Here is a 214,690-nt window from a genome sequence, read left to right on the forward strand (position 1 = left end):
CAAGACGGACGTCAGCTTCATGGCCTGGATCTTCCTGCGCGCGGCACACCTTCGGCTCAAATGAATGTCAACGCGCCTTAATCCGGTGCGCGCTCACTGTCTGCGCCAGCCGCCGCCGGCAGCCCGTCCGTTTCGTCGGCCGCGCCGAGCCGCCGGGCGCGGCTCTGCTGTTTGCGGCGAAGCAGGTTCTCGCGCAGCGTCTGTGCCTGTCGCTCACGCCGCGCCGCCGCCTGACGATCGGCCTCGCTGATGCGCGCAGCGGTCTGCGGCCTGTCCTTATCTGTCGCGTCCTTGTCCGTCGTCATCGTCCATCATTCCTTGCCGCCACCGCGCATGGTCGCCGCGCTTGCTCTATCCACATGTCGGCGCCGGTTTGGGGGAAAGCGTCGGCCCGATGAAGATTTCTTCGCCGGCATGCTTGCACTCCGCAAACAGCTGTGGCAATAGGCCCTCGCTCGCACGACGAAGCGCCCAACACCGCTTCCACCGTCGCACAGGCTGCTATAGCTCAGGGGTAGAGCACTCCCTTGGTAAGGGAGAGGCCGAGAGTTCAAATCTCTCTAGCAGCACCATTCAATCTCCTGATATCAAATAGAGATCGCGCCAGTTCGAATTGCGTGGCGCATGATTTCAATCTGTGTCGCGGCTTTGCCGGCCGCAAGGGCCGGTGCCGTGGCATGCGATGTCCGCATTGGCGAATCACGCTGCCCCGATCTTCTGTCACAGGCTTGCGGTCCGATGTCCTTCAGGCCACGACCTTGTCGCGGCCCCGGCTCTTTGCGAGATAGAGATTCTTGTCGGCGGTGATCAGGCTGGCGCCGGGATTGAAACCGGGCGGGCAATGGACTGCGCCGAGGCTTGCGGACATTCTCAACAGCGCCCCTGATGGCGCGCGGATCTCCAGTGCCGAGAGGGAGAGGCGCAAGTCCTCGCACCAGTCGAACACGGCATCCTCGTTCAGTCCCATCTTGAACAGAGCGAACTCCTCGCCGCCCACGCGCCCGGCTAGGTCCTCCGGGCCGCATTGCGCTCTCAGCATCCTGCCGACGCGTTCCAGAACCAGATCGCCTGCGGCATGGCCGTGGGTGTCGTTGACCGACTTGAAATGATCGAGGTCGAGCTGGAGCAGGCCGCCCGTGCGGCCGGATCGGCTGTAGACGGCCAGCTCCTCGTGAAAGGTGCGGCGGTTGAGCAGGCCCGTCAGCCCGTCGGTGCGCGCCAGGATGCGCAGGGTCGCATTGGCCGCGGCCAGTTCCTCAAGCGCCCTGGCGGTGGCGGCCTGGGCGGCGCGCAGTTTCTCCAGATGATGATAATGCACGGCCGAGGCCGGGATCGAGATCACCAGCGGACAGAGGATCGTCATGATCAGACCCGCGCCTTCGACCCTGCCGCCGAGCATCGGCACCAGGGTAAAGGAAATCGCCAGCGACGCCGCCAGCGACAGGAGTCCGGTCACGAGCGCCTTGCGGATTATGGTTCCCATGGGCAGCACCTCATGAAACGTCTCCGCCCCCGGAAGAAGACCGTGGGCATCCGTTCATCCATCGCAAACGCCGAAAGTGCAAGGGCCGCCAAAGCTGCGAACTATAAACTTGAAAATCAAACTCAACAAAATTATAGCGGCTTGACCCTGCATCGGCAGGACGAAGACCCCTGACGGAGAATCTCCATGAAAGCGTCCTTGAACCCCTTCACGCTCGCCGCAACGCTCAGCGCGCTTCTGGGCGCCTCGGCCCTTGCCCTGCAGGCCCATGCTGAGGACAAAACCATCGTCGTCTACAATGCCCAGCATGAGAGCCTGGGCAAGGAGTGGATCGAGGCCTTCACCAAGGAAACCGGCATCAAGGTGACGATGCGTCAGGGCAGCGACATGCAGCTCGCCAACCAGCTGATCCAGGAAGGCGAGGCCTCTCCGGCCGATGTGTTCCTGACCGAGAATTCGCCCGCCATGACGCTGGTGGATGGCGTCGGCCTGTTCGCGCCGGTGGAGAAGGACACGCTTGCCCAGGTGCCGCAGGCCTATCAGCCTTCCGATGGCCATTGGGTTGGCATTGCCGCGCGCTCCACGGTCTTTGCCTATAACAAGACCAAGCTTTCGGAAGACAAGCTGCCGAAGTCCCTGCTCGATCTGGCCGATCCGGCCTGGAAGGGGCGCTGGGGCGCGGCACCGGCCGGCGCCGATTTCCAGGCGATCGTCAGCGCGCTTCTGGAGCTGAAGGGCGAGACCGAGACCGCCAAATGGCTGAAGGGCCTGAAGGAAAATGCGACCCCCTACAAGGGCAACAGCGTGGCCATGAAGGCCGTCAATGCCGGCGAGATCGAAGGGGCGGTGATCTATCATTATTACTGGTTCGGCGATCAGGCCAAGACCGGCGGCGAGAACAGCAAGAATGTCGGCCTGCACTATTTCAAGCACAAGGATCCGGGCGCCTTCGTCAGCCTCTCGGGCGGCGGCGTCATCAAGTCGACCCAGCATATGAAGGAAGCCCAGCAGTTCCTGAAGTTCGTCACCGGCAAGGCTGGCCAGGACATCCTCAAGAACGGCACTTCCTATGAATATGCCGTTGGCAAGGATGCTGCGTCCAACGACAAGCTGGTGCCGCTCGCCGATCTCCAGGCGCCCGAGATCGACCCGGCCAAGCTCAACAGCAAGAAGGTCACCGAACTGATGACGGCCGCCGGCCTCATCTGATTGGCCGCTCCTTGCGCATGCCGGACTGCGATGCGTCCGGCATGCGGCAGGCTGGATGATGGCCGTCCGGCTACGCCCCGAGGGCCATTGCGCCTCCCTGAAAGCAGCCATGTTAAAACCATTGCTGAAAGCTCAAGAAAACATTAGAGCAACGGGCGCCGCCTGCCGGCCCTGTCGGGCGCCGGCCCGTCAAGGCTTTGGCCCTGGAGATCTTAGGGAAGGCGGCTATCGGCAATGGCTGCCAGGGATGACAGGCCTTGCCTGCCCATCAACCGCGCGCCATCAGCTGCGCCCCCGTGAACCGCGCCTCTCTTGAACCGCGCAAGGACCAGGTCTGCCGTCTTGTCCCACGAACCCGGATCGATCGCATCTCCCGGTCTCCTGCCGGACCAGGCCGGAGCGCCCGCCCGGCGAGGCTGGGTGCTGCCGCATCCCTCCGTGCATGCGCTGGCCGGCCTCGTGGCGCTCCTCAGCCTGCTGCCGCTCGGTTTCGTCGCCTGGGTCACTTATGATGTCGGCTGGGAGACTGTGCGCGCGCTCGTGTTCCGTGATCGTGTCGGCGGGCTTCTGGTCAATACAGCGCTGCTGGAAGCCACCAGCATTCCCGCTTGCATCCTGCTGGCCGTCTCGCTTGCCTGGCTGACGGAGCGCACGGACCTGCCCTTCGCCCGCCTCTGGTCGCTGCTTTCGGTGGCGCCGCTGGCCGTTCCCGCCTTCGTTCACAGCTATGCCTGGATCAGCCTGGTTCCGGGCATGCGCGGGCTGTGGAGCGCCACCTTCGTTTCGACGCTCGCCTATTTCCCCTTTCTCTATCTCCCCGTGGCGGCCACGCTGCGCCGCCTCGATCCGGCAATCGAGGATGCCGCCGCCTCGCTGGGGCTCGATCCCTGGCGGGTGTTCTTCCGCGCGGTGCTGCCGCAGCTCAAGCTCGCCATCGCCGGCGGCGCGCTGCTGATCGCGCTGCATCTCCTGTCGGAATACGGTCTCTTCGTGATGATCCGCTTCGACACCTTCGCCACGGCCATCGTCGACCAGTTCCAGTCGGCCTATAACAGCCCGGCGGCCAATATGCTGGGCGGCGTGCTGATCCTGTGCTGCCTGCTGCTGATGGGCATCGAAGGCCTGTGGCGCGGCAGCGAGCGCTATGCGCGCGTGGGCGCCGGCGCCGCGCGGCCTGCCCAGCGCCGCCGTCTCAGGGGCTGGACCCTGCCGGCGCTCCTGCTCGTCGCCGGCACGGCGGCGCTCTCGCTCGGCGTGCCCTTCTATACGCTGGGACGCTGGCTCTGGCTCGGGGGCCTGTCGATCTGGCAGGCCGGGCCGCTCGGCAATGCCTTTGTCCAGACCATCCTCCTGTCGCTTGGCGGCGGCATTCTCGCCACGCTCGCCGCCGCGCCCATGGCCTGGCTCTCCGTTCGCGCGCCCGGGCGGCTGCAGCGGATATTGGAGGCCTGCCATTATTATGTCGGCTCGCTGCCGGGCGTGGTCGTGGCGCTGGCGCTCGTCAGCATCACCGTGCGGCTGATCCTGCCGCTCTACCAGACTTTCGCCACGCTGCTCGTCGCCTATGTGCTCCTGTTCCTGCCGCGCGCCATGGTGGGCCTGCGCGCAAGCCTGGCCCAGGCGCCGGTGGAGCTGGAGCGCGCCGCCATGGCGCTGGGCCGCACGCCGGGCCAGGCCGTGCGCCAAGTCACCTTCCGCCTGGCCGCGCCGGGGGCGGCGGCCAGTGTCGCGCTGGTCGCGCTCGGCATCACCAACGAGCTGACCGCCACCCTGATGCTCGCCCCCAACGGCGTCGAAACGCTTGCCACGCGCTTCTGGTCGCTGACCAGCGAGATCGACTATCTCGGCGCCGCGCCCTATGCAGTCATGATGGTGGTGCTCTCCCTGCCGCTGACCCTCGCGCTCCATGCCCAGTCGAAACGGACGGCCGGCCAATGACCTTGCTTACCCTCGACAATCTCAGCAAGCGCTACGGCTCCGCCGTCGCGCTGTCGGACGTCTCGCTTTCGATCGCGCCCGGCAGCCGCACGGCGGTTGTCGGCCCTTCCGGCTCCGGCAAGACAACGCTTCTGCGGCTGATCGCCGGCTTCGAGACGCCCGATGCCGGGCGCATCGTGCTGAAGGGCGAGGTGCTGGCCCAAGGCGGCATGGCCGTGCCCGCGCACAAGCGCGGCATCGGCATCGTCGCCCAGGACGGCGCGCTGTTCCCGCATCTGAGCATTGCCGATAACATCGCCTTCGGCTTCGAGCGCGGCACGCCCGAGCGCGAGGCCCGCATTCTGGAGCTGATCGACATGGTCGAGCTCGACCGCGGCATGCTGACGCGACGGCCGCATCAGCTCTCCGGCGGCCAGCAGCAGCGCGTGGCGCTGGCGCGCGCGCTTGGCCGGCGTCCGCGGCTGATGCTCCTCGACGAGCCCTTTTCCGCGCTCGACACCGGCCTGCGAGAGAATATGCGCAAGGCTGTCAGCCGGGTGCTGGAGGCAGCGGGCATCGCCACCATCCTCGTCACCCATGATCAGGCGGAGGCCTTGTCCTTCGCCGATCAGGTGGCCGTGCTGCGCGCGGGAAAACTGGTGCAGGCCGGCACGCCGCGCCAGCTCTATCTGCATCCGCGCGACCGCGAAGCCGCGCTGTTTCTCGGCGATGCCGTGCTTCTGCCAGCGATCGCCAGGGGAAACGTCGCCGATTGCGCGCTTGGCCGGGTGGCGATCGCCGCGCCGGCACGCCAGGGCAAGGTCGAGATCATGATCCGGCCGGAGCAGATCCGCGTGGTGCGCGACGATGCCGCGCCATCGCCCGCCGGCCGGGTGGTGGAGGTAGAATTCAGCGGCGCGACCTCCACGCTCGCCGTCGCGCTCGACGGGGTGGCCCTGCCGCCGATCGTGATCAAGACCTCCAGTGTCGCCCTGCCTTCGGCCGGCGACCGCGTAAGGCTGGATATTGCCGGTGAGGTGCATATTTTCGGCGAGGGCTGACAGTCTGTCCAACAATCGCCGTTGGCCGCCAGCAAATGGCAATTTCTGCGCTTCCGGTGCTCACGGACCTTAAGGACGCGGCGCTCCGGTTCTCGAAATCACCCCTTTTCGTCAGACCAACAGCAATTCTTGAACAGACTGTGAGGCGGGAAACCGCCGCGTGCGGCGAAAAATTTCAATCGGCGCCCTGGCTGCCTTCAAAAAGCTTCTCATTTGACCAAGCCTTGCGTAGACAGGCGTTTTCCAACGCGCCTTACACTTCAATGACGAGGCGCTCTTGCGCGCGGGCCTGCAAGATGGCCCGCCCGGCGCCGCAGCCAGTCCGGGGGACTTATGGACCGTATCAGAATCAGGGGTGGCAACGAGCTTCACGGCACGATCCCGATCTCGGGCGCGAAGAATGCGGCGCTGCCGCTGATGATCGCCTCGCTCCTGACCGACGACACGCTGACGCTGGAAAACGTGCCGCATCTGGCCGACGTCGAGCAGCTGATCCGCATTCTCGGCAATCATGGCGCCGACATCTCGGTCAATGGCCGGCGCGAGCGCCAGCAGGGTGACAGCTATGCCCGCACCATCCACTTCACCTCGCGCAACATCGTCGACACCACCGCGCCCTATGAGCTTGTCTCGAAGATGCGGGCGAGCTTCTGGGTGCTGGGTCCGCTGCTGGCGCGCGAAGGCAAGGCACGCGTGTCGCTGCCCGGCGGCTGCGCCATCGGCACGCGGCCGGTCGATCTGTTCATCGAGGGGCTGTCGGCGCTCGGCGCTGAGATCGAGATCGATGGCGGCTATATCAACGCCACCGCGCCAGCCGGCGGCCTCGTCGGCGCGCGCTATGTCTTCCCCAAGGTTTCCGTCGGCGCCACCCATGTGCTGATGATGGCCGCCACTCTCGCCAAGGGCACGACCGTGATCGGCAATGCCGCGCGCGAGCCCGAAGTGGTCGACCTCGCCAATTGTCTCAACGCCATGGGCGCGAAGATCACCGGCGCCGGCAGTTCCACCATCACCATCGAAGGCGTCACCTCGCTGTCAGGCGCGCGCCACCGCGTTCTGCCCGACCGAATCGAGACCGGCACCTATGCCATGGCCGTGGCCATGGCGGGCGGCGATGTCGTGCTGGAAAACACCGATGTGGCCCTGCTCGACACCGCGCTGGAGGCCATTCGACGCGCCGGCGCCGAGATCACGCCGACCAATAACGGCCTCAGGGTCTACAGGAATGGCGGCGGCATCAAGCCGGTCGATGTGGTGACCGACCCTTATCCGGGCTTCCCGACCGACCTGCAGGCGCAGTTCATGGGCCTGATGACGCGCTCCAGCGGAGTCTCGCACATCACCGAGACGATCTTCGAGAACCGCTTTATGCATGTTCAGGAGTTGGCTCGGCTCGGCGCCAAGATCTCGCTGTCGGGCCAGACAGCCAAGATCGAGGGCGTGCCGAGGCTGAAGGGCGCGCCCGTGATGGCGACCGACCTGCGCGCCTCCGTCTCGCTTGTCATCGCCGGCCTGGTGGCGGAAGGCGACACCATGGTCTCGCGCGTCTATCACCTCGATCGCGGTTTCGAGCGGCTGGAAGAAAAGCTGACGCGCTGCGGCGCGGAGGTCGAACGCGTTTCGGAATAGGCGTCTGCCGTCTTTTAGACCTTTGTGAAGGCCGGCGGGCTCCCCGCCGGCCTTTTCGCGTTCTGGATTTTCGCGTTCCGGACCGGGACGCCGGACGCATTGGAATGACGGCCCAGGTTGCGCCGGCCCGGGTCTCACCCTATCTCCCTGCCAGAAGCCGCGCGCCGCAAGGATCGCGGGCTGGCAAAGGATCGCGGCCAAGCAAAAGCTCGCGGGCAGGCAAGGGACGGTGGGTGAGACATGGATGCATTGAAGCTGATGGCTCTGGACGATGAGGATCTTTCGGTCGTCTCGGCGCATGTGCAGGACGCCGTCTTCAAGCTTGAGGGCATCGCCTACCGCCCGGCGCAAGGCTTGTTCACGCTGGTGGTCAACCGCTTCGTCTGGGAGAAGGCGCTGCGCAGCGCCAAGACCTTCGAGCGCCGCCGCGCCGCCATCGGCTTCAAGCGGGTGCGCGCCGTGCGCTCGATCCATCTCGACCGCGCGGACAAGGAGGCTGTGCACGTGCTGCTCGCCATCCGTTTCGAGAAGGCGGGGGAGGGGCCTGACGGCACGATCGAGCTGCTGCTCGCTGGCGGCGCGACCATTGCGCTCGATGTCGAATGCATCGAAGCGCAGCTCGCCGAAACCGGCGGCGTCTGGGAGACGGCCTCCCGGCCGCGCCATCTGCTGGAAGGCCATCCCGAACAGGCCTGATGCAGGGCGGCACGGCCAGGCGCTGATTTTTCCGTCGTAAGGCACTGCGTGAAATCACCATCGACTTCAGGGGCGTGCAGGCTGTAAAGCTCATATAAGGCAGGCGGTCGCGCGCATCAGCATGGCCGCCTCTTCCTGCCCGACAGACGCTTTCGCATGACATGAAGGACCGATTCCCTTGGCCACCCGTTTCGATAGCCGCGCCCCCGATTTCGACGCCCGCTTTTCCGCCTTCCTGACCACGAAGCGCGAGGTTTCCGAGGATGTCGACCAGACCGTGCGCGCCATCATCGACGATGTTCGCCGGCGCGGCGATGCGGCTTTGGCCGATTATACACGCCGCTTCGACCGGCTGGATTTTTCCAGCGTGCCGATGCTGGTCAGCGCCGAGGAGGTGGATGCGGCGATCGACAGCGTGGCGCCGGAGGTGCTCGGGGCGCTGAAGGTGGCGGCGGTGCGCATCGAATCGCATCACGCCCGGCAGCGACCCAAGGACGATATCTACGAGGACGCCATGCGCGTCGGCCTCGGCTCGCGCTGGACCGCGATCGAGGCCGTCGGCCTCTATGTTCCCGGCGGCACGGCAAGCTATCCGAGCTCGGTGCTGATGAACGCCATCCCCGCGCGCGTGGCCGGCGTCGAGCGTCTGGTCATGGTGGTTCCGGCCAGCGACGGCAAGCTGAACCCGGCCGTGCTCGCGGCCGCGCGCCTGGCAGGGGTCAGCGAGATCTACCGCATCGGCGGCGCCCAGGCCGTGGCCGCGCTCGCCTATGGCACCGAGACCATCGCCCCCGTGGCCAAGATCGTCGGCCCCGGCAATGCCTATGTCGCGGCGGCCAAGCGCCAGGTGTTCGGCACCGTCGGCATTGACATGATTGCCGGCCCCTCCGAGGTGCTCATCATTGCCGATGGCGAGAACGATCCCGACTGGCTGGCGGCGGACCTTCTGGCCCAGGCGGAGCACGACACCGGCGCGCAGTCGATCCTGATGACCGACGATGCCGCGCTCGCCGATGCCGTGGAACAGGCCGTGGCGCGCCAGCTCAAGACCCTGCCGCGCAGCGAGACGGCTTCGGCCAGCTGGCGCGATTTCGGCGCCATCATTCTTCTGGAAAGCCTCGCCGAGGCGCCGGCGCTTGCCAACCGCATCGCCGCCGAGCATCTGGAACTGGCGATCGCCGATCCCGATGCGATGGTGCCTGAGATCCGCAATGCCGGCGCCATCTTCCTCGGCCGCCACACGCCGGAGGTGATCGGCGATTATGTGGGCGGCTCCAACCACGTTCTGCCGACGGCGCGCTCTGCCCGCTTCTCCTCCGGTCTCGGCACGCTCGATTTCATGAAGCGCACATCGCTCCTGCGCCTGACGCCGGAAACGCTGCGCGATCTCGGCCCGGCGGCCATCGCGCTGGCGCGTGCCGAAGGGCTGGAGGCGCATGCCCGCTCCGTCGCCATCCGCCTCAACCTCGGAGATGCCGGATGACGGTTGCTGCCAGCCCCCATCGCCTGTGCGACGTGACGCTCGATGAGACGATCGGCCGTTCGACGCCCGATGTCGAGCACGAGCGCGCGGTGGCGATCTTCGATCTCCTGGAGGAAAACAGCTTCGCTCCGGCCGGCCATCCCGGCGGACCCTACCGGCTGAAGCTGTCCCTCGTCGAGGCGAAACTAATCTTCTCGATCACCACCGAAGACGGCGCAGAGGTGGCGACGCATATCCTCTCGCTCACGCCTTTCCGCCGCATCGTCAAGGACTATTTCCTGATCTGCGAGAGCTATTACCAGGCCATCCGCAGCGCCACGCCGAGCCAGATTGAGGCGATCGACATGGGCCGGCGCGGGATTCACAATGAAGGATCGCAGACGCTGATGGACCGTCTCCAGGGCAAGATCGCGGTGGATTTCGATACGGCGCGCCGGCTCTTCACGCTGGTCTGCGTGCTCTACTGGAAGGGCTAGCCGCCATGGACGGGTCCGGTTCCGCCTCGGCCGATGCCAAGGCGCCGGCGGCGGCGTCTGCCGCTGCCCTGCCGGAGGACGGCCGTCCCGCCGCGCGCGCAAACCCTGCCTCGGTCCTGTTCATGTGCGGGATGAACTCGATCCGCTCGCCCATGGCCGAGGCGCTGGCCCATACCATCCTGCCCGGCAGCGTCTATGTCGCCTCCGCCGGCGTTCGCAAGGGCGAGCGCGACCCCTTCGTCGATGTGGTCATGGAGGAAATGGGCCTGACGCTTGGCCGCCACCAGCCGCACACGCTCGACGATCTCGAGGATGACTATTTCGACCTGATCGTCACCCTGGCGCCCGAGGCCCACCATGCCGCGCTGGAGCTGACCCGCTCCATGTCGGTCGACGTGATCTACTGGCCGACACCGGATCCGACGGTGGCCACGGGCACGCGCGAGCAGATCCTGGACGCCTATCGTGCGGTGCGCGATCATCTGGCCCTCCTGATCCGCCAGCGCCTGGCCGGCGGACGCAAGCCGACGGGGAACTGAGGGGAGGCCGGGGGGGCGGCTGTTCAAAAGCCGCCGCCTGCCGCCAGCGCTTGATTACCGGCCGGCAAAGGAGCATATCAGTTCAAGATCCGGCGAGACCAACTCTTGTCCGCCTCTTCTGCGCATCCTTTCAGGCCCTGACGCCCGGCTTTGCACAAAAATGGCAAAACCGCCGTGTCGCTGTTCACAAATGGCCTGTGATTGTGTAGTTTCCGGCAAATTTTTGAGAGGGAGCCCGAAAGGCGCCCCGTTACCGATTGGAAAGATTACCCGTCAATGGCGAAAGAAGAAGTCCTCGAATTCCCCGGTGTCGTCACCGAACTCCTGCCGAACGCGACATTCCGGGTGAAGCTCGAGAACGAGCATGAGATCATCGCACACACGGCCGGCCGCATGCGCAAGAACCGCATCCGCGTTCTGGCCGGCGACAAGGTCCTGGTGGAAATGACCCCTTACGACCTGACCAAGGGCCGTATCACCTACCGCTTCAAGTAAGCGCCCCCTGCCTTAAAGCCCTGCCTGCGGCCCGGCCCTTAACGGCCCGGCCGCTGCGGCACGGCCCGCCGGGTCGCGTCCGGCGATGACCTCCTCCAGCCTGCCGAGCGATGACATGGCCCCTGCGCCATGAGCTTAGAGCATGTCGCGACCTTTAAGGTTCGCGATCACGCTTCAACTATCTGATCTTTAATATTTTTTACAATCCGCTGCGCGCTTTCGTGCGGCATGCTTTCGCGCGTGCTTGCGAAAACGCGTCTGGTAAGCTGCGGGTTCTCTTTTCTTTCGCAAAATGCGATGCAAAATCAAGATGATAGATCATGGAACTGCGCACGATTCACAGGATACGATGCAATGATCTGTGACCTTGGCTGGCCCCCTCATCCGACCCTTCGGGCCACCTTCTCCCCGCGGGGGAGAAGAGACGTGCGGCGCCGCCTCGCCCTGCCTCCACCCACCATAGAATGCGGTTAGGTGTTCTTTTTCAGGATGTTGGATGGACGCGACGTGCTATCGCCCGGATTTCTTCTCCCCAGCGGGGAGAAGGTGGCCCGAAGGGTCGGATGAGGGGGTGCCACAGCGCGCAAACGTGTGTTGTGCACTTGCGCATGATTTTCAGCCCGGTGCTCTAACTGCCTTCCGTGCTCCGCAACGCCATCATCGATGTCCGACGCCGTCCGAGAGCACCGAGATCGGATAGATGGCGGAGAAGCGGCCCTGGTCGACGTCGACGCTGCGGCATTCCACCCGGTAGAGATCGGCGATCTGCGCTGCGGAGAGGATCTCCTTGGTCACCCCGGTGGCGACCTGCCGGCCCCTGGCCAGCAGCAGACAGGCATCCGCATAACGGGTCGCGAGATTGAGGTCATGCAGCACGGCGATGGTGATGATCGCGTTTCGCCTCGTGTAGTCCTGGACCACTTCGAGCATGTGAAGCTGGTTGGCGAGGTCCAGCGCCGAGGTCGGCTCGTCGAGCAGCAAAAGCTTCGGCCGGCGCACCAGCGCCAGCGCGAGCGCGATCATCTGCCGCTCGCCGCCCGAGAGAACCGAGGGCATGGTGCCGGCGAAGCGCTCAAGGCCCAGCAGCGCGAGCATCTCTTCCGCGCGCCGCGTGCTTTCGGGTGCGGCCTTCCAGGCGCGGCGGTCGCCATTCTGCGCCAGCATCAACAGCTCGAAAACGGTGAGGCGCACGGAAAGATGGGTGGTGTCCTGCGCGACATAGCCGATGAGGCTGGCGCGCTCGGCAGCGGAGAGCGCCTGGAGATCGACATCGTCGAGACGGACAGTGCCACGCGCCCTGCGCAGCCCGCACAGGCCCTTCATGAAGGTGGACTTGCCGGCGCCGTTCGGGCCGAGGACGGCCATGATGCTGCCGCCCTTGAGATCGAACCCGATCGTGTCGACCACATGCCGGCGGCCGATCGAGACGTGGAAGTCGGAGAGCGACAGCCGGGTCACAGGCCTTCTCCCTTGATGTTTCGCAGGACGAGAATGATGAAGAAGGGCAGGCCCGTGAGCGAGGTGACCATGCCGAGCGGCAGCACTGCGCCTGGAACCACCACCTTGGTGGCGATCGAGGCGACCACGGCGAAGACGGCGCCCACGGCCGCCGTTGCCGCGATGCTGAAGCGATGATCCTCGCCGACCAAGAGGCGCGCCACATGCGGCGCGACCAGGCCGATGAATCCGATAATGCCGACGACCGCCGTTACCAGCCCCGCCAGCATCGCCGAGACGACCAGCATGACCATACGCAGCCGCTTGACGTTCACCCCCAGCACGGCCGCCTGCGCACCGAAGCTGCGCAGCGCCGTCAGCGACCAGGCGTTCAGCAAAACCAGCGGGATGAAGATCATACAGGCCGCGCCCGTGATCGACACCTTGAGCCAGGTCGCGCGCTGCAGCGAGCCCATCAGCCAGAAGACGATGCTTTCCAGCTGGTCGACGCTCGCCAGATACTGGATGAGCGACAGAAGCGAGCTGAAGACGAAGTGCAGCGCGATGCCGAGCAGGGTGATCGACTGCACGCTGGCGCCCCCGCGCGACAGCGCCAGCACGAGCAGCGCGGCAAACAGGGCGAAGGCAAAGGCATTGGTCGCCGTCGACAGCTCTGGTGGCAGGGCGGGAAACAGGCCGGTGAGCGAAAAGCCGAGGCCGAGGGACAGGGAGGCGCCGAAGCCCGCGGCCGAGGAGACGCCGAGCGTGAAGGGCTCGGCCAGGGGATTGTCGAGGATGGTCTGCATCAGCAGTCCGGCCAAAGCCAGGCTGATACCGGTGAGCATGGCCATCAGCGTCATGGGCATGCGCAATTCCCAGACGATGAAGCGCGCGCTCGGCTCGGCGCTGTCGGGCGAGATAAGCGCGTTGATCACGTCGGGCAGCGAGAGCGTGCCGGAACCGACGAGAATATCGATGACGAAGGCGACCACGGCCAGCAGCGCCAGCGCGAGAACGATCGCCACACGGGTGGCGATCGTCTCGACATATCGGGTCGTGGCCGAAGAACCGGCCAGCGGCGCGACGGTCTGGTGCATCAGTTCGAGGCCTCGGGTGCCTTCGCGCCGAAGACCACCGGGACGCCCTTGGGCAGGCCCGTGAACTCGGAGACGATCTTGTGCAGGTCGGCATCCGGATCCAGCGCCTTGAGATGGTCAGGATAGAAGGCCTTGGCCAGCAGCTCGACGGCATAGAGGTTCATCGCGCTGGCATAGAGCTGGTGATAGACGCCATAGACCTTGTGGTCGCGCACCGCCTTGATGAGATCGAAGCCCTTGCGGCGCTCCAGCGCGCCCAGCGCCGCCGAAACCTTCTGCTTGTCCGCGCCAAAGCCGAAGGGCGGCGAGACCGATCCATCGCTGGAAAAGGGCGAGCCGGTCATGACATAGACGTCGGGCGCGGCCGAGATCACGCTCTCGATCGTCACATCGCCCGTGCGGCCCTTGACCAGGGAACTGCCGAGATTGATGCCGCCGGCTTCCGAGATCAGCTTGCCCCAATAGACATCGCCATGGGTGAAGCAGCAGAAATCGGCGCCCTTCTGGCCGGCCTTTGCCTCCACGAAGACCTTGGGCTTCGGCGCGCCTTCGATCGCCTTTCGGATCTCCGCCAGGCGGGTGGCGTAGAAGTCGGTATATTCCCTGGCTTCCTTCTCGCGGTTCAGCACCTTGCCGAGCAGCGAAACGGTCTTGGGCGCGTTGACGGTCGGCTCCATCTCCGTGTCGATCATGATCACAGGCACGCCGAGGCTGTCGAAACGCTTGAGAAGATCGGCATCGTCGAGCGCCTTGCGCACCCGCACCTGATAGATGATCAGATCGGGCTTGGCCGCGACGGCCTGCTCGATGTTGATCTGGCCCTCATCACCGAACTTCATGTCGAGCGCCTTGGCAGCACTTTCGGGCCAGGTCGACTTGAAGAGATTCCAGGTCTGCGGATCGGAGCGGGAGACGATGTTGTTCCAGGCGACCACGCGCTTGAGCGGGTCTTCCCGGTCCAGAAGCGTCAGCGCGAAGAGATCGCGCCCATCCTGAACCACGATGCGCTGCGGCTCGGCCTTGATCTCCACCGAGCGGCCAGCGAGGTCCGTCACGGTGACGGGATAGTCGGTCGCGCCGGCCGTGGCGCCAAAGCCGGCAAAAAGGCCGGCGAAGGCCAGCAGACGCAATGAAAAACGAAGCACAGGTTATCCTTTCGCATAAAACAATCTCAGGACGTGCTCCTCCCGATCCGCTGCATCGCGCGTTGCAGCTTCACGCCGAAAATCTGGGTAATCAGAAAACATGAGTAAGTCAATCTACAATTAGGCGCGGCGCAACTGCCTTTTCCCTGGTCATATCGGCACCATGGGGCAGGCGCCGGGCGCGGGCTGTCGCCGAGGATGGGCTTGCGGCTGCGCGCCTATCAGGGCAAAAGACGCTGCCGGATCGCGTGGGCCCTGCCAGCGATCTTGCCCGCGCTGCCCGGCCCCTTGCCGTGATTGCTCTTCCTCCTGTCCTGCCCGAGGCCTTTTCCATGCCCAAATCCTCCGCCCTGCCGCAAAAGCTCATCCTGGCATCCGGCTCGCCCCGGCGGGTGGAGCTTCTGGCCCAGGTGGGGCTGACGCCGGCGCGGCTGATGCCGATGGATCTGGATGAAACACCCGGGCGTGCCGAGCATCCCCGCTCGCTGGCCTGGCGCCTGTCAGGGGAAAAGGCGCGGGCGGCGCTCAAGGTGCTCAAGGGCGATGCCGACTGCGCCGGCGCCTATGTGCTGGCCGCCGACACGGTGGTTGCCGTCGGCCGGCGCATCCTGCCCAAGCCCGAGCGAGTCTCCGACGCCTCCGACGCGCTGGCGCTGCTCTCAGGCCGCAGCCACCGCGTCTATACCGGCATCTGCCTTGCCACGCCGGATGGCAGCCTGCGCCAGAAGATCGTCGAGACCAAGCTGCGCTTCCGCCGGCTCTCGCCCCATGACATCGAAAGCTATCTCGCCTCCGGCGAATGGCGCGGCAAGGCCGGCGCCTATGCCATCCAGGGCATTGCCGGCAGCTTCGTCGTCAAGCTCTCCGGCTCCTACACCAATGTCGTCGGCTTGCCACTGACCGAAACCGTCAATCTCCTGGCCGGAGAGGGCTTCAACATTCACGATGCCTGGCTCGAGGGCTAAAACAGTTGCGCCACCCGGGGCCGGGTCGCCGTCCCCCACGAGCCGCCGCCTGATATCGGTTGCCGATCAAAGGCTTGGGTCTTCAAAGGCCAACCGACGTCCCGACGGTTCAAAATCGCTCGGTCACGTCCTATATCAGGCATGCCGCCTCATCCCGCGCGGCAGGGCATCGGACGGAACGCCGGACCCGGTTCCTGGCAACATCCGATACAGGAGACAAAAACCCGTTTTATCGGCCTGAGCCCGATTGTCAGCCCGATGCTCCACGCGCGCAGGGACGCGCACGCCATCCGGCGCTTTGCGCCCAAGAACTCCAACGGCTGCATGATCCGCAGGTTTGTAAGACCGAGACAACCATGCCGCCGACTTGCAAGGACGTTTCCGCATGTCTGACACCCCCCGATCCCCCGCTTCCGCCCTGCCATCCGCCAAGGTCGAGCCGCTGCGCAAGACCCGGCCATGCCCCGAATGCGGCCGCCCGTCCGAGCGCGGCCATTATCCCTTCTGTTCGGACCGCTGCCGCAACATCGACCTCAATCGCTGGCTCTCCGGCTCCTATGCCATTCCCGCCGCGGAAGAGCCCGACCCGGAAGACGGTAGCGGCGAAGGCTTTGATCCACAGCGATAAAACCCTTATGAAACATGTGCTTAGAAAAGGCCTTCATAAAAATGTCGCCGAAATCCATTTTTTCGGCGTCAGGTGCTTGTCACCGCGAAATGAGGTGTTATAACCCCGCTCGCTTCCGGGGCACACACCAAGGCCCCGCGGTTCGGACCACAGTCCAACCGGCCGAATTTCGGCAGATGCCCGGATAGCTCAGTTGGTAGAGCAGCGGATTGAAAATCCGCGTGTCGGTGGTTCAAATCCGCCTCCGGGCACCATTTACCTTTCAAATCAATCCTTTGCTTGTTAACGACTCTGCCTCACCAGCCGGAAGACGAGCATGCCCGTGAGCATCGCGCCGACGAACAGCGCGGCCTGCCAGCGTCCCGTGATCAGGACGGCAAAGGCCGGGCCGGGGCAGAGGCCGACAAGGCCCCAGCCGAGGCCGAACAGGACGGCGCCGCCGACAAGCCGGCCATCGATGGTGCGGCTGGTCGGAATGTGGAACTCCTTATCGAGCAGCGGGCGGGCCTGCCGCCGTTTGATCCAGTAAGCCAGAGACGACGGAACGAGGGCGCCAGCCATGACGAAGGCGAGCGAGGGGTCCCACGCGCCCGCAATGTCGAGAAAGGCGAGAACGCGCTGCGGATTGGCCATGTCGGAGATGACGAGGCCGGCGCCGAAGAGGAGGCCGCAGGCGAGCGCGGAGAGAAGGCGGGAGGGAGACATCGGGGCTTTCCGGTCAGACGAGCGCAAGGCCGTGGCGGGTGATCAGCACCGTTGCCATGGCGGTGCCCATGAAAATCAGCGTCGCAGCGATCGAGCGCGGCGATAGCCGCGCCAGGCCACAGACGCCATGGCCGCTGGTGCAGCCGGAGCCGAGCCGCGTGCCATAGCCAACCAGCAGGCCGGAGAGGATGAGGAGCGCCGGCGAGCCGGTCAGTACCATCTCGGCCGGGCGGATGAAGGCCTGGGCAAAGGCCGCGCCGCCGACGAGGCCCGCCAGGAAGGCGATGGCCGCCGTGCGCGGGCCACCGCCGCTCCAGCCGAAGGCCGAGGCGGCCAGGCCGGAAATGCCGGCGATCCGCCCGTTCAAGAGGAGGTAGAGCGCTGCCGAAAGGCCGATCAGAAGGCCGCCTGATAGCGGCCAGAGAGGAGACAGGGTGGACATGGCAACCTCTACAGGATGTTGAGCGGGATTTTGAGATACTGCACGCCGTCTGCCTTTGCCGGGGGCAGCCTGCCGCCGCGCATGTTCACCTGAACCGAGGGGAGAATCAGCCTGGGCATGGACAGAGTGGCGTCGCGCGCCTCGCGCATGGCGACGAAGTCCGACTCGCCGATGCCATCATGCACATGGATATTGCCGCTGCGCTGCGCGCCGACCGTCGTTTCCCATCGGTACACATCGCGGCCCGGCGCCTTGTAGTCATGGCACAGGAACATGCGCGCGGCATCGGGAAGCTGCATCAGGCGGCGGATCGAGCGATAGAGGCTGCGGGCGTCGCCGCCGGGAAAGTCGCAGCGCGCCGTGCCGTAGTCCGGCATGAACAGCGTGTCGCCGGGAAAGACGGCGTCGCCGACGATATAGGCAAGGCAGGCCGGCGTGTGGCCGGGCACCTGCAGGACCGTTGCTTCCAGCGTTCCGATCTTGAAACGGTCGCCATCCTGAAACAGCCGGTCGAACTGGCTGCCGTCGCGCTGAAATTCGGTGCCGGCATTGAAGATCTTGCCGAAGACCTCCTGGACGCGGGTGATATCGCGGCCGATCGCCAGCTTTCCGCCCAGTTCCGCCTGCAGCAGAGGGGCTGCCGAGAGATGATCGGCATGGGCATGGGTTTCCAGAAGCCAGTGCACATCGAGATCCTCGGCGCGGATATAGGCGATCAGCGCCTCGGCCGAGGTGCTCCGCGTGCGCCCGGAGGCGGGATCGTAATCCAGCACGCTGTCGATGATCGCGCAGGCCCGCGATGCCGGATCGCGAACGACATGGCTGACCGTGAAGGTGGCGGGATCGAAGAAGGAGCGGATCTGCGGCCGCCGCGGCGGCTGGGCCAGCGCGGCCTCAATCAGGCCGCCGGCCTCTGCGAGAGGCGGGTCGAGGGATAGGGTCGACATGCTGTCCTCCTTGACACGCGGCATCGATTACACAATTAATATAATAATGCAACTATTATCCCGCCACGGCCAGGATCTGCCTGGCGCGGTATAGGCGTCTGGCTGCGGGCGGTCTTTCGGGGCTGGGGCGCGGCGTAAAGGGGAGGGAAGCGGTGACCGCACCGGCAATGTCCATCGAAGCCATGCAAGCGAAGTCGGCGGAAGCGGCCGCGTTCATGCGCCTGTTCGGCACGCCGAGCCGGCTTTTGCTTCTCTGCTTCATTGCCGAGAAGGAACGCTCCGTCGGCGAGATGCAGGACGAACTGGGCTTTCGTCAGCCGGCGCTCTCGCAGCAGCTGGCGGAGCTGCGCCAGGCCGGCGTGGTGCAGACGCGCCGCGCGTCGCGCCAGATCTTCTATTCGATCGCCGATGCCAGGGTCGCCACCGTCATGGCCATGCTGATGCAGATGTTCTGCAGCCCCGATCAGGCAGAGGCGTCGAACGGCGCGGCGGCCGGCGGCGGCCGGGGCGCGTGAAAACAGGGCAACGGGCCGCCCATGCCTGGCCGTCCGATTTTCTCTGTGAGCTTACCAAGATGTAACGCAATGGACATGTTCCGGTAGGCTGGTGGGGCGTAGATTGGATCCTGTCATTCAGAGCGATGCGCGCTGCAAAGCTCAACCGACAGAAGGAACAGGACCATGTGGACCATTCGCAAGAACATCCTCACCACCGGTCTGGTCGCCTTGACAATTGCGGGCACCACAATTGCCACCGCCTCCCAGGCTGAAGCGCACAACAATTTCGGCCGCGGCCTTGCCGCGGGCATTGCCGGCACGCTGATCGGCGGTGCGCTGGTCGCCAGCGCCTCCCATCCGGCCTATGCGGCGCCCGTCTATACCACCCCGGTCTATGACGTTCCGGCCTATCCCCAGACCGTGGTCGTCGCCCAGCCGGCCTGCCGGGTCGTCTGGCGCCAGGATGGCTATGGCGACATGTACCGCACCCGCGTCTGCGTCTGAGTGCGGCGTGTTGAACCCAAGAGCGTGAACGCTTCACGCCAGCATGACCGGAGCCTGTCGGGCGCGCGCCTTGCCGCCAATGACGCTCCGGTTCCTCGGGACCACGGCCGTCTCACGTTCGAAAGGCGCCGTGCCGTGACGATGTGACATCCGCCTTGTTGCGAACGGGCAGAACCTCCAGCCTGCCTGTCTGAAGCGAGGTGTTCCAACCGCCCCCAAAGCCCGCCCGGCTCCCGCTCCGCGCTCTTCTCCCTCAGCGCGTGGACAGGGGCGGCGGCGGGGGCGGCGTCGTTGCGCCCGGTCCCAGCGAGCGCTGAACCATGACGCTGTCGGACCATCTGCCATGGCGAAAGGCCACGGCCGGCAGATGGCCGACGCGCACAAAGCCGAAGCTTTCATGCAGACCCAGCGAGGCCGTGTTGTCGGCATCGATATAGCCGATCATCTGGCGGAAGCCGGCGGCGGCACAGGCATCGATCAGCCCACGCATCAGGAGCCGGCCGATGCCCTGGCCCAGATGCTCGTGATGCACATAGATCGAATGCTTGACGGCGTAGCGATAGGCCGGCCGCTTGCGAAACAGCACGACATAGGCATAGCCCACCACCTCACCGTCGCGCGTGGCCACCAGATGGGGGAAACGGCGGTTCTTCAGGTTCTTGCGCCGGTCGCGCAGATCGTCCGGTTCCGGCGTATCGCCTTCGTCCACGCCGAATTCCACGCCATGGCGGATATGGCGGCGATAGATCGCCAGCATCGCGTCGACATCGCCGTCGCGCGACGGCCGGATCAGAACCTCGGTGTCTTTTTCCATCTGCACATCTTCGCGGTCTTCAGGCGGGAAAGCACCCGCCCTGAACGCTTCATCCTTTTGTTATTGTTCGATCGCTCCCGGCCGGAGCCTGTCCGCCTCATGGCAGCTAGAGCATCGGACTGAAAACAGTCCTCAGTGCGATGCTCTAGATTTTTGTTTTTGCATCGGATTTTTCCGAAAACCGGTTCCCACTTTTCGGTCCGATGCTCTAAGCGCGGCGGCGCCCCTGTCAGGCTGCCGCCGCGCCGCGCCGCTTTATTCGGCGGCGACGTAGGTGTAGAGCCGCACCCGCCCGCTGGCGTCCGTCTCGCGATAGACGCCCTGGATCTCCACGTCGAAGCCGGGGAAGGTGTTGAAGCAGGTCTCGAACATCTTGAGATAGTCGATCATCGGCTGAGCACGTTCGGTCAGCCGCTCGCCCGGGACGATGGTGGCAATGCCAGGCGGATAGACCACGAAGGGCGTGGTGGCGATACGGCCGGAGATCGCGTCGATCGGCAGATAGTCGACATCGTTGCGCACCAGGCAGCGCGCGGCGTCATGGGGCGACATCGCGATCTCGGGCAGATGCGCGGCCGAGAACTGCTTGGCCTGAAGGCCGCTGACATTGGCCTCGCGGAAGAAGCGATGCATCTCGCCACAGAGATCGCGCAGCCGCACGCCGGCATAGCGGCCCATGCGGCGGCGGGTGAATTCCGGGATCACCTCTTCCAGAAGCGCGTTCTCGTCATGCAGCCGCTTGAAGGCGACGAGGCCGGAAATCAGCGTGCCGGCCTTGGAGGCCTCCACGCCGGGCGTGAGCAGGAAGAGCAGCGCGTTCAGGTCGTTCTTCTCGGCGACAATCCGGTTCTCGCGCAGATATTGCGCGACGATCGGCGCGGGAATGCCATGCTCGGCATAGCCGCCGGCTGCCCCGTCGAAGCCCGGCGTCAGCAGCACCAGCTTGTTCGGGTCGGTCATGGCGAAGCCGGCTTCCATATCGGCAAAGCCGTGCCAGGCCGCGCCGGGCGTCAGCTGCCAGAAGGCCGGATTGCTGGCGAGCTGGTCGGTCGAGATGCTTTCCCAGGCGACATCATGGGTCGCGCCGGGGCGCGAGACATCGGGGATCTGCACCCGGTCGGGCACGAAGGGCTCGAAGAACCAGCGCCGTTCCGGCCGGCTTTCCTTCTCCTCGAATTCACGGCGCACGGCGCGCAGCTTCTTGCGCAGCTCGATGCCGAGCCGGATCGTATCGTCCCACAGCACTTCGCCGGAGCGACCCTTCATCATCTGCGCGCCGACATCGAGCGAGGCGAAGAGCGGATAGAAGGGCGAGGTCGAGGCATGCTGCATGAAGCTCTCGTTGAATCGGCGATGCTCCACGCGCCGCTTCTGGCCCTTGATGTGGCGATCCTTGATGTGGATCTGCGAGGCCTGGGAGAAGCTCGCGAGCTGCTTGTGCGTCGACTGGGTGGCGATGATGCCGGGGCTGTCGGGGCCGAGATCGGTGAGACCCATGGCGAAGCGGCCGGCATAGAGCGGATGGAACTTCATGAAGCCGGCCCAGGCCTCGTCGAACAGGATGTATTCGCACAGATGCCCGATCTTCTTCAGGATCATCTCGGCATTGTGGATCGTGCCGTCATAGGTGCACTGCTCGACCACGGCCACGCGGAAGGGCTTCGGCTTCTTCCAGGCTTCCGGGTCCTTGACCAGCGGATGGGTGCGGATGCGCTCGCGCAGCGCCTGCTCGTCGAAGGACGCCCAGTCCATTGGCCCGATCAGCCCGTAGGAATTGCGCGCCGTCGGCACATAGACGGGAATACCGCCGGAGATCAGCAGCGCGCCGTGATGGGCGGCCTTGTGGTTGTTGCGGTCGAAGAGGACGAGATCGCCATCGGTGACCAGCGCGGCCAGCGCCACCTTGTTGGAGGTGGAGGTGCCGTTCAGCACGAAATAGGTCTTCTCCGCCCCGAAGATCTTGGCCGCTTCCTTCTGCGCTGCCAGCGCCGGGCCCTCATGGGTAAGAAGGTCGCCGAGATCGAGCACGGAATTGTCGAGGTCGTCGCGAAACACCGCTTCGCCCAGATGCTCCATGAACACCCGGCCGATCGGCGAGCGGCTGTAGAACACGCCGCCATTGTGCCCCGGGCAGGTCCAGAGCTGGTTGCCCTCTTCCGCATAGTCCACCAGCGCGCCGAAGAACGGCGTCTTCAGCGTCTCGGCATATTGCTTGAGCCGGCTGATCAGGTTGCGGGCGATGAAGGTCGGGGTCTCCTCGGCGAGGAAGACATAGCCGTCGATGAAGTCGAGCACCTCGACCGGCACATCCTCCAGCCGCTTGCGGCGGATCAGCAGGATGATCGGAAAGTCGAGCCCGCGCCGGCGCATCAGGTTGATCAGCGCGGCGGTCTTGCCTTCAAGGCCCTTCTTGCCCCAGTCCACCATCATGCAGCCGATGGCCGCATCGGTCTGCACGGCGATCTCCGCGTCCTCGATCGAGCGGGCGCGCACGACCTCGAAGCCGGAGCGCTCGATTTCCTGCACGATCTGATGATAGCGCGCACCTTCCAGATCATCCGCGTCGAAGGCGGGCGTGGCGAAGAGGAAGTTGAAGCGTTTGAAATAATCCATTCCAGTTTCCCGCGGTTGAAGGACGAGAGGGCCGCGCGCGACATGGCGCGTGACGAGGGCGACGTCAAGAAGGCTGCGGACCCGTTGCCCGTCCGCTCCGGCACCTCGAGAAGACGGCTGGCGGGTCTCCACCCGATTCCGGTCTCGATGCCAGGGGCCGGGCGCGCGCTGCCTGTGCCATTGCGATTCTTCTTCTTCACCTTTCATGACAGGATGACGACAACAGCAGAAGCGTGCTTTTGCCACGGACGTCAGGAGCGAAGGATGAGGTGGCCGAAACAATGCGGCTCGTCTCAAATTGGTCAACAACAGGTGGAAGGAGGTGGGCGTCCGATACACCCTCCGGGATTGATCCTATGACGCCGCTTTCGCGCACTCTGAGCCCCGCTCTTCTCGCCTTTGGTCTCCTGTCGTCCGCCGCGCCCTCCCATGCCGCCGGGCTGGGACCAATCGGTGATTTCATGACCATGGATGTCTGCGTCGGGGCGGATGGCAAGCCGGTCCCCGGCATTCCCGGCGAGGGCGCCTGCAAGCGCCACCGTGACATCAAGCCCGGCGAGGCGCCGTCTTACACATTGCAGAACTTCGGCTCGCCGCGCAGCAAGTGCCCGACCGCGCCGATCGCCAAGATCAATGTTCCCGTGGTCAAGGATGGCAATACCCGCATCGTCAGCTCGACCATCCGCCAGCCTGCCTGCGGCAAGCCTGCGCCTGGCGGCGATGGCGAGGATGGCAGCCAGAACGGCGCCTCGATCCAGTGGCATGACCAGGGCTATGGCTTCATCATGGGCAGCTACAGCCCGGTGGCGCTCTCCACCTTCGAGAGCGACCGCTGCCTGACCGACAGCGCCTCGTCCGAGCGCTTCTTCCGCGGCTGGGTCATCGGCCCCGCCGAGGTGCCCGGCATCGGCACGACGGGCTATGGCGTCTTCCCGAGCAAGCTGAAGACCGGCAAAGCCGCGACCCTGATGGGTGGCTGCGCCGAGCGCTACAACAGAGCGCTGACCACATGGTCCGTCAATGAGATCACCTACAAGTCCGGCCGCAAGCTGGTCTCGATCGTCTCCGATCATTATGCCCAGGGCGCGCCGGATGGCCAGAGCCAGGGCAATGCCATGCAGGTGGAACAGACCTACTGGACGCGCGAATTCGGCCTGTCGCGCTGGGAGAAATGGGCGCGGGAGGACTGGGTGCATCCGCGCTCCAAAAAACCCGCGCCGGAACTCGCGCAGGCGCTTTATGCCGCCGGCCGCTGCAGCGCGCCGCTGTCGCAGCCTCTCGCCTTCGGCAAGAACATGCAGGTGATCCCGGCCGAAAACGCCGCCGGCGCCTATGCCAAGGTTATCCGCAATCCGGCAACCGGCGAGCAGCACACCTGGTACATGACGCTGTGCGAGGACTATACCAACGCCGCCGAGACGCCCGATGCCGGCCGCTATGTCGGCATGCTCTCGAACCTCGCCGACGACACCTACTGGCGCTAAAGCGCGGTATGAGAATGTGCGGCGCCCCCTTAAGGGCGCCGCCGAAACCACTCAGTCCGGCCCGACACCCATCACGCCGGCGCGCGGCAGCGCGCTCGGCTGGGCGCTGAGCACGGGGGCGAGATCGGCCGCCTGCCAGAGCGTGCGCGCCATGGTGCCACCGGCCTCGCGCAGGCCGGTGAGATCGGCGATCGCCTGCGACACCGGGAAGATGTCGGCACAGAAATTATTGTGGAATTCCAGAGGAAATTGCGGCGTGAACTTGTTGACCGGCTGCGGCAGGCGCGGTGAGGCGCGGCCATTGTTGTAAACCAGCGAGAAGATCAGCCGGTCGAGGCGCGCGGCATCGCCAATGTCGAAATGACGCAGCCGATAGGCATAGCGCAGCATCTGGCCATGCGCCCTGCCCAGCGTCTCCAGCGCGGAACTGTAGTGCAGCCCATAAATCTGTTCGGTGAAGGCGCCTGATGCCGCGCCATTGTGATGACCGGTGCGAACGCTGTCGTTCACGCTCAGCAGAAGGCCGCCATAATTGCGCCGCGCCGCCATCACCGAGCCGGCGATGATGTTTCCGGCATTGGAAACCTGATAGGAAGCGGCAATCGCCTGCAGCGTCGGCTTGACGCGATCGGGCCCAAGCGCCGTGAACAGCCGCTCCACCGGCTCTTCCACGAGATGGGCGGGATCGTTGAAGGCCCTGTCGAAGGCAAGAATCTCCGCCTTGGTCTCCGCCAGTTGGCACAGGGCCAAGACCTGCGGATGGTCGGCGAAGGCAGCCAGAGCGACATCGTCGCGTCCGACAGCCTCGGCATAGGCATCGACGCTCGCCAGATCCTTGGGGTGCAGCACTTCGGCATGGCTGCGCAGGACCCGGTTGACCCCATCGAACCGGGCCAGCCGCTCATGGCGCTGGCGCTCGGCCGCTTCAGCCTGCTGCCGGGCCAGATAATCCAGCCGCTTCGCATTGAGATCCGCCGCCGCCTTCCTGGAGAAACTCCAGGTTGCCGCAAGCGCGGAGGATGTGAATTTCGCCGCTCGCTCCGTCACCTGTTTCAAAGGAGCATCGCTGCCTGCGGCCACATGCGGAATGATGTCCGTGGCCGGCGTGCTGGTCCGCGTGCTGGCGGGATCAGCTGTTTGTTCTGTCTCGTCCACCGCAATCCTCGTTCGACTGTCTCCGATCCGCACTCGAAAGAGGAGGGGACAGCGGAGAAACCAATTCAAGTTTTTGATTCAAAGCCGATTTTCTCGATAAGCCTGCTACCTCCCGTCATGGGCAGCAAGGCCCGAACGGCGCCCTGCGGAAGTCAGGCTCCGGATCTCAAAACAATCATGGCGGGATCAATAAAATTTTTCGCCTAAAAAGTTTTGACGTAAAAAGTGTATCAAATAAAAATCTCACTTTTCAAGTGTGTCCTTTCTGGGGAATATGGCGGTGCAACACACGAATGTGAGACATGACGCCAGAACCCTCGACAGGCCAGGACGGGACGCAGACCTGCGGGAATTGCAATTCCCCGTTGGTGTCGGCTGTACCCTTTTGTCCGTTCTGCGGAGAGGTGCAGCCCAAGCCCGGCGCGCCCGCTTTTGCTGCTGCTTCCGCGAAGGAGCAGGCGCGCGCCACGGCCGAGACGTCGCCTGTGCGCGAAGAAATCATTGCGGTTCAAACGGCATCCGGCGCAGTGCGCGGCTCTGTGCCCGATCCGGTGATCGAGCGGCGCAGGCGTTTCGGCCGTCTTGCCGCATTTACGGCCCTTGCTCTGCTCCTCGTCGTCTTGGTCGGCTGGTCTCTGAGGCTGCGGTTCGATGGAGAGCGGATCTGGGGCAACGCAACAGGGGGCAATGTGGCCCGCACCGTGACACCTTCGTCTCCAGCTCCATCGTCCTTTGAACCATCGTCTCCGGCGCCGTCGCTGCCGCCCCCTGCTTCGGCTCCCGCCCCCTCGGCCCCTTTCAAGCCGGCCGCGCCGCGCGATGATGCCGGGACGGCGCCGCCCGACGCCGCGCCGACTTTCACGCCGCGCCCTGTCCCTTCTTTGCCCGTGCCGCCCGCCGTCGAAACGGCGATCGCTCCCGAGACGGTTCCCGCAGTGCGCCCGCCCGCGTCTCCAGAGCCTGTGTCTCCCCAGTTCGCGCCTTCCCAGCCGGTTTTCCGACAAACAGTGGCGGACACCGCCACCAGCCTGCGCGTCTATGACAGCTGGCAGCAGGTGGCGCTGGTGGAGGACAGGCTCCGGCCGCAGGTGTTGCTTGCCTCTTCCAGCGCCTTCCGCCTGCGGGTGAGAAACCAGCTCTATCTCGTCGCCCCGGGAGCGCCGCTGGCCGTCGATTTCGCAGGCGCCAGCCTTGTCGAGATCAAGGCCGTCAGCGGCCTGGCGGAGGTCTCCATCATCCGATCTGCAGGAGGTGCCCAACCATGACATCCATGGCCAAACACGACGACACGGCCGCGCCCGCACCGGATCTTCCCGTGCCGGAGGACCTTGGCGGGGATCAGGCTGCCGCGCTGCCGGTGCAGACCTTCACGCGCCCGGGCGTTTCCCTTCGCGCGCCGGCCGCAACTTCGCCCGGTCTAGCTTCTCTCGGCCTCGCTGCGCTCGGTTTGCCGGCGCCAGCTGTTCCTGCAGCCGGTCTGCCTCCGCTCGAACGGCCTGCGGCTGACCTCGCGGCCGCCGGGCACGATCCTGCCTCCGGGGCTGAGGAGGGCAGCGTGCCGCCGCCGGCACCCGAGACCGGTTACTGGTCGTTCCAGCTGGGCGAGGGCGACGAGGCCGCGCAGCTCGACTGGCGGCTCGATGCGGCCGGCATGGTGACGGGCCTGTTCTGGTGCGGCAAGCCGATGGAGCGCACGGACCCGCTCCTGCATCTGGCCGATCTGCCGCGCGACGCCCAGGGCCGCGCCTTTCCCGCGACCTTCCGCTTTGACCCCGCCACCGGCCAGAAACTGACGCACTGGCATGATGCGACCCCACTCGCGAGCTTCCCGCGCCTGGCGCCGGATGGCTTTCCCGTGCTGCCGCTTGCCGGCCAGCCGGTTCCGGCTGAAAAGAGCGAGGTTCATCTGCCGCAGGGCACGGTTGCAGTGTTTTCCGCTGGCACGCCGGTTCGCCTCTTCTGCCTGACGCGGCATGGCGAGCTGCATCTGCGCCAGCCCGATGGCGCCTGGACCTGGTGCGACAGCCTCGCCCAGCCGGGCGAGGTGGACCATGCTTTCGGCGTGCTCGGCTTTGCCACGGGCTTTGCCCTGGTTCTGGCAGGCCATGCGCTGGTCTGCCGGCTGAGACCCGGCATGCCGGGCCTGGTTCATCATCGGCTGAAGCCGGAGCCGGGCCGGCGTCTTTGCGGCGCGCCGGCGCTGATCGATCCCGACAGCATCGCCTTTCCCGTGCAGCGTGACGAGACGGTCGGGCTGATGACCTATGCCATCGAGGCGGGCGGCTGGGCCGAGGAGATGGAGGCCGGGCCGCTGCCGCTGGAGGCCGGCGAAATGCTGGCTCTGCCGGTGCAGACCGCCTCGCGCCAGCCGGAAACGGTGTGGGTCGGCAGTTCCGGCGCACTTGTCACCGGCTTCGATTTCCAGTCGAGGGTGACAGCAACGAGACCCTTCGGGCCGGACATCCGGGCCGTCGCGGGCGCTCTGCCGCTGCGCGAGGAAAGCGGCACGCTGCATGCGCTGGTCTCTACGCCGGATTGCTACGGCCTCATCAGCCTGACCGCCACGCCCCGGCTGACCGAACTGCACGGACTGCAGCTTTGCGCCGGACAGGCGCGCTATTCCGGCCGATCCTTTTATCCCTCGCTGTGGAGCGACTCGATCCTGGAGCTCGGCGTGGAGGCCGGAGCAGGCAGTGCTCTGTTGCCTCTTGCTTACCAGAAAGATGCGCGGGGTGCTGTCGATTCCGCGCTGGTCATTCTGATCCGCGGCTTGAGCGGCGTTGATCGGCTCTTTGCCCGGCAGGGGGATGCCTGGCTTGCCGGCGACCTGTACTGGCAATCCGGCTCCCGCCTGAAGCCGCTCGAGATCAGCCTGCGCCTGCGCGCGCGGTACGACATCATCGTCTTTTGCGAAGGCGATGCGCTCGTGGTCGGCAGCGCGCTCAATGGCCTGTTCCGCCGTCTCCCCTTCGAGGTGATTTCGTGATGTGCGCGCTTCTCCGCCTGTCGGCTCTCGCGGCCGTTCTGCTCTCGGTGCTTCCAGCCTTTGCCGCCGCGCCGGTGCGCCAGATCTATCTGATCCAGAACTCCGGCTGGATGGAGCCCTACTTCCTCGATCCCCAGTCGCAATTCCTGAGCCTGGCCGAACGCCTGATCGACACGACCCAGCTCGAAGGGATCGACATCACCGTCGCGAGCTTTAACCAGGAGGGCCAGCTGCCTGGCCATCATTCGCCCGAAGTGCTGCTGTCGGGCGCTTATGATCCGGCGGTGGTGCAGCGGGCGCTCGCCGGTCTCTCGGTGCCGCGCCGGCCGAACGGGCGCTATGCCGATGCCGATTTTCTCGGTGCGCTGCAGGTCACGCTCGGCGATCTCATGCAGGGCGGCGAAGGCATCATCTGGATGCTGAGCAACAACAAGAATTCCCCCAATAACGACCAGAACGTCGCCGACAACACCCGCGGTTTCTACGATCTCCTGCGCAATTCGCCCTTCATCACCCGCATCCTGGCCTATCCCCTGCCAATGCCGGTGACGGGGCCGAATTTCTCGGAAAAGGGCTTCATCGTCTATGGCATCGCCTATGGCGAGACAGCGGCCAGAGCGCTGGATGTGATCGCCGGCCCACATGCGCCCCTGCGCGGCGCCTTTGCCGATCCGCCCGTCTTCCTCAAGCCGATAGAGCCGCAGACGCTGGAGCTGGAACTGGCCGGCCGGCAGGTGGACGAGGGTGCCAGCGTCGCCATGGAAAACGGCGTCGTCGTGGTCGATGGGCTCGATGCCGAGGCGGGCTCCACGCTTGGTTTTTCAGGCCGGCTGCGCAATGTCGCCTACCCGAAGAAGATCGCCAGCGCACGGATCTCGGCCAACTGGAACACGGCGGCGGAGGGCGGCGGCGCGCTGGCCGTGACGCCTGAAAGCATCAGCCAGCTTGCCGCCGGCGCTGTCTCCGACCCGATCGACTTCACCCTGAGCGTTCCGGCGGCGGAGCGCCCGCCGGGCCTTGATGGTCTGTTTGCCACGCAGAAGACCGTCGATGGCGAAATGACCATCCTTCTCGGCGATCTTGCCTTCGATCTGGACGACGGCTTCGTCGAGAAGGCCGCAGCCGTCTTCGGCGGCGCGATGATGGGCGAGGGGCAGCGCAAGTTCGTCGAGCAGCAATTGCCCGCCATCTTCTTCGATTTCCGCAGCATCAGCACCAGCGTGACCACAGTGCCGATCCGCATGGTGTTCCACTTCTCCGCCTGGCCGCTCTACACAGCCGCAGCCAGCGGCGTCGTGCTTCTGGGCGGGCTGGCGGCGCTGGCCTTCCTGCTTCTGCGCGCGCGACCGCATCTCGTCGAGGTGGCCGGCCAGCGCCAGCGGCTGATGCTGAAGCCCGGCCAGACCCTGCAGGTCACCGGCGGCGACGGTCGGGCGCACAAGGTGCGCGGCCGTCTGTTCGGCCCGCCCTCCATCTCCGCAACATGATCGCCCATCCCCCTCTCCATCTCCGAGGAACGCGTCCCCTCATGACCACGTCCCCGCTCGATTTCCCCAAAGGCGTCCACCCGGACGCAGCGATTGCCGCCGGTCTTCCTTATCAAGGAGGCGCGACCCTCGGCAGCCCTGCGCCAGCGCGCATCGAGATTGCCCAGTCCGGCGAATTCAAGATCCCCGCGCCCAAGGGCAACCAGGCGCCGGCCGCCGCCCCTGCGCCGGCCACGGCTGGGCCGACGTCGCCGGCCGCTCCCGTGCAGGCAGCGGCCCAAGCCGTCCAGCCGCCGATCCGCTTCGACGCAATCTCCGCCCCGCCGATCAGCCCGGTGCAGATGGTTTCCGGCGGCGCGGCCTTCCTGCTCCTGGCCGTGCTCTTCCTCATGGTGAAGATTTCGATCACCCGCAGCCTGCAGTCGCGCATGGCCGCGCCCGGCCCGGCGTCAGAGGCCGGCTGGATGTTCTTCGTCTGGGCGACCTTCACCGCGCTGTGCCTGATCACGGCCTATATCGCCAATCTCTGGATGCGGCTGCCGGTCTCCATCCCCGCGGCGCTGCTCAGCCTGCTGCTCCTCGTGCTCTTCCTGCGCAAGCGCGCCGGCGCGCTTTCCACCCGCCGCTGATCCCCGAGGAGCTTGTCATGGCCGACCCCCATCGTTCCGACCCTGCCCAGCGCGCACCCGAAGAGCGTCTCGACGTCATGCCGACGGTGTTCGTCGCGCTTGGTGGCACGGGCAAGGAAATTCTGCTGCGCCTGCGCAGGCGCATCCTCCAGCACAACTGGTCGGGCAAGAGCCTGATGAGCCTGGACGAATTCCCGCCCGCGCGCTTCGTCTATTTCGACACGGACACGGCCGAGGCGCGCGAGAGCGACAAGGCGGCCGCCACCGATCTCCTGGCCGGCCGCGTCGCCTTCAACAAGGCTGAGACGATCCAGTCGAAAGTCGATACCCGTCATTACATGACCGAGGTCGAGGGCGGCGTCTATCCGCAGATCGCCGAATGGCTGCCGTCCGGGCCGCTGGACAAGATCCAGAGCGAGAAGGGGGCCGGGCAGGTGCGTTGCATCTCGCGCCTCCTGTTCTTCGACAAGTATCCGATCTTCATGAACCTGATGCGCACCATGGCCGAGCGCGTCACCCAGAACGTCACCAACGACCGGCTGCTGGAAAGCCTGGGTCTCAAGACCACGAAGAAGCTGCGCTTTGTCGTCGTCGGCTCCAGCGCCGGCGGCACCGGCTCGGGCTCCTTCATCGATGTCGGCTATGCGCTGAACTCGATGCGCTCGCCGCGTATCGACCAGCTCGACCTGTTCCTGATGATGCCCGGCGGCTATCGCGACGCCAACAAGGACCGGGTCTTCGCCAACACCTTCGCCGCGCTTTCGGAGCTGGAATATTGCATGCGTGGCAATGCCTCGCCGTCTTACGTCCAGCGCTGGACCAGCCAGGACAGGCCCGAGCCGGGGGTGAAGACCCCTTACTCGGATGTCTATATCTTCGACCGGCAGAACATTGCCGGCGAAAATACCGGGGTGAAGGAAGACCTGTTCGACATGGTCGCCGATATCCTGTTCGAGGATTTCGGCTCCAGCGAATTCGCCAGCCAGAAGCGCACCGTCTCCGTCAACCAGCAGCAGCTGAAGTCGACCAACTATTTCCCCGAGCTCGGCTGGGCGCAGAGCGGCCTGTTCTTTTCCAAGGGCTATTCTGCCGTGGGCCAGACCACGCTGCTCTCCACCACCAGCATCCAGGTGGAGGAGAATCTGGCGCGCAACAATGGGCAGATGGTGCGCGCCTTCTTCGGCATGGCGGCCGACGGCACGCCCCGGCTCGCCACCAGCGAGGAGCGCGACCAGTTCCTGCAGGAGCGGCTGCGGCTTCGGCCCAAGGCCTATGTCAGCGATTACGATGCCCGCGCCCGCTTCGAGCATCCGTCGATCACCGATTACGATCTGGCCGATGTGCTCTTGATGCGCGCCGACAAGAGCGCGCTCGACGTGACGCTCGCCTCCGAGATCGAGCAGGACATTGCCAGCCTCATGGCGCGGGTTCAGGATCATCGCGCCTGGGTGGACGAGCTGCGCCATGTCGTGGAGATGCGCCAGCGCGATGTCGACGGCCGCGTCGGCGAAGGTGCGACCTATGGACCGAAGGGCCTGGAGATCGCCCAGGCCCGCGACAGGCTGGAGGCGGTGCTGCTCAGCCGGGGGCTGGAGGAGGGCAGCCTGCGTGGCGAGCTGTACCGCATGCTCGACGACCAGGAGCGTGGCGGGCTGGAATATACGATCGATCTCGTGGCCAAGATCCAGGCGCGCATCGGCGAGTCCGGCACCGGCGTGCTGGCCCGGCTGCAGGAGGCGGAGGAAGCCTATGCCGCACGTGCCAACCGGCTGACGGCCGAGCAACTGCATGCCTCGATCGACCGCCTGCAGCAGGCCTCGCAAAGCAATTTTCTCTTCGGCGGCGGCGGGCGCAAGTCCTGCGAGAAATATCTGAGCCAGGCCCGCGACGACCTGATCGCGGCGCTGCAGGCCCGGCTGCACGCCATTGCCGTGCGCGAGGCGGCCGCATTGCTGCGCCGTACCGCCCTGTTCTTCGGCACGCCGCAGAACATCGACGATACGGGCGAGCCGCTCTGGAGCGGGCTGATCGGCGAGTTCCAGGCCGGCCGCCGCCGCGTCCGCCAGCTTCTCACCCTGATTGATGCCGACACCTCCCGGCTCAAGGACGCGCTGAAACGCGGCGATGGCGGCACCTTCTTCGTCATTGAGGATCGCGGTTTCGAGATCCGCCGCGAGACGGCCGAGACGCATCTGGCCTGGGCGCGCGAGGCCTTCGACGGCATTGGCGGCTCGCGCGAGATCTTCCTGAAGCTCGAAAGCGATGACGGGCGGCTGGAGATCCTCAACCTGCTGCGCGCCGTGTCCAACAAGCGGCTGGGCGACACGCGCCAGCGCATCCCCTCCGTCGTCGAGGCGATGCGTTCGCTGCCCGTGCAGAGGCAGCAACGGCTGATCGAGCTGCTCGTCAACCGCGCCGCTCCCTGGATCGCGGGCGATTTCGGCCGCGGCTTCCGTCCCGGCAACGAGAACTACAAGATGTTCATCGCCGTCGACGGCGCCAAGGCCTTCCGCGAGGAGTTCGATGAGATGGTGCGCGCCCGCTTACCATCCAACACCGGGCTAACCTCGGTTGCCTATTATGAGTCCGGCGTGCCCGGCCGCATCGTCTGCTATTGCGAGCTCTCAGGCATCCCTCTCGACCTGATCGGCCCGATCCGCTCGGAATGGCAAGCCTCCTACCGATCCGAGCAGCGCAAGCCGGATGGCTATCCGCTGCACAATCACTGGGACTATCTGCGCTTTCCCGATCCGATCGTTCCCAATCCGCGGGAGCTTGAGGAACTGGTCGATCGGCTGAAGTTCTTCCTCAGATCCGTGATGCTCGGAACCTTGCGCTTTCGCGCGGAAACGGCGGACCGCAGCAGGCCAGGCCAGACCCGCCAGCCCGGCTATTGGATGGAGGAAAAGCGCAACCAGTGGGATCTGGTCGGCAATGAGCGGCGCTTGCGCCGGCTCGGCTTCATGGACAATCATCGCGAGCTTCTGGAACAGCAGCTGCGCCGCATCGAAGGCGGCCTTGGCCGGCTGCAGTTCTTTGCGCTTGCGGCGCTCGCCCGCTGGTATGCCGACCGCGTCTATACGCCGCGCACCGAGGAGGTGAACGGCGCGCATCAGCGCCGGGGCGGCATCGGCCATCATGCTGCGCGCGAGCTGGAAAAGACCTTCCTGCAGCAGGGACGGGCGACGCTGGGGAGCCTGCCGGTGGGGCTGATCGAGGCGGAGGCACTCGACCGGCTCTGTGACCGCATCGAGGACTGGACGGCCTCCCTTCCCGGCACGGCCGAGGATGTCGACGACAGCGAGGTCGGACGCGGGCCGGATCTGCCGGCAGAACTGCGCGCGACCGACAAGCGTGGCGTCGTCTGGGAGGCGTTCACAGCCGAGGCGCTGGGGATGCTCCTCCAGCCGCAGGTCGCCCCCATGGCCATCCCCGAGCCGCAGCTGGCGCTGCCGGCGCCGGTGGCGGCCATTCCCGTCTTTGCCGTCGCGCCGGCCCCTCCGCCACCCCCGGCCGCCGCCCAGCGCTTCTGGCTGTTCAACCAGCAGGGGCAGGTGGCCGGCCCCTATGATGCCGCGGCCTTCCGTATGCTGGCCGATCTCGGGCAGCTGAAGGCGGAGATGAAGGTCTGCCCCGAGGGCGGACAGGCCTGGCAGGCCGTCGGCGAGATCCCGCTTCTGGCCGCGCTTCTGGTGGCGCCCGTGGCGGCAGCGCCGCCCCCGCCACCCCCATTTGCATGACCCCGCATTGCCGGAAGCATCGGACCGGTTTTCCGGCCTGATGCTCCTGCCCTGCATTCAAAGAGAGAGGGACTGTCCATGATGAGCAAGACCACCCGCGCGATCGCCGCTTTCGGCCTGATCGTCGCACTTTTGCCGGGCTGCCAGTCGGTCGGGCCGAACACGGCCGTGGGCGCGGGCCTGGGCGCCGCCCTTGGCGGCCTCGGCTGCGCCGCCGTCGGCGGGCGCGCCGGCGCCTGCCTGGCGATCGCCACCGCCGGCGCAATCATCGGCGGGGCGATCGGCGCCCAGATCGACGAGCGTGACCGGGCCGAGCGCGAGGCGGCGCTGCGGCGTGCCGCGCGCGAGAACCGCCGGGTGTCCTGGCGCGGCTCGAAGACCGGCAACCGCGGCACGATCACGCCCCTGCGCGCCGTGGTCCAGAACGGCCGAAACTGCCAGATGGTGCAGGAAACCTATTTCAAGGATGGGGAACCGGTGAGCGGCCAGACCACCGTCTGCTCGTGATGGCAGGGCACGGCTTGGCGCCGCCGGCCGCTAAAGGCGCGAATGGCCGCGTTCCCAGCACGAGGCATAAGCCCAAGACGCAGCCTTGCGCGATCGCGACGGCACGTGTCCTTACCTTTGTCGCCCTGCTCACGCCCTTGCAGGCCTGCTCCCAACCGGAGGGCGGCTTGCTCGAAAAGTCCTATCGGGAAGCGGCGCGCACGCCGCTTCCCGCGGGCGCGATCGCCGTCGGCACTGGCTTCTTCATCGCGCCCGATAAGGTGATGACCAGCGCCCATGTGATCGCCGGCTGTGACACGATCATCGTCGAAAACGGCCGGCTGGAGCCGGCGTCCGCCCGCGTAGCCGCGCAGGACCGGCGCCGCGATGCCGCCGTGCTCAAGGTGCAGGCGGTGGCGCCGTCCGTCCTGTCGCTCGGCGAGGATTCCGGGCGGGGAGCCTTGCGGATCCTGGGCTATGGTGTCGGCGAGACCGGCCGCATGCCGGCGGACATGCGCGAGGCCGCTCGGCTGAAGGGCTCGCCGCCGGGCGCGCTGGCAGTGTCGGCCCGGGTGTCGGCGGGCTTTTCCGGTGCGCCGATCCTGGAGGCAGGCGGCAGGGTGATCGGCATTCTGAGCGGCCGGCTGAACGAGGGGGAGGGCCGGGATCAGGCCGACATCATCGCCTCGCCGGTGGCCGGGCTGAGCGCCGCGCTCCGGGGCCATGCCGATGCGCGGGGACAGAAGCAGGGCGCCGCTGAAGGCGCTGTCGTCAAGGTCAGCTGCCAATGATCGCACGCGTCATCGCCGTTCTCCTCGCCTGCCTGGTTCTCGCGGTCCTGCCGCAGACGCTGCGCGCGCAGGAAGGGCTCACCCCCTCCGAGCGGGGGGAGATGGAGGCTGCCATCGACATGGCGATCAAGACGCAGCCCTCCGGCACGCCCGTGCGCAAGCCGCTCTCGGAGCGCACGGCCATGACCATCATTCCCGAAAAGGCCACCTCCGGCCGCAGCGGCGGCATCTGCAATAGCTGCACCGATCCCTGCCGGCAGTTCAGCCTGCAGATCGATACCGATGGCGGCGCCGTGATGTCGATCTATCAGGGTCGCAAATGCATGATCGCGCAGGCGCGCGATCCACATACCGCCCCCTGGGCCTATGCCGAGCCGCTGCGGCTGGTCGCCACCGAGCGCGCGATCGCACCCGCGCTGCTGGCCATGCTGCGCAGCGATCTTGTTGCGCTGCAATATCTGTCGCCCGGCGAAGACGCTCCGTCATCGCGCGTGATGGCGGCGCTCGATGCCTTTCGCGCCGATGCCTTCCTTTCCGGCCGCGTCGGCCAGGCGGTCGGCGATATCGATGTCGTTACCTTGAAGAACACGCTGGCGCGCTCGCGCATACCGGCCATGGACGGATGCGCACAGGCCGCCGCCGCCGCGCGGGCCTGCGGCGCTCTCGGCGGATAGGCCGCTGCCTGTCGCGCCTCCCTGCATGGTGCTGTATTCGCCGCACAGCCGCTTGCGCCGGCGCGTGAAATTCTTCATCAAAGGCGCGGTTTCCATCCGAGGACTGCGCCTTGATCGCCTGTTTCGACATTGGCGGCTCCGCCATCAAGGCGGCCTATGCCGCCGCGCCCGATCGACTGACCATCGGCGCGCGCGTGCCGACGCCGCTCGACAGTTTCGACGGCTTTGCCGATGCGATCGCCGGTCTCTGCCGGGCGCATCCGGGCGCGATCGCGGCCATCTCGATTTCGATTGCCGGCGTGGTGGATCCGCGCAACGGTCGGCTGACCTGCGCCAATATTCCCTGCATCAATGGCCGTACGATCGCGGCGGACCTCTCCGCCCGGCTCGGCCTGCCGGTGTTCATCGCCAATGATGCCGATTGCTTCGCGCTTGCCGAAGCGCTTCTCGGCGCCGGCGCGGGCCATGACAATGTCTTCGGCGTGATCCTGGGAACGGGCGTCGGCGGCGCACTCGTGATCGACGGGCGCATCGTCACCGGCGCCGGAGGGTTTGCCGGGGAGTGGGGCCATGGCCAGGCGCTCGCCACCGAGGTGGGCGAACCGCCGCGCCGCATCGGTCATTTCGCCTGCGGCTGCGGCCAGAAGGGCTGTGTCGATACGCTCGGCGGCGCGCGCGGGCTGGAGCGTCTGCATGGGGCGCTGGGCGGCGCGCCGGCGGACAGCCATGCGATCCTCGCCGCCTGGAGGGCGGGCGATGGCGAGGCCGCGCGCACAATCGACGCCTATCTGGAACTCGTCGCCCCGCCTCTGGCCCTGACACTCAACATCACCGGCGCGTCGATCGTGCCGGTCGGCGGTGGCCTCGCCAATGCCTGGGACCTGATGGAGGCGCTCGATGCCGCCGTGCGCGCCCGCGTGCTGCGCCAGGTGGACCACCCGCTTCTGGTGCGCGCGGCACTTTCGACCGAGCCGGGGCTGACGGGCGCAGCCCTTCTCGGCTTCCAGGAACTGGCAGCGCGCAGCTCGGCCGTGCCCGGCGCGCAGGCGTGACGCGACAGGGCCGCGCTGGTGGCGGAGGCAGCCTGTCCCCGGCGGATACGACCTCTTCGCGTCGGCAGGACAATGTCGGGATCGCGCCGGCAGTACCGGGCTGCGGTCGGCCACGAGAGCATCGGACCGAAAGACGAGACCCGGTTTTCAGAAAGCCCGATGAAAAAACAAAACAGACAGCGCATCGGACTGCGGATGATTTTCAATCCGATGCCCTAAACGAGGAAGGCATCCATGAACGAGATCCTGCTGGAGGTCTGTGTCGACAGCGCCGAGGGGCTGGAGGCCGCGATCGAAGGCGGCGCCGACCGGATCGAGCTGTGCGCCGCGCTGGAGTGCGGGGGGCTGACGCCTTCGCCGGGGCTGATGCGGCTGGCCGCCGAAGCGCCTGTTCCGATCTATGCGATGATCCGGCCGAGGCCTGGCGATTTCCTCTTCTCGCCGCAGGATGAGGCCGTGATGCGCGGCGATCTCGATGCGGCGGGCGCGGCCGGCCTTGCCGGCGTGGTTCTCGGCGCCAATCGGCCGGATGGCGCGCTCGATTCCGATCTTCTCGCGCGCCTGAGTGAAGCGGCCGGTCCGATGGGCCGCACGCTGCACCGGGCCTTCGACCTGACCGGCGCGGATTTCGCCGGCGCCATCGACACGGCCGTCGCGCTCGGTTTTGAGCGGATCCTCACCTCGGGCGGCGCACTGGCCGCGCCGCAGGCCATCGACACGCTGGAGCGGCTGTTTGCGCTGACCGATGGCCGGATCACCATCATGCCCGGCTCGGGTCTTTCGCCCGAAACGATCGCGCCCTTGATCCGCCGCCTGCCGCTGCGCGAGGTTCATGCCTCCTGCGGGCGCGCGCCCACCATCCGCGACGACGGCGCGAAGGCGCTTGGCTTCGTGCATTCTGGCACCAAGGTAACCGACCGCGCCACCGTGGCGGCACTCAAGGCGCTTTTGCGCGCTGCCTGACAGGCCCGCTTTCCCGCTTGTCCGCCTCGTCCATCATGCCGCCGGCTCAAGCTGTCCAATGCCTGTCCATCCTCTGACAGGCAGGTGGAGAAGCCATGGATTTGCCCTGATTTCCCACGACCTGCTGATGTAGACATGCCGGATGGGTGGCTGGGTCAGCGTGGCTCTCGACCATGGGCCGGTGCCGCCTGCACTGGCGCGTGATCTTTCTCTGGGAGGCATTCTTGATCGTATCCTCAGCGCTTCGCTGGAGCCTGCGCGGGCTTGGGGCCGTCGTTCTGGCCTATGGCGTCTATTGGGCCGTGCTGATGGCCGGCGGCAATTTCCACGCCGTGGTGCCCGGCCAGGTCTACCGCGCCGCCCAGCCGAGCGCCAAGGACATCGCTGCCTATCAGCAGAGCTATGGCATCCGCTCGATCATCAATCTGCGCGGCGCCTCCGCCGGCCGCGCCTGGTATGAAGACGAGGTTGCGGAAGCGGCCAAGCGCGGCATCGTCCATATCGATTTCCGCATGTCCTCCTCCAAGCTCCAGAGCCCGGAGCGGATGGAAAAGCTGATCGCGCTCCTGAAGGATGCGCCCAAGCCGCTGCTGATCCACTGCGCCTGGGGCGCCGACCGCACGGGGCTGGCCTCCGCGCTCTATCTCGCCGATGTCGGCAAGGCGCCGGAAGCGCAGGCGGAAGGGCAGCTCTCCATTGCCTTCGGCCATTTCGCCCTGCCTTTTCTCAGCCGAGCCTATCCGATGGATGAGAGCTTCGAGCAGATGGAAGACCGTTTCGGCTATCCGAAATCCGTCTGGGATCACATCACCAGCATCGGCACCACTGGAGAGGATGCGGCAGGCGTCGCGCCGCTGGCGGGATGAATGTCCGGAGGCGCGGCTATGTAGCTGCATTGGCGGCGCGTTAACGGTGCTCTGCATTTTGCCCGGCCGGCATCGGCATTATCGCCCAAGACGCGTGTCGTCGCCTTGTTTTCATCACAGGCTGCTCATATAGAGATCATTGGCGCATGCCGCCTCTCTCTGACTGCCCGATCTGTCTTCGCCTGCCCGATGCCCTTGTTCTCGAAGGCATCCCTCGTCCGCTCCGGACGGGCGATGCTGCACCCCGTCAAACCGCTGCCCCGTGCCGACATCGATCGCGATCCGACGGAGGCGGCGGGTGTTCCCCATCTGCTGTGCCGCTTGCCCAGGAGGTTTCAATGTTGTCCCGCTTCAAGCGTTCGCTGTGGCTGCTTCTGCCCGTCGGGCTGACCGTGCTGTGCATCAGCCTGTTCAATCTCGGCCGCCTGCTCGACAAGCATCATCCCGCCATCATGCATCAGCTGGGCTATGGCCTCGCTGCGATCATCCTGTGCGGCCTGTTCTCGCTGCTGATCCATCAGCTGCGGGACGAACCGGAAGATGACGATCGCCGCTGGTCGTGAGCTTGGCTCCGGCCACATCAGGCTGGACCTCCTCCGCGCGGCGATGCTCTCGCTTTTTCGTCCTGCGTCGAATCGTTCGCAAAAATTTGAGGATCCTTTGCCGGTCTGATGCATCCTCGGTGAGCAACGAAGCCGATCGATGAATGCACCATGTTCGGAACGGCGGAGAAGGACAGCTCCCTGTCCGCCGTTCCCGTGCCATTCCCCCGGGAGGAAAGGGGACGGCGCCTGGCCTTGCCGACGACCTCATGTCGCCGGCAAGACCTGGAAAGGGTCTGCGTCGGGAGGAGCCACAGGACCCTTTCGCCCGCCTCGGCAGCGGGCGGCTCACGGCATCATGCCGTCAGCCGTTTGCGATCTGGTCCAAACCACGCTCATCTGAACCGTTGATGTCCGAACAGGTCAGGGCTAGCCCCGCCGAACCGCAGGCAAAGCCCGGTCCGGCGGAAAAGCCCTTCGGCACGGCTCAGACCTCCATGTCGTCGCCGCCGCCGAAATCGCCCATGTCCTCCATCCTGGCATCCTGCAGGCCGGTTTCCTGCAGCGCATCGCCGGCTGCGGCCTCTGCGGCCTGCGCAGGGTCGGAGAACATCGAGGAGATGGCGCTGCCGAGCAGCATGCCGCCCGCCACGCCCATCGCCGTCTGGGCGGCACCGGCCATGAAGCCGCCGCCGGCGCGCTGGGCCGGCTGCGCCTGGCCCCAGGCGCCTTGCGGCTGGCCCTGCATGCCCTGGCCATAGCCCTGGGGCTGGCCATAGGCCGTCTGGCGGCCCGGCTGGTTGCTCCAGGGATTGGCGCCGCCCTGGGCCGGGCTGCGCGGCGGCGCGGTGCGGGCCGCGCTGGCGCCACCGAACAGGCTGGAGAAGAAGCCGCCGCCACCGGCCGGCGCCTGCTGCGCCTGGGATGCCTGATGCTCAAGCTCGGCGATCCGCTGCTCGGCCATGGCCAGCGCCTGTTCTTGCACCACGATGGTCTGCGCCATCAGATAGGGGGCGGCCGGCTGGCGGGCGATCTTGTCGTGGATGAAGCTGTCGGCCTCCTTGTCCATCGGCCCTGCCTGGCGTTCGGCCTCGGCGAGACGGTTGAACAGGCCATCGATCGTCTGGCGGTCGTTGTGATCCATGATGAAGGTCTCCTTGGCTGTGTATCCGGGGCCTCCCGCAGGAAGCGCCCGGGGGTTCGGGCTTCGCGCTCTCCCGGCCCATGAGGCGGGAGCCGGCGCTCGGTCGATAATGTCGCGCGCAGAGGCTCGGTCGTGGCCGCGCCAATGTGCGTGGAGCGGTCCCGAGGGTCAGGCGCGGGTTTTCAAGTTTCGTCTGGGGACGGTGATGGGATGCGGGCGCAGCTTTCAGAAGCTCTTGGACACCGCGCTCTGCGGCAAACCCGATGGTCCCCGGCGCCATGGCATCGCTGCGATGCCTGAAGGCTGCCTGTCGGGTTTCGCCGTCCTGCGCGCCGGGGCCGCGACCTTACGGGCCAGCCCCGGCGATGAGCGTTAGGCGAGGCTTAGCCTTCGCGTTCGCCGGTGAAGTTCAGGAGCAGCTGGAAGATGTTGACGAAGTTCAGGTAGAGCGACAGCGCGCCAAAGACGGCCAGCTTCTGCTGCGATTCCTGATCCATGTTCTCCGCAAACTGCTCCTTGATGTTCTGCGTGTCATAGGCGGTCAGGCCGACGAACACGACGATACCGATGACCGAGATTGCGAACTGCAGGGCGCTGGAACCCAGGAAGATGTTGACGATCGAGGCGATGACCACACCGATCAGACCCATCATCAGGAAGCCGCCCATATTGGTCAGGTCACGCTTGGTGACATAGCCATAGAGGCTGGTGGCGCCGAACATCGTGGCCGCGATGAAGAAGGTGCGCGCGATCGACACCCCGGTGAAGACCAGGAAGACCGAGGCGAGCGACAGGCCCATCACGGCGCAGAAGGCCCAGAACATGGCCTGCGCGGTCCCTGCCGACATCGTCTGGATGCGGAAGGAGAAGAACAGCACGAAGGCGAGCGGGGCCAGCATCACCACCCACTTCAAGGGGGTGTTGAAGATCGGCACGTAGAGCGCCGGCGTCGTGCCGACGATGAAGGCGACCAGACCGGTGAGCACCAGGCCGAGGCCCATATAGTTGTAGACGCGCAGCATGTGCTGGCGCAGCGATTCGTCCAGATACGCGGCCTGCTGGGCCGACGCGCCGAAGCGCTGATTGGGATTGCTGAAGCTCATGACATGGTTCTCCTTGAAAACGAGCAACTGCGGAAAAAGGGTTCGGTCTTGACGAGAGCATCGGACCGAAAAGTGGGAACCGGTTTTCGGAAAAATCCGATGCGAAAACAAAACTCTAGAGCATCACACTGCGTATGGTTTCCAGTCCGATGCTCTAGTAGAGCGTGGCCGAGAGACGTTCGGCCTCGCGCGTCAGCGTGTCGGTCGCCTGGTTGGCGACCAGCGCATAGGCGACTTCCCCGATCTGCCAGTCGGCGGCTTCCGCCCCGTCGATCCGGTAGAGATTGACGGGACGCACCGAGAAGGCGCCGGGCCGCACGGCGAAGAGCGAGCGCTGGGCGCCGTCCGCCGTGGCAATCGACACCTCCACGCTCGGTCCGAAGCGCGAGGGGAAGATCTGCACATCCACCACCTTCCAGCCGTCGGGCAGCGTCGGCATGACGATGGCGGTGGCCGCGCGAATGTCTTCGCGGTCATAGCCGCGGGTTTCCGGCTGCGAACGCATGTTCTCGCGCAGCAGGGCGGTCTGATGCGCGCGCACCGCTTCCTCGACATGGGCCGGCGGCGGCTCCGAGGCCACCACTTCCGTGGCGCGGAAGGGCCCGAGCCAGCTCGTCGCGGTCCAGGCAAAAGCGACGATGGCGGCGGCTGCCGCCATGCGCCGGCCGCGCTCCACATAGAGCGAGAACCGAAGGCTGCGTTCCAGCCGCCGCGCGGCTTCGCGGGTTTCCTGCCGTCCGGCCGGCTCTCCCTGGTGCAGGGCCATTTTCAGCCGGCCGCGCAGGGAAAGGTCGGCCATCACCTTGGCGGCGACATCGGGATGGGCGGCCAGATGGGCCTCCACCTGAATGCGCCGCTCGGGCGACAGCTGGCCATCGACATAGGCATCGAGGTCGCCCTGCAGGATCGGATCAGTCAGCATCATTGTCCTTACCTCCCACGATCTTCAGGGCCGGGGCCTTGCCCCCGACTGCAGGGCCTGCAAGGCCCGGGTTTGAACTTTCATCCTCCGCGTCCGGTGCCGGAACGCGGCCTTCGTCCAGCGCCCGCAGCCGGGCCCGGGCGCGGGCGATGCGCGACATCAGCGTGCCCACGGGAATGCCCAGCACCTTGGCCGCCTCGGCATAGGACAGCTCGTCCACCGCCACGAGATGCAGCGCGGCGCGCTGCTCCTCCGGCAGGCTGGCAAAGGCGTCCCGGATCTGGCCGAGGCGCACGGCCTCCTCCTGAACCGGTCCGCCGGTCTGCTCCGCCACCAGGGCGGCGCCTTCCGCGCGGCTGGCCTGCGAGCGCTTGCGTCGGATGCCATCGATATGGACATTGTGAAGGATCGCCCGAAGCCAGGTGCCCAGGTTCTCGCCCGTGCGGAAGGTCGGACGGCGTTCATAGGCGCGCACCAGCGCGTCATGCACCAGATCCTCCGCATCGTGCGGATCGCGCGTCAGCGCCCGGGCATAGCGGCGAAGCGCGCCCAGCTGGCCGATGACGTCGAAAGCGGTCTTTCCCTTGTCCATGTCCCGTATACGCATGCCGCCCTCCGCTTATTCCCGGGCCGCGCAAATTTTTTTGCCGACCGCCTAAAATTGAGGAGAGCGCCCTGCGCAGAGCTTAATCTTTGTGACGCTAAACTGGTCAACCGGACGGGCGCAGGGAATGTCATAAACCATTCCCGCCTCGCTCCGGGCGGAGATTGCGGCAGGTCTGAAGGGTTGGAGGCTCTTTCGGCGCAGGCGGCAGGCTCTGGCGATGCAATCCCTTGGGCGGTTGAGGAGCTGCCCGGTCGAGAGGAGACAATCATGGCCGACTATGCGATGCGCCTTCTGATCCCTGTCTTTGGCGTGCTCACCTGCGGCGCGCTGCTGATGCTGGCAACGGTCGCGACCTGAAGGACGCCGCCGTCATCTTGTCTCACAGTCTGTCCAAGAATCGCCGTTGGTCGCCGGCAAATGGCAATGTCCGTGCTTCCGCTGCTCACGGATCTTACGTACGCTGCGCTCCGGTTCTCGAAATCACCATTTTCGTCAGACCAACAGCACGTCTTGAACAGACTGTCAGGCCGAGCAGACGTCGATCCAGCTGGCGCCCGTCAGGGCCGCGAGGCGCTCCGGCGCGATGTGGACGGCGGCATGGATGGCGCCGGCGGCCGGGACGACCACGGCATGCTCCTTGAGCGAGAGATCGCAATAGACCGGCAGCGGTCGCGCCAGGCCGAAGGGGCAGACGCCACCGACCGGATGGCCGGTTTCCCGCTCCACCGCGTCGAGTTCCAGCATGCGCGGCTTGGCGGAAAACAAGGCTCGGAACTTCTTGTTGTCGAGCCGCATATGGCCCGAAGTGACGATCAGCACGATCTCTTCGCCCACCCGCACGGCGAGTGTCTTGGCGATCTGTGCCGGCTCCACGCCATGTCCGGCAGCGGCCTGCGCGACCGTGGCGGTGCTTTCCGCCAGTTCGATCACGGCGATATCGGGCGCGTGTTCGGCAAAGAAGGCTTGAACGGAAGAGAGGCTCATCAGGCGGGCTCGTTGGCAAGGGCGTGCAAGGCGCGTGACAGAGGCAACGGTGCTGCTGGCGCATGGCTTGTGTCACGGCGCGGCAAAAGCGGCGCCGCCGATCCATGCCATTGTCCGCAGGGGAATTCAACCGGCCGGATCCTTGCCCGGCCGGCGCGACGATGCGACGATGCGACGATGCAGGCCTCTGAGCCTACAATCAATCGTCGTTGGTCGCATCCAGCTCTTCCGGCCGCTTGCCTTCCTGATGGCTCGGCAGATAGCCATTGGCGGAGAAGTAACGCGTGAGGATCTCCGTCAGGGCGGCCTGGCGGTCGGTCAGCTGCGGATGATCGGCGCGAAAGGCATCGAGCGCCTTTTCGAGATCGGGGCTGAGGCTGTCTGTCATGGCTGGCGTCTCCTCAGGCGCGTTTGAGCACGCGGATCAGCGCCAGCAGGATCACCGCGCCCAGCGTGGCATGGACGATGGCCGCAAGCACGCCGCCACCGAGCCGGAAGCCGAGGCTCGGGAAGAGCAGGCCGGCGATGAAGGCGCCGATGATGCCGACGACGATATTGCCGAGCAGGCCAAAGCCGCCGCCGGCCACGATCAGGCCCGCGAGCCAGCCGGCCACCGCGCCGATCAGCAGAAAGATGAGAATGCTTTCGATACCCATGGATGGTCCCTTTCCATTTCGACTGGAGAGAGACATAGGGCAGGCACAGGCTTTGTTGAGAGGGATCGCCGTCTGGCAGGGCGGGTCTTGAGACCGCCGCCGCGTTCAACCCGCGCGGCGCAGGAAAAGAAAAGGCGGCTGGTGCAATCAAGCATCCAGCCGCCAGCAGTCCGGGTCAGAACACGCTGGTGGGCGTGTTGCGACGTGGCCTTTCCAGGTTGATCAGAAGAGACACGGCCGTAAGCGTCAAAGCCGCTGTGAAAAGCGCGCTGGCTGCCAGAACAATCATTGTTCCCCGTCCCCTCTTTGCAGCATCGTCATGATGCTGCCCACACTCGGCATGTTTTCGTTTGCCCCTGCCGAGGATTAACCGTTTTTTAACCATCTCTGTAGGAAAGAGCAATTGTAACTTCCTATCGATCAGAAATCGGGGTCTGCACCAATGTTGTGCGTCCCTGTCATCTTTACGGGCAAAACACCGCCGGAAGATAGAAAAACCAGGCAAAATCATTCTGATCGACTGTGCAGCCCGCCTGCACGGGACGTGATTTTGACGATGCCGCCGCGAGCGCGCCGCATCGGGGTCGATTTAGGCCCGGCTTATCCACAGGCTTCCTGAAGTGCGCCGCTCCGGCGTTAACGTTCGCGCAACACATTAACCATAAAGATGGGCGACGCGTCGAAATGGAAGTCGACTACGGCCTTCCAGGGGCATGAAGCCAAAGCCGACGCACCGGTAGCAACCCGGTATGACCAGCCGGAAAAGGTGGCGCCAAAGCGGCGAGGCCATTGCCTGTCCTCAGGAAGACAGTGCGTGAGCCCGTTTGCGCAAACGCATCTCACGGCCGGTCTTCCGACGGGCTCCTCTCCGGGTGCCCGTGCGTGAGGCGCCGACACCGATCCGGTTCCAACTCAAAGCAGTGCAGTGACTTGCCGGGCGCATCAGCGCGCCCTGGCCAATGTTTGGCGCGGACGGAAGTGACGGTGGGGCAGCAAATCTCGGCAGAACAGTCTCGAAGAGCGCAAGCGGGCAGCCTGCTTGAGCGCCTGAGATTCGCCGACCTCGACGAGGGCGCCGGCGATGCCGTGCGCGGACATCGTCAGGCGCTGCTTCCTTCGATCGAGATCGGCCTGCGCGACCTTTTCCAGCGGCTGCAGACCCATCCCGAAGCCGCCCGCCATTTTACGAGCGATCGCCAGCTCGACCGGCTCCACGATCTGTGCGCCGCCCATTGGAGTGTCCTGACCGACGCGCGCTTCGACAGCCTCTATGCCGAGCGGGTCAAGGTGCTTTCCGATGCCTGCGGCAAGATGGGGCTCGACCCCCGCTGGCTTCTGTCCGGCCACGGTATCGTTTTGGAACATATGGTCGGCGCCATCGTCGATGAAGCCTGGCCGCGTTCTCTGCTGTCAGGCGGCAAGTCGCGCCGGCAGGAGGTGCTCGATCTCCTGGGCGCGCTGATCCGTCTGGTCTTCGTCGATGCCGAGGTTGCCGTGTCCCTGCGGTTCAATGATCAGCGCCAGCAGCATCATCGCCAGCTCGCCGAGGCGCGCCGCGATGAGGAGGCGGCGGTCGAAGGGCTGTTCGCTCCCCTGGTCGAGGCCCTGCGCGCCGGCCAGCTCTCCGCCCGCCTGCCGGAGGAGGTGCCGGAAGCCTATCAGCCGATGGTGCGCGGCATGAACGAGGCACTCGCTGCCGCCGAAGCGGCCGTCGTCAGCGCCCGCGGCGAAATCGCCGTCATGGCTCCGGCGGCGCAGGCGGTGGAAACGCACAGCCATTCGCTTGCCGGCGCCGCCACGGCCCAGCGCGAGGCCGTCACCGCAGCGCTTGAGGGGCTGGGCGAGACGGGCGAGCGGCTGAAGCGCGTGGCCGACCAGACCCGCCTGGCCGAAAAGGATGCCGGCCTGACCCGCCAGGCGGTCGAGGATACAGGCACGGTCGTCAGCCAGGCGATTTCCGCCATGGCCGATATCGAGCGCTCCGCCGAGAAGATCGGGCAGATCATCGGCGTGATCGACGAGATCGCCTTCCAGACCAATCTTCTGGCGCTCAATGCCGGGATCGAGGCTGCACGGGCCGGCGACAGCGGCCGGGGCTTCGCCGTGGTGGCGCAGGAGGTGCGCGCGCTGGCGCAGCGCTCCGGCGATGCTGCGCGCGAGATCAAGCAGCTCGTGGGCGAAACCAAGGAACAGGTGGCGGCGGGCGTTGCGCGCGTCGCCCGCACGCAGGATGCGATCGGTCAGGTCGTCTCCCGCATCCATGGCATCAGCGATGCCGTGGCCGAGATCTCCGAGGGCACGGCTGGCCGCATGGAGGAACTTGGCGCTGTCAGGGCCAGCCTCGCCGATGCGGCCACCTGCGGTGCCGCCATGCAGCGGGACGGGCAGGAGGCGCAAGCCCAGGCCGCCCAGCTTGGCGAACGCCTTGGCGCGCTGACGGCCATTCTCGCCGGCCTGGAAACAGGAAAGCCTTCCGGCAAGCCCGCTGCGCAGGCCTCGCTTGCCGTCGCGCCCGGATGGCGGCCGCGCCCGGTGCCGCCGGCGGCCAACCGCCCGGCTGAGGACGGCGCGGATGATGACGACGATGTTCTGGCCGTGCCATCCCCGGCGCGGCGCGCGGGATGGGGACGCTGACACATGATGCGGCTCTCCTTCCACGATTTTCCCCTTTCCGCCCCTCGCGCTCCGGCCCGGCGCGCGTTTGTGATGAAGGACGTTTGATGCCCAAGACCAAAGCAACGACATTCCCTCTGGCGCCGGTTCTCGATCTCAATGCCGCGACCGAGCTGCATGAAAAGTTGATGGGGCTGCGTGGCAGCGACATCATCGTCGATGCCTCCAAGGTCGAGCGCGTCGGTGCGCTTTGCCTTCAGGTTCTGATGGCCGGTGCCAAGAGCTGGCAGGCCGACAATTTGTCCTTCGTCGTCTCCCAGGCGTCGGACGCATTTTCCAAAACCACACAGCTCATCGGGGTGAACATGGATCACCTGATGGCAAAGGAGAATTGAGATGAAGAAAAGGGTTCTGACGGTCGATGACTCGCGCACGATCCGAAACATGTTGCTCGTGACGCTCAACAATGCCGGTTTTGAAACCATTCAAGCGGAAGATGGCGTCGAGGGCCTCGAAGTTCTCGAAGACTGCAATCCCGATGTGATCGTCACCGACATCAACATGCCGCGTCTGGACGGCTTCGGCTTCATCGAAGGCGTTCGCCGCAACGACAAGTACCGTGCGATCCCGATCCTGGTTCTGACGACCGAAAGCGACGCGGAAAAGAAGAACCGCGCGCGTCAGGCCGGAGCCACCGGCTGGATCGTCAAGCCTTTCGACCCGACGAAGCTGATCGACGCCATCGAACGCGTCACCGCGTAACAGAGCCAGGACTCCAAGCCCATGGACATGAACGAAATCAAAGAGATTTTCTTCCAGGAATGCGAGGAGCAGCTTGCTGAACTGGAATCGGGTCTCCTACGCCTGAACGATGGCGATCGCGATCCCGAAACGGTCAATGCCGTCTTCCGCGCGGTCCACTCGATCAAGGGCGGCGCCGGCGCGTTCGGCCTCGATGATCTGGTTTCGTTCGCCCATGTGTTCGAGACCACGCTGGACTGTGTGCGCTCCGGCCGGCTGGAGCCGAGCCAGGAAGTGCTCAAGGTCATGCTCAAGTCGGCCGACGTCCTGGCCGACTTGACCAACTGCGCCCGCGACGGCGGCTCGGTCGACGAGGCGCGCAGCAAGCAGCTGATCCGGGAACTGGAAGCGCTGGCGCATGGCCAGGTTCTGGCGCCTGCCGAACCCGCGGCGCCCAAGGCTGCCGCGCCCAAGGCTGCTGCCGCGCCAAAGGCGGCCGCGGCCAAGCCGGCACCGGCGCCCGCGCCGGCTGCACCGGCCGCAGCCAATGATGAAGGCTTCGTCCCCGTCGCCTTCTCCTTCGACGATTTCGGCGACGAAATGCCGGTCAATGCCGTCCTTCCGGCCTATGAGGTGATCTTCAAGCCGAAGAACGACCTCTACCGCAAGGGCAACGAGGCCGCGCTTCTGCTGCGCGATCTCTCGCGCCTCGGCGAAATGAGCATCAACTGCAACATGGACGCCCTGCCGCTCCTGCAGGACATGCAGCCGGAAGATGCCTATTTCACCTGGAAGGTCGTCATCAAGACCGACAAGGGTGAGGATGCGGTGCGCTCCGTGTTCGAATTCGCCGAGTGGGATTGCGATCTGGAGATCACCCAGCTCGACGAGGGCAGCGAGCAGGAAGGCGGCGACGAGCTGCCGATGACGCCCGTGCCCTTCGATCTGTCGGTGCTCTATGACGAGCCCGAGCCGCCGGTCGGCCTGGTCGAGGAAGAGGAGCGGATCGCTGCCAGCGAACGCGAGGCCGCCGCAGCCGCCGCTTCCAATGTGGTCCAGCTGCCGGGCGCCAAGATGAACGACGCGAAGGCTGCGCCTCTGCCGGCCCCGGTCGCCGCCGCTGCGGCTGCCGCCGCCGCGCCGGCTGCGGCCGCCGGGCAGACGATCCGCGTCGATCTCGACCGCGTCGATCGCCTGATCAACCTGGTCGGCGAGCTCGTCATCAACCAGGCCATGCTCTCCCAGAGCGTGATCGAGAACGATACAAACGGCACCTCGTCGATCAATATGGGCCTCGAAGAGCTGCAGCAGCTCACCCGCGAGATCCAGGATTCGGTGATGGCCATCCGCGCCCAGCCGGTCAAGCCGGTGTTCCAGCGCATGGCCCGCACGGTGCGCGAAATCGCCGACATCACCGGCAAGTCGGTTCGACTTGTCACCGAAGGCGAGAACACCGAAGTCGACAAGACCGTCATCGACAAGCTGGCCGAGCCGCTCACCCACATGATCCGCAACGCGGTGGATCACGGCCTGGAAATGCCGGAAAAGCGCGTGGCGCTCGGCAAGAGCCCGGAAGGCACGGTTCGCCTGACGGCCAAGCATCGCTCCGGCCGCATCATCATCGAGCTGGCCGATGACGGCCAGGGCATCAACCGTGAGCGCGTGCGCCAGAAGGCGATCGACAACGACCTGATCGCCGCCGATGCCAACCTCTCGGACGAAGAGATCGACAACCTGATCTTCCACGCCGGCTTCTCCACCGCCGAAAAGGTCTCGGACCTGTCCGGCCGCGGCGTGGGCATGGACGTGGTCAAGCGCTCGATCCAGGCGCTGGGCGGTCGTATCTCCATCCAGTCCAAGCCGGGACAGGGCTCCGTCTTCACCCTCAGCCTGCCGCTGACGCTCGCCGTTCTCGACGGCATGGTGGTGACGGTGGCCAACCAGACGCTGGTGGTGCCGCTGACCGCCATCGTCGAGACGCTGCAGCCGGAAGCCAATTCGATCCACTCCTTCGGCGCCAATCAGCGGCTGATCTCGATCCGCAACTCCTTCTGCCCGCTGGTGGATGTCGGCCGGATCCTCAATTTCCGCTACCAGCAGGCAAATCCGGTAGAGGGTGTGGCGCTTCTGGTGGAATCGGAAGGCGGTGGCCAGAGGGCGCTGATGGTGGATGCCATCCAGGGCCAGCGGCAGGTGGTCATCAAGAGCCTCGAGGCCAACTACACCCATGTGCCCGGCATCGCCGCGGCAACCATCCTGGGAGACGGCCGCGTGGCGCTGATCCTGGACGTGGATGCCGTGGTGGCGGCCTCGCGCGGCCAGCCGCTGCGCCATGAAAACGCCCTGGCTGCTTTCGGGTAAGCACGGATGGCCTATCTCGCACAAAATCTGACGAAAGGCGGACGCGAGCTGATCGCATTCCGCATCGGCGATCAGGAATTCTGCGTGGATATCATGTCCGTCCGCGAGATCCGCGGATGGTCTCCCGCCACGCCGATGCCGCACAGCCCGTCCTACGTGCTGGGCGTCATCAACCTGCGTGGCGTCGTCCTGCCGATCATCGATCTCTCCGCGCGCCTGGGCATGGGCCTCACCAGCCCCAGCGTGCGGCATGTGATCATCGTTGCGCAGATGGGCCAAAAAATACTGGGACTTTTAGTAGAGGCCGTTTCCGATATTTTGACGGTTACGGAGGACAAGATACAGCCTACGCCGGAGGTCGCTTCGGAGTTTGAACGGTCTTTTGCACGCGGTATTCTGGCCATCGAGGGAAGAATGATCTGTTTGATCGAAATGGGTGCCATCTTCGGCGACCGTGAAAGCGAGGCGGCATGACACCGCCCGTCGCGATCGACCTGCGCCACGCTGCCGATGAATGTCTCGCCAATGGTGAGTTCCCGCTGACGCGGCGCGATCTCGCGGATATTTCCGCGATGATCTACGCCGATGCCGGCATCGCGCTCAACGAAAGCAAGGCTTCTCTTGTCTACTCGCGTCTTTCCAAGCATATCCGCAATCTCGGGCTGAAGAGCTTCCGCGATTACTGCGCGCTTGTCTCCTCTCCGGCGGGCGCCGCCGAGCGGCGGGACATGCTGTCCTACCTGACCACCAACTTCACCCGATTCTTTCGCGAGAACCACCATTTCGAGCATCTGCGCGACGAGGTGCTTCCCGGGCTGATCGCGCGGGCGAAATCGGGCGGCCGCGTGCGCATCTGGTCTGCGGCCTGCTCCGACGGCCAGGAACCCTATTCGATCGCGCTGACGCTTCTCTCCGTGATGCCCAACGCGGCCGACTACGATATCCGCATCCTGGCCACCGACATCGATCCGAAGATCCTGGCGATCGCCCGTGTCGGCGCCTATGACGCCAATGCGCTCGAAACCGTCCAGCCGGCCATGCGCAAGCAATGGTTTACCGAAACCAGCATCAACGGCCGCACGAAGTACCAGATCGACGATCGGGTCAAGCGGCTGATCACCTTCAACGAGCTGAACCTGATGTCGCAGTGGCCCTTCAAGGGCAAGTTCGACGTGATCTTCTGCCGCAACGTCGTCATCTATTTCGACGAACCGACGCAGATGCGCATCTGGTCCCGCTTTGCCGGAATGCTGCTTCCGAGCGGCTATCTCTATATCGGCCATTCCGAGCGCGTCTCCGGCGATGCCAAGGCAGTCTTCGACAATATCGGCGTGACCACCTACCGCTTCATCGGCGGCGGCAAGGGAGGGCATGCGTCGTGACCGCCCGCGTCCTCGTCGTCGATGATTCCGCCACGATGCGCAATCTGATCACCGCCGTGCTCAGCGCCGATCCCGGTGTGAGCGTCGTCGGCCAGGCCGCCGATGCCATGCAGGCGCGCGCGGCGATCAAACAGCTCGATCCCGATGTCGTCACGCTCGACATCGAGATGCCCAACATGAACGGGCTGGACTTCCTGGAAAAGATCATGCGGCTGCGGCCCATGCCGGTCATCATGGTCTCGACGCTGACCCATCGCGGCGCCGAGGCGTCGGTGGCCGCGCTGGAGATCGGCGCCTTCGATTGCGTCGGCAAGCCCTCGCCTGGCGATCCGCACCCCTTCGCCGACCTGGCCGAGAAGGTCAAGGCGGCGGCGCGCTCGCCGCGCAAGCAGATGATCAGCGCCAACCGGGCGGCCGTGCCAAGCCCGGCCAACGCCAATCATGCCGCAACCGACTACCGCAGCGGCCGTCGCATCATCGCCATCGGCTCGTCCACGGGCGGGGTCGAGGCGCTGATCGCGGTCCTGCAGAAATTCCCGGCCAATTGCCCGCCGACCGTCATCACCCAGCACATGCCGCACACCTTCACCAAGAGCTTCGCAGAGCGGCTGAACCGCCTCTGCGCGCCCACGGTGGAGGAGGCGACAGATGGAGCGCGGCTGGACGTTGGCCGGGTCTATCTCGCTCCTGGCGGCGAGCGTCATCTGACGATCGTCAATCCCTCGGCGCCCTGCTGTCGGCTGATCGACAAGGAGCCGGTGAACGGCCATCGCCCTTCGGTGGATGTGCTGTTCGATTCCGTCGCCGATCTCGCCGGTCGCAATGGCATCGGGATCATCCTGACCGGAATGGGGCGCGATGGAGCATCCGGTCTGCTCAAGATGCGGCGCGCAGGCGCGCGCACCTTCGGGCAGAACGAAAAAACTTGCGTGGTCTATGGAATGCCGCGTGTGGCCTATGAGCTGGGCGCTGTCGAATTTCAACTGCCTCTTAACGCAATTGGGGAAGAAGTTCTGAAGCGGGCCGCCGCTCGAAGAGAAGGAATGGAATAATGTCGATCGCCGAAAAAATCAAAGTTCTCATCGTTGACGACCAGGTCACAAGCCGCCTGCTTCTGGGTGATGCCCTCCAGCAGCTCGGCTTCAAGCAGATCACGGTCGCCGGCGATGGTGAGCAGGGCATGAAGATCATGGCCCAGCAACCGCACCACCTGGTCATCTCGGACTTCAACATGCCGAAGATGGACGGGCTGGAGCTGCTGCACGCCGTGCGCAACAACCCCGCAACCAAGAAGGCCGCTTTCATCATGCTTACGGCGCAGGGCGACCGGACGCTGGTGACCAAGGCCGCCGCGCTGGGCGCCAACAACGTGCTGGCCAAGCCCTTCACCATGGAAAAGATGAAAGCCGCCATCGAAGCGGTATTCGGAGCACTCAAATGATGCAGGACGCCGCGACCAAGCGCGTGCATGTCATTCAGGGCGAGTTCAAGGTCGTCACGGACCCCAACGTGGTGCTCTCGACGATCCTGGGTTCCTGTGTGGCCGCCTGCATGCGCGATCCGGTCGCGGGTGTGGGAGGCATGAACCACTTTCTGCTGCCCGGATCTGCCGAGGCGCTTGCCTCCGGGGGCGACGCCACGCGCTATGGCGTCCATCTGATGGAGCTCCTGATCAACGGGCTTCTCAAGAAGGGCGCCCGGCGTGACCGCTTGGAGGCCAAGATCTTCGGCGGCGCCAAGACGATCGCGCGCTTCTCCAATGTCGGCGAGCAGAATGCCCGCTTCGCCCGTCAGTTCCTGATGGACGAAGGCATCCGCATCGTCGGTGAGAGCACGGGCGGCGATCAGGGACGCAAGCTGGAATACTGGCCCCTGTCGGGCCGGGCCCGCCAGCACCAGTTGACCGGCGTCGAAGCCCAGCGCACGGTAGCCCTGGAACAGCGCCCGGCGCCCGCGCCGAAGCCTGTCGACAACAGCATCGAATTCTTCTGAGACCGTCGGCCTGCCCGAAGCGGCGGCCGCTGCGGGCGGCCATGCCCGCGAGACTGACGCCGAACCGCCAGCCGGTCTTGCGCGAAACATGGATGGAGCTGCAGCCAGCGGGACATGCTGCGACGCGCTCAGGGATGAAACCCCGTTTAGGACGGAGAGGGGAAGACGATGAGCATACAGGCAAGCAAGGCCTTCGAGGCCTGCGAAGATTCCCTGCCCGATGTCCTGATGCGCATCGTCAGCGAACTGCATGACGTGGCCTATCTGATCGAGCGGATCGAGCCCATGCTGGCGCATGCCCATGAAGAGGCGATCCTGGCGGCTGCCGACCGGATGAAGGTGCTGCAGGGCATCGATCTGGCGGTGCAAAAGACCCGCGGGATCGCGGAGTTCATCGATACGATGACCGCCGGCATCCCCAAGAGCCAGCTCGTGGACATCACCACCGCGCTGAACCTGATGACGCTGGCCGACATGAAGGCCGCGCTGAGCCGGGGACAGGTCCGCCATGGGCATTCCCAGCCACTGACGAACGCCGCCGGCGACATGGAATTCTTCTGATGGCCGCCTGAGCCTGCGCGCCCGCCATGCGGGCGCCTCCAGGCTCCGCCGATCGCGCCTGGCTGACAGAGCCGCGTCGACGAGACCCGCTGGCGCCTTGGGCATCGGCTTGCGCGCAGGCATCGCACGCCGATCGGCCGGCAACAGGAGCGCGCGGGGCCGGGACAGAGATCGGTCCTTTGTGCTCCCCTTAGCTTTTGCCGCTGAAGCCTGCGAAGAGCGCTCCCTTCCTTCCGATCAAACCTTCACGAACATCCCCCGCACGACACCTCTTTTGCCGGGGCGGATGCGCCCGCCCAGGGCGATCAGGCGGCCGTCGTGGAATTCTACCGGGCTCCGCTTGATCGCCCTTGACCCTGCCCGTGGCTAGGGATCTGGCCTGCACGCTCCCTGGCGCTGCCTGAAGGCTGAAGGGGGAGGGCGAGCCGCGCGGGCGAGCGCCGCGCCTGGCGATGCGGGCGGGGCAGAGGCGCACGCAGACCCCGAGGCTGCCCGCTTGGCGCCGGTCGCGGCCTGCCAAAAGACAAGTTCGCACAAGCTTCGCTTCCTAGTGTCCCCACAGGTCCGGTGGATTCCGACGCATGCCCGCTATGGCGGGTGATTCGGGGGGATGCGGATATCGGCCTGATGTTTGGACTGCGCAATGAGACTTGGCCCCGCGCGATGATGCGAGGGACGGGTCAGCGCTTTCAGGGTGCGGAAACAGAATGAATCTGTTGGAACAACTCTCTTCGGTCACGAAGACTCTCGCGAACCTAGGGCAAGGTAAGATCGTCGCGCTGATCTCCGCGGGCGTGATCGCTGTCGGATTGGTCCTTGCCGCCGGTCTTTACGTCAACAAGCCAGCCTATGAGACACTGTATGTCGGTCTCGAGACGGGCGACCTCAACCAGATCAGCGTTGCGCTGGCCGAGGCCAATATCGAATTCGAGGTTGGCACGGACGGAACGAGCCTCAAGGTTCCCGTCGGCATGGTCGGCAAGGCGCGCCTGTTCCTGGCCGAACGCGGCCTGCCGAACAGCAACAATGCCGGCTATGAGCTGTTCGACAAGGTCGGATCGCTTGGCCTGACCTCCTTCATGCAGGAGGTGACGCGGGTCCGGGCTCTGGAAGGTGAGATCGCCCGCACCATCCAGCAGATCGCCGGCGTCTCCGCAGCCCGCGTCCACATCGTCATGGCCGACCGCGGCTCCTTCCGCAAGGCGGAGCAGAAACCGACAGCCTCGGTGATGATCCGGGCCAGCGCCACGGTGGGCCGCAACGCCGCCGCCTCCATCCGACACCTGGTTTCCTCGTCCGTCCCCGGCCTGTCGGTGGACGACGTCACCATTCTGGACTCCGCCGGCCAGCTGCTCGCCTCCGGTGACGATCCGGGCAACAGCGCACTCAACCAGTCGCTCGGCATTGTCCAGAACGTGCAGAACGAGATCGAGCGCAATATCGAAAAGGCGCTGTCACCGCTGCTCGGCATGGAGAACTTCCGCGCCAGCGTCGCCGCCTCGCTCAACACCGACGCCCAGCAGATCCACGAGACGATGTTCGATCCGGAATCGCGCGTCGAGCGCTCTACCCGGATCACCAAGGAGCAGAGCAACTCCAAGCAGCAGCAGGCCGACAATGCCGCAACGGTCGAGCAGAACGTGCCGCAGGCTGCCCCCAAGGGCGGCGCCGGCGGCCAGTCAAGCGACCAGGCGGAGAAGAAGGAAGAGCAGACCAACTACGAAATCAATTCCAAGACCGTCGCCACCACCCGGGGCAGCTACCGCGTCGAAAAACTCTCCGTCGCGGTCGTCCTGAACAAGGCGCGCATCGCCAGCGTGCTCGGCGAAAATGCCGACCAGGCCAAGATCGACGCCTATACGACGGAAATGCAGAAGATCGTCGCGTCGGCCGCCGGTCTGGACACGGCCCGAGGCGATGTGATCACCATCACCGCCCTGGACTTCGTCGACAACCAGCTGCTGACCGATCCGGTCGCCGGCCCGACGATCATGGAAACGCTCACGCGCAACCTCGGTGGCATCATCAATGCCGGCTCCTTCATCCTGGTCGCTGTCCTGGTCATCTGGATGGGCCTGCGTCCTCTCGCCCGCTCCGTCAATGGCGGCGCAGCGCAGGGCGAGGCCGGCGAAGGCGAGGCCGCAGGGCTCGAACTGCCCGACTTCTCGCCCGCCGTGGGCGGCGCCCCTGCCGGCGGCGCCCTGATGGACGGCTTCGGCTCGGACTTCGGCTTCGACAGCACGGACGACCTCCTGAGCCTCGGCTCCAACAGCGAGGAAGACTTCAACCGCCGCGTCAAGGAAGGCCCCGAGCGGCGCCTGGCCCGGATGGTCGAAATCAGCGAGGAGCGCGCCGCCAAGATCCTGCGCAAATGGGTTACCGAAAAGGCCGCTTGACGCATCTCGACAAAGCCGGGAACCGGATCCAGGAAAATCCGGCCTCCGGGGAACAGGACCAAAAAATGCCAGAAGGCCGGATGCCCCCGCATTCGGCCTTTTTCGTTTGGATCTTCCTGGTTGCGCTCTGAAGGGCCAGGTGCGGCCAGCGCCTGCGAGATTGTTTCGCTAGCGCAACAGTTTTGCAGTGCGAGATTTTTCTTGAACGATTCCACCCGAAAGATTCGTTGGCCGGTCCTGCTCGGCCTGGGAGTCGCGCCGGAGTCAAAGCGTTAACAATTGGTAAAAATTCCGTTGTGGAGAAGCGTGATTGCTTCGATTCGGCCGCAATTCATGGGATGCCGCACGTTGGTTCCTTCGATGTTCCCCTCGTCGGCGAACGTATAAATAAGAATATATTGGCAGTTATTCGTAGGTCTATATTTGGATAGCCTTGTCAGCCTGGTCATTAGACATGATGCAATTTCGCCACATGGTGAAATTTAAGCTCAGATCGCGTCATGCGCTGCAGCTGACAGAATTACGAAAAGCGCCTGTTTTTTTAATTGTGGGAGCCAGCAAAACGCAGCCTGAGCGGGCAGGAGGCGTGCGCTTCCGGCGGTTCCAGAGAATTTATAAGGCAATAACAGCTGGTTAACGAGAGGATTGCAAGGCCGCTATAAACGCGCTATTTCGCCGGCCTCCTTGCAGACCGAATCGGACCATAGCGTTAAGGAAAAGTAAATCCCAATATCGAATCAGTAGTTTTTTCCGGCAGGTGCGATACCTTATCTAGTGTGATTCGCGAGAATGTTCGCAAAGCCGGGGATGGCGGAATGACCCCGGCGCGGGCCTTTTTAGGCCTGAAATGCGGACGGCTCGGGAATGTCTTCACGGGGACAAAGCGACATGACCATAACTGAGACTGAGATCGCGGCCAGGCCCTTGCCTGCCGTGCAGGGCCGATTCGTCGGTACTTCCAGCAGCAATGCCCGGCGGCAGATGGTCGCCCGGCTGATCGATCATGCCGAGCGCGGCCATCTGGCCAAGGCGCTTACCCTTCTCACCCAGCATGTCGGCGCAAGCCACTATCTGCTGGCGCGCTGCGACCGGGCCAAGAATGGCGGCGTGGATTTTGCCATCTGCTCGGACTGGCCCTTCGACCTGGTCCGGCGCATCGGCCGGGTGATGGCCGACAGCCACGCCAAGAGCAACGAGCTGGAAAAGTGCCTCACGGTGCTGCAGCCGGCCTTCATGATGCTGCCCGACGAGGCTGTTCTGCCGCGCGGTGTCAGCCGGCAATATTGCCAGATTGCCTTTGCTGTTGGACGGGTGCGGCTCTCCCTGCTGCTGTTGTTCCCGCAGGATGTCATCCTGTCGCGCGAAAGCCTGCGCGAGGTCGCGCTTCTCACAGGCTATTTCGCCTGTGCCGCGCCGGAAGCGCATGTCGAGCCCGACCGCGAATGCGATCTGACCGAGCGCGAACTGGAATGCGTCTTCTGGATTGCCGAAGGCAAGACCAGCGACGAGATCGCCGTGATCCTCGGGATCTCGCGCAATACCATCAACAATTACATCACGAGCGTGATGCGAAAGACCGCGACCAAGACGCGGTCCGAGGCCATCGCCTATTCCGTCCGAAACAATCTCGTCTAGGAGGACGGCATGGCTGGCAATCCGCCCGGCATGATGCCGGGCCCGGAGTGCGGTAAACGAACCGCGCGTATCTCCTCCCTCGTTGCACGTCTTCAACAGCTCCAGCGGGCGCTGGGCGGGCGCAATTTCGCCGTCCTGCGCCTCAGCGGGGCCAGCCTGCCGGGCGCGCGCAAGCTGACCTGCGTGCTCGACAATTGGGGCGTGCATTCCGAGGCCATGGCGCATAACCTCCTCAGCGCATATGGCGATGCGCTGGTGAACCACCTGGAAAGCTCCATCCTGCCGCTCGTCTGGAACGGCACTGCGCCGGACCAGATCGCCGATGTCAGCGGCTTCGAGGCTTTCACGCGGCGGCTGATCGCCGGCGCGCTGACCCAGGCCGGCGTTGCCTTTCCCGTGCGCCTGGGCGCGCAGGGCAATGGCTATGTCGCCGTGATCGGTGGCGAACTGGACCTGACGCCCGAGGCGATCATCGATCTGCATGGCCAGGCCTGCCAGATCCTGACGGACCTGCTGGCGGCGGACGAGCGACGCATGCTGCCGGCCGAAGCCTTGAGCGAGCGGGAGATCGACTGCCTGCAGATGGCTGGAAACGGCCATATCAGCGAAGATATCGCCGAGAAGATGGGCCTCTCCGTCCATACGGTGAATGCCTATCTCGGCGCGGCCACCACCAAGCTGGACTCGGTCAACCGCATCCAGGCGATCGCCAAGGCGATCCGGCTCGGCTACATCCGCTAGGGCATCGCACTGAAAACCATACGCAGTCTGATGCTCTAGCATTCTGTTTTTGCGTCAGATTTTTTCGAGAACCGGTTCCCGCTTTTCTGTCCGACGCTCTGTCACGCTGCCGTCATGCTCCCCGGTTTCATCCAGGCCACGGTCTCATCCAACGCTGCTGCACAGCCGGCCGCTGCCCTGGCGGCCGGGGCGGACCGGCGCGAGGGCGGACAAGTCGGGCCGCATCCGGCCACGGGGACGGCCGCCGGATGCATCAGGCGCAAGCAGGGGGATGTCCGAAGAGGTCTGGACGGGTGGCTGAGCGACACGGGATGTCAGCGTGACCCATGACCCGCGCAGGGTCTTTCTGATCGGCGTGACCGATCCTCTTCATCTGGACCGAATGGTGCTCTCATACCAGGTGTCGATGATAGGGACCTACAGGCTCCTATCATCGACACCTGGTATAGGGTTCAGCAGGCGATGGCGGTGGGAAGGCTGCGCGAAAACTTCGCCGCTTCAAGGCTTCTTGCCAGGAAGGCGGTGTTTTCGTTGGGATCTTCCGCGGGGCGGTTGAAGGCGATATGGCTGATTTCTAGGCCTGCCTTGTCCTTGCCGAGCTGGAGCTGGGCATAGACCGTGACGCCATCAGGCTTCAGCTCGAGATCGAGAACGATTTCGGGTGCCTGACCCCAGTCCAGGCGATAATTGCCGCCAATGCCGAAATTGACCGTGCCGGGAAGAAAATAAAGCTCCGCTGCCGAGGAAACGAGATCAGCGATGCTGGCATGCGATTCAAATCGCAGCAGCGCAATGAAGTCGGCGGCATCGATCAGTCTCAGTTCGGTTGCCACAGGGCGAATCGCATCTGCGACGATCTTCTCGCGTTCTTCGGAATAGGAGCATCTTTTCATCGGATATCAGCTGGTCCGTTTTTGTTTTGCTGCATAAACGCGGTGAATAAGCTCAGCGACAGCCTTGTAAAACACCGGTGGAATCACACTATCCACCGAGACTTGCGCAAACATTGAGCGCGCCAGGGGCGGATCCTCGAAGACGGGGATGCCTTTTTCCTCCGCGATCTCGCGAATCTTGAGCGCCACCAGGTCCTGCCCCTTGGCAATGACGACGGGCGCATCGCCTTCCTCGCGCACATAGCGCAGCGCGACGGCGAAATGAGTGGGGTTGGCGACCACAAGCGTGGCCCGCGGCACCGCGGTGATCATGCGCCGGCGGGCCCGGTCGCGGGCGATCGAGCGCAGGCGGGCCCGCACGATCGGGTCACCCTGCGATTGCTTGAACTCCTCCTTGACCTCTTCCTTCGTCATCCTGAGCTCGGAGAGCCAGTGATGCCGGGTCCAGAAGAAATCGGCGATCGCGATCACGCCGCTGCACAGCAGAACCACGACCATGATCTGGTTGAGGTCGTTGGAAATCCGGGTGAAGATCGTCACCGGATCCGAAAACATCGCATCCAGCGAACCGTAGAAATCATCGCGCAGGGTGAAGGCGATGATGGTCGAGATCACCGCGATCTTGACGAAGCCCTTGGCGAATTCCACCATTCCGGGCATGCCATAGATCCGCTTGAAGCCGGCGACCGGCGAGATGCGCTCGGCCTTGGGCGCGATCCGGTCCAGCACCAGCCGCGGCAGGTTCTGCAGGACGGACGAGGCCACGCCGAAGCTGACCAGCAGAAGGATGATCGGCACCACGAGCCCGGCGGAGCGATTGAACAGAAACAGGATCAGCGTGGTGACGTCGGTGGCGTTTTCCAGCCGCCAGGCTTCTGGCTGCTCGAAAATATCCTTGAGCGCCTCGGCGAAATCGGTGAATCCGCGCGGCAGGAAGAAGACCACGAAGACATAGGTGGCCGCGACCGAGGCGAACATGGTGATCTCGCGCGAGAAGGGGATGTTGCCCTTGTCGATGGCGTCGCTCACCCGTTTTTCCGACGGCGCCTCTGTTTTGCTTTCCTTGTCGCTATCCTCGGACATGCCGCCTCTCCGTGGTCATGCCGGCAGCCGGGGCCGTTTTTCTTGCCCTTGTCGTTCCCTGCCGCCACCTCGTCTCCCTTCTTGCGGCGGCCTGCGCGGTCATGCAAGGGCGTGTGCGCCGAAATGCGGGGAGAGGGCCGCTGATTTCGCCGCGCAAACGCCGATCGCCGCGCAAGGTTCCCTGCGCGGCGATCGGATATGACGGGGGATGGAAAACGGTCGCGCCGGTTCAGGCGGCCGTCTTTTCCTTCAGTTCGATCATGCCGGCCGCCGCCAGACGGATGGCTTCCTGGGTGATGGAGCGGCGGGCGATCGCGATGTCGCGCGGGTTGATGCCCTGTTCGCCGCTGCCGAGATCGGATTCGATCATGCGGCGCTGGCGTGCACCGAGCGCGGAGAGCACGCATTCGCGCAGATCGCCGGCCGCACCGCGCAGCGCCATGGTGATGATGTCGCCCGAGACGTCGTTGAAGAGCTGGACGCGGCTGCGCTGCGGCATGAGCATGATGTCGTCGAAGAGGAAGATCTTCGGACGGATCTTGCTCGCCGATTCCTGGCTGAGCGATTCGAGCGCGCCGAGCAGCGAGTCGACCTGGGTCTTTTCGAGCTGGTTGATGAGGTCGGCGGCCTTGACCGAGCCGGTGGAGTTGCGCTCCTCGTCGACGGCCTGGACCATTTCGATCACGCGCTGCTCGATGATCTGCGCCGCCTTGGGGCTGACGTTCTTCATCGTCACCGTGCGGTTCATGATGTCGGCGCGCTGGCTTTCGGGCAGCTCGAGCAGCACCTTGGCGCTGAAGCCCGAGGGCATCATCGACAGGACATAGGCAATGGTCTGCGGATGTTCCTTGGCGATGTAGCGCGAGACGAAGACCGGGTCGCTGTCCTGCAGGCGGTCCCAGATATTCTGTTCATAGGCCTGGAAGGCGGCACGGCGGCCGAGCAGACCATCGACCTCGTCGGGCGGCAGGCCTTCCTCGAGAATGGCCTCGATGGCCTTGGCGTTGTCCATCAGGCCGGCGCCCTCGGTAAAGAGGTCCTCGAACTCGCTGACGAGCTGGTCGAGTTCGTGTGGCGGGATGCTGCGCAGGGACTGTGCGGCGGCGATGATGCCCTGAAGTTCGCTCTGGGTGAAGAACTTCAAGAGCTTGCCGGCGACGCCCTTGCCCATGGCAAGCAGAACTGCGGCGGCCTTGTCCGTCTGGCTGAGGGGCCGCGTGGGTGCCGAAGACTCGAAATTGTCGAAATCCATCATGGATCCTTTCGTCTGCGCCCTGGCGCCGAACCGGCGGAGAAACCTGTCGAAGGTTCCCGCCTGCCGTTACACGTGTACAGTCTTGTCTTCGTCGTCGGCGAGGCGCGGATCATGCGCGCCCCGCTGGTGGACCGGCCGGCGGCTTAGCCGCGGCCGCTCCGGATTTCGATCAGACGCACGCCGAAGCGGGTGTCGTCCTCGTCCAGAACCGTGATCTCGCCACGGCCGATCACACGGCCATTGACGGTGACTTCGACGGGTTCGCCGATCTTGCGGTCGAGACCGATCGTGGCGCCTTCCGTCAGGCTCATCAGGCTCGACACCTGCATGCGGCTCGAACCGAGAACGATCTGGACGTCGATCGGGATGTCCATGATTAGTTCGAGATTGGCCGGGATCTCCGCACCGGCGCGCAAGGGACGCGACCGGCTGCTGCGGCCGGAACCGGCCAGGCTGTTGCTGCTCGTCGTATCGGCGGCAAAGTCCCCGCCAAAGCCGCCCAGCTCTTCCGAGGCGGAAAAGGACGACATTCCATCCATTCCCGACATCGAGCCGGCAAAGACATCGTCGCCCGCAATCGCGTTGTTTGCGTCGCTCTTCAGAACGCCGCGCAGATCGTCGATCGCCTGATCGAGTTCGGCGTCGCCTTCGGACAGGGACGGAAAGACGTCATCGGGTGCTTTTTTCGTAGCCATGTGCGCATTATTCCAATTGAAGCTTGCCCCAAGCCTGTTTCGTTGCTCAGCCCATCAAATGGTCGAGAATCTCTTTTTCGGAACCGTAGGTATCCATGATGCGGACGGTGTAGCGTTCGCCCGACCGGCCGAATTCACAGACATAGAGATCGCGGCCGTTGGCGTTGACATCCACGCGGACCTCCTTGGTGTCCATGAAGGCGATGACGTCGCCCGGCTGCAGCCGGCTGACATCGTTCAGCGTCAGATCCTCCAGGCGGATGCGGGCCTCGAGCTGCACCGCGGAGCGATGAACCTGATGTTCCAACTGATCACTCCAGCCGCTCTTGGATCTGCGCGCCTGGCCGATGCCCTTCGGGAAGACGATCTTGGTCTTCAACAGCGCCTGATGCGGAATGACGATGGTGAAAACGGCCTTGATCGGCCCCGCCGTCAGCGCGATCTTCACCGCCGCCGCATGGATTTCCGCCGCCTCTTCCGGCTGGGTGCGGTCGCCGGCATTGGTCGGGCGCTCCAGCGTCGGCTCGAAGCCGCCGGTGGCGCTGACCGCCGATTTCAGCACATGGCCGATCTTGTCGAACAGCATAGCGGCCACGTCGAGTTCGATGGCCGATAGCCTGCGCGGCTGAGGCGGCGCGATCGTTTCCGGTGCGGCGCCCAGCAGCATTTCCACCATGCCCATGACGATCGGGCTGTCGCAGGCGATGACGAAATCGCACCAGTTGCGCAGGGTTCCGTCGCAGAGCGCCACCTTGTCGCCGAGTGCGGCGACCAGCTCCTGCTTCAGCCCCGTGTCGAAGCCGGCAAAACCGATCTCGACCGGAAAGCCGGTCTCGGCCTGCAAGAGGTCCGGCAGGAACTCGCCGAAGACCTGGCCGAGCTCGGTGGCGAACTTTTCCACCGGCTCGCGGTCGGCCAGAAGGCCGGTCATGCGGGCCAGAAGGGTCTTGTCGAAGGGACGTGGCGCCGTGCGCGCCGTCATGGCGGTTTCGGTCATATCTTAAGCTGCCTTGCTTTCGCCGCCGCCACCCGGATTCATCATCTCCTGCTCGACCGCGTCGATCGAGGGGCGTTCATAGGCGGAAATGGTTTTGCGGCCATATTCGAGGGCCACCTGGGGGACGGAGCCGTTCATGTAGGCGATCAGCGTCTGCTTCACGATCACGTAAAGCCGGTTCTGCTTTTCGCGAACGGCCTTGATGTTGGCGATCATCGGCGAGACGATACAATAGGACAGGAAGATCCCGAGCATGGTGCCGACGAGTGCCGCGGCGATCTTGCCGCCGAGAACCTCGGGCGATTCGGTGATGGCGCCCATGGCCTTGATAACGCCGAGAACGGCCGCGACGATCCCGATCGCCGGAAAGGCGTCGCCCATCGTGGCCAGCGCGTTGTAGGACTTCATCTTGTCGTGGTTGATGGTCTCGATTTCCTCGTCCATCAGCGCTTCGATCTCATGGCTGCGGGCATTGCCGATGATGATCAGGCGGACATAGTCGCAGATGAAGGCGGTCAGCTCCTTGTTCTGCAGCACGGTCGGGGCCTGCTGGAAGATCGAGCTTTCTTCCGGATTGTCGATGTGGCTTTCGATTTCGTTGCGCGACTTGGTGCGCAGGTCGCGCATCAGCGAATAGAGCACGCCGAGCGTATCGAGATAGTTCCGCTCCTTCGGCACCTTGTGCTTGAAGGCCTCGCCGAGCGCCTTTCCGGCGTCTTTCACAGTCTTCATCGAATTTGCCATGATGAAGCCGCCAAGGCCGGCGCCGCCGATGATCACCAGCTCGAAGGGCTGGTTGAGAACGGTCAAGTGGCCACCCATGGCGATGAAGCCGCCGAGGATGCAGCCGAGCGTCATGACGAGCCCGATGATGATGTTCATGTCGATACCTGCCGCAGGATGGATTTCAGGAGTTGTGAATAGAGGTGCTTGCTTGCGTGAGGCTGGCCCGATCTGTGCCGCTGCAGCAACAGCTTCGCACAAGGGGAAAACACCAGTTTGGCCTCATGCCAGACGCATGGGACGAATTTGTTCCATTCTTGTTAGGATTTTCTTTCCGTGACGACGACATATACGAGCTACAAGCAGATTACCGGCGATATCACCTCCTCGCTGAAGCGCGTTTCGGAACAGCCTGACGTGGCGCGCGAGACGGCCTACTACCTTTCCAAGATCGGTTCGGTGAAATCCGTCGATGAATTCATGGCCGACAGCCGGCTCTACGACTACGCCCTGAAGGCGCATGGTCTGGAGGATATGGGCTATGCCAAGGCTTTCATCCGCAAGGTGTTGACCGAGGGCAACGAGTCCAAGGACGCCTTTGCCAACAAGCTGCAGGACAGCCGCTATTCCGACCTGGTGAACTCGCTGAATTTCGCTAAATACGGCACGGCCGCCACCAGCAAGGACGGCGCCACCACGGGCGTGACCGCCAAGTTCAACCGGCAGACGCTGGAAGAGAAGGTGGGCGAGGACGATTCCGGCGTGCGGCTTGCGCTGTATTTCGAGCGCATGGCCCCGTCGATCACCAGCCCCTTCGGCCTGCTCGCGGATGAAGCCCTGTCCCAGGTGACCCGCACGCTCTTGGACGTGCCGGACGAATTTGCCGCCTCCGACATTGATGCCCAGGCGGCGCACATCAAATCGAAGATCGACATCGCCTCCTTCAAGGATCCCCAGAAGCTGTCGAAGCTGATGGAGCGCTTCACCGCGATGTGGGAAGCCAGGAAGGCGCCGTCCGATACCGGCACGCTCAGCCTTTACGGCGCCAGCACAGGCATTTCGGCCGATCTTCTCCTCTCCATCAACAATCTCAAGCTTGGAGGCCGTTAAGCGATGCAGACCGGACTTTACGTCGCCGTCTCCTCCCAGATGGCTCTGGAAAAGCGCCTGGCGACGCTGGCGCACAATGTCGCCAACGCCAACACCGTCGGCTTCCGTGCCACGGAAATGAAGTTCAACAGCGTGCTCGGCGACACCAAGCCGACCAAGGTCGCCTATGTCAACGAGGGCCAGGAATTCCTCAAGACCACCAGCGGCGGCCTGACCTCGACCGGCAACGCACTCGACGTCGCCATGAAGGGCGATGGCTGGTTCTCGATCCAGACGCCGGGCGGCAATGCGCTGACCCGCGACGGTCGCTTCACGCTCACCGACACCGGGGATCTCGTTACGCTGCGCGGCTATCCGGTTCTCGATGCCGGCGGCGCGCCGATCCAGATCAACGCGGCTGCCGGCGACGTGGTGATCACGCCCGACGGCGCGATCCGCCAGAATGGCCAGCAGATGGCCGCGCTCGGCCTGTTCGAAGCCGATTTCTCCAAGGGCTTCAGCCGCTACGACAACAGCGCGGTCTTCCCGACCGGCGCCCAACCGCAGCCGGTGGTCGATCGGCTCGATGTCGGCGTCAAGCAGGGCTATGTCGAGGAATCTAACGTCGATCCGATCACGGAAATGACGCAGCTGATCACCGTGTCCCGCGCCTTCGAGAACATCACCGCGCTGATGCGTGATGGCGAGACGAGCCTGGGCGAGGCGATCAAGACGCTGGGCGGCGCCCGGACCTGATCCCTGACGCGGTGACAGGACGTGATGAAACCGGCCCGTCCCATGGCGGGCCGAAGGTGCGCCGGAATGATTTCCGGCCAGTCGGGATGATGAGATGAGCGCAGCACTGGACGAAACGGCCCCCTTCACCCTTGGCGCGACCCCGCTCGCCGCCCTGGGGACCCTGGCCATGCGCTATGGTCAAACGGAAAATGCGACAGCGGCCGGCGGCCATGTCCAGGCGATCGCCGCGGGCCATTACACCGTCGCCGGCCTGTCGCGGCAGGTACGGCTTGGCGATTTCGTCGCCCATAAAAGCGAGACCGGCATTCACCTGGGCGAGGTCGTGCGTGTCGAGCAGGAGCTGGTCTATGTCTGCCCAATCGAGCCGGGCGAGCCGATCGGCATCCACGATGTCGTGATTCGCAAAGGCGCCTTTCGCGTCGCGCCGGATGCCAGCTGGTGCGGCCGCGCCATCAATGCGCTGGGCGAGCCGATCGATGGCGGACTGCCGCTGAGCCATGGGCCGGTCGCCCGCTCGATTTCCAACACCGCTCCGCCCTCGATGACACGTCGCCGGGTGGAAGAGGGCTTTCGCACCGGCGTGCGCGCCATCGACCTGTTCTCTCCGCTTTGCCTTGGCCAGCGCCTCGGCATCTTCGCCGGCTCCGGTATCGGCAAGTCCACGCTTTTGTCCATGCTCGCCCGTGCCGAGGCCTTCGACCGCGTCGTCATCGCGCTGGTCGGCGAGCGCGGCCGCGAAGTGCGCGAATTCATCGAGGATACGCTCGGCGAGGATATGAAGAAGACGGTGGCCGTGGTTGCCACCAGCGACGAAAGCCCGATGCTGCGTAAGATGGCGCCGATGACGGCCGTGACCATTGCCGAACACTTCCGCGACCAGGGCGAGAACGTGCTTCTGATCGTCGACAGCGTTACCCGCTTCGCCCATGCCATCCGCGAGGTTGCCACCGCCTCCGGCGAGCCGCCGATCGCGCGCGGCTATCCGGCCTCCGTCTTCACCGAGCTGCCGCGGCTTCTGGAGCGCGCCGGCCCCGGCGTCGAAGGCAGCGGCACCATCACCGCCATCATCTCCATCCTCGTCGATGGCGACAACCACAATGACCCGATCGCCGACTCCACCCGCGGCATTCTCGACGGCCACATCGTCATGGAACGCAGCCTGGCGGAGGAGGGGCGCTATCCCCCTATCAATCCCCTGAGCTCCGTTTCGCGTCTGGCCCGCAAGGCCTGGACGCCCGATCAGGAAAAGTTGGTGGCGCGGTTGAAAGCCCTGATCCATCGCTATGAGGAAACCCGCGACCTCCGGCTGATCGGCGGCTATCGCCCCGGCAGCGATCCCGATCTCGACATGGCGATCAAGCAGGTGCCGGTCATTTATGAAACCTTGAAGCAGTCGCCCGGCGAGCGGCCTGCCTTCGATGCCTTCACCGATCTCGCCAATGCGCTGAAGGCGGCAGCCAATGGCGGCGCCGCCGCACGGGGACGCTGATGACCAGGATCAAGAGACCTTCCCAGATGCACGACACGGATGCCGACGAGGTCGTCGTCCAGCGCCGCAGCCGCCGCATGCCCGCCTCCGACATGGCGCTAGGCTCGCTCGGCATCGTCCTGGCCGGCCTCGCCTCCTATTTTCCCTGGTGGGCCTATCTCAACCAGGACCGCATCAGCATCCCCACGCTCTGGGAGGGTCGGCTGCAGGATCTGCCGACCAAGATCGGCAATGGCAGCCTGTCGCTGGCGCAGCAGCAGCGGCGCGAGGAAACCCAGGCCGCCGTCGACCAGTTGCTGACGGCATCCTTGCCGGATGTGGTGAAGAAGCCGAGCGGTCCGCCGGACCAGCCTTTCCCGCCCAATCCGAATTTCCGACTGCGCCACGTGGCCAATGGCCGTGCGCTGATCGAGGACGACAAGGGCGTCTATCTCGTGCGCATCGGCTCGCTCCTGCCCGACGACAGCCAGCTGGCGACGCTGGAGCAGCGCGACGGCCGCTGGGTGCTGGTCACCAGCCGCGGCGACGTGTTCCAGAGCCAGCAGTAAGACAATACTAACGCTTCGCCCGTCGTCACACGGGTGAGGGGCGCGTGCTCCGGTCTCTTCGGATATGCTCGATGCAAGGCGCGCGCCGCAGGCGGATGATCCCCGGATCTCCGCCTTTTTTCGTGGCGACGTCTTTTTGGTTACCGCCAGATCTCGCGAAAAAACAGAGGTTTGCCGAAGTAAAGGTGCTGATTGGCGCACCCTTATCCATCGCGATGGAGCCAGGGCGAAGGAACCGCGAAATTATCTGCGCCGGTTAAGGGATTGTTAAGACTTCCCGCGTAAGCTGGCGCGGCCACAGGAACAGTCTGACGCAAGTTTGCCTGGCTAGTGTCGAAAGCATCAAGCATGGAGTCGCATGATGCAACCGATACAGCTTTTCGATCTGGCCTCGCGACAGGCGCAATGGCTGGCTGTTCGCCAGAACGTCGTCGCAGGCAATATTGCGAACGCCAACACGCCCGGATACGCCGCCAAGGACGTCAAGCCCTTCGAGAGCGTTCTGCGCGAGACCCCTTTCCAGCTCGCAGCCACCAATCCCGCGCACTTCCTCGAAGGCAACCGCGCTGCCGAAGTCATCGAAACCAGCCGTATGGATGGCAACGAGGTCAAGCAGTCCGGCAACAGCGTCTCGATGGAAGAGGAGCTGATGAAGACCGGCGAGATCAAGCGTGATTTCGATCTCAGCGCCGGCCTGGTCAAGTCCTTTAACCGCATGATGCTGATGACGGTAAGGCGCTAATCCATGGATCCGCTGATTTCCGCTCTCAAGGTCTCCGCATCCGGTCTGGACGCGGAATCGACCCGGCTTCGCATCGTTTCCGAAAACATCGCCAATGCCCGCTCGACCGGCGACACGCCGGGCGCCGATCCCTATCGCCGCAAGACGATCAGTTTCCGCGCCGAAGTCGATCGCGTCACCGGCGCCGCCAAGGTCGGCGTCCAGCGCCTCGGCGTCGATGATTCCAATTTCATCGAGGAAAGCGATCCCGGCAATCCGGCGGCGGACGCGCGCGGCATCGTCAAGATGCCGAACGTCAACATCCTGGTTGAAATGGCCGACATGCGGGAAGCGAACCGCTCCTACGAGGCCAATCTCCAGACCACCCGCCAAGCCCGCGACCTGATCTCCTCCACGATCGACCTTCTGAAGAGCCAATGATGATCAACGCCCTGCACAGCATTTCTTCCGCCATTTCCGGCTCGAGCGGCGTCGATACGCTGGGCTCGACCAGCTCGGCTTCCGCGGCGGGGCTCGCCGGCGGCCTGATGGGCACCACGCCCGGCATGCCGGCGGCGCCCAGCTTCTCGGCCGTCATGGCCGACATGGCCACCGACACGATCTCGTCGCTGAAGAATGCCGAAAGCCTGTCGCTCGACGGTATTCGCGGCAAGGCCGATACGCGCCAGGTCGTCGATGCGGTCATGAGCGCCGACCAGACCCTGCAGACCGCGATCGCCATCCGCGACAAGGTCGTCACCGCCTATCTTGAAATTGCCCGTATGGCGATCTGAGGACACTGACACATGAAGGCTCTTTCGATCGCCGCCACCGGCATGAACGCCCAGCAGCTGAACCTGGAAGTCATCGCCAACAACATCGCCAACATCAACACCACGGGCTACAAGCGCGCCCGCGCCGAATTCTCGGACCTGCTCTACCAGGCCGAGCGCAGCCAGGGCGTGCCAAACCGCGCCGGCCAGGCGATCATTCCCGAGGGCGCCAATGTCGGCCTCGGCGTCCAGACCTCGGCGGTGCGCAACCTGCATCTCCAGGGCTCTATGGTGTCCACCGGCAATGATCTCGACGTGGCGCTGATCGGCAAGGGCTGGTTCCAGGTGCAGATGCCCGACGGCACCACCAACTATACCCGCGCCGGCGCGTTCAACACCAATGATACCGGCCAGCTCGTCACCATCGACGGTTACACGGTCGTGCCCGGCATCACGGTTCCGGCCAATACCAGCAAGGTCACGATCACGACCTCGGGCGAAGTGCTGGCCAATATCGGCAATGCCACCATCCCGACCAATATCGGTCAGCTGACGATCGCCAACTTCGTCAACGAGGCCGGTCTGGAACCGCAGGGCGACAACCTGTTCAAGCAGACGCCCGCCTCTGGCGCGCCGGTCGTCGGCGTTCCCGGCGATGCCGGCTTCGCCACGATCAAGCAGAAATATCTCGAAGCCTCCAACGTCGATCCGGTCAAGGAAATCACCGATCTCATCTCCGCCCAGCGCGCTTACGAGATGAATTCCAAGGTGATCCAGGCCGCCGACGAAATGGCCGGCACGGTGTCCAAGAACCTGCGGTAACGCGCTTCAAACGAAAGGCAAACATGATGTTTCGCCCGTTTTCCTCCCATCGTCATCGCCGCGGCGCCAAGGCGCTCGCGGCCGGGATCCTGCTTCTCCTGGCTGCGGCCGGGCAGGCGCCGGTCCATGCGGAGGGCATGACGGCCGTCATCCCCAAGGCGACGATCTATCCCGGCGCGACCATCGAGCCGGGCCAGCTGGAGGTGGTCGATGTCACCAATCCGAACCTGACGGGCGATTTCGCCCAGACGGCGGCAGAGGTGGTCGGCAAGGTCACGACACGCACCTTGCTGGCGGGCCGCGTCATTCTCATCTCCGGCCTGCGCGCCCCTTATGCCGTGGAACGCGGCAAGGCCGTCCGGCTGGTCTTCAACAACGGTCCGTTGACGATCACGGCCGGTGGGTCGCCGCTCGAGAGCGCGGCCATCGGCGATCTCATCCGGGTGCGCAACACCGATTCCGGCATCGTCGTGTCCGGAACGGTCATGGCGGACGGCACCGTCCAGGTGGTGGCAAAATGATCCAGAACGTCCTGCGTTGTCTCGTCGCGTTCGCTGCGATGCTCCTTCTTGCCGTCGAGCCGGCCTTTGCCATCTCGCGCATCAAGGACGTGGCATCGCTGCAGTCGGGCCGCGAGAACCAGCTGATCGGCTACGGGCTGGTCGTCGGCCTTCAGGGCACCGGCGACAGCCTGCGCTCCTCGCCTTTCACCGAGCAGTCGCTGCGCGCCATGCTGCAGAATCTCGGCATCTCCACCCAGGGCGGTGAGAGCCGCTCGAAGAACATCGCGGCCGTGCTCGTCACCGCCAACCTGCCGCCCTTCGCCAGCCCCGGCAGCCGCATCGACGTGACCGTCGGCTCGCTCGGCGACAGCACCTCGCTGCGCGGCGGCACGCTGGTCATGACCTCGCTGTCGGGCGCGGACGGGCAGATCTATGCCGTCGCGCAAGGCTCCGTGGTCGTCACGGGCTTTTCCGCGCAGGGGCAGGCCGCCAGCGTCCAGCAGGGTGTGACGACGGCCGGTCGCGTGCCGAACGGCGCCATCATCGAGCGCGAGCTGCCGGCCAAGTTCAAGGACGGTGTCAATCTGACGCTGCAGCTGCGCAACCCCGATTTTTCCACGGCTGTCGGCATGGCCGACACGATCAACCGCTATGCCAGCCATCGCTATGGCGGGCGCATCGCCGAGGCGCGCGACAGCCAGACCGTGGTGATCGACCGTCCGAAGATGGCGGACCTCGCCAAGCTGATGGCCGACATCGAAAATCTCGAGATCCAGACGGACACGCCGGCGCGCGTCGTCGTCAACGAGCGCACGGGCACCATCGTCATCGGGCAGGATGTGCGCATCGCGCCGGTGGCCGTGTCCTTCGGCACGCTGACGGTGCAGGTGACCGAAACGCCGACAGTGGTCCAGCCCGCGCCGTTCTCCCGCGGCGAGACGGCGGTCGAACCCAATACGAACATCCAGGCCCAGCAGACGGGCGGCACGGTCGCCATGCTCAACGGCTCCAATCTGCGCAGCCTCGTCTCCGGTCTCAACTCCATCGGCGTCAAGCCCGACGGGATCATCTCGATCCTGCAGGGCATCAAGACGGCCGGTGCCCTTCAGGCGGAGCTCGTGCTGCAATGATCCTGTCCTTTCCGTCCACGCTGAAGACTGCCCGCCCCCTGGCGCTTGCCGGCGTCATTCTCGGTCTCGGCCTGATGCCCGGCGCCTTCGCCCAGGAGGTCGGCGCGCCGGCCGCGGCCTCGGGGGAGGGTGGCGAGATCCAGCGCTTCTGCTCCAACATCGCCGACGGCGCGCGCGACCAGCGCTATGTGCTGCAGAAGAAGCAGCTCGAGGATCTGCAGACCGAGGTCAACACCCGCATTGCCGAGCTCGAAAAGCGCCGCAACGAGTATCAGGACTGGCTGAAGCGCCGGAACGACTTCCTGGACCAGGCCCAGAACGGGCTGGTCGGGATCTATAAGAGCATGAAGCCCGACGCCGCTGCGGCCAAGCTGCAGGAGATCAATCCCGAGATCGCCGCAGCCCTGATCATGAAGCTGCCGCCCGCCAAGTCGAGCCTGATCCTGACCGAGATGGCCAATGACAAGGCGGCCTTGATCACCGCGATCATTGCCAGCGCGCAGGATCCCAACACTTCGAAGGAACCCTCATGAGACACCGTATCACGGCGCTTCTCGCCGCCAGCCTCCTGACGGGTTGCCAGAGTGCGCTCAGCGATGTCGGCCGCGCCCCGGCCATGAGCCCGATCGGCACCGGCCTGCAATATTCGCAGACGCCGCAGCTGGCCATGTATCCCAAGCAGCCGATGCACACCAATAACGGCTTCTCGCTGTGGAACGACCAGCGATCGGCCCTGTTCAAGGACAGCCGCGCCATCAATGTCGGCGATATCCTGACCGTCGATATCCGCATCGACGACAAGGCCTCCTTCGACAACAAGACCAACCGAAAGCGCGAGAACGAGAGCGGCTTCAACATCGGCGCGCAATCCTCCGGCGCCGTCAGCGACGGCAAGTGGAAAGGCAATCTGGACTATGGTTCGGATACCTCGACCAAGGCGGACGGCACGACGGCGCGCTCGGAAAAGCTGGTCCTGCTCGTCGCGGCCGTGGTCACGGGCGTGCTCGAAAACGGCAACCTGCTGATCAGCGGCAGCCAGGAGGTGCGTGTGAACCAGGAAATGCGCATCCTCAACGTCGCCGGCATCGTCCGGCCGCAGGATGTCGATTCCAAGAACATGATCTCCTATGACAAGATCGCGGAAGCGCGCATCTCCTATGGCGGCCGTGGCCGTCTGACGGAAATCCAGCAGCCGCCGATCGGCCAGCAGGTGATGGACATCCTCTCGCCGATCTAAGTCTTCGAGACGCCGAAGGCGAACTGTGTTGCGCAGATCAGGAGATCCCATTCCCGCCGGGAATGCTCCGAGGGCGCGGGCGCTTGCCCGCGCAGCGATCCGATCTCAAGGGGCTTGAAGACCATGGAAGACGCCGAAGGCGCGGATGCGCCGAAAAAGAAGAACCCGCTGATCGCGACGATCATCGCTGCGGTGGTGGTGACGATCGTCGGCGGCGGCGGTGGCTGGTTCGTCGGCGGCCTTCTGGCGCCGGCGGCGCAGACCGCTCCGGCCGCCAAGCCGGCGCCGGCGCCGGCCCATGGCGCCGAAGCCAAGGACAGCGGCCATGGCGGCGGCAAGAAGGAGGAGGGGCTTCCCCATGCCTTCACCGAGGCCGGTGGCGTGCTGCAGCTCGACCCCATGACGGTCAACCTCGCCTATCCCACGGAGAACTGGATCCGCCTCGAACTGGCGCTCGTCTTCAAGGAACATCCCGACCTGGCGCTCGCCAAATCCATTCAGGACGACGTGACCGCCTATCTGCGCACGGTCTCGCTGCAGCAGATCCAGGGGCCGCGGGGCTTCCAATATCTGAAGGACGATATTCAGGAGCGGGTTGACCTGCGCTCGGAGGGACGCGTATCGGATGTGATCTTCAGAACATTTGTCGTTCAATGATTCGTCTGATCGTCTTCCTCGCCGCGCTGGCGGCCATGTCCGGAACAGCCCTTGCCCAGGGCTTCCCGTCGAACATCTTCAACACGCCGATCGATGGATCCGCGGCGTCATGGATCATCCGTACGTTCGGCCTGCTGACGGTGCTGTCGATCGCGCCGGGCATTCTGATCATGGTGACGAGCTTCCCGCGTTTCGTCATCGCCTTCGCCATCCTGCGCTCCGGCATGGGACTGGCGACCACGCCCTCCAACATGATCATGGTCAGCCTCGCCATGTTCATGACCTTCTATGTCATGGCCCCAACCTTCGACCGGGCCTGGCGGGAAGGCGTCGATCCGCTGATCCAGAACCAGATCACCGAAGCCGAGGCGCTGCCGCGCATCGCCGAGCCCTTCCGTGCCTTCATGCTGGCCAATACCCGCGACAAGGACCTGCAGCTCTTCGTCGACATGGCGCGCGAGAAGAATCTGACGCTGGAACAAAATGGCCAGGTCGATCTGCGCGCCGTCATCCCGGCCTTCATGATTTCCGAAATCCGGCGCGGTTTCGAGATCGGCTTCCTCATCATGCTGCCGTTCCTCGTCATCGACCTCATCGTCGCCACCATCACCATGGCCATGGGCATGATGATGCTGCCGCCTACCTCGATTTCCCTGCCGTTCAAGGTGCTGTTCTTCGTTCTGATCGACGGTTGGAACCTGCTCGTCGGCAGTCTTGTCCGATCTTTTAACTGATTTCCCGGTTATGGTTAATACTTAGGCAAAATTGATGGTTTATGAGTCCTTAACAAAGTCGCTAAAGTCTTTGTTTTGTTTATCATAATCTGGAGTTTTTTTGTGGAAGGGGCGCCGGAGGGCGCCTTTTCCTGTTTTAATTCTTCGGTAAGGTAAAGATGCGATCTTCTCCCTGCAAGACAAGATTGGTAGCGCCTCAAGTAGATAGGCCTTTCCGACTGGCATGACGCCGCCCCGTCTTCACCGGTTAAGTATTAAGTCCGGTATGTCCCCCAACCCTGTATTTCGTATCTGAGGGACACTGTTAACATGACCAGCATCGTCACCAACGCTTCTGCAATTGCCGCTCTTTCGACCCTGCGTTCGATCAGCTCGAACATGGAAACCACCCAGGCGCACATCTCCTCCGGTCTGAAGATCGGCGCCGCCAAGGACAACGCCGCTTACTGGTCCATCGCGACCACGATGAAGTCCGATGACCGTGCCCTCTCGGCTGTTCAGGATGCTCTGGGTCTCGCCGCTGCCAAGACCGATACGGCTTACAACGGTCTCGACACCACCATCGACATCATCTCCACGATCAAGGCCAAGCTGGTTGCCGCTCGCGAACCGGGCGCCGACAAGGACAAGATCAACAAGGAACTGACCGAACTCAAGAACCAGATCATCTCCACCGCGCAGTCCTCGGGCTTCTCGGGCGAGAACTGGCTGTTCAACGCATCCGGCGCCACCGCGACCACCAAGACCATGGTCGGCTCGTTCACCCGTTCGTCCACCGGCGTTTCGATCGGCACGATCACCTTCGATGCCACCAAGTCGATCATCGTCGACAAGAACAACGCAAACAATGGCGCCCTGACCAAGAACGTTCTTGGCTACAACTCCGCCGGCACCTCCGCCAACTTCTTCCTCGTCAACGCGAGCAGCGCCACCACTGCCAGCGGCAGCGAAGTCACGATCTCCTCGGGCACGGCGGACTCGTCGGTCGAGCAGATGGTCAGCGCCGTCGACACGATGCTGCAGAACCTGACGGACGTCGCTTCGCAGCTCGGTGCGATCAACTCGCGCATCGACACGCAGAACGGCTTCGTCAAGGATCTGCGCGACACGATCACCAAGGGTGTCGGTCGCCTCGTGGATGCCGACATGAACGAAGAGTCCACCAAGCTGAAGGCGCTGCAGACGCAGCAGCAGCTGGGCATTCAGGCGCTCTCGATCGCCAACTCCAGCGCCGACAGCGTTCTGTCGCTCTTCCGCTAAGCGCTCCGCGCGCTCAAAAGCAGAACACTTGGTCTATGCCGCGCTCCCGAAAGGGGGCGCGGTTTTTTCATGTCGTCGATTCGCCGCGTCGCGGCACCGCGAATTCGCCGCGTCGCAGCCCGCTCTCCGGGCTCCCGGCGGGGAAAACCAGAATAAGATGATGGAATGGTTAATAACGGTCTAATGTTAATCATGAATAATGTCTTGACGGTCTTTTCTATGTCTTTGTTCTAGTTGTGTATTTTTAATATTAGAGCGTTTTTCCGCCTGAAGGGCCGCTCTTTTTTTGTAAGAGTTTCGCCATTCTTCGCCGGTAATGTGGATTGTGCAGGACGGATTTGGCCTCGCTTCTCTTTTCGGAAGCAAGCGTCAACGGGCATGACGCCGCCCGTCTTCACCGGTTAAGTATCAAGTCCGGTATGTCCCCCAACCCTGTATTTCGTATCTGAGGGACACTGTTAACATGACCAGCATCGTCACCAACGCTTCTGCCATCTCGGCCCTGTCGACCCTGCGTTCGATCAGCTCGAACATGGAAACCACCCAGGCGCACATCTCCACCGGCCTCAAGGTCGGCGCCGCCAAGGACAACGCCGCCTACTGGTCCATCGCGACCACGATGAAGTCCGACGACCGCGCCCTGTCTTCCGTTCAGGATGCTCTGGGTCTGGCTGCCGCCAAGACCGACACCGCCTACAACGGTCTCGACACCACCATCGACATCGTTTCCACGATCAAGGCCAAGCTGACGGCAGCGCGCGAACCGGGCGCCGACAAGGACAAGATCAACAAGGAACTGACCGAACTCAAGAACCAGATCATCTCGACGGCTCAGTCCTCGTCCTTCTCGGGTGAAAACTGGCTGTACAACGCATCCGGCGCCACTGCGACCGCCAAGACCATGGTCGGCTCGTTTACCCGTTCGTCCACCGGCGTTTCGATCGGCACGATCACCTTCGACGCCACCAAGTCGGTCATCGTCGACAAGAACAACGCCGCCAACGGCGCCCTGACCAAGAACGTTGCCGGTAAGGACGGTTCCGGCGGCACGGGCACCTTCTTCCTCGTCAACGCCAGCAGCGCCACCTCTGCCAGCGGTAACGAAGTCACGATCTCGTCGGGCACCACCGATGCACAGGTCGAACAGATGGTCAGCGCCGTCGACACGATGCTGCAGGGCCTGACGGACGTTGCCTCGACGCTGGGTGCGGTCAACTCGCGCATCGACACGCAGAACGGCTTCGTCAAGGATCTGCGCGACACGATCACCAAGGGTGTCGGCCGCCTCGTGGATGCCGACATGAACGAAGAGTCCACCAAGCTGAAGGCGCTGCAGACGCAGCAGCAGCTGGGCATCCAGGCCCTGTCGATCGCCAACTCCAGCGCCGACAGCGTTCTCTCGCTCTTCCGCTAAGCGCTCCGCGCGTTCAGAAGCAGAACACATGGTCTATGCCGCGCTCCCGGAAGGGGGCGCGGTTTTTTTATGCCGTGTAGGAGCGGCAGGCAAAAGGGGAGGGCGCGGTTCGCTCAGCAGGCTTTTTGCGCCTTGCGAAAGCCCACCGTGCTCTGTCCGCTGCACGCCCGAGGTGGCACTTCCGCGTCGCCGAAGGCCGCTCAAGAGGGGCCTGCCTCCTGGCGCAAGCTGGCCAAAGCCGGTGGAAAAGCAGACTAAGATGATGAAATGGTTAAGGCCACTCTAAGGATCAAACTGAAGAGCGTGTTAATAAAAATTTTAAGCAATTGATTTCGCTGTAAATATTCCGATGGCATGGCGTTTGTGGCCCGCAGGGGCCGAATTGCGCAATAAGTATTTTTCCATGGTTCGCCGGTAGTGTGGATTGTGCAGGACGGATTTGACCTCGCTTCTCTTTTCGGAAGCAAGCGTCAATGGGCATGACGCCGCCCGTCTTCACCGGTTAAATATCAAGTCCGGTATGTCCCCCAACCCTGTATTTCGTATCTGAGGGACACTGTTAACATGACCAGCATCGTCACCAACGCTTCTGCCATTTCGGCCCTGTCGACCCTGCGTTCGATCAGCTCCAACATGGAAACCACCCAGGCGCACATCTCCTCCGGCCTGAAGGTCGGCGCCGCCAAGGACAACGCCGCCTACTGGTCCATCGCGACCACGATGAAGTCCGACGACCGCGCCCTGTCTTCCGTTCAGGACGCACTGGGTCTGGCCGCCGCCAAGACCGACACCGCCTATAACGGTCTCGACACCACCATCGATATCGTTTCCACGATCAAGGCCAAGCTGACGGCAGCGCGCGAACCGGGCGCCGACAAGGACAAGATCAACAAGGAACTGACCGAACTCAAGAACCAGATCGTTTCGACGGCGCAGTCCTCGTCCTTCTCCGGCGAAAACTGGCTGTACAACGCGACCGGTTCCACGGGCACCAAGACCATGGTTGGTTCGTTCACCCGCTCCACGACCGGCGTTTCGATCGGCACGATCAGCTTCGACGCCAGCAAGTCGGTCATCGTCGACAAGGTCGCTGCCAACAACGGCGCCCTGACCAAGGGTGTTGCTGGTTACAACGCTGCCGGCACCTCTGCGAACTTCTTCCTGATCAACGCCAGCAGCAGCACGGCTGCCACCACCGGCACGGAAGTCACGATCTCGTCGGGCACGTCGGACTCGTCGGTCGAGCAGATGGTCAGCGCCGTCGACACGATGCTGCAGGGCCTGACGGACGTCGCTTCGCAGCTCGGTGCGATCAACTCGCGCATCGACACGCAGAACGGCTTCGTCAAGGATCTGCGCGACACGATCACCAAGGGTGTCGGCCGCCTCGTGGATGCCGACATGAACGAAGAGTCCACCAAGCTGAAGGCGCTGCAGACGCAGCAGCAGCTGGGCATCCAGGCGCTCTCGATCGCCAACTCCAGCGCCGACAGCGTTCTGTCGCTCTTCCGCTAAAAATAGACGCGCAGCAGGCGCGTCAAACCGGTCAGGCGAAGGCCGCGTCCCCAATAAAGGGGCGCGGCCTTCGCTTTTTTTGCTTTTCCTTTTCCGCTTTAGCTTTCTTTAACCATGTTGGTGTTTTCTATGACCATCGAAACAGCGGGTTAACCAACAATCCGAAGACGTTAGCAGGCATGAAGCTGGCCGCTGTTTTCCCGGTACGGTCCGGAATGTCCCTTATCATTCTCTGTTCAAAAGGGGCAGTATTACTATGACGAGCATCATCACCAACACCGCAGCTCTTTCCGCTCTCGCAACGCTGCGCACCATCGCCGGCAACATGGAAAACGTACAGAGCAACGTTTCCTCCGGCCTGCGCGTTCAGACCGCTGCCGACAATGCGGCCTACTGGTCGATCGCCACGACGATGAAGTCGGACAACAAGGCGCTTTCGGCTGTGTCCGACGCGCTGGGCCTCGCCGCCGCCAAGACCGATACCGCCTACACCGGCCTCAGCACCGCGATCGACGTCGTCACCACGATCAAGGCCAAGCTGGTTGCCGCCCGCGAGCCGGGCGTGGACAAGGACAAGATCAACAAGGAAATCACCGAACTCAAGAACCAGCTGACCTCCACGGCCCTGTCTGCGTCCTTCTCCGGTGAAAACTGGCTCTACAACACCTCCTCGACTGCTGTCGGCACCAAGCAGATGGTCGGCTCCTTCACCCGCTCGGGCAACGGCGTTTCGATCAACACGATCAACTTCGACGCTTCGACCTCGGTTCTGATCGACACGAACAATGCGACCCGCGGTCAGCTGACCAACGGCATCGCCGGCAGGGACAGCTCCGGCGGCACCGGCACCTACTTCCTGATCAACGCCAACAGCACGACCACGGCCAGCGGCAGCGTCATCTCGATCACCTCCGGCACCACCGACGCCCAGGTCGAACAGATGCTGAGCTCGGTTGAAGGCATCCTCCAGAACCTGACCAACTCGGCCGCCACGCTCGGTGCCACCAAGAGCCGCGTCGATCTGCAGGACAACTTCACGTCGAACCTGATGGACACGATCTCCAAGGGCGTCGGCCGCCTGATCGATGCGGACATGAACGAGGAATCGACCCGCCTCAAGGCTCTGCAGACGCAGCAGCAGCTCGGCATCCAGGCCCTGTCGATCGCCAACTCCAGCTCCGACAGCATCCTGTCGCTGTTCCGCTCCTAAGCGCTGCAAATCCCCGGATCCTCCGGGGTCATCTCTCGACCAAGGCCGTTCTCCCCGGAAGGGGAGGGCGGCCTTCGTCGTTTCGCGCCTTGCGCATCGCAGGCGAAGCCTGAACGGGCTCGATGCTTCCCCATGTCGCCTACCGGCCTGTTTTCCGCAAGAGCAGGTCCCGCTCCTGCGTCCGAAACCCCGCTGTATCGCATCGCCGCATTCCTTCGCCGATGCGTGATGCCAGCCGCCTTTCCTCCTGCCGAGCGACCTCCCGGCCGGGTTCTCGCTGCTTGGTCGCAAGCCTCGCGCAGTCTCCTGTCTTTAGAACGTCCCTACCAAATCAGCAGGCGTAAGGCTGCACGCGCGGTCTTTTGCGCTTGCGAAAGACGCCGCCGATGTTTGCGTGCCGAGGCCATGCCTTTGGCCGGCGCATGGGTAGCGTATCTTCGCCGCCTGTGCGGCAGCACTCTTGCCGCCAGGCATGGGGGCGGAGGAATTAAGTGCCAATTGAGCGCGACGCTTCCGGGGTTCTTCAGCCTTGATCGTCTCGCGATCTCAAGAATTCAGTAAGAAAGGTTTCTTTCTTGTTCATCTTTCTTACCGCCGGCAGGAAGCCGTTAAGGGTTTTTTAACCAGGCGAAGCTTAAGATTTCCTTAAACACAAGAGGGCTGCCGCCACTGGCAAGCGCATGATGCTCCTCCCTCTTGTTCCCGGACGCGCATCCGGATGTTTCATCGGGCCAGCACGGCATGCCGTGCCGCCTGCACCATTCTCCCGCCAGCCGGACTGACCAAGACCGCGGCGGGTGTCTCTTAAAAACAGGGCAGGAACAATGACCAGCATCATCACCAATGGCGCCGCACTGGCTGCGCTGCAGACGCTGCGCGGCATCAACAGCAACATGGAGCAGGTGCAGAATCGCGTCTCCTCGGGCTATCGCGTTGAAACCGCGGCCGACAATGCGGCCTACTGGTCGATTGCCACGACGATGCGTTCCGACAACACCGCGCTCTCGACCGTTCAGGACGCGCTCGGACTTGGCGCGGCGAAGGTCGATACGTCCTATTCCGCGCTCAGCACGGTTATCGACATCATGTCGACGATCAAGTCCAAGCTTCTCGCCGCGCACGGGCTCGCCTCCGACAAGGACAAGATCAACAAGGAGGTGACGGAACTCAAGAAGCAGATCGAATCGGCTGCCCAGTCCGCTTCGTTCTCCGGTGAGAACTGGCTCTACAACAACACGGCCGGTGCGATCGGCACCAAATCGATCGTCGGCTCCTTCACCCGCTCGTCCTCGGGTTCGGTCTCGGTAACGACGCTGAATTTCGACACCAGCAATTCGGTGCTGATCGACACGGCCTCGGCATCGCGCGGCCTCTTGACCAAGGCCTATGCGGTCGATCAGACGTCGTCGGACGGTTCGGGCACGCCGAATGCGACCTATTATCTCATCCAGCCTGCGGGCGGCACGGTGCCGACTGGCGCGAATGCCATCTCGCTGACGGCCACGACGAGCGATACCGACCTTGACGGCATGATGCGCGCGGTCGAACAGATGATCGGAACGCTGACCAATTCCGCCTCCACGCTCGGCGCCATCACCAAGCGCATCGATCTGCAGGAAAGCTTCGTTGCCAACCTCAGATCTGTGATCGACAAGGGCGTCGGTCGTCTCGTCGATGCCGACATGAACGAGGAGTCGACGCGGTTGAAGGCCTTGCAGACCCAGCAGCAGCTCGGCATTCAGGCGCTCTCGATCGCCAACACCAATTCCGAAAACATCCTCAAGCTGTTCCAGTCCTGATCCGGCAGCCGCCCGATCGGGCAGGGCTGACGGACTGAACAGCCGCGACCAACGCGCCCCGACGACGATGATCCGGACCCGCCGGCGCCCCTGCCGGCGGCGGCCTGATCGCTTGTCCGTTGCAATCGCTTACAAGGCCCGTCGCCACCCTGCGCCCGCCGGGTGGCCGTCTTCTCCACCTGCTTTCGTGCGCCCGGCGCCGCGGCGCCCGCCCGGGCCTCTCACGCTGCGGTCAAGCGAACTGCGGGCAAAGGAAAAGGGCACGGGGGTTTCGGTCCCGAAAAGCAGGCTTCGTCTTACGGACAGATCCTATTCGGGCACAGGAAATGAACGCGGGGACCGGTTCCGGTCTCGGCCCACCGCGCGCAAGACCGGCCGCCCATGGCCGGCACGCCAGCCTTTGGCGACCAGCCCCATCCTCGCGCAAGTTTGACCTTCTACGACATTGTCTACAGTCATGTTGGACCGTCTCGGCCGAAAGACGCTTCGCGCTCGGTCAAGAGGGTCCGGCTGTCGGCTCGGCCTTGGCCGCGCTGCCGCTCGTGTTCGGCTGCCGATCGTCCTGTCCTGTTGCCTCCCGCTGTTGTCGGGAGGGCGGGCCGGCGATCGAGGCAGGCGATGCGGATCGAAGATGTCGGCCGAAGCGCGTCCTCAAGCGATGCTTTCGGTCAAAGGAGGCGTTGTCCCCGTGTCATCGCATGTCGCATATCCGCTCGTATCACCAAAGGGGGAAGCCCGCCGATGAGCGCTTCGTCTCTTTCGCGCTATTTGAAGGATTTCAGCGCGCCGGCCATCGACATCCAGGTGGGTGCGTCCTCGTCCTATTTTTCCGATCTCGACATGCCGGATGTCTCGCTTCTGCCGAGCCCGGCCCAGCCGAAGATCGACATCGATGCCGAGCGCCTGCAGGCGCGCCGCGACGGGCGTGCCGAGGCCGAAGAGGAGCTCAGCGAGCGCCACGCCGCAGAGATCGCCGCTCTGGAGGCCCGCCATCAGGAGGCGCTGGAGGCGCTGCGCGCCACGCTCGAAGCCGAGGCTGCCCAGCGCATCGCCGAGCGCTTTAAGGAAATGTCAGCCGCGATCGTCGAACATCTGGGCGGCGAGGCCGCGCGCGCGCTCGCTCCGGTGCTGCAGGATGCGCTGGCGCGCAAGGCCGTTGCCGATCTCGGCCGCGCGCTGCGCCGCAGCCTTGCGGAGGGCGAGGCCTGTCGCATCGTCGTGACGGGTCCGGCCAAGCTCTATGCCGCGCTGAAGGCCGAACTGGGCGACACGGCCGAGGCGAGCTTCCGCCATGTCGAGGCAGACGACATCGATCTTTCGGTGGATATGGGCGGCCCGATCCTGGTCACGCGCATGTCCGCCTTCGCCAAAGCCGTTGAAAAGGTCCTGGCATGAGCGACAACGAAAATCATCACGGCAAGCACGAGATCATCATCGTCAAGAAGCATGGCGGCGGTCATGATGGCGCCCATGGCGGCGCCTGGAAGATCGCCTATGCCGACTTCATGACCGCGATGATGGCCTTCTTCCTCGTCATGTGGCTGATCAACGCCTCCAACGAGAAGACGAAGAAGGCGATCGCCGCCTATTTCAACCCCGTGCAGCTGACCGAATCCAAGCCGGCCGAAAAGGGCATCAAGCAGCCCGCCAAGGATGCCAAGGGCGAGGAGACGATGAGCAAGTCCGAAGTCGAGGGAGAGATGCCCAAGACCGGCGGCACGGCGATGCAGGGCACCGACAAGTCGGCGACCTCGGGCGAGGAAACGCAATATTCCGACGCCGACTTCTTTGAAAACCCCTATGCCGTTCTCTCCGAGATTTCGCGCGAGTCCGGCAAGGAAGCCAATATCAGCCAGAAGGGCGATGGCGGCGCGCAGGCCGGGGGGCCGGCCACCGGCGCCAGCGGCGGCGAGGCCTATCGCGATCCTTTCGATCCGGATTTTTGGAGCAAGCAGGTGGCCGTGCAGAATGCCGGCAATGCCACCCAGGGCGCCGAGGTCACCAAGAACAACAAGCAGACCGCGCCCGGAACCGGGCCGGCCCAGGCCGCTGGCACGGTGCAGATGGCAGCCGCCAGCCCTGCGGATGGCAAGCCCAAGGTCGGCGACGGCGCCGCCGATGCCGCCAAGACGCCGGAGCAGAAGGCGGCCGAGGCGCTGAAGGGCGAGCTGCAGCAGGCGCTCTCGGGCGGTGCGGCCGGCAAGCTTGCCGAAGGCCTGATCGTCACTCCCACTGAAGGTGGTCTGCTGGTCTCGATCAGCGAGCAGAGCGACGTGCCGATGTTCACTCTGGGCTCGGCCGTGCCGGAAAAGGTGATGGTGGATGCCATGGCCCGGATCGGCAAGGTTCTGGCCGAGCGCAAGGGCGCCGTCGCCATTCGCGGCCATACGGATGCCCGTCCCTTCAAGAAAGGCTATGACAACTGGCGTCTGTCGTCCGACCGCGCCCAGGCCGCCTTCTACATGCTGGTGCGCGGCGGGCTCGACGAGAAGCGGATCACCCAGGTCAGCGGCTTTGCCGCCACGCGTCCCCAGGTGCCTGGTGACCCGATGGCGCCTGCCAACCGTCGCATCGAAATCCTCCTCCAGACCGATCAGGGCTGATCCGAGATGGCGCGCATGCTGAAATCCCTTCTCTGCACCGTCGCGATCGCACTGGCCACAGGCCCGGTGCGCGCGGCCGGGCCGGATGCGGCTCTGCCGCCCTATCAGATGCTGCGCTCTCTCCAATATATTCAGGATTCCGTCGTTCACGGCGATCATGCGGCCGGCGACATGCAGCGCTACATGCTCGCGGAAATCGACAAGCGGCTGCTCACGGCTTCGCCCGAGGTGTTCGACGATCCGCGCAATGTCGATGCGGCGCTGATCTATGCCATGAGCGGCGGCAATCCGCAGACGCTGAAGGTGCTCGCCGATCGCGATACGCGCGGGCGTTTCGACAACCGCATCGTCGATGCCCTGAGCCATTATCTCAATGGCAAGGGCGCGCTGATCGTCACGCTTCTGACCAAGACCATCGGCGAATACCACAATGCGGCGACCGAGCCCTATCTGGCGCTCGTCCTGGCCAATGCGCTGGCGGCGCAAAATGCCGACGAGGCCAACAAATATTACGACAAGGCGCGTCTCTATGCGCCGGGAACCAATATCGAGGAGGCGGCCCTGCGCCGCTCTCTGTTCCTGACCGTTCAGAAGAAGCAGAACGACCGGGCCTTCGTCTATGCCGTGCGCTATGCCCGGCGGTTCATGACCTCGCCTTATGCCGGCCAGTTCGCCGACAGTTTCGTCGATCTTGTCATGGCCACCTATACTGACGGGAAGAAGGATCAGGTCGAGGACGTGCTGGCCTTCATGGACCGGCCGCGTCGGCGCGAGGTCTATCTGCGCATTGCCCGGCGTGCCGCCATCGGCGGCATGACCGATCTGGCGCGGCTTGCAGCCGAGCAGGCCGAAGCCCTGGCCGATCCCGGCGACACCTCGCCCAAGGCGCTCGCCTCGCTCTATGCCGGTCTGGTGGACGTGCCGTCCAGCGGCGTCCTCGATGCGCTGAAAGCGCTGGAGGCGATCCCCGAAAATCATCTGACGGAGCGTGACCGGGCGCTGCGCGATGCCGCGCGCCATGTCGCCGAAGAGGTGCTCCGGTCCCCGCCCGAGCCGGACGAGGCGGCCGCGGCGTCGGAGCCTGGCCACGTCGCCCCATCGCTTTCGCATGATGTCGCAGCCGGCGAGACCGGCAGCGGCGCCAGCCCCTTCGCTCCGGCGCCCGGTGCGGCAGTCATGGCCGAAGCACCGGCCCCGGCGCCTGCAGGCAATGCCGCCGCAACACCCGAGCCGGGCCTCGATCCGGTCCTGACCTCTTTCGTCGAGGACGGGAAATCCAAGCTCAAGAGCATAGATGACCTCCTGAAGTCGGAAAAAAATCCATGACCGAAACCGCTCTTCCTCTCGCCGGCATGCCGGCCTTCGCCAACCGACCCGTGAAGGGAAACAAGGGCAAGGGCGAGGATGTGGCCGGCTTCGATTTCGCCAAGGCGGTGGCCGCGCTGTCGAACGTGGTGGACGAGCAGCCCGCGGAAGGCGAACCGGCGGCGAAGGGCAAGCTTGCGGGCAAGGCCACGGTCAGGGTGGCCGATCTGGCCAAGGGGTCCGACAGAGCGGGGCCGGCTGATGTTGCGTCCGCGGACACGCTGCTGCAGACGGCCGATAAAGCCGAGGCAGGCTCGGTGAAAGGCAAGGGCGCCCATCACGGCGCTAAGCCCTCCCGCCTGCAGGCGGCCCAGGAGGATTTGCCTCTGGCGGCCGAGGCGCGCGATCTTCCCGCCGTCATCTCGGACGACAAGGCGGTCGAGGAAAAAGCCGGGGCGGATGAGAAGACGGTTTCTCACGTCCAGCTCCTGCGCAAGGCGGCACGCGACAACGCGGCGAAAACACAGAACGACGGTTCCCAGGAAAATGTGTCCATGCAGGTGCTGCACGAGGCGCTGAGCAAGCTGAAGCAGACCGGTAAGTCCGCGAAAGAGGCCGCATCCGGTGATGAGGAGGCAGCCTCGGACGAGGGCGAAAGCACCACGGCGGCAGGCGTCTCTGGCCAGAACCAGGGGCAGCTGCACGGGACGGGTGCTGCGGCGCTGCTGACCATGCTGGCCTCTGCGCATGGCGGCGCCCATGCCGCCGTCGCTTCGGCAAAGGGAGCGCCCCTGCCGGACGAGGCGGGTCAGCCGTCGTCTCTCAAGCTTGAAGGCATGCCGATGCCGAGGCTCAAGGAAGCTGCGATCGAGGGCGACGGACCCGACATGCCCAAGGGCACGGCAGAGGCGGTGCCGGACACGCTGTTTCGCTTCTCGCGGGCCGATGGCAAGGGCCAGGCGGCAACGCTGAAGGTGACCGATGACGGCCTGAAGGCCCCATCCGCCGAAGCCAAGACGCCGGCCAAGCTGGAGCAGGTGACCGTGCTCGATTCCCGCCGGTTCCTGGGCGTCGCCATGACCACCGCCAATGCCCAGATCGTCACCGAAAGCGTGGCGAAGTCGGCGCGCGCCGGGGCCTCGACGCTCGAGGCCGTGGCCCTGCTTCAGGGCACGCAGCAGGCCAGCGCGGCCGGCAAGGTTCTGGACACGCTGAAGATCCAGCTGCATCCCAACGATATCGGCCCGGTGACCGCCACGCTCAAGCTCAAGGAAGACGAGCTGCAGGTGGAGCTGCGCGTACAGACCGGCGAAGCCTTCCGCCAGCTGCGCTCCGATCAGGACGCGATGGTGGAAGCGTTGAAGAGCCAGGGCTTCTCGGTCGATCAGATCAACATCGTCTTCACTCCCGCCAGCGACACCAGCCAGGGCGGCGCCGATGGCGGCGGCCAGGGCCAGCAGGGCGCCGGGCAGTTCGGCTCGGGCACACCGGGCCAGCAGGCGGGCGAGGGACGTGGACAGGCCGGCGCCGAGGAGCGCGGCGCACAAAGGCAAGCCTCGAGGAATTATGATGGCAAGATGGGCGCGACTGACGCATCTCTGCGGCCCGGCGATCCTGGCCAGTCTGGCGATATTTACCTCTGAGCTGATGGCGGCGACGCCGGCGGCGGCCAATGTCTGCGAGCAGGAGATTTCCGCCGCAGCAGCCCGTTACGGCATTCCCGAAGGCATTCTCTATTCCGTCGGCCTGACGGAGACCGGCCGCAAGGGGTCGCTCCAGCCCTATGCCATGAACATCGAGGGCAAGGCCGTCTTCGCCTCCTCGGCCGAGGAGGTTCTGCAGCTGTTTCGCAGCGCGAGGGCACAAGGAGCGCGCCTGATCGATCTCGGCTGCATGCAGATCAACTATCGCTTCCATGGCGAACAGTTCGCCTCCGTCGAGGCCATGCTGGATCCACGCCTCAATGTGGACTATGCGGCCCGCTTTCTGGCGACGCTCCATGCCCGCCACGAGACCTGGACCATGGCGGTGGCGCGCTACCATGCAGGGCCGAACAACAATCCCGCCCAGAAGCGCTATGTCTGCCGGGTGATCGCCAATCTCGTGGCCACCGGCTATGGCCAGTGGACGCCCAAGGCCTCCACCTTCTGCCAATAGCCCGCCGGCCGGAAAGCGCTTATCCGACGAGCACCCCCGCTTCCGCTTGCGCATCCGACCTTCCCGGCGCCGATCCGGCACGATGGCGTGGCTTTCCCAGCGCTCGAGCCTGCCCTTCGCCCAGCCCGCATCGCCGCGCGACGTCTCTGCCCGAGCTTTTCGGGCGAGCGATGGCGCGCCGGACACACGGCCTCGGCAGCCGGAGATAGCGCATCGATCCGAAGTCACGATCAAAAATTGCGGTTTTTCAGAGAGACGATGCCGCGAAAACGGGAACGAACGGGCCTGACGCCGCCCCGATCGAAGGGCCGGCAACGCGATGAGCAGGAAAAAAGCGTGCCCGTCAGCGCCTGCGTCGGCTCCGGGCAAGTTAGAAAACGAAAAAAGGACCGGCCCGCCAACAGCTGTTCGTCTTGCCGGCGGGCCCGTTTTTCCTCTCCCGAGGTGCGCGCATCGTCATATCCTGGGCCCGTGACAGGGGCCGGCCGCACCGTTTCCAGCCCTTTTGGACCGTTCCGTTCGCCCGGTTCCTCCGTTTCCGGAAATGCAACCTTTTGGAGAATAAGCTGTTGCGATGCCGCGTTTCGCAGATTTTTGGCTCAATTTGGGCAAACGGGCTCTGCAAGAGAAGCTTAAACAAATCGTTAACGTTTCCACAAAAAATTTAGTGGTTCATCGCCTGTCCACCCACTAAATCTAGATCAAATCGCGTCGGGGCCTGGAAGCTAGTACCAATTCCTCCCGATGAGTTTCTCTAGTTGTCGAAAAACCCCCCCGTTCGTACCTCTTATGCATCAAATGAATCCACTGATTCGGAGGCGGACGAATGATCGTAGTGGTTGATGAGCGCGAACTGGTGAAAGACGGCTACATGTCCCTGTTCGGACGTGAGGGCATTCCTTCCACGGGCTTCGATCCCAAGGAATTCGGCGACTGGGTGACCACGGCGGCCGACAGCGATATCGAGGCCGTCGAGGCCTTCCTGCTGGGCCAGGGCGAGCGCGCCATGAGCCTGCCGAGGGCGATCCGCGAGCGCACCATGGCGCCCGTGATCGCCATCAGCGACACGCCCTCGCTGGAAAACACCCTGGCCCTGTTCGACTGCGGTGTCGATGACGTGGTGCGCAAGCCCGTCCATCCGCGCGAGATCCTGGCCCGCGCCGGCGCCATCCGCCGCCGCCTGAAGGCACTGACCAATTACACCGACATCGGCCCGATTCGCATCTTTGCCGATGGCCGCGATCCCGAGATCAGCGGCGAAGTCTTCCCGCTGCCGCGGCGCGAACGTCGTATTCTGGAATACTTGGTCTCCAACCGCGGCCGCCGTGTCTCCAAGACCCAGATCTTCAATGCGATCTATGGTATCTTCGACGAAGACGTCGAAGAAAACGTCGTCGAAAGCCACATCTCCAAGCTGCGCAAGAAACTTCGCAAGAAGCTCGGTTTCGATCCGATCGATTCCAAGCGTTTCCTCGGCTATTGCATCGACTGGAGCTGACACATGCCCGGCCGGCTTCCGGCCGTTCCGTTCGGGAAGGTTTTTTAGCCTTCCGGTCCGGCCCGCAAGACAGGTTCACGCAAGGCATAGTTTCTAGTCTTGCGTTACCGAATTAAGCGAGGATCGGACATGAGTATTTACGGAATGATGCGCACCGGCGCTTCTGGCATGGATGCCCAGGTCAATCGCCTGAGCACCGTTGGCGAAAACATCGCCAATGCCAACACCACGGGCTACAAGAAGGCATCGACCGAGTTCTCCTCGCTGCTCCTGCCTTCCAACGGTTCCTACAATTCCGGCGCCGTCGAAACCAAGGTCCGCTACGGCATCAGCCAGCAGGGTCCGACCACCACCACCACCTCCGCGACGGACATGGCCATCAACGGCGGCGGCTTCTTCGTCGTCTCCGACGCGAACGGCGCCAACTACCTGACGCGCGCCGGCGCCTTCACCCAGAACAGCACGGGCGAACTGGTCAATACCGCCGGCTTCACGCTGATGGGCTACAAATATGTCGAGGGCCAGGATCCGGTCCAGACCGTCAACGGCTTCGGCGGCATGGTGCCGATCAACCTCGCATCAGAAGGTCTGAAGGCCAAAGGCTCGGCCACGGGCAGCATGGGCAGCAACCTGCCGTCGGGCGACGCCACGGGCGCGAAATACTCCACCTCGCTCAGCGTTTTCGACAGCCAGGGCAATGCGCGGCTGATGGACTTCAACTATGAGAAGACCGCAGATAACACCTGGCAGCTGAACGTCGTGGACCGCGCGTCGAGCACCGTTCTGGGCACCAACACCCTGACGTTCGACGCGAACGGCAAGCTCGTTTCGGGCGGCTCCGTCACGATGAACGGTTCCCTGCTCAACAACGCCTCCGGCTCGATCGGCGGCAGCGGCTCCGTCCTCGGCAACATCGCCATCGACCTGTCGCGCACCACCCAGCTCGGCTACAAGTTCTCGCCCGATGGCGGCACGATCGACGGCAATGCGCCGAGCAAGGTCAAGAGCGTCAGCATCGACAGGGACGGCGTCGTCTCGGTTCGCTACGAGAACGACAAGCTGGAGCCGCGCTTCCGTATCGGCATGGCCAATGTGCAGAGCCCCGACAATCTCGTTCCCCAGCCGGGCAACGTCTATTCGCAGGGCGTCGATTCGGGCGTGATCGTCACCGGCTTTGCCAATGTCGGCAATTTCGGTTCGATCTCTTCCGGCGCGCTCGAAGGCTCGAATGTCGACATGGCCAACGAGCTCACCGACATGATCGCCTCCCAGCGCAGCTACACCGCCAATTCCAAGGTCTTCCAGACGGGGTCGGATCTTCTCGACATCCTCGTCAACCTCAAGCGGTAAGCCTAGCTTTACTTTAAGAAACGGGTCAGCGTCATGTCATTGTCGTCCGCCATTTCCACGGCACAGCAGATCTTCAGCAATACCGCGCAGCAGACGTCGGTCTTGTCGAAGAACATCGCCAACGCCAACAATTCGGACTACGCCCGGCGCATGGCGACCCTTTCCACCTCGGCTCACGGGGCCGAGGTGGTGACCATCCAGCGCGCGCAGAATGATGCGCTGCTGAAGCAGAAGATCATCAGCAACGCCCAGTCGACCGGCCAGGACACGCTGATGACCGGCCTGGACGAGATCCGCATTGCGCTCGGCGGCAATGATTACACCAGCGCGCCGTCCTCCTATCTTTCCAAGTTCCGCGACAGCCTGCAGACGCTGGCCTCCACGCCGTCGAGCCGCACCACGGCCGCCAGCACCGTGGCCGCCGCAGGCGATCTGGCAAAGTCGCTCAACACGGCCGCCGACAAGCTGCAGGACATGCGCCGCGTGGCCGATGCCGATATCGCCGATTCGGTCGCCAAGCTGAATTCGCTGCTCAGCGATTTCGAGATCGCCAATCACAGCGTCCAGGGCGCGCTGTCGGCCGGCGCCGATGCCGGCGATGCGCTCGACCAGCGCGACAAGCTGCTGAGCCAGATGTCCGAGATCATCGGCATCTCCACGGTGACGCGCAAAGACAATGACATGGTGATCTACACCTCGGACGGCACGGTTCTGTTCGAGAACAAGCCCCGCCAGGTCACCTTCCAGCAGACCAACGGCTTCGATGCCGGCACCACGGGCGCGGCGATCTATGTCGACGGCATCGCGGTCAAGGGCGGACAGGGCGCCAACACCACGGCACAGGGCAAGCTGCCCGCGCTCCTGCAATTGCGCGATGATGTTCTCCCGACCTTCCAGACCCAGCTCGATGAGGTCGCGCGCGGCCTGGTAGAAGTTTTCAAGGAAGGCAGCGGGCAGGGCCTTTTCAAAGCCAATTCGGTCGTGTTCGGCAGCGTGTCCAACAGTTCAGTCGCCACGGCGATCAAGGGCTATGCCAACACCATCTCGGTCAACCCGGCCGCTGTCGCCAATCCGCTTCTCGTGCGCGACGGCGGGTTCAATGGCGTCGTGTCGAATACGACGGGTTCTTCGGGCTACACCACCCTCATCGACAGCTTCGTTACAGCCTTGGGCGCTAAGATGGCGTTCGATCCGGCGGCTGGGCTCACCGCGAACACATCTCTTCTGTCCTTTTCGACCGAATCGGTCGGCTGGTTGGAGCAGATGCGCTCGACGGCTTCCTCCGCCAACGACAACAAGAGCGCGCTGCTGACCCGGACCCAGGAGTCGCTGAGCAATCTGACGGGGGTGAACATGAACGAGGAACTCTCGCTCATGCTCGATCTGGAACAATCCTACAAGGCTTCGGCGAAGCTTCTGACCACGGTGGACGCGATGATGACGTCCCTTCTTGACGCAGTGAGGTAATCATGAAGACGACCTTCGTCTCGTCGCTGGCCATCCAGAACGCGATGCGGCTGACGATTCAGCAATCGCAGACGGACATCGTGGCCACTCAATATGAGATGACCAGCGGACAGCATTACGACCTGGGCGTCTCGCTCGGCGGGTCGACGGCGCGCAGCCTGGATCTCGACCGCGAGCTTGCCCGGATGGATTCGCTGAAGAGCACCAATTCCGTGGTGACGCTGCGCCTGTCGGCCTCGCAGACCGCGCTGTCCTCCATGGCGACCGCGGCGCAGACGGCGCGCAACGCGCTGACGGCGCTGTCGGGCAGCTCCGATGTGACGCTGATCGACAATGCCAGGCTCTCGGTGAAGAGCGCGCTGGCCAATTTCACCACGGCGGCGAACCAGACCAGCGCCGGCGAATTCATCTTCTCGGGCATCAACACCGATGCCAAGCCGATGATCGACTACACCACGTCGGAAGGTGCCGGCGCCAAGGCGGCCTATCAGAACGCGCTCAACGGCTTCATGGCATCGCAGACGCCGCCGCTGACCTCCCTGGCTGATTTCAGCGCCGCCCAGATGAACGACTTCATCAGCAACACGCTGGAGCCGATGTACCTCGGCAATGACTGGAAGGCTAACTGGTCGGATGCCTCCGACCAGAACATGACGAGCCGCATCTCTGCCAATGAGGTGGTCACCAGCTCGACCAACATCAATGCCGTCGGCGCGCGCAAATTCGCCCTTGCCAGCATCATCGGCATGGAAATGCTGAGCGCCGACATGAAATCGGAAGCCCGTAACGTCCTGTCGAGCAAGACGATTTCCTATTTCAGCGAGGCCGAGGCCGGCATCAATGCCCAGCGCAGCGAACTCGGCGTGTCCGAGCAGCGCGTCAAGGGCGCCAACACCGCCCTTGATGCCCAGGTCAAGCTGATGACCACCCACAAGAACGATCTGGACGGCGTCGACACCTATCAGGCCAGCCTGAAGATGACTTCGCTTAAGACCCAGCTCGAAACCGCACTGACCCTGACGGGGCGTCTGCAGCAGCTGAGCCTCGTCAACTACCTCTGATGCTAGAGGTCGCAGAGACAATCATGAAGGATGTCTGAATGTATCAGTTTTCCTACGCCGAGATCATGGAGGATGGCGTCGCCGATTCCAAGGATCGCGAACGGCAGGTGCTCGAGCGATCGATCGCCCTGCTGGAGGCCGCCAAGGAGCAGAAGGGATATTCCCGCGAAGCCATCGAGGCCGTCTACTTCACCCGGCGCGTCTGGATCCGGTTTATCGAAGATCTCAGCGCCCCGGACAACCAGCTTGACGACGAATTGAGGGCTAACCTCATCTCGATCGCCATCTGGATCCTTGGGGAAACTGAAAAGATTCGCAAACGCGAGTCCAACAACTTCCAGGGTATCATCGACATCACAACCATCATCAGGGATGGACTCAAATGAAAAGCACATTGCGTATCTCGCTGAAGTCCGGCGAGCGGATTTTCGTGAACGGCGCGGTCCTTCGCGTCGATCGCAAGGTGGCCGTCGAGTTCCTGAACGACGTGACCTTCCTCCTGGAAAATCACGTTCTGCAGCCTGAAGATGCCACGACGCCGCTGAAGCAGCTTTACTTCATCGCGCAGATGATCCTCATCAATCCGGAAGGGGCGGAGCAGTCCACCGCCATGTTCCGCAAGTCCGTGACCATGCTTCTGACCTGCTTCAAGAACGAAGAGGTTCTCAGCGAACTCAAGCGCGTGGATGCGCTGGTGGTTCAGGGCCGCGCCTTCGACGCGCTGAAGGCCATCCGCGGGCTCTATCCGATCGAGGATCGCATCCTCAACAACCACGAGATGGCACCGACGACCGTCGAGCAGATCCGCCGGGAGATCGCACCATGGCGGTAACCGGCGTCACCTCGGCGGCCAACACGCCCGCCAACACCACGACGACGACGGCGGCCTCCAGCAAGGATGCCGCTGCCGCCTCGCTGAACTATGACAGCTTCCTGAAGCTCCTCGTCACGCAGATGAAGAACCAGGACCCGACGCAGCCGATGGACTCGGCCCAGCAGATGGCGCAGCTGGCCACGTTCTCGCAGGTCGAGCAGACCATCAAGACCAACAAGAACCTGGAAACCCTGATCCAGGGCAATGCGCTGAGCCAGGCCGGCTCCGTCATTGGCCGCACGGTGACCAGCGCCGATGGCGCCACCTCTGGCGTCGTCAGCTCGGTTACGATAACATCGACCGGAATCTCGGCGATGCTGGCCTCCGGCCAGACGATCGACGTCACCGCCGGTGTGACGATCAAGTAGGCACAGGTGCGATGAACGAAGCGGATGCGCTCGATATGGTCCAGGCAGCGATCTGGACGGTGCTGGTGTCATCCGGACCGGCCGTTGCCGCCGCCATGGTGGTCGGCCTCGTCGTCGCCCTGGTTCAGGCCCTGACCCAGGTTCAGGAGGCCACGCTGACCTTCGCGCCGAAGATCGTCGCCGTGCTCGTCACGGTCGCGATCTCGGCGCCCTTCGTCGGCTCGCAGATCTCGATCTTCACCGACATGGTGTTTTCGCGCATCCAGACCGGTTTCTGACGGCGCACCCCGGCCCCTTGAACAGCCGGGTCGCAGGCGTTTCCGCAGCTTGGTTCTCGTCCCAGGCCGCGGGCTCAGGCGCTTTCTCGCCGAATCAGTCCGCGAGACAAGACAGTCCGCCGGCAGACAAAAAAGTCCGCGAGAGCGGCTGAACAGGCGATCACCCGGCCTTTCCGCCCGGCGCTTTGCCCCGCCCGTGATTGCCGCCGCATGCGGCCTCCGGCCCGTGAGGCCGACCCGTCCCCCATCCCGCCGCGACCCTCGCGCAAGCTTCGTTCTCTATTGCCTCTAGGGGAATGGGCGGCATGTTACGCCGCCTCCTTCTCATGAAGAGAACGGATGCTCCTCGATGGCACAACCGCCTGTCTCCCTGCCGATCCCTCAGATCGCGTCCCGCAGCCGCGAGATCGGATTCGCGCTCGGGATCGTGATGATCCTGTCGATCCTGTTTCTGCCGATCCCGCCCTTCCTGATCGACCTCGGACTGGCCTTTTCCATTGCCTTTTCGATCCTGATCCTGATGGTGGCGCTGTGGATCAAGCGGCCGCTGGAATTCTCCTCCTTCCCGGTCATCCTCCTGATCGCGACCATGACGCGTCTGGCGCTCAACATCGCCACGACCCGCGTCATCCTTTCGCACGGGCATGAGGGCCATGATGCCGCCGGCTCGGTCATTGCGGGCTTCGCCAGCCTGGTCATGTCCGGCGACTTCGTCATCGGTCTGATCGTCTTCCTCATCCTGATCACGGTCAACTTCATCGTCATCACCAAGGGTGCGACGCGTATCGCCGAAGTCGGTGCGCGCTTCACCCTGGACGCCATTCCCGGCAAGCAGATGTCGATCGACGCCGACCTTTCGGCCGGCATGATCGACGAGAACGAGGCGCGGCGGCGCCGGCGCGAGCTGGAGGAAGAAAGCTCCTTCTACGGCTCGATGGACGGTGCCTCGAAATTCGTGCGCGGCGATGCCGTCGCCGGCCTGCTGATCACCGCCATCAACGTCTTCGGCGGCATCGTCATCGGCTATTTCCGCCATGGGATGGACATCGGCCAGGCGGCCGACGTCTTCGTCAAGCTGTCGGTGGGCGATGGTCTGGTCTCGCAGATCCCCGCCCTGATCGTTTCGCTGGCGGCAGGCCTTCTGGTTTCGCGCGGCGGGACCGCCGGCTCGACCGACCAGGCAGTCGTCGGCCAGCTCTCCGGCTATCCGCGCGCGCTGATGGTCGCCGCCGGGCTGATGCTGCTCCTGGCCATCATGCCGGGCCTGCCCTTCCTGCCCTTCGCCGCTCTCGGCGGCGGCATGGGCTTTCTCGCCTACATCATCCCCCGCCAGCTGGCCGCGGCCGCCAAGCAGAAGCTGGAGGAGGAACAGGCCGTCGCCCAGCAGGTGCGCGAGACGGAAAAGGACTCGGTCAAGGCCGTCCTCAAGATGCCGGAAGTCGAGCTTCTGCTCGGCAAGCAGGTCTCCACCCGCCTGCTCGGCGCGCATCAGGAGCTGGCCTTCCGCGTCGGCAAGATGCGCCGCAAGTTCGCCACCCAGTACGGCCTGATCGTTCCCGAAATCAAGGTGACCGACGATATCGGCATTCCCGACAAGGCCTACCACATCCGCATCCACGGCACGACGATCGCCTCCAACACGGTGCGCGTCGGCGAAGTGATCGTGGTGACGGGCGGCGGACGCCGGCCGAGCGTGCCGGGCGACGAGATCCGCGAGCCCGCCTTCGGCATGCCCGCCGTCTCGATCCTCGAAACATTCACCGAGGAGCTGAAGCGCGAGGGCTTCCACCCGATCGACAACGTCTCGGTGGTGCTCACGCATCTCTCCGAAGTCATCCGCAACAACCTGCCGCAGCTGCTCTCCTACAAGGACGTGAAGATCCTGATCGAGCGGCTGGATCCGGAATACCGCAAGCTTGCCGACGAGATCTGCACCTCGCACATGTCCTATTCCGGGCTGCAGGCGGTCCTGAAGCTTCTGCTGGCCGAGCGCGTCTCGATCCGCAACCTCCACCTGATCCTCGAGGCCGTGGCCGAGCTCGCGCCGCATGTGCGCAAGACCGAGCAGATCGTCGAGCATGTGCGCGTGCGCATGTCGCAGCAGCTCTGCGGCGATCTCTCCGACAATGGCGTACTGCGCGTGCTGCGGCTGGGCAACAAGTGGGACATGGTGTTCCACCAGGCGCTCAAGCGCGATGCCAAGGGAGAAATTGTCGAATTCGATATCGATCCCCGGCATCTGGAGGAATTTTCGGAGCAGGCGACCCGCGTCATTCGCGAGCATCTGGACCGCGGCATGCCGTTCGTGCTGGTATCCTCGCCCGAATCCCGCTCTTATGTGCGCATGATCATCGAACGCCTCTTCGCCACCCTGCCGGTTCTCAGCCATGTCGAGCTGGCCAAGGGACTGGAAATCAAGATCATCGGGTCGATCTCGTGATCACCGATCCCGAAGGCACCGTGCTGGCGCTGTTTGCGGCCTTCTGCCGCATCGGCGCCTGCATCATGCTGATGCCGGGCTTTTCCAGCGCCCGTGTGGCGGCGCAGGTGCGGCTGTTCACCGCGATCGCCATTTCCATGGCGATCCTGCCGCTGATGTGGAACGACATCTATCCCCAGGTGACCGGCAAGGGGCATACCTATATCTACCTGATCGCCAGCGAGGCGGTGATCGGCGGCGTCATCGGCCTGGTGGCGCGCTATTACATTCTCGGCCTACAATTTGCCGGCAGCGTCATCACCATGCTGATCGGCTTCAACGCCCCGCCGGCGCAGGACGTGCTGGAAGATTCGGCGGAAAACCAGCTGACCAACCTGATCTCCTTCGGCGGCCTGATGGTCCTGTTCATGATGGACTTCCATCACGTGATCTTCGACGCGATCTTCGATTCCTATCAGGTCATGCCGATCGGCCGCGGCTTCGATCCGCAGGGCGTGCTGATCACGCTGACCAATTCGCTCGAGACCACCTTCATGATCATGATGCGGCTGGCGAGCCCCTTCCTGATCTATGGCCTGCTGTTCAACGTCGCGCTCGGCATGGTCAACAAGCTGGCGCCGCAGATCCCGCTCTATTTCATCTCCACCCCCTACATCATCATCGGGGGCATCTTCCTCTATTATCTCTCGGCGGCCGCGATGCTGAAGATCTTCGCCAACGGCTTCGCCCTCGTGATGCAGGCGGGATAGCCATGGCACCCTTGAACCGGTCGGAAAAGCTCCAGCGTCTGGTCGCCGTGCAGCGCCATCTCGAGCGCATGGCCGAATTCGACCTGGCCGAGACCGCGCGCCAGCGCCGGGAACTCGCCGAGACGATCGACCGCGTGGCCGATGCCATGGGCTCGGCCAAGCCGCTGCATGCGATGTTCTCGGGCCATTACGCCTCCCAGCTCGGGCGCCTGGCGCAGAAGGACAGCATGCTGCACGGGCTGCAACAGGTGCATGAAAGCCGCGTCATCAAGGAGCGCGCCAAGGGCGACCGCCTCGCCGAGCACGTCAAGGATGCGCGCGACCAGGAAGAGCGCGCCGCTGCCGACGAGGCCGTGTTCGACATTCTCGACCAGCGCCTGCTTCTGCCGCCCGACCCCTATTGAGCGGTCTGCGTCCCGGCCGGAAGGCCGCCGGCCGCGCGCCAGCTTCCGGTAAGGTTGGCCAAGCATAGTTTTCCTCATCGATCGGACGCCCTGCCTGCTTTGCCGCCGGCAGGCGCCGCGCCCCCGGCACCGCCGGCGCACCGAGCTCTCCAGCCGGGCACGCGCCGCCGTGCCGGCCTTCAAGCCTGCCGCTCCGGCAGGGCCTGCCCGGGTGATGAGCCCGGTCGCGCTGCCGGGCTCTCGACCATTTCAGCCGCATCTCGTGCGCATTCATGAGCGAATGCGCGGCGCAGGGTGCCTCAAGGGAAACCGCCATGGCCATCTCGCCCCCCAGCGATCTCGTTCTGGATGTCGTGCGTGCCGCCGACCCCACGCAAGTGCAGGAAGCACAGGCGAAGCTGCGCGCCAACCGCGCCGCCTTCCGCGCCACCAGCCTCGCGGAAGCGGGCCACGGCTTTTCCAGCACGCTGCATGCGAACAATCCGCATCAGGGCTCGACGGGGCTCGGCGACATCAACAACCGCGCCAAGGCGGAGAAGGTGCCGGCCCAGTACCGCAAGTTCGAAGGCATGGTGCTGCAGAAATTCGTGGCCGACATGCTGCCCAAGGACAACACCGAGGTTTTCGGCAAGGGCACGGCCGGCGATGTCTGGAAGGGCATGATGGCCGAGCAGATCGCCAATGTCATCGCCCAGGGCAACGGCATCGGCATCGCCCGCACGCTGATGGTCAACCGCATTCCCGTCACGGGCGAGAACGACCGTCAGGCCTCGGTCGATCCCAGCGACCAGACCCGAGCCAGCGGCATGGTGCAGCAGGTTCAGCGCCAGACGCTGGCCGAGCTTCTGGGCATGAAGGACGACGACATGGCAACGACGAAATCGGACGTCGCCGGCAAGAGCCAGGCGACCGCACGGACTTAAAATCCGGCACCGCCGGCTCGCTGCTTCCTAGAGGAGCCGATGCGGCGGGGCGGGGCAAGGTTATAAGGAGCGCACTGCCGCATTGCGGAACGGCGCGCCGACAGGAACAAGGAAGACGACCATGGAATTTGCCGCATCGAGCGACACGCGCATCCGCAACGTGCTTGGCCGCCTCGAAATGATCCTGGACAACGAGAACAGCCGCATCGGCGTGGACCCGAGTTTCGACCTGCGCGGCTCCAATGCCCGCAAGAGCCGCTGCCTGTACGAGCTGACCATGTTGCAGCGCGATGTGCTGCCGGTGCAGCAGAGCGATCTTTTCGTGTCGCAGACCAAGCATATCCGCGCCAAGCTGGAGCTCAATTCCAGCAAGGTCGGCGCGCATATGGAGGCCTGCCGCTCGGTGGTCGACCTGCTCAAGGCCGCGGCCCAGGAGGCCGAGGCTGACGGCATCTACTCCCAAGAGCAGTTCCGCTACGGCGAGGTGTGATGATCAAGCTTCTTCTGACCGGCATCTGGGCCTGCGTCGTCACGCTCGGCGCTGTCTATTTCTCTGTGCAGCACGCCTCCGCGCCCAAGGTTTCGGAAGAGGAAGCCACGCGCGCCGCCCTTCAGGAATATGTTCCCGGCGAGCTGATCACCGTTCCGGTGATCGCCAATGGCGGCGTCCAGGGCTATTTCCTGGCGAAGCTGTCCTATGCCGCCGACAAGACCAAGACCAAGACGCTGCAGATCCCCCTCAAGGAGGGAGCGACGAGCGCGCTTTACAACATTCTCGTCGGCAAGAAGCTGATCAACATCGCCGACACCTCGAATTTCGACCTGACGCACTTCAAGGACGTGCTGCGCGACGGCCTGAACGAAGTCTATGGCGACAAGCTGATCTTCGAGGTCTATGTCGAGCAGCTCGAATATCTCAACAAGGCCGATCTTGCCCGCCTGGCCCAGCCGCCGGATGAGGCGCACGAGCCCAAGCCCGTGCCCGTCGTCGACAAGAACGGCGCCACCGCCCATGAGGTGATGCCCGGCAAGGACGCGCCTTCGGGCCACTGAGCCGGCAAAGCCATAGGATTGCGAAAGCCCGCCTTGTGCGGGCTTTCTGCCGTTCAGGGCATCGGACCGAAAAGTGGGAACCGGTTTTCGGATCAACCCGATGCCGAAACACAGGAGAGAGCATCGGACCGAAAAGTGGGAACCTGTTTTCGGGTCGATCCGATGCCAAAACACAAGAGAGAACATCGGACCGAAAAGTGGGAACCTGTTTTCGGGCCAGTCCGGTGCCCTAATTCTTCTCGGGATGGCGATATTGCTCGCCGACGATGCCCGCCTCGGCCATCAGCCGTCCGAGCGCCACCTGCAGATGATAGGGCGCCGCCGCCGCAAGGCCGGTGCGTCGCCACAGCGCGATGCCGCGCCAGGGCGACGCGGCGAGCAGGGCTAGGCTCTTGGCGAGCGTCTTCAGCCGCCCCGCCGCCCCGGGAGCGGCGCGGTGTTCGAGCATGGCGGAAATCGCGCCGTTGCGCAGGCTGCGGGTGCGGATCCAGTCGGCCTGCATGCGCCGGGCCGGCACGGCTTCCACCACGGCCGCCTCGGCCGACCAGGCGAAGCGGAAGCCGCGCGCCTTGCAACGGCGGTAGAAATCGCTGTCGCCGCCGCCGATGAAATTGAACAGCGGATCGAGGAAGGGGCGGGGCATGGCGTCAAGCACGGCGCGCCGGATCAGCACATTGCCCGAGGAATAGAGGATCGGCACCGGGCCGGTGGTGGCATAGGCCGGCGAGAAGACCGGATGGCGCGCCAGATCCGGCCGTCGTCCGGCCTCGAAGCGCGGCTCCTGCGGCCCGCCGACGAGATCGGCGCCGGTCGCCGCCTGCGCGGCCAGCAGGCCCGCCAGCCAGCCCGGCGTCGCCAGCTCGTCGTCATCGATCACAGCCAGCGCCTCCAACCCGGGATAATGCGCGAGCGCCGCCGTCCAGCCGGCATTATAGGCATGGCAGTTGCCGCGCTGGTGCGCGATCACGACGAGGCCGTCGAGGCCGTGATGCTCCATGAAGTTCCGCGCCGCCGTGGCGCCCGCGCCGCCCTCCGCGTCGTTTTCCATCACGATCACGGCAAAGGGCAGGCCCGGCGCCTGGATCCGCAGGCTCTCCAGCGTCTCGACCAGCTGCTGTGGCCTGCGGAAGGTCGGCACGGTCACCACCAGCCGCACGGCGGCGGGCGGACCGTTTTCGCGCCGGAAAAACAAGCTGACATCGGAGGATGGCTCGAACATGCGGACAGGCCTGACGGGTGGGCGTTGGCGGAGCGTGCCGATCTGCGACACGCAGCCAGCAATCTGGGGCCACTTTAACAACAAACCCTGAATCCGCTTTCTTAACGAAAGGTAAAGCCCTATGTTTGCATTCGATCGAACCATTTAAACGGGCCTTGAGCCGGATGGGCTAGTCTCTCCGTCAATCGCTTCCTTAGGCTTGATGTGTGTCCATGCGTCTTGTGGTTGTCTCCTCGCTGGTTCCGGTGCGCAATCCCGCGACGGGATTCGACGTGGCAAACCGTGCGCTGGTGGATGGGCTGAAGGCGCTGGGACACGATGTCTGCGTCATCGGCTATCTCGAACCGGGGCAGGAGCCTGCGGACGGTTTCGATGTCGATCTTCTCGGCCATCTGCAGATCACCAATGCGCGCGTCTCGGCCGGCCAGCGCCTGCGCTGGCTGATGCGCGCACTGATGCGGCACACCACGGTGTCCTCCGCCAAGCTCCTGACCGTGACGCCGGAGCGCTTCGATGCCGCCCTGCGCAAGCTGATGCCCTTTGACGGGCTGATCCTCAATTCCGTGCAGCTCGCCGGCGCCTTCGAGCGCGTGGTGGCGGCCTATCCATCGATCTACGTCGCGCACAATGTTGAGGCGGCCTCCGCCCGGGAGAACGCCCAGCACGCCAAAGGGCTGGTCGAGCGGCTGCTGTTTGCGCGCGAGGCGCGTCACATTCATCGGCTGGAGCAGACGCTGGCGCGCCGCGCCGCCTATGTGCTTGCCTTCGTGCCGCAGGATCTGGAGGCCTTCGGCCCAGAGGTCGCCGCAAGAAGCGGCGTCATGCCGCTGGTGCGCCACTGGCAGCGCCCCGCGCCTGCGCGTGAGCCGGCGGCCTATGATCTCGGCCTGATCGGTAGCTGGGGCTGGCGGCCGAACCGCCTGGGGCTGGACTGGTTCGTGCGCTCCGTCGTGCCGCTCCTGCCACGGGAGATGGAGATCGCCATTGCCGGGGTGATCGACCATCCGCCCGAAAGCGACCATCCCGGCCTGCGCTTCCTCGGTCGCGTGCCGGATGCCACCGCCTTCGTGCGCCAGGCGCGCGTCGTTCCGCTGGTGGCGCGCGGCGGTACGGGCGTGCAGCTGAAGACGATCGAGACCTTTGAGCTGGGCATGCCCAGCGTGGCAACGCCGGCCTCGCTGCGCGGCATTGCCGCCGTACCGGAAAATTGCGTCACCGCGCAGACGCCGGAGGATTTCGCCCGGGCGCTTGTGGCCATGGTCGCCGCCGTTCGCGCGGGCAGGCAGGGGGTCGTGGCGGGAGGAGACTTCCACGACGCCCAGCGGGCGGCGCTCGTCGCCGCACTGGAACAGGGGCTTGCCGTTCTGGCAAAGGCGCCGGTCCCTGCCGGAGCGCCGCAGAGCAGGCTGCCGACACGTGAATCGCTGCCGCTGCCGGCGGCTGCGGGCAAGGGCGCGCTGGAGCCGCACATTTTGGGGAAGCAATAAGGGAGGATGGGCATCATGAAGCTGTTTCCGAAGACCTCGGTCTATCCGCCCCGCCGGGCGATCTTCAATCTTCCGATCTGCGATTTCGGCTGGAAGGAGGCGCTCGCCTTTGCAGACGAGGCCGCCTCGCGCCCGATCGGCCAGACGGTGATTTCCTTCGTCAATGCCAACAATGCCAACTTCCTGCAGAGCGACGCCGAATACCGCGCCATCCTGGCCCGGCATGTCATCCTGCCCGACGGGCACGGCATGGACATCGCCTCGCGCGCCTTTCACGGCACGGCCTTTCCCGCCAATCTGAACGGCACCGACTTCATTCCGGCGCTGTTCACCTACATGACCCGCCCCCGGCGCGTTGCCATGATCGGCGCCAATCCGGACGTGCTGAAGCGCGCGGCCGAGGCCTTCCATCGCCATGCGCCCTGGCACGAATTCATTCCCGTCGCAGATGGCTATATCGATCATGAGGGGTCGCTGCGGGCCATGGCGGAAATCAGCGCGCTCAGGCCGGACATTCTGATGGTGGCGATGGGAACGCCGCGCCAGGAAAAGTGGGTCGATCGCTATGTCGGCCCCGGCCATGCGCGGCTGGTGGTCAGCGTCGGCGCCCTGTTCGACTTCGTCGCGGGCGAGGTTCCGCGCGCGCCGCAGGTGGTGCGGCAGATGCGGCTGGAGTGGCTCTATCGACTGGTGCGCGAACCGCGCCGTCTGTGGAAGCGCTACATTCTCGGCATTCCGCTCTTCTTCCTCAACATTCTCAACGGCCTGTGGAAAGGCCCCAAGGCGGTGGAGGACGGGCGCGTCATCATCGACCGTCGCGGGCCGCGGCCGCAGGGCAGCCTGGACAAGTGATGAGCCCTTCCGAACCGATTGCCGGCGTGCCCGGCCGCACGGCCCTGATGACCGCCTCCTATGCGCCCGATTTCGAGCGCTGCGCCCTGTTGTGCGAAAGTCTCGACAGCCACATGAAGGGCGACTGGCACCATTATCTTCTGGTGGATACGCCCGATGTCGGCCGCTTCCGTACGCTGGAGGGCGCGCGCCGCAGCGTCATCGACCAGCGCGCGCTCCTGCCCTGGTGGCTGCGCGCCGTGCCGGACCCCACCAAGCCGAAGCGCAAGCTCTGGCTGCGGCCCTTCGGCAAGCCCCTGCGCGGCTGGCACGTGCAGCAGATCATGAAGATCGCCTTTGCCGCCACGGCGCGCGAGGCCGCCGTGATCGCCATCGACAGCGACGTGATCCTGGTGCGCGATTTCGATCCCGCCAGACTCTGGCGCGACGGCGCCTGCCGGCTCTACCGCCTGCCCGACGAGATCGACCCGTCGATCCGCTCCGACCATGTCGCCTGGCTCGGCCATTCCGACCGTCTGCTCGGCATCGGGCCCTATCGCCTGCCGGCGGCCGGCTTCATCGATTCCATGGTCTCCTGGCGCTGCGACACGGTGCGCGCCATGATCGCGCATATCGAGCGGCTGCATGGCATGAGCTGGCAGCGGGCGCTGACCCACAGCCGCGCCTTCTCCGAATATATCGTCTATGGCCGCTTCGCCGAAGAGGTGCTGAAAGGGGAGGGGCATTGGATGACCGACGAGCCCTTCTGCCACGTCGCCTGGTTCAAGGACAGCTACGAGACCGGGCCGGACGGCCTGCGCAAGCTGGTGGCCGGCATGGGGCCGAACCAGATCGGCATCGGCGTCCAGTCCTTCATCGGCTATGAGATGAACGATATCCGCCGCGTGGTCTCAGAACTCCGCCAAGCCTCCTGAGAGGGATCTCTAAGCTGCAGGATCGGACAAATCAGCGCTGCGCCGCCCAGCGCTGGACGGAGGGGTAGGTCAGCGCCATCGAGGTGGCATAGACCGCCAGGAAGACCAGGTTGAGCATCGGCACCCAGCCGGTCGGCGCCGTCGTTTCCTGCAGGAGCAGCCACAAGAGCCCCACCTTCATCGCTCCGAGACAGGCGAGATTGACGACGCGGCGCACGGTCTGGCCGGTCGCGTAAAGCAGCTCGGAGTGATATTCGACCAGGTTGCGGAAGCCCGGCACCAGGAGAACCATGGCGACGAAGGGCGCGATCTCCGCCACATTGTTGCCGAGGCCGCGCGGAAACAAGGTGAGGTAGCCGGCCATGCCGGCGATCGCCAGCAGGGACACGCCGGCAATGATCGCCTCGATCATCGGCTTGGTGCGGCCGCGTTTGAGGATGGCGGGCGAGCGCATGATCTGCTGCACCAGCAGCGTGTTGAAGGAGCGCACGGGCAGGGCGGTCAGATCCGCCAGCCGCATGACGATGGCATAGATGCCCGTCACCTCCGGCCCGCCAGCGGCGAGAACGACCAGCTTGTCGAATTCCGACTGCACATAGAACAGGATCTCGGCGCCGGCCACCGACACGCTGTCCACCCAGCGGCGGATATAAAGCTCCGGCCGCCAGCGCAGCCGCACCCGCGGATAGAAAACAACGATGGCGATCGCTAGGCTGATGATGTTGGAGGCGAGATAGAAGCTCGACCAGTCGGACAGCGTGTTGAAGGACAGCGCGTAGAAGGCCACGGCGCTCAAGGTGCGCAGCGCCTGGCCGATCACCACCATCAGCGCGCTGCGGGCGAATTGCCCCGTGCCGTTCAGCACATTGGAGACCACCTCCAGCCCGCGCCAGCAGATGATTTCCGCCAGCATGAAACGCAGGAAGACCGGCCCGGCCATGTCCTCGGCAAACAGCAGGAAATAGATCAGTGCGCAGAGCGCGACGATCAGCGGCAGGGAAAACAGGGCACCGACGAGGAAGCCAGTCGTATAGGTGCCGATCAGCCGGTGCTTGACGGTGGCGACGCGGTAGAGCGGCGACATGAAGCCGAAGGCGAGCGCGCGCGAAACCATCACGCCCGTGGCCGAGGCCGAGGCGAACAGGCCGAACTCGCTGATCGGCAGCACATTGGCGATGCAGATGAAATAGATCAGCGACAGCACCAGCCGCACGGCTGAGCCGCCCACCATCGAGAGATAGGCGTGCACCATGCGATGGTGTCTGTCGTAAAGGGCGCGGGCGGGTGTAATCACGTGCAAGGTCCTGCTGACCGTCGGGCTTGTCTACGCTCTATTCCTTAAGAAAGAAATCGTGCGTGCGCCTGTCGCGCTAACGGGAGCATTAACGGTTTATTTTTCTGGCTTGGTTAACCATGCTAGCGAAGAATTGCGAAAAGGCAGGTGCCCGGCCGCGCACCACTGGTGATTGCGCCTGTGCTGCCGGCCGCGGCATCATACCAGGAATGTCATCTCCGCCGGCGGCTGGGGAGAGCGGTGTAGGGCGTCATGTTTCAATCCGACGAAACGAACCGGAAAAGACCGACGCGATCGCTGCTGGATCTGGCGGAGGACGACGCGTCGCGCGCGCCGGCTGCAACGCCATCCCCAGCGCCGCAGCCCGTCGCCGCCCCCGAAGCGCGCGAGGCCGGTGCGGCACCGCTGATCGATGTCGTCACGGTGTTCCAGGCGATCTGGGATTTCCGCAAGCTGATCATGGTGACCACCATTCTGGGCGGTCTGGCCGGCATCGGCTTTGCCATGGTGGCCCCCTCGCATTACGTTTCGGAAAGCAAGCTCTATATCGACCCCCGCGAGGTGCAGCTGACCGACAGCGACCTGTCAAAGCAGACGCTGGCGACGGAAGGCATTCTGGCGCTGGTCGACAGCCAGCTTGAGGTTCTGCGTTCGCGCACCGTGCTGGAGCGCGTCGCGCGCGAACTGGGGCTTGCGCGTGATCCCGAATTTGCCGGCAAGACCGAGGCCCCGGCCGAGGGCGGCAGCGTGGCGGAGAACCAGACGGAGATCGATCCGCGCGTTCTGGAAAAGCTGTCCGACGCCTTGACGGTCGGCCGCGACCCCAAGACCTTCATCGTCACCGTGCAGGTGAAGACCCGCGACGCGCGCAAGTCGGCGCTGATCGCCAATGCCATCGTCAGCGCCTTTCTCGACGAGGAGCAGCAGGCGCAGTCGAGCTTCTTCAAGCGTACCACCAACCAGCTCGACAGCCGGCTGGCCGATCTGCGCAAGGAGCTGGATACGGCGGAAGGCGCGGTCGAGGCCTATAAGGCCAAGCACGACATCGTCAATGTCTCGGGCCAGCTGATCTCCGACCAGCAGCTCCTCTCGCTCAACCAGCAGGTGGGCGAGGTGCGCAACCGCATCGCCGAGGCCCGCGCCAAGGCCGACCTCGCCAACCAGATCCGGCTCAACGACATTCTGAGCGGCGCCTTTCCGGAAGAGATCGCCTCGCCGACGCTGCAGGAGCTGCGCAAGCAATATGCCCAGGCCCGCAGCCAGCTGAGCGCGCTGGAAACCAGCCTCGGCCCGCGCCATCCCCAGCGCCTTGCCGCGGCACAGGCGCTGGAATCGGCCCGCACCGAAATCGGCAACGAGCTGCGCCGCATCGCTGCCTCCACCCAGACGGAGCTGCAGCGTGCGCTGCGCACCGAGCAGGACCTGCTGCAGCAGCTCGCCACCCGCAAGACCCAGCAGCTGGAGAATTCCTCCAGTTTCATCGAGCTGCGCGAGCTCGAGCGCAAGGCCAATGCGACCCGGGCGATCTACGAATCCTTCCTCAAGCGCGCCGGCGAGACGGGCGAAGAGGAAAAACTGACCTCGCGCAATATCCGCGTCATCGCTCAGGCCGAGCCGGCGCTGAAGCCGACCGGGCTGTCACGCAAGATCATCGCGGTGGCGGGCCTCCTCGGCGGCTTCGCGCTGGGCATCGGCTTTGCCGTGCTCGTCGGCCTGTTCCGCAGCACCCGCGCGCTGCTCGTCGCCGCGCGCGCACGGCCACAGGCGGCTGCCTCGGCGCCGACGCCGGCGCGCGTCCAGGCCGACCCGCCTGCCGAGCCGCCACCATCGCCGCCACCGCCGCCAAACCCGGGACCCTTCGACTTCGGGCCTTCGGGCGGACTGCCCGCGGAGAGGGCCGCACCGGCCCCGCAAGCCGTCTCCCGGGCGCCGACATCGGCCTCTGTCGCGGCCGAGCGCCTGCAAGCCGCCGTCACGGCAGAGCGCCTCAAGGCCGCCGCCGTGAGCGAGCATTCCGAAGGCCCTGACGGGCACGGGGCCAAGGCTGCGGCCGAGGGCGCGCCTGCGTCCTTGCCCGAGACGAAAGCCGATGCCGTTCGTTTCGCGCCGCTGCGCGCGCCGGATGCCCGGCGCGATCCCGCGCCGTCGCTGGCCGTCGACACGGCGCCGGAACCGATGCCGGACGCGCGCGACGAGGCGGGCGACAGCAACCAGACAGGCGATGATGCCGGCTGGATGGCGTCGGCAGACCATTTGCGCGCCGCCTCTGCCGCCCGTGCCGCCGCGCGGGACGATGCGCAGGCGGGCGCGCTCGATTTCGACGGGCTCAGCCCCGAGGAGGCGCGCGCGATCGAACCTGTGCTCAAGCTGCGGGCGGATCTGCGCCGGTTGCGCGCCCGCGTCGAGGATTATGCCCGCACCCAGTCCTCCTCCCTGTGAGGCGAGCGCCTCAGGATCGGGCGCGTCGGCCCGGGTTCGCCCCGCCGGCGGTGCGCGCATCAGCTTTTCCCACCGTCCGACTGCCACTGATTGCCCCTGCATGGCGCCTGGGGCGCTGCCGTTAACGGTCAGCCGCCGCCTGCCGCGCCGCTCCCCGGCGCGCCCTCTGCTGGAAAGCGGTTTGGTGAGCGCGGACGGACAGGCTTTCTTGGCGACGGACCTTGAAATCGCCCCAGCGGAACAGCATAGGACGCGGACGGGAAAGTCCCGCGTCTCAACCTCGCGCATCCTGCGGCTCCGCTTTCAGGCGTGGTCCGTTCGGCTGGCGTCGGTGCGGAGACGGGCAGGGCAGATCAGAGGATCAAGGACGTTCAGCATGGGCAGAGTGATTGACGGCAAGCAGGTTGCGGCAACCGTGATCGACAAGGTCAAGCAGGCCGCCGGAGCGCTGGAGGCCGCAGGCGGTCCGCGCACGGGTCTCGCCGTCGTGATCGTCGGCGACGATCCGGCAAGCCATGCCTATGTCTCGGCCAAGAGCCGCATGGCCAAGGAATGCGGCTTTGCCTCCGTGCAGCACACTCTTGCCGGAGAGACCACGCAGGAAGAGCTCGCCGCCCTGGTCGAGACCCTGAACAACGATCCGGCGATCCACGGCATTCTCGTGCAGCTGCCGCTGCCGGGCCATCTCCAGGCCGAGCCGATCATCCAGTCGATCCGGCCGGAAAAGGACGTGGACGGGCTGCATGTCGTCAATGCCGGCAAGCTGGCCACCGGCGATCTCAAGGGCGGCCTGATCTCCTGCACGCCGGCGGGCGCCATGGTGCTGCTGCGCGAGGTGCATGGCGCGGATCTTTCCGGCCTCAACGCCGTCGTCATCGGCCGCTCCAATCTCTTCGGCAAGCCGATGGGGCAATTGCTGCTGGCGGCCAATGCCACCGTCACCATGGCGCATTCGCGCACGCGGGACCTCGCCGCCGTCTGCCGCCAGGCCGATATTCTCGTGGCCGCCGTGGGCCGGCCGCAGATGGTCAAGGCGGACTGGGTCAAGCCCGGCGCGACCGTGATCGACGTCGGCATCAACCGCATCGATGCGCCGGAGCGCGGCGAGGGCCGGAGCCGGCTTGTGGGCGATGTCGATTTCGCCGCCTGCGAACCCGTTTCCGCCGCCATCACCCCCGTGCCCGGCGGCGTCGGGCCGATGACCATCGCCATGCTCATGGCCAATACGGTGATCGCCGCCCACCGCGCCAGCGGCCGGCCGTCGCCGAGTTTCTGACAGGTCGTTCGCGAAAGCGGCCCTGCTACCGAACCGGGGCAGGGCCGGTGGACTCACGCAGGATCAGCTCCGTGCGCCAAAGCTCCTGCTCGGCCGGGTCGCCATGCTGCAGCACCCGGTTGATCAGCCGCTCGGCGATGCGCGCGCCGGCGGCGCGCAGCGAGGAGCGGGTGGTCGTCAGGGGTACGCTGAAGTTCTCCGGCTTCAGCATTGGCAGCTCGTCGTCATGGGCGATCAGCGAGATGTCGCGGCCGACCTTCAGCCCCCGCCGGTCGAGCACCCTGACGGCGCCCAGCGCCAGCACCGTACTGGAACAGAGCACCGCGGTCGGCGGCTCCGGTTCTTCCAGAAGCATCTCCATTGCCTGATGGCCGAAATCGTCGGTCATCAGCCCGTTATGCGCCAGCCGCTCGTCGAAGGGCAGGCCGTTTTCGGCCAGCGCCTTGCGCATGCCCTTTTCGCGCCGGATGGCGAAAGCGAAATGGGCCGGACCGTTGATCAGGCCGATGCGCCGGTGGCCGAGCTGGATCAGGAGGCGCGCGGCATTGTAGAAAGCGCCGGTATTGTCGATGTCTAGGAAGGGGTAGCTGTGTGGCCCCTGGTCCACCGCGCGGCCATGCACCATGAAGGGCATGTTCAGCGTGTTGAGGAGCGCGATGCGCGGATCGTCCCGGCGGACATAGGCGATATAGAGCGCATCGACATTGCCGCTGGCCACCAGCCGGCGGAAGGTGCTTTCCTCGTCCTCCGGGGCGCTGGGATTGATGACGAAATGGAAGTCGTGCTTGACCGCTTCCTCGCCCAGACCCGCCAGAAACTCGCCGAAATGCACGTCTGAATCGAGCCCCGGCGCGATCGGCATCACCAGGCCGAGCGAGCCGGCCCGCCCCGTCGCCAGCCGCTGCGCGGCCCGGTTTGGCCGGTAGCCCGTTTCCCTGACGGCTTTCATCACGCGCGAACGCGTCTCCGCGCTTACCTCCGGAAAGCCGTTCAGGGCGCGGCTGACCGTGGTCTGCGAAAGGCCGAGCATTTCCGACAGCTGTTTCAGTTTCACGGTCAACGCGGACGACCTCCCTCAAAGCGCTTTGAAAACGTTTCAATAATATAGCCTGCAAGCGCAATGGAGAGAACACTATCGCCGCATTTTCCGCGATCGGAAGGCCAATACGCCGCTGTGCTGCGGAAAATTTGTGCTGCGATGCGTCAAAATGCATCATTTTACCCGTTGCTGAGATGCCCCTCTTGACTCTTTGCGCGCGTATCGGTTTTGTTAATTTTCAAAGCGCTTTGAGAGAGGGCGCTTCTGAGGCTTTCCGGCCCTTGCTTCCACGGCCGGCAAACGGGAGGATGAGTGCGTGAAGAAGAGATTCCTGATGGGGGTCGCCGCCCTGGCGATGCTGGCGGGTTCGGCGCATGCGGCCGAGCTGAAGTTCAAGCCGGGCGAGGATTCCAAGTTCAACTGGGCAAGCTTTGACAGCTTCAAGTCCGGCCATGACCTCAAGGGCCAGACGCTGACCATCTTCGGCCCCTGGCGCGGCGAAGACCAGGCGCTGTTCGAATCGATCCTGGACTATTTCCGTGCCGCCACCGGCGTGGACGTGAAATATTCCTCCTCGGAAAACTACGAGCAGCAGATCGTCATCGACACCCAGGCCGGCAGCCCGCCCGATGTCGCCATTCTGCCGCAGCCGGGCCTGATCGCCGATCTCGCCTCCAAGGGCTATCTCACGCCGCTGGGCGAAGAGACCGGCACCTGGCTGAAGGACAATTATGCCGCCGGCCAGTCTTGGGTCGATCTGTCGACCTATGCCGGCAAGGACGGCAAGAAGCAGGTCTATGCCTTCCCCTACAAGATCGACGTGAAGTCGCTGGTCTGGTACGTGCCCGAGAACTTCGAGGACGCGGGCTATCAGGTGCCCAAGACGATGGAAGAGCTGAAGGCGCTGACCGAGAAGATCGCGGCCGATGGCGGCAAGCCCTGGTGCATCGGTCTGGGCTCCGGCGGCGCCACCGGCTGGCCGGCCACCGACTGGGTCGAAGACCTGATGCTGCGCACACAGACGCCCGAGACCTATGACAAGTGGGTCACCAACGCCATTCCGTTCACCGACCCGGCTGTTCTCGGCGCGATCGATGAATTCGGTTGGTTCGCCAAGAACGACAAGTTTGTCGATGGCGGCGTGGCCGCGGTGTCCTCCACCGACTTCCGCGACAGCCCGAAGGGCCTCTTCTCCTCGCCGCCGAAGTGCTATCTGCACAAGCAGGCGTCCTTCGTTCCGTCCTTCTTCCCGGCCGGCACCAAGGTAGGTGAGGATGTCGACTTCTTCTACTTCCCGCCTTACGCCTCCAAGCCGGAGCTTGGCAGCCCGGTCGAGGGTGCTGGCACGCTGGCGATGATGACCCGCGACACCGCCGCCTCGCGCGCCTTCATGGACTTCCTCAAGACGCCGATCGCGCATGAGGTCTGGATGGCGCAGTCGAGCTTCCTGACGCCGTATAAGAGCGTCAACAAGGATGCCTATGCCAATGCCGCGATGAAGAAGCAGGGCGAGATCCTGCTCAACGCCACGACCTTCCGCTTCGACGGGTCTGACCTGATGCCCGGCAAGATCGGCGCGGGCGCCTTCTGGACCGGCATGATCGACTATGTCGGCGGCAAGTCGTCGGCCGATGTCGGCGCGCAGATTCAGAAGGCCTGGGACGCGATCAAGTAAGTCCCTCTTGACGAAGTCTGCCAAGGGCCCGGATGCTTCAGCGTCCGGGCCTTCGTTGAAGGAAGGGCAGGGCTGTCCCTGCAGATCCTCGTATCGGTGCGCGCCACGCGCCGGACCTCAGGAAAATGCCAGGGAATGGGGGAGGATGCAGAGGGAAGGATGGCTTTGCCGACCGCCTTGCATCCCGGGTTACTCTGTCACTGGTCGTCCCCATGCCCTCTTGCGGGAGGCGGCAGGAGCGGGATGGTTGAAGATGTGGGCGGTTTTCGCCGGGAATCCCGCTCAGATTTTTTGATTTAGCCGTCAACAGAACCCGCCGGCAAAGGCGGGCCGGATCAGGTCGGTACTCTCAGGAGGAGCGTGCATGCAGCAATTGTTCATGGCCATCGTCACCATGGCGGCAGGCGTTCTCGCCTGTGCCGCCTATTTCTTCGTGTCGAACTGGCTGCTCGACCAGATCTTCCCCTCGCGCGGCCGCGTGGGCGCCGAGGCCTCGCGCAACATGCGCATCGCCAACCAGATCCGCCCCTGGCTGTTCCTCGGTCCGGCCTTCACCCTGCTGGCGATCTATCTGATCTATCCGGTGATCGAATCCGTCTGGCTGTCGCTGCATGACCGCACCGGCCAGACCTTTGTCGGTCTCGCCAATTTCAACTGGATGATCCATGACGGCGAATTCCGTCAGTCGATCTTCAACAATTTCCTCTGGCTCCTGGTCGTGCCGGCGCTCGCCACCTTCTTCGGCCTTGTCATCGCCGCGCTGACCGACCGCATCTGGTGGGGCAACATCGCCAAGACGCTGATCTTCATGCCGATGGCGATCTCCTTTGTCGGCGCTTCGGTCATCTGGAAATTCATCTATGACTACCGTGCCGAGGGCCGAGACCAGATCGGCCTCTTGAACGCGATCGTCACCGCCTTCGGCGGTGCGCCGCAGGCCTGGATCACGCTGCCCTTCTGGAACAACTTCTTCCTGATGGTGATCCTGATCTGGATCCAGACCGGCTTCGCCATGGTCATCCTCTCCGCCGCGCTGCGCGGCATCCCCGAGGAAACGATCGAGGCTGCGGTGATCGACGGCGCCAATGGCTGGCAGATCTTCTTCAAGATCATGATCCCGCAGATCTGGGGCACGATCGCCGTGGTCTGGACCACGATCACCATCCTCGTTCTCAAGGTCTTCGACATCGTGCTGGCCATGACCAATGGCCAATGGCAGAGCCAGGTTCTGGCCAATCTCATGTTCGACTGGATGTTCAGGGGCGGCGGCGATTTCGGTCGCGGCGCGGCCATCGCCGTGGTCATCATGGTCTTGGTCGTGCCGATCATGATCTGGAACATCCGCAACGCCACCCGCGAGATGAAGGGCTAAGACATGCTGGCGACCAAGCGCTCCCCCCTCGTCTGGGTAGTCCATCTCTCCGTCCTCTTGCTCGTGGTGCTCTGGACCCTGCCGACGGCCGGCCTCTTGATCTCCTCGCTGCGCGACAAGGACCAGCTCGCCGTATCGGGCTGGTGGACGGCTCTCTCCACCAGCACGCAGAATCTCGTCTACCGCGCACCGGGCGCGGAGGCGCAGACCCAGAAGGACGGCAAGTTCGTCATTTCGGGCAATGTGCTGGAAGGCTCCAATGCCAAGGTCTCAGCCTTCGGTTTCTCCTCGCGCGAGCCCGCCGCATTCCCGGCCGGGCAGACCGCGACGCTTGGCGATGGCGGCCAGCTGACCGTGCGGGACGATGGCAGCTTCGACATCGTCTCCGACAAGAGCTTTGAAGGCGGGCGCGGCCAGCGCATCTTCGTCACCGCCAGCGTGCCGCCGCGCTTTACGCTCGACAACTACCGCGAAGTGCTCAAGGCGGCCGGCATCGGCACCTCCTTCATCAATTCGCTGACGGTGGCCATTCCCGCCACCATCATCCCGATCCTGATCGCCGCCTTCGCCGCCTATGCGCTGGCCTGGATGCAGTTTCCCGGCCGCGCCGTGCTTGTGGCCGTGGTCGTCGGCCTTCTGGTCGTGCCGCTGCAGATGTCGCTGATCCCGCTTCTGCGGCTCTACAACAGTGTCGGCGGCATGCTCGGCGTGCCGGCCAAGACCTATGCCGGCATCTGGCTCGCCCATACCGGCTTCGGCCTGCCGCTCGCCATCTACCTCCTGCGCAACTACATGGCCGGCCTGCCGAAGGAGATCATGGAATCCGCCCGCGTCGACGGCGCGAGCGACTTCGAGATCTTCGTCAAGATCATCCTGCCCTTGTCCTTCCCGGCGCTGGCCTCCTTCGCCATCTTCCAGTTCCTGTGGACCTGGAACGACTTGCTCGTCGCCATGGTCTTCCTCGGCGCGGGCGATCAGGAGCTGGTGCTAACAGGGCGGCTGGTGAACCTGCTGGGTTCGCGCGGCGGCAACTGGGAAATCCTCACGGCCTCGGCCTTCATCACCATCATCGTGCCGCTGCTCGTCTTCTTCGGTCTGCAGCGCTATCTGGTGCGCGGCCTGCTGGCCGGCTCGGTCAAGGGCGGCTGAGGAACACGTCTTTCCCGAACGCGGCACCTTGCGAAGCGCCGCGTTCGGCCCTCTCTATGCTTTCGTTATGACCGGCGGTGCCCGAAGAGGGCGGCATAGGGCCGCCCGCGGCCGTCGGCGACAGGGATACAAGTGCATCCATGACCAGCCAGAACGTCACATCCACCCTGCCGGCGGTCGATCGGGACTGGTGGCGCGGCGCCGTGATCTACCAGATCTATCCGCGCTCCTATCAGGACTCCAACGGCGACGGCATCGGCGATCTCAAGGGCATCACCGCCCGTCTGCCCTATATTGCCGGGCTGGGCGTCGATGCTATCTGGATCTCGCCCTTCTTCACCTCGCCGATGAAGGATTTCGGCTACGACGTCTCCAACTACAAGGGCGTCGATCCGATCTTCGGCCTCTTGGCCGATTTCGACGAGATGATCGCCGAGGCCCATCGTCTGGGCATCCGGGTGATGATCGATCTGGTGCTGTCGCACACCTCCGACCAGCATCCCTGGTTCGTGGAAAGCCGCTCCAGCCGCTTTAACGCCAAGGCCGACTGGTATGTCTGGGCCGACTCCAAGCCGGATGGCACGCCGCCCAACAACTGGCTGTCGATCTTCGGCGGCTCCGCCTGGGCCTGGGATCCGACCCGGCTGCAATATTACATGCACAACTTCCTCACCTCGCAGCCGGACCTGAACCTGCACAATGAAGAGGTGCAGAACGCGCTGCTCGATGTCGAGCGCTTCTGGCTGGAGCGCGGCGTCGACGGCTTCCGCCTGGATACGATCAATTTCTACTTCCACGACAAGGAGCTGCGCGACAATCCGGCGCTGGCCCCGGAGCGGCGCAACGCCAACACCGCGCCGGCCGTGAACCCCTATAATTATCAGGAACATCTCTACGACAAGAACCGTCCGGAGAACCTCGCCTTCCTGCGCCGCTTCCGCGGCGTCATGGACGAGTTCCCGGCGATCGCCGCCGTGGGCGAGGTGGGCGACAGCCAGCGCGGCCTGGAAATCGCCGGGGAATACACCTCCGGCGGCGACAAGGTGCATATGTGCTACGCCTTCGAGTTCCTGGCGCCCGATCCGCTGACGCCCGCGCGCGTGGCCGAGGTGCTGCATGATTTCGAGCGCGCCGCGCCCGAGGGCTGGGCCTGCTGGGCCTTCTCCAACCATGATGTGGTGCGCCACATCTCGCGCTGGGGCGAGGGCATCCAGGATCACGAGGCGCATGCCAAGATGCTCTCGGCGCTTCTGATGTCGCTGCGCGGCTCGGTCTGCATCTACCAGGGCGAGGAACTGGCGCTGACGGAAGCCGACATCGCCTTCGAGGATCTGCAGGATCCCTATGGCATCCAGTTCTGGCCGGACTTCAAGGGCCGCGACGGTTGCCGCACGCCGATGATCTGGGACAGCGAAAAGCCGGCCGGTGGTTTCTCCGAAGGTAAGCCGTGGCTTCCCGTTCCGGCCGAGCATCTCGCCCGCGCCGTCTCGGTGCAGGAGCATGACATGCGCTCGGTGCTGCACCACTACCGCCGCTTCCTGGCCTTCCGCAAACAGCATGCCTGCCTGGCCAAGGGCGAGATCCACTTCAGGCCTTATGCAGCGCCGGTGCTGGGCTTCATGCGCCAGCATGGCAGCGAGGAAATGCTCTGCCTGTTCAACATGAGCGGCGAGCCGGTGACGGTGGAGCGCCCGGCGGAGCGCATCGAGGCGGCGCTCGGCCACGGCTTCGATTCGCATCTCGGCGAGACGCGCATCACGCTGCCGGCTTGGGGCGCCTTCTTCGCACGCGTGCTTTAAGTGTGCATTTGCATCGGAGCGAACATCGGAGCGAACTGGGGCACCGCCTTTCGCTCCGATGCGCTACCAGGAAGAACAGGGGGAGGGGTGCGGCCATCAGGCCGCGCCGCACCGACAGAAACGACCAAATGAACGAGGGGTCCCAGCGATGGCCGGTTTGGAACTGAAAGATATCCGCAAGTCCTATGGCGCGGTCGACATCATCAAGGGCATCGACCTGTCGATCGACAAGGGCGAGTTCGTCGTTTTCGTCGGTCCGTCCGGCTGCGGCAAGTCCACGCTGCTGCGCATGATCGCCGGGCTTGAGGAGATCAGCAGCGGCGACATGTTTATCGAGGGCGAGCGCGTCAACGACGTGCCGCCGTCCAAGCGCGGCATCGCCATGGTGTTCCAGTCCTATGCGCTCTATCCGCATATGACCGTTTACGACAACATGGCCTTCGGCATGCGGATCGCGAAGGAGAGCAAGGAGGAGATCGACCGCCGGGTGCGCGCGGCCGCGGAAATCCTGCAGCTGACCAAATATCTCGACCGCCTGCCCAAGGCGCTTTCGGGCGGCCAGCGCCAGCGCGTGGCGATCGGCCGCGCCATTTGCCGCAATCCCAAGGTCTTCCTGTTCGACGAGCCCCTGTCGAACCTCGACGCTGCACTGCGCGTGGCGACCCGCATCGAGATCGCCAAGCTGCACGAGACGCTGGCCGACACCACGATGATCTATGTCACCCATGACCAGGTCGAGGCCATGACGCTGGCCGACCGGATCGTCGTGCTGTCCGCCGGCCATATCGAGCAGGTCGGCGCGCCGCTCGAGCTCTATGACCGTCCGGCCAATCTCTTCGTCGCCCGCTTCATCGGCTCGCCGGCCATGAACATCCTGCCGGCAAAGATCCTCGAGACGGGCGAGCGCACCACGGTGGAGCTGCCCGGTGGCCTGCGCCAGACCCTGCCGATCGCCACGGCACCGACGGAAAAGGGCAAGACCGCGAGCTTCGGCATTCGCCCCGAGGACCTGACCATCGCCACCGGTGCCGATCATGTGCTGGCCGGCAAGGTCTCGATTACCGAAGCGCTCGGCGAAGTGACGCTAATCTATCTCGACGATCCGGCCGGCGGCGAGCCGCTGATCGCCAAGGCGCCCGGCCATGCGCCGGTCGAGCGCGGCACCGAGCTGCGCTTTGCCGCCGACCCGGCCAAGATGCATCTGTTCGATCCCAACGGCGTCAGCTATCGCCGCCTGTAAGCCGGCTTTTCCCGGACGGAAAAAAGGCGCTGGAGCGAAGGCTCCGGCGCCTTTTTCTGTTTTCAGCCGGAAGGGCGGCGTCAGCGATAGATGTCGAGCACCCGGCCGCGATGGTTGGGATGGGTGGAATAGACGAAGATGCGGTTGATGTCGCGATCCGTCAGCAGGCGCAGGAAGCGCGCCTCGACCTTGTTGTCGGCATGCACGCGCTTGGTCAGGCAGCCGACCATGGGCACATTGGCGCTGACGAATTCGAGATAGAAATTCTGCGGCAGCTTGAACTGCGTCGGCATGGAGAGCACCGCGCCGCTCTTCGACAGGCGGATGACCTGGCAGCGACGGGAGCTGAGATGAACGATGCCCTTCTCGGTATATTCGATCCGCGCCTCATTCATCGTGTCTTCCATCGGGAAGGCGACTTCCCGGTCATACATGAAGGACTCTTCTCGGCTCAGATAGGTCGGTTGGTCGCTGCTGCGCACGTCGTTCGTCCGCCTCTTATTGTCATTGTCATCCTAAGGAAACTCTGAAGAGGTTAGACGGCAAATTTTAAGGATAGGTAAGAATTTCCGCCGCGTTTGTCGTTAAGCCCAAGCTGACACATGTTTTGCGCCGGTTTTGCGTGGCGCATCACTGGCGGGCGCCAGCTGTATTTTTACAGGAGAACGCAATCAGACGTCGTCTGTACCCGCCGGCGGTCGTCGGCAACAACGAAAAAGCCGCCCCTTCTTGAGGAAGGGACGGCCGGGCAGAGGGTGATTTCTGTGGAGCCCAGCCGACGACTGGACCGGCTGACTGGCGGAGAGAGCTCGCCTGAAGATCAGGCGCAGCCCGATGCCCTAGAGCATCAGACTGAAAATCGCACGCAGTCTGATGCTCTAATTTTTTGTTTTTGCATCGGATTTTTCCGAAAACCGGTTCCCACTTTTCGGTCCGATGCCCTAGTGGAAAAACACGCTGGCGCCGTGATCGGCCGGGCCGGTGGCGGCGCGGAAGGGCGCGAAAAGCTCGCGGCCCATGCCGAACTCATTGGCCGAGAGATCGGCGATGACGGGCGTGCGGGCAGCGAAATCCTCCGCATTGCCGACCACGTCGATGGTGCCAGCCACGGCGTCCAGGCGGATGATGTCGCCTTCCTGGATCTTTGCGATCGGCCCGCCTTCGACGGCTTCCGGCGTCATGTGGATCGCCGAGGGCACCTTGCCCGAGGCGCCGGACATGCGCCCGTCGGTGATCAGCGCCACCATCTGGCCGCGATCCTGCAGGATGCCGAGCACGGTGGTGAGCTTGTGCAGCTCGGGCATGCCATTGGCCTTGGGGCCCTGGAAGCGGACGACGGCGATGAAATTGCCGGTCAGCGTGCCTTCCTTGAAGGCGGCCTGCAGCTCGCTCTGATCGTGGAAGATCTTGGCCGGCGCCTCGATGATGTGGCGCTCGGGCTTGACCGCCGAGATCTTGATGACGGCCTTGCCCAGATTGCCCGAGAGCATGCGCAGGCCGCCGCTGGCCTGGAAGGGCTGGTCGATGGTGGCGAGCACCTTGGGATCGCCGCTCACCTCGGGCGCCGGCAGGCGCTGGACCGACCCGTTCTCGCCCAGCCGCACGTCGATGGCATAGGAGGCCAGACCGTGGCCGAAGACGGTGCGCACATCGTCATGCAGCAGGCCCTGCTTGAGGAGCTGGCTGATGAGGAAGCCCATGCCGCCGGCGGCGTGGAAATGGTTCACATCCGCCAGCCCGTTCGGATAGACGCGGGCGAGCAGGGGGATGATGTCGGACAGCTCGGCAATGTCGGCCCAGGTCAGCTGGATGCCGCCGGCGCGCGCCATGGCCACCAGATGCATGGTGTGGTTGGTCGACCCACCGGTGGCATGCAGGCCGATGACGCCGTTGACGATCGAGCGCTCGTCGATCATCTCGCCGGCCGGCGTGAACTCATTGCCCTGGGCGGTAATCGCCAGTGCCCGCTTGGTCGCCTCGCGCGTCAGCGCCTCGCGCAGCGGCGTGCCCGGATTGATGAAGGAGGCGCCGGGCAGGTGGAAGCCCATGATCTCCATCAGCATCTGGTTGGAATTGGCCGTGCCGTAGAAGGTGCAGGTGCCGGGGCCGTGATAGGATTTGGACTCCGCTTCCAGCAGCTCGTCGCGCCCAACCTTGCCCTCGGCGAAGAGCTGGCGCACGCGCGCCTTCTCGTCGTTCGGCAAGCCGGTGGTCATCGGTCCGGCCGGAATGAAGACCGCCGGCAGATGGCCGAAGGTCATGGCGGCGATCATCAGGCCGGGAACGATCTTATCGCAGACGCCGAGATAGACGGTGCTGTCGAACATGTTGTGCGACAGGCCGATGCCGGCGGCCATGGCGATCAGATCGCGCGAGAACAGCGACAGTTCCATGCCGGGCTGGCCCTGCGTCACGCCATCGCACATGGCCGGCACGCCGCCGGCAACCTGCGCCACGCCGCCCGCCTCGCGCGCGGCCTCGCGGATGATGGCCGGGAAGGTCTCGAACGGCTGATGCGCTGAGAGCATGTCGTTATAGGAGGTGATGATGCCGAGGTTGGGCACGGTGTCACCGGCCAGCGCCTGTTTCTCGGCGGGGGAACAGACGGCGAAGCCATGGGCCAGATTGCCGCAGCCGAGCACCGAGCGGTGCACGCTCTTGGCGGCAGCGTTGCGCACGCGCTCGAGATAGGCTTCACGGGTGGGTTTCGACCGCTCGATCAGTCTCTGGGTGATGGCGGCGATGCGGGAATCGACGGACATGGCACTCCTTTTCCGGAGCCCGGTCACAAGGGGCTCCTGCGGGTCTTAGAGGAACGTCAGCAGCGCCGCGCCGCAAGAAGCGGACGGTTGCCGCAGAAAGACAGGGTCTGCAGTGTCGGCCACGGGCCGACCCACGGCCGGTTTCCCGGCCGCTCGGGGCGGTGCCCGGCCGATATCTGTGCGCCTCGGGTTTCGGCCTGATCTGGTCAGGGCGCCCAGTAGATCTCGACAGGGCTTATCGCCCGGCGCAGAACGGCGCGGATCGGCATCTCGGTTTCCTCGCCTTCGGCTTGCGCCGCGGCCAGGACCGTTTTCTTGGCCTCGCCCTCGATGTGCAGCACCAAAAGGCGCGCATCGTTGAGGGCGGAGAAGGTAAAGGTCAGGCGCGGCTCGCCGGCGCCCTCTGCCGTCATGGTGATGACGCCGCGCGGCGTGTCGGCCGCCAGCGCTTCCGAAAGCCGCGAGCCGCCAGGGAAGAAGGAGGCGGTGTGACCGTCGCCGCCCATGCCGAGAATGGCCACGTCGAAGGGCGCGGCGATTGCCGCCGTCTCGATGCTGGCTTCGGCAGCGGCGATCTCGACATTTTCGGCCGGGTGATAGAGCGGCACGAAATGGGCGCGCGCAGCTTCGTTCTGCAGCAGGTTCTCGGCCACCAGCCGGTGGTTCGAGCGGTCGCTGTCCGGCGGCACGAAGCGTTCGTCGACCAGCGTCACCGTCACCTTCTGCCAGTCCAGTGCATGGCCCGACAGCGCGGCGAAGAAGGCCTTGGGCGTCGATCCGCCCGAGACGGCGAGGCTTGCGGCCCCGCGCGCGGCGATGCCGTCACGCAAGGCAGCGGCAACCCGCTCGGCCAGGGCTCCGGCCAGCTCCGCTCCGGAAGCGAAAGCATTGAATGTCGTCGGCATCAGCCCTGTCTCCACCGCTTGCAAGGCCGGATAGCGCCGGTTCGGCATCCGCATCGGCCGTCTTCGTTCGTCCCTGTCAGCCCGCAAGGATGCGCCGACTGTCTGCGGCACGTCTCTTTGTGGGAGCGGCGGGCGGCTAGCCGTTTCCGGCCGTCCGCCGCGTCCGGCTCAGTTCTCGTGCCAGGTGCGGCCGTCGCGCTCGATGAGCGCGATGGCCTGGCTCGGGCCCCAGGTGCCGGCGGTGTAGCCCTGCGGCTTCTGCCCGACGATTTCCCAGGCCTTGAGGATCGGATCGACCCAGCGCCATGCGGCCTCGACTTCGTCGCGGCGCATGAACAGCGTCTGATTGTTGCGCACCACATCGAGCAGCAGGCGCTCATAGGCATCGGCGCTGCGCACGTTGAAGGCCTCGGAGAAGGTCATGTCCAGCGAGACGTTGCGCAGGCGCATGCCGCCCGGGCCCGGATCCTTGATCATCAGCGACTGCTTGACGCCTTCGTTCGGCTGCAGGCGGATGATCAGCTGGTTGGCCTCGATCCGGCCCGCGCTTTCATCGAAGATCGAATGCGGGATCGGCTTGAAGGTGATGACGATTTCCGACATGCGCGAGGCCATGCGCTTGCCCGTGCGGATATAGAAGGGCACGCCGGCCCAGCGCCAGTTGCCGATCTCGGCCTTGATGGCGACGAAGGTCTCGGTGTCGGACTGGCCGCTTTCCAGCTCTTCCAGATAGCCCTTGACCGGGCCGCCGGCCGAGGCGCCGGCGCGATACTGGCCGCGCACGGTCATCCGCTCGACATTGGCCGGCGTGATCGGCTTCAGCGCATGCAGCACCTTCAGCTTTTCGTCGCGCACCGCTTCCGCGCTCATATTGGTGGGCACTTCCATGGCAACGAGGCAGAGCAACTGCAGGATGTGGTTCTGCACCATGTCACGCAGCGCGCCGGCGGTGTCGTAATAGCCGGCACGGCTTTCCAGCCCGACCGATTCGGCCACTGTGATCTGCACATGGTCGATATGCGAGGCGTTCCACAGGGGCTCGTAGAGCGCATTGGCGAAGCGCAGCGCCATCAGGTTCTGCACCGTCTCCTTGCCGAGATAGTGGTCGATGCGGAAGATCTGCTCTTCGCGGAAGACCTTGCCGATCGTGTCGTTCAGCTCGAGCGCGGAGGCCAGGCTTTTGCCGATCGGCTTTTCCACGACAATACGCGTCTGCTTGGTGATCAGCTTGTTGTCGCGGATGCGTTCGGAAATATCGCCGAAGATCGCCGGCGCCACGGCGAGATAGAAGGCGCGGATCCGGTCCTTGCCGCCATCGTCGAGCAATTGCTTGAGCTTGTCCCAGCCCGCGTCGGAGCGCGCATCGACGGAGATGTAGAACAGGCGATCGGTGAAGATCTTGACCTGGTCCTCCTCATATTCGCCGGGCTTGAGGTGCTCCTTCAGCGCGTTGACCGCGAAGGTGCGGTATTCCTCGTGCGTCAGCACGCTGCGCGAGGCGCCGATGATCCGGGTCGGGTGGCTCAACTGGCCGTCGAGCTGGCGGTGGTAGAGCGCAGGCAGGAGCTTGCGCTCCGCCAGGTCGCCGGTGCCGCCGAAAACGACGTAGTCGAAGGGTTCTACTGGAATGATCTGACTGCTCATCACGTTTTGGTCTCGCTTCCCTGGACAGCGTATAATCTAATCGATTTAAATGCGCTAGTATGGTCAGGCCAAAAAAGTACTCCCGGCAGAAATTGCTGCGCCTCAGAGCCTGTCGCGTAGGGCATACCAGCTCAATGCGACGAACAAAAGCACGGAGCGAAAGTGCCGGCCGCCGGGAAAGGGTGGTACAGGAAGATCCTTTAAAAGATCGAGCTCATGCGAGCCGCCCAGCACGGATTGTGCATAAAGGCGGCCACAATAATTGGCGAGCATGACCCCATGGCCGGAATAGCCGCCGATCGAGGTGACGCCGGGCATGACCTCACGCACGAAGGGCCGGCGCGGCAGGGTGATGCCCACGGATCCGCCCCAGGCATGGGTGATCGCCACATTCTTCAGCTGCGGATAGACCTCGGCGATCTGGCCGCGGATCGGGCCGGCCAGATCCGCCGGGCTGTCGGCGGTATAGGCCTCGCGCCCGCCGAACAGCAGCCGCCCGTCGGGGCTCTTGCGGAAGTAGCGCACCACGAATCGGCTGTCGGCCACCGAATGACCTTCGGGCAGGATCTCGGGAAAGCGCGCGAGCGGCTCGGTGGCGCCGATGAAGGAGCGGATCGGCATGACATGGTTTGCCGTCACCGGCTCCAGCGCCTCGATATGGGCGTTGCAGGCGATCAGCACCCGGTCGGCACGGATCGTGCCGTGGGAGGTTTCCACCTCCAGCTTCGTGCCCTTGCGCTGCAGGCGGGTGGCACGCGTCTGCTCGTGCAGGGCGGCACCGGCGGCAGCGGCGGCGCGTGCAAGGCCGATCACCAGCTTCATCGGCTGGATGTGGCCCGTTCCGCTGTCTTCCACGCCCAGCACATAATGGCGCGAGCCGAGCTTCGCCTCTGTCGCCTCGCGGTCGAGATAGCGCACATGCGGATAGTCGTAGCGGTTGGCGAGCGTCTCGACGAAATGCCGGTAGTCGCGCTCATAGGCCGCCTTGTGCGTCACCGAAAGGTGGCCGGGCCGGTAGTCGATGTCGAGCGCCTGGTCGCGGGCGAAATCCAGGAGCGCCTTCTTGGCATGCTCGGCCATGTCGAACAGCGCCTTGGAGCGCTCATAGCCGAGCAGCTTTTCCAGCTCGTCCACCTCGTTGCGCTGGCCGGTGCCGAGCTGGCCGCCATTGCGCCCCGAGGCGCCGTCGCCGAAGCGACAGCCGTCGATCAGCACCGTGGCCACCCCCTGGGAGGCCAGATGCAGGGCGGCATTGAGCCCGGTGAAGCCGCCGCCGATGATGGCCACATCGGCGCTGCGGCTTCCCGAAAGCGGCGGATAGGCGGGGCGTGGCCCTGCCGTTTCCTCATAGAGCGAGATTCCGGGCGAGATCGGGGACTGCCACGCCATCGCCGCCCTCACACGTTGAGGAGCAGGAACTCGCGCTCCCACGGGCTGATCACCTGCATGAAGGTCTCGAACTCGCCGCGTTTGATGCCGCAATAGATGGCGATGAACTCGGCCGAGAACACCTCCGCCAGGTCCGGCTCCGATTCCAGCGCCGAAATGGCTTCGAGCAGGCCGCGCGGCAGGTCGATGGTCTTGTCGTTGACCGTGTCGTCGGATGGCGCGGTCGGCTCCAGCTGCCTGACCATGCCGAGATAGCCGCAGCCGAGCGAGGCGGCGAGCGCGAGATAGGGGTTGGCGTCGGAACTCGGCAGCCGGTTCTCCACCCGCCGGGCCGAGGGCTCCGACACCGGCACGCGGAAGGCCGTGGTGCGGTTGTCATAGCCCCAGGCATTGTTGACCGGCGCCGACATATCCGGCGTCAACCGTCGATAGGAGTTGACATAGGGCGCGATCATCGACAGCGCCTTGGGCATGTAATGCTGCATGCCGCCAATGAAGTGGAAGAACTCCTTCGAGGCCGATCCGTCCGGATTGGAAAACAGGTTGCGCCCGGTGTTGATCTCCACCACCGACTGGTGGATGTGCATGGCCGAGCCCGGCTGGCCCTGCATCGGCTTGGCCATGAAGGTGGCGAAGATCCCGTGCTTGAGCGCCGCCTCGCGGATCGTGCGCTTGAACAGGAAGACCTGGTCGGCCAGCTCGATCGGATCGCCATGGCGGATGTTGATCTCGAGCTGGGCGGGCCCCTCCTCGTGGATCAGCGTGTCGATCTCCAGGCCCTGCTTTTCCGAGAAGTGATAGATGTCGTCGATCAGCTCGTCGAACTCGTTCACCCCGGCGATGGAATAGGCTTGGCCGCCATTGATCGACCGGCCCGAGCGGCCCTTGGGCGGGCGCAGCGGATAGTCGGGGTCGTCATTCTGGGCGACGAGATAGAATTCGATTTCCGGGGCCACCACCGGCTTCCAGCCGCGCTGGCGATAGAGCGCCAGCACGTTCTTCAACACGTTGCGCGGCGTATAGGGCACGTCCTCGCCCTTGGAGCCCGCAATGTCGCAGATCACCTGCGCCGTCGGGTCGCTCTCCCAGGGAACGATGGACAGAGTGGACAGATCCGGCACCAGCTTGATGTCGCTGTCGCGCGAATCATAGCGGAAATCGCCGGTCTCATCGGGATATTCGCCCGAGATCGTGTGGCGATAAAGCGCGGAGGGCAGGGCCAGCGAGGTGTTGGAAGTGAATTTCGAGCTCGGCATCATCTTGCCGCGCGGCACGCCGGCAATATCGGGCGTGATGCATTCGATGTCCTCGACGCCGCGGATCTTCAGCCAGTCTGCCGCCTCCTTCCAGGTCCTGACGCCACGGGCGGATTGAAGCGCGATCGGAATGTCGTGATCCTTCTCCGGGTCCTTCGTTTTGTCGTCGGGGGATGTCAGTGGCATAAAGTCCTCAAGAGGCCGTTTCGGATCGCCGATCATAACCGGTGCGGCGTCTTTGGCTATGGCCCTTGTGATCGCGGCTGTGAAAAGAGCAGCGTCATGCGGCCTTGCTCCTCTTTGGCGGATCTGCCAGAGCGGGCGCGAAACGGGAACGGAGCGATGAAGAGCGTGCGCGATCATTTCGACGTGGCGGTTATCGGCGCGGGCGCGGCGGGGATGATGGCGGCGATGACGGCCGGCCAGCGCGGCCGCCGCGTCGTCGTTCTCGACCATGCGCGTGCGCCGGGCGAGAAGATCCGCATTTCCGGGGGCGGGCGCTGCAATTTCACCAATCTGCACACGGCGCCCGCAGCCTTCCTCTCCGCCAATCCGCATTTCGCCAAGTCGGCGCTTGCCCGCTACACGCCGCGTGATTTCCTCGCCCTGGTCGAGGCGCGCGGCATTGCCTGGCACGAGAAGACGCTCGGCCAGCTGTTTTGCGACGGCAGCGCCCGCCAGATCGTCTCGCTCCTGACCGATGGCATGGCCGAGGCCGGGGTGGATCTGCGCCTCGGCCGGACGATCGAGACGGTCACGCGCCGCGAGGAGGGCGGCTTTGCCGTCGAGTGCAGCGATGGGCGTGTGACGGCCACGGCGCTGATCGTCGCCACCGGCGGCAAGTCGATCCCGAAGATGGGCGCCACCGGCTTCGGCTACCGGCTGGCGGAAAGCTTCGGCCTGCCAGTCCTCGAGACCCGGCCGGGCCTGGTGCCGCTGACGCTCGATCCGCAGCAGCTGGCCGGCTTTTCCGATCTCGTCGGCGTGGCGCTGCCCGTGCGCGCGCTGGCGCAGGGCGAGCTGTCCGAGGCGGGAGAGAAGGGCGACACCGGCAGGAAGAAGGACAAGCGCCCCGCCTTCCGCGAGGCGATGCTCTTCACCCATCGCGGGCTCAGCGGCCCGGCGATCCTCCAGGTTTCCTCCTACTGGCGCGAGGGCGAGGCCATCACGCTCGATCTCCTGCCGGACACCGATCTGATGGCCCATCTCAAGGCCGCGCGGCGGCAGGCCGGCCGCCAGCAGTTGCGCACCGTTCTGGCCGAGCTTCTGCCCAAGCGGCTGGCGCAGATGCTCTCCCCCGCGCTCGCCGCCGCCGCCGGCCGCGCGGAGGAGGCGATGCTGGCCGATTACGGGGATGCGGCTTTCGCGGCCGTGGCGCGCGTCCTGCAGGGTTTCTCGCTAAAGCCCGCGGGTTCGGAGGGCTATCGCACCGCCGAGGTGACGCTTGGCGGCGTCGATACGAGGGCGCTGAATTCGCGCACGATGGAAGCGCAGGCCGTGCCCGGCCTCTATTTCGTCGGCGAATGTGTCGATGTCACGGGATGGCTGGGGGGCTATAATTTTCAATGGGCCTGGGCATCCGGCTTCTCCGCAGGCCAGGCAGCCTGAAATTTCGCTATTGGCTTTGAAACGCCATACACGTCATCTTAAATTTCTTGCGTGACGCTGAGAGAACGCCGCCCGTGATTCGCCCTTGAGACAATCGTGATCGGCACGAGTGGACGTTCTTCGCGGATGCGACATGTTTGATCTGGCGAAGCAGCACGAACAGGTCTATCTTCAGGTTTTGAACGAAAGGATATGCCCATGCACCCCAATCGCCGTCGTTCAACCGCCCGTGCCATCGCGATCGCCAAGAGCGAAGATGCCGGACGGCAGACGCTGATCCTGGCAGTTTCTCTCACGCTCGCCGCCGCCACCGGTCTGGCCGCTCTCGCCCACGCTTTCGCGCTGATCTAAGCGGGTCGCTTTCAGCCCGATCATCTCGAGCCGAACATCTCCGGCTGTGCCCTCGCGGGCGTTTCGCATGAGGCGGATCAATCCTCTTCGCGAGACAGGTATTATGCGAGAATTTCAAAACTTTGGTGACAGGCGCAATAGGGCGCCGGTTCCCCCTCCGTCAAGAGCGCGATCGGCAGCAACAGGCATTTCCCTGTGAATGATCGCCCTGGACCGGAAGGTGCCTACCAGCCCTGACAGGCCCCACATAAAGACGCTTGGCACGGCCTGATGGTGAGCCTCGACCGTGCTTTGCCAAATGGGGCAATGGCCTTGCAGGGCAGGGCCGTATGGCGCGCAGCATTGCCGGCGGGCGAGGCCTGTCCGGCGCGGTCGATCCGCAGCGCGACCTCTGATGATCATCGCCGCATCCCCGGTTCGTGTGGCCGTTTCTGGCCCTCCTTAGGGGTGAAGACCCTAGCCGCCTGCAACGTAAGATTCCTTTTATGAAACCTTTAACGAACGCTCTGCTAGCCTTCGGGTCATGGCAGAGGATCCGGTTTCAGGCATGGCGCGGGGCGCCATAGCGGGACCGCTTGCCCCTCTGCCACGCTTTTTCATCGATCCTGTCCGCGCAGTCTGCGCGATGTTGAATGCCTGGGGTCGATCAGGGATGGGGACACGTATCATGTTGATCGACAAGGTTCTGGCACGGTTCAAGATCCAGACCAAGGTCACTCTGTTGGTCGCGCCGTTCGTCGTCGGCATCACCGTCGTCGGCGCAACCGGTCTATACGCCACCAGCCTTCTGCAGGCGCGGATGGAAACCTCCAACAGCATCCTGCAGTCGCTGAGCGGCTTCAAGGATGTCTATGGCGGCATGAGCCATTTCCTGCGCGAGCCCTCGGCTTCCGCCCGCGATGCGCTGTCCGGCACGCTGGCCACCCAGCAGGCCGTGCTGAAGCAAACCATGACGACGGTGGAGGAGGAGGCGGGTCGCGCCGGCCTGCAGGCCGCGATCGATGACAGCGGCAAGATTGCCGGCAGCATCGGCGATCTCTGGACGCTTTATGAGAACGAGACCGAACTCCACCGCTCCATGACCGCATCGCTCGGCAATCTGCTCGGCGTTCAGGTGAAGATTCTGGAAGAGGCGACCAAGATGGAGCGCTCGGTGCGGCAGAACGAGGAGGCCGCCAAGAGCCTCCTGCGCGAAGCCGACCGGCTGACCTCCGCCGCCGATCTTCTGAGCGACGTGATGAGCGCCTATGCGCGCGCCGCCACGCCGCAGGACAAGCTGGCGGTGGTTGAAGCCCGCTACGGCGATCTGACCAAGGTTCAGCGCAAGATCGCCTCCGCCCTTCCGGCGGCCCAGAAGGCCGTGGCCGAAACCTTCAAATCGACGCTCGGTGAAATCAACGCGCTGATGGAGCGCAAGGACACGAGCCCCGAAACCGCCGATGCGATGTCGCGGCTGATCGGTCGTTTCCGCCAGAGCGGCGCGCAGTTCCTGACGGCCGCCAATGTGAAAATGCGCGATGCTACCGTCACCTTCGGCAAGCTCGATGCGCCGCTCGTCAAGGCGAGCTCGGTGCTCAACCAGACGCGCAAGCTCGTCAGCTCGGTCTATTCGATCCGCATCGCCGCCGCCGGCTTTCTCGAAAAGCCGGACCAGTCCGGCCGCGAGCGCCTGCTGCGGGAATTCAAGGTGGTCTCAGGCGATATTCAGGGGCTGGCCAGCAGCGCCGGCGACCTGGATTTCTTCCGCGATCTGTCCGGCTCGATCAAGCCGATCCTCGACAGGATGGAATCCGACAGCCTTGCCCTAGTGACGATTACCGACAAGCGCATGGCACAGTTCACCGCCGCCGCCGGTGAGATCGACGGGATCTGGACCAAGCTGGCACGCTTTGCCGACAGCCAGAAGATGGCGGCCGAGACGGAGCGCGTCTGGGCGCAGCTCGTCTCGCTGATCGTGATTGCCGCCGGTGTCGCCCTGGCGCTCCTGGCCGGTGCGGCGCTGGTGATGACGCTGAAGGGACCGATCGGCCGGATCACCGGCTCCATGCGGCGCCTGTCCGAGGGCGATCTGTCCGTCGGGATCGAGGGCGAGGGCCGTCGTGACGAGATCGGCGACATGGCGCGCGCGCTCGTGGTCTTCAAGGACAATGCGCTCGCCAAGACGCGCATGGAGGCGGAGGCCCGCGCCCGCAGCGCCGAGGCCGAAGCCGAGCGCGCCCGCAACGATGCCGAGAAGACCGAGATCGACCGGCAGATCGACTTTGCCGTCGGCGCGCTGGCGCAGGGGCTGGGCCGCCTGGCACAGGGCGATCTGACCGAAACCATCGCCACGCCCTTCCAGGGTCGCCTCGAACAGCTGCGCGTGGATTTCAACGGCTCGCTGCTGCGGCTGCAGGATACGCTGGTGCAGATCCGGGCCAATGCAATGGCGATCCAGAAGAGTGGCAACGAGATGCATGGCTCGGCCGATGCTCTGTCCAAGCGCACCGAGGCCCAGGCCGCCTCGCTCGAACAGACCGCCGCCGCTGTCGACGAGATCACCGTGACCGTGCGCTCGTCCGCCGCCCGTGCCCAGGAAGCGCATGTGGCCGTGGACGAGACGCGCCGAAGCGCCGACAGCTCGGCCGCCGTGGTCGCCGATGCGATCGCCGCCATGGGCCGCATCGAGGATGCCTCCAACCAGATCCAGCAGATCATCGAGGTGATCGATGAGATCGCCTTCCAGACCAATCTTCTGGCGCTGAATGCGGGCATCGAGGCCGCGCGGGCCGGCGAGGCGGGCAAGGGCTTCGCCGTGGTCGCCCAGGAAGTGCGCGAACTGGCGCAGCGTTCGGCAAGTGCCGCGCAGGAAATCAAGGCGCTGATCGGCAAATCCACCGCCGAAGTCGGCGTGGGCGCGCAGCTGGTGCACAAGACCGGCGCGGTGCTCTCCGGCATCAGCCAGCAGATCGTCTCGGTCAACCACCATGTGGAATCGATCGCCACCGCCAGCCGCGACCAAGCCGCCGCGCTCAACGAGGTCAACGGCTCCGTCAACCACATGGACCAGATGACCCAGCAGAACGCCTCGATGGTGGAACAGACGACGCAGGCCAGCCGACGGCTCGCCGAACAGGCGGACACGCTGATGATGCTGGTGGAGCAGTTCCGCCTCAATGCGGATGGCACGGCCGCCCGCACGCGCCTGGCGGCCTGACGGTCGCCACCTGCTGCGCGATGCATCCCTCCCGATGATGGGGGCGCCGGCCGCTGGCCGACGCCGCAAGCTGATCCGCCGCCATCCTTTGCCGGCGCCGGCGGCGAAGCAACTGCCGCAGCCACAGCATCAGCCGGCGGGACAGGCGGGCGCGCCTGCGCGCCTGCGCAATCCTTCCCGCGATGATCTCCATCTCCGATGGCCCACGAAGCGATCTCTCGCGCAGGGTCTGGGTCTCGGTATCGATGATCTTGCTGATCAGGAACATGTCCATCATCGTTCGTCTCCGTTCGTGAGAAACCGGGAATGAGACGATCCTATTTTTCATTTTGCGGTTGACGTAGACCCAATTCGGCAGCTTGTTTTTCATCTATGAAAGACATCGACTGGGATCATTATCGCTGCTTCCTGCTGGTGGCGAAGAATGGCGGGCTGAGTGGCGCGGCGGCTGCACTCGGCATCAGCGCGCCGACGCTCGGCCGGCGGATGCTGAAGCTGGAGGAGCGGCTGGGCCGTGCCTTGTTCACCCGCAGCCAGACCGGCTATCGCCTGACGCAACACGGGCAGGAGCTGATGGAGGAACTGCAGGCGATGGAGGCCGTCGCCCGCAAGGTCGAGGGCTGGAAGACGGAGGGTGAGGGCAAAGCGGTAGTGCGCATCACGCTGGGCACCTGGATCGCCCGCCTCCTCAGCAACCACATCGGCGATCTGGTTCTCCCGGGGGAGAACATCCGTGTCGAAATGACCATCGGCGAGGTGCGCGCCAGTCTCAACTATCGCCAGAGCGATATCGGCATCCGCGCGGTGGAGCCGGAAGAGGGCTATCTGATCGCCCGCCCGGCCGGCCGCGTGGCCTATGCCGCCTATCGCCGGCGCAAGGCGGAGTGGGGCGGCCAGCGCTGGATCGCGGTGGATGCGCAGACGGCCAATTCTCCCTATCTGCGCTATCCCCATGACATGGCGCCGGAGGCGATCGTCGCCACTGTCAATCGTCCGCATGCGCTGCTCGATCTCGTGCGGGCCGGGGCCGGCCAGGCGCTTCTGCCCTGCATCGTCGGCGATGCCGAGGACGGGCTCGAGCGGGTGGGCGACCTCGTCGCGTCCTTGACGCACCAGCAATGGATCGTCACCAACAGCGAGGATCGCCACCGCCGCGCGATCCGGCTCGTCGCCCGGCGCATGGGCGCCGTGCTCGACCGCCACCGCGACCATCTGGCCGGCCACCATCCCCGCATGGCCCCGGCTGTTGTTCCGCAGGGCTGAATTCCGGTTGAACAGGGAAAGGCCGGCCCGATCCCTGGGGATGGCCGGCCCGGCGAAAAGCGGCGTCTGCTGGAGGCGCAGGAAAAGCTGGGGGCTTCCTGCCCCGGCGCCTGCGCGATCGTCTCAGCTCGCCCGCGTCAGGATGACGGGGATCATCAGGTCGCCCCATTGGCCGTCGCCACCATGGTGGCGGGCGGAGCGGACGAGCTCGACCGAGACGCCGGCCTCGACCGCGCGCATGACGGAATGGTTGAGCCGGTGCAGATCATTGGCCAGCGCGCGGATGGCCGACTGCTGGTCGTTGCTCATCGCGGAAGCCTGTTCCTCGGCGCGTTCCTTGACCCGGGTCTGGACGTTCATGGCATTTCTCCTCTTTTTTGAAACTTCGGGGTTCTTGATGGGGATGGTTGGGGCGCCATCCCCGGGGACAGATCGGGGATGGCGCAGACCCCTCTCGCTCATCACTGAGCAAAGTCTCCCTTGTCGGGCGGACCGGAGACGGCGGGGCAGGGATCGTCGGCAGCGGCTCACTCCGCCGCGGGGCGGAACTGGTCGTGCTCGGTGGATTCATGCATGGCGGTGGTGGAGGACTGGCCGCCGGTGATCGCCATGGACACGGCATCGAAATAGCCGGTGCCGACCTCGCGCTGATGCTTGGTGGCGGTGTAGCCGCGGACTTCCGCCGCGAATTCCGCCTCCTGCAGCTCCGAATAGGCGGCCATCTGCCGTTCCTTGTAGCCGCGCGCCAGCTCGTACATGCCGAAGTTCAGCTGGTGGAAGCCCGCCAGCGTGATGAACTGGAACTTGTAGCCCATGGCGCCGAGCTCGCGCTGGAACTTGGCGATGGTCGCGTCGTCCAGGTTCTTCTTCCAGTTGAACGAGGGCGAGCAATTATAGGCGAGCTTCTTGCCCGGATGCACCTTGTGCACCCCTTCGGCAAAGCGGCGGGCCTGCTCCAGATCCGGCTTGGAGGTCTCGCACCAGATCATGTCGCAATAGGGCGCATAGGCGACCGCGCGGGCAATGCAGGGCTCCAGCCCGTTGCGGATGCGGTAGAAGCCTTCGACCGTGCGGCCGGCCTCGTAATCGACGAAAGGCTGATCGCGTTCGTCGATGTCCGAGGTCAGGAGCTTGGCCGCTTCCGCATCGGTGCGGGCAACAACCAGCGTCGGCACGCCCATGACGTCGGCGGCCAGCCGCGCGGCGGTGAGGTTGCGGATATGGGCGGCGGTGGGGATCAGGACCTTGCCGCCGAGATGGCCGCACTTCTTCTCCGAGGCCAGCTGGTCCTCGAAATGGACGCCGGCCGCGCCCGCCTCGATAAAGGCCTTCATGATCTCGAAGGCATTGAGCGGCCCGCCGAAGCCGGCTTCGGCATCGGCGACGATCGGCGCGAACCAGGTGTCGACCGAAAGCCCCTTGCCCTCCTGCGTCTCGATCTGGTCGGCGCGCTGCAGCGTGCGGTTGATCCGGCGCGCGAGCTCCGGCGCGGCATTGGCCGGATAGAGCGACTGGTCGGGATACATGGCCGAGGCCGTATTGGCATCGGCGGCGACCTGCCAGCCGGAGAGATAGATCGCCTTCAGGCCGGCGCGGACCATCTGCATGGCCTGGTTGCCCGAGAGCGCGCCGAGCGCATTGACGAAATCCTCAGTGTTGATCAGCTGCCACAGCCGCTTGGCACCCATTTCTGCGAGCGTGTGGCGGATCTCGACCGATCCGCGCAGACGGCGCACATCCTCGGGGCCATAGGGACGGTCGATCCCGTCGAACCGGCCTGCGGGCGCACCGGGAACCAGCGTGTAAAAATCTGTCATGATCCTCTTCCTCCTGAAGTCTCGACGGCGGCTCCGGGTTGATTTTCGCCCTGAAGCGTCGCTCGTCTCTGTCGAAAGAGTTACAGCGGGACGGCCCTTGTGCAAATGGGAAAGAAAAGATTGAGGCTTTGAAAAGAGTTAGTCTGTCATTCTCTTGACAATGGCCGCTTGTAAGAATGTAAATATTGTAAAGCTTAGCTGTCAGGGGTGCTGTAAAGCTTTCGACGGAGGATTGATGATGAGCGAGGCCAAACTCTTTGCCGGTCCGCGTGTGCGGCGCATCCGCAACGGGCTGGGCCTGACGCAGACGGCCATGGCCGAGGGGCTGGGCATTTCGCCCTCCTATCTCAACCTGATCGAGCGCAATCAGCGGCCCTTGACGGTGCAGCTGCTCTTGAAGCTTGCCTCTGTCTACAAGGTCGATCTGGAGGGCCTGCGCGGCGAGGCGGGCGGCAGCGTGGCGGAGCTGAAGGCTGTCTTCGCTGATCCGCTTCTGGCGGGCGAGCTGCCGGGCGACCAGGAGCTGGTCGAGATCGCCGAGGCCGCGCCCAATGCCACGGCCGGCATCATCCGGCTCTATCGCGCCTATCGCGAACAGGCCGAACGCCTGCGCGACCTATCCGCCCTGCTCTCGGCCGAGGGCGGGGCGCTGGCCGGCGCCATCGAGACGCGGCTGCCGGTGGATGCCGTGCGGGATCTCTTCGAGAGCCGACCCAATGTCTTTCCCGAACTCGATACGGCCGCCGAGGCCTTCCACGCCACGCTCGATTCCGGCGACGAGCTGGCATCGGCCCTGAAGGACTGGCTGCGGCGCGAGCAGGGCGTTGCCGTGCGCAGCCTGCCGGTTCATGTCATGCCCGCCCACCGCCGCCGCTACGACCGGCACTCGCTGCGCCTGTTCCTGTCCGAGCGCCTGACGGCGGAGGATCAGCTGGAGGAGGTGGCGGCGGAGGTGGCCGGGCTTGCGCTTTCGGAAGCGATCGGCGGCGTGCTCGCCCGCCTGCCGCTGGAAGGCCCCGAGGCCCGGCGCATCGCCCGGCGCGTGCTGACGCGCTATGCCGCCCGCGCGCTGATCATGCCGCTCTCCGCTTTTCATGCTGCCTGCCAGCGGGCGCGCTACGATCTGGACATGGTGCGCACCCGCTTCCGCGCCTCGTTCCAGCAATGCGCCGAGCGGATGACCACCTTGAAGCGGCCCGGCCTTGCCGCGCCCGGATTCTTTCTCCTGGAGGTCGATCAGGCCGGCAACCGGCTGCAGGCGCGTGGCGCCGAAGGCTTTCCCCGCCAGCGTTTCGGTGGCCACTGTCCGAAGCTCGGCCTGCACCGCGCCTTCGCCCAGCCGGGCACGCTGCTCGCGGAGATTGTGGACGTGGCCGGCGGCGGCCGCTATCTGACGCTGTCGCGCACGGTGGAAGGACCGCAGGCCGGCTTTGGCGAACAGCTGCGCCGCACGGCCTTGCTGCTCGGCTGCGAGGAGGGTGGCGCTGGCGAAACCGTTTACGGAGCCGGGGCGCTGCTGAAGGTCGATGCGGGGCCGGCCTGCCGTCTGTGCGAGCGGCAGGGCTGCCTGGCGCGTGCGGAGGCGCCTGTCATCCGGCCACTCGGCCTGGACGAGCGCGTCAGCGGCCTGAGCAGTTTCGATTTCGAGTGACGTTTGAAAGACTTCCCGCGCAAAAGTGGAAAAGCGTGCGCCGCAGTGCGGAAAGACCGTTTGCGGCGCGCAAGGCCCTTGAGCTTATCCGGAAACCTGCCTAACTTTCGCCCCATCCGCCCGCCGTTCAACGCGATGCCAGGAAAGCGCCATGTCCGTGAAAGCCGCCCTTCTTGCCACTCTCCTGGCCGCCGCCTCGGCCGGCCTTGCCCAGGCGCAGGAGCGCGTGGTCAATATCTACAACTGGTCCGACTATATCGATCCGGCGATCCTGGAAGCCTTCACCAAGGAAACGGGGATCAAGACCGTCTATGACGTCTATGATTCCAACGAAATCCTCGAGAACAAGATGCTGACGGGCGGTTCCGGCTACGACATCGTCGTGCCCACGGCCGATTTCATGGCCCGCCAGATCGCCGCCGGCGTCTACCAGCCGCTCGACAAGGCCAAGCTGCCGAACCTTTCCAATATGTGGGACGAGATCATGAAGCGCGCGGCGCAGTATGATCCGGGCAACAAATATGCCGTCCCCTACATGTGGGGCACCGATGGCATCGGCTACAATGTCAAGAAGGTCAACGAGATCCTGGGCGAGGGCAAGCGTCCCGGCCTGGAGGTGATCTTCGATCCGGCCGTGGCCGCGAAGTTCAAGGATTGCGGCATCTATGTGTTCGACAGCCCGCGCGACGTGATGGGCGCGGCGCTGCACTATCTCGGCCTGTCGCCCGAGAGCAAGAGCCCCGACGACCTCGCCAAGGTCGAGGCCCTCTTGACCGCCACCCGGCCGAATATCCGCAAGTTCCACTCCTCCGAATATATCAGCGCGCTGGCCAACGGCGATATCTGCATCGCCATGGGCTATTCCGGCGATATGCTGCAGGCGCGCAACCGCGCCGCGGAAGCCAATGCCGGCGTGGAGGTGGATTATTCGATCCCCAGCCAGGGCGCGCAGGTCTGGATCGATTCCATGGTCATCCCCAAGGATGCGCCGCATGTCGAGGAAGCCCATATCTTCCTCAACTACATGATGCGCCCCGACGTGGCGGCCAAGGCCTCCGAATATGTCTTCTACGCCAATGCCAACAAGGCTTCGCAGGCGGTGATGAGCAAGGAGGTTCTGGAGGATCCGGCGGTCTATCCGGATGCCGAGCTTTTCGCCAAGCTCTACACCGTCACGGCCTGGGATGCGAAGACCCAGCGCCTGGCCACCCGCATCTGGACCAAGGTCATCACCGGCCAATAAGCCGTCTCTGCGGCGTCGCCTGACGGGCGGCGCCCTCGCCATTTCGACGTGCAGGCATGCCCGCTTCCATGGGCCTGCCCGCCTCCGTGCCTATCGCCCCCTTCCGGACCGCAGAGGGAATCAACGCGCATGAAGTCACTCGGCATCTTCCGCCGCTCCTTCGCCCCCTGGGCGGATCCGAATGCCAAGCCCTTCATTTCCTTCCGCAATGTCACCAAGCGGTTCGGCGATTTCACCGCGGTCGACAATCTCTCGCTCGACATCTACACGCGCGAATTCTTCGCGCTGCTCGGCGGCTCGGGCTGCGGCAAATCTACGCTTCTGCGCATGCTGGCCGGCTTCGAGCAACCGACCTCGGGCGAGATCATGCTCGATGGCCAGTCGCTCTCGGGCATTCCGCCCTATCGCCGCCCTGTCAACATGATGTTCCAGTCCTATGCGCTGTTCCCGCATATGTCGGTGGAGAAGAACATCGCCTTCGGCCTGAAGCAGGACGGCATGCCGAAGACCGAGATCGCCGAGCGCGTCGCCCAGATGCTCAAACTGGTCAAGCTCGAGGCCTTCGCCGCCCGCAAGCCGCACCAGCTTTCCGGCGGCCAGCGCCAGCGCGTGGCGCTCGCCCGCTCGCTCGCCAAGCGGCCGAAAGTGCTGCTGCTCGACGAGCCGCTCGGCGCGCTCGACAAGAAGCTGCGCGAGGAAACCCAGTTCGAGCTGATGGACCTGCAATATGAGCTGGGCCTGACCTTCGTCGTCGTCACCCACGACCAGGAAGAAGCCATGACCATGTCCGACCGCATCGCGGTGATGAGCCATGGCCGGGTGATCCAGGTGGCGACGCCGGCGGAAATCTACGAGGCGCCCAATTCGCGTTTCGTCGCCGAGTTCATCGGCGATGTGAACATGATAGAGGGCAAGGTGGCGCTGGAGGATGGGCGCAGCATCCTCAGGACGGCCGAGGGCATCTCGGTCGCCCTGCCGGAAACGCTGGCGGAGGGCCAGTCGGTGGCGCTCGCCGTGCGGCCGGAAAAGCTCAAGGTCAGCCGGCAGCAGCCGGAGGGCGCCGGCGTCCATGCCATGCGCGGCGAGATCTGGGACATCGCCTATTTCGGTGACATGACCGTCTTCCATGTGAAGCTGCCGAGCGGCAAGATCGTCAAGGCCTCCTCGCTCAATGCCACGCGCGGCGTCGAGGATCCCTTCGGCTATGACGAGCAGATCTGGGTCTCGTTCGAGCCGCAGGCCGGCATCGTGCTGAAAGGCTGAGCGCCATGCAGAGGGCCATTTCCGCCGTCACGCGCCGCCTGGTCATCCTGATCCCCTATGGCTGGCTGCTGTTCTTCTTCCTCATTCCCTTCCTGATCGTCCTGCGCATCTCCATGTCCACCTCGGCCGTGGCCATGCCGCCCTATACGCCCGTCTTCGACTGGAGCGAGGGCTGGGCCCGCATCCGTTCGGCACTGTCCGAGCTTTCCTTCGATAATTATGTCTGGCTGGCCGGCGATCCGCTCTATCTCAATGCCTATCTCTCCAGCCTCTGGATCGCGCTCGTCTCCACCGCGCTGACGCTGCTGATCGCCTATCCCATGGCCTATGGCATGGCCAAGGCGCCCACGACGCTGCGCCCGACGCTGGTCATGCTGGTGATCCTGCCCTTCTGGACGAGCTTCCTGATCCGCGTCTATGCCTGGATCGGCATTCTCAAGCCCGAGGGTCTGTTCAACCAGTTCCTGCTGTCGATGGGCGTGATCCGCGAGCCGCTGATTATTCTCAACACCAATTGGGCGATCTATATCGGCATCGTCTATTGCTATCTGCCCTTCATGGTGCTGCCGCTCTATTCGGCGCTTGAAAAGATGGACCACAGCCTGACGGAAGCCGCGCTCGATCTCGGCTGTACGCCGATCCAGGCCTTCTGGCGCGTCACCTTTCCGCTGTCTCTGCCGGGCGTGATTGCCGGCTGCCTGCTGGTCTTCATCCCCGCCGTCGGCGAATTCGTCATTCCCGATCTGCTCGGCGGATCTGAAACCCTGATGATCGGCCGCACGCTCTGGAACGAGTTCAACGGCAATCGTGACTGGCCGGTCTCCTCGGCCGTCGCCGTCGTGCTGCTTCTCTTGCTTGTCGTGCCGATCATGCTGTTTCAAACCGCGCAGGCCCGGGCCGAGCGCGCCGAGCGGGAGGGACGCTGATGGGGCGCTGGTCGCGGTTCAATGTGGCGTCGATCGCCATCGGCTTCGCCTTTCTCTACCTGCCGATCGTGCTCCTGGTGGTCTATTCCTTCAACGAGTCGCGGCTCGTCACGGTCTGGACCGGTTTTTCCACCAAATGGTACGGCACGCTCCTGACCAACCAGGCGCTGCTCGACGCAGCCTGGGTGACCTTGCGTGTCGGCGTGCTCTCGGCCAGCGCCGCAACGGTTCTCGGCACGCTGGCGGCGCTGTCGCTCTCGCGCTATTCCGAGTTTCGCGGGCGCACCCTGTTTTCCGGCATGATCTATGCGCCGCTGGTCATGCCCGAGGTGATCACCGGCCTGTCCATGCTGCTGCTCTTCGTGGCCGTGGGGCTCGATCGCGGCTTCTGGACGGTGACGCTGGCGCACACGACCTTCACCATGTGCTTCGTCGCCGTCGTCGTGCAGTCGCGCCTGCAGAGCTTCGACCGGTCGATCGAGGAGGCGGCGATGGACCTTGGCGCGACACCGGTGGCGACCTTTTTCCAGGTGACGCTGCCGGTTATCTTGCCCGCGGTGCTTTCCGGCTGGGTGCTGGCCTTCACCCTCTCGCTCGATGATCTCGTGATCGCCTCCTTCGCTTCCGGACCCGGCGCCACCACCCTGCCGATGCGCATCTACAGCCAGGTGCGCCTGGGCGTGACGCCGGAGATCAACGCGATCTGCACCATCCTGATCGGCATCGTCGCCTGCGGCGTGCTGATCGCGGCCCTGGTCACCCGCCGGCGCGAGCTGCAGCGCCAGCGCGACGAACGCGCGGCCTTCGCTGAAGGCATGAGCCGCGCCATCAATCCGCCCCCGGCCGCTGCTGGCGGCTAGACCATCGGACCGAAAAGTGGGAACCGGTTTTCGGTCCGATGCTGTCATCGCCGGATGTCGGCGATCCGCCCGGCGGGGGATGGACGCGCGTGGCGAAGAGGAATGCCGCCGGCCCATCTTGCGGCGCAGCGCGGCATCGGTTTTCATGCGCGGCATCTGTTTCAGGGCAAAGCCATGGCGTGCTTTGCCCGCAGGGTGCAGACAGCATCCGCCACGATGCGCAGGCGCCTGCCGCGTGGCTTTGGGGAGAACGACGACATGCAGCCGGACAGCCTGAACCATTCCGCAGCCGAAGCGCCGCTCTGGGTCCCGTCTCCCGAGAGCATCGCCGCAGCGCCGCTCACCCGCCTGATGGCGCATTGCGCCGAGCGGCATCGCGTCCATTTTGCCGATGTCGATGCCTTCCAGGCCTGGTCGGTGGCCGATCGTGCATCGTTCTGGGAGGCCGTCTGGGACTTCTGCGGCGTGATTGGCGAGAAGGGCGAGACCCTGCTGATCGACGAAGGCCATATGACAGAGGCGCGCTTCTTTCCGCAGGCAAGGCTGAACTTTGCCGAAAACCTGCTGCGCGGTGAGGGCGAGGGCGACGCCATCCTGTTTCGCGGGGAGGACAAGGCGCAGGACCGCTGGTCGCATGGCCGGCTGCGCATGCAGGTCTCGCGCCTGCAGCAAGCCATGGCCGCGCTCGGGATCGGCGTCGGCGACCGCGTCGCCGCGATGATGCCGAACCTGCCGGAAACGCTGGCGCTGATGCTGGCCACCGCCTCGCTCGGCGCGGTCTGGTCCTCCTGTTCGCCCGATTTCGGCGAGCAGGGCGTGCTCGACCGTTTCGGCCAGATCGGCCCGAAACTCTTCATCGCCTGCGACGGTTACTGGTACAATGGCAAGCAGCAGGATGTGGCCGACAAGGTGGTGGCGATTGCCGGCAAGCTCGGCTGCCCGGTGCTGGTCGTGCCCTATGCCGGCGACGCGCCGGCGCTCGTTGCCCGCCTTACCGATGGCCGCAGCCTGGAAGATTTCGCCGCCCCCTTCGCACCGGCGCCGCTTGCCTTCGCGCGGCTGCCCTTCGCCCATCCGCTTTACATTCTGTTCTCGTCGGGCACGACGGGCGTGCCCAAATGCATCGTCCATTCGGCCGGCGGCACGCTGCTGCAGCACCTGAAGGAGCACCGCTTCCATTGCGGCATCGAAGAGGGCGAGAAACTGTTCTACTTCACCACCTGCGGCTGGATGATGTGGAACTGGCTGGTCTCCGGGCTCGCCTGCGGCGCCGTGCTCTGCCTTTATGACGGCTCGCCCTTCTATCCCGATGGTCGCGTTCTGTTCGACTATGCGCAGAGCGCCGGTTTTGCCGTGTTTGGCACCTCGGCGAAATATATCGATGCCGTGCGCAAGGCCGATCTGGTGCCGGCGCGCAGCCATGATCTGACCGCGCTCAGGCTGATCACCTCCACCGGCTCGCCGCTCTCGCCTGAGGGCTTCACCTTTGTCTATGAGGGCATCAAGCCGGATGTGCAACTCGCCTCGATCTCCGGCGGCACCGACATCGTTTCCTGCTTCGTCCTCGGCAATCCGCTGAAGCCGGTCTGGCGCGGCGAGATCCAGGGGCCCGGCCTTGGGCTCGCGGTTGATGTTTTCGATGAGGAGGGGCGCCCGGTGCGTGGCGAGAAGGGCGAGTTGGTCTGCACCAAAGCCTTCCCCTCCATGCCTGTCATGTTCTGGAACGATCCCGACGGCGCCAAGTACCGCGCCGCCTATTTCGAGCGCTTCGACAATATCTGGTGCCATGGCGATTTCGCCGAATGGACCGCCCATGGCGGCCTTGTCATCCATGGTCGCTCCGACGCCACGCTCAATCCCGGCGGCGTGCGCATCGGCACGGCGGAGATCTATAACCAGGTCGAGCAGATGGAGGAGGTGGTCGAGGCGCTGTGCATCGGCCAGGATATCGATGACGACGTGCGCGTCGTCCTCTTCGTGCGCCTCGCCCCCGGTGTGGCGCTGACGGAGGAACTGCAGAAGGCCATCCGCACCCGCATCCGCACCGGCGCCTCACCCCGCCATGTGCCGGCCAAGATCGTGGCGGTCACGGACATTCCGCGCACCAAGTCCGGCAAGATCGTCGAGCTCGCCGTGCGCGAGGTGGTGCATGGCCGCCCGGTGAAGAACAAGGAGGCGCTCGCCAATCCCGAGGCGCTGGACCTCTTCGCCGATCTGCCGGAGCTGAAAGATTAAGGGATCGGCCGAGACGTGGCATCGGGTTTTCGGAAAAATCCGATGCCTGAAGGGCAGAGGATCGGAATGCCCGGACGCTTCCCTTCGGAATGCGCCTGGAGCGCCTACTCCGCCAGAACCCGCTGCGGCGGGAAGGCGATCTCCACCAGCGTGCCCTCGTTCGGCGCTGAGGAAATGGAGAAGTTTGCGCGGTTGGCCTCCACCATCGCCTTGGTCAGCGGCAGGCCCAGCCCGGTGCCGTCGCCGCGCGCGCGGGTGCCTGTGGTCACCTGGCGGAAAGGCTTCATCGCCTGCTCCAGCTCGCTGCGTGTCATGCCCACACCGGTATCGCGGAAGCGCAGCGTCACCGTGCCATTGGCCTCATAGGCCGAGGAGACGACGATCTGCCCGCCCGAGGGGGTGAAGCGGATGGCGTTGGTGAGGATGTTGAGCACGATCTGCTTGATCGAGCGCTGGTCGGCCACCACGCCCGGCACGGTGGAGGAGAGTGAGGTGCGGATGATCACCCGCTGGGCGTTGGCCTGCGGCTGCACCAGCGCCACGGCCTCGGCCACCGCGCTGTTGAGCATGACGGCAGTGAAGTCGAGATCCATCTCGCCCGCCTCGATCTTGGAAATATCCAGGAGATCATTGACGATATCCAGCACATAGCGGCCGGAGCGGCCGATATCGCCGGCATATTCCACATAGCGCGGATTGCCGATCGGACCGAAATGCTCCGTCGCCATCATGTCGGAAAAGCCGATGATGGCGTTCAGCGGCGTGCGGATTTCATGGCTGACGCGGGCGAGGAACTCGCTCTTATGGGCATTGGCGGTCTCGGCCGCGCGCTTGGCGTTGCGCAGCTCCTCCTCCGTCCGCTTCCACTGGGTGATGTCGCGGATCACGGCGCAATAACCCTTGGAAAAGGACAGGCGGCCCATGGTCATGAACAGCGGAATGAAGCCGCCGGAGGCCTCGCGGCCTATCACCTCGCGCCCGTCATTGAGCACGCTGGCGACGCCATGGCCGGAAAGGCCGGCGAGATAGTCGATCACGCTCTTCTGGCTTTCATGGGCGAAGAGCATGGCGAAGGGCTTGCCGCGGATTTCCTCGTCATCGTAGTTGAACAGCGCATTGGCCGAGCGGTTGAGCGAGCGGATCTCGCCGTCAGCCCCGAGAACCACGACCCCATCGGTCGCCGTTTCCAGTATGGCGCGCAGCTCGTCCACCTCGATGCGCAGCCGGCCGATTTCCTGCTCGCCCTTCTCCTGCTCACCCCTATCCTGCGCATCATGGGTCGCTTGCGCCTGTGCTTCGGCGGGCGCATCGCGCTCCGCCGCTTCCGTGCCGGCAGCCTCTGCCGGGTGGTCTTGCGAAACCGCCTGCAGCCGTTCCGGGCTCGGGCCGGGAGCCTTGGATGGATCGGGATTGAGCGCGGCCAGCGCCAGCATCAGCACGACGCCGCGATCTTCCCAGCGCACTGTCTGCAGCCGGGCGGAAACAGGCAATAGCCTTCCGTCGTTGCGGATCATCATGACGGCACCGGCCGGCACGTCGATCAACCCTTCGTCTTCGCCGACGAACAGGGCTTCGAGCCCGCCTTCGCCGATGAGATCAGCCAGCGAGTCATAGCCCGTCAGCGCCAGCAGCGCGGGATTGGCATGGAGCAGATCCTCGCCCGTATGGATGAGGATGGCGGTCGGCTGCGGATCGACGATCGCGGCAGTCAGCACAGACCCCTCGCTCGACAGCGGCTCGCCGCCAGGCCCGGTCTCCGAGACCTGGCCATCATGCGAGGGCTCTGCACGATCCTTCGAGAGGTCTATCGACTCGACCGGTGTGCTGCTCTCCGCTTCCGGCTCCGACGCGTCCTCCGCCCGCTCGCCGAAGGCTTCTCCGAGCTGGCGTGCGATCTCGCGGAAAGCTGCCCGCTCACTGCGGCTCAGGCTGTCGAAGCTGCCGCGGCGGTGATCCTGCAGATGGACCACGCGCTCATCGCCGGCACTCGCCGGCTCGACGATGCGCAGGGCCGGCCGCTCTCCGCGGAACGGATCCTGCGGCGCGCTGTCGTCCTCGGCGCCAGCCTCTTCTTCGCCGCCAGCCTCTTCTTCGGCCTGGTCATCCGCGCAGAGTTCGGATGTCGCCGCCTCGCCCGGATCGTCGGTCGCCGCCTGCGGCAACACAGCCTCGTCCTGAGCGTCACGCGGCAGATCCGGTTCAGCGGGCTGCGCATCCTCTGCTGCTGCTTCCGGGTTCGGCTGCGCCGCATCTTCCGTTCTGTCGGCCTGCTCGGAGGCCGGGCCTGCCGCGTGATCGAGCGCGTCCTCGGGCTCCTCACTGCCGCGCAGCAATGCGCCAAGATCGGTGTCGAGCGTCTCGATCAGCCGGCCGATGCCGCCATCATCCGCCACGGCATCGGCCAGGCGCACGATACCGAAACCGCGGAAACCATCAAATTGCCGCTCGCGCGAATAGGTCGGCAGGGCCGCGAGATCGACGGGAACGCGCAGATCATGGCCCTGGATCGGCCAGTTGATTGTCTTTCCGGACCATGTGTCATGACGCTTGAGAAGATTGGCGATGGTCTGCTGCGGATCGAGGTCCATCAGCGCCGCCAGATCGACGAAGCGCAGGCCGATGACATCGGCAGCCTTTGGTCCGACGGCCTGCGCGAATTCCGGCGAGATCTCGCTGAAGCGACCATCGGCATCGATCTTCCAGACGAAGCGCATCGTCCGCATGCTCGGGTCAAACCGGAAGCCCTGCGTCTCCTCTGCCGGTTCCTCTTCTGCCCTTGCCTCTGCGACAGGCTGGGGGGCCGTCGGCTGGTCTTCCAAGGCGGGCGCTTCGTCAAGCGCGTCCTGCGCAGGCGGTTGAGCCGCAGTCTCGGTCTCGGCCGCCACGGCTTCGACCGTTTCGATGTGCCCTGTGTCCGGCTGCTCCACGGCAAGCGGCCCCGCGTCCGCCTGAATCGTCTGCTCGGCTTCGTCTGCTGCTTCTGTTTTGGCTTCCGGCGCAATCCGTCCAGTCTCGTCAGAGTCAGCCTCGTCCACGGACTGTCCGGCGTCCGCGTCCAGCGACGAGACCGGCTCCGCCGCATTTTCGGCCGGGGCCTCCGATGCCGGATCCGCGTCCGTCGCCTGATCTGCGTTGCTGCGAATTTTCTCCGCCACCTGCAGCACATAGGCGGCGCGGGCTTCGGCCAGCGTCGTCGGCAGGTTCAAGGTCTCGTCCTTCATCAGGCCGTCCAGATCGTCCTCGCCCAGAGCCTCGGACGGCTCCTCGATCTCGACCGTTTCAACGATCGGCGGCGCATCGGCCTGTGCAGGCTCGATCACTGCGGCTTCCACCACCGGATCGGTCACGTCCTCCGTCTGCGTCGCGGAGATATCCTCGCCGGAAAGCGGCGTGTCCACCGCCTCCTCGATAGGCGCGGCCGGCCCTTCCGCCTGCGCAGGCTCGATTGCGTCTGCCGCGACCGGCGCGGCGGTTTGCGCAGCGTCGGGCATGGGCGCATCCGCAGCCTGTGCCGCGTCAACGGCCTCGCCAGCCTCGACATTCCGGTGCGGCTGATCCTCCTCCGGCATCTGCCCCTGGTCGGCATCGGCCGGCGCGGGATGCGTCGCAGCCGGAGACGGGTCGGGCGCCTGAGCGCTTGCGGAGGCCATCGCGGGCAGGGCGGACACGGCCGCGCTCGACGCGGACAAGTCCGTTTCCGCATGCGGCGGCTCGAAATCCGGTGTGGCGTCCAGATGGCCGAGAATGGTTTCCACGGCCAGAAGCAGGCTCAGCGGCGGGTCGTCGCTGAGCCGGCCGATGGCGGCGGGAAGGTGGCCCTTGCCGGTGGGCACGGGGCGCTTGATCAGCCAGCCGTCATCACGCGCGGCGGCCTTGATCAGCAGGCGGCAATTGGCCGTTGTCATGCCGAGCGCGGCAAAGCCGGGGGAGGCAGCCAGCACGGCGCCTTCGCCATCCAGCACGGCCATGTGGGTGTCGGGATCCTCGAGGCCTGCAATCATCCGCTCTGCGGCGCGGGCGGGGGGCAGGGCTGCGCCGGCGCGGGGCGCGGTAAACAGCACGGCCTGCTCGCCATCCTTCAGCAGAATCAGTTCCACGGCGGCCTGGACCGCCACCCGGCGAAAACCGGCGCCGATGCGCATGACGAAGCCGCGCCGGTCGCCCTCATCGCGCAGCGCTTGAGCGGCGGCGTGCATCTGCCGGAAGGCGACATCGCCGGCCGGCGGGCCGGCCTCTAGGAAATCATAGATCGAGCCGCCGGAGAACAGGGCGGCCCCCTCGCCATTGGACCAGAGGACACGGGCGAGATCGGGCGAGAACAAAACCGCCGCTTCGCCGCGGGCAAAATGTGCACGCACGCGTTCGTGAACGGCAATGTCGATGAACGGATAGGAGGTCGCGGGCATCGGCTGAGACTTCAAGGACACGGGAACGGGCGAATGGTCTTGGCGCGGCCTTAAGCCCCGCAATTCTTAACAAGCCCTTAATACCGTTCACCGCCGCTTGGGTCCAGCGATCGCCTTGAACAGCCTGGGCTTTCGCCCGCCAAGGTTAATGTGATGCCGATTTGATGTTGCGATGCACAATGATATTGCGTCGCAAAATAACCTGTGCTATAGAGTGCTCACAGGCTTGAGGGTGCGTGATCTCGTCAGGCCATCACTCAAGGAGAACGCTATCATGGCTGCCAAGGCTGCACTTTCGACCACCCCTGCTGATGTTTTCGGCTTTTCCGCTTTCGATCCGAACAAGATGAATGCCGGCTTCCGCGAAGCCGCCGAAAAGAGCATCAGCCAGTCCCGCGAAGCCGCCCAGAAGCTCAAGGCCCTGACCGAGGACGCCACCAAGACGCTCGAAGCGACGATGGAAACGGCCAAGACCGGCAGCGTCGAACTGGGTATGAAGACGCTCGAAGTCGTGCGCGCCAACACCGAAGCAACGCTGTCGCACATCGAAGCCCTGATGGGCGTGCGCTCGGTCTCCGAGCTGGTCGAGCTGCAGAGCGCTTTCGTGCGCCGTCAGGTCGAAGCCACGATCGAGCAGACCAAGGCCCTGCACGAAGCCGGCAAGGACGTCGCCGAACGCGTCGCCAAGCCGACCACCGAAGCCGCCCGCAAGGCGATGTCGGCCTTCTCGCTCTAAGGTCAGATTTCTGATCGGACCGGAAGCCTGAAGCTGGTTTTCGGTCCGGCGCCCTCGGCGCGAGGTTCCCGCTGAGCAGATTCAAGTTTGGGCGGCCTCGTATCGCGTGCCGCCGCCCATGCAGGCATCAGGCGCATCAGACCGCAAAGTCAGACCTGGTTTCGGGGAAGCCCGATGTCGGTTCCATGTTCGCCCGTGCTCAAGCCGCCCCTGCCAAAAGGCCCGGGCGGCTTTTGTGCATCTCGGCCGTCGTCTCAGCGAACCCGTCAGGCGCAGGGTGCGCTTTTCCGGCGGATAGCGGCGGCTTAAGCCAGGATCTCCTGGCCTATCCCCGTTTTTTGTGGACCAGATCCCGAAAACCTCTTGCAAATTTCCGCCTCTCCGCTTAATCACCCCGCAGCGGAAACGCTGTTGTGCGGTTGTAGCTCAGTTGGTTAGAGCGCAGGTTTGTGGCACCTGAGGTCGGAGGTTCGAGACCCCCCAACCGTACCATTTTACGTTCATCATTGCGCCATTTCGTTTGCTTGGCATGTTTTTTCCGACTTCGGCCATGCTCGCCGGTCTGCGCACCGTTGACGCTTCTGTAGATTCCCCCTCGTGATTGCCGGCAACGCCAACGCGCTCGTCATTATGGCGGCAGAAGGCCGCGAGCAAGATGCGGCCTGTGATCGAGCGATCCACCGAAAGTCCGCAGAGGATTTCGTTAGAGTATCGGACCGAAAAGTGGGAGCCGTTATTCGGAGAAATCCGATGTAAAAACGAAATTCCGGAGCATCGGACTGCCTCCTTCTATCGGTCCGATGGTCTCGCGCCGCTGGAAAAGCAATCTTCTGATGCATCACGCCAGATTCGGCAGCCCGGTGTGGAAAACTACCGCGCCGAAGCGGTGTCGCGTCAATGGGTCCAGATTCGGCTCTCGAATCATTACTTTGTTCCTATCAGCGACACTTGGTATCAGGCAGGTGTATGACGTAATTAAATTTTAATTTTCATTTGATTAGCTTTTCCGCATCATGACCGCTGCCAATTGAAGTCATGAATGCAGGAGGGGCTCATGGATAGCATCGAGGATAGGATCAAGCCGTGGCCGGCCGACAAGCGCGTGATCGGGGAGGCTGTGCGCGATGCCGTGTTGCCCCAGTTGGGTCCGGTTCTGAAAGCCGCCTATGCATCGGTCGGAATGAGCGACGTGCCGGAAGAAATGCTGCAGCAGGAGGAGCGCAAGTTCAAGCGCATCTCGACGGGTGATTTCTGTCCTGCCTATTTCGCCGAACAGGCGGTCATCGCCCGTAATATCGCGACACAGGTATCCTATCCCGACTATCTCGCCGGCTATGCCTTTTATGCCGCTGGTCTGACCTCGGCGCTGGTGGACAAGGTGAAGTGGAAAAGCAAGTCGCGCCGCGACGCCTTGTTGTTGTCGCTCGCACAGTCGATCTTCTCGGACGTGGCGGTTGCCATGAACCATTTCTTCGCCGGGGAAGCGGAGCGGCTGGAGCGTGAGCGTGCCGAGAAGCGCGCGGTGCTGGAAGAGGAAGCCCGTCAGGTCGAGCATGCCGTTGCGGTTATCGGACAGGGTCTGATGCGCCTGTCGGATGGAGACCTAGCCACCATGATCCAGGAACCGCTGAAGGCGCAGTACGATCGCTTGCGGCAGGATTTCAACGCCGCGCTGGGCAATCTCGCCAGCGCCATGAGCACGGTGCTCACCGTCGCCAGCAATATCGGCAGCGGAACGCAGGAGGTCAACGCCAGCATCTCCGATCTCTCCTCGCGCACGGAGCAGCAGGCAGCCTCGCTTGAGGAGACGGCGGCGGCACTGAGCGAGATCACCACCAATGTGGCGTCGGCCAGCAAGACGACCGACGAAGCCAAGCAGATTACTCTGGCTGCCTCCCGTGCGGCCGACAAGTCGACGGCCGTGGTTGCCCATGCCGAAGAGGCCATGCAGCGGATCGAACAATCCTCCCAGCAGATCTCCAACATCATTGGCGTCATTGACGAAATTGCCTTCCAGACAAACCTCCTGGCGCTGAACGCCGGCGTCGAGGCCGCCAGAGCGGGGGAAGCGGGCAAGGGGTTTGCCGTGGTTGCGCAGGAAGTGCGCGAACTAGCCCAGCGATCGGCCACCGCTGCCAAGGAAATTAAAAGCCTGATTCAAAATTCGAGTGCCGAAGTCGGCAAAGGCGTTCAGCTTTTCCGCGAAACTTCGAGTGCGCTGAAGGTGATCGGTGAGCACATCACCCAAATCAATCGCCAAATGGACATGATCGCCACGACATCGCGCGAACAGGCCGTCGGTCTGGCGGAGGTCAATTCCGCCATGAGCGCGATGGACCAGAACACGCAGCGCAACGCGGCCATGGTCGAGGAACTCCTGGCAGCGGCCGCAACACTTGACGACCAGTCCGCCATGCTGCGGGAGCAGATCTCGCGCTTCCGCACTGATAGGACCGAGGACGGACATAGGCTTTCCGACCGTCAAACCCGGCCGATGGCACGGCGCGCTTAACTCCGGCGCCCTGCAGGGAGAGAGCCGGTATGCGGTTGCCTTGGACCAAACCTTTGGCAAGCGGCGGCATGATCGCGGCCGTTGCCAGAGGGTTTGGATCGTCCTCCCGCCTCAAACGCTGCGCATCAGCCCGCCATCGACGCGGATGTTCTGCCCGGTGATATAGCCTGCGCCATCGGAGGCGAGGAAGGCGATGGTGGCGGCGATTTCCGCGCTGGTGCCGTATCGGCCCATGGGCACGCTGTCGCGGCGTTCCTCCGTTGCCGGCAGGCTGTCGATCCAGCCGGGCAGCACGTTGTTGATGCGGATATTGTCCTTCGCATAGGTGTCGGCGAAGAGCTTGGTGAAGGCCGCGAGGCCGGCGCGAAAGACGGCGCTGGTCGGGAAGAGCGGCGAGGGCTCGAAGGTCCAGGCGGTGGAGATGTTGACGATCGCGCCGCGCTTTTGCGCCTGCATGATCGGCGTGACCAGCCGCACGGGTCGGACGACATTGAGGAAATAAGTGTCCATGCCCTTGTGCCAGTCCTCGTCGGTGATCTCGAGCAGGGCGGCGCGCGGGCCATGGCCGGCGCTGTTGACCAGCGCGTCGATCCGCCCCCAGGCGGCCATGGTCTCGTCGACGAGACGTTTGAGATCCTCGGTCGACTGGTTGGAGCCGGTCACACCGAGGCCGCCGAGTTCCTCGGCCAGCTTTTCGCCCTTGCCGGACGAGGACAGGATGGCAACGCGATAACCATCGGCCGCGAGTTTGCGCGCCGCCGCAGCCCCCATGCCGCTGCCGCCCGCTACGATGACGGCCACCCTCTCGCTTTCCATGAAATCCTCCTGTCTGTCGATTCGTGTGCACAGCATAAAGCCGGCGGCGCGTTCGGCACCACCGGCTCTGATGAAGAAGGCCCGATGAAAAGGATCAGGCGGCGCGCTTCAGCGCATCGGCAATGGTCGAGACGATCGTGGCGATCTGTTCCTTCTCGATGATCAGCGGCGGCGAGAGCGCGATGATATCGCCCGTCACGCGCACGAGCAGACCCTTGTGGAAGCAGTCGACGAAGACGTCATAGGCGCGTGCGCCCGGCGCGCCCGGGCGCGGGGTCAGTTCGATCGCGCCGACGAGGCCGAGATTGCGGATGTCGGCCACATGCGGATGGCCTTTGAGACCGTGCAGCGCCTCTTCCCAGTCCGCCGCCAGATCGCCCGCGCGCGCCAGCAGGTTCTCCTCCTGGTAGATTTCCATGGTGGCAAGGCCGGCGGCGCAGGCGACCGGATGGCCGGAATAGGTGTAGCCGTGGAACAGCTCGATCTGGTTGCCAGGCCCGTGCATCAGCCCGTCATGCACCTTGCGGCTGGCAAAGACCGCGCCCATCGGAATCGTGCCGTTGGTAATGCCCTTGGCCGTCGTCATCATGTCGGGGATCACGCCGAAATAATCGGCGGCAAACGGCGTGCCGAGGCGGCCGAAGCCGGTGATGACCTCGTCGAAGATCAGCAGGATGCCATGCGCATCGGCAATTGCTCGCAGCCGCTCCAGATAGCCCTTGGGCGGCAGGATCACGCCGGCCGAGCCGGACATGGGCTCGACGATCACGGCGGCGATGGTCTCGGCGCCATGCAGCGCCACCAGCCGCTCCAGATCCTCCGCCAGCTCCAGCCCATGGGCCGGAAGACCGCGCGAGAAGCCGTTGCGCTCGAGATCCAGCGTGTGGCGCATGTGGTCGGCCGGGATCTGCGGGAAGACGCGGCGGTTGTTGACCAGCCCGCCGACCGAGATGCCGCCGAAGCCGACGCCGTGATAGCCCTTTTCGCGGCCGATGATGCGCGTGCGCGTGCCTTGGCCGATGGCGCGCTGATAGGCGATGGCGATCTTCAGGGCGGTGTCGACCGACTCGGAACCCGAACCGGTGAAGAACAGCCGGTCGAGCGTGGCCGCGCCGTCGCCGGGCGCGAACTGGCCGAGCTTGGCGGCGAATTCGAAGGCGATCGGATGGCCCATCTGGAAGGTGGGGGCGAAATCCATGGTGGCGAGCTGGCGCTCGACGGCCGCGGCGATCTTGCGCCGGCCATGGCCGGCATTGACGCACCAGAGGCCGGCGGTGCCGTCAAGGATCTGGTTGCCGTCCACATCGGTGTAATACATGCCGTCGGCGGCGGCGAGCAGGCGCGGTGCCGCCTTGAACTGGCGGTTGGCGGTAAACGGCATCCAGAAATTGTCGAGCGGCGGCATATTGGGGCGGGACGTGTGGTCCATGGCGATCTCCTTGATCCTGCGCGCGAGGTTTCCCCCTTTTTGCGGTGTGAACAAGTCCTTTTCTCACTTCCCGCAAGTTCTTGATTTGTCGTCATCGCAATGGCAGGTGTTGCGACATTCGCAACAAGATAAAAGAGGGCTCGCGCATGTCCGTGGATATCGGCAGCCGGCTTCGGCATCTGCGCCTGCGCCATAATCTTTCCCAGCGTGCGCTGGCCAAGCGTGCCGGCGTGACCAATTCGACCATCTCGCTGATCGAGTCCAATGCCTCCAACCCCTCCGTCGGCGCGCTGAAGCGCATTCTCGACGGCATTCCCATCGGGCTTGCCGAGTTCTTCGCCTTCGAGCCGGAGCCGTCGAAGAAAGCCTTCTTCGCTGCGGCGGAGCTGACGGAGATCGGCAAGGGGTTGATTTCTTTCCGCCAGGTCGGCGACGATCTCTTCGGTCGCAGTCTGCAGATCCTCAAGGAGTGCTACCAGCCCGGCGCCGATACCGGCCGCGTCCTGCTCACCCATGAAGGCGAGGAGGGCGGCGTGGTCCTCTCCGGCCGGCTGGAGGTGACCGTGGACGACGAGCGCCGCATTCTCGGCCCGGGCGACGCCTATTATTTCGAGAGCCGCCGCCCGCACCGCTTCCGCTGCATCGGCCCGGTGCCCTGCGAGGTCATCAGCGCCTGCACGCCGCCGAGTTTCTAGTGGTCTGATTTTGATATTTGCACCCGTTCGCAACACCCTCTGGGGCAAATGTCAAAATCATGAAGACTACTAGAAACTCTTTGTTTCTCGTGGAATTTCCGAATTTGACATTTGATCCTCGAGATCGCTGCACGCGGGTATCAAATGTCAAATTCATTCCACGAGGGCATCGGACTGAAGGGCTGCATCCGTTTTTCGGGCGCGATGCCGCGTTCAATCCTGTGGCGCGATGCCCGTGCGGATGCGGGCGAGAACGCGGTCCATGGCCTCGGTCAGGGCCTGCGTGCCGCCTCTGGTGTCGAAATCGCGGAAAACCTGCTCGTTGAGGCCGCCGCGGGTGGAAAACTCCTCGCGCAGCGCGGTGAAGCTCATGTCCGGGCTGCTTAGCGCCGTCTGCGCCAGACTGGAGAAAAGCGGGGCGAGATAGGCGCGCGCCGTCTCGTCGCGCATGCCCTGCATCTGCATCCAGCCCGTCAGCCGCTCCATCACGCCGAATGTCGTGCCCATGATGGCACTTGCCGCCGCCAGCACATCGTATTCCTCCTTGCGGTCACAGGGAACGGCGCGGCCGAGGCGGTCGAACAGCGCCGAGACCTGCTCGTTCCCCGGATAGATGGCGGTCACGCCGTCGCGTCGGGCGACGAAGGGCAGGGGGATGGCCTGCACGAGGGTCACATCGACGCCGATCCAGGAGAGCAGGCTCTCTCGATCCATGGCCGCCACCAGGCTGACGACGGTCTGCCCCGGGCTGAAGGTCAGCGGCCGGATCACCGCTTCGGCCACCTGCGGGCGGATGGCGAGAAACAGCATGTCCGCGCCGGCATCGACCACGGTCTGGTTGTCGCTGGCGATGCTGACCTCAGGGAAAGCGGCCGCGAGCTGGGCGGCGCGTTCGGCATTGCGGGGCGAGACGGTGATCCGGTCATCGCTTCCGCCGGTGCACAGGCCGGTGACGATGGCCTCGGTGATCGTGCCCGTGCCGACAAACCCCAGTCTCATGGCCATCTCCCTCGCTGTGACGCCGGAAGGGTGTCGATGGGACGTCCTTCCGACGATGTGTGCGCCTTTGTTTCATGGTGGATCGCGGCTGTCGAGCGGTCGCAGCCGGCGTTGCGCCTGCCGCCGCTGCTTGCCAGTTTCGCCAGGCTTGCTGTATCGCTGGACGGTGAGAGCATGGGCCGGAGGGGATTGACGATGACGAAACTGACCCGCAACAGCCATGATCTTGTCGATACCCGCTCCTTACGCGTGCGCGCCGCCTGGCTCTATTACAACAGGGGGCTGACGCAGAAGGATATTGCCGACAATCTCGGCATCAGCCGCTCCACCGTCATCCGCATGTTGGACGAGGCGCGCAAGCGCGGCGAGGTGCAGGTCTGGATCAACCAGACACCCGGCGAATGCACCGATCTGGAATTGCAGCTGGAGGAGCGCTTCTGCCTCGACGAGGCCATCGTCGTGCCGGGGGAGGGGACGGCGGAGGAGACGGCGCGCGAGGTGGGCGCCGCACTCGGCATGTTCCTGTCGGAGGTCGTCAGCGACAATTGCGTGATCGGCGTCGGCTGGGGCCGCACGCTCAATGCCTCACTCGCCACCTTCCGCCCGGCGCTCTGCCAGAACGTCAAGGTGGTGTCGCTGCTCGGCGGCCTTCTGGAGGCCACGGCGATCAATCCGATCGACTATTCCTGGCGGGTGGCGAGCGCGGTCGGGGCTGACTGTCTCCTGCTCCTGGCGCCGCTGGTGGTCGACAGTGCCGACACCAAGCGCCGGCTGATCGAGCGTTGCGGGCTGGATGCTCTGTTCCAGCGGGCCGAAACGCTTGATATCGCCGTGGTCAGCTGCGGCGAGGTGGGCAAGGCCGGAAGCTCGCTCTCGGCCGGCTTCCTGCCGCATGATCTTCAGGACCAGCTGGTGGCAGCCGGAGCGGTGGCCGATACGCTCTGCCAGTTTCTCGATGCCGAGGGGCGCAGCGTCGCCCATCCGATCCACGACCGGGTCATGTCCGTCGATCTCGACACCGTCGCCACAGCGCGCCACATCGTTCTGGCTTCGGGCGGGCGCAAGCGCGTGCCGGCCATTCGCGCCACCTTGAAGCGGATGGCCTGCCACACGCTGGTGACCGACGAAGCCGCCGCCCGGCTGTTGCTGGAACCGTAAGTGATAGACTACAAAAAGCGATGGTGCTCCGCCCGCACAATTTCCTGCAGGAAATCGGCGACCACCCGCACGCGGGTGAGATCGCGCGCGCTTTCGTGGAATGTGGTCCAGTAGCTGCGCCGGATCGAAATATCAGGCAGGATGCGGGTGAGCGACGGATCGGCCCGGGCGATGTAATCATGCAGGATGCCGATGCCCGCGCCCGAGCGCACCGCCTCGGTCTGGCCCGTGGCGCTGGAGATCTCAAACCGCGCATCCCAGCGCCGGAGGATCTCGCCGGAAAAATTCAAGGACGCCGTGAAGACCAGATCCTCGACATAGCCGATGCGCCGGTGGTCCTTCAGTGCTTCCACCGTCTCGGGCCATCCTTCCGCCTCCAGATAGCTGCGCGCGGCATAAAGGCCGAGCGTGTAGTCGGTGAGCTTGACGGACACCAGACGGCCCTGGTCCGGCCGCTCCAGCGTGATGGCGATGTCGGCCTCGCGGCTGGAAAGCGAGAAGGAACGCGGCACCGGCACCAGCTCGATCTTCAGCTGCGGATGGCGCTCGATCAGCCGTCCCAAACGCGGGGCGAGGAAGGAGACGCCGAAACCATCCGGCGCGCCGATCCTCACCGTTCCGGCCGCCGCCGTATCGGTGCGGGCCAGACGCGCCTGGGCCGCCAGCATCTCGGTTTCCATCCGTTCGGCAGCCGGCAGGAACAGCTCGCCCTCCGCCGTCAGTTCGCAGCCATGGGTGCGCCGCACGAAGAGCCGGGCCGACAGCGCGGCCTCCAGCGCGGTGAGCCTGCGCGAAAGCGTGGCATGGTTCAGGCCAAGCCGTTTCGACGCTGCCAGGATCTGGCCGGTGCGGGCCACCGCCAGGAAAACACGCACATCATCCCAGTTCATCGGCTCGCGGTCCTTCAATTTCTGCACAACGGATGCTTAAATCCCTGCATTGCCTTGTGCAAATGAAAGTGCGAGCCTCCCTCATCAGCTTCGACAAAGAAGCAGAAGGCCAGGGAGACACGCCATATGACCGAGATCGGACATTTCATCGACGGCAAGCATGTTGCCGGCACCAGCGGGCGCACGAGCCCGGTCTATAATCCCGCCACCGGCGAAATCCAGGCAAGCGTTTCGCTCGCCAGCGATGCCGAACTTGCCGCGGCCGTCGCCTCTGCCAAGGCGGCGCAGCCGAAATGGGCCGCCACCAACCCGCAGCGCCGCGCCCGCGTCTTCATCAATTTCGTCAATCTCCTGAACGCGCATATGGACGAGCTGGCGACGCTTCTGTCGAAGGAGCACGGCAAGACCATCGAGGATGCCAAGGGCGACATCGTGCGCGGGCTCGAGGTCTGCGAATTCGTCATCGGCATTCCGCATCTGTCCAAGAGCGAGTTCACCGAGGGCGCCGGCCCCAATATCGACATGTATTCGCTGCGCCAGCCGGTCGGCATCGGCGCGGGCATCACGCCCTTCAACTTCCCGGCCATGATCCCGATGTGGATGTTCGCCCCGGCGATCGCCTGCGGCAATGCCTTCATCCTCAAGCCGTCCGAGCGCGATCCTTCCGTGCCGATCCGGCTGGCCGAGCTGATGATCGAGGCCGGCCTGCCCGCCGGCATTCTCAATGTCGTCAATGGCGACAAGTCGGCCGTCGATGCGATCCTGACGCATCCCGACATCTCGGCCGTCTCCTTCGTCGGCTCCACGCCGATCGCCCGCTATGTCTATGGCACGGCGGCGATGAACGGCAAGCGCGCCCAGTGCTTCGGCGGCGCCAAGAACCACATGATCATTATGCCCGACGCCGATCTCGACCAGGCGGCCAACGCGCTGATGGGCGCGGGCTATGGCTCGGCCGGCGAGCGTTGCATGGCGATCTCCGTGGCCGTGCCCGTGGGCGAGGAAACCGCCAACCGGCTGATCGAGAAGCTGGTGCCGATGGTCGAATCCCTGCGCATCGGCCCCTATACCGACGACAAGGCCGATATGGGCCCGCTCGTCACCAAGGAAGCGCAGACGCGCGTGCGCGGCCTGATCGACAAGGGTGTCGAAGAGGGCGCCAAGCTCGTCGTCGACGGACGCGATTTCAAGCTTCAGGGCTATGAGAACGGCTATTTCGTCGGCGGCTGCCTGTTCGACCATGTCACACCCGAGATGGACATCTACAAGACCGAGATCTTCGGGCCGGTCCTCTCGGTGGTGCGCGCCAAGAACTATGAGGAAGCGCTCGACCTGCCGATGAAGCATGAATATGGCAATGGCGTCGCCATCTTCACCCGCGACGGCGATGCCGCCCGCGACTTCGCCAGCCGCATCAATATCGGCATGGTCGGCGTCAACGTGCCGATCCCGGTGCCGCTGGCCTATCATTCCTTCGGCGGCTGGAAGGCCTCGTCCTTCGGCGACCTCAACCAGCACGGCACCGATTCGATCCGGTTCTGGACCCGGACCAAGACGGTGACCGCGCGCTGGCCCTCCGGCATCAAGTCCGGCGCCGAATTCGTCATGCCGACGATGCGCTGAGCCATCCCCTTCCCTGCGTAACACTGCGGCGGCCTTGCTGAAAGGCCGCCGTTTGCGCATTCTGGACAGGCGGACTCCAAATAATTCCGGTCCGCGGCAGATCCCGACCCGATTCCGCCTTTTTTGAATTGTTCCAAACTACAAGGCATCCTATATCTGGGGCGACACCCGTGTGCCCGGCATTCGCCAAGACTTTTTCGACACGACTGGAGCATTGCATGCGCCTGACCAAACAGACCAATTATGCCGTCCGCATGCTGATGTATTGCGCGGCCAATGACGGCAAGCTCAGTCGCATTCCCGAGATCGCCAAGGCTTACGGCGTTTCCGAACTGTTCCTGTTCAAGATCCTGCAGCCTTTGAACAAGGCAGGGCTGGTGGAGACCGTGCGCGGCCGCAATGGCGGCGTGCGCCTGCCGCGCCCCGCCGATCAGATCACCCTGTTCGACGTGGTCAAGGTCACCGAGGACAGCTTCGCCATGGCCGAATGTTTCGAGGCGGGCGAGATCGAATGTCCTCTGGTCGACAGCTGCGGGCTGAATTCGGCGCTGCGTCGGGCACTCAATGCCTTCTTCGCGGTTCTGGCCGAATATACGATCGACGATCTGGTCAAGGCGCGGCCGCAGATCAATTTCCTGCTGGGCCTCGAGCCGCATCCGCGTCCCCAGACGGCCGCCTGAAGCAGACGGCGGCCTGACGCCGGTCCCGCTCATGAAAAAGCCGCGCGCTCGACACCGGGCGCGCGGCTTTTTTGTTTGGCGATTTACGGCTGGTCTCCGCCCAGCGCCTATTTGTCAGCGCGCGGCATATTCCCGCAGGATGAATTCGACCGCGGTCGGGTCGAGCTCCGCCTTGTCGATGCGGAAATCGGCGCCGTAATCCTCGAAGGTCTGGAAATAGGGATCGGACAGGGAGGCGGAGATCACGCCGACTGGGCCGATATAGCCTTTCTGGCGCAGGACAGGCACCGTCTCGCGGAAGTCGGCCTGGGGCTGGAGCCGATTGTCCATCAGGATCAATGAAACCGGCGCGCCGGACTGCACATAGTCGAGCGCTTCCTCGATGGTCTGGCAATAATGCAGGTCGATGGCAATGTTCTGCACCTTGCGCAGCACATTGCCGATGATGAGCTTCTCGGCGGGATCGTCATCGACGAGGAGGATGTGGGCCGTTTTCGTCATGTTTAAGGCATTTCTCTTGTGGTCCCGGCACCGGGAGGCGGCGCCAAGGGCCGGCGGCTTTCTGCCGGCAGGTGAAGTCTTGCTGCCAGAGCGAAGGACCGAACCCCAATCGGCCCAATGCTCTGATTTCGTTTCCGCATCGCATTTTCCCGAAAAGCTGGCACCATTTTCGGTCCTCTATTTTCGCCCCGGGGCGATGGTGAGATCGCCTGGATGCTTCAGTTCTGGCTGTCCTCGCGCGCCAGCGTGCCAGGACAGCGCGGCGCAACGCCGTGGGCTCGAGCGATCGCCCGGCGCGGCTTAAGCCTTCGTGTGCGCAGGTCCCGCAAATGGTGGGCCTGCGGCATGACATGCTGCAAACCGTCGGCGTGGCGTCCTTGCGCGCGCTGGCGGGGCACCGTCACCATGTCGTCGATCTCCGGCTATTGAATGATCTGTTCGCGGATGGCCTTGGCGACCATCTGCGTGCGGTTGACCACGTCGAGCTTCTTCAGGATCGTCGCCGTGTGCGAATTGATCGTATGCTCGGAGACCGAGACGATCAGCGCGATCTCGCTGGCCGTCTTGCCGTGGGAGATCCACCGCAGGATCTCCCGCTCGCGCGGCGTCAGGCCCATGCCCGCCTTGCTGACCAGGACGCGCCGGTAGAAATGGTCGAAGGCGCTGATTGTCTCGAAGGTCAGTTCCTGCAGGCCGGGCATGGGAAGATCTTCCGCATCGCCCAGATAGAACACGGCATGGCGCGCGCCGTTCACGCCGTGAACGGGGATGCAGGCCAGGAGATCGAAGCCAAGCTGCGTCAGCAGATTGCCCTGGTTCGGCGTCTGGTCCACGGCCCGCCAGAGCGAGGGGATGGTGCTTTGGTGCAGGGACTTGAACACGGCGGAATCGGTAAAGCGGTGCCGCTTGTCATATTCTTCCGCCAGGCCGGAGGGCAGGTCGTGCAAGGCGAGCTTGCCTGCCAGGCTGCCCATGTCCTTTTCATTTCCGAGCTGCAGAATGCCGAAATGCTCGAACCCGAATCGCAGGGCGAGCGTATGAAAGATGCGGAAGAAATCGACGCGGTTCAGCGCTTTTTCCAGCTCGGACTCGGCTGTCTTGCGTTCTTTGATCCTAAGAGATGACAATGTCGGCCGATCCTTGCAAATTATCTCCGGCATGCCCGGCTGGACGCGCTGTGTCCGCGAACCTGTCCTGCCACCATGTCGTCTCCACCCTTGCGACTGCCTCTGACGGATCGTCGGAACGGTTACCCGCCACACGCCCCTCAACCCAGGCAGCCTGCAACAAAGGCAGACGAAGTCCCGCGGCGTCCCGAGCGATGTCGGCGGTCCGGTGCAGCGCAAGGACGACAGGCAAAGGGTGCGACGCCAACCCTTGCCAGAACCGACCTTGTTGACGAAGCTGCCCTTATGCCGAGCATACCGAGACACTCACTCAGCCCCAGTATTCCATCCACCGACGAATCTCCCTATAGTTTTACCCAGCGATTGACTTTTGCCGCAAAGGCGGTGCCGCACTGCATCGCGAAGGCTGATAGCTGTGGGTGGATGGCCCTGATTTTTTCCAATTGGACAAAATCAGGGTGGGCGGTTCTTGCATTCCCTTAATAAATGGCGTTCCATTCGGCCGCTTGCGGGAAGCATGGCTTACCCGCCCATGATCTGTTGTCAGAAAAAGAACAACACTGGGAAGGACGTTCATGAAAAAATTATCCATGCTGGTCGCTGCCACGGCGCTGACGACCCTGATGGCGGGTGCTGCCTGGTCCAAGACTCTGGTCTATTGCGCCGAAGCCTCCCCCGAAGGCTTCGATCCCGGTCTCTATACCGGCGGTCAGACTTTCGACGCCTCCTCGCGCACCGTCTATAACCGCCTCGTCGAGTTCAAGCATGGCGGCACCGAGATCGAGCCCGGCCTGGCTGAAAGCTGGGAAATTTCCGCCGACGGCAAGGAATATACGTTCAAGCTGCGCAAGGGCGTCAAGTTCCAGACCACCGATTTCTTCACGCCGACGCGCGAACTCAATGCCGACGACGTGATCTATTCCTTCGAGCGCCAGTACAAGGCCGACAATCCCTGGAACAAATATGTCGCCGGCGCCTCCTGGGAATATCTGACCGGCATGGGCTTTCCCGAACTGATCAAGTCGATCGACAAGGTCGATGATCACACGGTGAAGTTCGTCCTCAACCGCCCGGAAGCGCCGTTCCTGGCCAATCTCGGCATGGACTTCGCCTCGATCCTGTCGAAGGAATATGCCGACAAGCTGAAGGCCGATGGCCAGATGGAGCTGCTCAACCAGCAGCCGCTCGGCACCGGCCCATTCTCCTTCGTCGCCTATCAGCCTGACGCGGTCATCCGCTACAAGGCCAATCCCGATTACTGGAACGGCAAGCAGAAGATCGACGATCTGGTCTTCGCCATCACCACCGATGCGGCCGTGCGGGCACAGAAGCTCAAGGCCGGCGAATGCCACATCATGCCCTATCCGAACGCTGCCGACGTGGCCGAGCTGAAGAAGGACCCGAACCTGACGGTGCTGGAGCAGGAAGGCCTGAACGTGGCCTATCTCGCCTACAACACCACCCAGGCGCCCTTCGACAAGCCCGAGGTGCGCAAGGCGCTTAATATGGCCGTCAACAAGCAGGCCATCGTCGATGCGGTGTTCCAGGGCGCGGCCAAGGTGGCCAAGAACCCGATCCCGCCGATCATGTGGAGCTATAACGACGCGGTCCAGGACGACAAATACGATCCCGAAGCCGCCAAGAAGATGCTCAAGGATGCCGGCGTTTCCGGGCTGAAGATGAAGATCTGGGCCATGCCGGTCTCGCGCCCCTACATGCTGAACGCGCGCCGCGCCGCCGAGCTGATGCAGGCGGATCTGGCCAAGGTCGGCGTCGAGGTCGAGATCGTCTCCTATGAATGGGCCGAGTATCTGAAGCTGTCGAAGGACAAGAACCGCGACGGCGCCGCCATGCTCGGCTGGACCGGCGACAATGGCGATCCCGACAACTTCCTGGACACGCTGCTGGGCTGCGAAGCCGTGGGCGGCAACAACCGCGCGCAATGGTGCAACAAGGAGTTCGACGCCCTGGTCAAGAAGGCCAAGACGACCTCCGACATTGCAGAGCGCACCAAGCTCTATGAAGAGGCGCAGGTCGTGTTCAAGCGCGAAGCGCCGTGGATGACCATCGACCATTCGGTCGGCTTCACGCCGATCAGCAAGAAGGTCACGGGCTTCAAGATGGACCCGCTCGGCATTCACCGCTTCGACGGTGTCGATATCGCGGAATAACACAATCCGCACGCCTGACGGCTCGATCCCCGAGCCGCGGCGTCCTCGTTCGGCGGCCCGATGATGATCGGGCCGCCGTTTTGCCATCCGAAGGAACGCGAAATGCTGCGCTTCATATTCGGACGCCTGCTCGTCCTGATACCCACCTTCATCGGCGTCTCCATCATCGCCTTCGCCTTCATCCGCATGCTGCCGGGAGATCCGGTCATGCTGATGTCGGGCGAGCGCGTGATGGCGCCAGAGCGCCATGCCCAGATCATGGCCGAACTCGGTCTCGACCGTCCGATGTACATTCAATATTTCGACTATCTCGTCGGCCTGCTGCAGGGCGACTTCGGCAAGTCGATCATCTCCAAGCGCTCGGTGCTGACCGACTTCCTGACGCTGTTTCCGGCGACGGTGGAGCTGTCCTTCTGCGCCATCGTGCTCGCGGTCGCGCTCGGCATTCCCGCCGGTGTGCTGGCCGCCGTCAAGCGCGGCACCTGGCTCGACCAGACGATCATGGGCACCGCCCTGATCGGCTATTCCATGCCGATTTTCTGGTGGGGCCTGCTGCTGATCATCTTCTTCTCCGGCTATCTCGGCTGGACCCCGGTTTCGGGCCGCATCTCGCTGATGTATTTCTTCAAGCCGGTCACCGGCTTCATGCTGATCGACAGCCTGCTCTCCGGCCAGCCGGGCGCCTTTAAGTCGGCGGTCACCTATCTGATCCTGCCGACCATCGTTCTCGCCACCATCCCGCTCGCCGTCATCGCGCGCCAGACGCGCTCGGCCATGCTGGAGGTGCTGGGCGAGGATTATGTGCGCACCGCCCGCTCCAAGGGCCTCTCGCCGTTTCGCGTGGTCGGCCTGCATGCGCTGCGCAATGCCATGATCCCTGTTATCACCACCATCGGCCTGCAGGTCGGCGTGCTGCTCGCCGGCGCGATCCTGACCGAGAGCATCTTCTCCTGGCCGGGGATCGGCAAGTGGATGGTCGATTCCGTGTTCAAGCGGGATTATGCCGTGGTGCAGGGCGGGCTCTTGCTGATCGCCGCCGTCATCATGATCGTCAATCTCGTGGTCGACGTGCTCTACGGGCTCGTCAATCCGCGCATCCGGCGCTGAGGGAGACCGTCATGGCCGTTTCCGAAACCAAGACCGCCGCGCCGCCTTCGGGCCTTGCGGAATTCTGGTTCTATTTCTCGCGCAATCGCGGCGCCGTCCTCGGGCTGGTGATCTTCCTGGTCATCCTCTGTCTGGCGATCGCCGCGCCCGTGGTCGCGCCGCATTCGCCGACCGAGCAGAACCGCGCGGTTCTCCTGCTGCCGCCGGCCTTCGCCGCGGGTGGTCAGCTCACCTATCTGCTGGGCACCGATCCCGTCGGCCGCGACATTCTCTCGCGGCTGATCTATGGCGCCCGCTTCTCGCTGTTCATCGGTCTTGTCGTCGTCAGCCTGTCGGTCGTCTCGGGCGTGCTGGTCGGGCTTATCGCCGGCTATTTCCGCGGGCGGATCGATACCGCCATCATGCGGGTGATGGACATCGTTCTCGCCTTTCCCTCGCTGCTTCTGGCGCTGGTGCTGGTCGCCGTGCTGGGGCCGGGGCTGCTCAACGCCATGATCGCCATCTCGCTCGTCAACCTGCCGCATTTCGTGCGGCTGACGCGCGCCTCGGTCATGACCGAGCGGACCAAGGATTACGTGATCGGCAGTCAGGTGGCCGGCGCCGGCACGATGCGGCTGATGTTCCTGACCATCCTGCCGAACTGTCTGGCGCCGCTGATCGTTCAGGCAACGCTGGCCTTCTCGGCGGCGATCCTCGATGCGGCGGCGCTTGGCTTTCTCGGCATGGGCGCCCAGCCGCCGACGCCGGAATGGGGCACCATGCTTGCCGAGGCGCGCGAATTCATCCAGCGTGCCTGGTGGGTGGTGACCTTTCCGGGTCTTGCCATCCTCATCACCGTGCTCGCCATCAATCTGATGGGCGACGGCCTGCGCGACGCGCTCGACCCGAAGCTCAAGCGGTCGTGAGAGCGGGAGACTGATCATGCCTCTTCTCGAAATCCAGAATCTGACCGTGGAATTCCCCACAATCTCCGGCTTGTTCCGCGCCGTCGACGGCGTGTCGCTGACCTGCGACACCGGCGAGATCCTCTCGATCGTCGGCGAGTCCGGCTCGGGCAAGTCCGTCTCCATGCTGGCGCTGATGGGGCTTCTTCCCAGCAATGCCAGGATCACCGCCGACCGCATGGCCTTCGACGGCAAGGACCTCCTGTCCCTGTCGGCCCGCCAGCGCCGCACAGTGATCGGCAAGGACATGGCGATGATCTTCCAGGAGCCGATGTCGAGCCTCAATCCATGCTTCACGGTCGGCTACCAGCTTGGCGAGACGCTGCGGCTGCATATGGGCCTGAACCGGGCCGAGCGGCGGACGCGCTCGATCGAGCTCCTGAAGTTCGTCGGCATTCCCGCGCCCGAGGATCGGCTCGGCAACTATCCGCACCAGATGTCGGGCGGCATGAGCCAGCGCGTGATGATCGCCATGGCGCTGGCCTGCAACCCGAAGCTCTTGATCGCCGACGAGCCGACCACGGCGCTTGACGTGACGATCCAGGCGCAGATCCTCGAGCTTCTCGTGCGGCTGCAGCGCGAGAACGGCATGGCACTGGTGCTGATCACCCATGACATGGGCGTGGTGGCCGAAACGGCCGAGCGCGTTCAGGTGCAATATGCCGGGCAGAAGGTGGAGGAACAGCCGGTATCGGGCCTGTTCCGCGATCCACACCATCCCTACACCGCTGCTCTTCTCGCCTCGCTGCCCGAGCGTGCGGTGATCGGCGAGCGGCTGCCCTCGATCCCCGGCGTCGTTCCCGGCCAGCACGACCGTCCCGAGGGCTGTCTGTTCTCGCCGCGCTGCACTTTCGCCACCGATCTCTGCCGGCGCGAGGTTCATGAACAGGGCCCCGACTTCGGCCGGGCGCTCTGCAATTACCCCTTGAGGATCGGCATTCCCATGGGACATCCCACCCTGTCGGTGGCGCTTGCAGGGGAGGATGCGTGATGCGCGAGGCAGCTCTTGGAAACAGCGGCATGAACGGGGAGACATCGGACAAGGCGCTCGGCGCGCCGGTGCTCGAAGGCCGGGATCTTGCCCGCTACTATGCGATCTCGCGCGGGCCGTTCAAGCCGACGGCCACCGTCAGGGCGCTGAACGGCGTCAGTTTCTCGCTCCACTCCGGCCGCACTTTGGCCGTCGTGGGGGAATCCGGATGCGGCAAGTCCACGCTGGCCCGGCTGGTGACGATGATCGAGGACCCGACGGCCGGCGAACTGCTGATCGACGGCAAGCCTGCCCGCGTGGGCGACCGCTCGCTGCGCAGCCTGGTGCAGATCGTCTTCCAGAACCCCTATGGCTCGCTCAATCCGCGCCAGAAGGTCGGCACGATCCTGGACGAGCCGCTGCGCATCAACACGAAGGACGACGCGGCCACCCGCCGCGCCAAGGTCGAGGAGATGATGCAGAAGGTCGGCCTCCGGCCCGAGCATTACGACCGCTATCCGCATATGTTCTCCGGCGGGCAGCGCCAGCGCATCGCCATTGCCCGCGCGCTGATGCTGCGGCCCAAGGTTCTGGTGCTGGACGAGCCGGTCTCCGCGCTCGACCTGTCGATCCAGGCGCAGGTGCTGAACCTCTTGATGGACCTGCAGAAGGAGATGGGGCTCGCCTATCTCTTCATCTCGCATGGCCTATCAGTGGTGCGCCACATCGCCGATGACATCATGGTGATGTATCTCGGCCGGCCGGTGGAAACGGGCACCTCCGAAGCCGTCTTCTCCGATCCGCAGCATCCCTATACCGCGGCTCTCCTTTCGGCCACCCCGGTCGCCAATCCGCAGGGACGGCGCCAGCGCATCGCGCTGCAGGGCGAGCTGCCGTCACCGCTGAAGCCGCCGTCGGGCTGTCCCTTCAATCCGCGCTGCTGGCGCGCGACCGACCAATGTCGCGAGATCATGCCGGCGCTTGCAGGCGATGCCGCGCAGCAGTTCGCCTGCTATCATCCCCTGGGTGAGAAGGCACCGTCGCCGCCATCCGCCTGACCGGCGGCTGGTCGGCCCGCCGGCCTTTGTGAAAACAGAGAGATAGAGCATCGGCCCGCAAGCCTGCTTCCAATGTGCGGCCCGATGTTTGATCACCGCCAGCCTGACAGGCTTTTGACGGGCGGCATGGGCCATTGTCTTCCTGCACGCCACGAGGCGCGCGGCCTCAAGCATGTCCGGCCAAAGCGATATCGCTGCGGCATCGGGCAATGCGGTCAAATCACAGGAAGCGAGCATTCGCGATCACCCTGTCAGAGGGGAATGCTCAAGGAGATCCAGCATGTTCAAGACTGCCCTTGCCGGCGCGCTCACGCTCGCCGCCCTGTCTTCCCTTGCCCTGTCGTCCCCCGCTCTGGCCGACGATGACAATGCCGCCTGCACCAAGGAGCCGAAGGCGAAGTGGATGACCACCGAGGCGATCTCCGCCAAGGCCGTCGCCGCCGGCTACAAGGACGTCAAGAAGGTCAAGGTCGAAGGCACCTGCTACGAAGTCTATGCCAAGACCGCCAAGAACGAACGCGCCGAGGTGGTGATGAACCCGATGACCGGCGACGTGGTGAAGGTGGAGACGAGCGAATGACGGCCCTGCCGTCATCACAGGACGCGCGTGGAACGGGCGGCATCACGCCGCCCGGCCGCAGCGTGCCCGTCTGGGATCTGGTCGTGCGCCTGTTTCACTGGGGTGTGGTCACGGGCTGTGCGCTCAATCTCTTCATCCTGCGGCCGGGCAAGCTGCCGCATCGCTATGTCGGCTATGGGATCGCCGCGCTTCTGGCGCTGCGTGTCGTCTGGGGCTTCATCGGCTCGCGTCATGCCCGCTTCGCCGATTTCGTGCGCGGTCCGCGTACCGTCGCGGCCTATCTGGACGAGGTCGTCAAAGGCCGCGAAAAACGCCGGCTCGGCCATAATCCGGCGGCCGCCGTCGTCATGCTGCTCCTGATGGCGCTTCTGGCCGGCACGGCGCTGACGGGCTGGATGCAGACGCTGGATGCCTTCTGGGGCGAGGACTGGGTGTCCGACCTGCATGAGACCCTTGCCAATGCGATCATGGTCGTTGCAGGATTCCACATTGCCGCCGCTCTGTTCGAGAGCCTGCGCCACCGCGAAAACCTGATCTGGTCCATGGTGACGGGACGCAAGCGGCCGCTTTAAACCATGAGGACGGCCGGCCGTAATGCTGGCAGGGAGGACGCATGCGGCTATTGCTTGTCGAGGACAGCGCGCGGCTGGTCGAGCTTCTGAGCGAAACCGTGCGCGAGGCCGGGTGGCGGCTGGACGCGGTCCATACCATTGCCGATGCCGAACATGCGCTGAGCCTGCGCGAGCATGATCTGGTGCTCCTCGATCTCGGCCTGCCCGACGGCAACGGGCTCGACCTGTTGCGCCGGATTCGCGAGCAGCACAAGGATCTCCCCGTCATCGTGCTGACCGCGCGCGGCACGGTGGAGGACCGGATCGAGGGGCTGGATGCCGGGGCGGACGACTATCTGGTCAAGCCCTTCCACCACCGCGAATTTCTGGCGCGCTGCCGGGCGATGCTGCGGCGCAGCCCGGTCGCGCTCCAGCCGGTTCTGGAAGCCGGCGCGCTGCGCTTCAATCCCGCAACGGCCGAACTGACCTGCCACGCCCAGGTCGTGCCCCTGCCGCCGCGCGAGCGGGCGCTGATGGAGCTTCTGATGCGCGATGCCGGCCGCGTCGTACAGAAGCGGCGGCTGGAACAGGCGCTGTCGGGTTTCGGCGAGGAGATGACGCCCAATGCCCTGGAGCTCGCCGTCTCGCGCCTGCGCAAGAAGCTCCTGCCGCTCGACACCCGCGCCAATCTGGTGACGGTGCGGGGCGTCGGCTACATGCTTCAGGCATTGGCATGAGCCAAGCTAAGGATGCGGCCTCGCACCGCGGATCGGATGGGCGAGCAGACCGACATCCGGGGCGTTCGCTGATCGGCATCGTTTCCTCGCGCATCGTCCTCTTCACCGTGCTGGCCATGCTCTTGGAACTGGGCATCGTCCTGGTGCAATACTGGACCGACAATGACGAGCTCGGCGCTTTTCTCATCAATGAGGAGACGGAAATTCTGTCCGGAGGGCTGAGCGCGCCGGGTGGCAGGCCGCGCTTCGATCTGTCGCCACAGCTTGCCGAGCGTTATCAGCTCAAACCGGCGGAGGCGGAGGGAGCGATCTATGTGCGGGTGCGCACCGGCTCCGGCCGCGTTCTCTTTTCCAGCTGTGCGGAGGCCTGCGAGCGCCATTTCCTGCCGGTCGCGATCAATCCGCCGGATTTCTGGCAACGCCAGATCGCCGCGGGCAAGCCGCTGAGCGTGGCCGGAGGGCGCACCTTCCGCGTGGGTGAGGAAGAGGTGTTCGTCGAGCTGGCCGTGCTGCGCGATCCGCATGATTTCGTCAACCGGGTGCTGGCGCATGAACTGCGTGACCATCTGATCATTCCCATGCCGCTGATGTTCGGTCTCGTGGCCATCGGCACGATCCTGTCGGTCTGGGCGGCGCTGAAGCCGGTGGTGGCCGCCGGGCGCGCGGCCGACCAGATCGACCCGCGCGCCGATCTCAGCGCGCTGTCGACGGAAGGCATGCCGCGCGAGGTCGCCACCTTCGTCCATGCCGTGAACCGCCTTCTGGCCCGCGTGCGCGACCTGATCCAGGCGCAGAAGGTGTTCTCCACCTCGATCGCCCATGAGATCCGCACCCCTGTCAGCATCATCCGCATGGAGCTGGAGCGCATCGACGATCCGCGCGCGCGCAAGGCCGAGCGCGATCTAGAGGCGCTGACCCATATGCTGGAACAGCTGACCGCGCTCGCCAAGCTCGACGTGGTCGATCCGAAGTCCTTCCAGACCGTCGATCTCTTCGCCCTGGCGGAGGAAAGCGTCGCCCGGCTTGCGCCCTTCGTCTTTGCCAACGGCCATTCGATCGAGCTTGTCGGGGAGGGCGCGCCGATGGTGCGCGCGGTTCCCGCACTCCTGGAAAACATGCTGCGCAATCTCGTGGAAAATGCCGTCAAGCACACGCCCGCGGGCACGAACATCACCATCCAGGTGCTGGAGGAGGGGGCGCTGAAGGTCAGCGATGACGGGCCCGGCTTCGAGCCGCAGACGGCCGATACACTTGAAGCCGGTCGAATCAAAAGCTCGGACCAGCTGGGAATCGGTCTGCGGATCGTCGAGCGCATCGCCGCTTTGCATCAGGGCCGCCTGTCGGTGGAGAGTGCGCCGGGGCAGGGCACGCGGATCCGGCTGGATTTGAACCCGGCCTGACAGATCAGGCCTGCCGATGACCATTTTCCGGCAGCTTCTGCCGTTGCTCAAGGCCGCTCTCGGGTTTTCATTGCCGTCCCCATGGTCTAAACGGGCAGGGCCGCTCGACAGGCCTGGCACGGGAGAGCCCGCACGGGCAAGGCGGCGTGAGACCGTCACCACACAAGGGATTTCAAGATGGACATCAAACGCATCGACGTTGGCCCGCGCATGAGCCAGGCCGTCATCCACAACGGCACCGTCTATCTGGCCGGCCAGGTCGGCGAGCCGAGCGGCGATGTCTCGGAGCAGACGCGCCAGGTTCTCGAAAAGATCGACCGTCTCCTGGCCGAAGCCGGTACGGACAAGACCCGCATCCTCTCGGCCACGATCTGGCTGAAGGACATGGCTGATTTCGGCAAGATGAACGCCGTCTGGGACGGCTGGGTGCCGGCCGGCCACACGCCCGCCCGCGCCACCGGCGAATCCGCGCTCGCAACCCCGGATTACCTCGTTGAAATCATCGTGGTCGCCGCGCTGTAACAGTCTGTTCAAGCATTGCCGTTGGCCTGACGAAAATGGTGATTTCGAGAACCGGAGCGCAGCGTACTCTCGTACGTGAGCACCGGAAGCGCAGAAATTGCCATTTGCAGGCGGCCAACGGTTATGATTGGACAGACTGTAAGACATAATGCCGAAGCGCGATGTCTTGGGCGTTGCAAGTCTAGAGCATCGGACCGAAAAGTGGGAACCGGTTTTCGGAACAATCCGATGCAAAAACAAAAATCTAGAGCATTGCACTGAGGACTGTTTTCAGTCCGATGCTCTAGAGTCCTGCGGTCGCTGCACGCTGCCGCAGGGCTTTTCCTATCAGTCACCGATGCGGGCGATGCCGGTCTCGCCATTGTCGCGGATCCATTTGACCTTCTTCGGCCCGGCATCGCTCAGCACGAAGCACATGCTATTGCCGTCATACCAGGTCTTGAACTTCTGGCAGAGCCGGTCTTCGGCGATCCACCAGCGGCCGCTGTCGGAGGGCTTTACCAGCTTGCCGATCCCCAGCGCCTGGCCATCGCCATCGACCTGGCCGTTGGTCCGGTAGTTCAGCGGAAACTCGCCGCCCATCGGCGCCGCAAGATAGATGGTCCGGCCGACGATCTTCTCCTTGATGTCCTGATTTTTGAGGCGGTTGCCTTCGGCCTGGGCCGGCAGCGCCAGCAAGGAAAGCGCAGGCAGAAGGAAAGCGGTCAGGATCTGTCGGCGCATGGGCGTGCGTCTCCTCGTGGGGAATGATCTTTCCCCATTACGCGCGTCCCGGCGTTCGGATCATCCTCCCTGTCATGGCCGCGCGCTGTCGGCGACCATGAGGGTCAGGCATGCGTCCGTGCGTCAGGTCGAAATCGGACCAGTCCGACATGTCATGCGGGCTGGCGCACCGATGCGTCCGGTGCAGGCGCTTCCGGCGCGGGGCGATAAGGCTCCTTCACCCTTGGGGAGATCAGCTTCTTGAGCTTCAGGGCCGGCTTTTCGATCAGCAGCCAGGAAGCTGACGCGAAGCAGACGGTGAGGAACAGCGACAGCGCCATGATCACCACCACGCCTTTGGCGTCCTGACCCAGGTAATGCGGAACCAGAAAATGGATCAGGGTCTGCGAGATCGGGAAGCCGTAGAGATAGAGGCCGTAGGAAATATCCCACCGGCAGATCCGGTCGAACCAGCCGAAGCGCAGCGCGCCGACATAGGCTGTGCAATAAACCAGGCAAAGCCCGGCCATGACGTCTGATCCATTGGTCAGCAGCAGGAAGAAATAGCTCACGCCGCACACCACGAAGAGCGGCAGGCTGACGGGCAGAAACTCGTCGAACAGTTTGAAGACAACGCCGACAAAGAAGAGATAGACGATAAACCAGTGTGAGAACCGGGTCAGGTCCAGGCGGGTATTGATGTCGGCAAGGCCGGTGAAGGCGACGATGGCGAGCACGGCCGTGACGATCAGCATGATGATGCCGAAACGGCGGCGGTTGAACAGAAGGCCGGGCGCCATGACGAGCGCCATGAGGCCATAGCAGGCCAGTTCCGGCTCGAGCGTCCAGAGGCTCTCGTTCACACGGTCGGGGAAGGGATTGTGGATAAAGACGCCGGGCAGATCGAACTGGACGAAGCCAACGAGATTGCCGAAATATTCGTAGAGATTATGGTCGGTGAAATAGGCGGACAGGGTAAATTCCGTCACGATCGGCCCGAGAATGAACGCCGACAGCATGATTTCCGTCGTCAGAGCCGGGAGCAGCCGAAACACCCGGAGCAAAAGAAAGTCCTTGACCGATCTGTTGCGCAACGCGCTCCCGGCAACGAGAAATCCGCTCAGGGCAAAGAAGGCACCGACCAGCGAATAAAGAAACGGGCGCAGCGCATCCTGGCTGAAGAGGATGCTGGCCATGGTCGCGCCGTCGCCGCCAATGACCACGCCCGTGCTCCCGTCATGCGGGCCGCGGGTCAGGATGCGCGCGTGATGCAGAAGAATGGTGATCGCCAGCGCATGGCGGAGAAACAGGAAACCGGGATAAAGGCCGCCATGGCTGCGCTGAACATCCGCAAAAGTCGTGATCTTGCGGCTCTTCAGAAAGTCGTTCCAAAGCATATTGATCTCTTTGTACGATAATGGCGGTGTGCTGCGATCCTGAAAACCCGGAGCCGCGGATGCCACATGGACGTATAATTTGGCCCTAATGTGATTTCATCGCAATCCGCGCATGGGCGCGGATTGAGGCTTTTCACCGCATGTATCCTGTTTGCAACATTTTCGGGCTGGCCATTTTTTCAGGCGGAACGGCAGCATTTTGCCTCGCGCCCGGACATGGCGGGGGCAAGGTCTTCAGCCCGGAATGGTCTGGTTGAGAAACTCTACCGCGCCGCTGTCGAGATCGTAATAGGCCGGAACGACCTTGACCCGGCCGGCATGGACCAGATGGCCGACGGGCTCGCTTTCCATGAGGATGCGCTTGACCCCGCGAATGGCATGGCTGCGGGCGATCCTTTCCGGGAAACCCTCGCGCCGGTCTTTGTCCTTCACGGCAATCTCGGCGATGCCCTCGATCATCCGGCCGATATTGCCCTCGAACTTCGTGCCCTTCAGCGCCGCATCGCAGGCAGCGGCCACCGCGCCGCAGCGCTTGTGCGCCATGACCACGACAAGGGGCACATGCAGATGTTCGGTGCCATATTCGATTGTTCCGAGAACGTCCGTATCGACCACATTGCCGGCATTGCGGGCGACGAACATCTCGCCCAGCGTCACTCCGCCGAAGATCAGCTCCGGCACCACGCGGCTGTCCGAGCAGGTGAGCACGATCGCCCAGGGCTTCTGGCCCTTGGCGACTTCGGCGCGCCGATCGATGAAACCGGCGGCGCAGGCCTCGGCATCCTGAATGAAGCGCTTATTGCCCTTGATCAGGCGATCCAGCGCCTCGTCCGGCGATGGCGGCGGATCTTCCCCGGCCAGAGCAGGTGCTGCCATGCCCGCCGTTGCCGTGAGAACACCTGTACCCGCCAGCCGCAGGAACCCGCGCCGGTTCCATGAACCGCCCTCGCATGCCTCGCACATCGTCGTCTTCCCCCATTGTGAGCGGCACGCAGGCCGCGCGAATGCAGGCCCACGCCCCGGGCCTTCCTGCCCCATGGAAGCAAGGGGAGATGGAGGAAAGGTTATCGCGAACAGGTTTTTCGAGGGATGGAGCAATGCGCGGTGCATGGGACGGGAGTCTGCGCAGTAAACGCTTGTTAAGATCTCGGAACAAGGCAAGGCGTCACGCGTTTTTGGGCAGACCGGCCGCGCAACGCCAGATGTTTGCCGGCCCGAAACTGCCGCCATCCCAAACAATTTCTGACCATCACAGGGGAACACCCATGCTTTACTGGCTGCCCAGGATCTTCCTGCTCGCTCTCGCCGCTTTGGTCCTCGCCTTCGGCCTGATGCCGGTCACCTCGCAGGATGTCGCCTCGACGCTGCTGGTGGTTCTTGTCGGCCTCGGCCTGTTCTCGCTGACCATGCATGTCTTCCCACCGGAGCGCTACTGACCGCTTTCAGGCCGCTGCCGGGTTGTCGGCGGCGGCTTGAAGGATGCGTTCTGCCCTCGGCCTGCCGAGCGAAGAGATAAAAATGCAACGACGGCCCTTGATCCCGCGTGATCCTGGGCCGTCATGGCTGGAACAGAGCGGGAATGCCCGCAGGGCATGGAGATCAGGGAAATGAGCGCTTCCTTCGCCGGGCGTGGAATGTTCAAGAACAAGACAAAGGTTGATCTTGAGCTGCAGGCTCTGCTTGAGCGCGAGCCCGAGCGTCCGCATCGCAGTCTTCTCGATCTCATGGTCGCTTGGTCTATTATCGGCATGTTCGTCATCGCCATGTCGGTGGTGATCTATCTGCTCGAGCCGATCCTGATGCCGGTCACGCTGGCGATCGTCGTCGGCATGGTGCTGGGCCGCGCGGCGGACCAACTGTCGCGCTTCGGCCTGCCGCCGGGCGCGGGCGGGCTGATCCTCGGCTTGATCTTCGCGGTCGGCCTGTTCCTGCTCATCAATGCGCTGATCGAGCCGGTCAGCAATCTCGTCGCTGCCGCGCCGGCCATGATCGAGCGCAGCGTGGATCGTATGTTGCCATTTCTCAACCGTTTCGAATGGGCGCGTCACGTGATCGACGGCGCCAATGAGAAGACCATTTCCGACATGGCCATGGCCAATGCGGGTGCCGTTCTCGGCGCCCTGGCGGCGGGCCTGACGCCCGCCTTCGTCCAGGCCGCAATCTTCCTGGCTGCGCTGGGTTTGTTTCTGCTCGGAAGGGCGCATCTGCGCAAAACCATCATCATGGCGCTGATCACGCGCGAGCGTCGCCTGACGGCGATCCGCATCATGAACGCCACCGAAAACGCGGTCGGCTTCTACTTTGCCACTGCCAGCCTGATCTATCTCGCGCTCGGCACGGTCACCGGCCTGATCGCCTTCATCGGCGGCCTGTCCATGGCCCCGCTCTGGGGTGTCTTCGCCTTCATATCCAGCTTCATTCCCTATCTCGGCGTCACCGCCATGACGATCGCGCTGCTCTGCGCAGGGCTGATGACGCATGATGCCCTGCTGCTGGCGATGGCGCCGGCGGCCGGCTTCTTCCTCCTCCATCTCGTCATGGAAAATCTGGTCACCCCGGCAATCCTCGGCAGCCGGCTGGAAATCAACCCCTTCCTCATCTTCATCGCCATCATCTTCTGGACCTGGATGTGGGGTGCTGTCGGCGCCATGCTCGCCATGCCGCTGTCGCTGATCGCCATGACGATCTTCAACGAAGTCCGCAGCCATCCGCCCGAGCGGCAGCTCCCCGGCTGATCCGCATCGCTCCCTAAAGCGTAACAGGAATATTACAAAGCCGGTCGTCCCGCCAGGGCGGCCGGCAAGGTCGCGCCGTGTCGCGTCATTCTTCACCTTTCCGATTTTTCCATTCACGTCAGGAGCTTGCGCCATGTCGGTGATGATCGATACGCAGGAGACAACGCAGGAGGACCTGCACAATGGCCGCTCTCCCTGGGGTCTGCAGCACAGCCCGCCGCAACGCCGTCGGCTGACCGACAGCATGACGACGGAAGTGCTGATCATCGGTGGCGGCATCACCGGCTCGCTGCTTGCCGAGCATCTGGTCGCACGCGGCCATGAGGTCACGCTGATCGACAGCGAGCAGCCGGGGCTCGGCAGCACGGCTGCCTCCACCGCCATGCTGCAATGGGAAATCGACCAGCCGCTTCACCGGCTGTCAGAACTCTACGGCTTCGATGCGGCGGCGGAAATCTACCGCAAAAGCTTCTCCGCCGTGCAGGGGCTGACCCGGCTGGTGGCCGATTCCGGCATCGACTGCCAGTTCAGCCCGCGCGCCACACTCTATATCGCTGCCGATGGCGTCGATCACCGCGTGCTGCAGGCGGAATCGGCTTTGCGCGCACGGGCCGGGCTGCCGGGCGAGTTCGTCGATGGCGCGCATCTTCAGGCTCATTTCGATCTCCGGCGCGATGGCGCCATTCTTTCGCCCGGCTCGGCCGATGCCGATCCGCTGCTGCTGGCCTGGGGGCTTCTGCATCGTGCAGAACGCGCCGGTCTGCGGCTCATCGATGCGAAAGCGGAGCTATTCGATGCCGACAGCCGCCGTGTGGCGGTGGAAATGGCCGATGGCCGCGTGATCGAGGCGCGCCATGTGGTTCTCGCCACCGGCTATATCATGCCTGACTTCGTCAAGACGGAGTTGCACAGCACCGTCTCGAGCTGGGCGCTGGCCACCGTGCCGCAGGCGCCACAGGGGCTCTGGCCGGGGCGTCCGCTGGTCTGGGAGGCTTCGGAGGACTATCACTACATGCGCTCGACCGCCGACGGGCGGATCGTCATCGGCGGGGAGGATGACGACACGCAGGACCCGGACGAACGCGCGCGCAAGACCGCGCAGAAGCGCGACCGGCTGCTGCAGGTTCTGGGCGAGCTGCGCCCCGAGGCGAACCGGCAGGTGACCCATGCCTGGGCCGGCGCCTTCGGCACCACGCAGGACGGCCTTCCGCTGATCGGCGCGGTGCCGGGCCATAGCCGCATCTTTGCCGCCTATGGCTATGGCGGCAACGGCATCACGTTTTCCTACATGGCTTCGCGCATGCTGGCGGCGGAGATCGCCGGAAAGCGCGAAGCCTGGTTCGACGGCTTCGCGCTCGACCGTCCCGTTCCGGAATAGTGAATAGTTTGTTACTTACCGCGACCGGCATGCTCGTCGAAGAACAGCGCCTGGCTGATCAGCGCCTTCACCATGTCGGGGTTGAAGGGCTTGGTCACCAGGAAAGCCGGCTCGGGCTTTTCGCCCGTCAGCAGCCGCTCCGGGAAGGCGGTGATGAAGATCACCGGAATGGTCGAGCTCTTCAGGATCTCGTTGACCGCATCGATGCCGGAGCTGCCATCGGCGAGCTGGATATCGGCCAGCACCATCTGCGGCTTGGTCCGGTGGAAAAGGTCGACGGCTTCCGCATGGGTGCGGGCAATGCCGGACACACCATGGCCGAGGCTGCGCACCATGTCCTCGATGTCCATCGCGATCAGCGGCTCGTCCTCGATGATCATGATCTCGGTGGCAACCTGCGCGGAGATTTCCTGCGAGGCCTTGTGCAGCAATGCGCCGGTGTCGTCCGCCGAGAGGCCGAGGATTTCGCCGGCTTCCTCGGGCGAAAAGCCTTCGACCGAGACCAGCAGGAAGGCCTTGCGGGCATCGGGCGTGATGTTCTGCAGATTGTCGGCGGCGCGCTGCTCCCAGGAAAAGGGAGAGGCTGCTTCCGAGGGCGCGATCGTCACCTGGTCGAACAGCTGGCAATAGAGCTTGAAGACGCTGACCCGGTCACTGGACGTTTTGGGAAACAGGCCGATATTGGCGATGAGCGCCTCGAGCACAGCCGCGACATAGGCATCGCCCGAGGTCTGCGAGCCGGTGACGGCGCGCGAGAAACGGCGAAGATAGGGCAGGTGAGCGGCGATGCGCATGGAAAGTGACATTTAAGACGTCCTTCGGTATGATGAACCCACTTCTCGGAAGGCGGCCCCGCAACGCTCCGGAAACAGCGGAACCGTTTGACCATTTTTTCCTCTCCATGGGAAGTTTGATGAGGATAAAATCCATGACAGAGATGGTGTTGCCGCCGTTTTTGCAAGCCTGCTCCGTCAGGTTTTCCGCGCGCTCGGGCGCCTGTGCGGTGCAAAAAGTGGTGCAAGGGAGCGCGGCGCTCTGATGCCCGATCATCGCAATAGCAAGCGCAGCGGCGTGCTGCGGCCGGGCAATGTTCCGATCGATCCCAACAGCCAGGTGGCGGCCAAGCTCAAGGCCTTCTATTCCGCCGTCGAGCAGGAGCCGATCCCCGATATGTTTCTCGATCTTCTGGAGCAGCTGGACCGGGCGGAGAAGGTGGGAAAGAGCTGAGATGCTCCTTTCCAGCCGCTGCGAGATGCGGCCACCGATAGACGCCGATGGAGAAGAGCTGATCCGTCTTTGGACCGATCCCACAGTTCGCGTTTTCCTGGGGGGCTCGTTGAGCAAGGACGAGGCCGCAGCACGTGTTTCTGATCTTTTATCGACCAGAGAAAACGTTTGGGTCGTTACACTAATTGGCGCGCGCGCACGCGAACCTGTTATCGGTTTGGTTGCTCTTCATAGCCATCATGACGGCGAGGATGTCGAAATCTCGTACAGCTTTCTTCCCGAATTTACTGGACAGGGATTGGCAGCAGAGGCCGTCGACAGGATCCTTCAGCATGCCCTTTTCCATATGGGGCTGCAATCTTTGGTTGCGGAGGCGCAGGCTGCCAATCTCCCTTCTTGTCGGATGCTGGAGCGTATCGGCTTCGCATGCGTCGGAGAGACACAGCGTTTTGGGGCATATCAGCGCATCTATCGTTTTCCAGTACCGCCTGCAGCATCGTCTGTAGACATTTGATTCCCGTAAGCAAAAACAAATGTGCCCGCCTGATCCTCATCAATGGCGGGCACATCTCTGTAATTTTAAGCTGACTTAGCAGGCAGCGGTGTAGCGGCGGCCATACTGGTCGCGATAGATGCAGCGGCCGGGCTCGTTGGCGCGACCGATCAGGGCGCCAGCGACGCCGCCGACAGCGGCACCAACGGCTGCGCCGCGAACATTGCCGGTGGCGATGCCGCCGATGACGGCGCCTGATCCTGCGCCGATGGCGGCGCCGCGTTCGGTCTGGGTGCAGGCGGCGAGCGGCAGGATGCAGGCCACGGCGAGAAGGGCTTTTTTCATGACGGAGTCCTTTCGAGGGTCAGATAGTCGAGTGTCGCGGGGTCCGTCAGATGCGGCCCATCAGCACCAAGATAAGAAGAATGATCACCACCAGGCCGAGCCCGCCTGAGGGCGCATAGCCCCAGCTACGGCTATGTCCCCAGGTCGGCAATGCACCGATCAGCAGCAAAATGAGAATGATCAACAGAATAGTGCCGAGCATGGGGTCCTCTTGGGTTCAATGTTGGCTCGATGACGAGGATCGCCCATTCAACGCATTGCCGTCATATTGGTTCCGCTGGCTTCATTTTTCCGTGAAAACACCGGTTTTGCACCGCCAGACCGATTTTTCTGCGCTGCAGCGCGAGAGGACAGGCCGTGCGGTCCGAGAAGGATGAAATCGCTGATGAGCCGGTCGACCACGCCGCGCGCCTCCGCCATCGGCAGATGGCCGATGGCGTTGAGAATGACCGTGTGGCAGCGCGGTAAGGCGGCGGCCAGGTGAATCTGGTGGATCGGCGGTACCACACGGTCGCCCGCGCCGATGATGTTGAGCACGGGCACGTCGATCCGCGGCAGTTCGGGAACGATGGAGGTGCGCGACATCCACACCACGAACGCGGCGATCTCGTGCGGGCGCGAAGCCAGAAGATGTGCCCGAACCGCCTCCATCGTCGCCTGGGTTTCCTCGGTTTCCCAGCGCACGGTCTTGTCGAAGACGCATTCCAACGATCCCCAGCGGAAGGTTTCCTTGGTGGCGATCCAGCGGGTGAAGAGGCGCGAAAACAGCAGGCGGCCGAGCCAGGGAAGGCGCAGGATCCGCGAGGCCATCCGCTCCTGTCCCTCGAACCGGCCGCAGGCAAACGCCCCCATCAGCACGACCCGATCGACCAGATCCGGCCGGTGGCGGGCGATCAGCAGCGACAGGAAGCCGCCGGTGGAATGGCCGATCAGCGTCACCGGCTCGCCGTCGAAATCGCGCTCGATCGCCTGCGCATAGGCATCGACAATCACTTCCGTCGTCAGCGGCGTCGCATCATTGCCGAGGATCCAGGGCGAGTGGCCGGGCAGGGGATAGGCCGCCGCGCGACCCGTGATGGCGATGCTTGGCGCAAAGCAGCGCCAGAAGGCCGGGGCCATCACCATGCCGTGGATCAGCACCGTGCGGGTGCCGGGATTTTCGGAAAGCCAGGTCGGTTCAGGGCTGCGCAGCATCTGACACTTCCTTCAAGCGCGACCTTTGCACGGGCACACATCACCCGCTGCCGGCCGGCCAATGCTGCGTCACGATGCGAAGCGGCGCACTGCAGGCAAATCGGGCGCATCGCGAGACGCCAGACGAAGGATCGGCCGGAGAAACGGGCGTATCATGCTGCGGTGCTGCGCCAGCCGGAACAGGTGACGCGTGAGACGCTTCTAAAACGCGCATGGGGCGTCTTCGGTTCCCCCTTGCGCTGCAAAAGAATCGCCTCGAGCGAGGCTTCGCTCGTGCTTCTCACCGGTCCCCGGTTTGCCCCGGGGCCGCGGGTTAAGAAATCTTAACCAGGCGTTAAAGCATGGCGGGAACATCTTGTCCCGATCGACCGTTGCCAAGGCGAAACCATCCGATCGATGGAGCGCCCGATGGAGCATATTGCAGCGATCATGATGTTGGTGGGCTGCTCGGCCGGCAATAGTCATTGCGCCGAGATCGAGCCGCCAGTCTTTGCTTTCGAGACCATGCAGGAATGCCAGCGCGATCTGCGCCCGGCCATTGGTACAGTCCGGCGTGACTATGGCGTGATTTACGGAAAATGCGCCGAAGTCGATCCCGCACTTGAGGACGACTATACCGGGATCGCCTGGCACATCAACGCGCAGGACGAGCTTGAGGTTCGCCTGACGACGACACCGGTGAAGCAGAAGATCCTTGTGGCGGAGAACCATGTTCGCTGAGCCTGCTGCGCATCAGGCGGAATGAAGGATAGGGGAAGGTCGGATCTGCTACAGGCGATCCAGCTCGTCTGGCTGTGGGAGCATGCCTGCCGCGGGAACCGCAGGCGGGGGTGTGGCGTTGTGTGAGTGATCTCTTTTTGAACCGATCGCTTCCTGCCACGCATCATTCTGCCATGCCCAAGGAGAACTTCATGATCCGCGTCCTGCTCGCCACCACCGCGCTCGCTGCCGGGTTGGCCGTCGCCATGCCGAACCTGCAGGCCCAGACCGCGACAACGCCTGCCTCCACGGCGCCGGCAGCAACGTCCGCACCCGGCGCCTCCGACGCCGCCAATCCTCCCATGCTGGCCAGCAATGTCATCGGCAAAACGGTTTATACCGGTGTCGATGAGGAGGGAGAGGCGATCGGCAAGGTCAAGGATGTGGTAATGAACGCGGCCGGCACGGCCCAGGCGCTGGTGGTCGGCGTCGGCGGCTTTCTCGGCATCGGGGAGAAGGATGTAGCTGTCGGCTTCGACCGCGTGTCCTGGTCCGAGCGGGACGGGCAGCAGATCCTGGTTGTGGCCATGAGCCGCGATGATCTCAAAGCCGCTCCCGTCTTCAAGCGCGAGGCGATCATGGATCCGGCCGCTACCACGGACAAGGCCGCAGCGCCCAACACGGCACCGCGCCCCACGCCCGAGAGCGAGGCAACGACGCCGGCCGGCAGCGAACTCACCGAAACCGGCACCCCGGCCCAGCCTGATGTGGCCGCGCAGGCGCCTGCCGCAGGTGCGCAGGCAGAGGTTCCCATGACGGGCACCACGCCCGAGATGACCGATCCGGAAGCGCCGCCGCCGGCGGACACCGCCGAGCCGCAGCTGCGCCCTGTCGATCCCGCGCTTGTCAGCACCACCAGCCTGATCGGCACGCCGGTCAAGGTGGCGGATGACACCGAGATCGGCAAGGTCGGCGATGTCATCCTCAACCGCGAGGGGAAGCTCGACGCCTATGTGATCGATGTCGGCGGCTTTCTCGGCATCGGCGAAAAGCCGGTGGCCATGAGCGCGCGCGATATCCAGGTAATGGCGGATGCCAAGGGGAAGATGACGATCTACTCGCCCTTCACCAAGGCGCAGCTGGAGAAGCAGCCACGCTACGACGCCAATGCCTATAAGCGCGACCCGCGCCCCCTGGTGCTGGCGCCGCCGGCCGAGTAACCGTCTCGTCCTATCTGCCGCAATGCCCGCACGCCGTCCGCAACCCTTTGCGGACGGCGTTTTCGTTTGTCGGATCGACAGACAGAAAAGGACGCCCGGTGAGGGGCCTCCTTTTTTAAACAGCGTTGATATCGGGGCTCACGCCGCAAGCGTCAGACTGGCCGGTAGCTTCCGTCCTCCGCATCGTCCAGCTGGTTGAGGAGGTTTGCGAAGACCCCCTCGGTGCGGGGCGTGTCGCCGTTGAAGTATAGGGACTTCAAGGTCTGCCCGATGTGTACATTCGTCTCGCGCCACCGTTCGGAGGGACGAGCGACCGCCGAGGCGGATTTGAGGAGATGTGCTGATAACTGTACCATCGTCTCGTGTCCGTTGATGAATTTGGCATTTCAACGTCGCCTGAGCGGGATGGTTCCGCAACTTTCCATGCCTGCGTTTCAAAATGGCGCAACCCGGCGTCTATGGTAAACGACGTATTAACGACATCTGATTTTTCTCGCCCCTGTCGTCGATCTTTCTCCGGTTAAGGAACCTTCTGCTGGAGCGCGCGTTTCCCGACAGTATCGAACCGGAGGAAATTCTCATGCTTTACTATGCGCTTGTCTTTCTCGTCGTAGCAATCATTGCCGGCGTTCTCGGGTTTGGCGGCATTGCCGGTGCATCTGCTGGTATCGCGCAGATCCTCTTCTTCCTGTTTTTGGCCTTCCTGGTCATCTCGCTGGTGGCCGGCCTGATGCGCCGGACGTAACGGGCAGAGCACAAACAGGGAAGGTGATGGCAAGGCGGCGCAGGGTGTGCCGCCTTTTTTGATGCGTGTTTTTCGTTTTTTGCATGTTTCTCTGGGTTCACGGATCGCGCGAAGTTGCTTGTCGCCCGCTTGATGCCTGAATGAGCCTTGGCTAATCATGGAGCCGTGTTGCACTGCGAAAGGCGCTGGTTCCGATGAAGTCCCTCGAACTGCTTATCGAAAGAATCATTCTCTCCAGCCGATGGCTGCTGGTGATCTTCTATCTCGGGCTGGTGGCGGCCCTGGCGGTTTATGGCGTGTCCTTCATCTACAAATTCCTGAAGGTCGCCAGCAATGTCTTCGTCTACAGCGAAGCCGACATGATCCTCGCCATGCTCGGCCTGATCGACGCCGCCCTGGTGGCCAGCCTGATCGTGATGGTGATGATTTCGGGCTACGAGAACTTCGTCAGCCGTTTCGATGAGGGCGAGGGGGAGGTGTCCTTCCTCGGCAAGCTTGATTCCGGCAGCCTGAAGATCAAGGTGGCCTCCTCGATCGTTGCCATCTCCTCGATCCACCTGTTGCAGATCTTTCTCAACACCCAGCAATATGATCAGGCGCGGCTGATGTGGGCAACCATCATCCACCTGGCTTTCGTGATCTCGGCCCTCTTGCTCGGCTATCTCGAGCGCATCATGGTGGAGATCAAGAAGAAGTAGCGGCTGCGCGGCCGCGCGCAGGCGACCGCGTTGGGCGAAGGAGCAGCGGATGAAGAAGACGGATGTTGTGGTTCTCGGCGCGGGCATCGTGGGCATTTCCACGGCCATTCATCTGGCGCGGCGCGGCAAGTCGGTCGTGCTGCTCGACCGGCGCGGCCCCGGCGAGGAAACCTCCTATGGCAATGCCGGCCTGATCCAGCGCGAAGGCGTGTTTCCCTATGGCTTCCCGCATGATTTCGGTGCGCTGTTCCGCTACGCGCTGAACAACACGATTGACGCGCATTACCATCTGAAAGCCCTTCCGGGGCTCGTTCCCTTCCTCGCGCGCTATTGGTGGCATTCGGGCTTTCGCCAGCACCAGCGCATCGCCCGCCTTTATGCTCCTTTGATCGAGCATTCGATCAGCGAGCATGATGATCTGATCCGCGCCTCGGGCGCCGAGGATCTGATCCGCAAGGATGGCTGGATGAAGGTGTTTCGCACCGAGGCGGCGCGCGATGCCGCCTATAAGGACGCGGAAAACCTCTCCGCCGCTTTCGGCGTCAACCACCAGAAGCTGACGGCGGCGGATATCCGCACGGCCGAACCCTCGATCCGCACCGAACTGGTCGGCGGCCTGCGCTGGACCGACCCCTGGTCGATCCGCGACCCGCAAAGCCTGCTCAAGGCCTATCTTGCCTATTTCCAGTCGCTCGGCGGCATGCTGATGGCCGGTGATGCGGCAACGCTCGAGCATATTCTCGAAGGTCCCGGCTGGCGGCTCGCCACGCCGGAGGGTCCGCTCGAAACGCAGGAGGTCGTCGTGGCGCTAGGCCCCTGGGCCGATGCGGTGACCCGCAAGCTCGGCTACCACATGCCGCTCGCCGTCAAGCGCGGCTATCACATGCATTATGGCGCCGAAGGCAATGCGACGCTGAACAACTGGGTTCTCGACGCGGAAATGGGCTATTTCCTCGCTCCGATGCTGCGCGGCATCCGCCTGACCACGGGGGCGGAATTTGCCCATCGCGACGCGCCGAAGACGCCGGTTCAGCTGACGCGGGCGGAAAAGGTGGCGCGCGAATTCTTCCCGCTGGCCGAGCGGCGCGATGCCGAACCCTGGATGGGCGCGCGGCCCTGCACGCCGGACATGATGCCTGTTATCGGCAAGGCGCCGCGTCACCAGGGCCTGTGGTTCGCCTTCGGCCATGCGCATCACGGCATGACGCTCGGCCCTGTCACCGGCCGGGCACTGGCGGAGATGATGACGGGCGAGCGCACGGTCATCGACCTGACGCCCTATCGCCCGGACCGTTTCCTCGCCTGAGCGCCTCGCCGGCTCGGCGCTGACCCCGGAACAAAATGACGCGCCCTCCGGTTTTCATCCGCGCGCCTTTGGAAAAAGCGCGCTAAGGGAAGGCGCGTCGTCTCAGCGGCGCAACATGGCCAGATGGCTGGCGGGACAAGGCGGCAATCGCCCGGTCTTTAACAGAACCAGCCCGGCACACAGGGAGAGAGCAATCTTGGAAAAGCATGTCGTCACCGTTGCCGGCGAAGCCGTTGGCGTGCTCGTGCCGTGCAAGGATGACATGCAGTTCGTCGCCGTCAAACTCGATGCCTGGGATCTGGATGGCCGGCTTTATCCCAGCCGGAGCGAGGCCGAACGCCAGATCCGCCAGCATGTCGCCCTGATCAGACGCGAGCGTCAGCTGGATTTCGGCCCTTCCGAATAAGCCAGGCGGGGCGCCGCTTGCAAAAGGTGGGAGTTCCGCGCGACGGTCAGGGATCGCGATAGCCCGAGGTGTGAAGCTCCAGCTGCGCGCCGTCGGGATTTTCGCTGAAGATCAGCGCGCCCTTTTCCTGCGATTGCGCCGGCACATAGTCGAAGATCACCTCCCGCCGCTCGACCACCCGTCCCTCGCGCGAGAGCAGGCCCGTCACTGGAACGCCGGCGGCGGAGCGTTTGCCGAGATTGGAGACGATGAAGGAGACCTGCGTGCCGCCCGATGTCGGCCGTTGGTTGATGATCGTCACCTTGAGATCCGGGGCCGCATCCGAGGCGGTGAGGGCATCCAGGGCGACGATGCCGATCATGGCGATTACCAGCAGGCCGGAGATCAGGCCGGTGGCCCACTCGATCCAGTGACCTTGAGCTTCCACGGTCTTTTTCGTCTTTTGTCCGCTCATGGAGACCTCACAGGATCAGCCGGGCCGCCGCCGCGCCGATGGCGCCGGGCAGGCCGAGGACGACCACCGCCATCAGGTTGGTCATGGCACCTGCGTCATCGAGCCGGCCGAAGGTCCACAGGCAGTAGAGGCTGATCAGCAGGGCGATGACATAGCCAGGCAGGGTGAAGCGGATCAGCGCATGCCAGCTCGGCACATCCTGCGAAAGTTCGTGCCCGCCCTTGAAGGAGACCGCATAGACGAAGCCATGCATGACTGCGATCGACAGGAGTATGGTCACCAGCGCATGCCAAGGGGTCATCAGATAGGAGATCAGGATCATCTCTTCGGTCGGCGCGGTGTTGAGATTGAGAAACAGGGCGCCGATGGCCATCATGAACAGCTCGGTGCCATAGCCGGTCCCCTCGGTCTCCTGCTGTTCGTCCTCGTCCTCCTCGTCCGGCCCGCTGCCGAGCTGGCTGCGGCCGAGCAGCGCGCCGATGCTGGCCGGCACCGCCTGTAGAGCGATCTTGCCCACCAGATCCTCCCGCGCAATATCGGACGTGATCAGTCCGAAGAGGGAAAGCAGCACCGCGCTCGAAACAATGCCGATGCCATAGGCGATCACCGCATCCCGCATCCCCTCCCGCCAGGAAAAGGTTTCCTCGAAGCCGATGCGCCGGGCAAGGCCGAACAAGAGCGGCAGGGTGGCCAGCAACAGGAGCAGCAGCCGCCAACGGTCCATGGTGAAACCGAGCTCCCACATCTCCATCGTCATCTGCATGGGCAGCGCGAAAAGCAGCGCACCGCCCAGACCCCGCGCCAGGCCGATCAGGAATTCGTTGAGATCAGGGGATGAATGCTCAGAGGAGCGACGAGACGGATCAGCGTCCGAGCGGGCCAGGTCTTTGATCATCCTCCGCCTTTCCCATGAGGCCACCCGCTTCCGAGCATAGCCATGAAGCCGGAGGCCTCCGGACAAATAGGGTTGGGACAAAGATCTGACATAGGTTGCTAGTCTCCCGATTATCATGATCGGGCACTGAACCAACGGAAGGCCTGGACAGTGCCCCCGGTCAGGCTTTTCACACAGCGCGAAACCCCTTGGCCGTCATGTCAGGGCTCGCGCCGAGGCTGGAACACTGACGACCCAAATGCTCCCGATCTCCGATGTTCGCATCGGACCGAAACCGGGTGCCGGTTTCCGGCCCGATGCCCCACGCAAGCTGCAGCAATGCGCAGCGATGGTGTCAGGAGTCGAGATCGCTGGGAAGGGCGGCGTCGACGGCTAGCGTCGTCAGATCGTTGCGCACGCTGTTGATCCCGGGCTGGGCAAGCGCCAGGCGCTCGATCATCATCCGATCCTCGCGCGTCTCCACCGCGCCCGTCAGCAGCGCTTCGCCATCGCTGACGCGGATTTCCAGCGCGGATAGATCGAGCCCGCGATCTTCCAGCCGCTCGACCAGCTGCGCCTCGATGGCGTCGTCATCAAGGTCACCTTCCACATCGTCGGCGACCAGATCGGGTCCGTTGGCGCTGTCGATGCGCGTGTCGTCGGCCGTCTGGAAACCGGGATTGCCCTGTTCGTCGAAGCTCTCGGCGCCCTCGCCATAGGCCCCATTGGCCGGATCGGTCGGCGAGCCGGAGATCTCGTCGGCATAGGGCCACCCCTGGTCGATATCCCGGTGCTCGTAATCGCGATAATCTTCCTCGCGGGTGGTGGTCTTTGCGGAGCGTTCGGCCATGGTCTGTCTCCTCGAAGTGCTTGCCGGCGGTCTTCGCCAGTCTCTCCGTGAAAACGAATGACGCGGCTTTTGGTTGCGCCTGAAGGTGTTCGCAGGCGTGATCGGATGGCGAGTCCATAACATGCGAACGGGCCCGATTGGGCCCGTTCCATTCTGTCTGATTTAGCGAATGCCGGTCTGTGCGGCTTACGGCGCAGTACCGGTCGTGCCCGTGGCCGGAGCCGTGCTGCCCGAGCCGGTGGCCGGGGTTTCGGTGCCGGTCGAGCCGGTGCCAGTGGCAGGCGTGCCCGTATCCGTGCTGGTTGCGGCCGGAGGCGTGGCAGCCGGCGGGGTGGCGGCAGCTGGCGGCGTTGCCGTCGTATTGCCGGCCGGAGCGGTCGTGTCACTGCTGGTGGTGCCTGCGGCCGGCGGCGTTGCCTGATCAGCGGGCGGGGTTGCCTGCGATGCCGGGGCTGCCGGCTGGGTGGCGGTGTCGTTGCCAGAATTGCCGCCCGGCAGCCAAAGAAGCAGCGCGACGATCAGGCCGGCCAGAAGGATGATCAGGATCGGCCAGTTGCTGCGCGGGCGCGTGACCGGCGCATCAGGGTCAAGCGGTCGGGCATTCAGCAGCGGATCACTGGTGGCCGTGGTGCCCAGAGGGGCGGTGCGCGGTGCGCCAGCATCGGCGGCGGCCTTGTCGGCCGGCCAGCTGCCGGGTGTGGTCGGTCGCTTGTCATTGGGGTCGAAGCGCTGGTTCATCGGTTTCCTCCTTCGTGAAAATGCCGGCGTCTCGCGGCAACTGGGAAGGCAACGTGTGGCGGACACGATGGTTCCGCCCGCAATCGACAGGGCCGGTCACGTCGCATCACGGCTGAGGGGCTGCCCTCGAGCAAAGAAAAAGGCGGAGGCTCCGTTTTGAGCCGCCGCCTTTCTTGCGGGTGCATGCCCTGTCACGTCGGCAAGCTGATAGCCGTTGCGGACGAACGGCCGACGCTCTCAGTCCTGCTCGCGCGTGCCCGGAGAAGCCTCGCGCTGGTCCTGATCTTCGAGATCGCTCTTGACGATATAGACATCGCCATGCAGCCGCGCTGCTTCCCGCCGGGCAGCGAGGTTGGAAATATCATCCGCTTCGATCGAGTCAGCCTCTTCCGCATCGCGTCCCTTGAGCGAGGAATCGGTTTGATCGACGGCCTGAGACGTCTGAACGTCCAGCGCGCCGCCTTCGGTTTTCTGTGAGCGCTCGTCAGTCTTTGCGTCCATGGGAATGGTCCTTTTCTCTTGCTCTTGTCGAGCCTGCTGTCCCTTTATCAAGGCACGGGTCAATGCCAGAACGACAGGATCACAACGCCAATCGTCGGTGTCTCTGGCGCTTACTGAACCGTACCGTCGGACGCTCGTGTCTGGGATGGGCCGCCCGTTCCGCCCTGCGGGGTCGGATCGCGGTCGGCGGGGGCCATCTGCGCCGGCTCGCCGGGACGCGGCGTGTTATCGACGGTCGGCTGGGCCGGCGTGGTGGCCTGCGGGGCTGCCGGTGGGCTGATCTCGGTTCGGGTGGTGGCCGCATCATTGTCGGCGCCTTCGCCAGCAACATATTCCGCGACGCCCCATGCCAGTGCGGCCAGAACCAGGCCGCCGATCAGAACCTTGAGCACGGGCCTGCCAAGGCGGCCCTGCCGCGCTTCCGTTGCGTTGAGCCGGACGGAGTCGCCGGTCTTGCGGTTGCGGTCGCTGTCTTCCCAATGCGTTGCCATGTGCGATCTCCTCGCTGATCTCTCGATGTCAGGCAAACGGGGCGGCCCATTCCTTTGTTCCGAAAACCTGTGGTGCCAGAGGGAGGCCGGCCGGGCGGGAGGATGCCGGGGTGAGGCATATCAGTCTGGAACTTCCTGCCCCGAACCCTGTTCGGCCTCGCATGACCCTTTTGCGGATTCGCCAGAGCCCGACGTGCCGTTACCTTTTTGCCGTGCGGTCGATGCGTGTATCAGCGCGCACGACCGTGCCATGGTCCGGGCCGCGGGGAGCCTTCCGCGTTCCAACGCGCGAGCCCATGCTCTCCTGCAGGCTCCCCCGCCTGATGGCTGTCGATCCCGCGACAGCCGCCAAAAAGCGAGGTCTTCATGCAAGCTGTTTGTGATCAGGAGAACGACGAACGGGAGAATATGGCGCATTCCGACGCGTCACTCGCACCTCGTGACATGCCGGATGCCCCTGTGACCGCGCAGACCGCGCAAGCGCGCATGGCGGAACTCAGCGAGACCAATGCGCGGCTGCACGCGGAAAACCGGGCGCTCACCCGGCGTGTCGCCGAGCTGGCCCATGCCAATTCCGACCTGCAGAACCTGCTCGAGAGTACGGCAATCGCTGCGATCTTCCTCGATAGCAGCCTGCGCATCACCCATTATACACCTGCTATAACCGCGATTTTCCGGCTGACGGAAGCCGATCTCGGCCGGCCGATCGATCATATCGCCCATCGCGTCGCTTACGACAGGCTGAAGGACGATGTCGCCGCCGTGATGAGGACGCTGGCGCCGCTGGAGCGCGAGATTCGCGATCCGCAGGGCGGCACGCAGTTTCTCGTGCGGGTTCTGCCCTACCGCGCTCTCGACAATGCCGTCGCGGGCACGGTGCTGACCTTCATGGATGTGACGGCGCTGATGCGGGCGGAGGCTCTGCTGCGCGATCGCGAGGCGCTGCTGCGCTCGATCGTCGAGGGCATCCCCCAACTGGTCTGGCGCGCGGTCGAGCCGGGCTGCTGGACTTGGGTGAGCCCGCAATGGACGAGCTTTACCGGACAGGCGGCAGGGGCGGCGCTGGGCCGTGGCTGGCTTGCCATGGTGCATCCCGAGGACCGCGAGCGGGTGGTGCTGGCCTGGCAGGAGGCGCACGATGCCGGCCAGCTTGAGGTCGATCACCGGCTCTGGAGCCTGGAGGCAAATGGCTTTCGCACCGTCCATCTACGCGCACGACCGGTTATGGACGCGCAGGGCCGTGTGGAAGAATGGTTCGGCACCGCGACCGACGTGCATGAAATGCTGCTGATGCAGGAGCACCAGCAGGTGCTTCTGCATGAATTGCAGCACCGCGTGCGCAACACGCTGGCCATCGTCCGCTCGGTGGCGCGGCGCACGGCGGATTCGAGCGACAGTGTCGAGAACTATGCCGACCGTCTGGAAGGCCGCATCAATGCCATGGCGCGCACCCAGACGCTTCTTACCCGCGCCACCCAGTCCTCCGTCAGCCTGCGGGACCTTATCAGCAACGAGATCTTCGCCCAGACGGTGGATCGCCACAGGATCGAGATCGAGGGCCCCGTCGTTCCGGTGCTCGGCAAGGCCGCAGAAAATCTGAGCCTCGCCATTCATGAGCTGACCACCAATTCGGTCAAGCACGGGGCGCTTTCGGCTCCGGGTGGGAAGGTCGGCGTGCGCTGGGAAATCGACAGCCGGACGCAACCGGATAACCTCCGCCTTGTTTGGCAGGAGACGGGCCTGGAGATGCCGGTGCAGCCGCCGGGCCGGCGCGGATTTGGAACCGAGCTGATCGAAGGGCTGGTGCCCTATCAGTTCGGGGGAACCGGCCGTCTGGTCTTCGAGCCCACCGGTGTCGTTTGCACGATCGAGCTGCCCTTGCCGTCGCTGGTCAAGGTCAGAGTGTCGATCACGGGCTGACCCGCAGGTCCGTGGGCGCGGTCTGGCGCAGGAGGGACGGTGTTTTTTCAGCCGCAGTCGATCGGGCCTGATCCAGCAGGCGGCATTCCTCGTATGTGACTAAATTCTCCCGCAGGCGCAGGAGCCGGGTTGGCACAGAAGCTGGGCTGGAACGGGGCGGGTTTCCCGCCCGCATCCCTGCCTGCCCGGATCCCCGCCTGGCCTCGGTGATCGGCCCGCATGAGATTCGCCGCCTCTGGTGGCAATGCTGGTCAGATCCTGTGACATCAGGGAGAGCCAGTGCCGGCATGGCCGTGCACGCCATCCTATGGAGACGCAAGCCGCGCCGCCAGATACAAGCATGTCGAACAGGGGGCAATCCACTGAGCCCGAAGACGTATATTCAGGAGTTTGCCGGCAAGAGAATCCTCATCGTCGAAGACGAGTATTTTCTCGCGGCGGAAACACGACGCAAACTGGAAAAGCTGGGCGCGCATGTCGTCGGACCCACAGGTCGGGTCAGAGAGGCCCTGGACCTGATCGAGCTCGACAATGTCGATGCCGCCATCCTCGACATTCATCTGGGCGACGAGCTGGTCTTTCCGGTCGCCGAGCAGCTATCGCTGCTCGACATCCCGTTCGTCTTCGCCACGGGTTACGATCCGTCGATCATTCCCAAGACATTTACGGGATTTGCGTTGTGCGAGAAGCCGACGGAGCTTGAGGCGATCGCGCGCCAGCTGTTCGGACCGGGCACGGACGGGATGAGCTGAAGCGCAGAAGATCGTCGTCAGCCTGGAAAGATGCAGTTTCCCAAGCGCGGCGACAATCGGATCGTCAAGCCCGATATACGAAAATCCCCGCGATCCGAAAATCGCGGGGCGTGACACCATCGCGCCGGGCCGAAGATCGTCCCCGGCCGGGCTCTTTCACTGCGTAAGCGCGTCTTGCGCCTCAGTTCAGAATTGCCGGCTCGTCCAGCTGCACTGCCAGCTGTGCGCGCGCCCGGTTCACCCGGCTCTTGATCGTGCCGACAGGGCAGCCGCAGTGTTCCGCGGCCGCCTCATAGCTTTGGCCCTGGATCAGGATGATATCGACGGCATCGCGATAACGATCGGGCAGCTTGTCGAAAGCGCGCTGGAATTCCGATGCACGCACCGACCATTCCTGTGGCGAATTGACGGTGGCACGGCTGGAAACACATTCCTCCATTCCCACGACCTCGCGCTTGGCCAGACCGAACTTGGTGCAGAAGGTGTTGCGCAAAATCGTGAAGAGCCACGATTTCAGGTTCGTTCCTTCACGGAACTTGTCCAGATTGGCCAGCGCCCGAGCCAGCGTCTCCTGAACAAGATCATCGACATTGGCCGGCCTTCGGTCGAGCCGCCGTGCGAAGGAGCGAAGAGCGGGAATAAGCTCCACCATTTCGGCACGCACGCGTTCCGCTGCAGAAGTCTCTGTCATGATGTCACCCTCTTTGCGAACCAGTTCAACTGGCGCGATCGGCGATAGTTCCGTTCTCTCCTGAAATGTTGGAAAAAACTTACCATCGCACCGGTTCCCACGGAAGGCCCAAGATCTTGCAAGCGCATGTCCGTTCGATCGATCAGAAGGAAACAAGCGGCGCGAGCGCTTACCAGTGCTTATCCGCTTTCGGCAGTGGCGCGGCGGACAGGCGTTAATGTCATTTCCGCGCTACACTTCGGATTCGATTGCGCTCATTTTGTCGACAGCATCTTTTTGTGGTGCGGATTTCAATGCACACGCATAGGGGTAAAGCGTCAACCGGTTGTTTACGAAGAATTTTCTCGCAAAGCGCGATCTTTGATCAAAGCCATGGCTCGGGGCATTAATTAGCGAATTTTTTTAGAAGAATGTAATTTTCCAAGGAGAAAATTATTAACGTGTCGGCGATATATCTGAGGCAGGAAATAGCGCAGGCATTGTTTCCGAACGACGCGAAAGGGGAGCTTCGCTGCATCGGATGTTTCCTCCAACTCTTGACGGTTTCGGGCAACGTGGACGTGCTTCCGCCGCAGCTTTGCCGTTGAAACCAATGCCGCGTGTATTTTTGTTCATTTTTTCCGGTCGCCCGTCGCTGGAGCTCCGGATGGTTCGGTCTCTCGAAGGAGTCGTTCGCATGTCGCTTTACAGCCGGTTCACAGGTCCATCCCAGGCCGGGCGCGCGAAGTTGGAAATCGAGCGCGTGACGGCGCTGGTATCGAGCGGGCAGATCGGCGCCCTCCTCAATGCCGAGGTTGCTGCGGGCGAGACGCGTGATCTGCTGCTCGCGGTCAATGGCCTGCTGAAAGCCGCGACCGATCCGGCTGTTGCGCTGCGCAAGGGGCTGCAAACGATGGCGGACGAGCATGCGCGCGGCGATATCGACGTTTGCCTGCCGGCCCGCTCCTTTTCCGGCGAGTTCAGCCAGATGGCGCAGCTCATCAACGAGCTGGTCGAAAGCCATATCGCGGTGAAGAAGCAGGCCATGGCCTGCGTGCGGGCGCTGGGCGAGGGCAATTTCGCCGCGAAGCTCGACAGCTTCCCCGGCAAGAAGGCCTTCATCAACGAGACCATCGAGACACTGCGCGGCAATCTTGTCGGTCTGATCGCCGAAATGAACCGCATGTCGGAAGAGCACGACCGCGGCGATATCGACGTCTTCGTTCCCGTCGACAAGTTCAAGGGTGATTTTGCTACCATGGCCGCCGGCGTCAACAACATGGTGGCTGGCCATATCGCGGTGAAGAAGAAGGCGATGGCCTGCGTCAAGCAGTTCGGCGAGGGCAATTTCAACGCGGAACTCGAAGCCTTCCCCGGCAAGAAGGCCTTCATCAACGAGACAATCGAGACCCTGCGCGGCAATTTCCGCGCGATCATCGCGGAAATCCAGCGGCTGATCCAGGCCTCCACGGCCGGCCAGCTCAGCGAGCGCGGCGACGAAACCCGCTTCATCGGCGACTTTGGCAAGCTGGTCGCCGGCATCAACGGCATGCTCGACGCGATCCTCCTGCCGATCGGCGAGGGCAATCGCGTGCTCAATCTGGTCAGCACCGGCGATCTGACGGAGATAGTGGAGATCGAATGCGAGGGTGACCACCAGCGCATGAAGGATTCGATCAACGATCTGGTCCAGAGCCTGACGGCTTTCGCGCTGACGATCTCGGGGGCCGCCGACCAGGTCAGCAGCGGCAGCCATGAGCTGTCTGCCAGCGCCGAACAGGTCAGCCAGGGCGCGACGGAGCAGGCGTCCGCTGCGGAAGAGGCCTCGGCCTCGATGGAGCAGGTGGCCGCCAACATCAAGCAGAATGCCGACAATGCCGCTCAGACGGAAAAGATTGCCCGTCACTCCGCCAAGAATGCCGAGCTTTCCGGCGAGGCCGTCAACAAGGCGGTGAATGCCATGCAGACCATCGCCGAGAAGATTTCGATCGTCCAGGAAATCGCCCGGCAGACCGATCTCCTGGCGCTGAATGCCGCCGTCGAGGCTGCGCGTGCCGGCGAGCATGGCCGGGGCTTTGCGGTGGTCGCTTCCGAGGTGCGCAAGCTGGCCGAGCGCAGTCAGACGGCCGCCGCGGAAATCGGCGCGGTCTCCTCCGAGACCGTCAAGGCGGCTCAGGAAGCCGGAGACATGCTGAAGAACCTGGTGCCGGATATCCGCAAGACCGCCGAACTTGTGGCCGAAATTTCGGCCGCCTGCCGCGAGCAGGACATCGGCGCCTCGCAGATCAACGAGGCGATCCAGCAGCTCGACAAGGTCACCCAGCAGAATGCCAGTGCCTCCGAACAGATGAGCGCGACCTCCGAGGAGCTCGCCGGACAGTCTGGCCAGTTGCAGGAAGCGATCGCCTTCTTCCGCACGAAGGAGGAGACCAAGTCCTTCAACGCCGCCGCACGCACCCCGCGCAATCCGGCCCCGGCAAAACCGGCCGGCGCCAAGGGTCTGGCCGCCAAGAAGCCGGCCGCCAAGCCCGCCACGCGCTCCGGCGCCGCCTCCGTCGCCCGCGAGACGGTGGCGCGCCAGCAGGCCCGTGCGCGCGGCTTCGCGCTGGATCTTAAACAGGGCGGGCCGGATGAGGACGATGATTGCTTCCATGAGGCAAGCTGATCGCGTCAGCGTTTCCGCAACTTTCGTCCCTTGAGCAGCGGACTGGAAAACTTCACAGGACACGACACAAAAGTCGCGCTCTGTGCCGGCCCCTCATCTGCCTGCCGGCATCCGACGGGGACGAGCCACGGGTCTCGTCCCGTCCTTCGGACCCCCGCTGGGGGAGAAGAGACCCGGCCGATAGCGTGGCGCCTCCATCCAACCCGCTGAAATACAATGCATCAGTCGCATTTTCTTATGGGTGGAGGCGGGGCGAGGCGCCGCCGCACGTCTCTTCTCCCCAGCGGGGAGAAGGTGGCCCGAAGGGTCGGATGAGGGGGCAGCCAAGGTCGCAAATCATTCTGTCGTGTACTGTGGAAAATCATACACAGTCCGGTGCTTTAGGTCTGTTTTGCATAGGATTTTCCCGAAAGACGGTTCCCGCTTTTCGGCCCGATCCTTCAGTGCCGATCCGGAAAATCAGCTCCGCTTCGCACCGCCCTGGCGTCGATCCTCTTATGCGGCCCCTCTCGTGTCGGACGATGCCCGGGCTATCGGTCCGGCCGCGGGGTGTGCCGCCCGCGCCAGAGCTGCCAGCGGATGCTCGGCCCTGGCGGCTGAGAAGCGCTCCAGCTGGCAGCGGCAGGAAAAGCCGCTGGCCGCCACGTCGGTCTCGCCGGCCACCGCATCCTTCCAGGCCAGATCGAACACCGCGCGGCTGACCTCAAGGCTGCGGGCGCGATGGCCGAAGAGACCCGCCATGCCGCAGCATCCGGCGGCCACCACCTTCGTCGGCGCGCCGAGTGCCGCCAGCACGGTCTTCCAGGCGGCCACCGCCTTGGCGTCCTCATTGCAGTGCGGCAGGAAGGTCGTGGGCCAGTCGATCTTTGCCGGGCGTGGGAATGACGCGCCGCGCGCGATCTCGTCGGCCAGGAATTCCTGCACCAGCAGAACGGGCGCTGGCGTCAGGCCGGCCTTGGCATAGTCCTGCCGCAGCATGGCGACGAAGGCCGGGTCGAGGCCGATCATCGGCCGTCCGGCCTTGGCCACCTGGTCGATCGCTTCGGTGAGCGCCCGGGCATGGCGCAGGAATCGCGCCCGGTCGCCCAGTCCATGGGCCGCCTTGCCCCCGGTGACCAATTTGACGAAAACGGGCTCGTACCCCAGCGCCGCCAGACCGCCTGCAATGGCAAGGCTCGCCTCGGGATCGAACAGCGCGGTGAAGGGATCCTGAAAGAGAAATACCGTTGCCGCGTCGAAGCCTCGGCCGGCGATATCGCGGGCCGGCAGCTGCGGATAGGGGCCGGCGGCAATGCCCTTGCGGGCGAAGGCGGGGAGGTCGGCAAGCCCTGTCAGCCGGCTGGCGAGCGGCATGAGCGCATTGGCGATCGGGGCGACGATGGCGCGCAGCCGGTCGAGCAGCGCGGCATGGCTTTCCATCAGCAGCGCTGCCCGGTCGCCGGCCTTGCGCGCGCGGCGGCGGTGGATGTCATCCAGGAAATGCGACTTCATCTCGGGGATGTCCACCTGCACCGGACAGCCCGTGGCGCAGGCCTTGCAGCCCAGACAGCCATCGAGCGCCGAGAACACGCTGTCCTCCAGATCGCGCGTCAGGTGACCGGCCGTTCTGGCCTGATGCCAGGCGCGCAGCGCCTCGGCCCGGCCCTTGGGCGAATGGGTGAGGTCGCGCGTCGCCTTGAAGGAGGGGCACATGGTGCCGGCGCGCGGATAGCTCAGGCACTGCGCATTGCCATTGCAGGAGAAAGCCGGCGCCAGCGGATCGGCCGCATCGATGCGCGGCGCGCGCATGGGCGTGGACGAGATCCCCATCAGCGGCGCGGCGTGAGCGACCAGCTTTCCGGGGTTGAAGCGCGCCTTGGGGTCGAAAGCCTGCTTGATCGCTTGGAAGGCGCCATAGGCTTCCGGCCCGACGAATTCGGCGAGATAGGCGCCGCGCACGCCCTTGCCATGCTCGCCCCAGAAAATGCCGCCATGTTTGCGCGTCAGCGCGAAGACCTCGTCGGAGATGGCTTGCAGCGTCGCCCGGTCTGCCGCCTCGCCGAGATCGAGCGCGGGGCGCACATGCAGGCAGCCGACATCGACATGGCCGTAAATGCCATAGGCAAGGCCATGCTCGGTGATCAGCGCGGTGAAATCGCGCACGAAGGCGGCGAGGTGTTCCACCGGCACCACGCAATCCTCGACGAAGGCGACGGGACGGCGGTTGCCCTTGACCTTGCCGAGCAGGCCGACGGCTGCGGCCCGCACCTGCCAGAGGGCGGCGATCTCCGCCTCGTCGCGCGCGACATGCACGGCGATGGCGCCGGGCAGGCGCAGCCCCGCCTCCGCCAGCCGGGCGACGGATTCGCTCAGCGCCGCTTCGTCATCGCCGACGAATTCCACGAAGCTGTAGGAGACCGGCTGGCCGTCGCGCGCGCGCAGCGCCATGGGCAGCGCGCCGAGCACACCGGCCTTTTCCGCCAGCGCCTGAACCCATTCGTCCATGATCTCGATCGCCAGCGGCTCATGGGCGAGCAGCGGCGTGCCCGCATTCAGCGCCGCCTCGAAGCTCTCGAAGCCGATCACGACAAGCCGCTTGAGCCGCGGCTTGCGGTGCAGCTTCACGCGGATGCGGGTGACAAGGCCGAGCGTGCCCTCCGCGCCGATGGCGAGCCGCCACCAGTCGAACCGGTCGGGGTCTTCCAGCGCGCGGCCGAGATCATAGCCGGTGAAGCGGCGCGATAGGTTCGGCACCTGCGCCAGCAGCGCGTCGCGTCCCTTCGCGCAGGCCACGCGCGCGGCGGCGAGCAGCCACGCGGCCTCGGCCGGCGGGGTGGCGAAACTGTCGATGAGCAGGCCGCCCTCGGTCACCAGATCGAGGCCCAGCACATTGTCGCTGGTCTTGCCATAGATGCGCGAGCCCTTGCCCGAGGCATCCGTGCCGACCATGCCGCCGACCGTGCAGCGGCTGGCGGTGGAGGTGTTCGGCGCGAAGAACAGGCCATGCGCGGCGAGCTTGCCGTTCAGCTCTTCGAGAACGATGCCGGGCTCCACCTCCGCCCATTGCTCCTCTGCATTGACCGCGAGCAGCCGGTTCATGTGCTTCTGGAAATCGACGATCACGCCGACATTCAGGCTCTGCCCGTTGGTGCCCGTGCCGCCGCCGCGCGCCGTCACCGGAAGGCTGACATAGTCAGCTTCGCCGAGCACGCGCAGAAGGCAGGCCACATCCGCGCCATCGCGCGGGGCGACGACGAGATCGGGCCGGATCGCATAGACGCTGTTGTCCGTCGACATAGCCGCCAGAAGCGCGGGATCGCCGCTGACATCGCCGCGAAAGCCGGCAGCGGCAAGCGCGCCGGGCAAGCGTTGAAGCGCGTCCAGCGCGATGGCGGGCGGGGTGAAGCGGGGCTGTTCCATCAGGACCTCGAACCATTCATCCGCCTATTGAACCATGTTTTTCCTCTTCGTATAAGAAGAATGATATGAAGATCTTTTCGGATAATACGAATATCGGCCTGCGCCATTTCCGCGCCGCCGTCACGGTGATGGAGGAGGGATCCTTCAGCCGTGCGGCCCAGCGCCTCGGCGTCGTCGCCTCGGCGCTGACGGAGACGATCCGCGCGCTGGAGGCCGAATGCGGCACGCAGATCTTCGACCGCAGCGCACGCCCCGTACGACCGACGGAGGACGGGCGGCGCTTTCTCGAAGGCGCGCGCGATGTGCTGGACCGCTTCGCGCTCTCGCTCGACGGCCTGCGCCGGATCGGCGCGCTGCAGACCGGCCGGGTGGCGGTCGGCGCCGCGCCCTCCTCGGTGCAGGATCATCTTGCCGCAGCGCTCATCCGCTTCCGCCGCGACTATCCCGGCATCGAAGTGGTCATCCATGACGATGTGGCCGAGCGGCTGGCCGCGATGGTGGCGGAGCGCACGCTGGACTTCGCGCTCGCCGGCCACAGCCTGGCCTCGGACGCGCTGGACGCGGTGCGCCTCAGCGAGGACCGCTTCGGCCTCGTCTGCCATCGCCGCCACCCTCTGGCACAGCATGTTGATGCACTGACGCTCGCCGATATTCCGGGCGACGAGCTGATCGCGCTCGAAGGGCAGACCGGCATCGCCCGTCTCCTGGCGGATCATCCGGATCTGCCGGCCGAGCTTCGCCGGGGGCGCATCCGCACCTACAGCACCATCGCCCAGCTGACGCTGGTGCATCAGGGCGTCGGCATCGCGCTTCTGCCGGAGCGGGCCGCCGCCGTCCTGCAGAGCCCCGACATCGTCTTTCGCCCGATCCGCGATTTCGCACTCACCCGGCCGGTCTACCTGCTGCGGCCCTTTCGCGCCGCGCTGCCGGCGGCGGCCGAGCGTTTCATCGCCTGCCTGTTCGAGGAGAACGCCGGCGCGCCGCCGGAGCAAGGTTGATCCCGCGGCGCCGGCATGCTCTTCAGGTGGATGAGAGTTTTCGAAAAGGCCGTTTCGCGCCATGACGCTTCGCCAGCAGATCATCGCCCTCGCCATCGTGCCGCTGGTGCTGGCCATCGTCTCCGTCACCAGCTTCATCACCTGGCAATCGGTCGAGCTTGCCGGCACCAGTGTCGCCACCTTCGAGCGCAACATGCTCTCCTCGAAGGAGACGGAGATCGTCAACCTGACCTCGCTCGCCAATTCCGCCATCCGCCCGATCTATGAGGCGGCCGGGCCGGATGACGAGGCGGCCAAGCGGCGAGTGATCGAGATCGTGCGCGGGCTGGATTACGGCCGCGACGGCTATTTCTTCATCTATGACTATGCCGGCAACAGCCTCGTCCATCCGCGCCAGGAGTTCCTGCCGGGGCACAACTGGCTGGATCTGCAGGATCCCGACGGCAACCGGGTGATCGCCAATCTGATCGCCCGCGCCAAGGATGGCGGCGGCTTCCACCGCTACAAGTGGAACCGGCCATCGACCGGCGAGGTGGCCGACAAGGTCTCCTTCGTCGTGGCGCTGGACAAATGGGGCTGGATCCTCGGCACCGGCGTCTATCTGGACGAGATCTACGCGCAGACCGAGGCCGCCAAGAGCGACATCCGCGAACGCATCCGCTGGACCTTCCTGATCGTGGCGCTGGTGGCCATTCCCGCCACGCTCCTGGTCTTTTCCACCTGCATGATGATCACCCTGCGCGAGCGCCGGCTGGCCGATGCCCGGCTGAAGCAGCTGACCCAGCGCGTCATCGACACGCAGGAGGAGGAGCGCGCGCGGCTGGCGCGCGAGCTGCATGACGGCATCTCCCAGAGCCTTCTGGGCGTGCGCTACCGCATGGATCTGGCCGGGCGCAAGGTGGCGGCCGGCGCGCCGGAGGCCGAGCAGGCGATCAGGCAGGGGGTGGAGACGCTCAACGCCGCGATCAAGGACGTGCGCCGGCTCTCGCATGATCTGAGACCCCGGCTGCTTGACGATCTCGGCATTGTCGCGGCGCTGCGCTCGCTCTTAGCGCATTTCGAGGAGCGCACCGGCATTCAGACGGTGCTGACCGTGGAAGGTTTCGAGGACGAACTGAAATCCGAACCGAGCACGGCACTCTATCGCATCGCGCAGGAGGCGCTGACCAATGTCGAGCGGCACGCCGGCGCCAGCCGGGTCGATATCACCCTGTGGAGCGCGCGCGGCCGCGCGCGCATGCGCATCACCGACAATGGTCATGGCTTCGTGCAGGGCGGGCCGGTGGGCACAAGCGGGCTCGGCCTGCGCAACATGCAGGAGCGCATGGCCCATTTCCGCGGCGTGCTGGTGATCCGCAGCGACGAGACAGGCACGGTGATGACGGCGATGATGCCGAAATCCGCCAATCGGGAGAGGCAGGCGGCATGATGGCGATGACGGGACCGATCAAGCTGCTGCTCGTCGATAACCATCCGCTGGTTCTCGACGGGCTGCGCGCCATCCTGGAAACCTATGAGCATCTGACCGTCGTCGCCACCGCCACCGATGCGGAGGAGGGCATCGACAAGGCCGCAGCCCTTCGTCCCGATGTGGTGCTGCTCGACATCAACATGCCGCGCATGAGCGGCATCGACGCGATCGAGCGGATGCGCGCAGCCGCACCGGCGGCGCGCATCCTGATGCTGTCGATGCATGACAACAGGGAATATATCTCCTCCTCCGTGCTGCGGGGCGCCTCGGGCTATGTGTTGAAGGACGTCTCCACTGCCGAGATCGTCACGGCGATCGAAACGGTCATGGCCGGCGGCACCTTCTTCTCCTCCGGCGTCAGCGAGGCAATCCTGGAAAGCCGCGCCAAGGCGGAAGGGCCGGCCCTGACGGCGCGTGAGCGCGACATTCTCTGCGGCATCGCCGCCGGGCGCAACAACCGGGATCTGGCCGAGGCGCTCGGCCTTTCGGTCGCCACCGTCGAGACCCATCGCAAGCACCTGAAGCGTAAGCTCGGCATCGCCACTACCGCCGGCCTGGTGCGCTACGCGCTCGACCATGGCCTGATGCCGTCAGGCGGGAAATCCGCCTGATCCGCATCCCTCCAGAGGCTCGTTCCCTGAAGCTCCCGGCCGTCCTACCCACTTATGGGTAGGACGGCGTGCAATGGCTTCGCGCCCAGCTTGCGCGCGGACCGGCCGCGTCCTAGCACAATGAGGCTGTCGACATTGTCGTGAATTCGGGAGGAATTCCATGTCTCGTCCGTCCAAGACGGGCAGCCGGGCCGCCTTTTGGCTGCTGCTGCTGCCCTATATCGGGCTCCTTTGGGTGCCGTTCTACAATATGCGCGAACCCTCGCTGTTCGGCTTTCCCTTCTTCTACTGGTATCAGCTGGCCTGGGTGCCGCTGACCGCCGCCCTGACCTATGTGGCCTACAGGAGCGTGCGCGATGACGACTGAGATCAACCCCGTCGCCCTGTCCGTCTTCATCTTCTTCTTCGTGCTCGTCACCGTCATGGGCTTCGTCGCCGCGCGCTGGCGCCGGCCGGAAACGCTCGCCCATATCGATGAATGGGGCCTGGGCGGCCGCTCCTTCGGCACCTGGATCACCTGGTTCCTGATCGGCGGCGACTTCTACACCGCCTATACCGTCATCGCCGTTCCGGCGCTGGTCTATGTCGTCGGCGCCTATGGTTTCTTTGCGCTGCCCTATACGATCGTCGTCTATCCCCTGGTCTTCCTGGTCATGCCGGTTCTGTGGAAGAAGGCCCGTGACCACGGCTATGTCACGGCGGGCGATGTCGTCCACGGGCAATATGGCTCGCGCGGGCTGGAGCTGGCGGTGGCCGCCACCGGCGTCATCGCCACCATGCCCTATATCGCGCTGCAGCTCGTCGGCATGACAGCGGCGCTGAAGGCGCTGGGCCTGACGGGCGAAATCCCGCTGTCGATCGCCTTCATCATCCTGGCGCTCTACACCTATTCCGCCGGCCTGCGGGCGCCCGCGCTGATCGCCTTCGTGAAGGACATCATGATCTATATCGTGGTGATCGCGGCCGTTGCGCTGATCCCCTCCAAGCTCGGCGGCTATGCCAATGTCTTCGCGGCGGCCGATGCCGCCTTCCAGGCCAAGGGCTCGGGCAATGTCCTGCTCGGCGGCCATCAATATGTCGCCTACGCCTCGCTCGCGCTCGGCTCGGCGCTCGCCGCCTTCATGTATCCGCACACGCTAACGGGCATCTTCGCCTCCTCCGGCGCGCGCACCATCCGCAAGAATGCCGTGCTGCTGCCGGCCTATACGCTGCTGCTCGGCCTTCTCGCTTTGCTCGGCTATATGGGCCATGCCGCAGGCCTCAAGCTGAGCAGCCCCAACGATGTGGTGCCGGCCCTGTTCCAGACGCTGTTTCCGAGCTGGTTCGCCGGTTTCGCCTTCGCGGCGATCGCCATCGGCGCGCTTGTGCCGGCAGCCGTGATGAGCATCGGCGCCGCCAATCTCTTCACCCGCAACTTCTGGAAGGCCTATGTCAATCCGGCCATCAACGATGCGGGCGAGGCGCAGGTGGCCAAGGTCACCTCCATGCTGGTGAAGATCGGCGCGCTCCTGGTCATCATCTTCCTGCCGACGCAGTTCGCCCTCGACCTGCAGCTGCTCGGCGGCATTTGGATCCTGCAGACGCTGCCGGCGCTGATCTTCGGCCTCTACACCAACTGGTTCCGCGCGCCGGCGCTCCTGACCGGCTGGGCCATCGGCTTCTTTGGCGGCACCTATCTCGTATGGGATGCCGGATGGAAGCCCCTGCACATGATCAGCCTCGGCGGCGAGCCCTTCACCGTCTATACGGGTCTTCTGGCACTCGCAGCCAATGTGGCGGCGGCCTGCTTGGTCAATGTCGCCCTGCGCGCGGCAAAGCCTGCCATGGCATGACGTCCTGACTGCGAGACATGCAGCCGAGGCGCCGGCGCTTCGGCTGACCTCCTGTCCGGCCCGGGACTAGCGGAGGCGAAAGCGCTTCGGTGGCGGCCATGCGGTTCTCCGCACGATGCTCTCATGATCCGGTACCGCCCGTCTGGTCTTCCAGGCGGGCCGTTCGGCATTCCGCTCCACCGAAACCGGCATCGGGGGCACACGCGTTTGGCGGAAAGCGGCTTGCGCCCGACGGTCGCGGCGTCCCTGCCGTTGCTCCTGCGGACCGGTGGAGGCGCATCGTCATCTATATTTCACACTTCCTGCCGTTGTCCCTTTACAGTCTGGAAATTCTCCTATGCGTAACTCGAAGGGATCAAGGCCGGAAGGGGTGGGCGATCCCTGTCATCTCCTGCCGCCTGATGGTCGTCCCGCCTGATTGCCAGCATGGGTTTTCGCGATGTCCCTTTTCCATCCCCGATCTATTTCCACGAAGCTTGTCCTCGCCACCACGGCGACGATCTCGATGCTCTTCGTCGTCTGCGGCCTGTTCCAGGTCAATGATACGCGCAAGCGCGTGGATGCGCTGGTCGAGCGCCAGGCCCGTACGCAAGCCGAGGCCATCGCCGGGAGCATCGCCGGCCAGGTCGGCCAGATCGACGGCGGCGCGCGCACCATGGCCGGGGTGATCGGGCGGGCGCATGAGACCAAGGCTCTTGATCGAACCGGGGTCCTGGCCATTCTCAAGGCCAATCTCGAACAGCATCCCAACGCCTTCGGCAGCTGGTTCCTCGAGGCTCCGAATGCTTTCGACGGCCGCAAGGCCGAGATGAAGGGACAGGAAGCCTTCGGCGGCAACAAGGACGGGGACTTCGCGCCCTATTGGTCGAAGAGCCAGAAGGGTGAGCTGATCTTCAGCACCTTCGGCGCCAAATATAACGAGGAATGGTATTCGGTGGCCGCGAGCACCGGTAAGCCGTGGATCACCAAGCCCTATCTGGCCGAGGGAACCGACGTGCCCACCGCGATGAGCTCGCTCAGCTATCCGGTGGTTTCCGGCGGCAAGCTGGTCGGCGTGTCGGGCATGGATCTGTCGCTGGGCATGCTGTCCAAGCAGCTGTCCACGCTGCATCCCTTCGAGACCGGCCGCGTCTTCCTGGTCTCGCAGGACGGAAAATGGCTGGCCGCGCCGTCGGCCAATCAGCTGATGAAGCCTTATGACGGCGTCTCGCCCGAGATCATCCAGGCCACCCTGACGGACAACACCATCAAGCGGATCGAGGATGTGGCCTCGGATGACGGTGCGACGTTCCAGCGGCTGGTCTATCCCTTCGCGCTCAACGGGCTCGGCGTGCGCTGGATCCTGCTGGTCGATATTCCGAACGCGGCCTTGACCGGCCCCGTCAACGACCAGCTGTGGATGACGGTTCTCAGCGGCCTCGTCCTTCTGGGCGCCGTGATCGTCGGCGTCACCTGGTCGGCCCGCAGCATGGTCCGCCGTCCGCTGCGTGGGCTCATCGGCGATGTCGCCCGGCTGGAATCAGGCCAGTTCGAGCAGCCGATTGCCGGGCTTGAGACCGAGGACGAGACGGGCGAGGTCGCGCGCGCGCTGGAAGCGCTGCGCCACAAGCTGGCCCGCACCCATGCGCTGGAAATCGAGGCCGAGACGCAGCGTCGTTCGGCCGAGGCCGGCCGCGAGCAGACAGAGCGCGAGCGGGCCATCCATCTGGCGACCCAGCAGACAGTCGTCGGCGCCCTGGCCGAGGCGCTGGCCGACATCGCCGCCGGCAATCTTTCCGCCCGCATCCGCACCGACTTCCCGGGAGACTATGGCGCGCTGAAGAGCCATTTCAACCAGGCGATCCAGAGCCTGGAAGAGGCCATCTCCGTGGTCGGCAAATCGACCGTGACGATCAATGGCGGCGTCAACGAGATCGCCGCCGCCGCCGGCGACCTGTCGCGCCGCACCGAGCAGCAGGCGGCGCAGCTGGAGGAAACCGCAGCGGCACTGAACGAGATCACCGAGCAGGTTCAGGCCAGTGCCGAGAACGCCCGCGTGGCGGCCAATGTGGTGAAGAAGGCCTCCGTGGACGCCGAGACCTCCGGGCAGATCGTCCAGAGCGCGCTCAACGCCATGCAGGGCATCGAGCAATCCTCCTCCAAGATCACCAACATCATCGCCGTCATCGACGAGATCGCGTTCCAGACCAATCTTCTGGCGCTGAATGCCGGTGTCGAGGCCGCCCGCGCGGGCGAAGCCGGCAAGGGCTTCGCCGTGGTCGCGCAGGAGGTGCGCGAGCTCGCCCAGCGCGCCGGCCAGGCGGCAAAGGAGATCCGGGCGCTGATCGCCGCCTCCAAGGACCAGGTCACCGATGGCGTCGGGCTGGTGGCTCGCACCGGCGAGGCGCTGCAGGCCATCGCGTCGCAGGTCATCGAGATCAACGGCCTGATCCAGATGATCTCCGTCTCCTCCAGCGAGCAGGCTTCCGGCCTGAAGGAAATGAACCATGCCGTTCACCAGATGGACCAGGTGACGCAGCAGAACGCCGCCATGGTCGAGGAGACCACCGCAGCCGCCAACAACCTTGGCCACGAAGCGGATTCGCTGCGCGACCTGGTGGCACGCTTCCACACCACGGGCAGCACCAGCCATGGCCGCGCCGATCCGATGCGACGTGCCGCCTGACGGTCGATCTCACGGTTGAACGGATGGAAAGGCCCGGCATGATCCGGGCCTTTTTCGTGCTCTGCCTGTCTTGGAAAAGCCGCCGGCGCGGGCGTGAGCGCCGCGGGATCGTCATTCGCCTTCCCGTGCGGCCGGCGCGGCAATCATTCCCGATTGCGCGGATGTTTGGAACAAAATTCCTCAGTTATTTTATAGAGAATATTATCATTGGGGCATGGCATCACCCTGCCGGAGCCCGCCGATCCCAGATATCTGGATCACCCGCTCCGGTGTGATGCGCGACCGAAAAACCGGGGGCATGGGGCTGGTTCAGTCCGATGCTCCGACGACGCAAGGAGTTCCGGATGATCTCACGCAGACAGACGCTTGCCGCTCTGGCGGCGGCCACCGCCACCCTGGCCGCCCCGGCCATCTCGCGCGCGGCCGGCGGCGGAACCTTCCGGATCGGCTGGCAGAAGAACGGCGTGCTGGCGCTGGCCAAGAGCGCGGGCGTCATCGAGAAGCGGCTGGAGCCGCTGGGCTTTGCCGTCACCTGGGCAGAGTTCAGCTCCGGCCCGCCGCTTCTGGAGGCGCTGGGCGCCGGGGCTCTGGATTTCGGGCCGACCGGCGACGTGCCGCCGCTGTTCGCCCAGGCAGCGGGCGGCAAGCTGCTCTATGTCGGCACCTATGCCGGCGCACCGTCCGGCTCTGCCATTCTCGTCGCCAAGGATGCGCCCATCCACACGCTCGCAGATCTCAAGGGTAAGCGGGTCGCCTTCAAGCGCGGGTCGAGCGCCCATAATTTCACGGTAAAGGCCCTGCGCAAGGCGGGGCTGACGGTGGCGGACATCAAGCCCGCGGATCTCTCCCCCGCCGATGCCGCTGCCGCCTTCAAGAGCGGCGGCATCGATGCCTGGGCGATCTGGGATCCCTATTTCGCCGTGGCCGAGGCCGATCCGCAGACCCGGGTGCTGACCACGGCCGAGGGCATCGTCGACAGCTGGAGCTATTTCCTCGGCCGCGAGGGCTTCGTGCAGGAACAGCCGCAGATCGTCCTTGCCGTTCTCGACACGCTGAAAAAGACAGGCGTCGAGGCCCAGGGCAATCTCGAGGCGACGGTGCCGGCGCTCGCGCGCATCACCGGCGTGCCGGAGGCCGTAACCCGCACCGCGCTGACGCGACCCGGCGCCGATCTCGGCAGGGTCTCCACCGTGTCCGACGCCGTCATCGCCTATCAGCAGTCGCTGGCCGACGAATTCTACAGCCTGCGTATCCTGCCCAAGAAGCTTTCGGTCGCCGACATCGTCTGGCGCCCGAAGGCCAGCTGACGCACCCCTGGAGCATCATCCGACAAAAGCGAAACGACGGTCGATGACATCATGCTCCCCCTAAATGGCTTACAGCGCCGATCTGACGCCATCAGGCCCAACAGCGCTGCACATTCCCGAGTTTTCAAGGATCCGATCTGATGACCACCACCAAGCCGCTGGATTTCCTCTGGTTCATTCCCTCCTCGGGCGATGGCGCCTATCTCGGTTCCGATGCGCTGAGCCGGCCCTCCGACCCGGGCTATTTCCGCGAGATCGCCCAGGCGGTCGATCGCCTCGGCTATTCCGGCGTTCTCATTCCCACGGGCGTGGCCTGCGAGGAATCCTTCATTCTCGCCACGCATCTTGCCGCCTTCACCGAACAGCTGAAGTTTCTCGTGGCGATCCGCCCCGGTGTGGCCTCGCCGGCCTATTATGCGCGCCTTGCCTCGACGCTGGACCGCGTCTCCCATGGCCGGCTGCTGCTCAACATCGTGGTCGGCGGCAGCGCCCAGGAGCTGGCGGGCGACGGCATCTTCCTGCCGCATGACGAGCGCTATGCCCATGCGGAGGAGTTCTTCCAGGTCTTCAATCAGCTCCTGGCCGAGGGCCGAGCCGATCTCGATGGCCGCTATATCAAGGCGCACAATGCCCAGCTCGGCTTTCCGCCCGTGCAGGCGCCGCGTCCGCCGCTCTATTTCGGTGGCTCGTCCGATTCCGCCATCGATTTCGCCGGCGCGCAGGTCGAGAAATACCTGACCTGGGGCGAGACCCCGGATCAGGTCGGCGAGAAGATCAACAAGGTGCGCGCCGCCGCCGCCCGGCGGGGCCGCGAGGTCTCCTTCGGCATCCGCCTGCACTTCATCGTGCGCGAAACCGACGACGAGGCCTGGGAGGCCGCCGACCGCCTGATTTCCAAGCTGTCCGACGAGACGATCGCCAAGGCCCAGGAAGGCTTCCTGAAGAATTCCGACTCCGTCGGACAGGCGCGCATGCAGGCGCTGCATGGCGGCCGGCGCGACAAGCTGGAAGTGGCCCCCAATCTCTGGGCCGGCATCGGCCTGGTACGCTCGGGCGCCGGCACAGCGCTGGTCGGCTCCGCCAAGACCGTGGCCGCCCGCCTGAAGGAATATCAGGATCTCGGCATCGATACGGTCATCGCCTCGGGCTATCCGCATCTGGAGGAGGCCTATCGCGTCTCGGAGCTTCTGTTCCCGGAGATCGGTCTTGGCGGCCCGCGCAACCAGATCCGCTCCTCCTTCGGCGAGCGCCAGGTCTTCGGCGGCGGCGGCCATGGCGGCAATCTGCGGGTGGTCTCCGGGTCTTGAGACCCCTCTCGCGCCCGAGGATCTGCCTCAGTCTTGCTTCATCCGGCGTCCTCTGTCGCCGGGTGAAAAGCGCTGGTGGGGCGAACGGTTAAAGCACTGGCTTGAAAATCGGCAATCGGTTTTCGAGCCGATGGAAAAACAGAAATCCAGAGCATCGGAATGCGGATGATGATGCATCCGATGCTCCGGTACGCCGACATCCTGCTCCGTTGCGGTGCTTCGCTGCGGGTGAGCCGGCCTGTCTTGAGAGCGTCTGTTCAGGACAGGACCGGCTGTGCCCGATCCGCGCTGTGTAAGGGTTGTTCCGCCAGCAGCGTTCGGGCGATGGCATCCATCTGGGCGGCGATCTCGGGCACGCCGCTCAATTCGCCGAAGGTGGCCCGCGCCAGCGGGCCGGCGATGAACAGGGTCTCGACCGGCGCCCCGTCGGCGCCGATCGCCCGGCTCGCGCCATTGCACGCGAGCCCGAGGCCCAGACCATCCGCGCGGATCAGGCCCTGATCCGCCATCTGCCTGAGATAGGCGTGCTGCGCGATGATGCCGCAATGATCCGGCCCGGTGGCGATCGCCAGCCACGGCGTTTCGATCCGGGCGGTGCCGCCCGCCTGCCTTAGGGTCAGCAACAGCCCATCCCGCGTGGCTTCAGCCGCGGTGACGCGCGCGGCGATGGAGCGGACACGGCCGGCGGCCATGTCGCTGTCGAGAAGGGCGGCGATTTGCGGCGGCATGCGATAGCGCCGCGCCTCGAACCGCCGGCGCAGATGCCGCAGGAAGCGCTTGCGCTCCGAAAGCGGCAGGCCCTGCCAGATCGCCTGGGACTGCTGGCGCAGCGCATCGAAGACGCTCTGCCAGGGCAGGCCCTCGGCCTCCGCCCTTTCAACGGCCGAGCGCACGGCCTTGAGCCATCCACGCAGGCTAGCGGCTTGCGCCGGTGCGGCGATCGTGGTCGTCAGCTGACGGTCTGCATGCGGCTGCGGCAGCGCGCCGGAGCGGGAGAGGAGGGTGACCACGCCCGTATGACCGCGCGCACGCAAGGAGGCGAGCAGATCGACCGCCGTCAGCCCGGCGCCGAGAACCAGAACCGGATCCTCGCGCCCGATCCGGTTCAGGTGATCCGTCTCGAAGGGATTGGCGATCACGCGGGGATCGCCGGCAAGCGCCATCGCGGCTTGAGGGCAACAGGGCAGGGGATGCGAGGTGGCGATCACCAGAAGGTCGGCCGAAAGCGCCGTGCCCTTGTCGCCAAGAATGCGATAGCCGCCATTTTGCCGGTGAACGCCCGTGACCGCCTCGCGGTGGTGGACGATTCGGCCGGACGCGATGAGCGGCGCCAGGGCGTCGTGCATGAAATCGCCGAAATCCGACCGTCTTGCATAGATCGCGCCGCCGGCCTCCGCCGGACCATCCGTCGCCAGCCGCCCGGTTCGCTGCAGAAAGCGCTCGAAGGCCAGGGTATCTTCAGGAAAGGCCTTCATGCGCGCGGCCGCCACATTCAGCCGCAGCGCCGGGTCCCGCGTGTCATAGGCGAGCCCCGCGCCGAGCCGGGCGCGGGGCTCGAACACCGTGATCTGCAGATCGGCCTCCGACAGGGCCAGCCTGCGCGCCAGCGCCGCCCCGGTAAAGCCGCCGCCGATGATGACGATGCGCCGGCTCCTTGCGGGCTGACGCGGCGGAACGTGGCGTGCGGAAGCTTCGGTCATGCTCAGCATTGGCAAATCTCCATGAACCAGGGCGTCGCCAGCCGGTCCGCGCCGTTTGGTGGCATGCGCCGAGCGCCGGGACCTTCTTTCTCGATAAAATATATAGGGAATATCTGGCCTGTCCATGGGGTGCCAAGTGGTGTCCGGACTGGCACCCCGCGGGACGGTCAGGAGCACCCATCCGGTGCCGTATCGATCCGCGTTGACGCTTTCGTCAAAAAGCCGGTAGATTTTGCTGCGCAGCAATAAAAACGGGGATCCACAGGTGAAGATCGCTTGCCTGCACACGACACACAGCAATGTCGCGGTTTTCAACGCCGCGGCGGAAGATCTCGGCCTTGCGGCCGATGCGCTTCTTCATTGTGTTCGGCCCGATCTGCTTGCGGCGGTTGAGCAGGCGCGCACGCTGACAGAGGCCATCAGGAGGGAAACCGTTGCCCTGATCCTCGATCTCTCCGAGGAGGTGGATGCGGTCCTCGTGACCTGTTCCACGCTCGGGCCGGCGGCCGACGCCGTGGGCGATATTACCGGCGTGCCTGTTCTGCGGGTCGATCATGCGCTGGCCGAGCAGGCGCTGGTCGAAGGGCGGCATGTGCTCGTGCTGTGCACGGTCGCGACCACGCTCGCACCGACGCGGGCGCTGTTCAGCACCATTGCCGAGCGGCGCGGCGCCTCCTTTGAAACGCGGCTGGTGCCTGGCGCCTGGACCCTGTTCAAGACAGGCGACATGATGGGCTATTTCCGCTGCATCGCCGATGCCACGCGCGATGCGATTGCCGAAGGCTTCACCAGCGTCGTGCTGGCGCAGGCATCCATGGCCGGTGCGGCCAGCCTGCTTGAAAGCCACCACAGACCGCTCACCAGCCCGGCCGCCGCCCTTGCGGAGGCGGTTCGCCTGCTGCGGACGCATTGACGCGTTTTTCCACCGTGCGGGACCTTTAGAGACCGCATCCGGCTGGCGGTTGCGGCGCGCCGGTGCCTGCTTCGCAGGTCTCAGCCGACCAATGTCCTCCATCGCGACGAAATCGAAAAAAGGGCTTGCCCCTCTAGTCACTAGAGGTGGTTTTCTCCTGTCACGAGACAGGAGACACATCATGGACCAATGGATGCAGACGCGGTTTCGGGTGGGTGGCATGGACTGCGCCTCCTGCGCCGCCAAGATCGATACGGCCGTTCGCCGCCATGCCGGCGTGCAGGATGTGCGCGTTTCAGTGACCTCGGGCACGATGACGCTGAGCCACGAGCCCGAAGCCGACCTGCCGGCCATCGAGAAACAGGTGACGCGGCTCGGCTATCGCACCGAGCGCCTTGCGCCGCTGCAGGCCCGCACCGTGGCCGCAGACGCGGCCACGCCGGTGGCGGCCTGCTGCGCCGGGCATGCTCATCCTCCTCACGGAGAGGATGATCCGGCGCAGCATGTTCATGACCATCATGACCATAAGCATCATGCTCACGACCACGACCATGACCATGACCAAGACGGCGGGCACGATCATCCCCGCGATCACGACCACGCCGAAAATCATGGGCCCGGACAGGATCACGCCGGGCATGCGCATGCGGCGGCACGGGGCGAGGAGGCGGCCTCGGCCCTGCCGGCGGGGCTGCATGGCCATGATCACGGGCCGAGCGATGGCCCCTGGTGGAAGAGCGCCAAGGGCCGGCTGACCGTGGCGTCCGGCGCGGCGCTGGCGCTTGCCTATGCGCTGGGCCATGCCGTTCCCGCGCTCGGCCCCGCCGCCTTCCTGCTCGCCATGGCCGTCGGTCTGGTGCCGATCGCGCGGCGCGCGGTCCTCGCGGCCATGGCCGGCACGCCCTTTTCCATCGAGATGCTGATGACCATCGCCGCACTGGGCGCGATCCTCATCCAGGCGACGGAGGAGGCGGCGGCCGTCGTCTTCCTCTTCCTTGTCGGCGAATTGCTGGAGGGCGTGGCGGCCGGGCGGGCGCGGGCGAGCATCCAGTCCCTGACGACGCTGGTGCCGAAGACGGCACTGCGGCTCGACGGCGACCGGATGGAGGAGGTCCCGGCCGAAACGCTTGGCGTCGATGCGCTGATCCTGGCCCGTCCCGGCGACCGCATCGCCGCCGATGGCGTGATCGTTGCGGGCGAAAGCGCCGTGAACGAAGCGCCGGTCACGGGGGAAAGCGTGCCCGTGACCAAGCGCGTGGACGACACCGTCTTTGCCGGAACGATCAATGGCGACGGCGCGCTGACCATTCGCGTAACCTCTGCCGCTGAAGACAACACCATTGCCCGCGTCGTCCGCCTGGTCGAGGAGGCGCAGGAGTCCAAGGCGCCGACGGAGCGCTTCATCGATCGCTTCTCGCGATACTACACGCCCGGCGTCGTTGCGCTGGCCGCGCTGGTGGCGGTGCTGCCGCCGCTGGTGCTGGGTGGCGGCTGGGGCGAATGGTTTTACAAGGCGCTGGCCATCCTGCTGATCGGCTGCCCTTGCGCGCTGGTCATCTCCACGCCGGCCGCCATTGCCGCCGCGCTCTCGGCCGGCGCGCGGCGCGGGCTCCTGCTGAAGGGTGGCGCCGTGCTCGAACAGGCCGGCAAGCTCCAGCTGGTCGCGCTCGACAAGACCGGCACGCTGACGCGCGGCAAGCCGGAAGTCACCGATATCCTCGCCTTTGGCCGGGAGCCGGCCGAAGTGCTGCGGCTGGCGAGCGCGCTGGAGGCCGGCTCCAGCCACCCGCTGGCGCTGGCGATCCTTGAGCGCGCCAAGGCCGACGGCATCGTGCCGCCAGCAGTCACTGAGGCCCGCGCCCTGGGCGGCAAGGGCGTGGCCGCGACGCTGGAGGGGCAGGCGCTCTATCTCGGTTCGCCCGCCTCCGTCGGCGCGCAGACGCCGCTGGCCGCCGATGTCACCGAGCGGATCGCCGCGCTCAACGATGCCGGCAAGACCGTGTCGCTGCTGCTCATCGACGGGCAGCTCGTCGGCGGGCTGGCGCTGCGCGACGAGCCGCGAGAGGATGCGAAAGCCGGGCTCGAAGCGCTGACGGCCCTGGATGTGCGCACAGTGATGCTGACCGGCGACAATGCCCGCACTGCCAGTGCCATCGGCCGCGCCCTGGACATCGAGGTCCATGCCGGGCTGATGCCGGAGGACAAGCAGCGCATCGTCGGCGACTTCCAGCGCCAGGGCCTCGTCGTCGGCAAGGTCGGCGATGGCATAAATGATGCGCCGGCGCTCGCGGCTGCCGATATCGGCATCGCCATGGGCGGCGGCACGGATGTGGCGCTGGAAACGGCGGATGCCGCCATTCTCCACGGCCGGGTCAGCGATGTCGCCCGCATCATCCGCCTGTCGCGCCGCACGCTCGGCAATATCCACCAGAACATCACCATCGCGCTGGGTCTGAAGCTGGTCTTCCTGGTGACAACAGTGGCGGGCATCACCGGCCTGTGGCCGGCCATCCTCGCCGACACCGGCGCCACCGTGCTGGTGACGATGAACGCGCTGCGCCTGCTCAGGCTGCCGGATTGAGGCCAAGATGGAAAGGCGGCGGGCTGCGTCATCCTGCCGCCTCCTGTACGCAACGCCGCTTTGCGATAAGCTGTTGCAGGAGAATCAAGGAATTGCACAGACATGCCGGCTCTTGCGGCGCGGTCCTGGAAGCGCCGTCTGACGCATGATCCCATCGATCCTCTTGCCACCCCGATCGGATGATGCTCAAGGAGTTTCCATGCAACGCAAGCTGATCTTCTTCTCGCTGATGGCGCTCGTCATCCTCTCCGTCCTCTTCGGCATGATCGGCGTCTTTGCCGTCTGGAGCCCCTTTTCCCCGCCGCCGACGCCCGCCGGCTAGAGCATCGGACCGAAAAGTGGGAACCGGTTTTCGGAAAAATCCGATGCAAAAACAAAAATCTAGAGCATCGCACTGAG

The 214,690-nt window shown here is 64.6% G+C and carries 198 protein-coding genes and 3 tRNA genes; 142 read left to right on the plus strand and 59 right to left on the minus strand.

The features are described from left to right. Positions 1-77: 77 nt before the first annotated feature. Entirely contained in the window at positions 78-305 is a 228-nt protein-coding gene (locus BJF92_RS12325; protein WP_075635051.1) for a hypothetical protein, read from the minus strand. Positions 306-497: 192 nt separating this feature from the next. On the opposite strand from BJF92_RS12325, the gene BJF92_RS12330 reads away from it, so the two are divergent. Next, a tRNA-Thr gene (locus BJF92_RS12330) sits at positions 498-572 on the plus strand. A 173-nt stretch (positions 573-745) separates the two neighbouring features. Here the strand turns inward: BJF92_RS12330 and BJF92_RS12335 are convergent. Then, positions 746-1,483 carry a GGDEF domain-containing protein gene (locus tag BJF92_RS12335; RefSeq protein WP_075635052.1) on the minus strand — a complete coding sequence of 246 codons (738 nt, stop codon included), beginning with the start codon at positions 1,481-1,483 and terminating at the stop codon, positions 746-748. A gap of 186 nt (positions 1,484-1,669) precedes the next feature. Between BJF92_RS12335 and BJF92_RS12340 the strand changes: the two genes are divergently transcribed. The 9 genes from BJF92_RS12340 to infA all read left to right on the plus strand — a co-directional run bounded on the left by BJF92_RS12340 (position 1,670) and on the right by infA (position 10,988). Further along, complete coding sequence (locus tag BJF92_RS12340) at positions 1,670-2,692, plus strand: iron ABC transporter substrate-binding protein (protein ID WP_075635053.1); 1,023 nt, start codon at positions 1,670-1,672, stop codon at positions 2,690-2,692. A 381-nt stretch (positions 2,693-3,073) separates the two neighbouring features. Beyond that, positions 3,074-4,630: an ABC transporter permease gene (locus tag BJF92_RS12345; protein ID WP_075635224.1), complete on the plus strand. Its 1,557-nt coding sequence runs from the start codon at positions 3,074-3,076 to the stop codon at positions 4,628-4,630. Continuing rightward, the gene (locus BJF92_RS12350; protein WP_075635054.1) at positions 4,627-5,670 is read left to right on the plus strand and encodes an ABC transporter ATP-binding protein; all 1,044 of its coding nucleotides are present in this window, start codon (positions 4,627-4,629) and stop codon (positions 5,668-5,670) included. Before BJF92_RS12345 ends, BJF92_RS12350 begins: the two co-directional genes overlap by 4 nt. A 333-nt stretch (positions 5,671-6,003) precedes the next feature. Then, complete coding sequence (murA, locus tag BJF92_RS12355; RefSeq protein ID WP_075635055.1) at positions 6,004-7,299, plus strand: UDP-N-acetylglucosamine 1-carboxyvinyltransferase; 1,296 nt, start codon at positions 6,004-6,006, stop codon at positions 7,297-7,299. Between the two features lie 240 nt (positions 7,300-7,539). Beyond that, entirely contained in the window at positions 7,540-7,995 is a 456-nt protein-coding gene (locus tag BJF92_RS12360; RefSeq protein ID WP_075635056.1) for a DUF2948 family protein, read from the plus strand. A 178-nt stretch (positions 7,996-8,173) separates the two neighbouring features. Beyond that, on the plus strand, positions 8,174-9,478 hold the full coding sequence (hisD, locus tag BJF92_RS12365; RefSeq protein WP_075635057.1) for a histidinol dehydrogenase: 1,305 nt from the start codon (positions 8,174-8,176) through the stop codon (positions 9,476-9,478). Then, a complete protein-coding gene (locus tag BJF92_RS12370; RefSeq protein WP_075635058.1) occupies positions 9,475-9,954 on the plus strand; it encodes a UPF0262 family protein in 480 nt (159 codons plus the stop codon). Before hisD ends, BJF92_RS12370 begins: the two co-directional genes overlap by 4 nt. A 122-nt stretch (positions 9,955-10,076) precedes the next feature. Then, positions 10,077-10,493 carry an arsenate-mycothiol transferase ArsC gene (locus tag BJF92_RS12375; protein ID WP_176218673.1) on the plus strand — a complete coding sequence of 139 codons (417 nt, stop codon included), beginning with the start codon at positions 10,077-10,079 and terminating at the stop codon, positions 10,491-10,493. A 276-nt stretch (positions 10,494-10,769) separates the two neighbouring features. Then, a complete protein-coding gene (infA, locus tag BJF92_RS12380; RefSeq protein WP_004435948.1) occupies positions 10,770-10,988 on the plus strand; it encodes a translation initiation factor IF-1 in 219 nt (72 codons plus the stop codon). Between the two features lie 657 nt (positions 10,989-11,645). Here the strand turns inward: infA and BJF92_RS12385 are convergent. Genes BJF92_RS12385 through BJF92_RS12395 form a run of 3 tightly spaced genes read right to left on the minus strand, consistent with a single transcriptional unit; the run spans position 11,646 to position 14,667 of the window. Then, positions 11,646-12,446 carry an ABC transporter ATP-binding protein gene (locus BJF92_RS12385; RefSeq protein WP_075635060.1) on the minus strand — a complete coding sequence of 267 codons (801 nt, stop codon included), beginning with the start codon at positions 12,444-12,446 and terminating at the stop codon, positions 11,646-11,648. Beyond that, the gene (locus tag BJF92_RS12390; RefSeq protein ID WP_075635061.1) at positions 12,443-13,522 is read right to left on the minus strand and encodes a FecCD family ABC transporter permease; all 1,080 of its coding nucleotides are present in this window, start codon (positions 13,520-13,522) and stop codon (positions 12,443-12,445) included. Before BJF92_RS12390 ends, BJF92_RS12385 begins: the two co-directional genes overlap by 4 nt. Then, positions 13,522-14,667 carry an ABC transporter substrate-binding protein gene (locus BJF92_RS12395; RefSeq protein WP_078057997.1) on the minus strand — a complete coding sequence of 382 codons (1,146 nt, stop codon included), beginning with the start codon at positions 14,665-14,667 and terminating at the stop codon, positions 13,522-13,524. The genes BJF92_RS12390 and BJF92_RS12395 overlap by 1 nt, the downstream gene beginning before the upstream one ends. A 332-nt stretch (positions 14,668-14,999) precedes the next feature. Here BJF92_RS12395 and BJF92_RS12400 point away from each other — a divergent pair, with 332 nt between their 5' ends. The 3 genes from BJF92_RS12400 (at position 15,000) to BJF92_RS12410 (ending at position 16,514) form a co-directional block, all read left to right on the plus strand. Then, positions 15,000-15,632 (plus strand): Maf-like protein, encoded by a 633-nt coding sequence (locus BJF92_RS12400; protein ID WP_075635225.1) that lies wholly within the window; start codon positions 15,000-15,002, stop codon positions 15,630-15,632. Positions 15,633-16,017: 385 nt separating this feature from the next. Then, entirely contained in the window at positions 16,018-16,260 is a 243-nt protein-coding gene (yacG, locus tag BJF92_RS12405) for a DNA gyrase inhibitor YacG (protein ID WP_075635063.1), read from the plus strand. Between the two features lie 178 nt (positions 16,261-16,438). Continuing rightward, positions 16,439-16,514: transfer RNA gene (locus BJF92_RS12410), tRNA-Phe, on the plus strand. A 28-nt stretch (positions 16,515-16,542) separates the two neighbouring features. On the opposite strand, the gene BJF92_RS12415 is transcribed toward BJF92_RS12410, so the two are convergent. The 3 genes from BJF92_RS12415 to BJF92_RS12425 are packed head-to-tail and all read right to left on the minus strand — an operon-like array spanning position 16,543 to position 18,354. Continuing rightward, complete coding sequence (locus BJF92_RS12415; RefSeq protein ID WP_075635064.1) at positions 16,543-16,965, minus strand: DUF6691 family protein; 423 nt, start codon at positions 16,963-16,965, stop codon at positions 16,543-16,545. 13 nt (positions 16,966-16,978) lie between these two features. Beyond that, positions 16,979-17,407 (minus strand): YeeE/YedE family protein, encoded by a 429-nt coding sequence (locus BJF92_RS12420; RefSeq protein ID WP_075635065.1) that lies wholly within the window; start codon positions 17,405-17,407, stop codon positions 16,979-16,981. 8 nt (positions 17,408-17,415) lie between these two features. After that, on the minus strand, positions 17,416-18,354 hold the full coding sequence (locus BJF92_RS12425; protein WP_075635066.1) for an MBL fold metallo-hydrolase: 939 nt from the start codon (positions 18,352-18,354) through the stop codon (positions 17,416-17,418). Between the two features lie 152 nt (positions 18,355-18,506). Here BJF92_RS12425 and BJF92_RS12430 point away from each other — a divergent pair, with 152 nt between their 5' ends. Together BJF92_RS12430 and BJF92_RS12435 are read left to right on the plus strand one after the other, a co-directional pair. Further along, positions 18,507-18,869 carry an ArsR/SmtB family transcription factor gene (locus BJF92_RS12430; protein ID WP_245294745.1) on the plus strand — a complete coding sequence of 121 codons (363 nt, stop codon included), beginning with the start codon at positions 18,507-18,509 and terminating at the stop codon, positions 18,867-18,869. 165 nt (positions 18,870-19,034) lie between these two features. Continuing rightward, entirely contained in the window at positions 19,035-19,355 is a 321-nt protein-coding gene (locus BJF92_RS12435; RefSeq protein ID WP_075635068.1) for a hypothetical protein, read from the plus strand. A 253-nt stretch (positions 19,356-19,608) separates the two neighbouring features. Here the strand turns inward: BJF92_RS12435 and BJF92_RS12440 are convergent, their stop codons facing one another. Further along, positions 19,609-20,169 carry a GNAT family N-acetyltransferase gene (locus tag BJF92_RS12440; RefSeq protein ID WP_075635069.1) on the minus strand — a complete coding sequence of 187 codons (561 nt, stop codon included), beginning with the start codon at positions 20,167-20,169 and terminating at the stop codon, positions 19,609-19,611. 255 nt (positions 20,170-20,424) lie between these two features. Beyond that, on the minus strand, positions 20,425-22,782 hold the full coding sequence (locus BJF92_RS12445; RefSeq protein WP_075635070.1) for an Orn/Lys/Arg family decarboxylase: 2,358 nt from the start codon (positions 22,780-22,782) through the stop codon (positions 20,425-20,427). 356 nt (positions 22,783-23,138) lie between these two features. On the opposite strand from BJF92_RS12445, the gene BJF92_RS12450 reads away from it, so the two are divergent. After that, entirely contained in the window at positions 23,139-24,266 is a 1,128-nt protein-coding gene (locus tag BJF92_RS12450; RefSeq protein WP_075635071.1) for a hypothetical protein, read from the plus strand. Between the two features lie 51 nt (positions 24,267-24,317). Here BJF92_RS12450 and BJF92_RS12455 read toward each other — a convergent pair whose 3' ends face one another. Then, a complete protein-coding gene (locus tag BJF92_RS12455; RefSeq protein WP_075635072.1) occupies positions 24,318-25,421 on the minus strand; it encodes a hypothetical protein in 1,104 nt (367 codons plus the stop codon). A 1,007-nt stretch (positions 25,422-26,428) separates the two neighbouring features. On the opposite strand from BJF92_RS12455, the gene BJF92_RS12460 reads away from it, so the two are divergent. The 12 genes from BJF92_RS12460 (at position 26,429) to BJF92_RS12515 (ending at position 39,658) form a co-directional block, all read left to right on the plus strand. After that, positions 26,429-26,686 (plus strand): hypothetical protein, encoded by a 258-nt coding sequence (locus BJF92_RS12460; RefSeq protein WP_075635073.1) that lies wholly within the window; start codon positions 26,429-26,431, stop codon positions 26,684-26,686. Between the two features lie 290 nt (positions 26,687-26,976). After that, a complete protein-coding gene (locus BJF92_RS12465) occupies positions 26,977-28,407 on the plus strand; it encodes a hypothetical protein (protein ID WP_143524018.1) in 1,431 nt (476 codons plus the stop codon). Then, the gene (locus BJF92_RS12470) at positions 28,407-29,894 is read left to right on the plus strand and encodes a hypothetical protein (RefSeq protein ID WP_075635075.1); all 1,488 of its coding nucleotides are present in this window, start codon (positions 28,407-28,409) and stop codon (positions 29,892-29,894) included. Before BJF92_RS12465 ends, BJF92_RS12470 begins: the two co-directional genes overlap by 1 nt. Before the next feature lie 41 nt (positions 29,895-29,935). Continuing rightward, on the plus strand, positions 29,936-30,523 hold the full coding sequence (locus BJF92_RS12475) for a hypothetical protein (RefSeq protein ID WP_075635076.1): 588 nt from the start codon (positions 29,936-29,938) through the stop codon (positions 30,521-30,523). A gap of 17 nt (positions 30,524-30,540) precedes the next feature. Continuing rightward, positions 30,541-34,263, plus strand: a complete 3,723-nt coding sequence (locus BJF92_RS12480; RefSeq protein ID WP_075635077.1) for a tubulin-like doman-containing protein — start codon at positions 30,541-30,543, stop codon at positions 34,261-34,263. Between the two features lie 81 nt (positions 34,264-34,344). After that, positions 34,345-34,770 carry a hypothetical protein gene (locus BJF92_RS12485; protein ID WP_139790618.1) on the plus strand — a complete coding sequence of 142 codons (426 nt, stop codon included), beginning with the start codon at positions 34,345-34,347 and terminating at the stop codon, positions 34,768-34,770. Positions 34,771-34,937: 167 nt separating this feature from the next. Beyond that, positions 34,938-35,540, plus strand: coding sequence for a S1 family peptidase (locus BJF92_RS12490; RefSeq protein ID WP_075635079.1), 603 nt, complete (start codon positions 34,938-34,940; stop codon positions 35,538-35,540). Beyond that, positions 35,537-36,214 carry a hypothetical protein gene (locus tag BJF92_RS12495; protein ID WP_075635080.1) on the plus strand — a complete coding sequence of 226 codons (678 nt, stop codon included), beginning with the start codon at positions 35,537-35,539 and terminating at the stop codon, positions 36,212-36,214. Before BJF92_RS12490 ends, BJF92_RS12495 begins: the two co-directional genes overlap by 4 nt. Positions 36,215-36,324: 110 nt before the next feature. After that, positions 36,325-37,266 (plus strand): ROK family protein, encoded by a 942-nt coding sequence (locus BJF92_RS12500; RefSeq protein ID WP_075635081.1) that lies wholly within the window; start codon positions 36,325-36,327, stop codon positions 37,264-37,266. Positions 37,267-37,500: 234 nt separating this feature from the next. Beyond that, the gene (locus tag BJF92_RS12505; RefSeq protein WP_075635082.1) at positions 37,501-38,229 is read left to right on the plus strand and encodes a copper homeostasis protein CutC; all 729 of its coding nucleotides are present in this window, start codon (positions 37,501-37,503) and stop codon (positions 38,227-38,229) included. Positions 38,230-38,453: 224 nt separating this feature from the next. Beyond that, positions 38,454-39,095 (plus strand): dual specificity protein phosphatase family protein, encoded by a 642-nt coding sequence (locus BJF92_RS12510; RefSeq protein ID WP_245294746.1) that lies wholly within the window; start codon positions 38,454-38,456, stop codon positions 39,093-39,095. Positions 39,096-39,433: 338 nt separating this feature from the next. Continuing rightward, positions 39,434-39,658 carry a hypothetical protein gene (locus BJF92_RS12515; protein ID WP_075635083.1) on the plus strand — a complete coding sequence of 75 codons (225 nt, stop codon included), beginning with the start codon at positions 39,434-39,436 and terminating at the stop codon, positions 39,656-39,658. A gap of 466 nt (positions 39,659-40,124) precedes the next feature. On the opposite strand, the gene BJF92_RS12520 is transcribed toward BJF92_RS12515, so the two are convergent. The 7 genes from BJF92_RS12520 to BJF92_RS12555 all read right to left on the minus strand — a co-directional run bounded on the left by BJF92_RS12520 (position 40,125) and on the right by BJF92_RS12555 (position 45,053). Continuing rightward, positions 40,125-40,781, minus strand: coding sequence for a DUF2076 domain-containing protein (locus tag BJF92_RS12520; RefSeq protein ID WP_075635084.1), 657 nt, complete (start codon positions 40,779-40,781; stop codon positions 40,125-40,127). A gap of 383 nt (positions 40,782-41,164) precedes the next feature. After that, the gene (locus BJF92_RS12530; protein WP_075635227.1) at positions 41,165-41,884 is read right to left on the minus strand and encodes a Bax inhibitor-1/YccA family protein; all 720 of its coding nucleotides are present in this window, start codon (positions 41,882-41,884) and stop codon (positions 41,165-41,167) included. Between the two features lie 154 nt (positions 41,885-42,038). Next, a complete protein-coding gene (locus BJF92_RS12535; RefSeq protein ID WP_075635086.1) occupies positions 42,039-42,809 on the minus strand; it encodes an anti-sigma factor family protein in 771 nt (256 codons plus the stop codon). Further along, entirely contained in the window at positions 42,796-43,398 is a 603-nt protein-coding gene (locus BJF92_RS12540) for a sigma-70 family RNA polymerase sigma factor (protein ID WP_075635087.1), read from the minus strand. The genes BJF92_RS12535 and BJF92_RS12540 overlap by 14 nt, the downstream gene beginning before the upstream one ends. Positions 43,399-43,935: 537 nt before the next feature. Next, a complete protein-coding gene (locus tag BJF92_RS12545; protein ID WP_075635088.1) occupies positions 43,936-44,397 on the minus strand; it encodes a YbaK/EbsC family protein in 462 nt (153 codons plus the stop codon). A gap of 199 nt (positions 44,398-44,596) precedes the next feature. Continuing rightward, positions 44,597-44,785: a hypothetical protein gene (locus tag BJF92_RS12550; protein WP_075635089.1), complete on the minus strand. Its 189-nt coding sequence runs from the start codon at positions 44,783-44,785 to the stop codon at positions 44,597-44,599. Positions 44,786-44,798: 13 nt separating this feature from the next. After that, on the minus strand, positions 44,799-45,053 hold the full coding sequence (locus tag BJF92_RS12555) for a GlsB/YeaQ/YmgE family stress response membrane protein (RefSeq protein ID WP_075635090.1): 255 nt from the start codon (positions 45,051-45,053) through the stop codon (positions 44,799-44,801). A gap of 984 nt (positions 45,054-46,037) precedes the next feature. On the opposite strand from BJF92_RS12555, the gene BJF92_RS12560 reads away from it, so the two are divergent. From BJF92_RS12560 to visR, 13 genes are all read left to right on the plus strand, one after another. Continuing rightward, a complete protein-coding gene (locus BJF92_RS12560) occupies positions 46,038-47,687 on the plus strand; it encodes a globin-coupled sensor protein (protein ID WP_075635091.1) in 1,650 nt (549 codons plus the stop codon). Positions 47,688-47,773: 86 nt separating this feature from the next. After that, entirely contained in the window at positions 47,774-48,061 is a 288-nt protein-coding gene (locus BJF92_RS12565) for an STAS domain-containing protein (RefSeq protein WP_075635092.1), read from the plus strand. Between the two features lies 1 nt (position 48,062). Continuing rightward, entirely contained in the window at positions 48,063-48,428 is a 366-nt protein-coding gene (gene cheY1, locus BJF92_RS12570) for a chemotaxis response regulator CheY1 (protein ID WP_075635093.1), read from the plus strand. A gap of 21 nt (positions 48,429-48,449) precedes the next feature. Continuing rightward, positions 48,450-50,768 carry a chemotaxis protein CheA gene (locus BJF92_RS12575; RefSeq protein WP_075635094.1) on the plus strand — a complete coding sequence of 773 codons (2,319 nt, stop codon included), beginning with the start codon at positions 48,450-48,452 and terminating at the stop codon, positions 50,766-50,768. Between the two features lie 6 nt (positions 50,769-50,774). Then, positions 50,775-51,242: a chemotaxis protein CheW gene (locus tag BJF92_RS12580; RefSeq protein ID WP_075635095.1), complete on the plus strand. Its 468-nt coding sequence runs from the start codon at positions 50,775-50,777 to the stop codon at positions 51,240-51,242. Further along, positions 51,239-52,150 carry a protein-glutamate O-methyltransferase CheR gene (gene cheR, locus BJF92_RS12585; protein ID WP_075635096.1) on the plus strand — a complete coding sequence of 304 codons (912 nt, stop codon included), beginning with the start codon at positions 51,239-51,241 and terminating at the stop codon, positions 52,148-52,150. The genes BJF92_RS12580 and cheR overlap by 4 nt, the downstream gene beginning before the upstream one ends. After that, entirely contained in the window at positions 52,147-53,202 is a 1,056-nt protein-coding gene (locus BJF92_RS12590) for a protein-glutamate methylesterase/protein-glutamine glutaminase (RefSeq protein WP_280938381.1), read from the plus strand. The genes cheR and BJF92_RS12590 overlap by 4 nt, the downstream gene beginning before the upstream one ends. Beyond that, complete coding sequence (locus BJF92_RS12595; protein ID WP_075635097.1) at positions 53,202-53,591, plus strand: response regulator; 390 nt, start codon at positions 53,202-53,204, stop codon at positions 53,589-53,591. Before BJF92_RS12590 ends, BJF92_RS12595 begins: the two co-directional genes overlap by 1 nt. Then, entirely contained in the window at positions 53,588-54,142 is a 555-nt protein-coding gene (gene cheD, locus BJF92_RS12600) for a chemoreceptor glutamine deamidase CheD (RefSeq protein WP_075635098.1), read from the plus strand. Before BJF92_RS12595 ends, cheD begins: the two co-directional genes overlap by 4 nt. A gap of 168 nt (positions 54,143-54,310) precedes the next feature. Beyond that, a complete protein-coding gene (gene cheT / locus BJF92_RS12605; RefSeq protein ID WP_075635099.1) occupies positions 54,311-54,703 on the plus strand; it encodes a chemotaxis protein CheT in 393 nt (130 codons plus the stop codon). A gap of 707 nt (positions 54,704-55,410) precedes the next feature. Beyond that, positions 55,411-57,099, plus strand: coding sequence for a flagellar basal-body MS-ring/collar protein FliF (gene fliF / locus BJF92_RS12610; protein WP_075635100.1), 1,689 nt, complete (start codon positions 55,411-55,413; stop codon positions 57,097-57,099). An 888-nt stretch (positions 57,100-57,987) separates the two neighbouring features. After that, positions 57,988-58,734, plus strand: coding sequence for a transcriptional regulator VisN (gene visN / locus BJF92_RS12615; protein WP_075635101.1), 747 nt, complete (start codon positions 57,988-57,990; stop codon positions 58,732-58,734). 9 nt (positions 58,735-58,743) lie between these two features. Further along, positions 58,744-59,475, plus strand: a complete 732-nt coding sequence (visR, locus tag BJF92_RS12620) for a transcriptional regulator VisR (RefSeq protein WP_139790616.1) — start codon at positions 58,744-58,746, stop codon at positions 59,473-59,475. Between the two features lie 452 nt (positions 59,476-59,927). Here the strand turns inward: visR and BJF92_RS12625 are convergent, their stop codons facing one another. The 6 genes from BJF92_RS12625 to motA all read right to left on the minus strand — a co-directional run bounded on the left by BJF92_RS12625 (position 59,928) and on the right by motA (position 65,280). Then, positions 59,928-60,368, minus strand: a complete 441-nt coding sequence (locus BJF92_RS12625; protein ID WP_075635102.1) for a hypothetical protein — start codon at positions 60,366-60,368, stop codon at positions 59,928-59,930. 6 nt (positions 60,369-60,374) lie between these two features. Beyond that, positions 60,375-61,451 (minus strand): flagellar biosynthesis protein FlhB, encoded by a 1,077-nt coding sequence (gene flhB / locus BJF92_RS12630; RefSeq protein WP_075635103.1) that lies wholly within the window; start codon positions 61,449-61,451, stop codon positions 60,375-60,377. Positions 61,452-61,680: 229 nt separating this feature from the next. After that, entirely contained in the window at positions 61,681-62,706 is a 1,026-nt protein-coding gene (gene fliG / locus BJF92_RS12635) for a flagellar motor switch protein FliG (protein WP_075635104.1), read from the minus strand. 143 nt (positions 62,707-62,849) lie between these two features. Continuing rightward, positions 62,850-63,401, minus strand: a complete 552-nt coding sequence (gene fliN / locus BJF92_RS12640) for a flagellar motor switch protein FliN (RefSeq protein ID WP_075635105.1) — start codon at positions 63,399-63,401, stop codon at positions 62,850-62,852. A gap of 46 nt (positions 63,402-63,447) precedes the next feature. Then, positions 63,448-64,398, minus strand: a complete 951-nt coding sequence (locus tag BJF92_RS12645) for a FliM/FliN family flagellar motor switch protein (protein WP_245294747.1) — start codon at positions 64,396-64,398, stop codon at positions 63,448-63,450. Positions 64,399-64,401: 3 nt separating this feature from the next. Further along, positions 64,402-65,280: a flagellar motor stator protein MotA gene (gene motA / locus BJF92_RS12650; protein WP_075635106.1), complete on the minus strand. Its 879-nt coding sequence runs from the start codon at positions 65,278-65,280 to the stop codon at positions 64,402-64,404. Between the two features lie 177 nt (positions 65,281-65,457). Here motA and BJF92_RS12655 point away from each other — a divergent pair, with 177 nt between their 5' ends. The 38 genes from BJF92_RS12655 to BJF92_RS12840 all read left to right on the plus strand — a co-directional run bounded on the left by BJF92_RS12655 (position 65,458) and on the right by BJF92_RS12840 (position 101,311). Further along, positions 65,458-66,231 carry a DUF1217 domain-containing protein gene (locus tag BJF92_RS12655; RefSeq protein ID WP_075635107.1) on the plus strand — a complete coding sequence of 258 codons (774 nt, stop codon included), beginning with the start codon at positions 65,458-65,460 and terminating at the stop codon, positions 66,229-66,231. A 3-nt stretch (positions 66,232-66,234) separates the two neighbouring features. After that, positions 66,235-66,966, plus strand: a complete 732-nt coding sequence (flgF, locus tag BJF92_RS12660) for a flagellar basal-body rod protein FlgF (RefSeq protein ID WP_075635108.1) — start codon at positions 66,235-66,237, stop codon at positions 66,964-66,966. A gap of 94 nt (positions 66,967-67,060) precedes the next feature. Beyond that, positions 67,061-68,458, plus strand: coding sequence for a flagellar protein export ATPase FliI (gene fliI, locus BJF92_RS12665; RefSeq protein WP_075635109.1), 1,398 nt, complete (start codon positions 67,061-67,063; stop codon positions 68,456-68,458). Then, positions 68,458-69,006 (plus strand): flagellar protein, encoded by a 549-nt coding sequence (locus tag BJF92_RS12670; RefSeq protein ID WP_245294748.1) that lies wholly within the window; start codon positions 68,458-68,460, stop codon positions 69,004-69,006. Before fliI ends, BJF92_RS12670 begins: the two co-directional genes overlap by 1 nt. Positions 69,007-69,367: 361 nt before the next feature. Then, complete coding sequence (flgB, locus tag BJF92_RS12675; RefSeq protein ID WP_075635231.1) at positions 69,368-69,748, plus strand: flagellar basal body rod protein FlgB; 381 nt, start codon at positions 69,368-69,370, stop codon at positions 69,746-69,748. Positions 69,749-69,751: 3 nt separating this feature from the next. Further along, complete coding sequence (gene flgC / locus BJF92_RS12680) at positions 69,752-70,168, plus strand: flagellar basal body rod protein FlgC (protein ID WP_075635111.1); 417 nt, start codon at positions 69,752-69,754, stop codon at positions 70,166-70,168. After that, positions 70,168-70,521: a flagellar hook-basal body complex protein FliE gene (fliE, locus tag BJF92_RS12685; RefSeq protein ID WP_075635112.1), complete on the plus strand. Its 354-nt coding sequence runs from the start codon at positions 70,168-70,170 to the stop codon at positions 70,519-70,521. The genes flgC and fliE overlap by 1 nt, the downstream gene beginning before the upstream one ends. A 12-nt stretch (positions 70,522-70,533) precedes the next feature. Beyond that, positions 70,534-71,322: a flagellar basal-body rod protein FlgG gene (gene flgG, locus BJF92_RS12690; RefSeq protein WP_075635113.1), complete on the plus strand. Its 789-nt coding sequence runs from the start codon at positions 70,534-70,536 to the stop codon at positions 71,320-71,322. A gap of 23 nt (positions 71,323-71,345) precedes the next feature. After that, positions 71,346-71,843, plus strand: a complete 498-nt coding sequence (flgA, locus tag BJF92_RS12695) for a flagellar basal body P-ring formation chaperone FlgA (protein WP_075635114.1) — start codon at positions 71,346-71,348, stop codon at positions 71,841-71,843. Next, positions 71,840-72,955, plus strand: coding sequence for a flagellar basal body P-ring protein FlgI (locus BJF92_RS12700; RefSeq protein WP_075635115.1), 1,116 nt, complete (start codon positions 71,840-71,842; stop codon positions 72,953-72,955). Before flgA ends, BJF92_RS12700 begins: the two co-directional genes overlap by 4 nt. Beyond that, positions 72,952-73,488: a MotE family protein gene (locus BJF92_RS12705; RefSeq protein ID WP_075635116.1), complete on the plus strand. Its 537-nt coding sequence runs from the start codon at positions 72,952-72,954 to the stop codon at positions 73,486-73,488. Before BJF92_RS12700 ends, BJF92_RS12705 begins: the two co-directional genes overlap by 4 nt. Next, positions 73,485-74,192, plus strand: a complete 708-nt coding sequence (gene flgH, locus BJF92_RS12710; protein ID WP_075635117.1) for a flagellar basal body L-ring protein FlgH — start codon at positions 73,485-73,487, stop codon at positions 74,190-74,192. Before BJF92_RS12705 ends, flgH begins: the two co-directional genes overlap by 4 nt. A 123-nt stretch (positions 74,193-74,315) precedes the next feature. Next, a complete protein-coding gene (locus tag BJF92_RS12715) occupies positions 74,316-74,849 on the plus strand; it encodes a flagellar basal body-associated FliL family protein (RefSeq protein ID WP_075635118.1) in 534 nt (177 codons plus the stop codon). Further along, positions 74,846-75,583, plus strand: a complete 738-nt coding sequence (gene fliP / locus BJF92_RS12720; protein WP_075635119.1) for a flagellar type III secretion system pore protein FliP — start codon at positions 74,846-74,848, stop codon at positions 75,581-75,583. Before BJF92_RS12715 ends, fliP begins: the two co-directional genes overlap by 4 nt. 309 nt (positions 75,584-75,892) lie before the next feature. After that, complete coding sequence (locus BJF92_RS12725; protein ID WP_075635120.1) at positions 75,893-76,843, plus strand: flagellin N-terminal helical domain-containing protein; 951 nt, start codon at positions 75,893-75,895, stop codon at positions 76,841-76,843. 463 nt (positions 76,844-77,306) lie between these two features. Beyond that, positions 77,307-78,257, plus strand: a complete 951-nt coding sequence (locus BJF92_RS12730; protein WP_075635121.1) for a flagellin N-terminal helical domain-containing protein — start codon at positions 77,307-77,309, stop codon at positions 78,255-78,257. Between the two features lie 564 nt (positions 78,258-78,821). Then, positions 78,822-79,772 (plus strand): flagellin N-terminal helical domain-containing protein, encoded by a 951-nt coding sequence (locus BJF92_RS12735; RefSeq protein ID WP_075635122.1) that lies wholly within the window; start codon positions 78,822-78,824, stop codon positions 79,770-79,772. A 256-nt stretch (positions 79,773-80,028) separates the two neighbouring features. Next, the gene (locus tag BJF92_RS12740; RefSeq protein ID WP_075635123.1) at positions 80,029-80,982 is read left to right on the plus strand and encodes a flagellin N-terminal helical domain-containing protein; all 954 of its coding nucleotides are present in this window, start codon (positions 80,029-80,031) and stop codon (positions 80,980-80,982) included. Positions 80,983-81,806: 824 nt separating this feature from the next. After that, a complete protein-coding gene (locus BJF92_RS12745; protein WP_075635124.1) occupies positions 81,807-82,781 on the plus strand; it encodes a flagellin N-terminal helical domain-containing protein in 975 nt (324 codons plus the stop codon). A gap of 741 nt (positions 82,782-83,522) precedes the next feature. Further along, the gene (locus BJF92_RS12750) at positions 83,523-84,176 is read left to right on the plus strand and encodes a hypothetical protein (protein ID WP_075635125.1); all 654 of its coding nucleotides are present in this window, start codon (positions 83,523-83,525) and stop codon (positions 84,174-84,176) included. Beyond that, a complete protein-coding gene (locus BJF92_RS12755; RefSeq protein WP_075635126.1) occupies positions 84,173-85,384 on the plus strand; it encodes a MotB family protein in 1,212 nt (403 codons plus the stop codon). The genes BJF92_RS12750 and BJF92_RS12755 overlap by 4 nt, the downstream gene beginning before the upstream one ends. 6 nt (positions 85,385-85,390) lie before the next feature. Further along, positions 85,391-86,710, plus strand: a complete 1,320-nt coding sequence (gene motC / locus BJF92_RS12760; protein WP_075635127.1) for a chemotaxis protein MotC — start codon at positions 85,391-85,393, stop codon at positions 86,708-86,710. Continuing rightward, on the plus strand, positions 86,707-88,332 hold the full coding sequence (gene fliK, locus BJF92_RS12765) for a flagellar hook-length control protein FliK (RefSeq protein ID WP_075635128.1): 1,626 nt from the start codon (positions 86,707-86,709) through the stop codon (positions 88,330-88,332). The genes motC and fliK overlap by 4 nt, the downstream gene beginning before the upstream one ends. Next, complete coding sequence (locus tag BJF92_RS12770; RefSeq protein ID WP_075635129.1) at positions 88,256-88,846, plus strand: transglycosylase SLT domain-containing protein; 591 nt, start codon at positions 88,256-88,258, stop codon at positions 88,844-88,846. The genes fliK and BJF92_RS12770 overlap by 77 nt, the downstream gene beginning before the upstream one ends. 826 nt (positions 88,847-89,672) lie before the next feature. Next, on the plus strand, positions 89,673-90,344 hold the full coding sequence (gene rem / locus BJF92_RS12775; protein ID WP_075635130.1) for a transcriptional activator Rem: 672 nt from the start codon (positions 89,673-89,675) through the stop codon (positions 90,342-90,344). A gap of 129 nt (positions 90,345-90,473) precedes the next feature. Then, positions 90,474-91,694, plus strand: a complete 1,221-nt coding sequence (locus BJF92_RS12780; protein WP_075635131.1) for a flagellar hook protein FlgE — start codon at positions 90,474-90,476, stop codon at positions 91,692-91,694. A gap of 33 nt (positions 91,695-91,727) precedes the next feature. Next, complete coding sequence (gene flgK, locus BJF92_RS12785) at positions 91,728-93,161, plus strand: flagellar hook-associated protein FlgK (protein ID WP_075635132.1); 1,434 nt, start codon at positions 91,728-91,730, stop codon at positions 93,159-93,161. 2 nt (positions 93,162-93,163) lie between these two features. Beyond that, positions 93,164-94,222 carry a flagellar hook-associated family protein gene (locus BJF92_RS12790; RefSeq protein ID WP_075635133.1) on the plus strand — a complete coding sequence of 353 codons (1,059 nt, stop codon included), beginning with the start codon at positions 93,164-93,166 and terminating at the stop codon, positions 94,220-94,222. 38 nt (positions 94,223-94,260) lie between these two features. Then, positions 94,261-94,608: a flagellar biosynthesis regulator FlaF gene (flaF, locus tag BJF92_RS12795; protein WP_075635134.1), complete on the plus strand. Its 348-nt coding sequence runs from the start codon at positions 94,261-94,263 to the stop codon at positions 94,606-94,608. Further along, positions 94,605-95,054, plus strand: a complete 450-nt coding sequence (gene flbT, locus BJF92_RS12800) for a flagellar biosynthesis repressor FlbT (RefSeq protein ID WP_075635135.1) — start codon at positions 94,605-94,607, stop codon at positions 95,052-95,054. The genes flaF and flbT overlap by 4 nt, the downstream gene beginning before the upstream one ends. Further along, complete coding sequence (gene flgD / locus BJF92_RS12805; RefSeq protein ID WP_075635136.1) at positions 95,045-95,464, plus strand: flagellar hook assembly protein FlgD; 420 nt, start codon at positions 95,045-95,047, stop codon at positions 95,462-95,464. Before flbT ends, flgD begins: the two co-directional genes overlap by 10 nt. 11 nt (positions 95,465-95,475) lie before the next feature. Next, complete coding sequence (fliQ, locus tag BJF92_RS12810; protein ID WP_075635137.1) at positions 95,476-95,742, plus strand: flagellar biosynthesis protein FliQ; 267 nt, start codon at positions 95,476-95,478, stop codon at positions 95,740-95,742. A gap of 349 nt (positions 95,743-96,091) precedes the next feature. Next, positions 96,092-98,182 (plus strand): flagellar biosynthesis protein FlhA, encoded by a 2,091-nt coding sequence (gene flhA, locus BJF92_RS12815; RefSeq protein WP_075635138.1) that lies wholly within the window; start codon positions 96,092-96,094, stop codon positions 98,180-98,182. After that, positions 98,179-98,931, plus strand: a complete 753-nt coding sequence (gene fliR / locus BJF92_RS12820; protein WP_075635139.1) for a flagellar biosynthetic protein FliR — start codon at positions 98,179-98,181, stop codon at positions 98,929-98,931. The genes flhA and fliR overlap by 4 nt, the downstream gene beginning before the upstream one ends. A gap of 2 nt (positions 98,932-98,933) precedes the next feature. Continuing rightward, positions 98,934-99,335: a hypothetical protein gene (locus tag BJF92_RS12825; RefSeq protein ID WP_075635140.1), complete on the plus strand. Its 402-nt coding sequence runs from the start codon at positions 98,934-98,936 to the stop codon at positions 99,333-99,335. A gap of 314 nt (positions 99,336-99,649) precedes the next feature. Next, positions 99,650-100,258, plus strand: coding sequence for a rod-binding protein (locus tag BJF92_RS12830; RefSeq protein ID WP_075635141.1), 609 nt, complete (start codon positions 99,650-99,652; stop codon positions 100,256-100,258). A gap of 121 nt (positions 100,259-100,379) precedes the next feature. Continuing rightward, a complete protein-coding gene (locus BJF92_RS12835; RefSeq protein WP_075635142.1) occupies positions 100,380-100,748 on the plus strand; it encodes a hypothetical protein in 369 nt (122 codons plus the stop codon). Continuing rightward, entirely contained in the window at positions 100,748-101,311 is a 564-nt protein-coding gene (locus BJF92_RS12840) for a hypothetical protein (protein WP_075635143.1), read from the plus strand. The genes BJF92_RS12835 and BJF92_RS12840 overlap by 1 nt, the downstream gene beginning before the upstream one ends. 229 nt (positions 101,312-101,540) lie before the next feature. On the opposite strand, the gene BJF92_RS12845 is transcribed toward BJF92_RS12840, so the two are convergent. Beyond that, positions 101,541-102,530 (minus strand): glycosyltransferase family 2 protein, encoded by a 990-nt coding sequence (locus BJF92_RS12845; protein WP_075635144.1) that lies wholly within the window; start codon positions 102,528-102,530, stop codon positions 101,541-101,543. Positions 102,531-102,742: 212 nt separating this feature from the next. Between BJF92_RS12845 and BJF92_RS12850 the strand changes: the two genes are divergently transcribed. The 3 genes from BJF92_RS12850 to BJF92_RS12860 are packed head-to-tail and all read left to right on the plus strand — an operon-like array spanning position 102,743 to position 105,783. Next, the gene (locus BJF92_RS12850; protein ID WP_075635145.1) at positions 102,743-104,017 is read left to right on the plus strand and encodes a glycosyltransferase; all 1,275 of its coding nucleotides are present in this window, start codon (positions 102,743-102,745) and stop codon (positions 104,015-104,017) included. A gap of 15 nt (positions 104,018-104,032) precedes the next feature. Beyond that, on the plus strand, positions 104,033-104,869 hold the full coding sequence (locus BJF92_RS12855) for a WecB/TagA/CpsF family glycosyltransferase (protein WP_075635146.1): 837 nt from the start codon (positions 104,033-104,035) through the stop codon (positions 104,867-104,869). Beyond that, the gene (locus BJF92_RS12860) at positions 104,869-105,783 is read left to right on the plus strand and encodes a DUF6492 family protein (RefSeq protein ID WP_075635147.1); all 915 of its coding nucleotides are present in this window, start codon (positions 104,869-104,871) and stop codon (positions 105,781-105,783) included. Before BJF92_RS12855 ends, BJF92_RS12860 begins: the two co-directional genes overlap by 1 nt. A gap of 31 nt (positions 105,784-105,814) precedes the next feature. Here the strand turns inward: BJF92_RS12860 and BJF92_RS12865 are convergent, their stop codons facing one another. Then, positions 105,815-107,077, minus strand: a complete 1,263-nt coding sequence (locus tag BJF92_RS12865) for a lipopolysaccharide biosynthesis protein (RefSeq protein WP_078058000.1) — start codon at positions 107,075-107,077, stop codon at positions 105,815-105,817. A 252-nt stretch (positions 107,078-107,329) separates the two neighbouring features. Between BJF92_RS12865 and BJF92_RS12870 the strand changes: the two genes are divergently transcribed. Both BJF92_RS12870 and folD read left to right on the plus strand, forming a co-directional pair. Then, a complete protein-coding gene (locus BJF92_RS12870) occupies positions 107,330-109,516 on the plus strand; it encodes a GumC family protein (RefSeq protein ID WP_075635149.1) in 2,187 nt (728 codons plus the stop codon). A 376-nt stretch (positions 109,517-109,892) separates the two neighbouring features. Further along, positions 109,893-110,792, plus strand: coding sequence for a bifunctional methylenetetrahydrofolate dehydrogenase/methenyltetrahydrofolate cyclohydrolase FolD (folD, locus tag BJF92_RS12875; protein ID WP_075635150.1), 900 nt, complete (start codon positions 109,893-109,895; stop codon positions 110,790-110,792). Positions 110,793-110,817: 25 nt separating this feature from the next. Here folD and BJF92_RS12880 read toward each other — a convergent pair whose 3' ends face one another. Next, the gene (locus BJF92_RS12880) at positions 110,818-111,852 is read right to left on the minus strand and encodes a LacI family DNA-binding transcriptional regulator (protein WP_176218728.1); all 1,035 of its coding nucleotides are present in this window, start codon (positions 111,850-111,852) and stop codon (positions 110,818-110,820) included. Positions 111,853-112,165: 313 nt separating this feature from the next. Between BJF92_RS12880 and BJF92_RS12885 the strand changes: the two genes are divergently transcribed. The 5 genes from BJF92_RS12885 (at position 112,166) to BJF92_RS12905 (ending at position 119,066) form a co-directional block, all read left to right on the plus strand. Further along, positions 112,166-113,506, plus strand: a complete 1,341-nt coding sequence (locus BJF92_RS12885) for an ABC transporter substrate-binding protein (RefSeq protein ID WP_425356423.1) — start codon at positions 112,166-112,168, stop codon at positions 113,504-113,506. Between the two features lie 364 nt (positions 113,507-113,870). Beyond that, positions 113,871-114,878: a carbohydrate ABC transporter permease gene (locus BJF92_RS12890; protein WP_075635152.1), complete on the plus strand. Its 1,008-nt coding sequence runs from the start codon at positions 113,871-113,873 to the stop codon at positions 114,876-114,878. Between the two features lie 3 nt (positions 114,879-114,881). Further along, positions 114,882-116,027 carry a carbohydrate ABC transporter permease gene (locus BJF92_RS12895; protein WP_075635153.1) on the plus strand — a complete coding sequence of 382 codons (1,146 nt, stop codon included), beginning with the start codon at positions 114,882-114,884 and terminating at the stop codon, positions 116,025-116,027. Between the two features lie 140 nt (positions 116,028-116,167). Then, positions 116,168-117,826, plus strand: coding sequence for a beta-galactosidase BglA (gene bglA / locus BJF92_RS12900; protein ID WP_075635154.1), 1,659 nt, complete (start codon positions 116,168-116,170; stop codon positions 117,824-117,826). Positions 117,827-117,974: 148 nt separating this feature from the next. Continuing rightward, complete coding sequence (locus tag BJF92_RS12905) at positions 117,975-119,066, plus strand: ABC transporter ATP-binding protein (RefSeq protein WP_075635155.1); 1,092 nt, start codon at positions 117,975-117,977, stop codon at positions 119,064-119,066. 80 nt (positions 119,067-119,146) lie between these two features. Here BJF92_RS12905 and BJF92_RS12910 read toward each other — a convergent pair whose 3' ends face one another. The 6 genes from BJF92_RS12910 to BJF92_RS12935 all read right to left on the minus strand — a co-directional run bounded on the left by BJF92_RS12910 (position 119,147) and on the right by BJF92_RS12935 (position 127,208). After that, positions 119,147-119,500, minus strand: coding sequence for a hypothetical protein (locus tag BJF92_RS12910; RefSeq protein WP_075635156.1), 354 nt, complete (start codon positions 119,498-119,500; stop codon positions 119,147-119,149). Between the two features lie 507 nt (positions 119,501-120,007). Next, positions 120,008-121,828 (minus strand): phosphogluconate dehydratase, encoded by a 1,821-nt coding sequence (gene edd, locus BJF92_RS12915; RefSeq protein ID WP_075635157.1) that lies wholly within the window; start codon positions 121,826-121,828, stop codon positions 120,008-120,010. Positions 121,829-122,034: 206 nt separating this feature from the next. Further along, on the minus strand, positions 122,035-122,733 hold the full coding sequence (pgl, locus tag BJF92_RS12920; RefSeq protein ID WP_075635233.1) for a 6-phosphogluconolactonase: 699 nt from the start codon (positions 122,731-122,733) through the stop codon (positions 122,035-122,037). A gap of 168 nt (positions 122,734-122,901) precedes the next feature. Then, the gene (gene zwf / locus BJF92_RS12925) at positions 122,902-124,377 is read right to left on the minus strand and encodes a glucose-6-phosphate dehydrogenase (RefSeq protein WP_075635158.1); all 1,476 of its coding nucleotides are present in this window, start codon (positions 124,375-124,377) and stop codon (positions 122,902-122,904) included. 102 nt (positions 124,378-124,479) lie between these two features. Continuing rightward, complete coding sequence (locus tag BJF92_RS12930; protein WP_075635159.1) at positions 124,480-125,766, minus strand: NAD(P)/FAD-dependent oxidoreductase; 1,287 nt, start codon at positions 125,764-125,766, stop codon at positions 124,480-124,482. Between the two features lie 8 nt (positions 125,767-125,774). After that, positions 125,775-127,208, minus strand: coding sequence for a glutamine synthetase family protein (locus tag BJF92_RS12935; RefSeq protein ID WP_075635234.1), 1,434 nt, complete (start codon positions 127,206-127,208; stop codon positions 125,775-125,777). Positions 127,209-127,364: 156 nt separating this feature from the next. On the opposite strand from BJF92_RS12935, the gene BJF92_RS12940 reads away from it, so the two are divergent. The 3 genes from BJF92_RS12940 (at position 127,365) to BJF92_RS12945 (ending at position 132,177) form a co-directional block, all read left to right on the plus strand. Further along, positions 127,365-128,630 (plus strand): BaiN/RdsA family NAD(P)/FAD-dependent oxidoreductase, encoded by a 1,266-nt coding sequence (locus BJF92_RS12940; RefSeq protein ID WP_075635160.1) that lies wholly within the window; start codon positions 127,365-127,367, stop codon positions 128,628-128,630. A gap of 198 nt (positions 128,631-128,828) precedes the next feature. Next, positions 128,829-128,981: a hypothetical protein gene (locus BJF92_RS25575; RefSeq protein ID WP_158032225.1), complete on the plus strand. Its 153-nt coding sequence runs from the start codon at positions 128,829-128,831 to the stop codon at positions 128,979-128,981. Between the two features lie 667 nt (positions 128,982-129,648). After that, complete coding sequence (locus tag BJF92_RS12945; protein WP_075635161.1) at positions 129,649-132,177, plus strand: methyl-accepting chemotaxis protein; 2,529 nt, start codon at positions 129,649-129,651, stop codon at positions 132,175-132,177. Here the strand turns inward: BJF92_RS12945 and BJF92_RS12950 are convergent. Then, on the minus strand, positions 132,134-132,454 hold the full coding sequence (locus BJF92_RS12950) for a hypothetical protein (protein ID WP_143524019.1): 321 nt from the start codon (positions 132,452-132,454) through the stop codon (positions 132,134-132,136). The two genes, BJF92_RS12945 and BJF92_RS12950, sit on opposite strands and share 44 nt — an antisense overlap. A 95-nt stretch (positions 132,455-132,549) precedes the next feature. On the opposite strand from BJF92_RS12950, the gene BJF92_RS12955 reads away from it, so the two are divergent. Further along, positions 132,550-133,440, plus strand: a complete 891-nt coding sequence (locus tag BJF92_RS12955; RefSeq protein ID WP_075635163.1) for a LysR family transcriptional regulator — start codon at positions 132,550-132,552, stop codon at positions 133,438-133,440. A 123-nt stretch (positions 133,441-133,563) separates the two neighbouring features. Here BJF92_RS12955 and BJF92_RS12960 read toward each other — a convergent pair whose 3' ends face one another. Both BJF92_RS12960 and aceA read right to left on the minus strand, forming a co-directional pair. After that, positions 133,564-133,800, minus strand: coding sequence for an SMc00767 family acetate metabolism repressor (locus BJF92_RS12960; RefSeq protein ID WP_075635164.1), 237 nt, complete (start codon positions 133,798-133,800; stop codon positions 133,564-133,566). A 167-nt stretch (positions 133,801-133,967) separates the two neighbouring features. Next, the gene (aceA, locus tag BJF92_RS12965) at positions 133,968-135,257 is read right to left on the minus strand and encodes an isocitrate lyase (protein WP_075635165.1); all 1,290 of its coding nucleotides are present in this window, start codon (positions 135,255-135,257) and stop codon (positions 133,968-133,970) included. 238 nt (positions 135,258-135,495) lie between these two features. Between aceA and BJF92_RS12970 the strand changes: the two genes are divergently transcribed. The 6 genes from BJF92_RS12970 to BJF92_RS12995 all read left to right on the plus strand — a co-directional run bounded on the left by BJF92_RS12970 (position 135,496) and on the right by BJF92_RS12995 (position 143,435). After that, positions 135,496-136,908 carry a helix-turn-helix domain-containing protein gene (locus BJF92_RS12970; RefSeq protein ID WP_075635166.1) on the plus strand — a complete coding sequence of 471 codons (1,413 nt, stop codon included), beginning with the start codon at positions 135,496-135,498 and terminating at the stop codon, positions 136,906-136,908. 151 nt (positions 136,909-137,059) lie between these two features. Beyond that, the gene (locus tag BJF92_RS12975; protein WP_075635167.1) at positions 137,060-138,151 is read left to right on the plus strand and encodes a polyamine ABC transporter substrate-binding protein; all 1,092 of its coding nucleotides are present in this window, start codon (positions 137,060-137,062) and stop codon (positions 138,149-138,151) included. Positions 138,152-138,280: 129 nt separating this feature from the next. Further along, entirely contained in the window at positions 138,281-139,414 is a 1,134-nt protein-coding gene (locus BJF92_RS12980; RefSeq protein ID WP_075635168.1) for an ABC transporter ATP-binding protein, read from the plus strand. Positions 139,415-139,419: 5 nt separating this feature from the next. Continuing rightward, positions 139,420-140,340, plus strand: coding sequence for an ABC transporter permease subunit (locus tag BJF92_RS12985; protein WP_075635169.1), 921 nt, complete (start codon positions 139,420-139,422; stop codon positions 140,338-140,340). Beyond that, positions 140,340-141,200, plus strand: a complete 861-nt coding sequence (locus BJF92_RS12990; protein WP_075635170.1) for an ABC transporter permease — start codon at positions 140,340-140,342, stop codon at positions 141,198-141,200. Before BJF92_RS12985 ends, BJF92_RS12990 begins: the two co-directional genes overlap by 1 nt. Positions 141,201-141,458: 258 nt before the next feature. Continuing rightward, a complete protein-coding gene (locus BJF92_RS12995) occupies positions 141,459-143,435 on the plus strand; it encodes an acetoacetate--CoA ligase (protein ID WP_075635235.1) in 1,977 nt (658 codons plus the stop codon). A 104-nt stretch (positions 143,436-143,539) separates the two neighbouring features. On the opposite strand, the gene BJF92_RS26080 is transcribed toward BJF92_RS12995, so the two are convergent. Next, positions 143,540-147,841, minus strand: coding sequence for a PAS domain S-box protein (locus BJF92_RS26080; RefSeq protein ID WP_143524020.1), 4,302 nt, complete (start codon positions 147,839-147,841; stop codon positions 143,540-143,542). A 274-nt stretch (positions 147,842-148,115) separates the two neighbouring features. Between BJF92_RS26080 and BJF92_RS13005 the strand changes: the two genes are divergently transcribed. The 4 genes from BJF92_RS13005 to BJF92_RS13015 all read left to right on the plus strand — a co-directional run bounded on the left by BJF92_RS13005 (position 148,116) and on the right by BJF92_RS13015 (position 151,089). Further along, a complete protein-coding gene (locus BJF92_RS13005; protein WP_075635171.1) occupies positions 148,116-148,577 on the plus strand; it encodes a phasin in 462 nt (153 codons plus the stop codon). 415 nt (positions 148,578-148,992) lie between these two features. Continuing rightward, positions 148,993-149,069, plus strand: a tRNA-His gene (locus BJF92_RS13010). A 172-nt stretch (positions 149,070-149,241) separates the two neighbouring features. Continuing rightward, positions 149,242-149,547 carry a hypothetical protein gene (locus BJF92_RS25165; protein WP_143524021.1) on the plus strand — a complete coding sequence of 102 codons (306 nt, stop codon included), beginning with the start codon at positions 149,242-149,244 and terminating at the stop codon, positions 149,545-149,547. 84 nt (positions 149,548-149,631) lie between these two features. Beyond that, positions 149,632-151,089, plus strand: a complete 1,458-nt coding sequence (locus BJF92_RS13015; RefSeq protein ID WP_075635172.1) for a methyl-accepting chemotaxis protein — start codon at positions 149,632-149,634, stop codon at positions 151,087-151,089. 111 nt (positions 151,090-151,200) lie between these two features. On the opposite strand, the gene BJF92_RS13020 is transcribed toward BJF92_RS13015, so the two are convergent. Both BJF92_RS13020 and aptA read right to left on the minus strand, forming a co-directional pair. Beyond that, positions 151,201-151,905 (minus strand): SDR family oxidoreductase, encoded by a 705-nt coding sequence (locus tag BJF92_RS13020; RefSeq protein WP_075635173.1) that lies wholly within the window; start codon positions 151,903-151,905, stop codon positions 151,201-151,203. Positions 151,906-151,999: 94 nt separating this feature from the next. Next, positions 152,000-153,334: an omega-aminotransferase AptA gene (gene aptA / locus BJF92_RS13025; protein ID WP_075635174.1), complete on the minus strand. Its 1,335-nt coding sequence runs from the start codon at positions 153,332-153,334 to the stop codon at positions 152,000-152,002. 146 nt (positions 153,335-153,480) lie between these two features. Here aptA and BJF92_RS13030 point away from each other — a divergent pair, with 146 nt between their 5' ends. Further along, the gene (locus BJF92_RS13030) at positions 153,481-154,029 is read left to right on the plus strand and encodes a cupin domain-containing protein (RefSeq protein WP_075635175.1); all 549 of its coding nucleotides are present in this window, start codon (positions 153,481-153,483) and stop codon (positions 154,027-154,029) included. Between the two features lie 213 nt (positions 154,030-154,242). On the opposite strand, the gene BJF92_RS13035 is transcribed toward BJF92_RS13030, so the two are convergent. Continuing rightward, positions 154,243-155,028, minus strand: coding sequence for a pyrroline-5-carboxylate reductase (locus tag BJF92_RS13035; protein WP_075635176.1), 786 nt, complete (start codon positions 155,026-155,028; stop codon positions 154,243-154,245). Positions 155,029-155,223: 195 nt separating this feature from the next. On the opposite strand from BJF92_RS13035, the gene BJF92_RS13040 reads away from it, so the two are divergent. Continuing rightward, positions 155,224-156,186 carry a sugar-binding transcriptional regulator gene (locus tag BJF92_RS13040; protein ID WP_075635177.1) on the plus strand — a complete coding sequence of 321 codons (963 nt, stop codon included), beginning with the start codon at positions 155,224-155,226 and terminating at the stop codon, positions 156,184-156,186. Positions 156,187-156,194: 8 nt separating this feature from the next. Here BJF92_RS13040 and BJF92_RS13045 read toward each other — a convergent pair whose 3' ends face one another. Continuing rightward, positions 156,195-157,076, minus strand: a complete 882-nt coding sequence (locus BJF92_RS13045; protein WP_075635178.1) for a LysR family transcriptional regulator — start codon at positions 157,074-157,076, stop codon at positions 156,195-156,197. A gap of 126 nt (positions 157,077-157,202) precedes the next feature. Between BJF92_RS13045 and BJF92_RS13050 the strand changes: the two genes are divergently transcribed. Beyond that, positions 157,203-158,699 carry a CoA-acylating methylmalonate-semialdehyde dehydrogenase gene (locus BJF92_RS13050; RefSeq protein ID WP_075635179.1) on the plus strand — a complete coding sequence of 499 codons (1,497 nt, stop codon included), beginning with the start codon at positions 157,203-157,205 and terminating at the stop codon, positions 158,697-158,699. Between the two features lie 218 nt (positions 158,700-158,917). Continuing rightward, positions 158,918-159,379: an iron-responsive transcriptional regulator RirA gene (gene rirA / locus BJF92_RS13055; protein WP_075635180.1), complete on the plus strand. Its 462-nt coding sequence runs from the start codon at positions 158,918-158,920 to the stop codon at positions 159,377-159,379. Positions 159,380-159,493: 114 nt separating this feature from the next. Here the strand turns inward: rirA and BJF92_RS13060 are convergent, their stop codons facing one another. Together BJF92_RS13060 and BJF92_RS13065 are read right to left on the minus strand one after the other, a co-directional pair. Then, positions 159,494-159,880 carry a response regulator gene (locus BJF92_RS13060; RefSeq protein ID WP_075635181.1) on the minus strand — a complete coding sequence of 129 codons (387 nt, stop codon included), beginning with the start codon at positions 159,878-159,880 and terminating at the stop codon, positions 159,494-159,496. Positions 159,881-160,302: 422 nt separating this feature from the next. Beyond that, the gene (locus tag BJF92_RS13065) at positions 160,303-161,007 is read right to left on the minus strand and encodes a helix-turn-helix transcriptional regulator (RefSeq protein ID WP_075635182.1); all 705 of its coding nucleotides are present in this window, start codon (positions 161,005-161,007) and stop codon (positions 160,303-160,305) included. 575 nt (positions 161,008-161,582) lie between these two features. Here BJF92_RS13065 and BJF92_RS13070 point away from each other — a divergent pair. The 10 genes from BJF92_RS13070 to BJF92_RS13115 all read left to right on the plus strand — a co-directional run bounded on the left by BJF92_RS13070 (position 161,583) and on the right by BJF92_RS13115 (position 171,047). Continuing rightward, positions 161,583-163,178, plus strand: a complete 1,596-nt coding sequence (locus BJF92_RS13070; RefSeq protein WP_075635183.1) for an ABC transporter substrate-binding protein — start codon at positions 161,583-161,585, stop codon at positions 163,176-163,178. Positions 163,179-163,280: 102 nt separating this feature from the next. Beyond that, entirely contained in the window at positions 163,281-164,285 is a 1,005-nt protein-coding gene (locus BJF92_RS13075) for an ABC transporter permease subunit (RefSeq protein ID WP_075635184.1), read from the plus strand. 11 nt (positions 164,286-164,296) lie between these two features. Continuing rightward, positions 164,297-165,190, plus strand: a complete 894-nt coding sequence (locus tag BJF92_RS13080; RefSeq protein WP_075635185.1) for an ABC transporter permease subunit — start codon at positions 164,297-164,299, stop codon at positions 165,188-165,190. A gap of 16 nt (positions 165,191-165,206) precedes the next feature. Then, the gene (locus BJF92_RS13085) at positions 165,207-166,220 is read left to right on the plus strand and encodes an ABC transporter ATP-binding protein (RefSeq protein WP_075635186.1); all 1,014 of its coding nucleotides are present in this window, start codon (positions 165,207-165,209) and stop codon (positions 166,218-166,220) included. 29 nt (positions 166,221-166,249) lie between these two features. After that, positions 166,250-167,257 carry a peptide ABC transporter ATP-binding protein gene (locus BJF92_RS13090; protein WP_075635236.1) on the plus strand — a complete coding sequence of 336 codons (1,008 nt, stop codon included), beginning with the start codon at positions 166,250-166,252 and terminating at the stop codon, positions 167,255-167,257. Positions 167,258-167,537: 280 nt separating this feature from the next. After that, positions 167,538-167,837, plus strand: coding sequence for a PepSY domain-containing protein (locus BJF92_RS13095; RefSeq protein WP_075635187.1), 300 nt, complete (start codon positions 167,538-167,540; stop codon positions 167,835-167,837). Then, positions 167,834-168,409 (plus strand): cytochrome b/b6 domain-containing protein, encoded by a 576-nt coding sequence (locus BJF92_RS13100; protein WP_075635188.1) that lies wholly within the window; start codon positions 167,834-167,836, stop codon positions 168,407-168,409. Before BJF92_RS13095 ends, BJF92_RS13100 begins: the two co-directional genes overlap by 4 nt. Positions 168,410-168,450: 41 nt before the next feature. After that, positions 168,451-169,125: a response regulator transcription factor gene (locus tag BJF92_RS13105; protein WP_075635189.1), complete on the plus strand. Its 675-nt coding sequence runs from the start codon at positions 168,451-168,453 to the stop codon at positions 169,123-169,125. Then, positions 169,122-170,525: a sensor histidine kinase gene (locus tag BJF92_RS13110; RefSeq protein ID WP_078058003.1), complete on the plus strand. Its 1,404-nt coding sequence runs from the start codon at positions 169,122-169,124 to the stop codon at positions 170,523-170,525. Before BJF92_RS13105 ends, BJF92_RS13110 begins: the two co-directional genes overlap by 4 nt. A 177-nt stretch (positions 170,526-170,702) precedes the next feature. Continuing rightward, positions 170,703-171,047: a RidA family protein gene (locus BJF92_RS13115; protein WP_075635190.1), complete on the plus strand. Its 345-nt coding sequence runs from the start codon at positions 170,703-170,705 to the stop codon at positions 171,045-171,047. Between the two features lie 327 nt (positions 171,048-171,374). Here BJF92_RS13115 and BJF92_RS13120 read toward each other — a convergent pair whose 3' ends face one another. From BJF92_RS13120 to BJF92_RS13130, 3 genes are all read right to left on the minus strand, one after another. After that, positions 171,375-171,770 carry a hypothetical protein gene (locus BJF92_RS13120; protein WP_075635191.1) on the minus strand — a complete coding sequence of 132 codons (396 nt, stop codon included), beginning with the start codon at positions 171,768-171,770 and terminating at the stop codon, positions 171,375-171,377. A 152-nt stretch (positions 171,771-171,922) separates the two neighbouring features. Further along, on the minus strand, positions 171,923-173,146 hold the full coding sequence (locus tag BJF92_RS13125) for an acyltransferase family protein (protein ID WP_075635192.1): 1,224 nt from the start codon (positions 173,144-173,146) through the stop codon (positions 171,923-171,925). A gap of 234 nt (positions 173,147-173,380) precedes the next feature. After that, complete coding sequence (locus BJF92_RS13130; RefSeq protein ID WP_245294749.1) at positions 173,381-174,022, minus strand: carbonic anhydrase; 642 nt, start codon at positions 174,020-174,022, stop codon at positions 173,381-173,383. Positions 174,023-174,411: 389 nt separating this feature from the next. Between BJF92_RS13130 and BJF92_RS25760 the strand changes: the two genes are divergently transcribed. The 3 genes from BJF92_RS25760 to BJF92_RS13140 all read left to right on the plus strand — a co-directional run bounded on the left by BJF92_RS25760 (position 174,412) and on the right by BJF92_RS13140 (position 177,259). After that, a complete protein-coding gene (locus BJF92_RS25760) occupies positions 174,412-174,582 on the plus strand; it encodes a hypothetical protein (protein ID WP_176218729.1) in 171 nt (56 codons plus the stop codon). 171 nt (positions 174,583-174,753) lie between these two features. Then, on the plus strand, positions 174,754-175,881 hold the full coding sequence (locus BJF92_RS13135) for an AI-2E family transporter (protein WP_075635238.1): 1,128 nt from the start codon (positions 174,754-174,756) through the stop codon (positions 175,879-175,881). A 133-nt stretch (positions 175,882-176,014) separates the two neighbouring features. Next, entirely contained in the window at positions 176,015-177,259 is a 1,245-nt protein-coding gene (locus BJF92_RS13140; protein WP_075635194.1) for an NAD(P)/FAD-dependent oxidoreductase, read from the plus strand. Between the two features lie 11 nt (positions 177,260-177,270). On the opposite strand, the gene BJF92_RS13145 is transcribed toward BJF92_RS13140, so the two are convergent. Further along, positions 177,271-178,065 carry a response regulator gene (locus BJF92_RS13145; RefSeq protein WP_075635195.1) on the minus strand — a complete coding sequence of 265 codons (795 nt, stop codon included), beginning with the start codon at positions 178,063-178,065 and terminating at the stop codon, positions 177,271-177,273. 232 nt (positions 178,066-178,297) lie between these two features. On the opposite strand from BJF92_RS13145, the gene BJF92_RS13150 reads away from it, so the two are divergent. Both BJF92_RS13150 and BJF92_RS13155 read left to right on the plus strand, forming a co-directional pair. Beyond that, on the plus strand, positions 178,298-178,486 hold the full coding sequence (locus BJF92_RS13150; RefSeq protein WP_075635196.1) for a NepR family anti-sigma factor: 189 nt from the start codon (positions 178,298-178,300) through the stop codon (positions 178,484-178,486). Between the two features lies 1 nt (position 178,487). Further along, a complete protein-coding gene (locus tag BJF92_RS13155; protein WP_075635197.1) occupies positions 178,488-179,000 on the plus strand; it encodes a GNAT family N-acetyltransferase in 513 nt (170 codons plus the stop codon). A gap of 75 nt (positions 179,001-179,075) precedes the next feature. On the opposite strand, the gene BJF92_RS13160 is transcribed toward BJF92_RS13155, so the two are convergent. The 3 genes from BJF92_RS13160 to BJF92_RS13170 are packed head-to-tail and all read right to left on the minus strand — an operon-like array spanning position 179,076 to position 180,518. After that, positions 179,076-179,324, minus strand: coding sequence for a YMGG-like glycine zipper-containing protein (locus tag BJF92_RS13160; protein ID WP_075629298.1), 249 nt, complete (start codon positions 179,322-179,324; stop codon positions 179,076-179,078). Positions 179,325-179,370: 46 nt separating this feature from the next. Beyond that, on the minus strand, positions 179,371-179,526 hold the full coding sequence (locus BJF92_RS13165; RefSeq protein WP_075635198.1) for a DUF3309 family protein: 156 nt from the start codon (positions 179,524-179,526) through the stop codon (positions 179,371-179,373). Positions 179,527-179,573: 47 nt separating this feature from the next. Beyond that, positions 179,574-180,518: an alpha/beta fold hydrolase gene (locus BJF92_RS13170; RefSeq protein WP_075635199.1), complete on the minus strand. Its 945-nt coding sequence runs from the start codon at positions 180,516-180,518 to the stop codon at positions 179,574-179,576. Between the two features lie 408 nt (positions 180,519-180,926). On the opposite strand from BJF92_RS13170, the gene BJF92_RS13175 reads away from it, so the two are divergent. From BJF92_RS13175 to BJF92_RS13205, 6 genes are all read left to right on the plus strand, one after another. Continuing rightward, a complete protein-coding gene (locus BJF92_RS13175; RefSeq protein ID WP_075635200.1) occupies positions 180,927-181,238 on the plus strand; it encodes a hypothetical protein in 312 nt (103 codons plus the stop codon). A gap of 191 nt (positions 181,239-181,429) precedes the next feature. Further along, the gene (locus BJF92_RS13180) at positions 181,430-182,437 is read left to right on the plus strand and encodes a PRC-barrel domain-containing protein (RefSeq protein ID WP_075635201.1); all 1,008 of its coding nucleotides are present in this window, start codon (positions 181,430-181,432) and stop codon (positions 182,435-182,437) included. A gap of 580 nt (positions 182,438-183,017) precedes the next feature. Further along, entirely contained in the window at positions 183,018-183,182 is a 165-nt protein-coding gene (locus tag BJF92_RS13190; RefSeq protein ID WP_037105882.1) for a DUF1328 domain-containing protein, read from the plus strand. 194 nt (positions 183,183-183,376) lie between these two features. Next, positions 183,377-183,880 (plus strand): TIGR00645 family protein, encoded by a 504-nt coding sequence (locus BJF92_RS13195; RefSeq protein WP_075635203.1) that lies wholly within the window; start codon positions 183,377-183,379, stop codon positions 183,878-183,880. A 49-nt stretch (positions 183,881-183,929) separates the two neighbouring features. Next, positions 183,930-185,186, plus strand: a complete 1,257-nt coding sequence (locus BJF92_RS13200; RefSeq protein ID WP_075635204.1) for an NAD(P)/FAD-dependent oxidoreductase — start codon at positions 183,930-183,932, stop codon at positions 185,184-185,186. 196 nt (positions 185,187-185,382) lie between these two features. Next, complete coding sequence (locus tag BJF92_RS13205; RefSeq protein ID WP_075635205.1) at positions 185,383-185,592, plus strand: hypothetical protein; 210 nt, start codon at positions 185,383-185,385, stop codon at positions 185,590-185,592. A gap of 46 nt (positions 185,593-185,638) precedes the next feature. On the opposite strand, the gene BJF92_RS13210 is transcribed toward BJF92_RS13205, so the two are convergent. The 6 genes from BJF92_RS13210 to BJF92_RS13235 form a co-directional block, all read right to left on the minus strand. Then, on the minus strand, positions 185,639-186,046 hold the full coding sequence (locus BJF92_RS13210; protein ID WP_075635206.1) for a TIGR02588 family protein: 408 nt from the start codon (positions 186,044-186,046) through the stop codon (positions 185,639-185,641). Positions 186,047-186,053: 7 nt separating this feature from the next. Continuing rightward, positions 186,054-186,941 carry a TIGR02587 family membrane protein gene (locus BJF92_RS13215; protein WP_078058006.1) on the minus strand — a complete coding sequence of 296 codons (888 nt, stop codon included), beginning with the start codon at positions 186,939-186,941 and terminating at the stop codon, positions 186,054-186,056. Positions 186,942-187,275: 334 nt separating this feature from the next. Beyond that, positions 187,276-187,770 carry a BON domain-containing protein gene (locus BJF92_RS13220; RefSeq protein ID WP_075635207.1) on the minus strand — a complete coding sequence of 165 codons (495 nt, stop codon included), beginning with the start codon at positions 187,768-187,770 and terminating at the stop codon, positions 187,276-187,278. A gap of 186 nt (positions 187,771-187,956) precedes the next feature. Then, positions 187,957-188,508, minus strand: a complete 552-nt coding sequence (locus tag BJF92_RS13225) for a hypothetical protein (protein WP_075635208.1) — start codon at positions 188,506-188,508, stop codon at positions 187,957-187,959. A 237-nt stretch (positions 188,509-188,745) separates the two neighbouring features. Further along, positions 188,746-189,009 (minus strand): hypothetical protein, encoded by a 264-nt coding sequence (locus tag BJF92_RS13230; protein WP_075635209.1) that lies wholly within the window; start codon positions 189,007-189,009, stop codon positions 188,746-188,748. 110 nt (positions 189,010-189,119) lie between these two features. Next, entirely contained in the window at positions 189,120-189,500 is a 381-nt protein-coding gene (locus tag BJF92_RS13235) for a hypothetical protein (RefSeq protein WP_075635210.1), read from the minus strand. 459 nt (positions 189,501-189,959) lie between these two features. On the opposite strand from BJF92_RS13235, the gene BJF92_RS13240 reads away from it, so the two are divergent. Continuing rightward, positions 189,960-191,420 carry a sensor histidine kinase gene (locus BJF92_RS13240; RefSeq protein ID WP_075635211.1) on the plus strand — a complete coding sequence of 487 codons (1,461 nt, stop codon included), beginning with the start codon at positions 189,960-189,962 and terminating at the stop codon, positions 191,418-191,420. Between the two features lie 287 nt (positions 191,421-191,707). Beyond that, complete coding sequence (locus BJF92_RS13245; protein WP_078058009.1) at positions 191,708-192,172, plus strand: response regulator; 465 nt, start codon at positions 191,708-191,710, stop codon at positions 192,170-192,172. A 181-nt stretch (positions 192,173-192,353) separates the two neighbouring features. On the opposite strand, the gene BJF92_RS13250 is transcribed toward BJF92_RS13245, so the two are convergent. Beyond that, positions 192,354-192,863 (minus strand): sigma-70 family RNA polymerase sigma factor, encoded by a 510-nt coding sequence (locus BJF92_RS13250; protein ID WP_075635212.1) that lies wholly within the window; start codon positions 192,861-192,863, stop codon positions 192,354-192,356. Between the two features lie 676 nt (positions 192,864-193,539). Between BJF92_RS13250 and BJF92_RS13255 the strand changes: the two genes are divergently transcribed. Then, positions 193,540-195,507, plus strand: a complete 1,968-nt coding sequence (locus BJF92_RS13255) for a methyl-accepting chemotaxis protein (RefSeq protein WP_075635213.1) — start codon at positions 193,540-193,542, stop codon at positions 195,505-195,507. A gap of 495 nt (positions 195,508-196,002) precedes the next feature. On the opposite strand, the gene BJF92_RS13260 is transcribed toward BJF92_RS13255, so the two are convergent. Next, positions 196,003-198,906 carry an FAD-binding and (Fe-S)-binding domain-containing protein gene (locus tag BJF92_RS13260; RefSeq protein ID WP_075635214.1) on the minus strand — a complete coding sequence of 968 codons (2,904 nt, stop codon included), beginning with the start codon at positions 198,904-198,906 and terminating at the stop codon, positions 196,003-196,005. A gap of 65 nt (positions 198,907-198,971) precedes the next feature. Between BJF92_RS13260 and BJF92_RS13265 the strand changes: the two genes are divergently transcribed. The 8 genes from BJF92_RS13265 (at position 198,972) to ssuD (ending at position 209,097) form a co-directional block, all read left to right on the plus strand. Further along, positions 198,972-199,904, plus strand: coding sequence for a LysR family transcriptional regulator (locus BJF92_RS13265; RefSeq protein WP_075635215.1), 933 nt, complete (start codon positions 198,972-198,974; stop codon positions 199,902-199,904). Between the two features lie 61 nt (positions 199,905-199,965). Beyond that, on the plus strand, positions 199,966-201,333 hold the full coding sequence (gene mctS, locus BJF92_RS13270; RefSeq protein ID WP_075635216.1) for a two-component system sensor histidine kinase MctS: 1,368 nt from the start codon (positions 199,966-199,968) through the stop codon (positions 201,331-201,333). Next, positions 201,333-201,986, plus strand: coding sequence for a two-component system response regulator MctR (gene mctR / locus BJF92_RS13275; RefSeq protein WP_075635241.1), 654 nt, complete (start codon positions 201,333-201,335; stop codon positions 201,984-201,986). Before mctS ends, mctR begins: the two co-directional genes overlap by 1 nt. A gap of 160 nt (positions 201,987-202,146) precedes the next feature. Further along, the gene (locus BJF92_RS13280) at positions 202,147-202,353 is read left to right on the plus strand and encodes a DUF3311 domain-containing protein (RefSeq protein WP_075635217.1); all 207 of its coding nucleotides are present in this window, start codon (positions 202,147-202,149) and stop codon (positions 202,351-202,353) included. Continuing rightward, the gene (mctP, locus tag BJF92_RS13285) at positions 202,343-203,818 is read left to right on the plus strand and encodes a monocarboxylate uptake permease MctP (RefSeq protein ID WP_075635218.1); all 1,476 of its coding nucleotides are present in this window, start codon (positions 202,343-202,345) and stop codon (positions 203,816-203,818) included. Before BJF92_RS13280 ends, mctP begins: the two co-directional genes overlap by 11 nt. A gap of 439 nt (positions 203,819-204,257) precedes the next feature. Further along, a complete protein-coding gene (locus BJF92_RS13290) occupies positions 204,258-206,483 on the plus strand; it encodes a methyl-accepting chemotaxis protein (protein WP_075635219.1) in 2,226 nt (741 codons plus the stop codon). 344 nt (positions 206,484-206,827) lie between these two features. Further along, positions 206,828-207,790, plus strand: coding sequence for an aliphatic sulfonate ABC transporter substrate-binding protein (locus tag BJF92_RS13295; RefSeq protein WP_075635220.1), 963 nt, complete (start codon positions 206,828-206,830; stop codon positions 207,788-207,790). Positions 207,791-207,927: 137 nt separating this feature from the next. After that, positions 207,928-209,097, plus strand: coding sequence for an FMNH2-dependent alkanesulfonate monooxygenase (gene ssuD, locus BJF92_RS13300; protein ID WP_075635221.1), 1,170 nt, complete (start codon positions 207,928-207,930; stop codon positions 209,095-209,097). Between the two features lie 257 nt (positions 209,098-209,354). Here ssuD and BJF92_RS13305 read toward each other — a convergent pair whose 3' ends face one another. Further along, on the minus strand, positions 209,355-210,806 hold the full coding sequence (locus BJF92_RS13305) for an FAD/NAD(P)-binding protein (RefSeq protein WP_075635222.1): 1,452 nt from the start codon (positions 210,804-210,806) through the stop codon (positions 209,355-209,357). A 256-nt stretch (positions 210,807-211,062) separates the two neighbouring features. On the opposite strand from BJF92_RS13305, the gene BJF92_RS13310 reads away from it, so the two are divergent. From BJF92_RS13310 to BJF92_RS26255, 3 genes are all read left to right on the plus strand, one after another. Further along, the gene (locus BJF92_RS13310) at positions 211,063-211,710 is read left to right on the plus strand and encodes an aspartate/glutamate racemase family protein (RefSeq protein ID WP_075635242.1); all 648 of its coding nucleotides are present in this window, start codon (positions 211,063-211,065) and stop codon (positions 211,708-211,710) included. A gap of 181 nt (positions 211,711-211,891) precedes the next feature. Continuing rightward, positions 211,892-214,291, plus strand: coding sequence for a heavy metal translocating P-type ATPase (locus tag BJF92_RS13315; RefSeq protein ID WP_075635223.1), 2,400 nt, complete (start codon positions 211,892-211,894; stop codon positions 214,289-214,291). 199 nt (positions 214,292-214,490) lie between these two features. Next, positions 214,491-214,613, plus strand: coding sequence for a hypothetical protein (locus BJF92_RS26255; protein WP_280938382.1), 123 nt, complete (start codon positions 214,491-214,493; stop codon positions 214,611-214,613). Positions 214,614-214,690 lie beyond the last annotated feature (77 nt).

Origin of the sequence: Xaviernesmea rhizosphaerae, from assembly GCF_001938945.1 — a bacterium.
Classification (GTDB): Bacteria; Pseudomonadota; Alphaproteobacteria; order Rhizobiales; family Rhizobiaceae; genus Xaviernesmea; species Xaviernesmea rhizosphaerae.

Bases quoted from the DNA above. Each gene is read 5' to 3' on its own strand.
- BJF92_RS12515 (WP_075635083.1), top strand. From the start codon at position 39,434: ATGTTGTCCCGCTTCAAGCGTTCGCTGTGGCTGCTTCTGCCCGTCGGG.
- edd (WP_075635157.1), bottom strand. From the start codon at position 121,828: ATGTCCGTCGATTCCCGCATCGCCGCCATCACCCAGAGACTGATCGAG.
- BJF92_RS12955 (WP_075635163.1), top strand. From the start codon at position 132,550: ATGAAAGACATCGACTGGGATCATTATCGCTGCTTCCTGCTGGTGGCG.
- BJF92_RS13080 (WP_075635185.1), top strand. From the start codon at position 164,297: ATGGCCGTTTCCGAAACCAAGACCGCCGCGCCGCCTTCGGGCCTTGCG.
- BJF92_RS12575 (WP_075635094.1), top strand. From the start codon at position 48,450: ATGGACATGAACGAAATCAAAGAGATTTTCTTCCAGGAATGCGAGGAG.
- BJF92_RS12870 (WP_075635149.1), top strand. From the start codon at position 107,330: ATGTTTCAATCCGACGAAACGAACCGGAAAAGACCGACGCGATCGCTG.
- fliP (WP_075635119.1), top strand. From the start codon at position 74,846: ATGATTCGTCTGATCGTCTTCCTCGCCGCGCTGGCGGCCATGTCCGGA.
- BJF92_RS13180 (WP_075635201.1), top strand. From the start codon at position 181,430: ATGATCCGCGTCCTGCTCGCCACCACCGCGCTCGCTGCCGGGTTGGCC.
- BJF92_RS12485 (WP_139790618.1), top strand. From the start codon at position 34,345: ATGAGCAAGACCACCCGCGCGATCGCCGCTTTCGGCCTGATCGTCGCA.
- BJF92_RS12470 (WP_075635075.1), top strand. From the start codon at position 28,407: ATGTGCGCGCTTCTCCGCCTGTCGGCTCTCGCGGCCGTTCTGCTCTCG.
- BJF92_RS12730 (WP_075635121.1), top strand. From the start codon at position 77,307: ATGACCAGCATCGTCACCAACGCTTCTGCCATCTCGGCCCTGTCGACC.
- BJF92_RS12340 (WP_075635053.1), top strand. From the start codon at position 1,670: ATGAAAGCGTCCTTGAACCCCTTCACGCTCGCCGCAACGCTCAGCGCG.
- fliI (WP_075635109.1), top strand. From the start codon at position 67,061: ATGAGCGCAGCACTGGACGAAACGGCCCCCTTCACCCTTGGCGCGACC.
- motC (WP_075635127.1), top strand. From the start codon at position 85,391: ATGGCGCGCATGCTGAAATCCCTTCTCTGCACCGTCGCGATCGCACTG.
- BJF92_RS13220 (WP_075635207.1), bottom strand. From the start codon at position 187,770: ATGGCCGAACGCTCCGCAAAGACCACCACCCGCGAGGAAGATTATCGC.
- cheR (WP_075635096.1), top strand. From the start codon at position 51,239: ATGACACCGCCCGTCGCGATCGACCTGCGCCACGCTGCCGATGAATGT.
- BJF92_RS13245 (WP_078058009.1), top strand. From the start codon at position 191,708: ATGGCCGTGCACGCCATCCTATGGAGACGCAAGCCGCGCCGCCAGATA.
- BJF92_RS12725 (WP_075635120.1), top strand. From the start codon at position 75,893: ATGACCAGCATCGTCACCAACGCTTCTGCAATTGCCGCTCTTTCGACC.
- flgG (WP_075635113.1), top strand. From the start codon at position 70,534: ATGAAGGCTCTTTCGATCGCCGCCACCGGCATGAACGCCCAGCAGCTG.
- BJF92_RS12715 (WP_075635118.1), top strand. From the start codon at position 74,316: ATGGAAGACGCCGAAGGCGCGGATGCGCCGAAAAAGAAGAACCCGCTG.
- flbT (WP_075635135.1), top strand. From the start codon at position 94,605: ATGAAAAGCACATTGCGTATCTCGCTGAAGTCCGGCGAGCGGATTTTC.
- zwf (WP_075635158.1), bottom strand. From the start codon at position 124,377: ATGAGCAGTCAGATCATTCCAGTAGAACCCTTCGACTACGTCGTTTTC.
- BJF92_RS12475 (WP_075635076.1), top strand. From the start codon at position 29,936: ATGACCACGTCCCCGCTCGATTTCCCCAAAGGCGTCCACCCGGACGCA.
- BJF92_RS13125 (WP_075635192.1), bottom strand. From the start codon at position 173,146: ATGCTTTGGAACGACTTTCTGAAGAGCCGCAAGATCACGACTTTTGCG.
- cheT (WP_075635099.1), top strand. From the start codon at position 54,311: ATGAGCATACAGGCAAGCAAGGCCTTCGAGGCCTGCGAAGATTCCCTG.
- flhA (WP_075635138.1), top strand. From the start codon at position 96,092: ATGGCACAACCGCCTGTCTCCCTGCCGATCCCTCAGATCGCGTCCCGC.
- BJF92_RS12745 (WP_075635124.1), top strand. From the start codon at position 81,807: ATGACCAGCATCATCACCAATGGCGCCGCACTGGCTGCGCTGCAGACG.
- BJF92_RS12825 (WP_075635140.1), top strand. From the start codon at position 98,934: ATGGCACCCTTGAACCGGTCGGAAAAGCTCCAGCGTCTGGTCGCCGTG.
- flgD (WP_075635136.1), top strand. From the start codon at position 95,045: ATGGCGGTAACCGGCGTCACCTCGGCGGCCAACACGCCCGCCAACACC.
- BJF92_RS13095 (WP_075635187.1), top strand. From the start codon at position 167,538: ATGTTCAAGACTGCCCTTGCCGGCGCGCTCACGCTCGCCGCCCTGTCT.
- BJF92_RS13155 (WP_075635197.1), top strand. From the start codon at position 178,488: ATGCTCCTTTCCAGCCGCTGCGAGATGCGGCCACCGATAGACGCCGAT.
- BJF92_RS13135 (WP_075635238.1), top strand. From the start codon at position 174,754: ATGAGCGCTTCCTTCGCCGGGCGTGGAATGTTCAAGAACAAGACAAAG.
- BJF92_RS13165 (WP_075635198.1), bottom strand. From the start codon at position 179,526: ATGCTCGGCACTATTCTGTTGATCATTCTCATTTTGCTGCTGATCGGT.
- flhB (WP_075635103.1), bottom strand. From the start codon at position 61,451: ATGTCCGAGGATAGCGACAAGGAAAGCAAAACAGAGGCGCCGTCGGAA.
- visN (WP_075635101.1), top strand. From the start codon at position 57,988: ATGACCATAACTGAGACTGAGATCGCGGCCAGGCCCTTGCCTGCCGTG.
- BJF92_RS12325 (WP_075635051.1), bottom strand. From the start codon at position 305: ATGACGACGGACAAGGACGCGACAGATAAGGACAGGCCGCAGACCGCT.
- fliE (WP_075635112.1), top strand. From the start codon at position 70,168: ATGATCAACGCCCTGCACAGCATTTCTTCCGCCATTTCCGGCTCGAGC.
- BJF92_RS13140 (WP_075635194.1), top strand. From the start codon at position 176,015: ATGTCGGTGATGATCGATACGCAGGAGACAACGCAGGAGGACCTGCAC.
- rirA (WP_075635180.1), top strand. From the start codon at position 158,918: ATGCGCCTGACCAAACAGACCAATTATGCCGTCCGCATGCTGATGTAT.
- BJF92_RS13145 (WP_075635195.1), bottom strand. From the start codon at position 178,065: ATGTCACTTTCCATGCGCATCGCCGCTCACCTGCCCTATCTTCGCCGT.
- BJF92_RS13210 (WP_075635206.1), bottom strand. From the start codon at position 186,046: ATGAGCGGACAAAAGACGAAAAAGACCGTGGAAGCTCAAGGTCACTGG.
- BJF92_RS12420 (WP_075635065.1), bottom strand. From the start codon at position 17,407: ATGTCCACCCTGTCTCCTCTCTGGCCGCTATCAGGCGGCCTTCTGATC.
- BJF92_RS12990 (WP_075635170.1), top strand. From the start codon at position 140,340: ATGGGGCGCTGGTCGCGGTTCAATGTGGCGTCGATCGCCATCGGCTTC.
- flgF (WP_075635108.1), top strand. From the start codon at position 66,235: ATGCAGACCGGACTTTACGTCGCCGTCTCCTCCCAGATGGCTCTGGAA.
- bglA (WP_075635154.1), top strand. From the start codon at position 116,168: ATGACCAGCCAGAACGTCACATCCACCCTGCCGGCGGTCGATCGGGAC.
- BJF92_RS12910 (WP_075635156.1), bottom strand. From the start codon at position 119,500: ATGTATGACCGGGAAGTCGCCTTCCCGATGGAAGACACGATGAATGAG.
- BJF92_RS13015 (WP_075635172.1), top strand. From the start codon at position 149,632: ATGGATAGCATCGAGGATAGGATCAAGCCGTGGCCGGCCGACAAGCGC.
- fliF (WP_075635100.1), top strand. From the start codon at position 55,411: ATGAATCTGTTGGAACAACTCTCTTCGGTCACGAAGACTCTCGCGAAC.
- BJF92_RS13105 (WP_075635189.1), top strand. From the start codon at position 168,451: ATGCGGCTATTGCTTGTCGAGGACAGCGCGCGGCTGGTCGAGCTTCTG.
- BJF92_RS12435 (WP_075635068.1), top strand. From the start codon at position 19,035: ATGTGGACCATTCGCAAGAACATCCTCACCACCGGTCTGGTCGCCTTG.
- BJF92_RS12520 (WP_075635084.1), bottom strand. From the start codon at position 40,781: ATGGATCACAACGACCGCCAGACGATCGATGGCCTGTTCAACCGTCTC.
- BJF92_RS12495 (WP_075635080.1), top strand. From the start codon at position 35,537: ATGATCGCACGCGTCATCGCCGTTCTCCTCGCCTGCCTGGTTCTCGCG.
- BJF92_RS13175 (WP_075635200.1), top strand. From the start codon at position 180,927: ATGGAGCATATTGCAGCGATCATGATGTTGGTGGGCTGCTCGGCCGGC.
- BJF92_RS13035 (WP_075635176.1), bottom strand. From the start codon at position 155,028: ATGAGACTGGGGTTTGTCGGCACGGGCACGATCACCGAGGCCATCGTC.
- fliN (WP_075635105.1), bottom strand. From the start codon at position 63,401: ATGGCTACGAAAAAAGCACCCGATGACGTCTTTCCGTCCCTGTCCGAA.
- BJF92_RS13150 (WP_075635196.1), top strand. From the start codon at position 178,298: ATGCCCGATCATCGCAATAGCAAGCGCAGCGGCGTGCTGCGGCCGGGC.
- BJF92_RS12445 (WP_075635070.1), bottom strand. From the start codon at position 22,782: ATGGATTATTTCAAACGCTTCAACTTCCTCTTCGCCACGCCCGCCTTC.
- BJF92_RS12625 (WP_075635102.1), bottom strand. From the start codon at position 60,368: ATGAAAAGATGCTCCTATTCCGAAGAACGCGAGAAGATCGTCGCAGAT.
- BJF92_RS12335 (WP_075635052.1), bottom strand. From the start codon at position 1,483: ATGGGAACCATAATCCGCAAGGCGCTCGTGACCGGACTCCTGTCGCTG.
- aceA (WP_075635165.1), bottom strand. From the start codon at position 135,257: ATGACAGATTTTTACACGCTGGTTCCCGGTGCGCCCGCAGGCCGGTTC.
- BJF92_RS12830 (WP_075635141.1), top strand. From the start codon at position 99,650: ATGGCCATCTCGCCCCCCAGCGATCTCGTTCTGGATGTCGTGCGTGCC.
- BJF92_RS13040 (WP_075635177.1), top strand. From the start codon at position 155,224: ATGACGAAACTGACCCGCAACAGCCATGATCTTGTCGATACCCGCTCC.
- BJF92_RS12945 (WP_075635161.1), top strand. From the start codon at position 129,649: ATGTTGATCGACAAGGTTCTGGCACGGTTCAAGATCCAGACCAAGGTC.
- BJF92_RS13070 (WP_075635183.1), top strand. From the start codon at position 161,583: ATGAAAAAATTATCCATGCTGGTCGCTGCCACGGCGCTGACGACCCTG.
- flgK (WP_075635132.1), top strand. From the start codon at position 91,728: ATGTCATTGTCGTCCGCCATTTCCACGGCACAGCAGATCTTCAGCAAT.
- BJF92_RS13235 (WP_075635210.1), bottom strand. From the start codon at position 189,500: ATGGCAACGCATTGGGAAGACAGCGACCGCAACCGCAAGACCGGCGAC.
- BJF92_RS13100 (WP_075635188.1), top strand. From the start codon at position 167,834: ATGACGGCCCTGCCGTCATCACAGGACGCGCGTGGAACGGGCGGCATC.
- fliQ (WP_075635137.1), top strand. From the start codon at position 95,476: ATGAACGAAGCGGATGCGCTCGATATGGTCCAGGCAGCGATCTGGACG.
- BJF92_RS12905 (WP_075635155.1), top strand. From the start codon at position 117,975: ATGGCCGGTTTGGAACTGAAAGATATCCGCAAGTCCTATGGCGCGGTC.
- BJF92_RS12750 (WP_075635125.1), top strand. From the start codon at position 83,523: ATGAGCGCTTCGTCTCTTTCGCGCTATTTGAAGGATTTCAGCGCGCCG.
- BJF92_RS12540 (WP_075635087.1), bottom strand. From the start codon at position 43,398: ATGGACAAGGGAAAGACCGCTTTCGACGTCATCGGCCAGCTGGGCGCG.
- mctS (WP_075635216.1), top strand. From the start codon at position 199,966: ATGACGCTTCGCCAGCAGATCATCGCCCTCGCCATCGTGCCGCTGGTG.
- BJF92_RS13315 (WP_075635223.1), top strand. From the start codon at position 211,892: ATGGACCAATGGATGCAGACGCGGTTTCGGGTGGGTGGCATGGACTGC.
- BJF92_RS13255 (WP_075635213.1), top strand. From the start codon at position 193,540: ATGTCGCTTTACAGCCGGTTCACAGGTCCATCCCAGGCCGGGCGCGCG.
- BJF92_RS12545 (WP_075635088.1), bottom strand. From the start codon at position 44,397: ATGAGCCTCTCTTCCGTTCAAGCCTTCTTTGCCGAACACGCGCCCGAT.
- BJF92_RS13200 (WP_075635204.1), top strand. From the start codon at position 183,930: ATGAAGAAGACGGATGTTGTGGTTCTCGGCGCGGGCATCGTGGGCATT.
- BJF92_RS13020 (WP_075635173.1), bottom strand. From the start codon at position 151,905: ATGGAAAGCGAGAGGGTGGCCGTCATCGTAGCGGGCGGCAGCGGCATG.
- BJF92_RS13195 (WP_075635203.1), top strand. From the start codon at position 183,377: ATGAAGTCCCTCGAACTGCTTATCGAAAGAATCATTCTCTCCAGCCGA.
- BJF92_RS13280 (WP_075635217.1), top strand. From the start codon at position 202,147: ATGTCTCGTCCGTCCAAGACGGGCAGCCGGGCCGCCTTTTGGCTGCTG.
- BJF92_RS13045 (WP_075635178.1), bottom strand. From the start codon at position 157,076: ATGAACTGGGATGATGTGCGTGTTTTCCTGGCGGTGGCCCGCACCGGC.
- BJF92_RS13030 (WP_075635175.1), top strand. From the start codon at position 153,481: ATGTCCGTGGATATCGGCAGCCGGCTTCGGCATCTGCGCCTGCGCCAT.
- BJF92_RS13085 (WP_075635186.1), top strand. From the start codon at position 165,207: ATGCCTCTTCTCGAAATCCAGAATCTGACCGTGGAATTCCCCACAATC.
- infA (WP_004435948.1), top strand. From the start codon at position 10,770: ATGGCGAAAGAAGAAGTCCTCGAATTCCCCGGTGTCGTCACCGAACTC.
- BJF92_RS12960 (WP_075635164.1), bottom strand. From the start codon at position 133,800: ATGAACGTCCAGACCCGGGTCAAGGAACGCGCCGAGGAACAGGCTTCC.
- BJF92_RS12780 (WP_075635131.1), top strand. From the start codon at position 90,474: ATGAGTATTTACGGAATGATGCGCACCGGCGCTTCTGGCATGGATGCC.
- BJF92_RS12425 (WP_075635066.1), bottom strand. From the start codon at position 18,354: ATGTCGACCCTATCCCTCGACCCGCCTCTCGCAGAGGCCGGCGGCCTG.
- BJF92_RS13075 (WP_075635184.1), top strand. From the start codon at position 163,281: ATGCTGCGCTTCATATTCGGACGCCTGCTCGTCCTGATACCCACCTTC.
- BJF92_RS13090 (WP_075635236.1), top strand. From the start codon at position 166,250: ATGAACGGGGAGACATCGGACAAGGCGCTCGGCGCGCCGGTGCTCGAA.
- BJF92_RS12700 (WP_075635115.1), top strand. From the start codon at position 71,840: ATGATCCAGAACGTCCTGCGTTGTCTCGTCGCGTTCGCTGCGATGCTC.
- BJF92_RS13110 (WP_078058003.1), top strand. From the start codon at position 169,122: ATGAGCCAAGCTAAGGATGCGGCCTCGCACCGCGGATCGGATGGGCGA.
- BJF92_RS13260 (WP_075635214.1), bottom strand. From the start codon at position 198,906: ATGGAACAGCCCCGCTTCACCCCGCCCGCCATCGCGCTGGACGCGCTT.
- BJF92_RS13215 (WP_078058006.1), bottom strand. From the start codon at position 186,941: ATGATCAAAGACCTGGCCCGCTCGGACGCTGATCCGTCTCGTCGCTCC.
- BJF92_RS12450 (WP_075635071.1), top strand. From the start codon at position 23,139: ATGACGCCGCTTTCGCGCACTCTGAGCCCCGCTCTTCTCGCCTTTGGT.
- BJF92_RS12890 (WP_075635152.1), top strand. From the start codon at position 113,871: ATGCAGCAATTGTTCATGGCCATCGTCACCATGGCGGCAGGCGTTCTC.
- BJF92_RS13160 (WP_075629298.1), bottom strand. From the start codon at position 179,324: ATGAAAAAAGCCCTTCTCGCCGTGGCCTGCATCCTGCCGCTCGCCGCC.
- BJF92_RS12705 (WP_075635116.1), top strand. From the start codon at position 72,952: ATGATCCTGTCCTTTCCGTCCACGCTGAAGACTGCCCGCCCCCTGGCG.
- BJF92_RS12360 (WP_075635056.1), top strand. From the start codon at position 7,540: ATGGATGCATTGAAGCTGATGGCTCTGGACGATGAGGATCTTTCGGTC.
- BJF92_RS12580 (WP_075635095.1), top strand. From the start codon at position 50,775: ATGGCCTATCTCGCACAAAATCTGACGAAAGGCGGACGCGAGCTGATC.
- mctP (WP_075635218.1), top strand. From the start codon at position 202,343: ATGACGACTGAGATCAACCCCGTCGCCCTGTCCGTCTTCATCTTCTTC.
- visR (WP_139790616.1), top strand. From the start codon at position 58,744: ATGGCTGGCAATCCGCCCGGCATGATGCCGGGCCCGGAGTGCGGTAAA.
- BJF92_RS13290 (WP_075635219.1), top strand. From the start codon at position 204,258: ATGTCCCTTTTCCATCCCCGATCTATTTCCACGAAGCTTGTCCTCGCC.
- BJF92_RS12935 (WP_075635234.1), bottom strand. From the start codon at position 127,208: ATGCCACTGACATCCCCCGACGACAAAACGAAGGACCCGGAGAAGGAT.
- aptA (WP_075635174.1), bottom strand. From the start codon at position 153,334: ATGGACCACACGTCCCGCCCCAATATGCCGCCGCTCGACAATTTCTGG.
- BJF92_RS12850 (WP_075635145.1), top strand. From the start codon at position 102,743: ATGCGTCTTGTGGTTGTCTCCTCGCTGGTTCCGGTGCGCAATCCCGCG.
- BJF92_RS12950 (WP_143524019.1), bottom strand. From the start codon at position 132,454: ATGATGGACATGTTCCTGATCAGCAAGATCATCGATACCGAGACCCAG.
- cheY1 (WP_075635093.1), top strand. From the start codon at position 48,063: ATGAAGAAAAGGGTTCTGACGGTCGATGACTCGCGCACGATCCGAAAC.
- BJF92_RS12375 (WP_176218673.1), top strand. From the start codon at position 10,077: ATGTGCGGGATGAACTCGATCCGCTCGCCCATGGCCGAGGCGCTGGCC.
- BJF92_RS26080 (WP_143524020.1), bottom strand. From the start codon at position 147,841: ATGCCCGCGACCTCCTATCCGTTCATCGACATTGCCGTTCACGAACGC.
- flgH (WP_075635117.1), top strand. From the start codon at position 73,485: ATGAGACACCGTATCACGGCGCTTCTCGCCGCCAGCCTCCTGACGGGT.
- BJF92_RS12845 (WP_075635144.1), bottom strand. From the start codon at position 102,530: ATGTTCGAGCCATCCTCCGATGTCAGCTTGTTTTTCCGGCGCGAAAAC.
- flgC (WP_075635111.1), top strand. From the start codon at position 69,752: ATGGATCCGCTGATTTCCGCTCTCAAGGTCTCCGCATCCGGTCTGGAC.
- BJF92_RS12995 (WP_075635235.1), top strand. From the start codon at position 141,459: ATGCAGCCGGACAGCCTGAACCATTCCGCAGCCGAAGCGCCGCTCTGG.
- BJF92_RS12970 (WP_075635166.1), top strand. From the start codon at position 135,496: ATGAGCGAGGCCAAACTCTTTGCCGGTCCGCGTGTGCGGCGCATCCGC.
- BJF92_RS12505 (WP_075635082.1), top strand. From the start codon at position 37,501: ATGAACGAGATCCTGCTGGAGGTCTGTGTCGACAGCGCCGAGGGGCTG.
- BJF92_RS12790 (WP_075635133.1), top strand. From the start codon at position 93,164: ATGAAGACGACCTTCGTCTCGTCGCTGGCCATCCAGAACGCGATGCGG.
- folD (WP_075635150.1), top strand. From the start codon at position 109,893: ATGGGCAGAGTGATTGACGGCAAGCAGGTTGCGGCAACCGTGATCGAC.
- BJF92_RS12645 (WP_245294747.1), bottom strand. From the start codon at position 64,398: ATGACCGAAACCGCCATGACGGCGCGCACGGCGCCACGTCCCTTCGAC.
- flgB (WP_075635231.1), top strand. From the start codon at position 69,368: ATGCAACCGATACAGCTTTTCGATCTGGCCTCGCGACAGGCGCAATGG.
- mctR (WP_075635241.1), top strand. From the start codon at position 201,333: ATGGCGATGACGGGACCGATCAAGCTGCTGCTCGTCGATAACCATCCG.
- BJF92_RS25760 (WP_176218729.1), top strand. From the start codon at position 174,412: ATGCTTTACTGGCTGCCCAGGATCTTCCTGCTCGCTCTCGCCGCTTTG.
- yacG (WP_075635063.1), top strand. From the start codon at position 16,018: ATGTCTGACACCCCCCGATCCCCCGCTTCCGCCCTGCCATCCGCCAAG.
- BJF92_RS13005 (WP_075635171.1), top strand. From the start codon at position 148,116: ATGGCTGCCAAGGCTGCACTTTCGACCACCCCTGCTGATGTTTTCGGC.
- BJF92_RS12530 (WP_075635227.1), bottom strand. From the start codon at position 41,884: ATGAGCTTCAGCAATCCCAATCAGCGCTTCGGCGCGTCGGCCCAGCAG.
- fliG (WP_075635104.1), bottom strand. From the start codon at position 62,706: ATGATGGATTTCGACAATTTCGAGTCTTCGGCACCCACGCGGCCCCTC.
- BJF92_RS12370 (WP_075635058.1), top strand. From the start codon at position 9,475: ATGACGGTTGCTGCCAGCCCCCATCGCCTGTGCGACGTGACGCTCGAT.
- flgA (WP_075635114.1), top strand. From the start codon at position 71,346: ATGATGTTTCGCCCGTTTTCCTCCCATCGTCATCGCCGCGGCGCCAAG.
- BJF92_RS12885 (WP_425356423.1), top strand. From the start codon at position 112,166: ATGGGGGTCGCCGCCCTGGCGATGCTGGCGGGTTCGGCGCATGCGGCC.
- BJF92_RS12985 (WP_075635169.1), top strand. From the start codon at position 139,420: ATGCAGAGGGCCATTTCCGCCGTCACGCGCCGCCTGGTCATCCTGATC.
- BJF92_RS12415 (WP_075635064.1), bottom strand. From the start codon at position 16,965: ATGTCTCCCTCCCGCCTTCTCTCCGCGCTCGCCTGCGGCCTCCTCTTC.
- BJF92_RS13190 (WP_037105882.1), top strand. From the start codon at position 183,018: ATGCTTTACTATGCGCTTGTCTTTCTCGTCGTAGCAATCATTGCCGGC.
- BJF92_RS12670 (WP_245294748.1), top strand. From the start codon at position 68,458: ATGACCAGGATCAAGAGACCTTCCCAGATGCACGACACGGATGCCGAC.
- BJF92_RS13130 (WP_245294749.1), bottom strand. From the start codon at position 174,022: ATGGCAGCACCTGCTCTGGCCGGGGAAGATCCGCCGCCATCGCCGGAC.
- BJF92_RS13295 (WP_075635220.1), top strand. From the start codon at position 206,828: ATGATCTCACGCAGACAGACGCTTGCCGCTCTGGCGGCGGCCACCGCC.
- BJF92_RS12480 (WP_075635077.1), top strand. From the start codon at position 30,541: ATGGCCGACCCCCATCGTTCCGACCCTGCCCAGCGCGCACCCGAAGAG.
- BJF92_RS12555 (WP_075635090.1), bottom strand. From the start codon at position 45,053: ATGGGTATCGAAAGCATTCTCATCTTTCTGCTGATCGGCGCGGTGGCC.
- BJF92_RS12980 (WP_075635168.1), top strand. From the start codon at position 138,281: ATGAAGTCACTCGGCATCTTCCGCCGCTCCTTCGCCCCCTGGGCGGAT.
- BJF92_RS12835 (WP_075635142.1), top strand. From the start codon at position 100,380: ATGGAATTTGCCGCATCGAGCGACACGCGCATCCGCAACGTGCTTGGC.
- BJF92_RS13230 (WP_075635209.1), bottom strand. From the start codon at position 189,009: ATGGACGCAAAGACTGACGAGCGCTCACAGAAAACCGAAGGCGGCGCG.
- BJF92_RS12855 (WP_075635146.1), top strand. From the start codon at position 104,033: ATGAAGCTGTTTCCGAAGACCTCGGTCTATCCGCCCCGCCGGGCGATC.
- pgl (WP_075635233.1), bottom strand. From the start codon at position 122,733: ATGCCGACGACATTCAATGCTTTCGCTTCCGGAGCGGAGCTGGCCGGA.
- BJF92_RS12975 (WP_075635167.1), top strand. From the start codon at position 137,060: ATGTCCGTGAAAGCCGCCCTTCTTGCCACTCTCCTGGCCGCCGCCTCG.
- BJF92_RS13050 (WP_075635179.1), top strand. From the start codon at position 157,203: ATGACCGAGATCGGACATTTCATCGACGGCAAGCATGTTGCCGGCACC.
- BJF92_RS12755 (WP_075635126.1), top strand. From the start codon at position 84,173: ATGAGCGACAACGAAAATCATCACGGCAAGCACGAGATCATCATCGTC.
- BJF92_RS12770 (WP_075635129.1), top strand. From the start codon at position 88,256: ATGATGGCAAGATGGGCGCGACTGACGCATCTCTGCGGCCCGGCGATC.
- fliK (WP_075635128.1), top strand. From the start codon at position 86,707: ATGACCGAAACCGCTCTTCCTCTCGCCGGCATGCCGGCCTTCGCCAAC.
- BJF92_RS13115 (WP_075635190.1), top strand. From the start codon at position 170,703: ATGGACATCAAACGCATCGACGTTGGCCCGCGCATGAGCCAGGCCGTC.
- BJF92_RS12565 (WP_075635092.1), top strand. From the start codon at position 47,774: ATGCCCAAGACCAAAGCAACGACATTCCCTCTGGCGCCGGTTCTCGAT.
- BJF92_RS12400 (WP_075635225.1), top strand. From the start codon at position 15,000: ATGCCCAAATCCTCCGCCCTGCCGCAAAAGCTCATCCTGGCATCCGGC.
- BJF92_RS12930 (WP_075635159.1), bottom strand. From the start codon at position 125,766: ATGGCGTGGCAGTCCCCGATCTCGCCCGGAATCTCGCTCTATGAGGAA.
- cheD (WP_075635098.1), top strand. From the start codon at position 53,588: ATGATGCAGGACGCCGCGACCAAGCGCGTGCATGTCATTCAGGGCGAG.
- BJF92_RS12595 (WP_075635097.1), top strand. From the start codon at position 53,202: ATGTCGATCGCCGAAAAAATCAAAGTTCTCATCGTTGACGACCAGGTC.
- BJF92_RS12735 (WP_075635122.1), top strand. From the start codon at position 78,822: ATGACCAGCATCGTCACCAACGCTTCTGCCATTTCGGCCCTGTCGACC.
- rem (WP_075635130.1), top strand. From the start codon at position 89,673: ATGATCGTAGTGGTTGATGAGCGCGAACTGGTGAAAGACGGCTACATG.
- BJF92_RS25575 (WP_158032225.1), top strand. From the start codon at position 128,829: ATGCACCCCAATCGCCGTCGTTCAACCGCCCGTGCCATCGCGATCGCC.
- BJF92_RS13060 (WP_075635181.1), bottom strand. From the start codon at position 159,880: ATGACGAAAACGGCCCACATCCTCCTCGTCGATGACGATCCCGCCGAG.
- BJF92_RS12350 (WP_075635054.1), top strand. From the start codon at position 4,627: ATGACCTTGCTTACCCTCGACAATCTCAGCAAGCGCTACGGCTCCGCC.
- BJF92_RS12550 (WP_075635089.1), bottom strand. From the start codon at position 44,785: ATGACAGACAGCCTCAGCCCCGATCTCGAAAAGGCGCTCGATGCCTTT.
- BJF92_RS13250 (WP_075635212.1), bottom strand. From the start codon at position 192,863: ATGACAGAGACTTCTGCAGCGGAACGCGTGCGTGCCGAAATGGTGGAG.
- BJF92_RS13305 (WP_075635222.1), bottom strand. From the start codon at position 210,806: ATGCTGAGCATGACCGAAGCTTCCGCACGCCACGTTCCGCCGCGTCAG.
- murA (WP_075635055.1), top strand. From the start codon at position 6,004: ATGGACCGTATCAGAATCAGGGGTGGCAACGAGCTTCACGGCACGATC.
- flaF (WP_075635134.1), top strand. From the start codon at position 94,261: ATGTATCAGTTTTCCTACGCCGAGATCATGGAGGATGGCGTCGCCGAT.
- BJF92_RS12390 (WP_075635061.1), bottom strand. From the start codon at position 13,522: ATGCACCAGACCGTCGCGCCGCTGGCCGGTTCTTCGGCCACGACCCGA.
- BJF92_RS12840 (WP_075635143.1), top strand. From the start codon at position 100,748: ATGATCAAGCTTCTTCTGACCGGCATCTGGGCCTGCGTCGTCACGCTC.
- BJF92_RS12940 (WP_075635160.1), top strand. From the start codon at position 127,365: ATGAAGAGCGTGCGCGATCATTTCGACGTGGCGGTTATCGGCGCGGGC.
- BJF92_RS13265 (WP_075635215.1), top strand. From the start codon at position 198,972: ATGAAGATCTTTTCGGATAATACGAATATCGGCCTGCGCCATTTCCGC.
- BJF92_RS12440 (WP_075635069.1), bottom strand. From the start codon at position 20,169: ATGGAAAAAGACACCGAGGTTCTGATCCGGCCGTCGCGCGACGGCGAT.
- BJF92_RS12535 (WP_075635086.1), bottom strand. From the start codon at position 42,809: ATGATGCTGACTGATCCGATCCTGCAGGGCGACCTCGATGCCTATGTC.
- BJF92_RS12895 (WP_075635153.1), top strand. From the start codon at position 114,882: ATGCTGGCGACCAAGCGCTCCCCCCTCGTCTGGGTAGTCCATCTCTCC.
- motA (WP_075635106.1), bottom strand. From the start codon at position 65,280: ATGAACATCATCATCGGGCTCGTCATGACGCTCGGCTGCATCCTCGGC.
- BJF92_RS13120 (WP_075635191.1), bottom strand. From the start codon at position 171,770: ATGCGCCGACAGATCCTGACCGCTTTCCTTCTGCCTGCGCTTTCCTTG.
- BJF92_RS12860 (WP_075635147.1), top strand. From the start codon at position 104,869: ATGAGCCCTTCCGAACCGATTGCCGGCGTGCCCGGCCGCACGGCCCTG.
- BJF92_RS13170 (WP_075635199.1), bottom strand. From the start codon at position 180,518: ATGCTGCGCAGCCCTGAACCGACCTGGCTTTCCGAAAATCCCGGCACC.
- BJF92_RS26255 (WP_280938382.1), top strand. From the start codon at position 214,491: ATGCAACGCAAGCTGATCTTCTTCTCGCTGATGGCGCTCGTCATCCTC.
- BJF92_RS12740 (WP_075635123.1), top strand. From the start codon at position 80,029: ATGACGAGCATCATCACCAACACCGCAGCTCTTTCCGCTCTCGCAACG.
- BJF92_RS13225 (WP_075635208.1), bottom strand. From the start codon at position 188,508: ATGAACCAGCGCTTCGACCCCAATGACAAGCGACCGACCACACCCGGC.